Raw genomic sequence first — 230,686 nt, forward strand, 5'->3', positions numbered from 1 at the left:
CACGCGTGCTGGCGCTGGACGGCCTGGCGGTCGCCACCTCCGGCGATCGCTGGCACCGCTTCGATGCCGACGGCACACGCTATACGCACACCTTCGACCCACGCACCGGCGCGCCCGTTCCGCATGCCCCTGCGGCGGTCACCGTACTCGCGCCCGATGCGATGCAGGCCGATGCCTGGGCCACCGCGATGACCGTGCTTGGCGTCGATGCCGGTCTTGCCCATGCACGCAAGGCGGAACTGGCCGTGCGATTCCTGGCACGCAAAGACGGCATCCTGCTCGAATCCATGAGCCCGGCATTCGAACGCCACCTGTCCGCGTCATGAGCAGCGCCACCTCACGCGTGTGGCTGGGCAACGGGCTGGTTCTGCTGGCGCTTGCGGTCATCGTCGGCTGGCTGGCCGGCCTGCATGAGGGCGCATGGTGGAGCCCACCCACGCCGCATCGTTGGCAACTGGCCACACTCGGCCTGGCGCTGTATCTGGGCCTGTGTGCGGTCGTGCTGCTGCGTGCCCGCAAGCGCGTCGGCGCACAACGCGCAGACGCCAGCGGCGTGTTGATCGTCTGGGCAAGCCAGACCGGATTTGCGCGTGAGCTGGCGCAACGCAGCGTTGCCGCGCTGCAATCGGCTGGCGTCGGCGCGCATGCGCTGCCGATCGAAGCCGTCGATAGCGATCAACTCGCACGCGTGCCGCGGCTGCTGTGCATCGTCAGCACCACCGGCGAAGGCGATGCGCCCGACCATGCGCAGGCCGCCGAGCGCGCCTGGCGTGCCGACCTCGCGCAGGATCTGACGGCGGTGCAGTACGCAGTGCTGGCGCTTGGCGACCGTGGTTACGCGCACTACTGCGCGTTCGGCCGACGCCTCGACGATCGCCTGCAGGCGCGCGGCGCCACTCGCCTGTTCGAACGCATCGAGGTCGATAACGCTGACCCGAACGCCCTGCAGCACTGGCAACGCCGTCTGGCGGAACTGGCGCCCGCAATGGCAACGCAACCCGACTGGAGCCTGCCCACCTACACCACCTGGCAGCTACGCGAACGTGTCCACGTCAATCCCGGCAGTGCGGGTGCGCCGATTTACCGACTGCGCCTGACGCCATGCGATGGCGCGTTGCCGCAGTGGAGCGCAGGCGATATCGCGGAGATCGCACCGCGTCACACCCCGGATGCGGTCGAGTCCTGGCTGCGGCGTAACCACTACGATGGCGCGCAGCAGATCGACGGCCGCCCCCTGCGCGACTGGCTCGGCGGCGCGCAACTTCCCGTCGATACCGATGCCGCTCTCGGTACCGATGTGGATGCCGGTGCCAGCCTCAGAGCTAGTGCTAGTGCTAGTGCTAGTGCTAGTGCTAGTGCTAGTGCTATGGCTGGCGCCGATGCCGATGCCGATGCCGATGCCGATGCCGAAGTCAGAATCGACCCAACTACGGATACAGGTAAAGGCACTGATACAGCTACGGGAACAGCCACAGGCACAACTTCACCACTGGACGCAGATGCGTTTGTGCGCAGTTTGGTCACCCTGCCCCATCGCGACTATTCGCTTGCCTCCATCCCCGAGGAAGGCCATGCCGAACTGCTGGTGCGCGAGCATCGGCACGCCGACGGCAGCCTGGGGCTGGGTAGCGGCTGGCTCTGCGTCCATGCACAGATAGGCGCGCCCATCGCGCTGCGCTTGCGCAGCAACCCCGGCTTCCACCCGCCCGCACCCGACCAGCCGATGCTGCTGATCGGCAACGGCACCGGCATCGCCGGTCTGCGCGCGCATCTACGTGCACGCATCGCAGCCGGCGCGCGGCGCAACTGGCTGCTGTTCGGCGAACGCAATGCCGCGCACGACGCGCTGTATGCCGACGAGTTGCAGCAGTGGCACCAGGACGGCTGGATCGAACGCCTGGAGCTTGTCTACTCGCGCGATCAACCGCAGCCACCGCATTACGTCCAACACGCACTGGCCGCAGCCGCCGACCGCCTGCGTCATTGGATCGATCAAGATGCCTGTATCTACGTCTGCGGCAGCCTGCGCGGCATGGCACCCGAACTCGACCGCACGTTGGATTGCATCCTCGGAGCCGATGTCAGCCAGGAACTGCTGGGCAGCGGGCGCTATCGCCGCGACGTGTACTGAACCACCGCACGCGGCACCGCCAAAAGCGATCAACAAAGCGATTACGCAGATACCCGCAGCGCGTCTGCTGCTGAAATCCGCAACATCCCTGCTTGCGGTGGCTGCGCGCTAGACGCACCGGCTGATCCAGGACCGCGCTCCGGCTTCCCCATTCTCTCTCGATCACCGCATTACGCTGCCAGATCGACCAGATTGCTCGTTGTCGCGCTGCCGCCAATGCTGCGGTACTGCCCCACGGCCATCTGCATCAACGCTGCATAGGCCTGCTGTGTGCCGTCGCTGCTGGATGCATCGGCCGATGACGGCGGTCGCGGCGGCGGATCGCGTGGCTGCATCGCTTCCTGCAGTTCCTGCAGACTCAGCGCCCCGCTCTTGTCGCTGTCGAGCAGGTCCAGCAGCTGCGTGCTCGACGCACTGTCGCCATTGACCAGCGTGCTCAATTCACCGCTGCTGACACTGTCGTCGCCATCGCTGTCCAGGCCGGCAAACAACGACTGCACATCCTGTCCTTGCTCACCCGGCGGTGGCGGAGGCGGCGGCAAGGCCTGCGCCAGTTCGCTCTCGCTGACGGTGCCGCCACCATCCTGATCGAGCATGCTCAGCAGCCCGTCGATGTCGATCTTGCTGTCGTCATTGCTATTGGACGACAGCGCGGTCGACAGCTCGGACGCGGTCAGGCTGCCATCGCTGTCACTATCGATGGATTTGAACAACTGCGTCAGCGGATTGGTTTTTTCCGCCTGTGCGGCGGATGCGGCGTTGCCGGTGGTCGCACTGCGGCTTGCATAGGACGTGTAGGCGGCGTAGCCGGCTCCGACCGAGCTGATGGTACTCATTGGTTTCCCCCTGGAATTGCCGGAACCACTCGCGGCGCCTGCACTGTTCCCTAGCCAGGTGGCACAGCGATGCCGTCGCTTGTCTGCGTTGACACGAATGCATCCGGGCGCGTGCCAAGAGCGCGCCCTGCTCGCAGATACGTGAAGAAGGCCCTAGACCGGGCTTACCCGGATCGCCAACAGTTCGCCGCCACCGTCGAGTACGTAACGGGTGCGCGTCGCTGCACTCAACCACGCGGTATCGCCAGCCGCCAACGGCGGCAAACCGCTGTCGCGCCCGAAACTGGCCTGGCCGGCAAGCAGATGAATCGCCCAGGCGCTACCTGGGTCGGCAAAGAACAACATGGTGCCGACCAGAGGACGATGCAGCAGCTCGGTCTGCAGCACATCGCGCCGCCACATCAGGTTGAAATCCTGGGTAGGTCCGTCCAGCAGCACTGCCTCAACCGCCTCTTCGCCGGCAAATCGCACGCGTTGATAGGGCGGTACTAAGTCCACCCATCGCCTGCTGCCCGAAGCGTTTGCAGCAAGGCGCTCACCAGCGCTCAAAGATCCATCGACAGCAGCATGCTCGCCAACACTCTCTGCGCCACTCGCGTCTAAACCAACACCCTTCCAGGCACCCGCAGCGGTTTCGGTTTCGGTTTCGGTTTCGGCTCCGGCATTCTCGGCGCTGACGGTCACACGAGCGCTGGCAATCTCACTAGCACCGGTATGGATATGGGTTTCGGCTTTGGGTTTGGCTTTGGTTGCGGCTTGGACATCAGTATCGCCACCGCCGAACGTCAAACGCATGCCATGACCCCGAAGCAGCACCAACTCACGATCGATGCCCGGGAATGCCGAGAACGCGGCATCCTGCTCGATTTCGGCAATCGACAGCCGCAATGCCCATTGCGCTGTATCGCCCACACGCAGGATCTCCCGCGTCCAACCCAACTGATTGCGCCACCGCTCACGGCGGTACTCATTGGCCGGAATCACCCGGCTGCTCAGGTCTGTCAGCTGCATCGGCGCATTGTGCCTCAAGCTCACGCCCCGAGATCAGGCTGTATCTTGCCGCTTCGTCTGTCTTTATCGGCAAGACGCATAGCCAGTGACCTGAACATCAAGCGGCGGGCTGACGCCACGACCCATCGCAAGGCGGGCTCTACCAATACTTGGTACGCATGAGTCACTCGAACACCTGGAGGCTTTGAAGCAGTCACTCAGCCTGAAGACTGCCCACCATGTTTTGCTGTTCACTTCATCACACCTTGGCGATGCGCGATCCCAAGATCTTCACAGGCCAAAACGAAAAACGCCCGGCTGCACATCCAAGTGCAACACCGGGCGATTCCACGTCCTTGTCGGCTTCCAGCCATCCCCCAGACATCCTGTCCAGTTAGGTTGCGGCCACGCATCCTCGCGTCGAACCGTATCTCGGATCCCTTCCCCTTAACGCCGTCCCACCGGTTTCACCGCCGCCCCCTTGGCAGCCTTCTTGGCTGGAGCCATCGTGGCTCCAACTTCGATCAGGTCGCGATTCCGTTCGACCGTCTTGAGTCCGATGCCCTTGACCAGTGCCAGTTCCTCGGCACTTTTGAAGGGACCGTTTGCCTGACGGTGCTCGACGATTGCCTCGGCTTTTGATCGCCCGACATTCATCAGCACCTTGTCCAATTCCTCAGCAGACGCGGTGTTGATATCGACCTTGTCGAGCGCATACGCATTCGAGGACAACAACAACGCCAGTAGCAGGGACTTCAGGACTACGGTAAATGACTTCATTGCAACGCTCCTTGTGGCTTGGGTGATGGTCCTAGCCAGCATTCCTGCCGGCGGAGCCAGTGTCCCGCGCCACATGCAGCAATCCTATCGCCAACGAACTTTTCACACAGCCGGTGAACTGCGCGCCGCCTTGTAGGGAAATACCTACCCCCCGAGGCGGGCGTAGAATGTGCGGCTACGTCACGCATTCGGAGCCTCCATGGACAGCGCCAAGATCGACCAATTCCTCAGCGACACCTGGGACCGCGAGATCGTCCCGCAACTGGTCGATTACATCCGTATTCCCAACAAGTCGCCGATGTTCGATGCCGATTGGGTGGCCCACGGCTACATGGAGCAGGCGGTCGTGTTGATGGAGACCTGGGCGCGTGCGCAGGCCATCGACGGCATGCAAGTCGAGGTGGTGCGCCTGGAAGGCCGCACACCATTGATCTTCATCGAGATTCCGGCCACCGGCCCCGAATCGGGCGAGGACACCGTGCTGCTGTACGGTCATCTGGATAAGCAGCCGGAGATGACCGGCTGGGACCCGGACCTGGGCCCCTGGGAGCCGGTGTTGCGCGACGACAAGTTGTACGGGCGTGGTGGCGCCGACGACGGCTATGCCATCTTCGGGTCGCTGGCCGCGATTCTGGCACTGCGCAACCAGGGCCTGCCGCATGCGCGCTGCGTGGTGTTGATCGAGGCCTGCGAGGAATCGGGCAGCTACGATCTGCCGGCCTATGTGGACCATCTGGCCGAGCGCATCGGCAAGCCGTCGCTGGTGGTGTGCCTGGACTCGGGCTGCGGCAATTACGAACAGCTGTGGTGCACGACTTCGTTGCGCGGGCTGACCGGCGGCAACCTGATGGTCAAGGTGCTGGAAGAAGGCGTGCACTCGGGCGATGCGTCGGGCGTGGTGCCGTCCAGCTTCCGCCTGCTGCGCCAGCTTCTGTCCCGCATCGAAGACGAAACCACCGGCCGCATCCTGCTCGATGGCCTGCATGTGGAGGTGCCCGCCGAGCGGCTGACCCAAGCGAAGGCCGCCGCTGCCACATTGGATACCGCGATTTTCGACAAGTTCCCGATGGTCGATGGCTTGGTGCCGATGCACGAGGACCTCACCGAATTGGTGTTGAACCGCACCTGGCGCCCGGCCCTGTCGATTACCGGTGTGGATGGCATGCCGCCGCTGGCGTCGGCCGGCAACGTGCTGCGTCCGCAGACCGCGGTGAAACTGTCGCTGCGACTGCCGCCAACGGCTGACGGCAAGGCCTGCGGCGAGTTGCTCAAGGCCGCACTACTGCGCGACCCGCCCAATGGCGCGCAGGTGACGCTCGAGCTGGAAAAGGCCTCGTCCGGCTGGAATGCACCGGCGATGGCACCATGGCTGGAGAAGGCGATCGACGACGCCAGCCAGGCTTTTTTCGACAAGCCGGCGATGTACATGGGCGAAGGCGGCTCGATCCCGTTCATGGGCATGCTTGGCGAGAAGTTTCCCGGCGCGCAGTTCATGATCACCGGCGTGCTCGGCCCGCATTCCAATGCGCATGGCCCCAACGAGTTCCTGCACATCCCGATGGGCAAGCGCGTGACTGCCTGCGTCTCGCAGGTGATTGCCGACCATCACGCCGCCTGCCTGCGCGGCGAAACCAGCGGCTCGCCGGTGGCGGCCGATAGCGGCACCCGTCATGGTGGGCATGGTTGCTGTTGAGTTGTGGCTTCATCGATGCGTGCGGTTGGCGCGCATCGATTTCATGAAAGGTGGGGCTGCGCTTTAAGTGGGGATGAGCGGGTGCGCCGTGGTCGTCGGGCTGACCCGCTTTGGCGCTCAGGCTTGCTGGCGCAACCTGGCCGCCGGGCTCCACGTACTGCCTGGACCGCATCCTTACCCGATTCCCTCTGCCGCTGGCAGAGGGGAGATCGGTTGCTCTTCTTCGGGACGTGCCTGGCGCGCATTGCCCAGCGCAGAACTGGCGTTCTTTGCACACCCAAGTCGGCAAGGGTTCCCGCAGGGGTTTGTTTATCGAAAGACGGCTTCTTTCTGAAGGAAGACAACTTCCCGGGAGTCACTGCCCGAACCATGAGCGCTTGGTAGCAGGAGCCGATGACCATGTCATGCTGAAGGCAGTGCATCGGCCCGCGCGCTCCAATGCTCGCTGCGTGAGGCAGCGACATCCGAAATGCTAGTCTGCCGATCCCGTCCACCTTCGGTGCTGCGATGAATCATCTGTTTGGTAGCGACAGCTGGCTCTACATTCTGCTGGTCGGTTTTGTGGTTGGGCTGCTGGCGCGTTTCATTACGCCGGGTACCCAACGTCTGGGCTGCCTGCTGACGATCGTGCTGGGCATTGCCGGTGCCGTGGTCGCCAGCTGGTTTGGCCGCTACATGGGGTGGTACCGCGCGGGCGAGCCGGCCGGTTTCCTTGGCGCGCTGCTCGGCGCGATTGCCATCCTGGCGTTGTTGCGGTTGTTCAGTGGCAGCAAGCGCTGAGCGTTTCAACGCGTTTCTGCTGCGTCTATCCATCACTCCACTACGCCTTCTCTCTTCATGACGTCACTTCATCCGGATCCTGCGCGCGATGCGCTTCGCCTGCATTGGGCACAACAAGCGCTCGACGATCCACACGCCTCGCTGCAGCGCGCATCGGTCGATGCGGGGTTTCGCAGCTACTGGCGCACGCGCGGGCGTGGCGTGGATCGCATCTTGATGGATGCGCCGCCACAGCTGGAAAACGTGGCGCCCTGGCTGCGCATGCATGCACTTCTGGGCGCCCATGGGGTACGCGTGCCTCAGGTGCTTGCGCAGGATCTGGAAACGGGCTTTTTACTGCTAGAGGATCTGGGCGTTCCGACGCTGGCACAGGTGCTCACCGACGCCAACGCCGACGACTTGCTGGATGGCGCGATTGCCCAGCTGCTGCTGCTGCAAAGAATTCCCCCACCTGCCGATAGTGGCGTGTTTGGCGAGGCGCTGCTCCAACGCGATGCCGGCTTGTTCGAAGAGTGGTTTTTAGGCCGCCACCTGGGCGTGCAGCTGGACTGCGCCCATGCCGAGCAGTTGCAATTGGTGCAGCGCCGTCTGATGGACAACGCGCTGGCCCAGCCGCGCGTGTTCACCCACCGCGATTTCATGCCGCGCAATCTGATGCCGGTGCCCGATGGCCCGGCGGTGCTGGACTTCCAGGATTGCGTGATCGGCCCGATTGCCTACGACCCGATCAGCCTGTTCAAGGACACTTCGGTGAGCTGGCCGATCGCTCGCGTAGACAGCTGGCTGCAGCACTATCACGCACGTGCCGCAGCGGCTGGATTACCGGTGCCGCCGTCGGCGCAGTTCCTGCGCGATGCGGACTGGATGGGCGTGCAGCGCCACCTGAAAAACCTGGGGATTTTCTCGCGCCTGAGTCATCGCGATGGCAAGCATTGGTATCTGGACAATGTGCCGCGTTTCATGGCGTAGCTGGACGAAGTACTGCCGCGCTACGCCGAGCTTGCGCCGTTAATCGGCCTGCTTGACGAGGTGATCAAGCCCGCGCTGGCTGCGCGTGCCCAGCAGGCCACGGCATGAAGGCGCTGATCTTTGCGGCAGGATTCGGCGAGCGCATGCGCCCGCTGACAGAGCACACGCCCAAGCCACTGCTGTCCGTCGGTGGTGCGCCGTTGATCGTGTGGCATCTGCGCAAGTTGGCGGCGCTGGGCGTGAACGAGGCGGTGATCAATACCTCGTGGCTGGCCGAGCAGTTTCCGCAGCTGTTGGGAGATGGCAGCGCGTACGGTCTACGGCTGACCTATTCCTACGAAGGGACCACGCCGCTGGAAACCGGCGGCGGCATGTTGCATGCGCTGCCGCTGTTAGGCGATGCGCCCTTTTTGCTGATCAACGGCGACATCTGGACGGACTTCGATTTTTCCCGTCTGCCGCAGGCACCCGCAGGACTTGCACAGCTGGTACTGGTCGACCGCCCCAGCTACGCAGCGCGCGCCGACTTCGCGCTGGATGCGGATGGCAAGGTGCGCGCAGATCTGCCCGCGACGCTCACCTATTCCGGCATTGGCATGTATCGACCAGCGCTGCTGCGCGATTGGCAATCGGTCATTGGCCAGTTGCCGGAACAGACTGGTACTGCGCCGCGCTTTGCGCTGGCGCCGATCCTGCGCGCAAAGATGGCGGAGGGCCTGATCGATGGCATCCACCACCCCGGACGCTGGACCGATGTCGGCACGCCGCAGCGGCTGGCCGCGCTGCAGGGGGAACTGGCGGGACCCGAGAAAAGCTGACGCGCCAGGGCGTGGGCATTACCTGCCGCCGATCCACCGCAGCGTATCCAACACACGGCACAACTGCACCGCGACCCGCTTCGCTTCTGCGTTATCCGGGTCCCGGCATCCCCGCTACCACACGCCGCAGAAATGGCACGGTGATGCGGCGTTTTGCGGCCAACGATTCGCGATCCAGACGATCCAGCAAGGCCACCAGCCCCGCCAGTTCGCGCTCGCTGTGGGTCAGCAGCCAGTCGATCGCCGCTTCGTCCAGCGCCAGGCCGCGACGCTGCGCGCGGTCGCGCAGTACTGCCCCGCGTGCCGCATCGTCGAGCACGGGCAACCCGATCCGAATGCATTGCGACAGCCGCGAACGCAGGTCCGGCAACACCAACGCCAGCCCATCGGGCATCTGTCGCGCGGTGTACAACAGCGTGATGCCGGCCGCGCGCGCGCGATTGTGGAAATCGAACAACGCCACTTCGTCGTCGCGTCGGCCGGCGATGCTTTCCACGCCATCCAGAGCGACCAGGCCGCGGCCTTCCAGCGCTTCGAGCGCATCGCGCAAGCGGCCGGCGGCCGCCTGCAGCGGCAGATACGCGGGAGTGCGCCCGGCCTGCTCGGCGGCGGCGCACAGCGACAGCGCCAGATGCGTCTTGCCGGTGCCGGCGGGGCCGGAGAGATACAACCAATCGCTCACATGCCCCGCAGCCAGCGCCTGCAACTGCGCAAGCAGGCCGTCGGGCGCGGCGATGTAACTGTCGAAACGCTGATCGGGTGGCGCGCGCAACGCCAGCGGCAACTGCGGAACACTCACGACCGGTCCGGGTCCTTGCTGGGGTCGATGATCACGCTGCGCTCGGGCGTGGACTGCAGCACGATGCCGGCGCGCTCGCCCGCATACAGATCGCTGCGCGTGTACTGCTCATGCGCATAGCGCAACAGCACGTTGGCCACTGCCGCGACCGGCAATGCCAGCAACATGCCGAGGAAGCCGAACAACTGGCCGCCGGCCATCACCGCGAAGATCACCGCCACCGGGTGCAGGCCGATCTTGTCGCCGACGATACGCGGCGTGAGCACATAGCTTTCCAGCAGCTGGCCCACCGTGAACACGACACCCACGCCAACCAGCAATTTCAGATCCAGCCCTTGCGCCTGCACGATGGCTGCCAGTAGCGCCAGCACGATGCCTGTGGTCGCGCCCAGGTACGGGATGAAGCTGATCAAGCCTGCGATGATGCCGATCAACAGGCCCAGGTTGAGCCCGATGATGGACATACCGGTGGCGTAGATCGCACCCAGCGCCAGCATCACCAGGAACTGGCCACGGATGAAGCCACCGAGCACGTCGTTGGATTCCTGTGCCAGGCGACTCACGGTACCAATGTAGGCGCGCGGGATGACGGCAGCCACGCGTTCGACCAGGCGATCCCAGTCGCGCAGGAAGTAGAACGCCAGGATCGGCAGCAGCGCCAGGTTGATCACCCAGGTCACCATCGCAAAGCCCGAGCGCGACACGTAGCCGAAAAGCGTCTTGGCGGCGCCACCGGCCTGTTCCCAGTGGCTGCGGATCCAGTCGATCAAGCGCTCCGGATCCAGCCAGGCCATCAGCTGCATGCCGGTCTTGGCCTCCAGCCACGGAATGGCGGTGCCGATCGCCCAGTTGCGCATCTGCGGCAGCGCATCGATCAAGGTCATGATCTGGCGCTCGATCATCGGCACCAGGATCATCAGCGCCAGCACGAACAGCAATGTCGCCAGCACGAAGACCAGCATCACTGCGACATTCCGCGAGCGTCCGGCACGTTCGATGCGATCCACCAGCGGGTCGCCCAGCCAGGCCAGCAACAGCGCCAGCACGAACGGGGTCAGGATCGGCGCCAGCAGCGAGACCACCCACAACACACCGACAATCACCGCCGCCCACTTGAGGCGACGCAGGAACAGGGCAATTTCGGCTTCGGGAGTCAAAGTCATTTCAGGCGGTACTCGGCGTGCTCGTTTTCGAGAATGATCGGGCCTTCGGTCGGTACCGAGACCGAGACCAGCGGGCTGTTGTCGCCGAGCATACGGTTGAGGCCGGAAATACCCGTGAGCAATTCCAGGTCCAGTTCCATCCGGTCGCCATTGGCGCTGACCGGGCGGATGCTGCGTACCACCGAGACGCCCTGCAGCGCGGCCGACACGCGCAGGTAGTCGTCGGCGCTGCTGATGCCGGTGATCACCACGCGGTAGACACCGGGCACGCCCGAATCCACCCGCTTGGCGTAGCGCTTGACCAACGCATCGGCGGCGCCGTCGGCGCCGGCCGCCATGGCGCGGCGTGCATCGCCGTCGCTGCTGGTCCAGCTGGACAGCACATTGCCGTTGTCCACGAAGACCCAATCGGCAGTCCAGCCGGCGGCGTTGCGGTAGAGCTTGCCGATCAACTGCATCGGTGGGCTGTACTTGGCCGAGGCGCGCGACACCGCAGCGGTGTCCTTGCGCCAGATCGCGCCGGCCAGCGCCTGCTCGGCGGCTGCGCCGCTCGGCAGACCGAGGCGGTAGCCGCGCTCGATGGCACGGTCCAGCACGCTACGAGCCGCATTGGCCTGGGCCACCCCGACCAGACGCGGGCCGCTGCCGTCGTCGATGGCCAGCCACAGCACCGGCTTGGGACGCGGCAACGGCCACACCGGCAGGCCCAGCGCAGCGATCAAGCCATCCACGTCCGATTGCCGGAAGCGCGCCACCAGGGTGGTGCGGAAGGTCGGCGCGCCGGTGCGCGAGGTACCCTGATCCTGCCGGTAGTCGTAGTGTTCGACGTAGTTGGGCGCATTGCGCAGCGCCTGCGGAACGCCGGGGCGGCTCATCACGGCACGGTCGCCGGAGACCTTGCCCAGCACGGCGCCGAGCGCACGTGCCAGTGCGCCGGGGCGATCGGATTCGCTCTGGCTATTGACCGGCACTTCGGCGTCGTAGGCACTTTGCGCCTTGGCAACGTCGCCTTCGGTGCGCAGATCTGCTTGCGCAAAGGCCGGAGCGACGGGCATGGCGACCACGAGGGCGAGAAAGAAAGCGAGACTGCGGCGCATCGACGGTTCCATGACATAAGCGTATCCGGGTGAATTGTTGCCCGAATGGGGCGCTAGCGCCAACGTGGCTGCTAAAATCGCCGCCTTTACCGCCGAGCCACCCCCGCCCGTGACCAGCCAGACGCCTTCCAGCCCCTCGCCCATGACCTACCGCGACGCGGGGGTCGACATCGATGCCGGCAATGCATTGGTCGAACGCATCAAGCCGCTGGTCAAGCGCAGCTTCCGGCCCGAGGTCATGGGCGGCCTGGGTGGCTTCGGCGCGCTGTTCGACCTGTCCGGCAAGTACAAGGAGCCGGTGCTGGTCTCTGGCACCGACGGCGTGGGCACCAAGCTCAAGCTGGCTCAGCAATTGGGACGACACGACACCATCGGCATCGACCTGGTCGGCATGTGCGTCAACGACGTGCTGGTGCAGGGCGCCGAGCCGCTGTTCTTCCTGGATTACTTCGCCACCGGCAAGCTGGATGTGGACACCGCCGCGGCGGTGGTGGGCGGCATCGCGCGTGGCTGCGAGCTCTCCGGTTGCGCGCTGATCGGCGGCGAAACTGCCGAAATGCCCGACATGTACCCGCCGGGCGAATACGACCTGGCCGGTTTCACCGTGGGCGCGGTGGAAAAATCGCAGCTACTGGATGGCGCGCAGGTGCGCGACGGCGACGTGCTGATCGGCATCGCCTCCTCCGGCCCGCATTCCAACGGCTATTCGCTGATCCGCAAGATCTACGAGCGCGCCGGTGCGCCGGCCGAACACGTGCTGGACGATGGCACCAAGCTGATCGATGCGCTGATGGCGCCGACCGCGCTATACGTCAAGCCGGTGCTGGCCCTGCTCAAGGCGCATGGCGAGGCGATCCACGCCATGGCGCATATTACCGGCGGCGGGTTGACCGAGAACATCATCCGCGTCGTTCCGGACGGGCTGGGTCTGGACATCGACGCCACCGCCTGGACGCTGCCGCCGGTCTTTGCCTGGCTGCAGCGCGAAGGCGCGGTGGCCGATGCCGAAATGTGGCGCACCTTCAACTGCGGCATCGGCTTCGTGCTGATCGCCTCGCCCGAGCAGGCCGCCACGCTGGAGCAGGCGCTGGATGCGCAGTCGCTGGCGCACTGGCGCATCGGCCAGGTGGTGCCGGCGCATGGCGACGAGCGCGTGCGGATCGGCTGAGAGAAGACCTGCATGGACGCGTCCCCGATCGCCGCCCCTATTGCTGTCACTGCCAGCGCTGAAGATCTGCAGCAGCTCAAGCTGCTGTCGATCTTCCACTACGTGCTGGCCGGCATCACCGGGTTGTTTTCGTTGTTTCCGTTGATCCATCTGTTCATGGGCCTTGCCATCGTGACTGGCCATCTGCCCATGGAGAGCACCAGCCCGGACGCGCCGCCAATGGACCCGCGCTGGTTCGGCTGGTTTTTCGTGGTGTTCGCGGCAGCGTTCATCTGCTGCGGCCTGACGCTAGCAGGGTTCATCGCCTATACCGGCCGTTGCATCGCCCAGCGCAGGCGGCATCTGTTGTGCCTGATCGTGGCCGGCATCTCCTGCTCGTTCATGCCGTTCGGCACCGTCGTCGGTGTGTTTACGCTGGTGGTGCTGCTGCGTCCGCAGGTGAAGGCTCTGTTCGGTGCCGACAACGCTGCGGTTTGAAACGTTTGTGAGCCTACTCTCCAATGCCCGCACCTGAGGCCCCATTGCGCCTGGCCGTGCTGGCCTCCGGCCGCGGCAGCAACCTGCAGGCCATCCTGGATGCGATCGCCACCGGACGCCTGCATGCCGAGGTGGTCGGCGTATTTTCCGATCGCCCGCAGGCGCCGGCCTTGCAGAAAGTCGAGCCGGCGCGTCGCTGGAGCGCCAGCCCGCGCGATTTCGCCGACCGCGCCGCCTTCGATGCCGCGCTGGGCGATGCCATCGCCGCCACGCAGCCGGACTGGGTGATCTGCGCCGGCTATATGCGCATCCTGGGTGAGCCGTTGGTGCGCCGTTTCGCCGGGCGCATGCTCAACATCCACCCCTCGCTGCTACCCAAATACCGCGGCCTGCACACGCACGCGCGCGCGCTGGAAGCCGGCGATGCAGAGCATGGTGCCAGCGTGCATCTGGTGGTGCCGGAGCTGGATGCCGGCGCGGTGATCGCGCAGGCACGCGTGCCGGTCCTGCCCGGCGACAGTGCCGAACAACTGGCCACGCGGGTGCTGGCGCGCGAGCACCCGCTGCTCCTGGCCACGCTGGAGCTGCTTGCCAGTGGCCGCGTCGCGGTGCACGGCGACACCGTGCTTATCGACGGTCAGTGCCTGTTTACGCCACTGCGACTAGAGTCCGCAAACACCGCACTCGCCTGAATGCGGAAGACATCCCCCTCATCCCGTCTCGGACATCCTTGCGGCCTCCGTGCCCGCCACCAGCGCATGAACGTCATCCCGATCGCCGCCGCGCTGTTAACTGTCGCCTTGCTGACCGAGGCCGGCCCCGGCCGTGCGCAGCAGGCGCCCGCCGCGCCTGTGCCAGCGGCGCCCGTTCCGGTCACAACTCCAGGCGCCGCGCCGACACCGCCCGCAGCCCTGCCCGCCAGCACCTGGACACCGCCGCCACTGGAACCGTTCGTGGCGACCTACCAGGCGTTCTACCGTGGCAAGGAAGCAGGCGATGCCACCATGCAGGTCAGCCACGGCGAGGGTAGCCAGTGGCGCATCGACATGTCGGTGCGTGGCCGCAAGGGCTTCGCCAGCATCCTGGGCCTGAACCTGGAGCAGAGCACGGTGTTCCGCGTGGACGGCGACACATATGTGCCGCTAAGCCAGAGCACGGTGCGCAAGGCAGTGTTCTTCGGCAAGAAGGTCACCGGCGTCTACAACTGGCAGGCCGGCACAGCGCAGTGGAACGGTGATCTGAAGGAAGATCGCCAGCAGCCGATCCCCTTGCAGCACGGCGACCAAAGCGCGTTGTCGCTGAACCTGTCGCTGATGCGCGACGCGCAACCCGGGCGCAACCTCAGCTATCGCTATGTCGACGTAGGCAAGGTGCGCAAATACGACTACCGCGCAGCCGACGCCACCGAGGTGGTGCAGGTGGGCGATCTGAGCTACGACGCGTTGCGCGTGTACCGCGTCAACGGTGGCGACAACGAAACCATCCTCTGGATCGCCAACGGGGTCCCCACCCCGGTGCGCATCCTCCAACGTGACAAAGGTGAGGATCAGGTCGATCTACGCCTGGTCGAATACCAAGGAGCCTGATCGATGAAAACCCTCCCCCGTCCCAGCGCCATCGTTGCCGCCGCCGCATTGGCCTTGGCCAGTCTGCCTGCCTTGGCCATGCAGCCATTCCAGGCCGACTACTCGGCCAACTATATGGGCATGCAAGCCAATGGCACCATGACCCTGGCCGCTGCCGGCGCCAACCAGTGGCGCTATACGCTGACCATCCAGAACCAGCTGGCCAACCTGACCCAGAGCACGGTGTTCGAAGAAGCAAATGGCCAACTGCGCCCGGTCAGCAGCAACGACACCTCATCGATGATGGTCAAGCGCCGTAATGTCACCGCCAACTACGACTGGAAGACCAGTCAGGCGACCTGGGGCGGCGACATCAAGCCGGACCGCCGCGGGCCGGTGAAACTGCAGCCCGGCGACATGGACGCGCTGTTGATCAACCTGGCCATCACGCGCGATCTGGCCGCCGGCAAACCACTGAACTACCGCATGGTGGACGAAGGCCGCATCAAGCCGATGAGCTATAAGGTGGTCGGCAAGGAAACCATCACCGTCAACGGCAAGCAGGAGCAGGCCACCAAGGTCTCGCGCGTGGACGGCGACAAGGAATTGATTGCGTGGGTGGTCAAAGATCTGCCGGTACCGGCTCGCCTGCTGCAGAAGGAAAAAGGCCAGGACGCGCTGGATCTGACCATCAAGTCGCTGCGCTGAGCGTTTGTGCCTGATCGAGCGTGCCCAGGAATGCGCTGCGGTGCGCTGCTGGGAGGCACTATTGAGCGGGCAACCCGCCAATAGCCATTCTGAAGCGTGGTGAACCGAGTGCGCGATGCCCTCACCGCTCGCGGGACACGCCGTGAATCCGTCCGTGGAGGCTCGGTGGCGGCATCCATGCCGCCACACGTCCCGCAAGCGGCGAGGACACCGCACCAGGCAGTTCGCGGGCTGCTCTGTTGAAAGCGAGAGCAGCAACGGCCGGTTGAAGGCACGGTGAGGACACCTCCTCAAACCTCTTGCGTGCGCCTCGATTGAAGAACCAAGACGCCACGCCAGCGCGCTGAGTGTTGTTTGGTTGAGACTGCGCACCCCGACCATCGTGACTGGTCCTTGCCCGCCTACCGTCGCGGGACCTTATGCGGCATGGATGCCGCATAAGAGCCTACACGGACGTACTTGCGGCGTGTCCCGCGATGGTGGGCAGGCGAGGACCCTGCAGCCAAGCCTCAGCTCAGCCGCTCTTCATGCACCGATCGGAGCCAGGCCGAGCTGCGACCTCTCAGGGCTTGGCCGCGGCCTTGTCATCGCCGCTGGAGAACACCGTGCGGCAGTCCACGCGGATCTGCTCGCCGGTGCTACGCCAGTAGAACAGGTCGCAATGGCGCTTGCCTTCAACGGTCTTCTTCACCGCCACTGCATAGAACGATTGTGCGATCTCTTCGCGGCTGGCAGTGCCGTCGTTGTTCCAGTCCATGTCCTTGAACTCCATGCCCTGGGTGATGGCCATGCCCACGCTCCAGGCATAGGCCAGCCACGCCAGGATCAGCACGATCACGCCGAGCAGGATCTTGCGCCGGGTGGTGAAACGGCCGTGCAGGATCATGCGGTGCGCTGGATGGTCGCGCCCAGCGCCCCCAGCTTCTCCTCGATGTTTTCGTAGCCACGGTCCAGGTGGTAGATGCGATCGATGGTGGTGTCGCCATCGGCGACCAGGCCTGCCAGGATCAAGGATGCCGATGCGCGCAGGTCGGTCGCCATCACTGGCGCGCCGCTCAGGCGTTCGGCACCGCGCACGATGGCGGTGTGGCCTTCGACCTGGATATCCGCGCCCAGGCGCAGCAGCTCGTTGACGTGCATGAAGCGGTTTTCGAAGATGGTTTCGTTGATCACGCCCACCCCGTCGGCCACGCAGTTGAGCGCCATGAATTGCGCCTGCATGTCGGTGGGAAACGCAGGGTACGGCGCGGTGGTCAGGCTGACTGCGCGCGGACGCTTGCCCTGCATGTCCAGCGTGATGCTGTCGGCGGTGGTGGTGATGGTGGCGCCGGCCTCGGTCAGCTTGTCCAGCACTGCATCCAGCGTTTCCGGGCGCGCGCGGCGGACGGTGACGCTGCCGCCGGTCATCGCCGCGGCGACCAGGAAGGTGCCGGTTTCGATGCGGTCCGGCAGCACCGCATGGTGCCCGCCGCCCAGCCGCTCGACGCCCTGCACCACGAGGCGCGGCGTGCCGGCGCCTTCAATCTGCGCACCGAGTGCGATCAGACAGTCGGCCAGGTCGGTGACTTCCGGCTCCATCGCCGCGTTTTCCAGCACCGTGGTGCCTTCGGCGAGCACCGCGGCCATCAGCACGTTCTCGGTGCCGGTGACGCTGACCATATCGAACACATAGCGCGCGCCCTTCAGGCGCCCGTGGCTGGTGGCCTTGATGTAGCCATTTTCCACGCTGATGTCGGCACCCAGTGCCTGCAGGCCCTTGATGTGCTGGTCCACCGGGCGCGAACCGATCGCGCAACCGCCGGGCAGCGACACTTCGGCAGTGCCGTAGCGCGCCAGCAGTGGGCCCAACACCAGGATCGAGGCACGCATGGTCTTGACCAGCTCATACGGCGCAACCTGATGGGTGACCGAGCGCGGGTCGACCAGGATCGAACGGCCCTTGGCCAGCGTGCCTTCGTCGATGGTGACCTCCGCGCCCAGCTCGCTGAGCAGCTTCACCGTGGTGATCACGTCGTGCAGGTGCGGCACATTGCTGATTTCCACCGGCGCGTCGGCCAGCAGGGTGGCGCACAGGATCGGCAGCACTGCGTTCTTGGCGCCGGAAATATTGACTTCGCCATGCAGCGCTTGGCCGCCGGTCACTACGATTTTTGCCATGGGAATCTGAGAAATCCGAAAGTAGAAGGGATGTCGGGAATGAAATAAGGCGCGTATCGATCGTGGTGCACGCGGCGCGCGGTGGAACCGGGGGATCGAGCCGCGCCGGATGGGGACCGGGACGCGCTGGACGCAATCATTGCGTGGGCGTGGACGACGCCAGCCGAGGCGATGCAGGTGCATCCTGCTTCCCGACCCCGTGCTGCGCACCGCTCCGGCCCAGCCCGCTCGGCAGCTGCGTTCAGCCTTCTTCGGGCGTCAGCGTCTTCAGCTGCAGCGCGTGGATCGCTCCGCCCATCAGCTCGCCCAGGGTCGCATAGACCATGCGGTGCCGCGCCAGTGGTGGCTTGCCGACAAATGCAGGGCTGACCACGGTGGCCTCGAAGTGCACGCCGTCGTCGCCGTGCACGTCGACGCGGGCTTCGGGCAAGCCGGATTCGATGAGTTTACGGATGGTTTCGGCGTCCAAGGGGCGTTTCCTCATAAAATGAGCGCACATTCTACTCTTCACCCGAGTCCTGCATGGCTGTCTCGCCCCTGCCCTCCGCCACCGTCAGCGACGCCAGCCTGGTCGCCAGCGGCCAGCGCGTGCTGCAGATCGAGCGCGAGGCGCTGGCCAGCGTGGGCGCACGCATCGGCAGCGAGTTCGCCGCGGCCTGCCGGCTGGTGCTGGCCTCGCGCGGACGGGTGGTCGCCACCGGCATGGGCAAGTCCGGCCATGTGGCGCGCAAGATCGCCGCCACCCTCGCCTCGACCGGCACGCCGGCATTCTTCGTGCACCCGGGCGAAGCCGGACACGGCGACCTGGGCATGATCACCGAGGCCGACATCGTGCTGGCGCTGTCGTACTCCGGGGAATCGGACGAGGTGCGCATGCTGCTGCCGGTGCTCAAGCGCCAGGGCAACCCGATCATCGCCATGACCGGCCGCACCGGTTCCACCCTGGCCCAGGCCGCCGACGTGCACCTGGACGTCAGCGTGTCGGCCGAAGCCTGCCCGCTGCATCTGGCCCCCACCTCCAGCACCACCGCCTCGTTGGCGATGGGCGATGCGCTGGCAGTCGCGCTGCTGGATGCGCGCGGCTTCACCGCCGACGACTTCGCGCGCTCGCATCCTGCCGGCAGCCTGGGACGGCGCCTGCTGCTGCACATTACCGATGTGATGCACGCCGGCGAGGACCTGCCGCGTGTGCGCGAAGACGCCAGCCTGAGCGAGGCGTTGATGGAAATGAGCCGCAAGCGGCTGGGCATGACTGCCGTGGTGGACGCCGACGACCGTCTGATCGGCCTGTTCACCGACGGCGACCTGCGCCGCGCGCTGGACAGCGACATCGACGTGCGCAGCGCCGGCATCGCGCAGGTGATGACGCGCAACCCGCGCACCATCGGCGCCGACCAGCTGGCCGCCGAGGCCGCGCGGCTGATGGAGGACTACAAGATCAACGGCCTGATCGTGGTCGATGCGCAGCACCGCGCGGTGGGCGCATTGAACATTCACGACCTGTTGCGCGCCAAGGTGGTTTAACAGGTTCAGTTTTCAACCGCCGGACCCCGTTCTCACCGATTCGTGCCGATGCCCTATTCCCCTTTGCAGCACCTTCCCGCCGAGCTGATCGAGCGCGCCGCGCGCGTCCGCCTGGCCTGTTTCGACGTCGACGGCACCCTGACCGACGGTCGCCTGTACTACGACCATGCCGGCAACGAGAGCAAGGCCTTCAACGTGCTCGACGGCCAGGGTCTCAAGCAGCTCGACCACGCCGGCATCCAGGTTGCACTGATCACCGCGCGCGCCAGCCTGTCGGCGGAAAAGCGCGGCCAGGATCTGGGCCTGCATGTGCAGATCGGGGTGAAGAACAAGCGCCTGGCAGTGCTGGCGCTGTGCCAGGAGCACGGCCTCTCGCTGGACCAGGTGCTGTTCATGGGCGATGACCTCCCCGACCTGCCCGCCCTGCTCGCGGTCGGCCTGCCGGTGGCGCCGGCCAACGCGCATCCATGGATTGCCGAGCGCGTGCAGTGGCAGACCCGCGCCCGTGGCGGCGAAGGCGCCGCGCGCGAAGTCTGCGATGTGGTGCTGGCCGCACAAGGCCAGGTCGAACGCATCATCGAAGGGTTCTCGGCATGAATTGGAACTGGCGCACCACCCTGGGCGTGGTGCTGTTCGTCGCCGCCGTGATTTCCGGCTGGTCGGCCTGGAAGCAGCGCGCGCGTCCAGCCGCCGCGGCCGTGCAGGAGTCCGGCGCCGACTACATCCTGCGCGACTTCGAGCTGATTGCCCTGGACAAGCAGAGCGGCAAGGAGTCGATGACGCTGCGCGCGCCGGAGATGCATCGCAACCGGGCCGACCAGACCGCTGACATCACCACGCCGGTGTTCCTGATGCCCGACAACGCCAATCTGCCGTGGACCCTGCGCGCCAAGACCGGCTGGGTCAATCCGGACGGCACCCAGCTGCGCCTGCGCGGCGATGTCGAGGGCGACAGCCCGACCGGCGGCGCCACGCCGCCCACCACGTTCCGCACCCAAAGCCTGGACGTGTTCCCGCAACAGAATATTGCCAAGACCGACGCGCCAGTGACCATGACCCGCCCGGGTATCATGCAGAGCGGCGTCGGCTTCGAAGCCGACCTCAAATCACGCCAGTACAAGCTCCTCTCTCAGGTCAAGACCCGCTATGAACCGAATGCTGCCCGCTAAACTGGCGTTTGCCGCACTGCTGCTGCCTGCGTTGGCAATGGCCAAGACCAGCGATCGCAACCAGCCGATGGCGATCGACTCCAATGCCAACGATTGCAACATGCTCGACGACAGCGGCAAGTGCCGTTTCAGCGGCAATGTGGTGATCACGCAGGGCACGCTGGAAATCCACGCCGACACCGCCGATATCTTCCAGAAGAACGGCCAGACCGATCGCGTGGTGCTCAACGGCAAGCAGGCCACGCTCAAGCAGGAGATGGACGACGGCGCCATGATGCACGGCCAGGCCGATAACATCGAATACAAGGTCGCCGATGAGATCATCATCCTGACCGGCAATTACAAGGTGGATTCGCCCAAGGGCACCAACGCCGGCCAGCGCATGGTCTACAACACCAAGACCGGCAACATGCAGAGCGGCGGCGATGGCAGCCGCGTGCGCACCATCATCCAGCCGAAGACCCCGGCGCCTGCCGCGGCAACGCCCGCTCAGACACCGGCCGCCAAGCCCGCTGCCAAGCCGCAGGGGAAGAAGTAATGCTGGTCGCCACCGGTCTGCGCAAGAAGTACAAGCAACGCGAAGTGGTCAAGGAGTTCGGCCTCACGCTGGAGGCCGGCGAGGTGGTGGGCCTGCTCGGCCCCAACGGCGCCGGCAAGACCACCTGCTTCTACATGATCGTGGGCCTGGTCGAAGCCGATGCCGGCCGTATCGAATTGGATGGCCGCGACCTCACTGCCGAACCGATGTACGCACGCGCCAAGCTGGGCGTCGGCTACCTGCCGCAGGAGCCCTCGATCTTCCGCAAGCTCACCGTGGCCGACAACATCCGCCTGGTGCTGGAGCTGCGCGAGGAACTGGACAACGCCGGCCGAGAGAAGGAACTGGTCTCGCTGCTGGAAGAACTGCAGATCACCCATGTGGCCGATCAGCTCGGCGCCAGCCTCTCCGGCGGCGAGCGGCGCCGTTGCGAGATCGCACGCGCGCTGGCGGCCAAGCCGCGCATGATGCTGCTGGACGAACCCTTCGCCGGCGTGGACCCGATTTCGGTCGGCGAGATCCAGCGCATCATCATCCACCTCAAGGAGCGCGGCATCGGTGTGCTGATCACTGATCACAACGTGCGCGAAACCTTGGGAATCTGCGACCGCGCGTATATCCTCGCCGAGGGAGGCGTGCTGGCGCAGGGGGCACCAGACACGTTGCTAGCCAATCCCGACGTCCGTCGCGTGTATCTGGGGGAAACTTTCCGCCTTTGAGCGCGTCGCCGCGCCAACGCTTTTTCCAGTCAGTGCCCGCATGAAAGCCCGGCTCCAGACATCGCTAGGACAGCAGTTGGTCATGACGCCGCAATTGCGTCAGGCGATCAAGCTATTGCAGATGTCCACCACCGAGCTGGAAGTGGAAATCGCCGAGGCAGTGGAAACCAATCCGCTGCTGGAATGGGCCGACGAAGCTGCGCATGCGGCCAGCGACATCGCGGTGGACTCCTCGCCGTCCGCGTCCACCGAACACCCCCAGCGCGAAGAAGTCGCGCCTGCCGAGCGCGACGAGGATTGGTCGCAGGACGAACTGCAGTGGACCGGCTCGGGCAGCGGCGGCAGCTTCGACGACGACGAGTCCGGCGATGCGGCAGAGCGCGTGGCCGAATCCGAAACACTGGCCGACCACCTCTTGTGGCAGCTGCATCTATCACCGCTGTCGCCGCGCGACCGCCAGATCGGCGCGATGCTGATCGACGCGCTCGACGAAGACGGCTACCTGCGCGAACCGCTGTCGGCCATTCTCGAGACCCTGTCGCTGGGCGCCGCGGTCGACGAGGCCGACGTGCTCACCGTCCTGCATCAGATCCAGCGCTTCGACCCGGTGGGCGTGGGCGCGCGCACGCTGGGCGAATGCCTGGCGCTGCAGCTGGGGGTGCTCGATGCGGACACCCCCGGCCGCGAGCTGGCGCTGCAGATCGTTGCCGGCCCGCTGGAACGGCTGCCGCGCAGCGGTGTGGCCGGGCTGGCGCACGAGCTCAAGCGTTCCACTGCCGACGTGGAACAGGCGGTGCAGCTGGTGCGTTCGCTGGACCCGCGCCCGGGCAAACAGATCGGCGACCTGTCGCAGGACACCTATGTCGTGCCGGACTGCGTGATCTGGCGCCAGCGCGGGGTCTGGCGGGCCGCACTGGCCGGCCGCGCGCAGCCCAAGGTCACCATCCACCGCGGCTACGAAAACCTGATCCGCAGCTGCGGCGAATCCGATGCCGGCTATCTGCGTGGCCAGTTGCAGGAGGCGCGCTGGCTGCTCAAGAGCCTGGAGGCGCGCGGCGAGACCCTGTTGCGGGTGGTGCGCTGCCTGCTGGAACACCAGGCCGGGTTCCTGGAGTTCGGTGCGCAGGCCTTGCGCCCGTTGACGCTGCGCGAGATCGCGGGCGAGCTCGGGCTGCACGAATCCACCATTTCCCGCGCGATCGCCCGCAAATACGTGCGCACCCCGCGCGGCACCATCGCGCTGCGTTCGTTCTTCGCCTCCGGCATCGACACCGACAGCGGCGGCGAGGCCTCCAGCACCGCCATCCAGGCCATGATCCGGCGCCTGATCGATGCGGAAAACCCGCGCAAACCGCTCTCCGACGCCAAGCTGGCCGATCTGCTGAAAACATCCGGCGTACCAGTGGCGCGGCGCACCGTTGCGAAGTATCGTGAGGCCATGAACATTTCCGCCTCCCACGAACGCGTGCGCATCGCCTGACGTTGCAACCACCGCAACGCCGGCATGCGCCGGGCTTGTCGGATCACCGGAACGGTTCATTGGCCCACCGACCAATGGAGGTATCCGATGCGTATCGAGACGTATGGCCACCAGCTTGAAGTGACCCCCGCCCTGAGGGAGTACGTGGCAAGCAAGCTGCAGCGACTGCAGCGCCATTTCGACCAGCACTGCGAAGTCCGAACGCAGCTGGCCGTCCGCAAGCCGGACCACCACGTGGTCGCCACCGTCAACCTTCCCGGTCGCACCCTGCACGCAGATGCCAGCGGCTCCACCATGTATGCGGCCATCGACCTGCTGGTCGACAAGCTCGACCGCCTGGTGCTCAAGCACAAAGAGAAGAAATGTAACCACCACGCCCGCGAGGTGCGCGACAATCCCGCATGACGCTTCCCGCTTGATGCCCTCATGCCCTTAACCGATCTGATGGCGGCCGTGCGCACCGTGGTGTCGCCGGCCGCCGATCGCGACACCGTCCTGCATGCCGCCGCCGACCTGCTCTCCTGTCGTCAGGCCGGCGCCGACGAGCTCTACGCCAACCTGTGCGAGCGCGAGGCCCTGGGCAGTACCGCCATCGGCCATGGCATCGCCATTCCGCATGGGCGCTGCCCCAACCTCACCGAGCCACGCGGGGCCTTGCTGCGGCTGGACACGCCGGTGTCCTTCGGTGGGGACGAGCCGGTGGACCTGGTCTTCGCCATGGCCGTGCCGGCGCACTACACCCACCAGCACCTGATGCTGCTGTCCGAGCTGGCCGAACGGTTTTCCGATGCCGACTTCCGTCGGAACTTGCGCGCCGCACCCAACGCCGATGCCCTGATGGCGCTGCTCGCCGACGTGCCGCCCGCGCAGGCGAGCGCGGCATGAATACCAGCATCACCGCACGCGAACTGTTCGACCAGCAGCGCGACAAGCTGGCCCTGCGCTGGGTCGCCGGCCCCAAGGGCGAGCACCGCGAGATCCAGGCCGGCAGCAACAACGCACGGCGCCCGTCGCTGGCTGGCTACCTCAATGTGATCTATCCCAACAAGGTGCAGATCCTGGGCACCGAGGAACTGGCCTGGCTGGACTCGCTGGATGCGCGGCAGCGCTGGGAAACCATCGAAAAGATCATCCAGGTGCAACCGCTGGCGCTGGCGATCAGCAAGAACCAGTCATGCCCGGAAGATCTGCGTGCGGCGGCGGACGAATCCAATACGCCGCTGTGGATCTCGTCCAAGCGCGGCCACGAGCTGCTCAACCATCTCTCCTACCATCTGGCACGCACGTTGGCGCCGCGGGTCACGCTGCATGGCGTGTTCATGGAGATCTACTCGATCGGCGTGCTGATCACCGGCGAAGCCGGCTCGGGCAAGAGCGAACTGGCGCTGGAACTGCTCAGCCGCGGCCACCGATTGGTGGCCGACGATGCGCCCGAGTTCACCCAGATCGCGCCCGATGTGCTCGACGGCACCTGCCCCGAACTGCTCCAGGATTTGCTGGAAGTACGCGGCCTGGGCGTCTTGAACGTGCGCGACATGTTCGGCGACACCGCGGTGAAGAAGAACAAGTACCTGCGCCTGATCGTGCACCTGACCCGGCCGATGACCGAGCCCACGCCGTCCGGCTACGAGCGTCTGACCGGCGATTCGGGCAGCCGCCATGTGCTGGACCTGGACGTGCCGCTGATCACCCTGCCGGTGATGCCCGGCCGCAATCTGGCCGTGCTGACCGAAGCGGCGACCCGGCTGCACATCCTGCGCACCAAAGGCATCGACCCGGCAGCGATGTTCATCGCTCGCCACAGCAACCTGCTGGAGCGACGTACGCCATGAGTGTCGCGCCCTCCACGCTGATGATCGTGAGCGGGCTGTCCGGCTCGGGCAAATCGGTCGCGTTGAAGACCTTCGAAGACCTGGACTACTACTGCTCGGACAATCTGCCGGTCGAGCTGCTGCCGGACTTCGTCAAAAGCCGTCTGCGTGGCAACCCGATCGGCGACCAGCGCCTGGCGGTGGGCATCGATGTGCGCAGCCGCAGCGACCTGACCCAGCTGGCGCAGTGGCGCCAGGCCGCGCAGGAATACGGCATCGAAGCGCGATTGCTGTTTTTCGAGGCCAGCGACGAGGCGTTGATCAAGCGGTATGCCGATACCCGCCGCCGCCACCCGCTCAGCCATCTCGGCCTGGCATTGCCGGAAGCGATCACCCGCGAGCGCCAGTTGACCGAACCGTTGCGTACGCAGGCCGATGCCGTCATCGACACCAGTACGCTCAACGTGCATCAATTGCGCCGCCGCGTGGTCACCGAGTTCGCGCTTGGTTCCCATGACCGGCTGTCGCTGCTGTTCGAATCGTTTGCCTACAAGCGCGGCGTGCCGGCCGAAGCCGACTTCGTGTTCGACGCGCGCGTGCTGCCCAATCCGCATTGGGATCCGGAACTGCGCCCACTCACCGGCCGCGATGCCGGCGTGCGCGACTATCTGGACAACGAGGCGGACGTGCAGCGCTACAGCGCGCAGATCGTGGACCTGCTCGATACCTGGCTGCCGCGACTGCGAAACGACACCCGCAGCTACGTGACCATCGCCTTCGGTTGCACGGGCGGCAAACACCGCTCGGTCTACATGGCCGAGCGCATGGCCCGCCATGCGCGCGAACAGGGCTGGCCGGAAGTGGCAACGTTTCATCGCGAGCAGGACTGAGGGGCTGGGATTCGGGATTCGGGAATCGTTGCAGCGGCATCCGCGAGGTGAGCGTGCTGTACCTACGTTGAGGGCGACACGCTCGCTGGCCTTATTCTTAGGTTGGAGTGCTTGCGCGGTGGCTGGCGTGGGCGGACGCTACACAGGCCGACGACGCTGTCGCTGATGCGACTGGCTCGCCGACGTCCCGAAAATCGCGTGGCGTTCTCGTTCGATGCGCCATGCAACGCTGCACCACCAACACGTTGGCGCCGTCACCACCAATGCGTCGGTGGTATTCCGCCACGCATGGCGACATGCCCCTGCGCGCTGCAGGGAAACGGCAGCGCCCGCTTGCCATGCAGGCCGCACTGCTGACGCTGCGCAAGCCACGGATCGCGCCACGTCGGCAGCGCACGATGGCGACCCATGCTGCCGCCACGTCGCCGCAGCGGTCCTAAACGGCTATTCAGTTCGCAACACATCTGTGCAGGCAGACGCTATCGCGCAGTCATGCCGACCTGTTAACGTTTCGGCATGGCCTGTGGCATTCTCCTCATTACTCATCCCGGCATCGGCGCAGCGTTGTTGAACGTGGCGACGGGGCTGTTGCGGCAATTGCCGTTGAAGACCGAAGCATTCGACGTGCCGTTCGATGCAGACCTGGACGCATTGCTGCCCCAGGCGTCGTCGGCGATGCGCCGGGTCGACAGCGGCGACGGCGTGCTGGTCATGACCGACCTGTACGGCGCCAGCCCCAGCAATCTGGCCAACCGTCTGGCCAAGCTGGGCACCCCGGTTCGCCGGGTGTCCGCACTGAGCCTGCCGATGCTGCTGCGCGTGATGAACTACCCCGAACAAGGATTGCAGGAACTGCCCGCCACTGCGGCGGCCGGTACCCGCAACGGAGCGATCATCGACGATGCTTGAACGCGAACTCATAGTTTCCAACCGACTCGGACTGCATGCGCGGGCCACCGCCAAGCTGGTGCAGACGCTGTCGTCGTATCGCAGCAACGCCACCCTGGCGGCCAAGGGGCGCGAGGTGAATGCCAAGAGCATCATGGGCGTGATGCTGCTGGCCGCAGGCCAGGGCACCAGCGTGGTGGTGCGGCTGGATGGCGAAGACGAAGCCGAGGCCTTACAGGCGCTGGTGGACCTGTTCGAGCGTCGTTTCGACGAGGACAGCTGAGCATGTGCGGCGTCGGTGCCGTTGCGACCGACACGGCGCCGCTGCGCCAGGGCCGCGCATGAGCCTGCGCCTGCGCGGACATGGCGCTGCACGCGGCAACGCGCTTGGCCGCGCACGCGTGCGCCAGAGCCATACCCTCGAAGTGGCCGAACAACGCGTGCCCGCCAATCAGGTGGAAACGCAGCTGCAGCGCCTGCATGCCGCCATCGCGTCGGCACGGGTCGAGATGCAGCAGCTGCGCGACCGCCTGCACGGCGCACTGGCGCGCGAAGTCGGCGAATTTCTCGAGCTGCATGCATTGCTGCTCGATGACCCCGAGCTGCTGCAAGGCCTGGATGAACTGATCCGCACCCACCGTTACAGCGCCGACTATGCCTTGCGCGTACAGCGCGACCGCCTGGCGGCGGTGTTCGACGGGATGGAGGATGCGTATCTCAAGAGCCGCATGGACGATCTGGATCACGTGATCGGCCGCATCCATGCGTTCTTGCACAAGCGCGCTCCCGACCTCAAGGGTGTGGCCGGCGAAATCCTGGTGTGCGACAACGTGGCACCTTCCGAGCTGGCGCAGCTGCAGGCGCAAGGCGTGGTCGGCATCGTCACCACCGCCGGCAGCACGCTGTCGCACAGCGCGATCCTGGCGCGCAGCCTGCACCTGCCGTTGGTGGTGGGCGTCAGCGACGCGCTGCAGCGCATCGAAGATGGCGATGTGCTGATTGTCGATGCCGGCTCGGGCCAGGTCATCGTCGACCCCAAGCCCGAACATCTGCGCGACTATCGCGAGCGCCTGCGTGCGCTTGCCAAGGAACAGCGCGAGCTGGGCCGGCTACGCTCCAAGCCCACGCGTACGCGCGACAACGTCGATATCACTCTGCTGGCCAACGCCGAATCGCTGGAAGACGTGGCCAACGCGCATGCGCTCGGGGCCAGCGGCCTGGGCTTGTACCGCACCGAATTCCTGTTCCTGCAGCGCAACGAACTGCCGGACGAAGACGAACAGTTCCACACCTACCGCGACACCGTGCTGGGCATGAGCGGCCGACCGGTCACCATCCGCACCCTGGATCTTGGCGCCGACAAGGCCGACCGCACCGGCCTGACACTCAGCGATGAGGACAACCCGGCGCTGGGTCTGCGGGGCGTGCGCCTGTCGCTGGCGCGGCCGGCGGTGGCGCAGGCGCAATTGCGCGCGATCCTGCGTGCGTCCGGCTACGGGCCGGTGCGCATCCTGGTGCCGATGGTCAGCGGCCGCGAAGAAATCCTGCAGCTGCGCAAGCAGTTGAAGAAGCTCACCGCACAGCTGCGCGCCGAAGGCCACGAGATCGCCGAGCACATCCCGCTGGGTGCGATGATCGAAGTGCCGGCTGCGGCATTGGCGCTGGACTGCTTCATCGACGATATCGATTTCCTGTCCATCGGCACCAACGACCTGGTGCAATACCTGCTGGCGGTGGATCGCAACAACGAGGCATTGGGCGAGCTGTACTCGCCCCTGCATCCGGCCGTCCTTCGGCTGATCGCGCAGGTCATCGCCACCGGGCGCACCTACGGCAAGCCGGTCGCGGTGTGCGGTGAAATCGCCGGCGATCCGCGTTTCGTACCGATGCTGCTGGCATTGGGGCTCACCGAGTTCAGCCTGCATCCGGCCACGTTGCTGGAAGTGCGCCGCGCGGTGCGCGACACCCATCTGGGCGAGTTGCGCGTGCATGGCGAAAAATTGCTGCGCGCCCGCGATCGCAAGGGCATCGAAAAATGGCTGGCTGGCCATGCGCAGGGGCTGCTGCGGTAATTGCGGCACGCAGCGCCCGGCCGCGCGGCCGATGCTTGAAGACCTGGGTTTCCTTCAGCACGGCGTTCGACACGCTCGCAGTCCTGAGGCAGGCCCAGACGGTGGCGCGAATCGGCATGTACCGCTTGGGCAGTGCGATTGCTGCGCGCACCAGTCACGCCCGCTCGCACCGCGTTGATCGCCTCCTTGTCGAAAAGCGCCGAAGATGCCGCCTGCATCGTCAATCGCATCCCGCTCCATGCACCTTGAGCAGCTCGCGCGGCTTGGCTGCGTCCACCGCGCACGCCCTGCGCAAGCGCGCCGCAGCGGCCCTGTATGTTTCGTCACCATGCGCAAGCGATAATGCCTTGCTGACCCAGCACCGCGTCCTTTACTGATGGCGCGTCCACTCTTCCGGGAAGCCGCGCATGGCCGAAGCCGTTCGCCACGACAAAACCGCGCGCCAGCTACGCCTGCTGTCCGACGCGCTGGATAGCGGACGCCTGGGGCCGGTACGCCGGTTGGTCAATACGCTGGCGCCGGCGGAAATCGGCAACCTGCTCGAATCGCTGCCACCGGGCAAGCGCGAAGTGGTGTGGGGGCTGGTGGATCCGGAAGACGATGGCGAGGTGCTGCTGCATGTCGGCGACGAAGTGCGCGAAAGCCTGCTGGCCGACATGGACCCGGACGAGATCGTGGCGGCGGTCGAAGACCTGGACATCGACGATCTGGCCAACCTGGTCGAAGACCTGCCCGACACCGTCATCGATGAAGTGCTCAAGTCGATGGACCGCGAAAACCGCGAGCGGCTCGAGCAGGTGCTGTCGTATCCGGAAGACACCGCCGGGCGTCTGATGAACCCGGACGTGGTCACCGTGCGCGCCGACGTCAATGTGGACGTGGTGCTGCGCTATCTGCGCCTGCGCGGCGAACTGCCCGACCACACCGATCATCTGTACGTGGTGAGCCGGCGCCACCAATACCTGGGCCGCGTGCCGCTGGCGGCGCTGGTCACCCACGAAGACAGCACGCCGGTCAACCGGCTGATCGACGACGAGCAACCGGCCATCGATGTCGGCGACGGTTCGGACGAAGTGGCGCGGCGCTTCTCCGACCACGACTGGATCTCCGCGCCGGTGGTGGACGACAACAACATCCTGCTGGGCCGCATCACCATCGACGACGTGGTCGACATCATCCGCGAGCAGGCCGAGCACCAGGCCATGAGCGCGGCCGGTCTGGACGAAGACGAAGACATGTTCAGCCCGGCACGGCGCGCATTCCGGCGCCGCCTGATCTGGCTGAGCATCAATCTGTGCACCGCGTTTCTGGCGTCCAGCGTGGTCAGCAGGTTCGAGGGCACCATCGAGAAACTGGTGGCGCTTGCGGCGCTGATGCCGATCGTTGCCGGCATGGGCGGCAATGCCGGCACCCAGGTGCTGGCCCTGATGGTGCGCGGCCTGGCGCTGGGCCAGATCGGCTCGTCCAACGTGATGACCTTGCTCAAGAAAGAGCTCACCGTCGCGCTGATCAACGGGCTGTGCCTGGGCATCGGGCTTGGCTTGATCGTGCTGGCCTGGTTCCGGCAACCGATGCTATCGCTGGTGATCGGCACCGCATTGACGGTGAACATGCTCACTGCCGCCTTCGGCGGAGTGCTGGTGCCGGTGACGCTGAAACGGTTGGGCTTCGATCCGGCGTTGGCCGGTGGCGTGATCCTGACCACCTTGACCGACGTGATGGGCTTTTTGAGCTTCCTGGGCCTGGCCACGTTGATCCTGCTGCCCTGACCTTCGGTGTCTGGCCTGGAGCGTGTCATGCATGCGATGACGACAAGCAGATGAATATTCGACAGGAATCGCCTCGCCTCGACACGCCAGCGCACCGGCATGCGGTAATACTGCACCCATGTGATCGGTCGGGAGAGCTGCGTGATTCGTCGTTGTCTTGTTGTCATTGCCTTTGCGCTACTGCTGGCCGGCTGTTCCAGCATGGCTGAGCGCCACCACGACGAACGCCGCGGCCACTTCGTCACCCGTACGCTGAAACTGGAAGGGCGCCTGTACCGCTATCAAGTGTTCGTGCCCGCGTCCAAGGTGCCGCAGCCGCGGCCCATCGTGCTGTTCCTGCATGGCTCGGGCGAGCGCGGCGATAACGGGCGCGATCAGGCCGAAGTCGGCCTGGGCCCTTACTTGAGCGAACACACTGCCGATTTCCCCGCGCTTGTCGTATTGCCGCAAGTGCCCAATGACGAAGAGTGGATGGGCGTCAATGCGCGCATGGCAATCGCGGCGCTGGATGCGGCCAGCGCCGAGTTCGCTGCCGACCCGCAGCGCACCTACCTCACCGGCATTTCGATGGGCGGCTATGGCGCCTGGGAAATCGGGCTGATGCAGCCGCAACGGTTTGCGGCGATCGTGCCGATCTGCGGTGCACTCAAGGCACCGCGCGATGAGCGCCGCACCTTGTACGTGAGCCTGGTGGCGAAGGAAGCGGACCCGTACACCGCGGCAGTGACGCAACTCAAGCACGTGCCGATCTGGATGTTCCATGGCGCCAAGGACGATTCGGTGCCGCCGCACGACGACCGCGCGCTGTACCGCGCCGCCAAGGGCGTCGGGGCCAATGTGCGCTACAGCGAATATCCGCAAGGCAACCACAACGCCTGGGACGCAACCTATGCGGACCCGGCGATGTGGGAATGGATGTTCAAGCAGCGCCTGCGCTGATGTTGTGCAGCGCCACGCCGGCCCTGCGCCGGCATGGCGGCATGACATGGCCGGTGCGCCTCAGTGGTGATACCCGGTGTCAGCGGTGATCTTGCCGCGGAATACGCGGTACGACCATACCGTATAGCCCAGGATCAGCGGCAGCAGCATGACCAGTCCCACCATCGCGAACAGTTGCGAAGACGGCGGCGCGGCAGCCTGCCAGATGGTGTAGACCGGCGGCACCAGATACGGCCACATGCCCAGCACCAGACCCAAGAAGCCCAGCACGAATAGGCCCATCGCCAGCAGGAATGGCAGCGCATCCGAGCGCGCGGCCTCGCTCGCACGCCATAGCGCCCCTCCCACGATGGCGACCAGCAGCGGCACCGGCATCAGCCACAGATAGTGCGTGCCACTGAACCAGCGCTCCATCACATGCGACTGCAGCGACGGCAACCAGGCGCTGACCAGGCCGATGAAGATCAACACGCTGATGGTCAACGGTCGGCTCAACTGCCGCGCCAACTGCTGCACGTGGCCTTCTGTCTTGAGAATCAGCCAGGTACTGCCGAGCAGCGCATAGCCGAACACCAAGGCGGCGCCCGTCAGCATCGCGAACGGGCTGAACCAGCCCCAGATGCCGCCGACATAGCGGTCGTTGTCGATCGGCAGGCCCTGCACCAGCGCCCCCAGGATCACGCCCTGCGCGAAGGTGGCCAGGATCGAACCCGCAGCAAACGCATTACTCCACAAGCGCCGCGAGCGATGCGCCTTGAAACGGAATTCGAATGCAACGCCGCGGAACACCAAGGCCATCACCATCAACAGCACCGGCAGATACAGCGCCGACAAGATCACCGCATATGCCTTGGGAAATGCGGCCAGCAGCCCTGCCCCGCCAAGCACCAGCCAGGTTTCGTTGCCGTCCCAGATCGGCGCGGCGGTGTTCATCATCAGATCCAGCTGCGCTTCGTCCTTGCGGAACGGCGCCAGGATGCCGATGCCGAGCACGAAGCCGTCCAGCACCACGTACATCAGCACCCCGAAGCCGATCACCGCAAACCACGCCACCGGCAATACGCTGTTCATCTCCATCATGCAGCTCCGTCGATCGGTGCATCCGCTGCCGACAGCGGGCGTGCGGGCGTGTGTTCGCCATGGTCCAGATGCGGCGCGTCGGCATGTGGGGTGGGGCCTTGCTTGCCGATCTTGACCAGGTACCAGATGCCCCAGCCGAACACGAACGCGTAGCCGGCCACATACACGGCCAGCGAGATGGCGGTCATCAGCGCAGACTGCGGGCCCACCGCATCGGCGGTGCGCAACAAGCCGTAGACCACATAGGGCTGCCGGCCGATTTCGGTGACGAACCAGCCGGAAATCAGCGCGATGAAGCCGCTCGGCAACATCCAGCGCCAGACCGCCAGCAACCAGCGCCATTGCACCAGCTTGCCGCGCCATAACGCGAAGGCAGACACCCAGGCCACCAGCAGCATCAATGAGCCGATCCCCACCATGATGCGGAAGGCGAAAAACACCGGCGTCACCGGCGGGCGCTCGCTTGCCGGCACCGACGTCAGTGGCGCGATGCTGCCATCCGGGCGATGGGTCAGGATCAGGCTACCCAGGCGCGGAATCGCCACCTCATAGTCGTTGCGCTCAGCCTGTGCGTTGGGTAACGCAAACACCACCAGCGGGAATCCCTGGCCCGGCTGTTCGGCATGCCAGTGCGCTTCCATCGCGGCGATCTTCATCGGCTGATGCTTGAGCGTGTTCAAGCCATGCATGTCGCCGACGACGATCTGCAGCGGTACGGCGATCGCGGCAAACACCACGGCCAGCTTCAGCATGCGCAGCCCTGCCTGGCGATGTACGCCACGATGCAGATACCACGCGCCCACTGCACCCACCACGAAGCAGGTGGTGATGAACGAGCCAAGCGCCATGTGCGCAAGCCGGTACGGGAACGAGGGATTGAAGATGATCTGCAACCAGTCCACCGGATGCACGACGCCGCCGATGACCTCGTAGCCGGCCGGGGTCTGCAAGCAGCTATTGGACGAAAGAATCCAGAACGTGGAAAACAGCGTGCCCAGCGCCACCATGCAGGTGGCCAGGAAATGCAGGCGCTCTGAAATTCGACCCCAGCCGAACATCATCACGCCCAGGAAACTGGCTTCCAGAAAGAACGCGGTGAGCACTTCATAGCTCAGCAGTGGCCCGATCACGCCACCAGCCACGCGGCTCAATTCCGGCCAGTTGGCCCCAAATTGGAAGGCCATCACGATGCCGCTGACCACGCCCATGCCGAAGGACACGGCAAAGATCTTCTGCCAGAAAAAATACAGCTCGCGCCAAACCGGCAGACGCGTGCGCAACCAGCGCCATTCCAGAAACGCCAGCAGGCTGGAAAGCCCGATGGTGAATGCCGGAAACAACACGTGGAACGCAATGACGAATCCGAACTGGATCCGCGATAACAGCAGTGCGTCCATGGAGAACCCTCCAGGAAAAAGTGATCGTCGGCGTGCAGGTCGCAGGGCGATCGCCGGAATGCACTGCATCGGTCGATCGCGCGCGCGCTGCTGCGCTACGCGATCATGATAGGGACGGTCGCGCCCGTTCCCGATGCGACACGGCGTCGCATCTGCGACAAATTGCCGCCCTTGTACTGCGGTACGCCACACCGCCCGCCTCTGCTGGGCAGTGCGCGTCGACAGGCGGTGCAAGACCGGCCATGCCGAGCGTCCCAGAGCCAGGCCGTAGCAACGCTATGGCCGCACCCGCTCCCAGATCCGCAGAAAATTGCCGCTATACACATCCACGATGCGTTGCGTGGGCCAACCGGCATCCAGCATCGCCTGCGTGAGCTTGGGCAGATCCGCCCCGCTGCGCATCCCGGTCGGCACACTGGAAATGCCACCATCGAAATCGCTGCCGAAACTCAGGTGTTTCCATGGATCTTCGACGATCCCCATGGCGGCAATCTGCCGGGCAAACGCTTCGTAATACCCAACGACAAAGGCAAGATCGGCATCCATGTCCGGCGTGCCATCGGCCAGATAGGCGTGTTGCAAGAAGTACGGCGCCAGGATGACGCTGATGCAGCCACCGGTCTGCACGATGGCACGGATCGCCGCATCGTCGAGCGCCCGGTCCAGGTGACGTGAGGGCCGCGTTTCCACACCACGCGTGACGCTGCGCGATGCGCCATGCGAGACGAAGGCCGGCACGTCGCGACGGATGCAGATGCCGCAAGCGTCAAGGATCCCCTGGCTCGAGGTATGCGAAAGATCCACCAGAAGCCCGGCATCGATGCAGCGCTCCACCACCTGCCGGCCAAACGCCGTCAGCCCCGCGCCCTTCTTCTCGCCCCACGGATTGAGCGATGCATAGCCAGCCTGGGAGATGTCGGTATGGCTGAAATGATTGAGCGTCAGATAGGCGGCGCCGTCCCTGGCCGCACTGTCCAGACGCGCCAGCCGCAGCGCCTGGGTGCGGCGCCCGCGTGGCCCAAGCATGTGCGCCCCCTCCAACGACAGGATGGCGCTGCACAGACCCGCTGCGCGAATCGCGCGGAGCTCGGCGGCGCTGCGTGCCAGCCGCATTCGCCCGCCGCTGGCCGCCACCATCTCCTGGACATAGCGCCGATGCTCCACCCAGTGTTTCCAGGGGTCGAGAAAAGGCACGCCGATGAGGTTTTCCCAGAGTGCATGGGCGCTGAAACAGGCACCGCCATAGCCGCCCGCGAGAAAGTCCGGGCCGCTCACGTGGTACATCAGCGGTTGGTTGCGACCTCGCGGCGAGGTCTTGGACATCAACCAGAGGATCGGAGAACGCCGATGTGCTTTCCAATCGCCCTTCCAGAAATCGAAGCCGCCTAGCCGCGACAGATACAGCGAATCCAGATGCGTATCGACCGGACACGCTAACGCATGCACTGCTTCCAGCGTGAGCGGCGGAACCAAGTCGGCCAGATTGTCGGAGGAAACTGCATGCATGGGCGAACCCCGGCAATGACGTCTGACGACGTCGCCAATAAAAGCGCGTGTTCCGCGTTGAAGATCCGGTCGCTATTCTTCGAGCGCCCTGATGGGTGGAGCATGTGCGTCCAAAGGAGAATAACCGAACTGGACCGTCAGATCCCCGGGGCGAGTGCCCGGCCCGAGAGGAAAGCGCAGGACTGCTGACGCGTTTCTCGTTTCTCGTTTCGCAGCGCACCGCGTCGGTGCGGGGGTTTTTTCGTTATTGGACCGGCCGTCGTCTCACCAGGAATCGACGGGTCCTGGAGGCTTTTGGCGACGATGCCGCATGCCGGGATGGGGAGCCCGCCGATATCGGCTAAGAGCAGCAAACAGAACTGCTGCGCAGCCGCGGCGGCTCCTGGACAGTTGGGTTAGTGTGCGTGCGAGATTGCGGACGCACTGCCCTGATGCCGTGGTCCGTGGCCAGGCCGACGCCTGAACACATCAACGTCGCCAGCAACGACGGGGGCAATTGCCGGTTGCACTCGCGTCATGAGCGCTGGCCGCCGGTTACAGCTGACACGCCCGCCAGCGCACACAACGCACCAACACACTGCCACGCTTCCAATTCCTCACATCCGCGCACGCAGGCGCCGCGCAACTTCGCTGACCGCTGCGATGACTGCGGTCAGCGCGACCATCGAGAGGAATTGCGCGCGCGTATCGGCCGAAGAGGCCAACAACACGAAGATCACGCCCAGGATGACCAGCGCCAGCACGGTCAGAAACGGATAGCCGCGCATGCGGAACGGCAATGCAAGGCCGGCACGGTCCGCGCGGGCGCGCAAGATCAGTTGCGATACCAGCGAGATCGTCCACACCAGCAGACAGGTGGCGCCGACGATGTTGAGCAGCATTGGCAACACCTTGTTCGGATACAGCAACTCCAGCGCTGCGGCGGCGAAGCCGAACAACACGCTGGCGATCACCGCCACCAGCGGCACTTGCTCGCCGCTGGTCCTGGCCAGCAACCGCGGCGCTTCGCCGCGCTGGGCCAGCGAGAAGATCATCCGCGAGGCACCGTACAGATTAGCGTTGAGCGCCGACAGCAGCGCGACCACCGCCACCAGGGTGATCGCCGTGGCGGCACCGGGAATGCGTGCCACGTCCAGCACGGCCGCGAACGGCGAGCTGAGCGCGGCGCTGGTCCACGGCACCACCGCCACGATCACGCTGATCGACCCGATATAGAACACCAGGATGCGCCAGGCGACAGTGCGAATGGTGCGCGCCAGGCTACGTCCGGGGTCGGCGGTTTCCGCGGCGGCCACCGCCACGATTTCGGTGCCGCCGAAGGCAAACACCACCACCAGCAACGCCGAGCCGATACCGGCCAGGCCCTTGGGCGCAAAGCCGCCGTTCTGGGTGAAGTTGGACAGCCCGGGCGATGCCACTCCGGGCAACCAGCCCGCCAGCAACGCCACGCCGATCAGCAGGAACACCACGATCGCCAGCACTTTCAGAATGGCGAACCAGAATTCGAACTCGCCAAAGTTGCGCACGCCGAGCAGATTGATCGCAGTGAACGTGGCCATGAACAGCAACGCCAGCAACGGCACCGGCAACGCCGGCCAGACCGTGGCCAGCAGCCCGGCGGCACCTACCGCTTCGGCCGCAATCACCACCACCACCTGAAACCACCACAGCCAGCCCACGGTGGCGCCGGCCGTCGGGCCCATCGCATCGGCGGCGTACACCGAGAATGCCCCGCTGGCCGGCTTGGCGGCGGCCATTTCGCCCAGCGCGTTCATCACGATGATGACCAACGCCCCGGCAATCAGATACGAGATCAGTACCGCCGGCCCGGCCGCGTGGATGCCCACACCGGAACCCAGAAACAGCCCGGCGCCGATCGCCGTGCCCAGGCCCATCATCATCAATTGCCGCGGCTTCAGCGCATGGCGCAATGCAGGCGCGGCGGGCGCAGCGGTCTCAGCAACGGAATCGGTCGGAAGCGGCATGGACAGGCTTGCATGGATGGAATCGCGACACGATACCGCGTCGCAGCGCCTGCCGCGCCTCTTGACGCCAGCCCGGGGAAGGAGTGGCGACCTCGCGCGATCGCGCCTTGCGCGCGGGTGTGCAGCAGCCACGCCCGGCAACCTGCCGGTGCGCGCCGTCACCTGACGGCCGATGCAGCGCGCGCCTGTCACCTGTCGTCTCCAAGAACCGGGCAAAGCACATCCCCGAACAAGCCGGGGACGTGCCTCGATGCCGCCAAGAGCCAAGAGCCATCATGTGCGCAGCTTCCGGATGGACGGCCGCTACTCGTCATCGGCTTGTCCCCCGGAAACGCTGCGCTTGCTGTGCGCCGCCCAGGCCCTCCTGACCAGCGCTTGCTACAGCTCATTCGCGACTCCGGGCGCTACCGGTCACTCCGCCAGGTTCTTGCCCGCGCCCGCGGTGGCGATCACCTTGGCCTTGACCTGTGCTGCCGGCGTCACGGTGTAGATGTAGCCCAGCGACTCCGGGAACACCTTGGAGCTCACCCAGTTGGTGGCATTGGCGTAGGGCTTGCTGCCGTCCGGCGTGCTCCAGGTGATGCCGCTGCCAACGTAGTTGTTGATCAGGTCCCAGTAGCCGATCTCGCTGCTATCGCGCGAAGTCACCGGGTTCTTGATGTTCTCGAAGTAGTTGGACTCGATCTTGGCCACCCCACCCATGCGCACGTTGATGCCCGAGGTAAACACATTGTTGAAGTAGTTGTTGTAGATGTGGCTCAAGCCGCGGCGCTGCAATGGCAAGCGCGATTCCACGTTCTCGAAGCGGTTGTGGTGATACGTGGTGCGCGCAGCCGAGTTCTTGGTGTCGCTGTCGCTGTAGCCATTGAGCGCGACCTTTTGATAGTTGTAGACATAGTTGTAGGACACGGTGACGTGGTGCACGCCCTTCTTCATGTCGATGCCGCCATCGAAGGAGGCATCGCCTGCACCGGAGCACTTGGTGAGCGAGGCGAAGATGGTGTTGTGGTCGATCCAGATCTTGGACGGCTCGCCGCTGGAGTTGCCTTCCAGCGAAATCGAATCGGCATCTTCGCCACCTTGCAGCAAGCCGATGGTCATGTTCTGGATGATCACGTTGTGCGCATTGCCTACCACACGCACGCCGAAGTTCGCCGACGAGCCGTTGGCGCCCTTGATGGTGACATCGCTCTTGTTCTTGATCTGCACGGTCTTGGCCGGCAGCTTCCATTGCGCGCACACGTCCTTGATGGTGCCGAAGTCGAACTGGCCGGTGTAGTTAAGCACCAGCCCGCCGCTACCGGAATAGTTGTCGATGGCGGCCTGCACTGCTTCGAACGTCGCCACGTTGACTGGTGTCTTGTTGCCGCCGCCGGTAGTGGCCGCACCGTAACCGACCGGGCCGGCAATCGCGCCCGCGGCGCAAGCGGACAGTGCAAGCGCGAGTGCGCCGTGTAGCGTCTTGATGATCATGGAGCCTCTCCCAATGAAGTCGACAAGCAATGCCGGCCGCCTGCGCAGTGGCGACGACAACGGCAAGGCGATGCGTGGGGGGGCTGCATTCTTCGCGCGATTTAAAACATAAAACAATTATTCATCTTCGAAACTTAGACACACCGCGGTGTTCTCTTTCCGGGACATGCAAAAGGGACAGCCAAGGACAGCCGGGACAGGACACGCCAATGCCATGCGATAGCCCTGTGTTGATCGACGCATGTGTGCATGTGCTGCAGACGCCGGCGATGCGCAGGCGTTCGGGCGTGCAGAGCGATTGCGCCTGCAACCGTGACGATCCACGTGCCGACGCAGCGACAGGCATGGGCGCACCCAGTGCATGCCTGGCGATGGCAGCTGGCCAACTGCAATGCAGTCATGCATTGCAGCACTGCATCTACATCGGCACGAAGATGCAAACGCAAGCTGTAGCGCCAGCGCCAGCGCCGTCGCGGCGCATCAGAGCGCTGACGTGCCTGCCTGCCGATAGCCTGGGTTATCTCCCACACTGCGGCATGTGCACTGCGACGCTCGCGCATCATCGTGCACCGGCGGCCCGAAACGGGCTTGCGTCAAAGTTCGAACCTCCATCGACACAGCTGCCCGGAACAACGCGCGCAGCGCCACGCGTGCAGCGATGCAAGCACGCAAGCGCTGCAGGGCCGCTATCGCAGGCACGGATTGATGGTGTGCACCCACAGCGACATCATCGCGGCAAGCAGGCAGCTAAACGCAGTGCAGTTGATCGGCCCGCTGGCTATCGCCACACCACACTGCACGCTCAGACAGCGCGATTGGCCAGTGCTGAGGAGCGCAGCATTTGTCCACCGGGCCACGGTGTCTGATCGTCCAGGAAATTGCCGACCAGGCGCATGCACGCCGCGCGTTCTTCCACGTGCGGCATGTGGCTGGAGTTGGCGAACACGTGCCAGCGCGCATCCGGGATCAACCGCGCATAGGGCTCGACGGTTTCCGGCGTGGCTTCGTCGTACTTGCCAGAGAGCACCAGCGTGGGTGCGGTGATGCGGTGCAGGCGCTCGATGATGCTCCAGTTGCGCAAGCTGCCCACCACGTGGAATTCGGTCGGGCCGTTCATGGCGTGATACACGGTGGGGTCGGCGTCGATGGCGGCAAACGTCCGCGCGACCTCGGCAGGCCACGGCAGCACGCGACATACGTGCTGCGCATAGAACACCTGACTGGCTGCGCGGTAGGCCGGATGGTCCAGCGTACCGGCGGCTTCGTGCTCGTCCAATGCGGCCTGGATATCGTCAGGCAGGCGCGCGCGCAGACGCAGCGCAGCCGCGCGCCACAACCCCATCGAGGCGGGCGAATTGGCGATGACCAGCGCTCGCAGGCCGGCCGGCCGGCGCACGGCGTGCTCGGCGGCGAGCATTCCGCCCCAGGACTGGCCCAGCAATGCGTACTGCGACAGCCCCAGATGCGCGATCAGCGTCTGCAGCTCGTCCAGAAACAGCCCCACTGTCCAGAAGCCTGGCTCGGCATTGCGCAGATGGGTGGAGTTTCCGTTGCCCAGCTGGTCGTAGTGGATCACCGCGCGGCCGTTGGCCGCCAGGTCCTTGAAGCTGTCCACGTAGTCGTGCGTGCATCCGGGGCCGCCGTGCAGCACCAACAGCGGGCAGGCATCTGCGCACAGGTCGCCGGTAATGCGGTACCAGGTACGGTAGCCGCGGAATTCGACGTAACCCTCGGTGCACTGCATGACCTGCGCCTGCCTACGGCAATGATGAGCCCCGAGCCTAGCGAGCACGCCGAGCGGCGTTAACTGGCAAATTTCACAGGTTTGGGCGCGCCCGGATGCGCGGTTGGCGCTGGCCGATAGCCGGTTCGATCGAACGCCTCGCATCGCCGAATGCGCTGGGTATCGCGCGACTCTACATCGCTCCTGGATCGAAATAGCTAGTTCGAATCAGCACATCTATCGCATCTGTCCGCGCCACTGGACTCCATTCGGACCAACAACAGATCAGCGTTCAGAACACAGGTGGGTCGCGCCAAGGAAACGACATGGCATGTGCGCTCTGCCGCTCCGAAACCTGTGAAGCCGCGCGTACCGCAGCGCGCAGGCACGCTCGAAGAAAACTTATGGCTCCAGCAACCGATAGTGCATACCACGCACCACCGCTTCCACGCGGTTGCGGGCGCCCAGCTTGCGCGCGGCTGAATTCAGATGCAGGTTCACCGTGGCGGTTGAACGGTTGAGTGCCGCGGCAATCCGTTTGGACGTCAGGCCTTTTGCCGAATACTGCAGGCATTCGCGCTCGCGACGGGTCAGCGCGATGTGGTGGCAGCGGCGTTCCTGCGGTTCCAGCAACTCCTGCGCGCGCGCCTGGAAGGCGTGCGCCAGCAACAGGAACGGCAGCACCTGCGCTTCGGCCAACCGCGGCGCTTGTGCAGCGGCGGCATCGATCGCGCCGCTGAAGGTGGCAAATGCGCCACCAGGCAAATGCAGCGGCACGGTGACACCGGTGCCCATGCCGCTATCGCAGAGATAGCGGGTCACTTGCCGGTGCTGCCCCCCCACATATTCCACGCCCGCGCAGTGGCCGTCGGTGCGGTACGACCATACGAATGGCGTGGTACGCCGCGTTGCGCGCTGCTGAACAGGGTCATGTTGGTAGTAGCCGTGCTCGCACCACACATGCTGCATATCGCCCGGCGCATTGCGCTGCATGAACACCGTTGGCGTGATCAGCGCTCCCTCCAGACTCAGGGGCACCGGCGCATAGTCGTACACCAGCGACTGGAAACCGAGCGCGCAGACATCGCGAAATACCCGGTCCAGGCAGCTATCGAGCGTCTGCAGTGCCTGCAGATCGCAGCCCAGGCTGGCCAGAATGTCGAACATGGTGCTCCTTCGGTACCGGTGGTTGCCAGCAGATGACATCCAGCATGGAAAACCTAGCACTTTTACCAATGGATGGGCTTGTCGGCCACATTATCGTCACAATGCCGGTCACATGACGGCAGCACGGGACGGGCGTTCAGGTCGTCCGGGCGCTTGCGCTGCGTGCCGGCATTCCTTGCAACGGACACCTGCATGACCGACACGCCCCGCCGCGACGATGCGGCCACGCTGCAACGCTTCGGCTACGCACAGGAGCTCAAGCGGCAGCTCACGCTGAAGGATCTGTTGATCTACGGGCTGGTGTGCATGGTGCCCACGGCGCCGTTCTCGATCTTCGGCGGCGTCTTCGACATCAGTGCCGGGATGGTGCCGCTGACCTACCTGGTCGGCTTCGTGGCAATGCTGTTCACCGCACTGAGCTACCAGCAGATGTCGCAGGCATTTCCGGTGGCCGGTTCGGTATATGCCTATGTCGGGCGCGGGCTGAGCAGCGGCATGGGATTTCTGGCTGGCTGGGCGATTCTGCTCGACTACCTGCTGGTGCCGACGCTGTTGTACGTGGTCGGCGCCAATGCGATGCAGACCGTATTGCCGGCGATACCGCAGCCGGCGTGGATTGGGTTCTTCGTGGTGCTCAACACGGTGGTGAACCTGCGTGGCATCGAAACCACCGCACGCGCCAATCGCTTTTTCCTGCTTGCGCAGTTGCTGGTCCTGGCGATGTTCGTGGTGCTGGCGACGCTGGCGATCCAGCGCGGCGTCAATGGCGCGCACTGGAGCTGGCGCCCCCTGTATAACCCGCAGGCGTTTTCTCCGCAGCTGATCTTCAGCGCGTTGTCGGTGGCGGTGGTGTCGTTCCTCGGCTTCGATGCGATCTCCACCATGTCCGAGGAAGCGCGCGGCGGCAACCGCGTGGTGGGGCGCGCAACCTTGCTGGCCTTGCTGATCGTGGCAGGGCTGTTCATCCTGCAAACCTGGCTGGCGGCATTGCTGCAGCCTACCCTGCAGCGCTACCCAAGCCCGCAGGCATCCAACGATGCGTTCTTCGAGATCGGGCGGTTGATCGCCGGACCATGGCTGCAAATTGTCATTGCGCTCACGGTGGCGATCAGCGCGGCAATCGCCAATTCATTGGTTGCACAGGCGGCCACGTCGCGACTGTTGTTCGCCATGGCGCGCGACCGGCAATTGCCGGGCTTTCTGAGTTACATCCACCCGCGTACCGGCGTACCGCAGCGCGCGATCCTGCTGGTGGCGGGCCTGAGCCTGGTACTGGGCGAAGTCTTCGTCGGGCAGATCGCGCTGCTGTCGTCCTTGTGCAACGTCGGCGCACTGACCGCCTTCGTGTTGCTGCATATCGCAGTGCTGTGGCACTTCCGCACCCACGGCCGGCGTGTGCTGCATGGCGTGGTGCCCCTGATCGGGATCGTCATCCTGGCCTACGTCCTGCTCAATGCCGACCTGCATGCACAACTGGGCGGCGCTGCGTGGATGGCAGTGGGGCTGACGGTACTGGCGTTTCTGAAACTCAGCGGACGCTCCACCGAATTGCGCGCCAGCGACGCGCTGGAATAGCCTCAACAGCAGCACCGTCTGTTGTGCCGGCGTGCTCCTGGCCCACCCGTGCTGCGGTGTGCGACGGATCAATCTCGTGCTGGGCAACCTCAAACACGTCATCAAGGTGGTGCATCACGCCATCAGCGCAAATACACAGGGCTTGACTTGCAGAGATGGACGATCGCTCACCGTCGATCCGCTTCACGATGCGCTGCCACGACTTGCCACGGGCATGTTGCAGTCCAAGCAGTGCCTGGAGCCGGTTTGACGTGCAGCAGCGATCTTCGTGGCCAGGAGTCAGGATCAATCAAAAATTTAGAAACTCTCTCTTGGCCTGGAAAACTCATTTGCAATTTATTGCCGGCTATCTAATCCGGCCGGCGAGTGGCCGGCGGCTGGCGGTACGGCAGCCACGAGGTGAACAATTGCCTGCGGGGAAGACGCCGGTCTTCGGATGTTCCCTGCGACACTTCCATGGGAGAAAAGATGCGCTGCAGATCGCCCGGCTCGATCTTGGACAGGAAATAAGAGCGCCACAACGTCAATTCGTGATTGTCCGCCAGGTTGACAGTGCTGGCCGGGCCGTCCGTCACGGTGATGAACTGAGCGAAGCGATCACCGCTGGTGCTGCCGGCGCGCTCGTCAGCAGCCCCGGGGTGATCCCAGTGCGGGTGATGCATGAAAAAGGGCACCGACTGGATCGGATCCAGGGCGCGCGTAAACTGGCGCAGCGTGAATCGCAGTTCGCTGTCGTTCGATCTTAAGCTTTGCATATAGTGTGTGTCGGCGCCCGCTGGCCCGAGGCGCGGTGGATTGAATGAATAAATGCTGATCTTGCCCGGGGCTCCGGCCGCGCGCAGAAAGTGCGTGATGTCGAAGCCGGCGAGCGTGGCCGCTGCTGCGCCCAGACTGTGTCCCGTCAACGACATCGACAACGCCTTGCCGCTCTCCCGCGCGCGATTCGTGTAGCGTTTCAACACGTCCTTCATGACGGTTCCGTCGGCGCGCGGCAACTGAGCTTCGGACTGCCACCATTCCTGCCAGCCTGCTCCAACCTTGCCCAAGGTCGGAAGGCGCTCGTCAAATATGTTGACGTGTACCTGTGCGATCTGGCTTTTCATATCGCATAACAGATCGTCGGTCGCATTCAGGCATGTGCCGGAAAAACCCAGCACCGCCACAATCACATCGTCGGTCTCTCGCTCCCAGAGTTTCAACCGCCGCGTGGACATCGGCACATTCAGATGCAACCCACCGATGTCAGCCACCGTCGCCGGATCGCCCTTGTAGGATTCGCCTGCGCATGCGCGCATGCTTTCGAGCACAGTGCGGCAGCGTATTTCCCATTGCGGATCCTGTCCGTGCGGCTGCGCCGATGCACGATCCACTTGGGCAATCGCGCTGACGAGATCGCATGCCTGGGTATCTACCTGCGGCAGACGCATGCCAGATGACCGCCAGGCACCTGCCGTGATCGATCGTGTCGCGTTACGTCCGCGTTTGACCGGCGCAGCACTGAGACCTGGAAACGCACTGGCGCTGTCACGCGCGTGCCAGGGGAAAGCGGTCGCGGAGGCAGGCACGTCGCTATCGCCGTCGCGCGATTGCGCGTGCGGCAGCCTTGGAAAAGAAGTTGAGGTGGGTCGCATGCGACATGTTTCAGGTGAGTGCGCAGAGATTCTGTTTATATCCCCACCTGGCACGCAGCCAGAGATGTCGTCCACCGCCGTGAAAACGAACGAAGGATTCACTGGCTCCACCATCGCTGTGCATCCCTCAAGGCCGGGTTGAGGTCGCCCGAGGCCCTAGGAGCGCTGATCGCCACCACGACTATGACGTGGATTGAACACACCAAGCTGCCACTGCGCAGCTGGATGCTGGACTTGCACCTGCTGACTAGAACCAACATGGCCGCCCTGGGAGCCTATGCACCGCCCGGGGCCGACGGCATGACGGCCCAGTGGATGACAGACGCGTGCGGGCACTATATCGATCACGACCTTTCATTCCCGAACGAGATTTTCAGCACATATTCAGCTTTAAAGTTTCGCTAGGCTCGTTCGGCGCCAACGATGGCGCCCGCTTGTTGCAGCCCCCGCTGCAGCCTGACGATCCCTGACGAGAAGGACTACCCATGAATCGCAAGAACGCGATGTATCTGGCGTTGTTTTCCGCTGTTTCCGGCACCGCAGCGGCCGCCCCGCCGACCGAGATGGATGCAGCGCCGGTCACCACCGCGCCGCAGGCGGCCAAGCTTGGTGCGGCCACGTTGCAGTCGGCAAGTTTACGCGGCGGCGTTCTGCCCACGCGCGTGGTGCAGCTCACCGCACCTACCAGCGCCGAAATGGGTCGTGTGCGCGAACGTCGTATTGCACAGGTCAAGCATGGGCAGCCGTTGCAGATCGGTTTTTCGCGTGCGGTGACACAGCCGACGGTGAACCTGTCCAAGCTGGATTGGCAGATGGCTCCCGATGGCTCGCGCGTGGCCAGTCTCAAAGTCAGCTCCGCACAGGCGGCGTCGCTGCGTGCATCGCTGGTACTGCGTGGCGCCGGTGCAACGCCTGGCGACCCATCCAAGGTGACGCTGCGCTTTGCCGGCAACGATGGTCGCGTGTTCGAGCAATCCGGCGCCAGCTTTGCTGCCAGCGGCAACGATATCGGTTGGTCGCCGACGGTGAGTGGCGAGGATCTGCTGGTCGAGCTGTCGCTGCCGGCCGGGTTGTATCCGGAAAACTTCAGCCTCAGCATTCCGCAGTTGTCGCATCTGGATATCAGCCCCACTGCCAGCCCGCGCGACATGATGACCATTGCCATCGGCGAAAGCGATTCCTGTCAGAACGACATCGTCTGCCGTGCCAACCCCACGACCGGCTTCACCAGCGCCGCAAAGGCGGTGGCACGCATGGTGTTCACCACCAGCCAGGGCTCGTTCCTGTGCACCGGCACGCTGCTCAACAATACCAATTCGCCCAAGCGCAACCTGTTCTGGACCGCGGCGCATTGCATCAGCACGCAGACGGTGGCCAACACGCTGCAGACCTACTGGTTCTACGATGCGGCCAGCTGCAATGGCAGTACGGTCAGCTCGCAGGCAACCACATTGACGGGCGGCGCGTTCCTGCGGCATGCCAACACCACGCGCGACACCGCATTGCTGGAGCTGAAGACCGCACCGCCAAGCGGCGCGTTCTATGCAGCGTGGAATAGCGCGGCGATCGGTTCCACCGGCACCTCGATTGTCGGCATCCATCACCCATCGGGCGACGTCAAGAAGTATTCGCTGGGCACGGTGAATGCACTGAGCAGCTCCATCGATGGCAAGAGCCCGCTCTATCGCGTGGTGTGGAGCGACGGTGTGACCGAAGGCGGCTCGTCCGGCTCGGGCCTGTTCACCGTTGCCAGCGGTGGCGCCTACCAGCTGCGTGGCGGCCTGTATGGCGGCTATTCGTTCTGTAGCGCGCAGACCGATCCGGATTACTACTCGCGTTTCTCGGACGTGTATTCCACCATTTCCACCTACTTCGGCCAGTAAGCGGTAAGCCGCGTGGCAGGCGACCTTGTGCCTGCCACGCTTGATCGCGCATCGCCGGGCAATCCGTTTGCCGGGCGATGCGTCTTCGGCTCAGCGACCGTGCATGCGTTGATCCGTGCACTGAAGTGTCCGCAGGCTGTCCAATGCCACCACCATCTTCTTGCCACGCACTCAAGGCAACGGCGTGACGTGCTAGCGCGAGACATCGCTCCACGGCTGTTTTTTGCAGCCTCGCTCAACACATTGATCGGTGTGCGGTTGCCGGCGCCATAGGTGTACCAGATCCACTTCGGCCAATCGGGGAATGCCTGATTGACGTCGACTGCACCAACGGCGCACTAGCGGCGGCGAGCGGCGCAATGATGCAGACTGATGGGGCCTGTTCCTTCACAACGGTCGCCCATGGTTCGCGCACGTGCCCCACTGCTGGTCATCATCCTTGTTGCCGTGGCGCTGCAAGCCTCCGCCCTGGCGGCCGGCAAGCGGGCCGATCGCGAGGACATCAAGGCCTATGCGCTGCAGCGGTGCCTGGATAACAACTACACGCGTAGCAGCAAGTACGCACCCGATCAGCTACGCGACCGCTCGTATCTGCTCACCACATATGCGATGGACAACGCCAAGGTCGGCGCGACCGACCGCCTGCATCGCTTTGTCGACGCCAGCACGGCGGGGTTTGACAAGCGCGAAGTCCCGATGAAGGACGAAGCGCGCCGCGGCCCGTTCAATCGCATCTTCGCCCAATGCATGGCGTTCTATCGTTCGCCGGCCTTGGATGAATTCATTGCACGCGAATTTTGAGAATGGCAGCAGGCGCAGCGAAAAAATAGCGCCCCAACCGCTGTTGCGGATTGCTGCCAGCGACGCCTGCCGTATGGTGTGTACAGCACGCAAACTTGCATCGACACCCAACCCACGCACATCGGCACGAGCCGCAATGACCGCATCCCATCCCTTCCGCTCCCGCCGCACGCTGCTACGCACTGCATTAGCTGCGAGTTCGCTGACTGCGGTGGGGCAGCTCGGTGCTGCTGTGCGTCCGCCGGCACGACGAACATCCGCCAAGCCCGACTCCGCGCCGCCTGCACCCTTTCCGGCCAAGGGCAGCGTGCTGGTGCTGCTGGGCACCAAGGGTGGCCCGACACCTTCGCCATTGCGGGCCGCGGCCGCAAATGCCCTGGTCATCGACGGGCAACCGTATCTCATCGATTGCGGCAACGGCGTGGCGCAGCAACTGGTCAAGGCCGGCATGCGACTGCCCATGCTGCGCGATATCTTTCTGACCCACCACCATTCCGACCACAACGCCGATCTGCTCAACGTGGTGTGGCTGGCCTGGGCCAGCGGCCTGCAGACGCCGGTGCATCTGTATGGCCCACCCGGCATCGCCAGGATGGTGGACGCGTTTGTCGCCATGAATGCCATCGACATCCAGGCACGCATCCGTGAGGAAGGCCGCCCGCCGTTCGAAGCACTCATCCATGTGCATGAGTTCGACCAGCCCGGCACCGTTCTGAAGAACGATCAGGTCACCGTCACCGCCACCTTGGTGGACCATTACACGCTCAAGCCGGCCTTCGCCTATCGGTTCGAGGCGCCCGACCGCAGCGTGGTGTTTTCCGGCGATACGCGCTACCTGCCCGCGCTGGCCGAGTTCGCCAAGAACACCGACGTCCTGGTGCACGAGGTGATGTATCTGCCGGCGTTGCAGACGATGCTGAAGGCCAACGACAACGCACCCACATTGCTCGACCATCTGCTCAAGAGCCACTCCACCAGCGAAGAGGTCGGCATGATTGCGGCTGCGGCCAACGCGAAGATGCTCGTGCTCAATCACTTCGTCCCCGGCGGCGATGCGTCCATCACCGATGCGATGTGGAGCGAAGGCGCGCGCAAGCATTACACCGGGCCGATCGTGGTGGGCAAGGATCTGATGCGGCTGTAGCACTGCGCCCGCCCGCCGCGATCCAATGCCGGCCCCAGAGCGTGTTATGTACGTTGAGGGAGTGCGAGGCGTCGTGTAGCGCGTCGAGTAAGGCGTGCGCCTTGTCCAGGCTGGCCGCCTGGGCAAGGCGTGCAACGCGGTCTCGGTGCGCCACAGGGCGCTTCCCGGAGGATTGGCCGCCAGCAGCACGGAGTGCGCGCCGCGCGGCTTGCCTTGACGCCACAGCCAAGCCGCCAAGCACCGCGACGCCGCACGCCTCCGCTGATGGGCAATGCACCTCATCTCAAGGTGCATGACCCGCTCTAGGCAGGCACCGGGCTACGCATCCCCCACACCTGTTCGCCTGCCTTGCAGTAGCGCTCGATGAAGTCCTGCTGCGAGGGCATCTGCTGCACGGCGTGCTGGATCGGCTGGGCGATACCGTCGAGCAGGCGGCGCAGGTCGTGGTCGGAAAATGCGCGCGTCAACGGGTGATGCTGCTCGGGCGCAATGCCCTGCCCCATCAGCACGTGCGTCCAGGAATCGACACGAAACAGTTCATCGGCACCCTGCCAGGCGTGCGCGCGTTCGCGCCAGGCACGCAGGCGCAGCGCGAGCGACTCGGGCAGTTCCATCTGCCGGCACTGCTGCCATAGCGGTTCGTCGCGCTGGGTGGCGTGGTAGTGCAAGGTGACGAAGTCGCGCACGTGCTCCATTTCAGCGCGGCTGACGTCGTTGAACAGTTGCACCTGCGAGGGCGCAATGCCGTCGGCCGGAAACAGCGCCAGCAGCCGCACCACTGCAGAGATGGTGAGATGGATGCTGGTGGATTCCAGCGGCTCGATAAAGCCGCTGGCCAGACCGAGCGAGACCACATTCTTGTTCCAGGCCTTGAGCCGGCGGCCGGTGCGAAACGGCACCATCCACGGCTCTTTGACGGCAGGCGCAGCCACATCGCGCAGCAGCTTGGCGTGTGCTTCGTCATCGGACAGGTGCTTGCTCGAAAACACCAGGCCGTTGCCGACGCGATGCTGCAACGGAATATGCCAGCGCCAGCCGGCTTCGTGCGCGATGGCGCGGGTGTAGGGCACCGGTGGGCCGAGGGCTTCGGTCTGCACCGCTACCGCACGGTCGCACGGCAACCAATGGCTCCAGTCTTCGTAGCCGGTGTGCAGGGTCTGCTCGATCAGCAGACCGCGGAAGCCACTGCAATCGATGAACAAATCGCCTTCGATCACGTGCCCGTCTTCCAGCACCAGGCTGGCGACATCGCCGCTGTGCGGCTGCACGGTCACCTGCTGAATCCTGCCTTCGACACGCTTGACGCCGCAGCCCTCGCTGCGCGCGCGCAGGAACTTGGCATACAGCGCCGCATCCAGGTGATAGGCGTAATTGACCGCCGGCTCGCCATGCAGCGCAAAGCGGTCCACGCGCGAGGCCACCGTTTCCAGGCAGTAATCGCCGAAGCTGCCCGGCATGCCGCGGCGCTGGCTTTCCAGCCACAGGTGATGAAACGCGCACACCAGGGTGCTCTGCCCGGTGATGCCGAATGGATGGATGTAGCGCTCGCCCTGGCGGCGCCAATGCTCGAACGAGATCGACAGCTTGAAGGTACCTGCCACCGCACGCAGGAATTCCTGCTCGTCGATCTGCAGGAACCGGTGGAAGGTGCGGATGGGCGGCACCGTGGATTCGCCCACGCCGACGGTGCCGATCTGCTCGGACTCGACCAGGGTGATGTCCAGCAAATTGCGGAATTGATGCGAAAGCGCACAGGCAGCGATCCAGCCGGCCGTTCCACCACCGGCGATCACCACCTTGCGAATCTGAGCCTGAGTCACTGCGCACTCCTGTGGCATGGGTTGAGGGCGGTGCTGCACATCAGCGGTTCAACTTGCCGATCAGCATGGCGCGCAGCTGCCGCGACAGCATGGGGTCGATGGGGCCGAGCGCATGGCGCGCCGGTTCGGGCAGATGCTCGCCGGCCTGCTCGGCAGGGCCGAACACGTAGTGATCGAACAACGCGCGCCATGCCTGTTTTTCCACTGCCGGACGGTCGCGAATCGCCCACAGCGCGTGATACAGCGCCGGCATCGCGGCAGGCAAGTGCGCTGGCGCACTGCTCCACCAGTAATTGATCAGCACGTTGAACGGCTGCAGCGATTGGACGTGGTGCCACCACATGCTGGGAATGAACAATGCATCGCCCGGCTCCAGCACCACGCTGCGCGCATGCGGCAAGGCATCGGCAAAACGCGGAAAGCGTTGCAGGTCCGGATCGGCGAAATCGACCATGCTCACCACCTGCCCGCCCGGCGTAGGATCGAGCGGACCCGGATACAGATTGGCGACCTGCTCCGGCGGAAACAGCGTAAAGCGCCGTTGCCCGACCGCGCAGCACGCCAGGTTGTCCAGCGCATCGTAGTGGCACGAAGCGATCACCCGGTTACCGATCCAGATGCTGGGCTGCACGGGGCTGCCGTTGGCAGCCACATCCAGATCGTTGTGGGCGCGCAACCCTGGCAGATTGGCGTCCACCGGCAACGAGGCCAGATAATAGGTGGGCGGCTGCGGGTCGTCACGATGTGCCGCAATGGCATCCAGCAAGGTACTCACGCTGCCGCGCTGCACCTGGAAGTTGAGCGCGCTGCAATCGTCGCGATAAAACGGGCGGCTGCCGATCTCCGGGCCGCCATAGGAATACTGCAGGGGGCGGCCGGTATCGTGCGCGCGCAACAGCGCCATGGCCTCATCGGCGCCGCGCAGCCCGGCCTGCACCAGCGACCAGTGCCGCGCAACGCCACGCAGCACCACCGGCTCGGCGGCCTGGCAAAGTGCGGGCAGCGACAACGCATCCGGGCCACAGTCTCCGCGCTCGGCAATGGCGATGGCGGCGCCTGCAGCGACGGACAGATCGGTGGCACGTGCGGCCATACGCTCAGGCGTACGCGGCAACGGGGGCGCTGTGCGACTGCAGCAGGCGGCGCTGCTTCTCGGCCATCAGCCGGCGCACGTTGTGCAGCGATGCCAGCATCAGGAAGGCACCTTCCAGATAGCCGGCCTGATGCAACTGCTGCAGCGCTTGCGCATCCAGGGCGGCCAGCCGCTCGCGGTCGATCGCGAACAAGCCCTGCAACTGCGTGGCATGGCTGGCATCCAGCGCAACGTCCAGCCGCACCGGCTGGATCAGGCCGAGCGCGTCGAAAGCGGCCGCCATCGCCTGTCCCGCGTCCACGCCATCGCGGATGCCGCGCAACACGCCGATGATGTGTTCCAGATACGGGCTGTGGCCGCCTTGCGGCAGGAACACCGCCTCGCCCTCGCTGCGGCTGATACGCGGATGTTCCAGGTCGACATGGATCACCGGCTCCTGCACCAGCGCCCCATCGACGTGTTGCTCCTGGAAACCGATCAGGAACGGCCCCTTGGCAACGATGCCCGGCAGATAGCTGGCATTCCAGCGCCCGTCCTGCAGGAACAGGTTTTCATCCTGTGCGAAGCCCAGCAGCGCCACCGGCTGGTAACCACCCCCGGCCGGATCCTTGCGGAAGAACAGCGGGTACTCGCGCTGCAGCTCGGCATATTCGGTGACGAAGGCCGGCACCACGCCGACCGCGTCGCCGAATTGCGCACCAAAGCGCAGGATCACGCGCAGGTCGTGATGCGCCACGTTGTTGAGCACTGCGTATCGCGTCATCTGAAACTCCAGCAGCCGTCCATCGCGGAGCGCTGCAGTCATGAGGGAATTCGGGCGCACGCATTCCCCGCGTGCTTATCGATGCTGAGCATTGCCAAAAATGCGTGCGCCGGCAAGCCGCAGGGCAGCAACGCGCTGCATGGCGCCGAAGGCCGGCGCGTGGCGCATGCGTGCGCATGGCAAGGCCGTTCGCCCACACACCGACGGCGCGAGCACTGCGGCAAACGCGGCTGCAGACCGTACGCGCGCAACGGCGCAATAACCGGTTGCGGCCGCCATCACACGATGGCGGCCGCAGGATTGACGGCTAACAACGCGTGGTGGATCAGAACGCGTACCGCACGCCCAGCGTGTAACGCGGTTGCTGGTCGATCAGGCGGATGATCTGCTTCTCCGAGCGGCCGTGCCAACGTACGTCTTCACCGGTCAGGTTGATCGCCTCGAAGCCCACCGACAGCTGCTTGTTGAAGGCGTAGCTGACGCTGAGGTCGAACTGCTGATACGGCTCGACGTAGTACGGGTTGCGGTTGGCATTGTCCTGGTTGGCAGCGATCAGGTATTCGTCACGCCAGTTCCAGGCCAGGCGTGCGCTCCAGCCATACTTTTCGTACATCAGCATGACGTTGGCGGTGTCGCTCAAACCGAGCAAGGCAAACTGATCGCGATCGATCACGGTGTTATCGAACGCCACATCCCCTTCCACGATGGTGTAGTTGGCGTAGATGCCGAAGCCGGTGCTGCCGAAGAAGTACTGGCCGCCGAGTTCCCAGCCGTGGATGTTGGCCTTGTTCTGGTTGATCGGCCGCGACACATCGAACTGATACAGCGGGTCGGAGGCATTGCCGGCGATATCGTAGGCATTCTCCAACGCAAGGCTTTGCGCCGAACTGCCGTTGTAGGCGCTCAGCCCGCCGGTGGCAGCAGCATTGCGCAGCAGTGCCATGGCCGCAAACAGCGAGGTGTCGTTGGCCGAACACGCGCCCGCGACATCGTTGCCGGCCGCGCCCACCTGTGCGGCGCAGGCACCGCTTTGCAGGAACGCCAGCGCGGCCTGGGCATCCGGCCCCGAAGTGGGGTCGGTCAGTCCGTACAGCGATTCACGCGTGACGGTATTGCCGATGAAATTGCTCACGCGCTTGTTCCAAAACGTCGCCGACACATAGCTGGCGTCGGCGAAATACCACTCCAGTGCCAGATCGAGGTTGTCCGATTCCAACGGATCGAGCGTGGGCGTCTGCGAGTCGCCGCCGGCGCGGTTGGACGGGTTGATCAGGATCGAGCCGTTGGGCGTATTGGGCGTGGGTCCGGCGATGAGATTGTTGTACGGTGCGCGCGCGATGGTCTGGCCGAACGAGGCACGGCCTTTCAGCGAATCGGTGAAATCGATGCTGAAGTCCATGTTGGGGAGCACGTAGTTGTAGCTGGTCTTCTCGCTGAAAGGCTGCTGGTCGGTAGACCGGATCAACTGGAAGTCGTTGTTGGACAGCCACAGCAGCGCGGTGGGCGTGGCCACCTGCGAGGTGGACTCCACGTCGGTGCGCTCGTAGCGCAGACCCAGCCGCGTATTGGTGGTCATCCCGGCGATGGCACCGGCAAGTTCCAACTGCACGTAGGCCGCACGGGTCTTTTCTTCCACCCGGTTGTCTGCGGTGTATTGCGGGTTGTAGCGCGTGGTTGCGCCGTACTGGCTTCCGCCCCACAGCGCCAGCTGGTCGGCATCGCCACGCCACGCACTGGACGCCGCGCCGCTGGGATTGAAGTCCTTGAACATGCCGGTGATGCTCACCGGTTGCAGCAATGCGACCATGCCCGGCTCGTTGCCTGCATTGGCCACGCCCCAATCGCCCAGCGGCGAGTTGGTCTCGCTGACCCGGCGTTGCATGGTGGTGTTGGTCGAACTCACGCCAAACTGGAAGCGCCCGTCGTCGAAGTCGAACTTGCCGTCCAGGCGTCCTTCCTTGGTTTCGGTCACCTGCTTCTGATAGAAAATGCGCAGCACCTGCGAGCCGAGCTCGGCGGGCGTGAATGCGGGATTGACCACGCCATTGGTGTTTGCCAGCGAATCGGCCGCAGTGGGATACCAGGTGCGTGCGCCGATCGGCAAGGAATTGTTGAACCACAATTCCTGCCCCCATTGGCCGCCGCAGTACGGCCCATTGGTGCAGTTGTTGGTGCCGGCGAAACTGAAGTAGGTCGCGCTGCCGCCCGTGGTCGGGTCGTTGGGCAAGCTTTGCGTCTTGGAGTTATGCGCATCGAAGCTCAACTGGAAGCGGTCGCTCACTTGCCAGTCGGCATTGAAGCCCAGCGAGCCGAGCGTGTACTTCTGCTCGTTGCGCTGTTGTTCCATGCCGAAGTCCTTCGCGCCATTAGGCACATCGCGCAGATAGACCGGCGTGGCCACGGCCTGGCCGGTATCGAAGGTCAGATCGGTAAAGCTGTTGGCGCGCTGCAGCCAGATGCCCTGCTCGCCGCGCTCTTCGCGAATTTCGTTGGCCGAGTAGGTGTAATCCAGGGTCAGGGTCAGGCTGTCGGTCGGTGCGAACTGCATCACCGCCTGGCCGTTCATGCGTTCGCGCTGGAAATCGGCGAATGCGTAGCGCAGATCGTTGGGCATGCCATACAACTGGCCGATCGCCGGGGCATTGGTCACCACCGCGTCCGGGCGCAGTGCCGGGTCGGTACCGGTCCAACGCTGGATGTTCCAGGTGTTTTCGGTGGCTTGGACCGAACCGCCATGGCGCTTCTGGTAGCTGGCGCTCAGGCCGATACCGAAGGTCTTGTCCGGGTTGGTATAGCTGAAGATGCCCGACACTTCCGGGGTGAGCGAATCGCCGAAGGGCTCGGAGCGGTCGGACACCATCTTGGCACCGGCGTTGGCCACCACGCCATCGTGATTGAACGGCTTGTCGGTCTGGATATTGATCGTCGCACCGATACCGCCGCTGGGCGCCGTTGCGCGGCTGGTCTTGAACACCTCGATGCCGGTAATGGCTTCGGAGGCGAGCTGGGCGAAGTTGAACGCGCGCGTGCCGACATCCACGCCGCCGATCGGCGTCTGGCCGGGCGCACCGAACGCATCGGCACCGGGGATCAGGCGGCCGTTGAGGGTGACGGTGTTGAACTGCGGGCCGAAGCCGCGTGCGGTGACCTGCGCGCCCTCGCCATCACGGCGCTCGATGGAAATGCCAGTGATGCGCTGGAGCGATTCGGCCAGGTTGGTGTCCGGAAACTTGCCGATGTCTTCGGCGCTGATCGCATCCACCACGCCGGCGGCATCGCGCTTGATGCCCATCGATTGGTTGAGACTGTTGCGGATACCGGTCACGTTGACGGCATCCAGGGTGGTGGCGGAATCACTGCTGGATTGCGGCGCCGGTGCAGGCGGCGGAGCGACATCCTGCGCAAAAGCGGGATTGATGACCAACAGGCCACCAACGAAGGTGAACATGGCCTTCGACTTGAAGCTGTTCAACGTACGACGCATCGATGTGTCCTCGGGAGTGGAGTCCAACCGCCAACGGCCGGTATCGCGGCATGCGATACGGCGGAATCGTGGCCACTGCCCGACAGGCCGTGGCCAACGCTGCTGCAACTGCTGGAGCCACCAATCCAACGCCATGCATTTGTCGTGCGGGCGCAGCCGGCGCCTGGATCGGACATGTCCTGATGGCATCTCCATCCTTGCACCGCGCCACACGCACCACGCAACAACCGCTTGACGTTGTCTCAGTTGCCCTCGATCTGTCCCCTAGCACGCAGGCTGCCGATCGCCCCTTCGACCGTCGACCTGCGATGTGCGTGCACGTCTACCCGCCGCAGCAAAGGCGTTGCCACGCCATTGTTGCGTTTGTTGCAGGTTCTTTGCACGACGTGTCAGCCAGTGATAGCGCTAACATGCCGCGCAGCCTAGTCAGGGCATAAAGGGCTTGTCACCGTGCGTTGCAGCATAGTGATGGCTGTGCACTGTTACAGCCGATACCGCAGTCGCTTGAGCCCGCATGCGGTTTTCAATACTGGCGGGGCTGTAAGCGTTATCACGGCATTACGCAAAAACCGTCGGGTCGAACGGTGAAATTTGCACAATGAACGTGTCGCAATGGAGTCGAATACGGCGATTGCGCAAATCTGGGTTTACGAGCAGTGCCGCCCGTCTGGATTGCGCATGTCGAAGTCGGCGCTGCACAGGACGCGGCAACGCACTGCATGCGCCTGCCGATTGCACGTCACCTGTGTGTCAGTGCAGCGACATGCATTGCGCGCGAAGGAGACGGTGCACGCTTCGCAATCGATTGCGCCGCGTCCGGGCAGACAACGAGCGCACTAATTTGTCGTCGGGCGAACCCATCCTCATCGCACAGGAGCCACGTCGTCTGCTGCCGAGCGATGCCGGGCAACTGCTGCGCTCGCCCGGTGATCAACGCAGGCGCTTGTTTCCGTTTTCGTCGGCGGTTGCCGCACGCAGCCACCGACGCGACCGCGCTGCGGCCACGTCTGCACCCACGCCTCGCGCAATGCTCAGCCGCTCACGTCCGCGCGCGCGTCGCTGCGGTCGGCATCTGGCAGCACATGGTCCGGGTCCAAGGTGACGTGCAGCACTCTCTGGGTAGTTGGCACGGTGACTGTGGGGGTAGTGGTCTGCAGCCATGTTTCCACCGGAATGCGTCGGTCCAGGTGGCTGCCATCGGCCAGGTCCGCACGCAGGGTCGCCGGCATCACCAACTTCTGCCTGCTGCGCAATGTGACTTGCACTCCCTTGGCCGGGTCGTGGTCGACGTAATGCGCGTCGGCGATGCCCATGTCCAGCTGCCAATTGTTGAGATACCAGCCGCGCCACCACCAGGACAGGTCCTCACCGCTTTCGCTTTCCATCAGCCGGAAGAAGTCCGAGGGCGTGGGATGCTTGTAAGCCCAGGTGGCGATGTATTTGCGAAATGCAGGATCGAAACGCGCCGGTCCCAGGATCTGCTCGCGCAACAGCACCAGGCCGAGAGCACCCTTGAAGTAGGTCAGCGGATGGCGATAGGTCTCGCTGGTGGAATCTGCGTTATCCATCAACGTCGGCGCGTGGGTGTCGGCCAGTAACGGCAGGATTTCGTCGACCGGGTTGCCACCTTTGGGCGCATATTCCGAATCGCGCTTGGGCGCGTATTCGCCCTTGTTGAACGCATCCGATGCATACACGTCGATGAAGGTATTGAAACCTTCATCCATGAACGCATGCCGGCGCTCGTTGGAGCCGACGATCATCGGGAACCAGGTGTGGCCGATTTCGTGTGCGGTGATCCAGAACAGGTCCTTGCCGCCGTCTTCGAAACCATCGAAGACGATGCCCGGATATTCCATGCCGGCCCCATAGCCGCCCAGGTTGATCGCTGCCGGCCACGGATACGGATACCACTGCGAAAAATGTTCGATCGCGCCTTTGACGTATTCGGTAGAGCGGTTCCACTTGTCTGCGCCCACGCCTTCCACCGGGTACACCGACATCGCAAGCGCGTGCTTGCCGCCCGGCAAATTGATGCGCGCCGCATCCCAGACGAACGCCGGCGATGCGGCAAATGCGACGTCGCGGGTGTGATCCATGTGGAAGCGCCAGGTTTGCGTGCCCTTGCCCGCCGGCTTGGCCGTACCTGCGGTTACCTCGGCAGGCGTGCGGATCAGCACGGTGCGGTCGCTGCTGCGGGCGTGTTCCAGGCGTTGCTGTTCGGTGCGGCTGAGTACGTCCTGCGGATTGGTCAGCGCGCCGGAGCCGGCGACCAGAAAGCCCACCGGCACGGTCACGGCATAGTCGAAATTGCCGTACTCCAGGTAGAACTCCGATCCCAGATACGGTTGCGTGTCCCAGCCACGCAGATCGTCGTACACCGCCATGCGCGGATACCACTGCGCAATCTCGTAGATCTCGCCTTGCTTGCTGGCACTGACGGCCGTGCGCCCGCCCCAGGTGCCGGGAATCGTGTAGCGGTAACGGATGTGCACGGTGAGCGCCTTGCCCTGCCCGGCCAGCGGTTGCGGCAGATCCACCCGCATGCGGGTGTCGTCGACGATGAAGCGCGCCGGCTGGCGGCGCCCGCCTTGATCGATCTCGACGCTGGCGATCTGCATGCCATCGGTGAACTCCTTGCGCTTGAGCGGCCGGCTGGCGGCAGCGCGCGCATCGGCGCGGTAGATGTTCTGGTCCAGTTGCAGCCACAGCACGTCCAGCGTGTCGGGGCTGTGGTTGGTGTAGGTGATGGCGGCCTCGCCGCTGAGGGAATGCGTTGCCGGGTCGATGCTCGCGTTGAGATCGTAATCGGCGCGGTTCTGCCAGAACGCCGGGCCAGGTACGCCGCTGCCGCTGCGGTAGCTATTCGGAGCGTCGGGCAATTGCAGGGGCGCGAACAAGGCCAGCGGATCGAACACGCTCGCCGGCGCAGGCGTGGCAGCGGGAGCGGCGCGGGCTGGCGCGGCAGCGGCAAGCGCCGCCGCAGCGACGCAGGCCAGCGACAATGCAACGGTGAGTGATCGGCGCACGGTGGGGGTCATGCGAAATCCTGCGGCGGAGGGAATTCCCATCCTACGGCGCAGTTTGCCGCGCGCGGGAATGCCATTGGTCCCGGTTGCGGCTGCCTGAGGTTTGGGAGGTGGCCGCCGATGGCTGCTCTGGTGGAGGCCCAGTCACGCACCGCACGCGCAGAGCGCCCGCGCGACGCCGGCCCTCCCCGCTCGGCCCTCCCCGCTCGGCCCGGTGCGACGGGCCGGCTGGCCAGGCCGACTTACTCCGCCATCAGGCCACCCAATCGCAACGCCCCCTCACCACTGCGGCCCATGGCATCGTCCGGATTGCTCAGGCGGCAGCGGCGCAGCGACAGGCAGCCGCAGCCGATGCAGTCGGTGAGCTGGTCGCGCCAGGCCTGCAGTTCATTGATGCGCGCGTCCAGCTGGCTCCGCCAACGCGCCGACATGCGCGCCCACTCCGCACGCGTCGGCGTGCGTTGATCCGGCAACACCGAGAAGGCATCGAGCACCTGCTGCAACGGCACGCCTAGTCGCTGGGCCACGCGAATCACCGCGATACGCCGCAGCACATCGCGCGCATAACGACGCTGATTGCCGGCGGTGCGCAGGCTGCTGATCAAGCCTTTGCGCTCGTAGAAGTGCAGCGCCGACACCGCAACACCACTGCGCTTGGCGACCTCGCCCACGGACAACTCACGTTGCATTGCCTTGACCTCAACTTAGGTTGAGGCAGGATGCTGCGCGGCCTTCACCGGTGCAAGTAGCGGTGAAGGCTCGATACACGTTTCCTTCCTGGATCTTCGATGCCTACCGAAAGACCGATCACTGCCGCAGTGCTGTCCATCCAAACGCAGCCCACCTCCATCCTGGCCGCGCCTTACCGCGCGGCGACGCTGGGCATGGTGGCACTGGTGTCGCTCAACGCGTTCGAGTCGCTGGCGGTTGCCGCCGCCATGCCGACGGTGGCGCGCGAGTTGAACGGGCTGCCGCTGTATGCATTGGCGTTCGGCGGCGCGCTGGCCACCAGCGTGATCGGGATGACGGCGGCCGGACGCTGGAGCGACCGGGCCGGTCCTGGCGGTGCATTGGCTGCCGGCCTGTTGTGCTTTGTGGTCGGCCTGCTGGTCGCCGGCCTGGCACCGAGCATGCCGATGTTGATCGCCGGGCGCTTGCTGCAGGGGCTGGGGGCCGGCGCCTATTCGGTGGCCCTATACGTCATCGTGGGGCGGCTGTACCCGGAGGTCTTGCGCCCACGCGTGTTTGCCGCGTTTTCGGCCGGGTGGGTGGTGCCCTCGTTGATCGGGCCGGGCATCAGCGGATTGATCGTGCAGCACCTGGGCTGGCGCTGGGTATTTTTGTCGGTGCCGCTGTTGGCGATTCCGGCTGGATTACTGCTGTGGCCGGCGCTGCGCGGACAGGCCTGGACACGCGACCGGTCCGACGCGCCAACCGCCTCGATGGGGTGGGCTATCGGAGCGGCGATGGGCGTGCTTGGCGTGTATCTGGGCGGACAACTGCACGGCATGCTGGCGCCGGGCGCAATGCTGCCGGCCGTGTTGCTCACCGCGTATTGCGCCTGGCGCCTGCTGCCGGCTGGCACGTTGCGGCTTGCGCGCGGCTTGCCGAGCGTGATCGCGCTGCGTGGCATTGCGGCGGCCGCCTTCTTCGGCTTTGAAGCCTTTTTGCCGCTGCTGCTGTCGCGCGAACGCGGACTTTCGCCGCTGCTGGCCGGCGTGGCACTGAGCGTGGGTGCGTTGGGCTGGTTTGGTGGTTCGTGGTACCAGGGCCACAGCCGCGCCGGTTGGTCGCGCCCTCGCCTGCTCAAGAGCGGCGCGCTGTTGATGACGCTGGGCATTGCGATCAGCGCGGGTGCGGTGTGGCCGCCGATTCCTGTGCCGTTGGCAATTGCCGGCTGGGCGCTGACCGGCCTGGGCATGGGCCTGCTGTATCCCAGCCTGTCGGTGGTGATGCTGTCGCTGTCGCCACCGGCCCAGCAAGGCGCCAACAGCTCTGCCTTGCAACTGAGCGAAGCCATCGCGGTGGCGGCCATGCTGGCGCTGGCGGGCGCAGTGTTCGCCGCGCTGCTGACATCGGCCACGCGCGCCGCCTACCTGAGCGTGTTCGCATTGGCGTGGTTGCTGGCGGTGGCGAGCTTTTTTGTGGCGCGGCGGGTGTAATGGCGTCCGCGGCGACTACGCGGCATCGACGTGACGCCATACCACATTGCCGAGGCAACGTGGCCGGTCGATGGCAGCACGCGAATGAGCCCCAAGGCTTGGCGGGTCGCAACGACCGACGTGATCTCCAGGTTCACCACATGGAGAGGGTCGCTCGATGCCGGCCCGAGACCACAGCGTTACCAGCGCCGACCACTTTGCCGATCCTGCCGGGATCGCATGGACCCACACACGAAAAAAGTCCCCCTCGAACCGCTGGTCATTTTTTCGCCACCCATCTTGACAGCGTTGCAGGCCGGGGCCTGCACGTACTTGTCCACAGCCTTGTGCAACTTCCATCCACAGGGGGTGTGGAAAAGATGCGTCGCCTTGCATGCGCCTGAGGCCTTGCGCGGCGCTGGCGCATCTGTCATGCGCGACCAGCGGAGCCAACGCAGTGGCGTTGTCGCCGCCAGCCCCCCCTGGGCATGCCTCCCCACACCCGTCTGCAGGTGTGCCGCAAAGGACGGCCGGCTCCAATTAGCGGCACCGCTACTTCGCACTGGCGATGCACCCGCCGATACACATCAATCGGTGATGACGTGCGGCACGAAGCGCGAGGTGTCGCGGGTGATCGGGCCAGCGTCGTCGCGCATGCCCAATCCGGCAGGACGATCCGCCACAACCCAGCTGCCCACCAACGCATGGCGCCCGTCGAACACCGGCAGCGGGTGATGCGCCTGCAGAATCGCCGGGCCGTCCACGTACGGGCCATCGGTGTGCGCGGCCTCGCCTTGCGCCGTCACCAGCGCGATGTTGGCGCCCTCGCGCGACAGCAGCGGCTTGCGCACCCAGCCTGCGGTTGGTGCCTCACCGGCCTGCGCAAAGCGGGCAGGCAGCAGATTCGGATGACCCCGATGGCGGTCCCACAGCAGCGGCAGGATGCCCTTGTTGCTCAACACCGACTTCCATGCCGGCTCGATCAGGCGCACCCGGTCGGCGATCAATGCCGGCCCGAAGCGTTCTTCCATCATGAATTCCAGCGGATACAGCTTGAACAGCGTGTGGATCACCCGGTCCTGTTCGTCGGTGAACCAGCCCTCGGCGCTCAGGCCGATGTCCTCGATGGCCACTTCCTCGGTGCTGATGCCCACCTGGTGCGCACAGTCGCGCAGGTAACGCACGGTGGCGCGATCCTCCAGCGAATCGCGCACCGCCGCAAAATGCATCTGCGCGCCGATCGCGCCATCCACGGCCAGCGCGCCTAGGGTTTCGCACAGCAGGTCCTGGATCAGGTTGTACTGATCGGTTCCCTTGGGCAGCGCACCGCTGGCGATCTGCTGTTCCAGCCACAGCCACTGGAAGTAGGCCGATTCGTAAAGCGATGTTGGCGTGTCGTAATTGAGTTCGTACAGCTTGGCCGGGCCATCGCCCGAATACGCCAGGTCCATGCGGCCATACAGATGCGGGTCGCGCCCTTTCCAGGAGTTGGCGATCCAGTCCCAGTAGAACGGCGGGATGGCCAGCTGGGTCATCAGCGCTTCCGAGCCCACCACCTCGTCCACCAGCTGCATCGCCATGTCGTGCAACTCTTGCGTGGGCGCTTCGATGTCATCTTCGATCTGACGCAGCGAAAACGCGTAGTAGGCGCTTTCGTCCCAATACGGTTCGCCGTCGATGGTGTGGAAGTGGAAGCCCAGCGATTCGGCCTGCGTGCGCCAGTCCGCGCGTTCGGGAATCAGGATGCGTTGCATATCAGCCGCCGAAGCCCGAGCTGCGCCCGCCGCTGCCGAACGAACTGCGCGCCGCCGCGCTGGAACCGAAGCCCGAACGCGACACGGTGATGGCGCGCGTGGGCATGTCGATGGCGCCGCTGCGCCCACGCACCGTGCCAATGCGGTTGCTGGCCAGATCGCCATTGGGCTTGTAGTAACCGCCGCTGCGGTAATCGCGGTACAGCGGAATCGAGCCGCCATAGCGGTAACCGCCGCCGCTCATGTTGCCCAGCGCATAACCCAGCAAAAAACCGCCCATCGGCGGGATCCAGCTCTGCTGCCCCTGCGGGTTGGTGATCGCCGTGCAGCTGCCGAACTGTTCATCGCACTCGTAGCGCGTGGTGAAGCGCGGCGCGGCCTGCTGATGCTTGGCCACCGCCTCGTCGTAGGCCTTGAGGCATTGCTGGATATCGGACTGTTCCTGCTTGATCTGGTAACAGTCCGACGCCGATTGCAGCACCACACCGGTCTCCGGCTCCGAGCCGCAGCCGGTGACGAAGGCGGCCGGCAGCGCAGCCATCAGGGTGAGTTTGAGATTGCGTGATCGCTTCATGCCCGCGCTCCGTTACGGCGTGATCGCGGCGGCATTGATCAGCCCCACCGCGATCGACACGCCGGCCGAAAAGATACCGGCGGCGGTGATGTTGTCGGTGATCTGCCGCGAGATGCGCCCAGCCACCAGATTGGCCAGCAGGTAGGCCACCACCTGGATGCCGCAGGCCACCAGGCCCCAGATCAGGGCGTCGATCAGGCTCACCGAGTGGGTGATGGCCGAATGCAGCGGCAGCGCCACGCCGATCAGGTTGCCGGCCAGCGCGGTGGCCGCTGCCACATTGCCCTGCCGCAGCAAGGTGAAATCCTTATGCGGGGTGACCAGGGTCACCAGCACCACCGAGACGATCAGCACACCCAGACCGGTACCGAAATAGGAAAGAAACGCGAGAAAACTCTGCAGATTGATCGGATTCATGACAGGACCAAGGTGGGTGGAAGACGCGCGGGCGCGCTCAGGTGATATCCAGATCGGCAACGGTGACATCGATACCGACCGCATAGGTGACGCAGAATTCGTTGGGGCCGGAATCTTCGCCGGTCACCAGCAGGAATTCTTCGCGCTGCAGCTCCGGCACATCGCGGCTGTAGAGCATGGCGTAATGGGTCAGATCGCCATCGCGGCGCGGCGGCTGGTAGCGGTACAGCACTTCGTCGTAGGCGATCGGCGGAATCCGTGACGCGTCATCGGTGGATTGCGTTGCGCGCTGCCACTGTCTGCCGGCGTACTCGATCTGCGCCGCGCCCAGGTGCGGGTGCTGCATCACGAACTCCTGAAACGCCTGCTTGCTGGGCGGGTTCACCGTTTCGCAATACACGAAGGCCTTCATCGCTTCCAGATCGCCCCCCACGGTGGTGACCTGCAGGAACGCATCGTCGTCCAGGTAGAAGCGATGCAGCGCATAGCCATCGCCCAGATTGACGTGACCGTAGCAGGGAATGCCCTGGTGCCCGCCCGGCAACTCGGCGGTCATGGCCTCCGGCGCCATGCGGTACAGGGTGGTGTCGATCTCCACCTGACCACCGACACGCAGCCCCAGGGGCAGCGCGTGACCGATCGCGCCACTTCCGGAAGTGGGCAGCGGCGGCGGTTGCGGTTGACCGAACAACTTGCTGAAAAAACTCATCGTCAGACACCTTGTGGCGATGGGGGAAGGGAAGCTGCCTCGCTGCGCATGGCCTGCCAGGCGATGGCGTGCGCCGGCACGCGCTGCTCGGACAGGTAATACAGCATGGCACCGGCGGCGACGGCGGTGCGTGCTGGCGGGTTCAAGCGCAACGCGCCGTCGGGCGCGCGCAGGCCCAGCAGCAATGCGCCACGCTGGCCAAAATCGGCCGCAAGCCGGCTGTAATCCAGCGGTTGCACATTCGCAGGCACAACAAGACTGAACTGGGTGGGACCATCGTCCACCGACAGCAGCTCGGCGGTGAGCGCCGCACTGCCCGGATCCTGCGCCGCACGTGCCAGGATCTCGGCGGTCATCGGCCGCGTGCACTCGATGGCCGGGTAATGGCAGTTGACCAATCGGGCCGCGCTGGCCGAATCGAAGTGCGCCACGACATGCGCGGCCGGCGCATGCGCCATCAACGCGAACACCGCCGCCAGGGTCTGGTCGTCGGAGGGCGGGTTGACGATCACCCGCGCCGCGCCGGCAATGCCGGCACGCAGGTACACCTCGGTGTGCGTGTACGACTCGGCGGCGATGAAGCGCATGTGGTCGGGCATCGGGTTTTCCGCCACGCCCTCGGCGATCAGCACCACGCCTTCGTCATCGGTGGCGGTGTCGGACAGCAGCAATTCCAGCAGGCGCGTGGAGGCCGCGCCCTGCCAGCCGATCAGAATGGTGTGCCCGCGCAGGTCTGCATAGGCCATCTTGCCCATGTGGTGGCGCCTCCAGAAAGTGATGAGCACGCCGCTGGTCTTGGCCAGCACCGTGGCGAACAACGCCACCGCGCCCGGCATCAACACGAACGCGGCGATATAGCGCCCGGCCACCGAACCCGGCGACAGGTCGCCGTAGCCGATGGTGGTGGCAGTGGTCATGTAGTAGTACGGAAATGCGTCCAGGCCGACGAGCTTGTGCTCGCCGGCCCACAGCAGCAGCAACCAGCTCAGCCCCATGTGCGCCAGCAGTGCCAGCGCCACCATGCCCCAGCTGACGCGGCGCACGTGGCGCCGCAGGACCCGCAACAGCCGTCCAACGATGATCATGGCGCATCCTGTGCCGTGCGATGGATCAGCTGTCGCTGCGCGGAACCTGCTGCACGTCGCGCACCTGGCCAATCAGCGGCGCGGTGCCGCCGGCGTTCTCGTGACCCAGCTGCGCGGCCGGCTTCTTGAAGCGTGCCAGCACCGCAGCGGCGTTGGATTCGCCTTCCATCAGGCCGGCCGCCGCCAGGCGCCGATTGAGATCGCCATCGCCGGTGGACGCTTCGAGTTCTTCGGCCGATTCGATGCGCGCCGAGGTTTCGGCCTGGCGCGCCTTGATGCGCTCCAGCGATTCCAGCGCCGAGCCCATCTTGCTGCTGGCGCCGGAGTGGCGCGCGGCAATGGCGGCCTGCGCCTTCTGCACCGCGTCGGTGGCCTTGACCGTATCGATCTGCTGGCGCATGCCGCGCAGCTGGTTCTCGGTCTTCTGGATGGTGGCCTTGAGCGTCACCACCGACTGGTCCAGCGCGGCCTTGGAGGCCTTGTCGCCGGCATCCTCGCTTTCCAGGGCGGCCAGCTTGACCGCCACATCGTGTGCCAGCGCTTCATCGTTCTTGGCCAGCGCGCCTTCGATGTAGCGCGTGTATTCGGCCATCTTGCCGGCGCGTGCGTCGATCTTCTGCTGGGCCAGCTTGCTCTGCGCCATCAGCTTGGTGAGCTCTTCGCGCGAGCGCGTGAGCTGGGCGCCGGCATCGCGCATTTCCTGATCCAGGATGCGCAGCGCATTGGCGTCGACGGCCTTCTGGCCGGTTTCGTGTGCGGTACCACGCAGCAGCGTGATCAGCTTGGAAAAGATACTCATGACAACACGCCTTTAGGAAAAGAACGGCTTGAGAGATTCGGCGGCATCCAACGTATTGGCCGCCAGGGTCTGGATTTCTTCGTCGATCTGGTCGAGCGTTGAGGAGGCCGACAGTTCGCCAAACACCACGTAACGGTCCTTGCCGTCGACCTGGACCAGGCCCAGGTTGGACAAGGGGTTGAGCGGATTCAGGCGCAGGCAGGCGTCGTTGAAGGCGGCGCGGTCGTTGACGTGCTCGGCATGGGCCAGCAGCGTGGACACAAAAACCTGCGAGCCGGAAGCGGCAACCTGGATCTGCATGTCGCCGTGGTCGGCCAGGGTGAGATTGATGGCCGGCTCCAGGCCGTCGATCAGTTCGACCTGGATTGGCTGGCCACGGTAGCGCTCGGCCAGCAGGCCGTGCAATTCGACGGTGGTGTACTGCGTCATACGATGTCCTGTCCTTTGGTCATGCCGTGGTGGTGATGCAGCGAATGTCCTGCAGCGACCGGACATACTACAGACTGCCCGTGACCGGCAGAAAGGGCCGGAAGTCAGCTGGTCAGGCGCGCGGCAGGCGAGCAAACCGCCCGTTCAGCTGGCTTGTCGCCCCCTGCCGGGCGGCTGCCTCACGGATACAGCATCCGCTTGCTCCAATGGCTGGCCGCGTCGGCCTCGTAGCGCCAGCGCTCGTGCAGGCGGAACTTGGCGCCGTACCAAAACTCGAACGCCTGCGGCACCACCCGGAACCCGCCCCAACCATCCGGGCGCGGCACCTCGCGCCCTTCGAACGTCGCTTCGACCTTGGCAATGGCCGCATCGAACTCTTCGCGCGAACCCAGCGTCTGCGACTGCCGCGAGGCCCACGCGCCGATCTGGCTCATGCGCGGGCGCGAGGCGAAGTACGCATCGGATTCGTCCGCGCTCACCAGCTGCACGCCGCCTTCGATGCGCACCTGGATGCCGGCTTCGCGCAGGCTGCGCCATAGGAACAGCAGCGCCGCCTGCGGGTGGGTCTGCAGGTCGCGGCCCTTTGCGCTGTCCAGATGGGTGTAGAACACGAACCCGCGCGCGTCGAAGGCCTTGAGCAACACGGTGCGCGCGCTCGGCCGGCCATCCACGTTGGCGGTGGCCACGGTCATCGCGCTGGCTTCGGGTTCGGCGCTGTTCTGCGCCTCGGCATACAGCGCGGCGAAGGTGGCAAGAGCTTCTGCGTACAGATCGGTCATGACGGTGCGTGGCAGCCAGATGGACGCCTATTGTGGGCGCATCGCCCGCGCTTCGCCTATGCACCGCGATCCAATCGCCGAAACGACGCGGGTTGGCGTGGTTGGAGACGGCAATTGCGCCGTGCCATCGGCCCGGCCCGATGGCGTGAATGCTACGATCCCTGCGCATGAACCCCGCACCCAATCTCGTGATGGTCGGCCCGATGGGCGCCGGAAAAAGCTGCATCGGCCGTCGCCTGGCCGAGCGCTTCGGGCTGGAATTCGTCGATGTGGACCAGGCCATCGTCGACCGGGTGGGCAGCAGCATCCCGGCCATCTTCGAGCAGCATGGCGAAGCCAGGTTTCGGCAGTACGAGGCCCAGACCCTGCAGGCGCTGCTGGAACAGGACAACAAACTGATTTCCACCGGCGGCGGCGCCGTGCTGGATCCGCGCAACCGCGAGCGCATCTGCGCGCGTGGCTTCGTGGTGTACCTGCATGTCAGCGTGCCGGCGCAACTGACGCGACTGGCGCGCGATCGCAATCGCCCGCTGCTGCAACGCGCCGACCGCGAGCAGGTGCTGCATGCGATGGCCGCGCACCGCACGCCGCTCTACCGCCAGGTCGCCGATCTCAGCCTGGAAACCGATCATCTTTCCCCCGCCGAGGCCACCGCGCAGCTGGTGCTGCGCCTGGCCGCGCAATGGCGCATGTCGAGTACCCCCGCATGACACTTCCCCGTTCCTCGCGCAGCGTCGATGTCGACGGTGCGCAGCCTTACACCATCACCATCGCCCCGGGCCTGCTGGCCGACGGCGCGCGCCTGGCCGGCCATGTGCGCGGCCGCCACGCGCTGCTGCTCAGCGACTCGCAGGTGGCTCCGCATTACGCGGCCGGCGTACGCACCGCCTTGTTGAACGCGCGGCCGGACCTGCAGGTCGGCGAGTTGGTCATTGCCGCCGGCGAAGCCTCCAAAACCTTGGAGACCTTTGGCTCTGCAATCACCGCGCTGGCCGAACTCGGCGCCACCCGCGACGCCTGCGTGTTCGCGCTGGGCGGCGGCGTGGTCGGCGACCTGGCCGGCTTTGCGGCAGCGTGCTGGATGCGCGGCGTGGACTGCGTGCAGCTGCCCACCAGCCTGCTGGCGATGGTGGATTCATCGGTCGGCGGCAAGACCGCAGTGGACATCCCGCAGGGCAAGAACCTGGTCGGCGCCTTCCATCCGCCGCGTGCGGTGATCGCCGACACCGACACCTTGCGCACGCTACCGCCGCGCGAACTGCGCGCCGGCCTGGCCGAGGTGATCAAGTACGGCGCCATCCGCGACCCGCTGTTCTTCCAGTGGCTGCACGCCGAGCGCCGCGCCCTGCTCGATGGCGATGCAGCGGCGCTGGCGCAGGCCATCGCCCGCAGCTGCGAGCACAAGGCCGAGATCGTGGCGCGCGACCCGCTGGAAAAAGGCGAGCGCGCCCTGCTCAACCTGGGCCACACCTTCGGTCACGCCATCGAAACCGAGCAAGGCTACGGCGCGCCCGGCAACGACAACCTCAACCATGGCGAGGCCGTCGCAGTGGGCATGGTGCTGGCGGCGCGCCTGTCGGCCGCGCTGGGCATGAGCGATGCCCAGGACACCGAGGCCTTGCGCACGCTGCTGCACGACTTCGATCTGCCCACCGAGATCCCGCCCGGCCTGACCCCTCAGGCCCTGCTCGCACGCATGCGCCTGGACAAGAAAAACATCGCCGGCCGCCTGCGCCTGGTGTTGTGGCGCGGCATCGGCAAGGCCGAGATCGTGCCGGATGTGGAAGAGGCAGCGGTGCTGGAGATCCTGGCGGGATAAGGCCAGCCGGCCGAAGGCACGGAACGCTGGACGCCGGCACCCAGCTGCCGTCGATCGCCACGACGCTCACTCTTTGTAGGAGCGTCCCCGGCGCGATGGGGCCTTCCCGACAATCCCTATCGCGCCCAGGTGCGCTCCTACGCACTGCCTGCCGCCGTCTGCACGGCGGTCGGAACCTCGCGCAGGAGCGCACCGGCAAGCGTGGACGCCCAACGACGCTCCCGGCGCAACCAGCACACCCGGACGCGCCACTGCTCTCAGCCTTCAGCAGCGCCCGGCTACAATCGGCCGCATGCGCATCCTTCTACAACACGATCCCGGCGGTAACGCGCCGCTCCGCTACGTCCAGCTGACCCTGCAACCGGATCTGTTCGGTGGCTGGGAACTGCTGCGCGAAACCGGGGAGATCGGCGGACGCACGCAACTGCGACGCGACCAGTACCTGCAACAGGAGGAAGCGGACCGCGCCTTCGACAAGGCGCGCGACACCCAACTTAAACGCGGTTTCCAACTCATCACCGGCGGCGCCGACGACGCGCCGCGCTGAGGACATACTTTCCCATGCTCAAGAACGATCGCCTGCTGCGCGCGCTCAACCGTCAGCCCGTGGACCGCACCCCTGTGTGGTTGATGCGCCAGGCCGGCCGCTATTTGCCGGAGTACCGCGCCACCCGCGCGCGTGCCGGCAGTTTCCTGGGCATGGCCAAGAATCCTGACATCGCCTGCGAAGTGACCCTGCAGCCGCTGCAGCGTTTCCCGCTGGATGCAGCGATCCTGTTCTCCGACATCCTCACCATCCCCGATGCGATGGGCCTGGAGCTGTACTTTGTCGAAGGCGAAGGCCCCAAGTTCCGCCACCCGGTGCGCGATGCCGCCGCAATCCACCGCCTGGGCGTGCCGGACATGGAAACCGAGCTGCGCTACGTGATGGATGCGGTGCGGGTGATCCGCCGCGAACTGGATGGTTCGGTGCCCTTGATCGGTTTCTCCGGCAGCCCGTGGACGCTGGCCTGCTACATGATCGAAGGCGGTGGCAGCAAGGAATACGCACGCATCAAGGCCATGGCCTTCAACGCGCCGGAGCTGCTGCATCACCTGCTCGGCACCGTCACCGACGCGGTGATTGCCTACCTGGCCGCCCAGCGCGCGGCAGGCGCGCAGGCGCTGCAGGTATTCGACACCTGGGGCGGCGTGCTTTCGCCGGCGATGTACCGCGAATTCTCTCTGCCCTACCTGACCCGCATCGCGCGTGAACTGGAGCGCGGCACCGGGGCCGAGCGCACCCCGCTGGTGCTGTTCGGCAAGGGCAACGGCGCCTACGTGGCGGATCTGGCCGCCAGCGGCGCCGAAGCCGTGGGCGTGGACTGGACCATCTCGCTGGCTGACGCCGCTCAACGGGCGGGCGGCCGCGTTGCCCTGCAGGGCAATCTCGACCCGGCCACGCTGTACGGCTCGCCCGACGCGATCCGTAGCGAAGTCGCCAAGACCCTGGACAGCTACGCCCAAGGCAATGGCGGCTCGCGCGAAGGGCACGTCTTCAACCTCGGCCATGGCATGTCGCCGGATATGAATCCCGAGCACGTGGGTGTGCTGGTGGACGCGGTGCAGAGCCTGAGCAAGCGCTAAGCCGCCGCGGCGAGCGGGCCGGGTCGCACGGACCCGGCCCGTGCCAGTGCCAGTTCCCGCGTGCATGTAGGCACTGCCGAGCCAGCTATTTCGCAACTGAACCGACCCACTGGCTCTGCGCGTTCACTCCGCCGCCAGATATATCGGTGCCGGACGCGTTGTGTCATGAAACGCGTCGCGCGATTCACTCCTGCACCCAAGCCGCCAATGCGATGACGCGATCTGCCTGAACGTGCAGCGGGGGCCTTACGCGTGCACGCGGCGCAGGCTGCCAACGCAGGCATTCCCGGGCGTCGCACACAGCGTTCCGTGCCGTGCACAGCAGGGAGACGATAATGCAGCGTTTCCCCGGCCAAGCCCCCATGTCTCAGCCCGTCCCCACCTTGCGCGCCTACGCCACCATCAAGCCGCTGCTGTGGCTGGTGTCGCTGGCCATCTTCATGCAGATGCTGGATGCGACCATCGTCAACACGGCGTTGCCGTCGATGGCGCGCAGCCTGCGCGAAAGCCCGCTGCAGATGCAGTCAGTGGTCTTCAGTTATGCGCTGGCAGTGGCGATGTTCATCCCTGCCTCGGGCTGGATCGCGGACCGCTTCGGTACGCGGCGCACCTTCCTCGCCGCGATCATCGTGTTCACCTTGGGCTCGCTGCTGTGCGCGGCAGCCCAGCACCTGCCGCAGTTGGTGGCCGCACGCGTGGTGCAAGGCATCGGCGGCGCGATGCTGCTGCCGGTGGGGCGGCTGGCGGTGCTCAAGACGGTGGCACGCGCAGACTTCCTGCGCGCGATGAGCTTTATCGCCATTCCCGCCCTGATCGGCCCGCTGATCGGCCCGACCCTGGGCGGCTGGCTGGTCGAAGTCGCCTCGTGGCATTGGGTGTTCCTGATCAACCTGCCGATCGGGGTCCTCGGGTTTATTGCCGCGCTGAAGATCATGCCCGACCACTATGGCGATGCACGCAGGCGCTTCGATCTGGTCGGCTACCTGATGCTGGCGTTCGGCATGGTGGCCTTGTCGCTGGCGCTGGATGGCATCTCGGAACTCGGCCTGCGCCATGCGTTCGTGATGTTGCTGGCCATCGGCGGACTGGCTGCACTGGCCGGCTACTGGCTGCATGCGGGCAACACCGCCAACGCGCTGTTTCCGCTGGCGCTGTTCAAGGTGGCGAGCTACCGCATCGGCATTTTGGGCAACTTGTTCGCGCGCGTGGGCAGCGGCTCGATGCCATTCTTGATCCCGTTGCTGTTGCAGGTGGGCCTGGGCATGAGCCCGATGAATGCCGGGCTGATGATGGTGCCGGTGGCACTGGCCGGTATGGCCGCCAAACGCGCGGCGGTCAAGCTGGTGGGGCGCTTCGGCTACCGGCGCGTGCTGATGCTCAACACCGTGTTGGTCGGCGTGGCCATGGCCAGCTTTGCGCTCATCGATATCGGCCAGCCGCTGTGGCTGCGCCTGGTGCAACTGGCCTGCTTTGGCGCGGTGAATTCACTGCAGTTTACGGTCATGAACACCGTGACCCTGCGCGATCTGGACCGCGACCAGGCCAGCCCCGGCAACAGTCTGCTGTCGATGGTGATGATGTTGGCCACCGGTTTCGGCGCTGCGGCAGCGGGCAGCCTGTTGGCGGCATTCAATACCCATCTGGGCGATACGCATGGCGCTACCGCCGCCTTGCATGCCACCTTCCTGTGTGTGGGCGGCATCACCTTGTCGTCGACGTTGATCTTCTGGCAGCTGGCCGAGACGCGCCCCCACCCCAAGGAAGTGGAAGCGGTTGCCGAGTAGGTGCTGCGCTGGGGCACTGTCACTTCCGCCGCAGCTACGCCCCATCGCGCGCGCGGGCATGCCGCAACGCCTCGGCGATGGTATTGGCCAACATCTCGCCGGTGAGCGGCTTGCGCAGGAAACGGTCGAAGCCCGCTTCCTGCGCGTTCGGTTCGGCGGCTTCATCGGAGCGTGCGGTCACTGCGATCAACGGCATCTCGTAGCCGAAGACGCGCAACTGCCGCGCCAACGCAAAACCATCCAGCCCGGGCAGGTCCAGATCCAGCAATGCCAGATCGAACGTGTTGTCGGCCGCTTCGGTCAACGCCGCCAGCCCGTGCGGCGCATGCACCACCGAGTGCCCCTGCGCGCGCAGCAGGCCGATGATGACCTCGGCGATGGTCGGGTCGTCTTCCACCAGCAGGATGCGCTGCGGCTCGACGGGGCTGGCGGCATGTGCCACCTCGCCGTCCAGCGTTGCATCCGACGCCACCCAGCGCAGCGGCAGATCCACCACAAAGCGCGTCCCGGCGCCGAGCCGGCTGATCACCTCGATATGCCCACCCATCGCCATCGCCAGCTCCTGACAGATGGCCAGGCCCAGGCCACTGCCGCCATAACGTGAGGTGGTCTTGGCACCGTCGCCCTGCTCGAAGCGCTGGAACAAGCGCGCCTTCTGTTCGGCATTGATGCCCGGGCCCGTGTCGGCCACTTCGAAGCGCAGGCCTTGATAGGAACCGAGCGTGGTCAGCTTCAGCGCGACCACGCCGCGCTCGGTGAATTTGATCGCGTTATTGAGCAGGTTGAGCAGGATCTGCCGGATACGGGTTGAATCGCCGCTGGCGGTGATGTCGCCCAGCAGCCCGATCTCCAGGCTGAAACGCAACCCGCGCTCTTGCGCCAATGGCGCCATCAGCGCTTCGACTTCGGCCACGAGCTGACGCACCGAAAATGGCTGGAAATCCAGTTCAAGCCGGCCCGATTCGATGCGCGCCAGATCCAGCGCATCGTTGACCAGCCGCAACAGATGCGCACCCGCACGACGGATCGACTCGGTGTAGCTGCGCTGCGTGGCGTCCTGCGTGGTCTTGAGCAGCAATTCGCTCATGCCCAACACACCCGTCATCGGCGTGCGCACTTCATGGCCCAGCGTCGCCAGAAACCGGGTCTTGGCCAAGGACGCCTGTTCGGCCAGCTCCTGTTTGTGCACGGCCAGCTGCCAGGCATTCAGGCGCCGCAGCCGACGGCGATACAACAAGATGGCCGCGGCGATCACGCACACGCTCAGCACCGCCAACAGGCCCAGACCCCACGGTGACAGCCACCACGGCGGCAATACCTGGAAACGGACGATCTGGCTGGCCGACCAGATGCCATCTGCCGTGCGCCCCTGCACTTCCAGCGTGTAATGCCCGGAAGGCAGGCGCGAAAACAGGCGTTCGCCGGTGGAGCCCACGTCGACCCAGTCCGGATCGTAGCCACTGAGGCGGAAGCGGTAACTGGTGGATTCGGGATTGGTGAACGTGGGCATCCGCGCCACGATATGCAGGTCGCGATCGCCGTCCTGCACCTGCAGCGGCGCCTTGCCGGTGACATCCAGTTCGCGCTCGCCGCGTCGCAGGCTGACACGTTCGATCAACAGCTGCGGTCGGCGCAGATTCGGACGCATCGTGGCCGGATCGAACACCACGATGCCATCGGATGTGCCGCCCAGGATCTGCCCCGTGCTTGCCTGCACCAGCGTGGCCACCTGCATGGGCGAACTGGGAAGTCCGTCGTGCACGTCGTACACGCGCACCAGCTTGCTGCCGGGGTCGACCCGGATCAGCCCACGATGACTGGAGACCCAGGCCACGCCACCGGCATCGATCACCAGGCCGGTCGGCGAGACCATCGGAAATTCCTGGTCCTTTCCCACCGTATCCAGATGCGTAAGCTGCTTGCCGTCCCAGAGATAGCGCCGCAATTGTCCGGCCAATCCGATCCAGACGATGCCGCCATCTCCCTGGCGAAACACATAGGTTGGCAGGGACGGCGCGCCGCGTACCGGAACGAACTGGTCGGCAAGCGGATCCCATCGCCACAGCCCGGCATTGTTGCTCAGCCAGATCTGCCCATCCGGCCCGATCCGCATATCCAGGACAGTCAGCGCCTTCAGCCCGTGGCTTCCGTAGTCGAGCGTCCTGAGCAGCTGGCCCTCGCTGCTCCACAGCTGCACCCCGTGCGTCAGCAGCGCCACCCAGATGCGACCCTGTGCATCTTCGGCCATCCTGCCAGGCCTGCCGACATCTTCGAGATCGGCTGCGGAATCCTGGTGCCCGAGCAGTGGCCAACGCCTGGCCTCGCCCGTCTTCGGGTTGTACCGAACCAGCCGTTCCTGCACGCCGATCCAGACCATTCCCTGCCTGCTTTCGATGACCGTATCGGGAATGCGTTCCGGATCGACCGGAGCCAGGCGTGGCTCCACGCGGCCGGTGACGGGATCGAAATGCTCAAGCGTTCCACGCGTGCCGACCAGCCAGATGCCGCCGGTGACCGAAGGCGCTGTGGCAACAACCGAGGGATTGGCGAGCGAGTGCGGATCATCTGCGCGATGCGAAAACAACGCGAAGGTGTCCCAGCGCGGAGGCAGGTGCCACAACCCGCCCTCCAGGCTGGCGAACCACAGACCTCCTTCGCGGTCCTGGTAGGCGGTGATCCAGTTCCGGTTGACCAGACCGTGCGCTGAAAAACTGTAGACCGGCACGCGTTCGACGCCACCGTCGCTGGAACTCATGCCCAGGCCGGTGGCGGTATCCAGCCAGTAGCGCCCGAGCCGGTCACGGAGCAGGACGCCCCGGACCTGCGCGGTGTCCTTACCGCTTTGCCAGCGGCGGGCCACGGGCCGCCCGACCGTGTTGAACTGGACGGGGTTGCCGTCGAAATCGGCAACCCAGAGCACCTTGCCGTCGGGCTCCTTGTACATTCGGTTGACCGACTGGGACGGGCCCGGAAGCGGCACGCGCTCCAGGCGCCGACCATCCCAGTGCGCAAGCCCGCCCCAGGTGCCGATCCACAGGCCGCCGTCGGGCGCGACTTCCAGACCGACGATATTGTCGGACGGCAAGCTAGCGGCATCGCCCGCCTTGGCAGAAAAGTGCTGCATGCGCCCGTCGGGGCGATAACGATAGAGGCCCTGCTTGGCGGTGCCGATCCAGATATCCCCGTCCGGCGTTTGTGCCAACGACCACAGGGTGGCGTCGCGCAGTTCCGGGAACCGCGGATCTTCCAGTCGTTTGAACGTGCGCGTGTTCGCTTCCAGATAGCCGACGCCGCCGTCCTCGAAGCCCATCCACACCCGATCGTTGGCATCGACACAGATGGTCCAGACCACGTTGCTGGTCAGGCCATCTTCCATCCGCCAGATCCGGTAGTTGCGGCCATCGAATCTGGCCAGGCCGTCATCGCTGGCAAGCCACAGATATCCCTGTCTGTCCTCGGCCAACTGATTGATCGTGTCCGACGGCAGCCCGTCGGCGATCGTCAGCTGGATAGGCACCGGTGTTGCAGGCGTCCGCGCCTGCACCGGAAACACTGCCAGACACAGGCATACCCAGAGCACAGCGAGCAGCCGATGGGGCAAGCAGGATAGAAAGCGCACCGGATCAACTTCACGACAAGTCGGCGCATAGTGCGGGCCACGCGCGGTGCGGGCAAGCGCGCTCTGCCCGTTGCGCGCACGCGCTCAGGCTGCAAGGCGCCCGCGCGGCAGCGTCATTGGTCAGTCCGTTGCACGTTGCAGGGCTTGCGAAAAGCGGGCCCGACAATTCTTTCTGCCGACACTTGCTTGCGACGCAACCGCTCGCCGCGCCCCGGGTGGCAGGGCACCTGCAGCGCCCTTCCGCCTGGCCAGACCATCGCGACCCGCATCGCTGTTCGAGCGGCCCAGGAGCGGACGAACACGCCGCGTGATACTTGGATGCCTGCTCAGGTGAAAGAGCATCGGCAGCGCTTGTCAGCGCTTGCTGCGTAACGCTTCGGCAATGGTGGCGGCCAGCATGTCGCCAGTGAGCGGCTTGCGTAGGAAGCTGTCGAAGCCGGCTTCCTGCGCGCTTGGTTCGGCGACCTCGTCGGCGCGTGCAGTCACGGCGATCAACGGCATGTCGTAGCCGAAGACGCGCAACTGCCGCGCCAGCGCAAAACCATCCAGCCCGGGCAGGTCCAGATCCAGCAATGCCAGATCGAACGTGTTATCGGCCGCTTCGGTCAGCGCCGCCAGGCCATGCGGGGCATGCACGACCGAATGCCCTTGCGCTTGCAGCAGGCCGACGATGACCTCGGCGATGGTCGGGTCGTCTTCCACCAGCAGGATGCGCTGCGGCTCGACAGCCGTCTCGGCATGCGCGGTCTCGCCACCGAGCGCGGCGTTGGAAGCCACCCAGCGCAGCGGCAGATCCACCACGAAGCGCGTCCCCGCACCGAGTCGGCTGATCACCTCGATCTGCCCGCCCATGGCGATTGCCAGCTCCTGGCAGATCGCCAAGCCCAGACCACTGCCGCCGTAGCGCGAGGTGGTTCTGGCACCATCGCCCTGCTCGAAGCGCTGGAACAGCCGCGCTTTCTGTTCGGCGTTGATGCCCGGCCCCGTGTCGGCCACTTCAAAGCGCAGGCCTTGATAGGAACCGAGCGTGGTCAACTTCAACCCGACCACGCCGCGCTCGGTGAATTTGATCGCGTTATTGAGCAGGTTGAGCAGGATCTGCCGGATGCGGGTGCAATCGCCACTGGCAGTGATATCGCCGAGCAGCCCGATCTCCAGGCTGAAGCGCAGGCCACGCTCCTGCGCCAGCGGCGCCATCAACGCCTCCACTTCGGCCACCAGCTGACGCACCGAAAACGGCTCCACATCCAGCTCCAGCCGCCCGGATTCGATGCGCGCAAGATCCAGCGCATCGTTGACCAGCCGCAACAAATGCGCGCCTGCGCGGCGGATCGACTCGGTGTAACTGCGCTGTTTGAGATCCAGCGAGGTCTTGAGCAGCAGCTCACTCATGCCCAAGACGCCCGTCATCGGCGTACGCACTTCGTGGCCCAGGGTCGCCAAAAAACGCGTCTTGGCCAGGGACGCCTGCTCGGCCACTTCCTGTTTGTGCACCGCAAGCTGCCAGGCATTCAAGCGACGCAACCGACGGCGGTACAACAAGATCGCTGCAGCAATCACGCACACGGTCAGCAGGGCCAGCAGGCTCAAGCCCCACGGCGACAGCCACCATGGCGGCAACACCTGAAAACGCAAGGTCTGGCTCGCCGACCAGATCCCGTCTGCAGTGCGCCCCTGCACTTCCAGCGTGTAACGGCCTGAAGGCAGACGCGAAAACAGGCGCTCGCCACTGGGCCCGACATCGATCCAGTCCGGGTCGTAGCCGCTCAGGCGGAAGCGGTAGCTATTGGATTCGGAGTCGGCGAAGCTGAGCAGGCGGGCGACGATATGCAAGTCGCGGTCGCCGTCCTGCATGACCAAAGGCGTGACATGACTCAGATCCAGCCCGCTCTCGCCGCGACGTAGCCCCACACGTTCGATCACCAACGGCACCCGATGATCATTCGGCTTGAGTTCGGCAGGATCGAAGATCACCAGCCCATCCGGCGTCGCGCCGACGATCATGCCCTTGGACGATTGCACCAAAGAACGCGCAACGAATTGCGGATTGGGCAGGCCGTCATGAACTCCGAACACGCGCACGCCCCGCGTGGCCGGGTCAACGCGAATCAGGCCACGCATACTGGACATCCAGGCAACACCGTCGTGGTCGACCACCAGTCCCTGTGGCGCAAGCGCAGGGAAGTTCTGCTCGGGCCCCACTGTATCTAGATGTTGCAGGGTGCCGTTCTTCCACAAATAGCGATGGAGCTTCCCTAGCCCGGCAAACCAGGCGATCTGGTTGTCGCTGAAGCGAAAAGTGAAGATAGGTTCGTCGGGCGCGCCGGCAATGCGCTCGAAGCGCGCAATCGACGCGTTCCAGCGCTGCAGACCACGATTACTGGCCAGCCAGAGCGCTCCGTCCGGCCCAGCCTGCAGGTCGTAAACCACCAGATCTGCTGCAAGGCCGTGGGTCCCGCGCAACATGGTGCGCAGCAAGCGACCTTGTTCGTCCCGCTCTTGTAGCCCAAGCGTGGCATGGACCCAGATGTGACCATCGGCGGTCTGCTGCAGCGCTTCCAAGGAAGCGTCCAGTGTCGCGTCCTGTGCAGCCGCGTCCGAGCCGCTTGCTGCAGCCTTCCAGTGCTGCACCTGGCCAGTAGCGGGATCAAAGCGCACCAGCTCGGCAAACTGCCCGACCCAGACGTTACCCTTGCGATCCTCCAGCACGCTATTGGACCAGCTGGCAGACCCCAGGGTGGGCAATACACGCTCGATTTTGCCGGTGGCAGGATCTACGCGTTCGAGCACGCCCGAGGTGCCCACCAACCACATCCGACCATCGCGCGATTTTGCAGTGCCCTGGATCGCCAGATTGCCACCTTGGCCACCGTCGTCCATGTAGTTGAAAACAACCGCGAAACGATGCCAATTCGAGGGGAGATGCCAGAGCCCGCCGTTGGGGCTGGCAAACCATACACCGCCCTCGCGATCCTGATATGCCGATTCCCAGTTGGGACGGATGCGCCCGTGCGCAGACAGACTGTACAGGGGGACATTGCGCACCTCCGCACCAGTCGTATGGCCTAGGCCGGCCAGGGTGTCCAGCCAATAGCTGCCGTCCTGGTCGCGCAACAACACGCCCAATACCGGATATTCTGCAGGTGCCTGCCAACGGTGCGGACTGAGATGACCACTTGGATCGCGCCGAAACAGCTTGTCGTCGCTGGTCCCGATCCAGATGCTGCCATCGGCATCGGCAGTTAGCCGGGTGATGATCTGTGCGGTGCCATCCGGAAATGCCTGCCGCTCGAAGTCATTACCCGTCCAATGCGCAGCACCATCGGCGGTCCCGATCCAAAGTGTGCCGCGGGTATCGACATCGAGCCGATAGATCGCGTTGTCGGGCAAGCTGCGCGGATCGTCGGCACGATGTGCGAAATGCTCCAGAGAACCATCCGGCCGCAGCCGGTATAGCCCACTCATTTCAGTGCCGAACCATATGCTGCCGTCGTCGGTAGACTTGATGTTCCAGATCGCAGCGCCGCGAAGTTCCGGATAGCGCGCACCATCATAGAAAGTGAACTGATGGCGTGCGGGGTCCAGCATCGCAAGGCCTGCCATGCCGGTCCCGATCCAGACCCGGTTGCGCTTGTCGACGTGAACCGCCCAGATCTGGTTGTCGCGCAAACCGTCTTCGATGCGCCAGATACGGAAGTTTCGCCCGTCGTAACGCGCTAACCCATCGCTGCTGGCCAGCCACAAATATCCATTGGCATCCTCATCGAAGCCGTACACCACGTTGGATGGCAGCCCGTCGGCCACGGTCAGCTGCCGCGGCTGCGGCAGTACCGGCACGCCGGCCAGCGTAAGACTCGGCCAGCCTGACACGACGGCCAGGCAAAGCAGTAATAGAGCCCGCGTCATCAAGGCTTTCAGCGGCATGCGACGACTGGGGTGTTGTGGTGGTAGCAGCATGCGCTCGCGTGTCCTTTGCACGCATAGTGCGGACCTTGCCTGATGCTGGCAACACACAGAAGCGCGCCAACGGTGATCGTTACAGCAGGCAGGCATCGTACGGCCGTCTTTACGCGATGCGATGCCCGATGAGCACCGGCATCGTCAACGCATCGGGGCCGTGCACCCACGCTAGGTCGTGGCCTGCATGCCGGCGGCTGCGCGCGCAGCCGTCATCGCTTCCACCAGCAGATCGGCAGTGACCGGTTTGCGCAGGAATCCGTCGAAACCTGCGGCCTTGGCCTGGGTCTGCGCGGCGCTGTCAGCGCGTGCCGTGACTGCCAGCAGCGGGAAGCGATGGCCAAGCTGGCGCAGCTGCGATGCCAGGGCAAAGCCGTCCAGCCCGGGGAGATCCAGATCCAGCAGCGCGATGTCGAACCTGCCATCCACCGTTTCCGACAATGCAGCCAGCCCATGCGCGGCATGCACCACGCGGTGACCTCGATTGGTCAACAAGCCGCTGATCACCTCCGCCACGGTCGGGTCGTCTTCCACCAGCAGGATGCGCAGCGGCTCGCCTGCAGGCGCCTGCACCTGGCCGGTGGCGATACGTGTGCCGGAGCGGTCGATCGGCAAGGGCAGATCCACGGTGAACTGGGTGCCGACGCCAAGCCGGCTGCGCACGCGGATTCGGCCCTTCATCGCCACGGTGAGTTCCTGGCAGATCGCCAGCCCAAGCCCGCTGCCGCCGTAGCGCGAACTGGTGCGCGCACCCTCGCCTTGTTCGAAGCGCTGGAACAGTCGCTTCTGCTGTTCCGAGCCGATGCCAGGACCCGTATCGCGCACCTTGAAGCGCAGGGCATCGCCGTGCTGGCTGACGGTGAGCGACACCTCGCCGCGTTCGGCAAACTTGATCGCATTGCCCAGCAGGTTGATCAGGATCTGACGCACCCGCGTTGCATCGCCCACGACCACCACATGCGGGGGAAGCTGATTGCGGTACTCCAAGCGCAGGCCGCGCGCGTCAGCGATGGGATGCATGAAATGGGCCAGTTCCTGGGTGAGTTGCGCGGGATCGAAGGGCTGCTGTACCAACTCCAGCTTGCCGGCCTCGATGCGTGCCAGATCCAGTGCATCGTTGACCAAGCGCAGCAGATGCGTGCCGGCCTTGCGGATCGCATCGACATACCCGCGCTGCTTGGCATTCAGCGGCGTGGCCAGCAGCAACTCGCTCATGCCCAGCACGCCAGTCATGGGTGTACGCACTTCGTGGCCAAGCGTCGCCAGGAAATGCGATTTGGCGATCGATGCCTGCTCGGCCAGCTGTTGCCGCTGCTGTGTCAGCACCCACTCCTGCTGCCGCCGCACGCGCTTTCGCCAGGCCCAAATACTTAAGTACAGCAGCAGCATGCAGAGCGCTGCCGCGGCCAATTGCGCGGCCGTGCTCAACCACCACGGCGGCCGCACCTCCAGTTGCAACACCGGCGCAGCGACCCAATCGCCATCGCCGGCACGCGCCTGGACCTCGATGCGGTAGTCGCCAGGCGGCAATCGCGAGATCACGCGCTCGCCGCTGGCACCCTGCTCCACCCAGCGTTCGTCGTAGCCATTGACACGGTAGCGGTAATGCGCGGAGGCCGGATCGACAAACGACAACAGCCGTGCGCTGATGCGCAGATCGCGATCGCGCGCCTGCAGGATCACCGGCGCGTTGTGGGCAACCGTCTGCGGGCGCTCGGCATCGTTGCGCCGCACCTGCACCGATTCGATCACCAGGCGGGCCAGCGGCGCAGGCGCAAATGGCTGCGACGGATCGAACAACACGATGCCGCTGGTCGTCAGCGCCAGCACCTGGCCGTTGGGACCAATCGCCGGCGGACGCATCGAAAACTCGCTATCTGGCAGGCCGTCGCGTGGACCGAACCGGCGGACCTGCGGCTGGCCGCGCTTGTAAGCGAACAGGCCCCGCGAGGTGGTGGCCCAGACCGTGTCGTCGCCGCCCAGCGCCAGGCCGCGTATCTCGGTAGGAGGCAGGCCGTGTTCGTGCCCGACCCGCTCCAGCAGGCGCGCCTGCCGCCCGTCCCAGCTGTAGCGTTCCAGCGCACCGGAACGCCCAACCCAGAACTCGCGCGGCGACACGAAGGCCAGCGCATAGACTTCATGATTGGCGTCCTCGATCACTGCGCGAAAGCGTTCGCCCTGCCAGACCCACACACCATCCCCGGCTGCGACCCAGGCGGTGCCATCCGGCCGCACCGTCAGTTGCTGCACCATGCCGCCGACTTCACTGAGATCGGTGCCGAAGCGGAACGTGGCCAGCAGCCGTCCATCCGCGGCACGTCGCTGTACGCCACCTTCCACGATCGAAACCCAGAATTCGCCATCGATGCCGGGTGTCATCAGTTCCACCCGATGCGTTTCGGAAACACCGATCTGCATCGCGAGCTTCTGCTGCTGGCCGGTCTCCGGGGTATAGCGCGTCACGCCATCACGCAGCGCGATCCACAAACTGCCGCCGCCGGCCGGCAGCACCGACTGCACGGTGCCGCCGGCCAATGCGTCGCTATGCAGGACCGGCACCAGCTCACCGTCATTGCCGAGCCGGTAGACGCCTTCGCCGGTCGTCACCAGAAAGCTGTCGCCATCGGCCGCAGCGTTGACCAGATACAGGCTCTCCAGCGGCTTGCCCTGGGTCTGGAAAATGGTGGAGAACCGCCGCCAGTCCGGCGGCAAATACGCCACGCCCTGCGAAATCAGTCCGAGCCATAGCCCGCCCTGCCGGTCCTGCATCACATCGAGCACGCCGCTATGTGCGGTGAGGAAGCCGCTGCCGCGATCGCCTTCCATCAGGCGCAGCGCGGTTTCTCCAGGCGCCACCCGGAAAAATCCGTCGGCTGCACCAATCCAGTAGCCACCGTGCACATCGTGTACCACGGTCGCGGCACGCAGGGCATCGGCCCCGCTCCAGGACGCACGTTCCAGCGCACCGGTAGGCGTTACCCTGTACAAGCCATTGCTGGTCCCGACCCACACCGTACCGTCGGCATCCTTGCTGAGCTTGAAAACCGTCGTGCTCAGTCGGTCTGGCGCGATGCGCACGAAGCGCTCGCCGTCGCGCATCACCAACCCGCTGTCGGTGCCGATCCATAGCCGGCCGCGCGCATCGGTCAGCAGGCTCATGATGGTGTTGCTGGGCAGTCCATCCGCCGCATCCGGTGTGGCACGGAACGCCGTCACCCGACCATTTTCTTCGCGCCGGCACAGCCCGGCACTGCTGGTTCCTACCCAGATCGCATCTTGTGCCTGGGCCAGTGCCCAGACCTGCCCATCGCATGCGCTGCCAACGTCGGGAAATGTCGTAAACGCCGAGCGCGCCGCATCCAGCATGCTCGGTGGCGAGCCGTTGATGCCAACCCATATCCGGTCGCGATCATCGACGAACAGCGTTTCCACTTCGTTGCCCGGAATCGAACTGGCGACATGCGGATCGTGCTGCCATACCTGCAAACCGATGCCGTCATAGCGCGCAAGGCCATCGCTGGTCGCCGCCCAGACATAGCCTTGCCGATCCTGGGCCAAGGCCAGCACCATGCGCGAAGGCAGGCCTTCGGCACTACCGAAGCGGCGCATGCGCGGGGTCTCGATCTGATTCACCGCCGCCGCATCCAGCCCGCTCAGCAGCAAGAGCACGGCCAGCACCGACATCAGCACGTTCTTCATCGTCATCCGTGTCCCCATCGCCGCGTGTGCGCCCGGCGTTCCTTGTTGGGACTGCACTTTACCCGCTACGCCGCAGTTCTTGGTCCCAGGAACTGGCTCGCTCCCTGGCCGAGTTGCCGTTCTGCTGCCCGCTGCGACTGACCCGGCATGCGACCAAATGCTTGGCCGGCCAGTGCAGCAGGTATCTGCTGCGCATGGCACTGGTCGTGGCGAACGCACTGCCGGTTTGCTGTCTGCCGTGCGGAACTAAGACAGCGCCAGCGCGAGGCTGCTGTCGCGTCCTCGCCTGGCTTGCACGTGGACCTACGCGTCGCCGGCCTCGCGTTCGCGCTGGCCATCATCGACATCGGCAAGCACCCGCGCCAAGGCCTGCGCCAGCAAATCGCCAGTGACCGGTTTGCGCAGAAAGCCATTGCAGCCGGCGGCCATCGCCTGCGGTTCGGCATCCGTGTCGGCACGTGCGGTCACGGCCACGATCGGGAAGCGCACACCGCGCGCGCGCAACTGCGCCACCAGCGCCGCACCATCGAGGCCGGGAAGATCCAGATCGCACAATCCCGCATCGAAACTGCGCGTGCTCACCTCTGCCAGCGCGGCAAGACCATGCAGCACATGCGTGACGTGATGCCCACGCGTCTGCAGCAGGCCCACGATCACCTGCGCCACGGTCGCATCGTCCTCGACCAGCAGCAGCTGCAACGGCGCTTGCTCACGCAGCGACGGAGCGCGCACTGCAGGCGGCGTGACCGCAGGCAACGTGGACACCCAGTGCAACGGCAGCTCGACCACAAAACACGCGCCCTGCCCCAATTCACTGGTGACCGTCACCGCGCCGCCCATCGCCGCGGCAAGTTCGCGGCAGATCGCCAGCCCCAGCCCACTGCCGCCGTGCCGTGCCAGCGTGAGCGCGCCTTCGGCCTGTTCAAACCGCTGGAACAGCCGTCCGCGCTGCTCGGCGCTCATGCCCGGCCCGGTGTCGCGCACTTCCACGCGCAGACCCTGCCGGGTGTACTGCGGCAATGTGGTAAGGCGCAGGTGCACGCTACCGCGCTCGGTGAACTTGACCGCATTGAACAGCAGATTCAGCAGGATCTGCTGCACGCGACTGGCATCGCCATGCAATGCCGGCGGCAATGCCTCGTCGAGCTCGCACTGGAAGGCCAGCTGCTTCTGCTCGGCACTCGGGCGCACCAGTTCCACCACCTGGCCGACCAACTGGCGCAGATCGAAATCGCGGTAATCCAGCGGCAATTTGCCCGCTTCGATCCGGGCCAGATCCAGTGCATCGTTGACCAGACGCAGCAGGTGCTTGCCGGCCAGCTGGATCGCGCTTGCATAGCCTTGCTGACGGCCATCCAATGGGGTCTGCAGCAGTAACTCGCTCATGCCCAGCACACCGGTCATCGGCGTGCGCACCTCGTGACCCAACGTTGCCAGAAAGCGCGTCTTGGCGAGCGACGCCTGCTCGGCCAACTCGCGCTTGTGTTGCGCCAGCTGCCATTGCGCGCGCATGCGGATACGTCGGCGATAAGCGGCGGCCAGCAAGGCGCTCAACAGCAATCCGGAAAACCCAATCGCCGCAATCCCGATCTCGCTACGCCACCAGGGGGGCCTGACCGAAAATTGCAGCGAACGTACCTGCGAGCGATTGCCCAGCGGGTCGATGCCCTGCAGCGCAAGCGTGTAGTTGCCGGCAGGCAGGCTGGCGAATTCGCGGATGCCGGTGTTGCCTATGGTCTGCCAGTCAGTATCGAAGCCTTTCAGGAAGCTGCGATACCGATTGGACAGCGGGTCGCTGTACGACAGCAAGCGGCTGACGATCTGCAGCTGGCGGTCCTCCGGGCCCAGCTGGAACGGGCGGTCCATCGGCAAGGCGATGCGTGCGCCATTGCGCAGCACGCTGACGTGTTCCAGCTGCAGTGCCGGCACGAACGGGGCAACATCCGGCATTGCCGTATCCAGCAGCACGGTAGAGCCATCGCTGGTTGCCCCGATCAAGGTGTCGCCCGAGGTCAACAGGCAATGCTGGATGAACTCCTGACTGGTGAGGCCATCGCGCGTGCCGATATTGCGGACCCGCGCCGGATGCACCGAGGGATCGATCCGCCAAAGCCCGCGCAGACTGGAAATCCAGACACGGCCACGCGGGTCGATCTGCATGGCAGAGGCATCGAACCCGCTCAGTCCATCCGCTTCGCCTACCTGACGCACGCGCTTCCAGCCGGCTGCGCGCTTTTGCCACTGCTCTGCACCGGAGGCGCGATATACCCAAAGTGTGTCCGCAGACTGGCTGGCGAATGCCTGGATCGGCGTCCCCTCAAGCCCTGCCACCGGCACGAAGCGGCTTGTCGCGTCGTCCCATGCGAACATGCCGCCCTCGCCGGCCACCCAGACGCGTCCGTCGGGGCCCTGGTCCAGTTGTTGGATGTCGATCGCGCGTAGGCCATGCAGGTCTTGTTGGGTCATCCGCTGCAAGACCTTGCCGGTGCGTAGATCGCGCTGCTGCACCATGTCGATGAAGGCCATCCAGACGGTGTCGCCATGCTCCATGATCCATTCCGGCGCCGACAACGCCGATGACGGCTCGGGCCCATCGGACGGCCAGTGCACGAAGTCACCGGTACGCAGGTCCATCCGCGAAAGGCCAAAGGTCAAATTCCCCAGCCACACCCGTTGCAGGCGATCTTCCAATGCCGACACCAACTCCATCCCTTTGAGCTGCGGCGACTGCAGGCCTGTCTGGAACGAATCGCCGGTGCTCGGATCCACGCGCAACAGACGCCCCTGCGCATCGACCTGCCATAAGCCCCCTGAGCGCTTGGCAGGCGCCAGGTTGCAATAGATCGCATCGCCCATCGGCACCGCGGGCTTGAGCACGGCACTGCGTTTCCAGTCGGCTGGCAGATACCCGAGCCCGGTGCCATGCATGGGCACCCACAGGCCGCCATCGGCCGCCCCCATCAAGCCGATCACGTTACGACGCGACAGCGGCCCCTCCCCGCTCAGGGCGGGCACCGGTGGACGCTCTCCGCGCGTGCGCCAAAGACCACGTCCGCTGCCCAGCCAGAATTCGCCATCCGGCGTCGCGACTGCGCCCCAGAACTCATTACCGTTGCCGAACATCGTTGACCAGGCAAGCGGCTGCCAGCGACCGTCGGCGCGCAGCACATGCAATCCCGATTCGCTTCCCAGCCACAAACGGTCCCCGGCCCACTGCAAACCGAAGATGGCCGCTTCCCGGTTTGGCTCGTCCGCGACGTATTGGCGGTGCAGTTGCGTGCCGTCGTAATAGGCCAGGCCATTGCTGGTGCCGATCCACAGGCGGTGCTGGTTGTCCACCGCCAGGTTCATGACCATGGCGTGATCCAGCGCGCCTTCGATCCCGCCCAGGTTCACCGACGACATCCCTCCGTCGGCACCGATGCGCACCAGCGCACCGGTGGTGGTGCCGGCCCAGATGCCGCCATCGAATGCGGCGATGCTGAAGATCTCGCCGTCCTTCAGCAATGGATAGTCTGCAGCGCGATAGTGAACAAAACGCCTGCGGCCGGCATCCAGCACGCTCAGCGTCTTGCCGCAGCCCACCCAGACCCGGTCCAGCGCATCGATATGCAATGCCTGCACCGCGTTGCAGGGCAACGACCCGGGGTCGGCCGGATCGTGCCGCCAGGTCCTGAAGCCCGCGCCGTCGTACCGCACCAGACCGTCGAGCGTTCCAAGCCATAGATAGCCGGCGCGATCCTGGCTGATGGCAACCACCATCGTCGAAGGCAATCCTTCGCTGGGTCCCACGATCCGAAAGCGTGGCACTTCCGGAATCTTTGCCGCGCACGGCCAGATCGCCAACAGCACGGCCAGCACCACGATGAGTACACGCATGGGGGAATCCTTTCCTCGTCCAGCCGGCATGCTCGCAACGGATCGTTGCGAGCGCAAGCCGAGCGCGCGTTGCCGGGATATGTCTAGAATCCGCCCATGACAATCCTCGCCCGCCTATTGGTGTCCTCTGCCCTGGTTGCAACCAGCCTCGCCGCCACCGCTGCGCCTGTGCGGTATGCGCTGGATCCGGTGCATACCCGGGTGCTGTTCGCGGTGGAACATGCCGGCTTTTCCAAGGCATTGGGCACCGTTTCCGGAAGTAGCGGCACCTTGGTCTTCGACCCGGACGACTGGGCCGCCGCCCGGCTGGATGTCACCGTGCCGCTGCACCGCGCAGACCTGGGCGATGCCAAGTGGAACCAGGCCACCCTGGCACGCAACCTACTCGACGCCGAGCGCTTTCCCGACGCGCATTTCGTCTCCACGCACGTCGAGGCCAGCGGCGAAAACCACGCCAAGGTCAGCGGTAACCTGACCCTGCACGGGGTCACCCGCCCGGTCACCCTGGACGTCACCCTCAACGCGCTCAAGCGCCATCCGCTCCCGCCGTTCCGCCGTACGGCCGGTTTCTCCGCCACCGCCACGCTGAGCCGTTCCGAGTTCGGGATTGATGCCTGGAAATCGATGATCGGCGACAGCGTGGAGTTGCGCATCGAAGCCGAAGCCGTGCGCGAAGGGCGCGCCGACGAGGAGACCCCCGAGCCGCAAGCCACACCCACGCCTGCGGACGCCGCCGCCACCCAGGAATCGGGCACATGAGCATGAAGAACCTCGAGCGCTGGGGCGGTGTGAGCCAGACCCTGCACTGGTTGATCGCACTGCTGATCCTGGTGCTGGGCATCGTCGGCCTGACCATGGGCGAGCTGCCCAAGACCCCGAAATACTTCTGGGTGTACACGGCGCACAAATCGGTGGGGCTGACTGTCCTGGCCTTGGTGATCGTGCGGCTTGGGTGGCGCATCTACGCCGGCGCACCGCCGCCGGTGGCCGGTACGCCGCGCTGGCAGGAGCGCATCGCCGGGTTCACCCACTGGCTGCTGTACGCCATGATCTTCGCCATGCCGCTGTCGGGCTGGTTGTACGACTCCACCAGCGGCCTGCGGCCGTTTCGCTGGTTCGGCCTGTTCAATGTGCCCAAGCTCAGCCCCCCGGACGAACAATTGCGCGCCATTGCGCACTTCGTCCACGAATGGGGTTTCTGGTTGCTGATTGCCGTGGTATTGGCGCATGCCGGCGCTGCGTTTTACCACCACCTGTTCCAGCGCGACGCCACCCTGGCGCGGATGTTGCCGCGTGGCTGGCTGGCTCCCAAACCATAAGGATTTCCCATGTCGTCCAAGTTGTTTGTCTCTCCGATGCTGGTCGCGGCCTCGCTGGTGGCCACGTTCGCCGCCGCGCCGGTGCTGGCCGCCGATTACGTGCAGGCGCCCGGCTCCAGCCTGGTATTTGCCAGCAAGTACGACGGTGAAGTGTTCACCGGCAAGTTCCCCGGCTTCGACACCACGCTGAGTTTCGATCCGGCCAATCTTGCCGGGGCCAAGCTCGATGTGCGTATCCCGCTGGCCAGCGCGGTCAGCGGCAACAACGATCGCGATTCCACCCTGCAGGGTCCGGATTTCTTCAATGTCGCCAAGTTCGCCACTGCGCGCTACCGCGCCGACAAGTTCCGCGCCCTGGGCGGCAACCAGTACGCTGCCGACGGCACCTTGGAACTGCGCGGTGTCAGCAAGCCGGTGATGCTGACCTTTACCTGGACGCCCGGCGCGCAGCCGGTGCTGTCCGGCAAGGCCGTCGTCAAGCGGCTGGACTTTGGCGTGGGCGGCGGCGACTGGGCCGACACCAAGACCATTCCCAACGAAACCGCGATCAGCACCAAGGTCGTGTTGAAGGCGAAGTAACGCCACAGGCTGCAACCGGACGCAGCCACTGAGCGGCGGACTACTCGTCGGGTCCGCCGCTTTTTTGTGCCCACATGGCGTGGGACAGCGAGCCGGTGCTCACCGGCTGCTATAGATTGCGGAGCCGGCGCGTTGTCGTGCCGCTCCTACCGCTTGGCGACGTCGTCGTCCAGCCATGCGCGCAAGCGCACGCGATCGAACGGCCAATCCAGCTCGCGTCCACGCGCATCGCGCAGCACCGGCACGCGCGCGCCGTAAACGACCTCAAGCGCCGCGTCGTCGTCGATGAACACGCTGTCGAAATCGCCTGCACGCGCCTGCGCCAGCACTTCCACGGCCTGGTCGCACAGGTGGCAATCGTCGCGCTGGTACAGGGTCAGGTGCATCGGCCGGGCTCTCATGCTGCGCTGCAGCCGTGCCGCAAGCGCCGAACGACTAGAATAACTGCCTTTACGCTCACCTCTCCGGCACGCATGGCTGTCAGCACGTTCGACCTGTTCAAGATCGGTATCGGCCCAAGTTCCTCCCACACCGTGGGGCCGATGCGCGCCGCCGAGCGCTTCGTGCATCGCTGGCTGCTCGATGCCGGGCGCCTGCAGGACGTGGTGCGCATCCGCGCCGAAGTCTTCGGCTCGCTCGCCCTGACCGGCCGCGGCCATGGCACCGACAAGGCGGTGCTGCTCGGGCTGGAGGGCCACCGCCCCAACCTGATCGACCCGGACATCATCCCCGCCACGCTGGAGCGCATTCGTACCAGCAAGCGCATCACCTTGATGGGCCAGCACGCCATCGTCTTCGACGAAAAGCGCGACCTTCCGATGAACAAGCGGCAGAAGCTGCCGTACCACACCAACGGCATGCGCTTTACCGCCTACGATGCCGATGAAGCCGTCATCGCCACACGCGATTACTATTCGGTCGGCGGCGGCTTCGTGGTCAATCAGGACGACGCCGCAGACGACCGCATCGTGGCCGACGAAACGCCGCTGCCCTACCCGTTCCTCAGCGGCGACGAACTGCTGGCGCAGTGCGCGCGCAGCGGCCTGAGCATTGCCGCGCTGATGTTCGAGAACGAAAAGAGCTGGCGCAGCGAAGAGGAGATCCGTACGGGCCTGCGCGAACTGTGGAATGCAATGCAGTCCTGCGTGACGCGCGGCATCCGCGAAGAAGGCACGCTACCGGGCGGCCTGAATGTCTCCCGCCGCGCACCAGCGCTGTACCGCGAACTGTCCTCCAAGCCGGAGGCGGCCATGCGCGACCCGTTGACCACGCTGGATTGGGTCAACCTGTACGCACTGGCCGTCAACGAAGAAAACGCCGCCGGCGGCCGCGTGGTCACCGCGCCGACCAACGGCGCGGCCGGCATCATTCCGGCGGTGCTGCATTATTTCGACCGCTTCTGCGCAGGCGCATCCGAACAACGCATCTTCGATTTCCTGCTCACCGCAGCGGCCATCGGCATTCTCTACAAAGAAAACGCCTCGATTTCCGGTGCCGAAGTCGGCTGCCAGGGCGAAGTGGGCGTGGCCTGCTCGATGGCCGCCGGCGGCCTGGTTGCCGCACTCGGCGGCAACCCCGGGCAGATCGAAAACGCTGCGGAAATCGGCATGGAACACAACCTGGGCCTGACCTGCGATCCGATCGGCGGGCTGGTGCAGATTCCGTGCATCGAACGCAACGCCATGGGCGCGGTGAAGGCCATCAACGCCAGCCGCATGGCCATGCGTGGCGACGGCAAGCACAAGGTCTCGCTGGACAAGGTCATCAAGACCATGCGCGACACCGGCCGCGACATGCAGGACAAGTACAAGGAAACCAGCCGCGGCGGGCTGGCGGTGAACGTCATCGAATGCTGAGCCAATCGTAGGCGGAGTGCTGCTCAACCCAGCGCGCGCAGCGACGAAAAAACCCGCTCCACGGATGCATGCCCTTGCATTGCCGTTCTCGTGCACGCAGGAAGAAGATGCGCGAAATGCAGATGAGGGGACGCACCAGCCGCGGGGAACGCGCTGCCCTTCTCCCCGCACGGGGGAGAAGGTGCGCGAAGCGTGGATGAGGGCAATAGAGGTCGGCGCACGCATCGGAGCCGGGTCGCCAGCCATCGTCAGCAACGCGCCTGCAGCGCCCGCCAACCGTCACCCAGCTGTACGTTCCCACCACATTCGCCGCTGTACCGTCAGGGCTGGATTGATGGAGATCACGATGCGAAAGCGCGTTTGCACCCTCATGCTCGCCCTGGCCAGTAGTCCGCTCCTGGCGCAGGAAGCCAGTTATGGCCCGCGGCTGGAAGGCTTCGACTACCCACATCCAGTCAAGACTTATGCATTCACCTCGCAACAGCAGCCGCTGGAAATGGCCTATCTGGATGTTGCGCCAACCGGCACGCCCAATGGCCACACTGCGGTGCTGTTGCATGGCAAGAACTTCTGCGCCGCCACCTGGGAAGACAGCATCGCCGCGCTAAGCAAGGCCGGCTACCGCGTCATCGCGCCAGACCAGATCGGTTTCTGCAAGTCCAGCAAGCCGGCCGCCTATCAGTTTTCGTTCGCGCAACTGGCAGACAATACGCATGCGTTGTTGAAGACGCTCGGCATCGAACGTGCGGTGGTGGTCGGCCATTCGATGGGCGGCATGCTGGCCATTCGCTATGCGCTGATGTACCCGCAATCCACCGAGCATCTGGCGCTGGTGGACCCCATCGGGCTGGAAGACTGGAAGGCCGAAGGCGTCCCCTGGCGCAGCGTGGATGCGTGGTACGACAACGAGCTGAAGACCAGCTTCGAACGGATCAAGAAGTACCAGATGGACGTGTACTACGCCGGTCAATGGAAGCCGGCATTCGAACGCTGGGCGCGCATGCAGGCCGGTATGTTGCTGGGCAAGGGCAAGCAGGCCGTGGCGTGGAATCAGGCGCTGACCTACGACATGGTGTTCAACCAGCCGGTCGTCTACGAGCTGCCCAAACTTGCGGTGCCGACCACGCTGTTCATCGGCCTCAAGGATCGCACCGCCATCGGCAAGGACACCGCACCGCCCGAGGTCAAGGCACGTGTGGGCGATTACACCAAGCTGGGCAAGCGCGCGGCAGCCGCGATTCCGAATGCGAAACTGATCGAGTTCGCCGATCTGGGCCATTCGCCACAGGTGCAGGATCCGGCCCGCTTCAATGCTGCGCTGTTGAAGGTGATCGCGCCGTAATGCTGTGGGTCTATGCGAGGGCAACGGTCGGTCGCCCTCTCATCTTCACCGCGGCCGATCGAAACCGGCTGCAGCCAGCACCGATGGGCAGATCGCGCCGGCACGGCAGTCGGCGTGCCGGCAGTTGTAAACACGCACGCGCCAACCTTCATCCATCACGCACCCATCTCCGGCATCCGATCATCTTGCGACCACGCCCAGATCGAACGAGCGGTCGCCTGTAACCCGCACATTCGAGGCTCCAGGGTGTCGGCACGCGCCGCATCGATCGCGCGCGCACCGCAGCGCCGCAAGGCGCACGGCAACGCACCGGCGTCAGCTCGGTCGCGCCATCAGCCGGCCACGATCCGCAACACGTCATCCAGCAACGCCGCTGCAGTCACCTCGGCGCCCGCGCCCGGGCCCTGGATCAGCAGCGGCTGCGCGCGATAGCGGTCACTGCTGATCGCCACGCGGTTGTCGGTCCCGGCACCGCCGGCCAGGGGGTGGTCCAGCGCCAGCTCACGCAATCCCACGCTTGCACCATGCGCGTCCACACGGCCGACAAAGCGCAGGCAACGCCCTGCCGCACGCGCCTGTTGCCACCGCGCGCCCACCACCGCATCCAGCGCGCCCAACTGCGCATCCAGTTCAGCAAGCGGCGCCTTGGCAATGACGGCAGGCACCAGCGATTCCACATGCACCTGCTCGGCCTCCAGTTGCCACCCCGCGGCACGCGCCAGGATCAGCAGCTTGCGCCGCACATCCTCGCCAGAGAGATCGATGCGTGGATCCGGCTCGGTATAACCAGCCGCCATCGCTTCGCGCACGCAGGCGGAAAACGCGCCACTGCCGTCGTAGCGATGAAACAGCCACGCCAACGATCCGGACAACACGCCTTCGATCGAATGAATGCGATCCCCACCGGCGACCAAGGCGCGCACGCTGCTCAACACCGGTAGCCCGGCGCCCACAGTGGCGCTGTCGCCGTAATACGCGCCGCTGGCATGGCGGGCCGCATGCAGCGCCTGCGCACGCGACAACGCGGTGCCCTGGCCCAGTTTGTTGGCGGTGACCACATGCACACCGCGCTGCAACCATTCGACATGCCAATCGGCCACGACATCGCTGGCAGTCGCATCCACCAGTACATCGCCGGCACGCAGTGCGGTGGTTTCCGCCCAGGGCTGCAAGAGCGTTTGCCAGCGCGGCGCCGCATTGGCGTGCTGCAGGGCCTGCTCGGCGCTGACGCCACAATCCTGCGCAACACGCGAATTGGCCAGCCAATCGAAGCGCGGCAAGCGCAGTTGGCGCTGCTGCAGCGCGGTGTAGCGCGTCACGAACGCGCGCCCCACGGTGCCGGTCCCCAGCAAGGCTAGGCGCGGTGTGGGCGTCACTGCAGCGACCGGAGCGCGGCGCGAAACGGGCAGGACATTGCTCACGCGTCGACCTGTTTGCGGCTGGCGGCGGTCAGGGTCGCTTCGGCACGGGCCAGGCCGGCGCGCAGATCGATCAGCAGATCGTCGGCCGATTCGATCCCGATCGACAGGCGCAGCAAGCCATCGGAAATACCGGCTGCCGCACGCGCTTCGGCGGTCATTGCCGCGTGCGTCATCGAGGCAGGATGCGCGATCAGGCTTTCCACTCCGCCCAACGATTCGGCCAGGGTGAAGTAACGCAAGCCATCGACGAACGCACGCACGGCCGCTTCGCCGCCTTCCAGTTCGAAACTCATCATCGCCCCGAAGCCCTTCTGCTGACGCGCGGCCAGTGCATGGCCCGGATGCGAGGCCAGCCCCGGGAAATACACCCGATTCACCGCCGCATGCCCGTCCAGCAACGCAGCGATCGCATCGGCGTTTTCTTGATGCACGCGCAGCCGGGCATCCAGCGTGCGCAGACCGCGCAAGGTAAGGAAGGCATCGAACGGCGAGCCGGTCAGGCCCAACGCATTGGCCCACCACACCAGTTGCTGATGCAGTTGGGCATCGCGTGCCACCACCGCACCGCCCACCACATCGCTATGGCCGTTGATGTACTTGGTGGTGGAGTGCAGAACCAGATCGGCACCGAAATCCAGCGGCTTCTGCAGCGCCGGCGACAGGAACGTGTTGTCCACCACCGTCAATGCGCCGACCTTCCTTGCAGCTTCGATGACAAAGCGCAGATCGGTGATGCGCAGCAGCGGGTTGGACGGGGTTTCGATCAGCACCAGCTTGGGCGACTGCGCCAATGCGTCGGCCAGCGAACGCGGATCGGTCAGATCCGCGGTGATCAGCGCGAAGTGGCCTTTCTTGGCCAAGGCATTGAACAGGCGCCAGCTGCCGCCGTACGCATCATGCGGCACCACCAGCGTATCGCCGGGTTGCAGCACCGCGTTGAGCACCAGATTGATCGCGCCCATGCCAGTGGAGGTGATCACGCCGCCCGCGCCGCCTTCCAGTTCGGCCAGCGCTTCGCCTAACAGGTCGCGGGTCGGATTGCCGCTGCGGGTGTAGTCGTACTGGCGCTTGTTGCCGAAACCATCGAACGAGAAATTCGACGACAGCACGATCGGCGGGGTCACTGCCCCGTAGGCGGTGTCGCGATCGATACCGGCACGCACGGCGGCGGTGGCAGCAGTACAGGGGGCGTCGGTGGGGTCACGAAAGCTCATGCGGTTTCTCCGGTGCTGCGAAGGGCGATAGTGAGGATTGCGTCGATGCGATCGATTTCTTTCAGGAAGGCGTCGTGCCCATACGGCGAGCGCAACACGCGCAGGCTGCCGCGCGGGCCGAGGCCTTCGACCAGGCTGACCATGTCGGCCAGCGGCACCAGGCGGTCGCCCTCCACCGCCACCACCACGGTGGGCACGCGCACTTGCGCGGGGTCGATGCGATGCAGGTCGATCGATTCGGACAGGCGCAGATACGCGTTCACCGGCGTGCGCGCTACGTACTGCGCACCGGCGGCGTCCAGATAGTCCTCGGCGGCCACACGCACGCGGCCGTTGATGACCTCCGGCGGCGCATCGAAGCGCTCGCTGAATTCTTCCGGCGTGCGGTAGCTGAGCATGGCGAACTGACGCGCCAGCGCCAGGCCATGCTGCTCCGCGCACTGCAGCTGGCCCAGCGCCACCGCGCGGCGCTGCAGGGCACGCCAGGCCGCCGCATACGGATGCGCGCGGTGCGCGCCGCTCACCGCGACCAGGGTGCCGACACGGGCCGCATGGCGAATTGCAAATTGCAATCCCACCAGCGCACCGTAGGAATAGCCGACAAAGCCATGCAAGCGTCCGATGCCCAGCGCGTCCAGCAAGGCGGCAATCGCATCGGCCTGATCGGCGGTATCGATCGGCGCGTCCAGGTTGCCATCGGCACCGAGAAAGTCGAATGCCAGCAGGCGACGCGCGGCAGGATCCAGTGCGCGGCCATCGCCGACCAGCCCATCCACCCAGCCCTTTTCGGGGAACAGGTCGCTGGCGGCCAGATGGCGGTGCGCGGAAATGCCGCCGGCCACGAAAACCACCGGCGCATTGGCCGCGCCGATCAGTTCATAGCGCAGCCGCAGCTCGCGCATGCCGGCATGGCGCATCGGCAGGGCGATGACGCGTTCGCCGCGCACGGCAGTGATGCCGTCGTCGCTGCTGGCGGGGGTGTCAACGAAATCGTTGGTAGACGGCGATGCTGTGTTCACGAGGCTCATGGCGGTATCCAGGTGGATCGGCCATCGAGCTTCGCGGAGCTCGCGTTCGACGTGCGCAAGGCACGATTCGAACCATCTTTCGGCGGACGCGGAGGTCCCCGCAGGATTTGGCACCAAACGCGGACGCTTGCGCGCTCCGCTGGCTGCCCCGGCATCAAAGGGCCTGTCCCTCCGCCGGTCTCGATGGTGAGGCTAAGATGCCACCGGAATTTTGCGATGTCAATCTCTTCATGCGGATGGAAAGATATATTTTCATCCGATACCACTCCGGTCGATGTTGGGCCGCATACTTGCGCCCCCTTGCTCGAGTCGATGGCGTGCCCTACCACGTGTCTCGTACTGCCCTGCCCGCCCTGATCGCGGCATGCGTCCTGCTGCCGGCCTGGGCACCTGCGGCACCCGCACAACAGCCTTGGCATTGGCCCGGCGCTGCAAACCACTCGCCCCAGGCACCTGACACACCACCCGCGACGGCAGCCACAGGCACTGGCGCCTCGCTGCAACTGGAATGGCAGGCACCGGTGTATCTGGCCTGGGTCACCAATCCACTGGCCGGGCCTGCGCAACTACGCCTGAGCGCACCGCCCAGCGAGGATTACCGCGCCGTGCCGCAATTACCGCTGACGCTCGAGTTGGCCGCACACGAGCGCCGCCTCGTGACCCGGCTGTATCCAGCCAGCAATCAGCGCACCCTGGGCGGTTTCGGCCTCACGCTCGAGGTGGTGCCGGGCGATCCGAGGGCCGCCCCGCAGCCGGTGCGCTATCAATTGCCATTCCACAACGTGCCGGTGCAGGTGGCGCAGGGCTTTGGCGGGCAGTTCAGCCACGCCGATCCGCCCAACTGGTATGCGGTGGACTTCGCCATGCCGCAGGGCACGCCGGTGCTGGCAGCGCGCGAGGGCGTGGTCATGGAAGTGCAGCGCGATGTCCTCGACAGCACCCCAAGCGACCCCGCCGCTGGCGGCGGTAACCTGGTGCGCGTCCTGCATGCCGACGGCAGCATGGCCCTGTACGCCCACTTGGCGCCCGACGGCGTGGCGGTGCGACCTGGCCAGGCGGTGCGCACCGGCGAACGGCTTGGTGCCTCAGGCAATACCGGCTTCAGCACCGCGCCGCATCTGCATTTTGCAATCCAGCGCAATGCCGGCATGCAGTTGCTCTCGTTGCCGTTCCGCATGCTCGGCCCGCAGGGCGAGCTACGGTTTCCCTCGCCGGCGCCCTGACCGCCGCAGGCTTGACCGACGTCCGCCGCCCAAATCGCCGAGCCCAACCCCTGCCGCAAAAGCGTGCCGCAGCGAAGCCGCTATAATCGTCGGCTTCCTCAGTTTCCGCAGGCGTCCGACCGGGCGCGCCCCCGCCCATGTCCGAAGTCTCCAACGAAGCCGCGCGCCGGCGCACCTTCGCCATCATTTCCCATCCCGATGCCGGCAAGACCACGCTGACCGAAAAGCTGTTGCTGTTCGGCGGCGCAATCCAGATGGCCGGCTCGGTGAAGGGCCGCAAGGCCGCACGCCATGCCACCTCGGACTGGATGGCGCTGGAAAAAGAGCGCGGCATCTCGGTGACCTCCTCGGTGATGCAGTTCCCGTACGAGGGCAAGATCGTCAACCTACTCGACACGCCCGGCCACGCCGACTTCGGCGAGGATACCTACCGCGTGCTCACCGCGGTGGACTCGGCGCTGATGGTCATCGACGTGGCCAAGGGCGTGGAAGAACGCACCATCAAACTGATGGAAGTCTGCCGGCTGCGCGACACGCCCATCATGACCTTCATCAACAAGCTCGATCGCGAGGGCAAGAACCCGATCGATCTGCTGGATGAAGTGGAAACCGTGCTCGGCATCCAGTGCGCACCGGTCACCTGGCCGATCGGCATGGGCCAGCGCCTCAAGGGCGTGGTGCACCTGATCTCCGGCGAAGTGCATCTGTACGAACAGGGGCGCAATTTCACCCGTCAGGATTCCACCATCTTCCCCTCGCTGGAGGCGCCCGGCCTGGTCGAAAAGATCGGCGAGCAGATGCTGGCCGAGCTGCGCGAGGAGCTGGAACTGGTGCAAGGTGCCAGCAACCCGTTCGATCTTGACGCGTACCGCGCCGGCCAGCAGACCCCGGTGTTCTTCGGTTCGGGCGTCAACAATTTCGGCGTGCAACCGTTGCTGGATTTCTTCGTCGAACACGCACCGCCGCCGCAGGCGCGCGAAACCACCGGCCGCCGCGTGGAGCCGACCGAAGCCAAATTGAGCGGCTTCGTGTTCAAGATTCAGGCCAACATGGATCCGCAGCATCGCGACCGCGTGGCCTTCATGCGCGTGTGCTCTGGCAAGTTCACTGCCGGCATGAAGACGCTGCATGTGCGCAGCGGCAAGGACGTCAAATTGGCCAATGCACTGACCTTCATGGCGTCCGATCGCGAGATCGCCGCAGAAGCGTGGCCGGGCGATGTCATCGGCATCCATAACCACGGCACCATTTCCATCGGCGATACCTTCACCGAAGGCGAATCGCTGTCGTTCACCGGCATTCCCAACTTCGCGCCGGAACTGTTCCGCCGCGCGCGCCTGCGCGATCCGCTCAAGCTCAAGCAATTGCAGAAGGGCCTGGCGCAGCTGTCCGAAGAAGGCGCCACGCAATTCTTCCGCCCGTTGATGAGCAACGACCTGATCCTGGGCGCGGTCGGTGTACTGCAGTTCGACGTGGTCGCGTACCGGCTCAAGGACGAATACGGCGTGGATGCGATCTTCGAGCCGGTGAGCGTCACCACTGCACGCTGGGTGCACTGCGACAATCCCAAGAAGCTGGAAGAATTTCGCGAAAAAAATGCCGGCAACCTGGGCATCGACGCGGCCGGCCAGCTGGTGTACCTGGCACCGACTCGCGTGAATCTGCAGCTGGCACAGGAACGCGCGCCGGATGTGCGCTTTTCGGCCACCCGCGAACATGCGCATGTCAAGGCGATCGATTGACCTGCACATGACCTGCGGCAAGCGTGCGGTACCGCTGGCGATGCGAATTGCTCGCAATTGCGGTACCTTTTTGGCATGAACGCAGACGCCTCCCCCTCGACCGACCTGCGCGACGAAATCGCCAGTGCCGTCACGCACGGCCTGGGTGCGGTTGCCGCACTGGCTGGTGGTTCGGTGCTGATCACGCTGGCCGCCATCTATGGCGATGGCTGGCAACTGGCCACTGCCATCGTGTTCAGTGCCACGCTGGTATTGCTCTACGTCGCCTCCACGCTGTTCCATGCCATTCCGCATCCGGGCGCCAAGGCGCGCCTGCAGGTGCTCGATCATTGCGCGATCTATCTGCTGATCGCCGGCACCTACACACCGTTTACGTTGATCAATCTGCGCGGCCCCTGGGGCTGGGGATTATTCGCCGCCATCTGGACGATCGCCGCCGCCGGGGTGATCTTCAAACTGTTTTTTACCGGTCGCTTTCGATTGCTCTCGACGGTGCTGTATCTGGCGATGGGCTGGCTGATCATCGTGGCCATCGAGCCGCTGCTGCGCTCTGTCGACACCTGGTCGCTGTGCTGGCTGCTGGCTGGCGGGCTCTTCTACACCTTGGGCACGTATTTCTATCAGCGCGACACCCAGCGTTACTTCCATGCCATCTGGCATCTGTTCGTGCTCGCCGGTAGCGCTTGCCACTTCGTTGCGGTGACCGCGCAGGTGATGTGATCTGTGACCGACAGCGCGTTCGCGCGCCGTGCACGAGCCATCGCCAACCATTGTGCACGTGAACAACGTGCCCTCCTCTCCCGCTCGATCGCCCGCCCGCGTCTCGCGCCGTCGCCGCTGGTGGATCGGGCTCGGCATCGTTGCTGTCCTCATAACGATCTTCGTCCTGCTGTTCGACTGGAACTGGTTACGCGGGCCGGTCGAACGCGCGGTCAGCGCGAAGACCGGGCGCGAATTTCATCTGGGCCATCTGGATGTCGATCTGGGCCGTATCACCACGGTGCGCGGCGAGCGATTGAGCTTGGGCAATGCGCTTTGGTCCAAGCGCGGCGCGATGGCAGAAATGAACGCGGCCGAGATCGATGTCGAATTCTGGCCATTGCTGCGCGGCAGTCTGCGGCTGCCGGAGATCCGGCTGGAGCACCCCACCCTGTTGCTGGAAGCCGGCAACGACAGCCATCCGGGTAACTGGGTCTTCGACCAGAGCGATGGCGACGGCAGCATGCCGCGCCTGGGCCGCCTGTTGGTGAACAACGGGCGGCTGCAATATATCGACGATGCCAGCCGCTCGGACGTGGATGTGGCGATCAACAGCCTGGCGCCGCCCAGCAGCGACCAGCGCGCTGCGCCGATCGGCATCGATGGCAAGGGTCGCTGGAAAGGCTACCCGTTCTCGCTCAAGGGCAATACCGCCTCGCCACTGGAATTGAGCCAGACCGAACACCCCTTCCGCATCGATCTGCGCGGCAGCGCCGGCGCCACGCGGACGCACGTGCGCGGCACCTTGACCAATCCGTTTCAGTTCCGGGTGTTCGACCTGCAGATGGCGCTCAGCGGGCAGGATATGGAAGACCTGTACCCGCTGATCGGCGTCGCGATGCCCTCCACGCCGCCTTACAAGCTGGACGGCCGCCTGCGCCGCGACGGCGATGTCTGGCGCTATGAAAAGTTCACCGGCACTGCCGGTGACAGCGATCTTTCCGGCACTGCAGAGATCGACCTGCGCAACAAGCGCCCGTTCCTGCGCGCAGACCTGGCGTCCAAGCGGCTGGATTTCGACGATCTGGCCGGGTTCGTCGGCGCGCCCCCAAAGACCGGAACCAACGAATCGGCAAACGCCGAGCAGAAAAGGCAGGCCGCGCAGCTTGCCGCCAGCCCTCGCGTTCTACCGGCAACGCCTTACGACTTGTCCAAGTTACGTGCGATGGATGCCCAGGTCCGTTGGCGTGCGCAGCGCATCAACGCGCCGTCCTGGCCACTGGACGACATGGATGCCGCGCTGACTTTGAAAGACGGCTTGCTGCGGTTGGACCCATTGAACTTCGGCGTTGCCGGCGGCGACATCCGCTCCACCATCGGCATGGATGCGCGCAATGCAGTCATCACCACCCAACTGAAGGCCAGCATTCGCGGCATTCGTCTGGATCAGCTGTTTCCCGATGCCGCGCTCGCCAAGCAGGCCTCGGGCGCGATCGGCGGCGAGCTGGATCTGCGGGGCCGCGGCAACTCCATCGCCGCGATGCTCGGCAGCGCCGATGGCAGCATCGGCGTCGGCATGGGCCGCGGCCATGTCGGCAACCTGATCATGGAGCTGGCCGGCCTGGACATCGCAGAATCGCTGAAATACCTGCTCACCAAGGACCGGCAGATCCCTGTGCGCTGCATCTTCGGCGACTTCGGCGTGCAGGACGGGCTGATGCAGTCGCGGGCACTGGCCTTCGATAGCACCGACACCATCATCGTCGGCGAAGGCAACATCAGCCTCAAGAACGAAACGCTCGATCTGCTGCTGCGCCCGCGCCCGAAAGATCGCAGCATCCTCAGCCTGCGCTCGCCGCTGCGGATCGGCGGCACCTTCAAGGACCCAAGCTTCCGCCCCGACTTCAAGGCGTTGGGCGTGCGCGGCGCGATCGCGGTCGCGCTCGGCAGCATCGCACCGCCCGCTGCCCTGCTTGCGACCTTCGAACCAGGCCCGGGCAAAGACAGCGATTGCGGCGGCAAGTACGCGCAGTAAGGCAGCGCAGCGTCAGCTGGCGATGTAACGCTGCAGCTGGTCGATATCCTGCCGCTGCGCTTCGATCACCGCCTTGACCAGGTCGCCGATCGAAATCACGCCTTGCACGCGGCCGTTTTCGACCACCGGCAGATGGCGAAAGCGTCCGTCGGTCATGAGTTGCATGCAGCGCTCCACCGTGTCCGACGGCGTCACTGTCACCACCTCGGCGCTCATGATCTCGGCGACGCTGGTCGTGGAAGACGCGCGATCGCGCAGTACCACCTTGCGTGCGTAATCGCGCTCGGAAACGATACCGACCAAGCGCGTCCCTTCCATCACCAGGACCGCGCCGATGGCCTTCTCGGCCATCAGGCGAATCGCCTCGATCACCGCGGCATCGGCGGCAACCGCAAATACCTCAACCTGCTTGGTCCCCAACAGCTGTCGTACGGTCTGCATGGCCCGCTCCGCGCTTGGTCTGGTGATCGCAGACTACTCCCACCGCGCCGCGGTGGGTATCGACCAGATACAGCGGGCGCTGCTTGGCCTCGTCGTACAGGCGGCCCAGGTATTCGCCAATCAGGCCCAGGGCAATCAGCTGAACGCCCCCCAGAAACAGGATCACCGACATCAGCGTCGGCCACCCGGCCACTGGGTCGCCCATCAGCGCAGCCTTGATGACGACCCACGCGCCGAACAGGAACGCCAGCACCGCGGTCAGCAGGCCCAGATATGTTGCCGCGCGCAGCGGCACCGTGGAAAAACTGGTAATGCCATCGAGCGCGAAATTCCACAGCCGCCATACCGTGAACTTGCTGTGCCCAGACAGACGCGGCTCACGCCGATACGGCAGCGCTACTTGGCGAAACCCGACCCAGCCGAAGAGCCCCTTCATGAAACGGTGGCGCTCGCGCAGCTGCTGCAAGGCTTGCACGACACGCGGCGACAGCAAGCGGAAATCGCCGGTATCGGCAGGAATCGGGGTACGCGACAAGCGCCGGATCACCCGATAAAACGCGTGCGCGGCGCTACGCTTGAGCCAACTCTCGCCCTCGCGAATGACCCGCGTACCGAAGATGTTGTCGTAGCCGCCACGCCATAGCGCAACGAATTCCGGGATCAGCTCCGGCGGATCCTGGCCATCGGCATCGAGCAACACCACCGCACCCGGGAGCACGTGGTCCAGTCCGGCAGAAATTGCCACTTCCTTGCCGAAATTGCGCGACAACCGCACCGCACTCACCTGCGCATCCGCTTCGGTCAGCGCATGCAACACCTCCCAGGTGCCATCGGTGCTGCCGTCGTCGACATACAGCACGTGCGTCTGAAGTCCGGGCAGCTGCGCCAACACCGCGCACAGGCGCGGATGCAGCAGCGGAATGCTGGTTTCTTCATTGAAGGCCGCGATGAGCACCGTCAGGCGTTCGGGTGCCGGCGGCAGTTGCGCAGTCTCGATCGTGCTCACCGTGATGGCCCCTGCAGATAGGCAGGGCCGCCCAACTGGCGCGCCTGCCGCTGGATCCACGTCGCACGCCGCTGCACGAATGCACCCGGACGACGCGCGTCATAGCGCCGTGGCGATGGCAACACCGCTGCCAGGCGTGCCGATTCGCTTGGCGACAAGCCTGCCGCATCCTTGCTCCAGAACTGCTGTGCAGCCGCCTGCGCGCCATACACCCCGTCGCCGAACTCGGCCACGTTGAGATACATCTCCAGGATGCGTTGCTTCGGCCAGAACAGCTCGATCAACACCGTGTACCAGGCTTCCAGACCCTTGCGCACCCAGCTGCGGCCCTGCCACAGGAACACATTCTTGGCGACCTGCTGACTGATGGTGCTGGCGCCGCGCACGCGTCCACCGCGGGCATTGTGATCGCGCGCCTTCTCGATCGCCTGCAAATCAAAACCGTGGTGCATCGGAAACTGCTGATCCTCCGCAGCCACCACCGAAATCGGCAGGCTTGCGGCGATCTTGTCGTAATCACGCCACTGCTGATGCAGCGAAAAACGCCAGTCGCCCTCGCCCCAGGCTTCCAGGTAACGCCCCACCATCATGCTGCTGATCGGCGGATCGACCACCCGCAAGATCAGCACCTGCAGCACGCTCGCCGCTGCGAACAGCAGCGGTGCCGCCATCAGCCAGCGCAACCAGCGCCGCGCGCGCCGCGGTGGCGCCGCCTGCTTGCCATCCCATGCATCCGTCCCCATTGTTCGTTACGACCTTCAATCCCGATGCCTGCCGCATTATCCGGCAACCCGCGTCCCTTACGCCCGATGTTTCCATGACCGATCACGATCAGCTTTCCCGTTTCCTGCTGCCCGCCGCCGGCGTGCGCGGCGTCCATGTGCGCCTGACCAAGGCCTGGCACGACATCCAGGGTGCCGCCGCCTACCCGCCCGCCGCGCGCCAGCTGCTCGGCGAAGCTGCGGTGGCCGCTGCACTGTTCACCGGCCACACCAAGGTCGACGGGCGCCTGTCGGTGCAACTGCGTGGCAACGACACCTTGCGCACCCTGTTTGCCGAATGCACCGCCGCCGGCACCTTGCGCGGCATCGTGCAGCTGGCCGAGGGTGCGGATGCGCCGACCGACCTGCGCGAACTGGGCGAGGCCGCGCTGCTGGCGATCACCATCGAGAACCCCGGCCTGGACCCGCGCGAGCCGCAGCGCTACCAGAGTCTGGTCGGCATGCAGGCACCGGATCTGGCCGAAGCCTTCGAAACCTATTTCCAGCAGTCCGAACAGTTGCCGACGCGCTTGCTGCTGGCCGCTGGCCCGGATCAGGCCGCCGGCCTGCTGCTGCAGAAGCTCCCCGGCGATGAAGGCGATAACGATGGCTGGACCCGCATCGGGGCCCTGTTCGACACCCTGGGCGCACCGGAGCTGCTCTCGGTCGCCGGCCAGGACCTGCTGCATCGCCTGTTCCACGAAGAAGCGCCGCAGTTGCTCGGCAGCAAGCCACTCAGCTTCGGCTGCTCCTGTTCGCGCGAGCGGGTTGCCTCGATGCTGCAATCGCTGGGCGAAGAGGAGGCGCGTGCGGCCGCCGAGGCCACTGGCGAAGTCGAGGTGCGCTGCGAATTCTGCGGTCGTGAGTATCACTTTCCGTTGACCGCGCTGGACGTACTTTTCAACGAGGCGCAGCCCTCGCAGGAAGCGCCGGAAAGGCTGCAATAGATAGGATGACGGTTGCGTTCCGGGGGCACGCGACCACTTGTTAAATAATCATAAACACCCTAGCATCCTACTTGCCCGCTCTCGGGAACTTAACAACTGCCCCTGGGTCTGACCTCTGGTATGCGATACCTCCTGCGCCTCCCGCTAGCTTTGATGGTTGCCCTCGCGGCGGCCACAGGCGTGCATGCGCAGTCGGCGCAACAGTTGCGCGAAAGCACGATCCTGCCGGTGTGGAACAAGGGCAGCGGCAAGGTGGAAGCGTTTCTGTACCTGGAGCCGACCGGCGAGCAGAAAGCCGGTGCACGCTGGCATTTCGGCCGCAACTCGCTCGATGCGGCGTTTGGCCTGAGCTCCGGCGACTCGCTTGGCCTGCTCTGCAACAGCAGCCGCGGCACCAACATCAGCGGTCTTGCCAGCCATTGCCTGCTCGCAGGCATCGGCGATGACGAAGAAGACAGCGCGGCTGCCTCGCGCCGCGTGTCCGGCACGCTGGGCTTCAATCGCGGCACTGGCCGGGTGGGCGTCACTGCCGGCACTGGCCGCGACACCCTGCCCGCCTGGCTGATCGGTGCAGGCAAGGCCCCGTTGACGCGTGTCGAGCAAAACGACCTAACCGTCTTCGGGCAGAAGAACATCGGCCGCGAAGGCTTTGTTTCGATCGGCGGCACATATGCTCGCGCACGCCTGGTCCCGCTGGCCGATGTGTCCCCGGCCATTGCCGACCAGTGGGACAGCAAGACCTTGAGCGTTGGCGGCGGCTACGGTGCCTTTAGCGCAAATGTCATTGGTCGCGTCGTCGATGTCCCGGGCCAGCCCGAAAAGTGGGAAGGCCTGGGCCTGGGCCTGACTTGGCGCACCCCCTGGAGCGGCCAACTCACCGTTGGCGCCGAGAACGTCATTTCCCGCGGCAAGAACCCGTTCGCACCGAGTAACGAGAACAACAGCGACGGTACGGTTCCGTACGTCAGATACGAGCAGGACCTGTAACCCACTGATTCCATAGCAATTCTCATAACGCCATCGGCCCGCAGCCGGTGGCGTTTTTCGTTGCGGATCACGCGCCCGGCTGCCACTTTCACAACCTTCTTCTTTTTCGTTAACGGGACTTTAATTTCTCTCGCAACGCATATACCATCGGTTCACCCTGACGTTTTGGATCCGCTTTTTTCGGAACCCCCGGCAGGCAAACAACCCTTGGCAGTACCCAAGATCACTTGGAGAGAGAGCTAATGAATTGCAAGTCCAACAAGCTGCGCGATGCAGTTGTCCTCGCGCTCGTCGTGGGTGTGGGCGGTACCGGCACCGCCATCGCCCAGGAAGCCGGCACCACCAACCTCGACAAGATCGAAGTGACGGGTTCGCGCATTAAGAGCGCGGACGTGGAAACGTCGCAGCCCGTTCTGACGCTGACTCGCCAGGACATCGATAAGCAGGGCGTCACCTCCGTGGCAGATGTGCTGCAACGCGTCGCGGCCAATGGCGCGGCTTTGAATCGCACATTCAATAACGGCGGCGACGGCAGCTCCGGCATTGCACTGCGTAACCTGGGCAGTGCCCGCACTCTGGTGCTGGTGAATGGTCGTCGTTGGACGACCGGCCTGGACGGCAGCGTGGACCTCAACACCATCCCGACCGCAATGGTCGAGCGCATCGACATCCTGAAGGATGGCGCGTCGACGATTTACGGTTCGGATGCCATTGCCGGTGTAGTCAATATCATTACCCGCAAGAACTTCGACGGCGCCGAAGCCGGTGTTAATGTTGGGCAATACAGTCAGGGCGACGGCCAGCGTCAGGCTTACGATTTCACAATCGGCACCACCACTGACCGTGCAACGTTGATGGTCGGCGCTTCTTACGTGAAAGAAGATTCCGTAATGGCTGGTGATCGCCAGATCTCTGCGGGCGGCCCTCCGTTCTTCAGCGGCCAGAGCGGCACGGGTTTCCCGGGTTCGTACATTCGCAATGGCTCGCGCCGCATCCTTATCAACGGCGTCGAAACGCCGTACGTCGCCAATGTCCATGGCTACAACACGGCACCGGACAACTACCTGCTGACTCCGCAGGAACGTACCTCGCTCTTTACCCAAGGTAGCTTCAACTTCACTGACAACGTGACGTTCCGCACCGAGGCAATGTACAACGAGCGCAAGTCCGAGCAGTTGCTGGCCGCAATGCCGGTCACCGGCTTGACGCTCAGCGCAGATAGCCTTTACAACCCGTTTGGCCAAGACCTGACCAGCGTCAACCGTCGCTTCATTGAGACCGGTGGCCGCTCGTTCAATCAGAACGTAAAAAATTGGCACTTCTATGGCGGCCTGGAAGGCTTCTTTGAATTTGCTGGACGCAACTTCGATTGGGATGTTGGCTACCGCTACGACAAGTCCGATGAAAACGTTCTGACCTACGGCTTGTTCAATCTCGCTAACCTCAATAACGCTTATGGCCCTTCGGAACTGCGCGGCGGCGTGCCGGTTTGCGTTTCTGCTCCTGGTGGCGATGTGATCCCAGGTTGCGTCCCGGTCAATCCACTAGGACCGCGCGGCTCCATCAGCCAAGCGGCGCTGGATTACACCAGCTTCACTGCACATGATTCGTCCTCGGTTGAGTCCAAGGGCTACACCGCGAACCTCAGTGGCGATATCGTCGACCTGCCAGCTGGCCCGCTGGCCTTTGCTGCCGGCTATGAATACCGTAAGGAAACTGGTCAGTTCGATCCCGATGCATTCATTGCAGCAGGTTTAAGCACCGGCAACGGCGCACGCCCGACCGCAGGCTCGTACAACCTGAATGAGTTCTTCCTGGAACTGTCAGTACCGGTCTTGGCCGATCTGCCCGGCGCTCAATTGCTGGACTTCAGCTTGGCAACCCGTTACTCGGACTACAGCAATTTCGGCAATACCGTAAACAACAAGTTCGGCTTCCGTTGGAAGCCGATCCAGGATTTGATGATTCGCGGCAACTACAGCGAAGGCTTCCGCGCTCCGAGCATCAATAATCTGTTCGCAGGCAATACCGATTCGTTCGAAACGTATGCGGATCCCTGCTCGAGCCAATCCGGCCAGCTGAGCAACTCTGTTGTAGCGCGAAACTGTGCAGCCGCAGGTGTGCCCGCGAACTTCGTGCAGCCGGGTGCAGGCAACGGCGCCAAGCAGACACTTGAGCCTTTTACCTGGACATCGAACGCTCAGTTGCAGCCTGAAACGTCGACCAGCCGTACACTGGGTATGGTGTTTAGCCCAAGTTTTGCGCAAGGCCTGAATGTCAGCCTGGATTGGTGGCAGATCGAGATCGAAAATGCGATCACACGCCCGGAAGCTCAGTTCATCCTGGACAAGTGCTACGGCGGAAGCGCGGGCGAGCAGGCTGAGTACTGCGCCCTGGTTACACGCGACCCGAACTATTCCGATGGCGCTTACACCGTCACTAACATCAATATGCCGCTGCTGAACCTGGCGTCGTACAAGGTGGAGGGTTGGGACCTGGCTATCAACTACCGTCTGCCGGAAACGGCGTTCGGCCAGTTCACCATCAGCTGGGATTCCACATACCTCTCCAGCTGGGAAACCAAGGCAACTGCCGATTCGGAACCGGAGCAGTTTCAGGGGCGTTACTTGAACCAGGACCCGTACTGGCGCATCCGCTCCAACCTGTATGTCGACTGGTCGCTTGGCGATTTCGGTATCAACTGGGGTCTGCGCTACAAGTCTGGCATGGCCGAAGCTTGCCCGTTGTCGGCCGCATTGGCGCAGGCTTACTGCTCTGACCCGAACCGCGTGACGGCTGACGGGGCATCGCCGCGCAATCACATCGGCGCGACGACGTACCACGACATCCAGGTTCGCTATAACACTCCCTGGAATGCGACGGTGTCTGTTGGCTTGAACAATGCATTCGACAAGGATCCGCCGGTTGCATACAGCACCTCGGCCAACCGTTTCGATCCGCAGTACGATTTGCCTGGCCGTTACATGTACATGCAGTACCGTCAGCGCTTCTGATCGTTAAACAGTTGTGCAATTGATTACGGCCCCAAATGGGGCCGTAATCGTGTCTGAGCTTCAACGCTATTTATGTCTGAGCGCTACCGAGATATAGGGCTCAGTACCCGACTCTTTTAGCTCACCCCGGAATCAACGTCTGGATCACATGCTCGACGTAGGCTTCGAAATCTTCCCGGGCCGGCTTGGGCTGTTGCAATTGCAGCGAGAGTTGCAGGAAGCCGACATAGGCGGCGTAGGCCAGGCGAGCGCGGTGCTGGGCGTCGGTGCGGGTCAGGCCGGCTTGGCGGAACGAGGCGATCAGGTAATCGAGGCGACGTTGCGAAACGCGGTCGATGACCGGGCGCACGGCCGGGTGGTCGAGTGCCTTGAGCAGTTCGCTATAGATGACGTGCGGTTTGACTTCGTGGGCAACCAGCTGAAACAACGCGCGCAGGCGAGCGCTGGGGTCGGGCACGTCTTCCAGGCTGCCGAACACTTCTTTTTGCTCGAAGATTTCCCAGCGCTCAAGGGCCGCCTGCAGCAGAGCGTCGCGCGAGGGGAAGTGCCAGTAGAAGCTGCCTTTGGTGACGCCGAGCCGGCGCGCCAGCGGCTCGACTGCAACCGCGCCCACCCCTTGTTCGGCGATCAGGTCGAGCGCGGCCTGTGCCCAATCGTCCGCGCTGAGGCGATTGCCGCGACCGGAGCTGGCGCGGGGCGTGGTGAGGCTGGAGTCGATGGTGTCGTTCATGCCGCGATTTAACCATACGCTTGTGTCAGTTGCAGTATGCATCACGAAATTGACATATCAGCGCCATGATTCAGTGGCTTAACCGTCCATACGATTGAGTATTGACAGTCGCCATCGTGCATCCATACCATTAAGTATGGTCATCTCACCCGCTAGCCTCGCCTCCACTGCGTCCCTGTCCAGCGTCAACGCTGGCGACGCAGTGCTCGCGGTGTCGATGCGGGGTGCCGAACACGCGCCGTCGGTACTGTTCGCACATGGCTTTGGACAGACCCGACATGCCTGGGAAGCCACTGCCGCGACGCTGGCTGACAGGGGCTACCGCACCCTGTCGTACGACGCGCGCGGGCATGGCGATTCCAGCGCCAATGCGGCGGATCACCCCTACTCGGCAACGCAGTTCACCGACGATCTGATCGTGCTGGCCGGCGAGCAGCCCGAGCCACCGGTGCTGGTTGCTGCGTCGATGGGGGGCTTGTTCGGGCTACTGGCCGAAGCGCGCTGGCCCGGCCTGTTTCGTGCCATCGTGCTGGTCGACATCACGCCACGCTGGGACACCACGGGTGTGGAGCGCATCCTGCGCTTCATGACCGCGCATCCGGACGGCTTTGCATCGCTGGATGCGGCCGCCGATGCGATTGCCGTCTACCTGCCGCATCGGCCGCGCAAAACGCCCGGCCAACTGCAGGCATTGCTGCGGCAGCGTGCCGACGGGCGTTGGCATTGGCACTGGGATCCGCGCCTGGTCGACGAGCTCGCCGGTCAGGACGCCCAGCTCCAGCAGCATGCATTGCTGGAGGCGGCAGCACAGGTGCGTTGCCCGATGCTGCTCATCAGCGGCGGACGCAGCGATCTTGTGACGCCAGCCAACATTGCCGAATTCCTCTCCATCGCGCCGCATGCGCAGCACGTGCATCTGCCCGATGCCACGCACATGCTGGCAGGCGACGACAACACCACGTTTACCGCCACCGTGTTGCATTATCTGGACGCACTGCCGGCGGCTTGCACCATCGCAGCGTCCAACACTACCGAGCATGTCACTGGAGCAAGACCATGAGCATCATTGCACCGTTCCTCCTCGTCATCCTGGCGGCGGGTATCGCTGCCTATCACCGGATGCGCCTTGCCACGTGGGTTGCGATCAGCGCCTGTGTGCTGGTGGCGTGCTGGCTGCTGGGTGCCAATCTCACCGCCACCCTCGTGGCCGCCGCGCTGGTGGTGCTGGTGTCCGCACCGGTGCTGCTGCCGTTCCTGCGCAAGCCGCTGCTGACCACGCCGCTGATGGGCTTCTTCCGCAAGGTGCTGCCGCCGCTGTCGCAGACCGAGCGCATTGCCCTGGAGACCGGCTCGGTCGGTTTCGAAGGCGAGCTGTTCACCGGTGACCCGGATTGGCAGAAGCTGCTGAACTATCCCAAGCCGCAACTCACCGCCGAAGAGCAGGCCTTCCTGGATGGCCCGGTGGAAGAGTTGTGCAAGATGATCAACGACTGGGAAATCACCCACGTCCACGCCGACCTGCCGCCGGAGCTGTGGGATTTCATCAAGAAGAACAAGTTCTTCGGCATGATCATTCCCAAGCAGTACGGCGGCCTGGGTTTCAGCGCGCTGGCGCACCACAAGGTGATCCAGAAGCTGTCCTCGATCTCCAGCGTGGTCAGCTCCACCGTGGGCGTGCCCAACTCGCTCGGCCCCGGTGAGCTGCTGCTGCACTACGGCACGCCGGAACAGAAGGACTATTACCTGCCGCGGTTGGCGGTCGGTGCGGAAGTGCCGTGCTTCGGCCTGACCGGTCCGTTCGCCGGCTCCGATGCCACCTCGATTCCGGACTACGGCATCGTCTGCAAGGGCGAGTGGAATGGCGCCAATGTGCTGGGCGTCAAGCTGACCTTCGACAAGCGCTATATCACCCTGGCACCGGTCGCCTCGCTGATCGGCCTGGCGTTCCGCGCCTACGATCCGGATGGCCTGATCGGCGACAAGAAGGACATCGGCATCACCCTGGCGCTGCTGCCGCGCGAAACCCCGGGCGTGGAAATCGGCCGTCGCCACTTCCCGCTGAATTCGCCGTTCCAGAACGGCCCGATCCATGGCGAAGAAGTGTTCATCCCGCTGAGCCAGCTGATCGGTGGCGTGGAGATGGTGGGCAAGGGCTGGAACATGCTCAACGAGTGTCTGGCTGTCGGTCGCTCGATCACCCTGCCCTCCACCGCCAGTGGCGGCAGCAAGGCCGCGGCGGTGGTCACCGGTGCGTATGCGCGTATCCGCAAGCAGTTCGGGTTGTCGGTGGGTCGTTTCGAGGGCGTGGAAGAAGCGCTGGCCCGGATCGGCGGCAAGGCCTATGCGATCAGTGCGCTGTCGCAGGCCACGGCCGCGGCGGTGGATCGCGGCGACGTGCCGTCGGTGCCGTCGGCGATCGCCAAGTACCACTGCACCACCATGGGCCGCGAAGTGGTCAGCGACATGATGGACGTGATCGGCGGCAAGGGCATCATCCTGGGGCCGCGCAACTTTGCAGGCCGCGCCTGGCAGGCCGCGCCGATCGGCGTGACCGTGGAAGGCGCCAACATCATGACCCGCAGCCTGCTGATCTTCGGCCAGGGCGCCATCCTGTGCCATCCGTGGGTGTTGAAGGAGATGCAGGCCGCACAGGATCCCGATACCCGTCGTGGCCTGGAGCAGTTCGACCAGAGCCTGTTCGGTCATATCCGCTTCGGTATTTCCAACGCCGTGCGCTCGTTCTGGTTCGGTCTGACCGGTGCGCGCATCGGTGCGGCGCCGGGCGATGCGTATACCCGTCGGTTCTTCCGCAAGCTGGATCGCTATTCGGCCAATCTGGCCTTGATGGCAGACGTGTCGATGCTGATGCTGGGCGGCAAGTTGAAGTTCAAGGAGTCGCTGTCCGGTCGCCTGGGCGATGTGCTGAGCCATATCTACATGACCAGCGCGATCCTCAAGCGTTATCACGACGAAGGCGCGCCGGCGAGCGACCAGCCGCTGCTGGCCTGGGCTTTCCACGACAGCGTGCACAAGATCGAAACCGCGCTGTCGGCGGCGCTACGCAACTTCCCGATCCGCCCGGTGGGCTGGTTGATGTGGGTGTTGATCTTCCCGCTCGGCCGTCGCGCCGAAGCGCCTGGCGATCGCCTCGGCCATCGCGTTGCTTCGCTGTTGATGACGCCCAACGAGGCGCGTGACCGTCTGGCCAAGGGCGTGTTCCTGACGCCGTGCGCCAACAATCCGGGCGGTCGTATCGCCAGCTACCTGACCAAGGCGGTGATGGCCGAGCCGGTGGAGCGCAAGTTCCTGAAGGCGCTCAAGACCAAGGGCATCGAAGCGCTGGATTTCCCGGCGCAGCTGGACGAAGCCGTGGCCGAAGGCGTGATCAGCTTGGAAGAGCGCAAGCTGCTGGAAGAGCTGCGCGAGATCATGATGGACACCATCACCGTGGACGACTTCGATCCGCATGAGTTGCGTGCGGCCAGCTTCTACGACAAGCCGCAGGCGCAACAGCCGCGCGAAGCCGCGTAAGGCGTCAAGCTTGGGCGAGAATGGACGACGGCGGGCTTCGGCCCGCCGTTGTTGTTTGTGGAGATGGGTGTTGTCTCCGGCATGCTGCCTGCAGACCTGATCAGCTGCAGTTTTCGACAGCACGCATGTGTGAGCGACGCCACGCAGTTGGCGGCCATCAAATGAGCGGGTGTCAGGGGCCGAACGCGCGCGCAAGTCGTGCACTTGAGGCAGTCAGGCGCTGAGGCTACGAAGAGCTCATCGCAGCAGTGCCCCACTCCTGCGTGCAGCGGACAACTGCCGCAACCGGATCAGAACGGCAGCCACACCAGCGCCAAGGCGATCAACGCCGGCAGCGCCTGCACGAAGAAGATACGGCGGTTGACGCTATAGGCGCCGTAGCAACCTGCCACGACCACGCAGACCAGGAAGAAGCTCAGCACGTCGGCGCGGGCGGCCAGTGCGCCCCAGAACAGGCCAGCGGCCAGGAAGCCGTTGTAAAGCCCCTGGTTGGCCGCGAGCACGCGGGTGGCCTGCGCCTTCTCAAAGCTATTGCGGAAGGTCTTCAAACCCAGCGGGTGCGTCCACAGCACCATTTCCAATACCAGGATGTAGACGTGCAGCAGTGCGATGCACAGGCCGGCAATGATGGCGAACAGGGACATGACAGACCGCCTCGGAAAATGGTGCCGCCAGCATAGCCGCGATTGCGGTCGTTCTGTTCGGCACACCTGCACTACCGGGCTGGCGCCTGCGCTTCTGGCGCTGCCAGTGTGAGACGCAGGCCCCCTGCCTGGTCGATGCCGAGCGCCAAGCTGCATCTGCGCATGTGCTGTCGCGGTGCTTAGTCGGAAACGCGCTTGTCCGTCTCCACGTCGCGCTCGGCGGGTAGCTTGCGCGCTTGCCGCAACAGGCCGAACGCACCGACCGTCATGCCGGTCGCCACGACCAGGCCGACGCCGAACACCGCGCTGGAGCCGAACGCAGAGACCAGCTTGTGCACCCAAACGAAGGTGAGATCGCCACCGCGATAAACCACCGTATCGATCGCGGCGCCGGCCTTGTAGCGCCACTCGCGATTTACCCGTGTGTACAGCGTTTCGCGCGCGGGCTTGGCCAGTGCGAATTCGCTGGAGCGGGTAATCACCTGCACGATCGCAATCATTAGTGGCAACGGCGACGCCGCCAACGCCGCATAGCCCAGCATGATGGCCACACCCGGGATCAACAACGCCGGCGCGATACCAAAGCGCGACAGCAACGCGCGCGTCACCAGCAGCTGCAGCACCAGCGCGAGCGCATTGATCGCCAGGTCGATGCTGGAGTAATAGGCGGTGGCCGCCGCTGCATCGGTGTAAAGCCGCCGCACCAGCGCCGCCTGTTCGTTGTAGAGCAAGGTCCCCACGCCCACGCCGAACAACACCATGAAGGCCAGCCAGCGCAACAGCGGTTCACGCACGATCAGCTTGAGGCCGCCGAGCACATCGCCGCCCATGGGCACTTCGCCGGAGCTCAGCTGGCCCTCCTGTTCGCGCGCAACGGCCCACAGCCGCAAGCGCAGCACGCAGAGCACGCATACCGCCAGGAACCCGGCCGACACCAACATCAGATGTGCGATGCCGATACGTTCGACCAGTACGCGCGTCAGGACCGGGCCCAGAAACGCACCCAGCGTGCCTGCCGCGCCGATATAGCCGTAGTAGCTGCGCGCTTGGGCATTGCTGAAGACATCGGCCATGAAACTCCAGAACACCGCCACCGCAAACAGGTTGAAGACGGTCACCCACAAAAAGAACGCCATGCCACGGCCCGGCACGCCGGTGTCGAACAGCACGTAGAACAGCAGCAGGGTGGCGATGAAGAAGCCATACACCCCCGGCAGGAACACCCGCCGCGGATAGCGGCTGACCAAAGCGCCGTAGACCGGTTGCAGCAGCACCATGATCAGGAAGGTGCAGGTAAACAGCACCTGCAGCGTGAAGTCCTTCAAGGGCACACCGTGCGCGGCGAAGAACGCGATCATGCCAGTGGGAAAGAGCGCCTCTACGTCGGCCGAGGCGCCCATCGCTTCGCGCACCGGGCGCAACACGTAGTAACCGCTGAGCAGACAGAAAAAGTAAAGAAACGACCACGCCAATGGTGGCGAGCTACGCAGTGCCGCGCTCAAACGGCCAGCCGCAGATCGCGGCGCAGAGGGGCTGGTCATGGGGTAACGGCCGCTCGCACAGGCGGGCCCGACAGAAAAAACATGGCAACGGCAGCACCTGTGAAAGAAGCGCGCAAGTTAGCCGATGCGAGGCAGCGCCACCAGCGACCAGTCGCAGGAGCCTGCGGCCCGGGTGCCCTCCGCGCCGGCACGCTGCTTGCTTCTTGTATCGCACCAGCGCGTGGCAACGCTTCGGCGGCACCGGACTACTCGAATTCTGAATCTAAAATCATCAATAGGATCAATGCGATGCCCATTCATCTTCCGGCAGTTTGTGCTATTGCAAAGCGCGGCGCTAGAATCGCCGGAGGCAGCGGAACAGGCGGGACAACCATGACAGAAATGCGCACGCGCCGACGGTTCCGACCGTTGGCTATCGGGCTGTTCGGGGCGTTGTTGCCCCTGGCCCTCTCTTCCACCGCGCAGACACCCGCGCTCACCGCTACTGCATTGCAGGCGGCCACCGTGGCGCAGTCGCCCACCGCACCGCTGCCCTATCGCACCTCGCTGCCGGCCAACCAAGTGTTGGCACCTGCTGCCGGTTTCGATGTGGCGGCATTCGAATCGATGGCGGACCAGCTGACCTACGGCAACCGGGTGCCCGGCATGGCGATGGCCATCGTGCAGGGCGGCAAGGTGCTCAGCGCGCGCGGCTATGGCGTCACCGATGTCAATCATCCGCAGCCGGTCGATGGCCACACGGTGTTTCGCCTGGCTTCGCTGTCCAAAGCCTTCGCCGGCACCATGGCCGGCCTGCTGGTCAACGATGGCGTGCTGCGCTGGGACAGCAAGGTGGTCGACTATGTGCCGGGCTTCCAGCTCAGCGACAACGCCGCCACCCGTCAACTCACCGTGGCCGAAGTGCTCAGCCATCGCGTCGGCCTGACCCGCAACGCCTACGACCGCGATATCGAATCCAACGTCGATTACTACTCGCTCAGCCATAAGCTGGCTGCTGCGCCGCTGCGTTGCGCACCGGGCGATTGCTACGCGTATCAAAACGTCGCCTTCAGCCTGGTTGGCGATGTCGTGTTCGCCGCATCGGGCAGCTTCTACGAGCAATCGGTGGAGCGCCGCATCTTCAAGCCGCTGGGCATGAACGACGCCAGCATGGGTCTGGCCGGTATCCAGGCCAGCCCGCACTGGGCACGTCCGCACGTGCGTAGCCGCAATGGTTGGGTGTCGCTGACGCCCAAGCCCACCTACTACCGCCTGGCGCCCGCTGCGGGCGTCAACGCCAGCGCCAGCGACATGGCGCAGTGGCTGCTCGCGCACACCGGCCATCGCACCGACGTGCTGCCTGCACCGCTGCTGGCGACGCTGCACGCGCCGCTGATCTCCACGCCGGGCGAAATGCGTTCGGGCTGGCGCCACGAGCGCGTGGATGCGGCCAGCTATGCGCTGGGCTGGCGCGTGTTCGACTACGCCGGCCATCAAGTGGTGTTCCATGCCGGCGCGGTGCAGGGTTATCGCGGCTTGGTCGCACTGCTGCCGGAGCGCGACCTGGGTGTTGCGATCCTGTGGAACGGCGAAAGCGGCCTGCCCTCGGGCATGCTGCCGACCATCCTGGACCGCGCGCTTGGCCTGCCGGCCAAGCGCTGGCTGGACATCGATGTGGATGGCGACTTCGGCAGCGAAAACATGCTGGCAGAAAAGCCCGACCCGGCTGGCAAGGGCGCGTCTTCCGGCAAGTCGGTGGCTTCGCCGCGCTGAGTGGACGTCGTGCACTGACCTCGTGTCGGTGACGTAGGCAAAGGCGGCTTCGGCCGCCTTTGCTGTTTCTGTGTTTCCAATGCGCGTTGGGCGGCTCGCCGATGGCATGCCTGCCGGGCGCGCAAGAGCAAGGCCGTGATTGCACGCTATGCCCGAATTCTTTGGCTGGCGTAACGCCCATTGCCACCAACGCTGAGACTGAGCCGATCTGTTCGGCGTGCCGACGTGGCGAGCCCGAACGGTTGGCTCTGGAATCTCCTGGCTTGGTCCGCCGCATGATCTTGCTCTGCGACCTGCTGCATTGCCGGCCCACCATCAAGTCAGGCAGCGGCGGCGTGCTGTCGTGCCCTCGCGCGAAGGACCGACAACTGTCCAGGTTGGCCGGCAGAGCCAGAATGATCGCGCGGCGACGTCTGCACTGCCGACCGGCATGCGCGTCTGGCGCCTCGATGCCGCGAACTTGAATCAGCGACGTTGCTCGGCCGCAACAGCTACACCGTTTGCAGACTGGCAACGCGCAGCCTGGCACCGACCACGCCAGTGCCAGGCACATAAAAAAGCTCCCTCCCCGCTGGGCGTCGGGGAGAGAGCTCGATGTTTACGGCGATCGGGTATTACAAGATCAGATCAGCGGTGCCGGGGTTGCGGGCAGCGCGACCGGAGCGGCCTTCTTCTTGCGAACGGCCGGCTTCTTCTTGGCGACCTTCTTCACGGCGGGCTTCTTGGCAGCGCTCTTCTTGGTGGCGGACTTCTTGGTCGCCTTCTTCGCGACTGCCTTTTTGGCGGTCTTCTTGACGGCCTTCTTGGCGGTCTTCTTGGCGGCCGTCTTCTTGGTCGCCTTCTTTGCAGTCTTCTTCACTGCCTTCTTGGCGGCAGTCTTCTTGGTTGCCTTCTTCGCAGTCTTCTTGACTGCCTTCTTGGCGGTTGCCTTCTTTGCAGTCTTCTTGACGGCCTTCTTGGCAGCAGTCTTCTTCACTGCCTTCTTGGCGGTTGCCTTTTTGGCGACCTTCTTGACTGCCTTCTTGGCGGCAGTCTTCTTCACTGCCTTTTTGGCAGTGGGTTTCTTTTTCGCAGCTTTTGCAGTGGCCATGTAATTGGCTCCTCGTCAGTGAACTATGGAGGTGAAACGCCCAGTTGAACCAAACCCCGCGACGGCATGCCGTCGTCGGGAACCGTCCGCAGATGATGCGCGACGGAACGGATACAGAAACACCCGCATCGAACGGCGACACGGGTGCGTAGTCGGAACGACAACTGCTTTCTTGGAGAGAAGCGGACCCGACTCCACCGTGATTAGCGCTTCGGTGGACATCCGGAACAAGCTTGTCGGCGCGATGTCGATTCTGCTCACTCTCTTCCGCAGCAATGTCTGCTGGGCGAAACCTAATCACGCTTTTTTTTACTGTCAACACTCTTTTGCAATTTTTTTTTTGCCCACCATCGCTGCGTGCCATGTCCACGCCAGCCAATCACCCCGCGTCTGCACATACTCGTCCAAGCGAGAAGCGCGCTCGCCCAACAGCGTTTTCAAAAAAGCGCTTCTTTTCCGCTGTTTTTTTTGTGTCGCGCGTTTGCGTGCCTGCCTGGGCGCTTGGACGGCACGGCGGTCAAGCCGATGCGATGGCATTGCTTGCCGCCTGTCCGCCAGCTGAAAATTTTTTATCCAACGGCTGCACTTCCGGCGTCGCATGAGCAGAAATGCGCAAACTTATTGAGCGCCTAGAGCGTCATGCACGCACCCGCGCGCACCGACGACCGCATCCATCGCGTGCACCAACCGATGATCGAGACAGGCGCCATGGCGCAGAATTTTTTCACCGGGCACACGCCAAACCCTCACGAACGACTCACGTCAGAAATCCGGCGCAGTGCAGGTGGGCCAGCAGTGGATGCACGTTGGATCGTGCCGAGCCACCGCATCGACATGCCACCGACGGCGTCGCGGTCGGCGGTCGACCGAACGACGCCTCCCTCTCTGCGATTGCGCGCCGGCTCGCGCCGCATCGCTGCACCAAGGCACGCATCACCGACGCAGGCGCGCTCAAAAAAAATGGCCGCTCCATGAGCGGCCATCGGATACCGGCTGCAACGACACCTGATCAGTGATCGTCGTCTTCGAGCAGCTCGGCATAGTCGTCCGGGTCCAGCAGGTCGTTGAGCTGTTCCTTGTCGTCGATCTCGACGACGAAGATCCAGCCTTCGCCATAGGCGTCTTCGTTGATGGTTTCCGGCTTGTCGCTCAACGCGCTGTTGACCTCGACAACGGTGCCGCTGACCGGGCTGTAGACGTCGGAGGCGGCCTTGACCGATTCCACTACCGCAGCGCCGTTGCCGACCTGTACGGTGTCGCCGACGCCCGGCAGTTCGACGTAAACCAGGTCACCCAGCAAGCCCTGCGCGTGGTCGGAAATGCCGACGGTCACGCGACCGTTGCTTTCGACGCGGGCCCACTCGTGGGATTTGAGGAACTTGAGGTCGCCAGGGATCTCGCTCATGGGTGTGCTCCGGGAAAGATGATGGTTGGGGACAGGTGGCTAGTTTAGACCGCGCGACAAGACAGGTGCACGCACGGCGATGGGGCGATGGCGATATGGATACGGACCCGGGCGCAGCGCCGCGCGCAATACGCGGCGCTACACGAGTCAGTCGCCGAGCACGCCGGGCTGTGCCTGGCCATCGCGCACGAACGGAAACTTCACTGCGCGCAGCGGCACCTGCTTGCCGCGGATGTCCACCCGCAGCTGCTCGATGCTGCCGGCCGGCACGCGCGCGAAGGCGATCGCCTTGCCCAGCGTGGGCGAGAACGTGCCGGACAGGATCTCGCCTTCGCCACTGGCGGTGAGCACGGTCTGGCCATGCCGCAACACGCCCTTCTCGTCCATCACCACACCGATCAGCTGACGCGGTGCGCCCTGCGCCTTTTGATATTCGAGCACGCTGCGACCGATGAAGTCGCGTCCTTCGTCCAGGGCGATCGTCCAGGCCAGCCCGGCCTCGTAAGGGGTAACGCCATCGTCCATGTCCTGCCCATAGAGATTCATGCCCGCTTCCAGACGCAGGGTATCGCGTGCACCCAGGCCTGCGGGTTTGACGCCCTGCGCGAGCAACGCATTCCAGAATGCGACGGCAGCCTCTTGCGGCAACACGATCTCGAAACCGTCTTCGCCGGTGTAGCCGGTGCGCGCAAGGAACAAATCAATGCCGTCGCGCGAACGCGTCTGCAGCGCGGCGAAACGGCCGAGCTTGCTCGCCGCTGCGGTGTCGGCCGGGTCGAGCAGATCGATGACCTTGGTACGCGCGCTGGGACCTTGCACGGCAATCATGGCGAAGTCGCTGCGCTCTTCCACCCGCACGTCGAAGCGTGCGGCCTGCTCGCCGATCCACTGCAGGTCCTTTTCGCGGGTGGCGGCGTTGACCACCAGACGGAAGAAGTCTTCCGTCATGTAGTAGACGATGAGGTCGTCGATCACCCCGCCCTGCGGATTGAGCATGCAGGTGTACAGCGCCTTGCCGGAGACCTTGAGCTTGTCCACCGAGTTGGCGAGCAGGTAGCGCAGAAACTCGCGCACGCGCGCACCGTGCAGGTCGACCACCGTCATGTGGCTGACGTCGAACATGCCGGCGTCGCGGCGCACCTGGTGGTGCTCGTCCAGTTGCGAGCCGTAGTGGATCGGCATGTCCCAGCCGCCGAAGTCGACCATCTTGGCGCCAAGCGCACGATGGGTGTCGTTGAGGATGGTCTTCTGGGTCATGTGCGCCGTTCCAAAGGAAAGACGGCCATTATCGCCGTCCTGTCACGCTTGGGGGAACGGCATACCGCCGTGTGGTTGCGCCGCCTGCGGGGCGCGAACGCAGCGCGACGCTACGCCGCGCTGCAACAATGCCGAGGTCGGCACCGCAATGCCCTGCCCTGCCCGCGTACCTCAACCGGCCGGCTGCACCAGCAAGGTGATGCCATCGACGCCGACGATGCGCACCGGCGTGCCGGCCGGCAGATTCGGGCCGGCCACCACCCAGAACGCATCATCGACCTTGGCGCGGCCGCGACCATCGTGGATGGCCTGATCGAGCAGCACGCAGCGGCCGATCAACTGCTCGGCACGCCGATTGTGCAGCGGCGATCACTCTGGCGGCCATTGCCGCGGAACCAGGCGCGATACACCTGCACTGAGACGATGCTGAGCAGCACGAATGCCACGATCTGCCACAGCAACGCGATGTTCGGCAACACCAGCACCAATACGCACACCGCTGCGGCAGCGATCCCCATCCACAGCAGGAAGGCACCCGGCACCAGCGTCTCGGCCGCAATCAGCAGCAGCGCCAGCATTGCCCAGACCGCCACGTCCCAGCGCATGGCACAGGCTCCCGCGCGCGGCGGCATCGGCGGTACGCGCACGGGCGCGTCGGGCTTGCCGGCCGCCTCCTTGGCCAGCTCGGCAACGCCGGCGATCGAACCGATGATGCCGCTGGATTCCATCGGCATCAGCACAAATTTCCGGTTGAGCGCGGTGGCCAGCGCCGTGGACGCTTCCACATACTTCTGTGCGACGAAATAGTTGATCGCCTGCACGCTGCCGATGGCGATGGCGATGGCGATGGCGTCGGACACCATCTGCGTCGTGCGTGCTTCGGCTTCGGCCAGACGTTCGCGCGCTTCTGCGTCGCGGAAGGCGGCTTCCGTGAGTATGGCTCAGCGCTCCCGGCGACCAACGCCGGCCACGTGCGGGGCAGGCCCGGGCGCAGCCGCTGCACCCGGCCGCTGTCGCAAGGCAATCAGCGTGTGCGCGCACATGCAAACGCGCTCAGGCGCTACGCGGCGAGAACATGATCACCGCCATGCCGAGCAGGCAACAGGCAGCGCCGAGCAGATCCCAGCGCGTCGGCGTCACGCCGTCCACCCACCACAACCACAGCAACGCGCTGGCGATGTAGACCCCGCCATAGGCCGCGTACACGCGACCGCTCGCTTCCGGATGCAAGCTCAACAGCCAGACGAAGACGGCAAGGCTCAGCGCAGTGGGCAGCAGCAGCCACACGCTGCCCCCTTTGCGCAGCCAGAGATAAGGCAGGTAGCAACCGACCAACTCGGCGAGCGCCGTCGCGGCAAACAGCAGTAGCGTGGTCGGCGCGATCGTCATGCCGGCCGGGGCGTATCGGAGGCGGTGCCATCAGGGCCGGTTTGATATCCCGGTGCGCTGCGGGAAGCCTCACCGCCAACGGACGGGTGACTGCCGGCAGCGCTGTCTACAGGCGGTGCGTGGGACAGCGGGGCGTGCAAGGCCGATGCGTCGCCCGCGGAACCGTCGATGGCCGGCACATCGCCGCTGCGCTCCTCGCGTTTGACCTGTTGCCATAACGCTTCCTGTTCGCCCAGCGACAACGCGTTCAACGACGTGCCGGCAGCACGCGCCCGCGCTTCCATCGCACGAAAGCGACGTTCGAATTTCAGGTTGGCGTGCCGCAACGCGGCGCCGACATCCACCTTGGCATGGCGCGCCAGATTGGCGCAGACAAACAACACATCGCCCAATTCGTCTTCCAGCCGGGCCTGATTGTCGGCCACCGGGCCGCGTGCGAATTCCACGCGCAACTCTTCGATTTCTTCCTGCAGTTTTTCCAACACCGGCACCGGGCCGGGCCAATCGAAACCCACGCGCGCCGCGCGCGACTGCAGTTTGGTGGAGCGCTGCCATTCCGGCAGCCCGCGCGCGATGCCGGCAAGTGCGGAGTCGTCCTGGTTGCCAGCGGCACGACGCTCTTCGCGCTTGATCTGCTCCCAGTTGGCGCTCACCGCCTGCGCATCGGCCGCCGGTTGCGCGGCGAACACATGCGGGTGGCGACGTATGAGCTTGTCGCTGAGCGTGGCGACCACGTCGGCGAAGCCGAACGCTCCCTGCTCGGCCGCCATTTGCGAATGGAAGACCACCTGCAGCAACAGGTCGCCCAACTCGTCGCGCAGGCCAGCCAGGTCGTTGCGATCGATCGCATCGGCCACCTCGTAGGCTTCTTCGATGGTGTACGGCGCGATGCTGGCGAAGGTCTGCTGTACATCCCAGGGACAGCCGTGTTCGCGATCGCGCAGACGCGCCATCAAGTGCAACAGCTGCTGGATATCGCCGGTGGAAGGGGTCTGAGACATCGTGTATTCCTGGAACCTCTGAGTGAGTGCGCCGCCAGCGCATGTCCCACGCGAGGCAAGCGACGTACGCGGCCGTTGCACACCACCGCAACGGCGCGCGGCACGCAAGCGCGTGCGGGGATACCGGAGTGTACCTTTCAGTGCGTCAGGGCCTTGCACAGCCATGCCGTCGCCAAGACGGCACGCATGCCGCTCAGGCCAGCCAATCGCGCCAGGGCAGATTGGGGTCGCCCAGTGCGATGAAGTCGCCGTTGAGCAAGGTGTCGCGGCGGTTGTAGCGGAACGGTTTGCCGCTGGCGCCGGCCAGCAACACGCCACCGGCCGCATGCAGCACGCACTGGCCGGCGGCGGTGTCCCACTCGGAGGTGGGACCGAAGCGGGGATACACGTCCAGATCGCCTTCGGCGATGCGGCAGAACTTCAACGACGACCCTTGCGCGACCACGTCGATCTCGCCCATCCGCTCCAGTGCGGCGGCAGTACGCGCGTCGCGATGCGAACGGCTGGCCGCCACCCGCAATGGCGTGGCGGCCGGGGTGCGCGTGTGCAGCATTTCGTCGCGGTCGCCATCGCGGCGGAAGGCATTCTCGCCACGCGCGGCATACCAGACCCGCCCGTCGACCGGCGCCTGCACCACCCCGAGCACCGGTGCGCCCATATGGATGAGTGCGATGTTGACGCTGAACTCGCCATTGCGCTTGACGAATTCGCGGGTGCCATCGAGCGGATCGACCAACCAGTAACTGGTCCAGTACTGGCGTTGTTCCCAGGCCACATGCGCAGACTCTTCCGACAGCACCGGCACGTCCGGGGTGACACGGCGCAGGCCTTCGACGATGACGCGGTTGGCTGCCAGGTCGGCCTGGGTCAGCGGGCTGGCGTCGTCCTTGATCTCCACCGAAAAGTCCTGGGCGTAGACCTCCATGATTGCCGCGCCGGCATCGCGCGCGATGGCGATCACGGTTTCGCGCAGCTCCATCGGGATGCGGATCATGGATTGCGCTCCAGCCACTCGCGCGCAATGAACAAGGCGGCCAGCGAGCGGCCTTCGGAGAAATCTTCGCGCAGCATCAATTCGTCCAGACGTGCGATCGGCCACGGCACCACGTCCATCTCTTCCGGCTCGTCGCCCACCAGGCGCTCGGGGTAGAGGTCGCGTGCCAGCACCAACCAGGATTGGTGACTCATATAAGTAGGAGCAAGCGTCATTGCGCGCAGCACCTGTACCTGGCGTGCGCCATAGCCGGCTTCTTCCTTGAGCTCGCGGTCGGCGGCCTGCTCGGGTGTTTCGCCGGCGTCGATGCGGCCCTTGACCAGACCGAGCTCATAGCGATGCACGCCGGCGGCATATTCGCGCACCAGCAGTACGGTTTGCGCATCGAGCATCGGCACCACCACCACGGCGCCGTGGCCCTGGCTGAGTTGGCGTTCGTAGATGCGGCGCTGCCCGTTGGAAAATTCCAGATCCAGCTGCTGCCGACGGAACGGCCCGTCGCCCAGATCGGTGATCTTGTGGATGATCGGCAGACGCGAGCTCATGCGTCGCACGCAGCCGCAAAGCGGGCCGATAGAATAGGCGGATGCATCGACATGTCCATGAACCCGAAATCCTAGCAGACCCTGCAGCCGCACAAACTGCCGAACATTGGCGACAACGCGATCTCGGCGTGGTGTGGCACCCCTGCACGCAGATGCGTGAGCACCCGCACACGCTGCCGCTGGTGCCGATCGCGCGTGGCGAAGGCGCATGGCTGGTCGGCCATGACGGCCGCCGCTATCTGGACGCGGTGAGCAGCTGGTGGACCAACCTGTTCGGTCATACCGAACCGCGCATCGGCGCGGCCATCGCGCGCCAGGCCGGCGAACTGGAACAGGTGATGCTGGCCGGCTTCACGCATACGCCGGCCGTGCAACTGGCCGAGCAGTTGCTGGCGATCGCGCCACGCCAGGCCGGGCGCGCGCCGTTGTCCAAGGTGTTCTACGCCGACAACGGATCGGCGGGCGTGGAGGTGGCGCTGAAGATGGCCTTTCATTACTTCCACAATCGCGGCGACCACCGGCGGACGCGGTTCATTGCACTGGAGAATGGCTACCACGGCGAAACCATCGGCGCGCTATCGGTGGGCGATATTCCGCTGTACCGGCGCGTGTATGCGCCGCTGTTGCTGGAAGCAATGTTCACGCCCTCGCCCGATGCCTACCTGGCCGAACCGGGGCAAAGCGCCGAAGACTATGCGCTGCAGGCAGCCGATGCGTTGCAGGCACTGTTCGAACGCTCGCCCGGCGAAATCTGTGCGCTGATTCTGGAGCCGCGCGTGCAATGCGCGGGCGGGATGCGCATGTACCACCCGGCGTATCTGCGCCGCGCACGCGAATTGTGCGATGCCCATGGCGCATTCTTGATCGCCGACGAGATCGCCACCGGCTTCGGCCGTACCGGCACCCTGTTCGCCTGCGAACAGGCCGGCGTGATGCCCGACCTGTTGTGCCTGTCGAAGGGGCTGACCGGCGGCTTCCTGCCGCTGTCGGCGGTGCTGGCCACGCAGCAGTTGTACGACGCGTTCCTGGACGATTCGCGCGAGCGTGCGTTTCTGCATTCGCACAGCTACACCGGCAATCCGCTGGCATGTGCGGCGGCGTTGGCGACCTTGAAAATCTTCGCAGACGACGACGTGATTGCGCGCAACCAACCCATCGCCGCGCGCATGCGCGAGCTCGCTGCGCAGATCGGCGCACACCCGGCCGTGGCGGACGTGCGCCAGGCCGGCATGATCGTGGCGTTCGAGCTGACCCAGGGCGGCGACAAGCGCACGCCGTTTGCGTCCGCCGCGCGCGTCGGCCTGAAGGCGTATCGCGCGGCGCTCGAGAAAGGCGTGGTGCTGCGCCCGCTCGGCGACGTGCTGTACTGGATGCCGCCGTATTGCGTGGACGAGGCGCAGCTTGCGTTGTTGGCCGACACCACCGGCCATGCCATCACCGAGGCGGTCGCATGCGCCTGACCCGCTCGCATGTCGCGCTGCCGCTGCACTGCGACCAGGAAGTGACGTTGCCGGAAGAGTCGGCCAATCACCTGCTGCGGGTACTGCGGCTGCGCGAGGGCGATGCCTGCATCCTGTTCAACGGCGACGGCAGCGACTACCACGCACGCATCACCGTGGCGGGCAAGCGCGATGCACGTGCGCTGGTGGAACGCGCCGAGCCGCTCTCCAACGAATCGCCGCTGCGCATCACCTTGATGCAAGGCATCGCGCGCGGGGAAAAGATGGATCTGATCCTGCAGAAGGCCACCGAGCTGGGCGTTGCGGCGATCGTACCGGTGATCGCCGAGCGCACCGAGGTCAAGCTCGATGCGGCGCGCACCGAAAAACGCGTGGCGCACTGGCGCAGCGTGGTGGTGTCGGCCTGCGAGCAATCCGGGCGCGCACGTCTTCCCAGCGTGGCCGTGCCGCAGGGTCTGCAGGACGCGGCGCAGGCTAGCGACGCGCATGCGCTCCGGCTGACGCTGGACCCACAGGGCGAGCATCGCCTGGGCACGTTGGCATCGAGCATCCAGCAACACGTCGTCGTGGCGATCGGGCCGGAAGGCGGCTGGTCGCCGCGCGATCGCGCGCTACTTGCCGAGGCGGGCTTCAGCGGCCTGCAGCTGGGGCCACGCATCCTGCGCACCGAAACGGCGGGACTGGCGGCGATTGCGGCGCTGCAGTCGCGGTTCGGGGACTTATAGCGCCGGGACCTTGTAGGAGCGCACCGGTGCGCGACAGGGCGTTTATCGGTAACGCCTCATCGCGCCCGGGTGCGCTCCTACGGGGATGCGGGAATTTGCTCGGCATGGCGTCGTCTCTTGTATGTTGACGGCTCCGTCCACCGCGTCCCGACCTGACACCCGCGCAGTCTCGTAGGAGCGCACCTGGGCGCGACAGGGCGTTTATCGGTAACCCCTCATCGCGCCGGGTGCGCTCCTGCGGGATGCGGAGGTGATCGATCTGGCTGCAGCCGGCTTGCTGCACCTGCCGATGTGCGAGCGCTCAGCGGCCGTGCTGCAGGAACCAGCTGGCAGCACCGATGACGCCGAGCTGGCCGTGCTCGACGATGCTCACCGGCACCTGCTCCAACGCGGGACGCAAGGCGCCCTTGTCGAGCAGGCGCGCGACAAAATCGCTCTCGGCGATGAAGCTGGCGATTTGCGGCAGGAAACCGCCGGCCAGATAGACACCACTGCGCACGCCATACAGCAACATCAGGTCGCCGACCACGCTGCCCATAAATCCGCAAAACGCCTGCAGCGCGTCGTGCGCCAATCCATCGTTGCCGGCCATTGCGGCCGCGGTGATGTCGGCCGGGGTGGCATGCACCACGCTGTCGCCGCGCAAGGCGGCCAGCGCGGTGTACAGATTCAACAGGCCCGGGCCGGACAACAGCGTTTCGGTAGCCACGTGAGTGCGCGTGCGCCGCAGTTCCTGCAGCAACGCCATTTCCAGATCGCTGGCCGGCGCCAGTGCCGCGTGGCCGGCTTCGGTGGGCAGCACCACCGGATGGGCACCGTTGGGGATCCACAGCGCCGCGCCCAGGCCCGTGCCCGGACCAAGCACCAAGGCCGGGCCCGCGGCACCTTGCGCCGGGCCAGACAACTGCATGACCTGGTTGCCGATCATGTAATTGGCCGCGTAGGCGACCGCTTCGAAATCATTGACCAGATGCAGGGCCTGCATGCCGAGCTGGCGGCGGATCTGCTCGGGTGCCAGCACCCAGGGCAGATTGGTGGTAATCACGCTGCCGTCTTCCAGCGCGTAGCCGGCGCTGGCGATCACGCCCCGGCGGACTGGTGCACATCCCAGTTCCGCGAAGAACGTGGTCATGATGTCGGCCAGACCCGGATACTCGGCGCAGCGGTACTTGCGGTAGTCCAGCACCGTGACCGGCTTGCCTGCGTCATCGCTTTCGCACACCAGCGCCAGGCGCACGTGCGTCCCGCCCACATCGGCGGCAACGAAGGTTTCGTGGCGCGGAAAGGCCACCGCTTCCATTGGACTGCTTGCGCTCACGCATTCTCCTGATCAGTGGCGGCGGCTGGCGTCGTCGCGCGTTGTCCGACGAACGGCCAACGGGTAGACAACGTTGTCAGCAATCGTCCTGTAACGCAACCGTGGCAACCGCGACGCGTCCCGGACGGGACGGCGCGCGTCATTCGCCAAAAATACGCAGGCGCAACGGCGATTCCTGCACAACCCCAGGGCGAACCGGGGCAGCTGCGACATTTTCGATCGTACGCGCCGATGGTAGCAGTCGCGCTCGCAAAGCGTATTGCGCAAACTGCTGCGAGGCAAAGTCGGCTTTCGCCTGAAAATGCTGCATTGCAGCGCAATCGCAGCCACATCAGAGATCTGTGACGACGTGTTGACAACGCTGTCAGGGCTACGCGAGACTCGATTCAAATCGGAGTTCTGGCAGGAGGGGCCATGGACTGTTCGGTACTGAAGAACGGGCATTCCCTCGCCTGGCATTCCAGATTCGCGAGTCGTGCGTCGCCCGACGTTCCCGCTCGCTGATGTGCGTTTAGCTCCACCGCTTCACCACACGGGGGACACCTCCTTCACCGCGCGAATCGCCTGCACCCTGCTTCGAAACAAGCGTGCCAGCGCAATCATCGCGATCGGTCAGGGCGTGTTGTTTTGCCGGCCACGCCGAGCGCGTTGCGTCCTATTGCAGGGCAGCACGCTCACAGCACTAACCAATGAGGTTTAGCCATGCACAGCCGCACCACGACGTTAGCACTCTGTATCACCGCCGCTCTGTACTGCTCCGGCTCTGCAATGGCTGCCGGACAAGAACAACAAGCCCCGGCCAGCACGCCGTCGGCCACCACCGAGCTGGATACCATCACCGTCACCGGCTACCGCGCGTCGCTGGAGAAGAGCCAGGCAGTCAAGCGCTCGGCCAACTCCATCGTCGATGCGATCAGCGCCGAAGACATCGGCAAGTTCCCGGACGTCAATGCGGCCGAATCGCTGTCGCATCTTCCGGGTATCAGCGTCGACCGCCAGTTCGGCGAAGGCGAAAAGGTCAGCATCAACGGCACCGACCCGGCCTTGAACCGCGTGCTGCTCAATGGCCAGACCATCGCCTCGGGCGACTGGGGCGGCAACCCGACCGATACCAGCGGCCGTACCTTCAACTACACGCTGCTGTCGCCGGAAATCATCGGCCTGATGGAGGTCTACAAGACCCCTGAAGCGCGCATCGACGAAGGCTCGATCGGCGGCACGGTGATCGTGCACACCCGCAAGCCGCTGGACCTGCCCAAGAACACCATCCGCGGCTCGGTCGGCTACAACTACAACGACCGCTCCGAAGAGGGCAATCCGCGCGGTTCGGCGCTGTGGAGCTGGAAGAACGACGACGAAACCTTCGGCGCGTTGATCTCCGCCACGCACGACAAGCAGGACCTGGCACGCGCCGGTATCGAATACTTCGGCTACACCACCGGTGCCAACATTCCGCCGACCGCCACCATCACCGGCGACGGCAGCGATGTGGCCACCGCGCGCGTGCCGGCCGGCATCAACAGCGCATTCTTCCAGCAGACCCGCGAACGCAGCGGCGTGCAAGGTGCGTTGCAGTGGAAGCCCGACGAGCAGAACGAGTTCAACCTGACCGGCCTGTACATCAAGGGCAAGTACAACAACTTCAGCGAATCGCGTTACGTCTGCCCGGCCTGTAACAACGACATCCAGAAGATCACCAGCGCCAACGTCGAGAACGGTGTGGTCTCCTCGGCCACGGTATCGGACAACACCCGCGGTGGCGTCAACGATCAGCCATACGCGCAGCTGGATGCGAACTATCGCGAGAGCACCGTCACGACCAAGAGCCTGAACCTGCGTCACGACTGGTCGGGTGAAAAGTGGGTGTTCACCACCCAGGTTGGCGACACCCAGGCAACGGGCGGCAAGAACCCCGAATACCTGATGAAGTTCCTGATGACCGATGGCGGCTATAACTACGACTTCGACGGTTCGCACACCGCAGTCAATTACGCCAATGGCGGTGCATCGAACTGGACGCTGCCCGGCTCGCCGGCAGGCCTTGCTCCGGGTTCGCAGGATGCCAGCGCCACGCAGGCTGGCGGCATCTTCTATCAGAAGAGCAAGGATGAAGAGAAATATTTCCAGTGGGATGCAGCACGTGACCTGGCGGTTGGCCCGTTCACCAAACTGCTGTTCGGCTACAAGTACATCAACCATAACAATGGTGTAGACGCACGCGGCAACCGCATCAACACCACCGATCCGGTGTCGCTGACCCAGTTCAACCCGGGCACCACCCCGAGCGGTCTGTATGACGGTTTGGGTGCAAGTGGCGATCTGACCACCTGGCCAACCGCCAGCCTGAGCTCGGTCCGCAACTATCTGCTGTCGCAGCCGCAGGGACCGTACCGTACCGACTTCGGCTCCTCGTTCGACGTGAAGGAAATCACGCAGAACTTCTACACGCAGTTGAACTACGAGACCGGCAAGTGGCGCGGTAACGTTGGCGTGCGCCTGGTCGACACCACCGACAAGTCCGAGTACTGGCAGAGCCAGGACGGTGGCACCACCTTCAGCCGTGTTGCCGAAACCAACGACTACCGCAAGGCGCTGCCGAGCTTCAACATCGCCTATGACGTCACCGACGACACCGTGCTGCGCTTCTCGGCTGCCAAGGTCATCGCACGTCCGCGTTATGCCGATCTGGCCGGTTCGTTCACCATCAACAGCGGCAACGGCAACCTGACCGCCAACGGTGGCAACCCGGATCTGAAGCCGTACGAATCCACCAACTACGATCTGGCTGCCGAATGGTATTTCGCGCCGTCCAGCATGTTGTCCGGTGAAGTCTTCTATCGCGATATCAGCTCCTACATCGTCAATACCACGGTCAGCCAGCAGCTCAATCCGGCGCCGCCGGCGGTGGCGGGCGTCTACCAGGTGACCACGCCGGTCAACGTTTCCGATGCGAAGGTCAAGGGCGCATCGATCAACTATCAGCAGGCGTTCGGCCTCGGCTTCGGATTGCAGGCGAACTACACGTTTGCCAAATCCGATGCGAGCACCGGCTTGAACCTGCCCTACTTGTCGCGCGACACCTACAACGTGATCCCGTATTGGGAACACGGCGACTGGACGGTGCGTGTGAACTACAGCTACCGCTCGAAGTACTTCACCCAGATCGGACGCCTGGGCTCGGAAGACTTCGCAGACAGCTACAAGCAGCTGGATTTGACCGCCTCGTATCAGATCACCGACTACATGGGCCTCACCTTCGGCGCCACCAACCTGCTGGATTCCACCTACCGCTTGTACAGCGGAACCAGGGACACCCCGACAGCGTTCTACAAGAACGGCCGCGGCTACCAGGCCCAGCTGAACTTCAAGTTCTGATGTAGTCCCGGCGCGCCACCGACCCTCCACGGTGGCGCGCTTTTTTTTGGACCTGTCGCTGTCCGCAGCGGCAGGTCGATGTCGCAACAAGGAGTGGTACTGGCCACGCCCCTTCGCCGCCGAGGGGGCGTGGCCAGGCCCGCTTTCGCCATCTACGCGCGGCCGCAGCATGACCGACGCGTTTCGCTTACAGGAGTGCAGTTCCCATGACGACCGATAGCCGCCAGTTCGCGGCTCCATCCCGCCGCCACGCCGGAGCTGCACCCAGGAGCCGAATGCTCGCGTTCGCTCTGTTGCTCGCGCTGCCCGCGCTGCACGTCAACGCGGCGCAATCGCCCACCGCCCCTACCGCCACCACGCTCAGCCCCGAGGCGATCGACCAGCAGTGGCTCGATGCCACCGCTGCCTATGCGCCCGAACGCGAACGTCTGGTGCGCGAAGCCGAAGCCGGCGCACGCAAGGGCCCGTTCCGTCCCGACTGGGCCGCACTGAAGGCCTATCAATCGCCGGCGTGGTACGACAACGCCAAGTTCGGCATCTTCATCCACTGGGGCGTGTTCTCGGTGCCGGCGTTCGGCAGCGAGTGGTATTCGCGCAACATGTATCTGCAAGGCTCCAAGGAATTCGCCCATCACGTGGCGACCTACGGGCCGCAGGCGAGTTCCGGCTACAAGGATCTGATTCCCAAGTTCACCGCGCCCAAGTTCGACCCGAATGGCTGGGCCAAGCTGTTCCGGCAATCCGGCGCGCGCTATGTAGTGCCGGTGGCCGAGCACCACGACGGTTTTGCGCTGTACGACTCCAAGTTGTCCGACTGGACCGCAATGAAGATGGGGCCCAAGCGCGACCTGCTGGGCGAGTTGTCCAAGGCCATCCGCGCACAGGGGCTGCATTTCGGGCTGTCATCGCACCGTGCCGAACACAACTGGTTCTTCGATGGCGGGCGCACCTTCGATTCGGACGTCAACGATCCGCGTTACGCCGCGCTGTATGGTCCGGCGCAGGTGCGCCTGCCGGGCAAGGACGATGCCGATGTGGCCAACGACTGGACACCGGTCTCGCAGGCCTGGCTGGACGATTGGCTGGCACGCACCACCGAGTTGATCGACACCTATCAACCGGACCTGATCTATTTCGATTGGTGGATCGCCCACCCCACCTTCCGCCGCAGCCTGCCGACGATGCTGGCGTATTACTACAACCAGGGCGCGGCGCGTACCGAAGCAGACCGCGGCGTGGTGGTGAACTACAAGCTGGGCGCCTTCCCCGAAGGTGCAGGCACGCTGGATATCGAGCGCGGCCAGCTCACCGGCATCCACCCCACGCATTGGCAGACCGACACCTCGGTGAGCAACGCCTCGTGGGGCTATATCGAAAACGACACCTACAAGTCGCCCACCTTCATCATCCACATGCTGGCCGACGTGGTGGCCAAGAACGGCAACCTGATGCTCAACATCGGCCCGCGCGCCGATGGTTCGATTCCGGAGACCGAGCGCGGCATCCTGCTGGCGATCGGCAAGTGGCTCAAGACCAACGGCGGCGCGATCTACGACAGCAAGCCGTGGCGCGTGTATGGCGAAGGCCCCACCGAAGTGGTGGGCGGCACTTTCCAGGACATCAAGACCAAGCCGTACACGGCCGAGGATTTCCGCTTCACCACCCGCGATGGCGCGCTGTATGCGATCGAACTCGGCTGGCCCAGCAATGGCGAGGCGGTGATCCGCTCGCTCAAGGCCGCCGACGGCGTGCGCGCGGTGACCTTGCTGGCAAACGGCAAGAAGATCCCGTTCGAACAACGGGCCGACGGCCTGCATCTGCGCCTGCCGGCCAAGCCGGTTGGCGAAAGTGCCTATGTGTTCCGCATCGACCTCTCCTCCCCCACTCCCTGACGGATGTTGTCTTTCATGAGCAAGCGATTGACCTGGATGTTGCTCGCGCTGGCATTTGCCTGCGCCCCGGCCTTGGCCAAAAACCCCACGGCGTTGTTCTATCTGATGAACACGCAGAAATCGACCAACTCGTTCATTGCCAACGTCGACAAGATCGATGTGGTGGTGCCCACCTGGTACGGCGTGGACCAGAACGGCCTGGTCAACGGCACCCCCAACATGTACCTGTACGACATCGCCAAGCAGCACAAGCTGCGGGTGATGCCGATCCTGTCGATGACGACCGGTCGCGAAGGCTTCCACAAGCTGATGCATGACGAAGCCGCCAAGAAGCGCATGATCGAATCGCTGCTCATCCACGGCAAGCAGCACAAGTACTACGGCTTCCAGTTCGATTTCGAAAACATCGCCTGGACCGACCGCGACGCCTACACGCTGATGGTCAAGCAGACCGCAGATGCGCTGCACAAGGCCGGTTTCAAGATGTCGGTCGCCGTGGTGCCGAATGCACCGGGTTATGCCGAAGGCGGCCAGTTCTCCAAGTGGATGTGGGAATACTGGCGCGGTGCGTACGACCTCAAGGCGCTGGGCCAGGCGGTGGATCTGGTCAGCCTGATGACCTACGACCAGCACACGCGCTGGACCACGCCGGGCCCGGTCGATGGCATGGTGTGGATGAAGAAGCACCTGGATTACGCCATCACCCAGGTGCCGAAGGACAAGCTGTCGCTGGGCATCGCCACCTACGGCTACCGCTGGTACACCGGCAACCCGGTGAAGGAAGACGGCACCGAGGCATCGAACATTTCCGCAACGTATATCGATGCAGACGAGTCGTTCCCGCTGGCGCAGGAACAGAACGCCACCGTGCAGTGGGATCCGGTCGAGCAGGAATCGTGGTTCTACTTCTATCGCGACGACATGCGCGAGTGGGTGTTCCGCCCGGACGCGCGCAGCTTCAAGGCACGTTACGAGCTGACCAAGCAATACGGCCTGGAAGGCTTCAGCTGCTGGGTGCTGGGCGCCGAAGACCCGAAGGTGTGGGACGAGCTACCGACCGCGCAGCGCTAAGCGCAGCCGACGCTACGATGGCACAGCGATCAGGCGGGCACGGCTGGTGCAAGGAATCGGACTGCGTGGCTGCATTCCGATTCCAGCGTTGCCCGCGCCCGTTTTGCAGCGACCGACGCCCCTGACGTGATCGCATGACCACGCGGTGCCCACGCTGCGCAGCGGGACCAAGCGTGCGCCGGTCACTGCGTCTTCCGATACGGCTTTGCTACTGTGCGTGGCTGCCGTGTACCGCCGCCATACCGGGATGTGATTGCATGACGTCGAACTCCGCACCCACCGCACGCCTGACAGCCGTCGCGCCGTTCTCCTCGCGCCTGCTTGCGCTTGCGTTCGCAGCAGTGTCGCTGGCCGGCTGCGGTCAACGTGCACCAGGCACCTCGCCGGCCGCTGCCACCGCCGGCGCACCTGCTGCCGCAACCGCAGACACTGCGGGTACCCCGTTGCCACTGATTCCCGCAGCAGTCGAGGTCAAACGCGGTAGCGGCAGCTTCACGGTGGGCGCCGGCACGGTGATTTCGATCGTGCCCGGCGATGCCGATGCACGCCGCAGTGCCGAACATCTGGCCGATTTGCTGCAACGCACACGCGGGCTGCGGTTGGAAGTGCGCGCCGAAGCCAGCGCATCGCCGGGCAGCATCCGCCTGGAGCGCAGCGCGCAGGCGCCGGTAGCGCACAAGGAAGGCTATAGCCTGGAGGCCGATGCCAGGGGCGTGCGCATCGCCGCGCGCGATGGCGCCGGCTTGTTGTACGGCGCAATCAGCGCCTGGCAATTGATGACACCGGATGCACGCAAGGGCGAGGTCCGGCTGCCGGCGGTGACGATTCGCGACTGGCCGCGTTTCAGCTGGCGCGGCCAGCACCTGGATGTGGCCCGGCATTTCCATGATGTGGACACGGTCAAGCATGTGCTCGATACGATGGCCCTGCACAAGCTCAACGTGCTGCATTGGCATCTCACCGATGACCAGGGCTGGCGCATCGAGATCAAGCGCTATCCCAAGCTCACCGAGGTAGGCGCATGGCGCACACCGCCCGGCGCCGGCCAGCACGGCACGCCGCAGCGTTATGGCGGCTTCTACACCCAGGAACAGATCAGCGAGATCGTCGCCTATGCGGCGCGCCTGCATATCACGGTGCTGCCGGAACTGGACATGCCCGGCCATGCACAGGCAGCCGTTGCCGCCTACCCCGAAGAAGTGGGCGTACCCGGCGCACGCACGCAGGTGGGCGTGGACTGGGGCGTCAACCCGTACCTGTTCAACACCAGCGAACGTAGCCTGACCTTCATCACCAACGTGCTGGACGAAGTGCTGACCTTGTTCCCATCGACCTACATCCACATCGGTGGCGATGAGGCGGTGAAGGATCAATGGGAAGCCTCGCCGGCGGTGCGCGCGCAGATGCGCAAGCTCGGGGTCAAGGACGCGCATGCGATGCAGGGCTGGTTCAACGAACAGCTGGCGGCCTACCTCACCCAGCACGGCCGGCGCATGATCGGCTGGGATGAAATTCTGGAAGGCGGCGTGCCGGCCAGTGCGTCGGTGATGTCGTGGCGCGGCATCGAAGGCGCGGTGATTGCAGCACAGCAAGGCCATGATGTGGTGCTGGCGCCGGGCGACTGGCTGTATCTGGACAACCTGCAGACCACCCGCAGCGACGAACCGAACGGTCGCCTCACGGTGTTGCCGCTGTCGAAGGTCTACGCATTCGACCCGGTACCGGCCGAGCTCAGCGCCGAACAGGCCAGGCATGTACTGGGCGCACAAGGCGCGTTGTGGTCCGAATACATCCCCTCGCAGTGGCATGTGGATCACGCCTTGTTCCCACGTTTATCTGCAATAGCGGAAGTGACCTGGTCGCCGCCGGCAGCGCGCAACTGGAACAGCTTTCTGGCCCGCATGCCGGCGCAGCTGCAGCGCTACAAGGCGCTGGGCATCGATTACAGCGACGGCGCCTTCGCTGCCGATATCGCGCTGGAAGGCGGACCCAATCCGGTGCTCGCCGGCGGGCCGGCCAAGGTGACACTGAGCACGCAAGCCGGCGCGGGCACGCTGCACTACACCATCGACGGCAGCGAGCCCACGCCGGCATCGCCGCGCTACAGCGCGCCGTTGACGATTCGATTGCCGACCACGGTCAAGGCCACGGCGTTCGATGCGAACGGCACGCCGCTGGCGGCCACGCGCAGCCGTACCTTCGATCGCGCCAGTTTGTTGCGGGTGGATACGCAGGGACTGCAGCACTGCGTCGAAACCGGCGCGCTCGGCTTGCGGCTGCCGCTGCTGCCGGAGATGACCGGCGCCGACACGCCGGTGTACAACGTCGACCTGTTCCATGCCTGCCGCCTGTATCCGCAGGCACGGCTGGACGGTATCGGCGCAATCCGCATCGACGCCGCACGCCTGCCCAACAATTTCGGCCTGGCTCACGAGCAATCCAAGGTCGTGCAATACCCGGCCAAAACCCGCGGCGGTGAGCTGGAAGTGCGTCTGGGCTGCGACGGCGATCTGATCGCCAGCGTGCAGCTGCCGCGCAGCGACACCCTGGGCGAACAATTCACCCTGGAAACCGCACTGCCTGCACGCACCGGCATCCACGATCTCTGCCTGCGCTTCACCGCGCCGATCCGCGGCCCCCTGTATGCCATCGGCGCCGTCCAACTGATTGAAACCACTGCGCAGGCGCCCCCCGCCGCCACGCGCTGAGCCACCCTAGGAGAGTCACGCATGCCCCTGTCCCGTCATCGTTTTGTTCCCGCCCCCGCCCGTCTCGGGCTTGCCCTGGCCTTGGCCATCTCGCAGGCCTGGGCAGCACCGCCGACGGCAGTGAATCTGGACAGCGGCTGGCAGGTGCGGCTGGTGCCGGGTCAGGAGCAGGGCAAGACGTATCCGAAGGCAGCGGCGTGGTTGCCGGCGCAGGTGCCCGGTGCGGTGCAGACCGACCTGATCGCCGCCAAGATCGTGCCCGACCCGTTCTATCGCGATAACGAAGGCAAGATCCAGTGGGCGGGCCTGAGCGATTGGCAGTACCAGACCCGTTTCAATGTCGATGCGGCCACACTCAAGCGCGAACATGTCGAGCTGGTGTTCGACGGCCTGGACACGTTTGCCGAGGTCACCCTCAATGGCAAGCAGCTGCTCAGCGCCGACAACATGTTCCGGCAGTGGCGCGTGGATGCGAAATCCTTGCTCAAGCGTGGCGATAACGTGCTCGAGGTCAAGCTGTATTCGCCGATCAAGAAGATCCAGCCGTGGCTGGCCAAGCAACCGTATGCGCTGCCGGGCGCCTACGATTCGGCGTTCGGGGACGAGCCGGAGGCACGCCACAGCTCTACCTACGTGCGCAAGGCGCCGTACAACTTCGGTTGGGATTGGGGCCCGCGCATGGTCAATGCCGGCATCTGGAAGGATGTGCGCGTGGAAGCGTGGGACGCCGTGCGGGTGGATGGGCTGCATATCGCCCAGCAACGCGTGGATGCCGATAGCGCGCAATTGCAGGCGCAGCTGGAACTGCAGGCCGGCCGCAGCGGGCCAGTGCAGGTGACGCTGGATGTACTGGGCCCGGATGGGCAAAAAGTCGCCCAGTTCACCCAGGACGCGGTGGTCGATCCCGGGCAGAACCGCATCGAGCTGGCGGTGCGCATCGCCAAGCCCAAGCGCTGGTTCCCGGCCGGCTACGGTGCGCAGGACCGCTACACCTTCGTGGCCAACGTGCGCGATGCCGATGGCGACAGCCAGCAGATCAAGCGGGTCACCGGCCTGCGCTCGGTAGAGCTGCGCCGCGAAAAAGACCAGTACGGCAAGAGCATGGAGATCGTGATCAACGGCATCCCGATCTTCGCCAAGGGGGCCAACCTGATTCCGCTGGATGCCTTCCCCGCACGTGTCACGCACGCGCGCATGCGCAGCACCTTGCAGGACGCGCGCGATGCCAACATGAACATGCTGCGCATGTGGGGCGGCGGGCATTACCAGGACGACTATTTTTACGACGTCGCCGACGAGCTTGGCATCATGATCTGGCAGGACTTCATGTTCGGTGGCGCGGTGCCGCCGTACGACGTGGAGTTCCGCGAGAACACCCGGCAGGAGGCGATCGAACAGGTCAAGCGGCTGCGCGATCACCCCAGCATCGTGTTGTGGTGCGGCAACAACGAAGTGCAGACCGGCTGGGAAAACTGGGGCGACCGGGTCAAGTTCAAGCAGTCGGTGGACCCGGAAGAACGCGCCCGCATCGAACGCGGCATGACCACCTTGTTCGGCACCGTATTCCGTGAAGTGGTGGCCACCTACGATAACGACGCGCCGTACTGGGCCACCTCGCCGGGCACCGATTTCGATGGCGCGGCCGACCAGACCAACGATGGCGACATGCATTACTGGAAGGTGTGGGGCGGCCCTGCCCTGCCGGTCACCGAATACCTCAACGTCACCCCGCGCTTCATGTCCGAGTACGGCCTGCAGTCGTTCCCCGATATGCGCACCGTGCGGGCGTTTGCCGAGCCCGGCGACATGGATCCGGAATCGCCGGTGATGCGCGTGCATCAGAAGTTCGACAAGGGCAACGGCAACAAGCGGCTGATGCTGTACATCCGCCGCGAATTCGGCGAGCCCAAGGATTTCGACAGTTTCGTCTACCTGAGCCAGCTGATGCAGGCCGAAGGCATCAACATCGCCGCTTCGCATCTGCGTGCCTCTCGCCCGCAGTCGATGGGTTCGCTGTACTGGCAGCTCAACGATGTGTGGCCGGGCGCGTCGTGGTCCAGCGTGGATTACTACGGCCGCTGGAAGGCGCTGCATTACCACGCACGGCGCTTCTACGCGCCGGAAATGATCGCCGCATTGCGCAACGACAAGGGCCAGACCGAGGTGTCGCTGGTCTCCGACCGCACCACCCCGCTGGCAGCGCGCTGGCGCATGCGAGTGATGGGCATGGATGGCAAGGTGCTGAGCAAGCGCGAAGAAAAAGCCAGCGTCAAACCGCTGAGCAGCCTGCAGGTGGGCAACTTCAGCGACAAGCAATTGCTGGGCAGCGCCGATCCCAAGCGCACCTACGCGGTGTTCGAGCTGCTCGACGGCGACACGTTGCTCTCGCGCGAGGTGGTGTTCTTCGCGCCGGCCAAGCAGCTTGCATTGCCGGCCGCGAAGATCGACAGCCAGTGGCGTGCCGATGGCGATGGCTACGCACTCACCCTGACCAGCAACACGCTGGCGCGCGAGGTGTGGCTGTCGTTCGGCGATGTGGATGCCACGCTGTCGGACAACGCCTTCGACCTGCTGCCGGGTGAGCCACTGACCGTGCGGGTGAGCAGCAAGGCGGCACTGGCGCAGTTGCAATCCACGCTGCAGGTGCGCGACCTGGCCGCCACGCTGGCTGGCGCGCCGCCGGAGCCTGCCGAAGCAAAGTAAACCGCCAGGAACAGGTCTCAGCAGACGACGCAGCACGCGCGTAAGCACGCTGCTTTATCCGCGAAGACCGCATGTAGCGCTGACGGCTCCATGCAATGCATCGCACGCAAGGCAGTCAGCGATTTGTAATGACCAATGCCCGCAGCATCACTGCGGGCGACCCAAGCGCAACGCGTGACGGCCATGGCCGCCGCGCAGGAGTGAACCGATGTCGTTGTCCGTCTTTCCGTGCCGTCTTGCCGCTGCACTCAGTGTGAGCCTGGCCCTGCCGCTCATCGCTGCACCGGCAGTGGCCGCAAAAAACACCGATGCAACGCCCGAACAGCGCGCCGCCGCCCTGGTCGCGCAAATGAGCCGCGAAGAAAAAGTGGCCCAGGCCATGAACGATGCACCGGCGATTCCGCGCCTGGGCATCCCCGCCTACGAGTGGTGGAGCGAAGGCCTGCACGGCATCGCGCGCAACGGCTACGCCACGGTGTTTCCGCAGGCCATTGGCCTGGCGGCGAGCTGGAATACCCGCCTGATGCAGCAGGTGGGCACGGTGGTGTCCACCGAAGCGCGCGCCAAGTTTAACCAGGCCGGTGGTCCGGGCAAGGACCATAAACGCTACGCCGGTCTTACCATCTGGTCGCCCAACATCAACATCTTCCGCGACCCGCGCTGGGGCCGTGGCATGGAAACCTACGGCGAGGATCCGTTTCTCACCGGGCAGATGGCGGTGGGCTTTATCCGCGGCCTGCAGGGCGAGGACCTCAACCATCCACGCACGATCGCCACGCCCAAGCACATCGCGGTGCACAGCGGCCCCGAGCCGGGCCGGCATGGCTTCGATGTGGATGTCTCGCCACGCGATGTGGAAGCGACCTATACGCCGGCCTTCCGCGCTGCCATCGTCGAAGGACAGGCCGGCTCGGTGATGTGTGCGTACAACTCGCTGCACGGCACCCCGGCGTGCGCGGCCGACTGGTTGCTCAACGGCCGCGTGCGCGGCGACTGGGGCTTCAAGGGCTTTGTGGTGTCCGATTGCGATGCGGTCGACGACATGACCCAGTTCCATTATTTCCGCCCGGACAACGCCGGCTCGTCGGCCGCCGCGCTCAAGGCCGGGCACGATCTCAACTGCGGGCATGCCTATCGCGAACTCGGCACGGCGATCGCGCGCGGCGAAGTGGACGAAGCCTTGCTCGACCAATCGCTGGTGCGCCTGTTTGCCGCCCGCTACCGCCTGGGCGAGCTGGAGGCCCCGCGCAAGGACCCGTACGCGCGGCTCGGCGCGAAGGACGTGGACAACGCGGCGCATCGTGCGCTGGCCTTGCAGGCGGCCGCCGAGTCGATTGTGCTGCTGAAGAACGATGCCAACACGTTGCCGCTCAAGGCCGGCACGCGGCTGGCGGTGATCGGCCCGAATGCGGACGCACTGGCTGCATTGGAGGCCAACTACCAGGGCACCTCGTCCGCGCCGGTGACGCCGCTGCTGGGCCTGCGTCAGCGCTTCGGTGCGCAGCAGGTGAGCTACGCACAAGGCGCACCGTTGGCTGCCGGCGTGCCCGGCATGATCCCGGAGACGGCACTGCGCAGCGATGGCAAGCCGGGACTGCGTGGCGAATATTTCGACAACGTCGACATGAGCGGTGCTGCACGCGTGGTGCGGCAGGACCGCACGGTGAGCTTCAACTGGGATCAGGTCGCCCCGGCAAAGGGCGTACCGGCCGACCGCTATGCCGTGCGCTGGAGCGGCGAGCTGCTGCCACCCAGCGCTGGCGATTACACCCTGGCAGTGCGCGTGGCGCGTTGCTTCGACTGCAGCGGGCACGACCCGGTACGCCTGTATATCGACGACAAGCTGGTGGTTGCCGGCAACGCCGAAGACAAGCACGTGCCGGCCGGCATGCACAACGCCGACGGCCGGAGCGTGGAAACCGTGCTGCATTTCGACGACACCCGCCCACGCAAGATTCGCCTGGAAATGGAGCATCGCGGCCAGGATCAGGGCGTGCGCCTGGAATGGCTGGCTCCTGCCGCCGCGCAACTGGCCGAAGCCGAGCAGGCCGTGGCACAGGCAGACGCTGTGGTCGCCTTCGTTGGCCTGTCGCCGGATGTGGAAGGCGAAGAGTTGCGGATCGATGTTCCCGGCTTCGACGGTGGCGACCGCAACGACATCGCCCTGCCCGCCCCGCAGCAAGCGCTGCTCGAACGGGCAAAGGCGTCCGGCAAACCGCTGGTGGTGGTGCTGATGAGCGGCAGCGCGGTGGCCTTGAACTGGGCCAAGACGCATGCCGATGCGATCGTGGCCGCGTGGTACCCGGGCCAGTCCGGCGGCACCGCGATCGCGCGCATGCTGGCCGGCGACGACAATCCCGGCGGTCGCCTGCCGGTGACCTTCTACCGCTCCACCAAGGACCTGCCGGCCTACGTCAGCTACGACATGAAGGGCCGCACCTACCGTTACTTCAAGGGCGAGCCGCTGTTTGCGTTCGGCTATGGCCTGAGCTACACCCGCTTTGCCTATGACGCGCCGCAGCTGTCCACCACCACGCTGCAAGCCGGCAGTTCGCTGCAGGTAACCACGACCGTGCGCAATACCGGTGCACGTGCCGGCGACGAAGTGGCGCAGGTGTATCTGCAATATCCGGACCGTCCGCAGTCCCCGTTGCGCAGCCTGGTCGGTTTTCAGCGCGTGCATCTTGCAGCGGGCGAGCAACGCACGCTGACCTTCAACCTGGATGCACGCGCGTTGAGCGACGTGGATCGCAGCGGGCAGCGCGCGGTGGAAGCCGGCAACTACACGTTGTTCGTCGGCGGCGGGCAGCCGGGTACCGGCGCGGCCGGCAATACCGCGCCGTTTTCGATCCAGGGGCGTTCGCCGTTGCCGAAGTAGGCGCCGCATCGCGCTGACGCACGCAGTCGCCGGCCATGCCGGAGCAGGTGGACAACAGCGGCGCGGGTGTCGATGGCGTGTCGACGAGGCACCATGCTGCCGGAGGCAGCGACGTGCATGCCTACGCGCCCTTGTCGGCGTGTTGATCGGCGCTGACGATGCCGCTGGAGGGCGGCCGGACGAGTGCCGACGTGCGGGCTGCAGGCCGGAGGTCGTGGTGCCCAGCGTGGCGTTGTCGAAGGCGGTTTGCGGCCCGCATCCAGAAGGGCAGACCGCGGACCGGCCCGCGACTGCGCCATCGAATAGTCCACATGCGGCAACGAATTGTGCGACCGCACTATGCACATTCGGCGCACACGTTGTATGGTCATCGGGAATTGGTCATGCATAGGTCTCATCCTCAGCCGGCAGGTCGCGCGGCTCTGGAGCGGCACTGGCGTGCGGGCCTGCTGTCGACATCCAAGGAGTTCCAGGTCATGCATACCCGCCGCGACATCCTTCAGTTGCTCGGCGCTAGCGCCGGTGCCGGCTTGCTGGCCAGCGCCCTGCCCGCGTTCGCGGCCGCGCCCGCCACCGGCGCGTCCAGTGCAACCGGCCGCTTTGTCAGCAAGCGTCCGCCCAGGGCGCAGCGCCGCTTCGTCAGCAAGGCGGTCGAGCAGCAGATCGCGCAGATCAAGGCGCGCATCGCCGACCCCGAACTGGCCTGGCTGTTCGAGAACTGCTACCCCAACACGCTCGACACCACCGTGGAAACCGGCACCCGCAACGGCAAGCCGGACACCTTCGTCATCACCGGCGACATCCACGCGATGTGGCTGCGCGACTCGTCCGCACAGGTGCACCCGTACGTGCCGCTGGCCAGGCGCGACCCGGCGTTGCGGCGCATGTTCCATGGCCTGATCCAGCGCCAGGCTGCGTGCATCACGCTCGACCCCTATGCCAACGCGTTCCTGCCCGACGGCCAGACCCAGCGCCTGAAGTGGTCGCTCAACGACATCACCGAAATGAAGCCGGGCGTGGGCGAGCGCAAGTGGGAAGTGGATTCGTTGTGCTACCCCATCCGCATTGCGCACGAATACTGGCGCGCCACCGGCGACACCGCACCGTTCGACGACGACTGGCGCGCGGCAATGCACGTGGTGGTCAAGACCTTCCGCGAGCAGCAGCGCAAGGACAACCGCGGCCCGTACGTGTTCCAGCGGCCCTCGCCACTGGCCACCGAAACCCTGGTGCTGGAAGGCTACGGCCAGCCGACCAAGCCCAACGGCATGATCCACTCGATGTTCCGCCCCTCCGACGATGCCTGCGTGTTTCCGTTGTTCGTGCCGGCCAACCTGTTCGCAGTCACCTCGCTGCGGCAGCTGGCCACGATGAGCACGGCCTTGCATCGCGACACCGCCTTCGCCGCCGAGTGCACCGCGCTGGCCGACGAAGTGGAAACCGCCACCCGCCGGTTCGGCCAGCAGCGCGATGCCGACGGGCAGGCGTACTGGGCGTTTGAAGTGGACGGCTTCGGTAACCAGTTATTCATTGACGACGCCAATGCACCCGGTCTGCTCAGCCTGGCCTACCTGGGCTGCTGCGATCGCGCCGACCCGGTGTTCCTGCGCACGCGCCAGCTGGCCTGGAGCGAACGCAACCCGTATTTCTCGCGCGGCAAAGCGGCCGAAGGCGTCGGCAGCCCGCACAGCGGCATGGGCACGATCTGGCCGATGTCGATCATTCAGTACGCGCTGGTCAGCGACGACGACGCGCAACTGCGCCAATGCCTGCAATGGTTGAAAACCACCCACGCCGGCACCGGCTTCATGCACGAGGCCTTCGACAAGGACAACCCGAGCACCTTCACCCGCGACTGGTTCGCCTGGGCCAATACCTTGTTCGGCGAACTGATCATCGACCTGCATCAACGCAAACCCCAGCTGCTGCGTAGCGCCTGACCTTCCCCTCTCCCATCGGGACCTCGGTCCCCTTCATGGGAAGAAGGTGCCCGAAGGGCGGATGAGGGTACGGCGCACCCACCTCGCGACATCAGAGATCACACACATGGCAACACGACGCGATTTTCTCCAAGGCGCCATCGCCGCAGCCCTGTTCGGCAGCGTCGGTCTGCCCGGCCGGGGGCGCGCGCGCGCCGGCAATTACGCGCTTCCGGCCGACGCGCGTGCCCGCGCCGACCTCACCCGGCATGTGGATGTGTTCATCGGCACCGGCGGCCACGGCCATACCTTCCCCGGCGCCACGCTGCCGTTCGGCATGGTGCAGCTCAGCCCGGACACCTATAACGCGGTGTGGGATTCGTGTTCGGGGTATCACGAGTCCGATGGCTCGATCATGGGCTTCTCGCACACGCACCTGTCCGGCACCGGCATCGGCGACATGCTGGACGTCCTGCTGGTGCCCGCCACCGGCGAGGTCAAACTGGTGCCCGGCCCGCTCGACAACCCGGATGCCGGCTACCGCTCGCGCTACGACCACGCCGACGAAGCCGCATCGCCCGGTTACTACCGCGTGCGCCTCAAGGACAGCGGCGTGCATGCCGAACTCACCGCCACCGCGCGGGCCGGCCTGCACCGCTATCACTTCCCCAAGGGCAAACCCGCGCACGTGTTGCTCGACCTGTGCCACGGCATGCAGGACAAGCCGGAAATTGCCACCCGCGTGAGCGATGCGCAGCTGCGCGTGGTCGACGAACGCACCCTCACCGGCGGACGCCGCGTCTACCAATGGGCCAAGGGCCGCTACATCTATTTCGCCATGCGCCTGTCGCGCCCATTCAAGCACGTGCAGCTGTACAACGAAGACCAACCGCTGGCCGCCGGCACGCGCAGCACCGACGGCACCCACCTCAAGGCCGCGTTGCATTACCCCGATGCCGCCGATGCCCCGCTGCTGATCAAGGTCGGCATCTCGGCCGTCAGCGCCGACAATGCATTGGCCAATCTGGACGCCGAATTGCCGGACTTCGACTTCGCGCGCGTGCATGCGCAAGCGGTCGCTGCCTGGGAAAAGGAACTAGCCCGCGTGCGCATCGACAGCGATGACGACGCGCAACGGCGCATCTTCTACACCGGCCTGTATCACAGCCTGCTGGCGCCCACGCTGTTCTCCGATGTGGACAACCGCTACCGCGGCATGGACCTGCAGATCCACACCGCGCCGAAGGGCTACAACAACTACAGCACCTACTCGCTGTGGGACACCTACCGCGCCGCCCATCCACTGCTCACGCTGGCCCAGCCCGAGCGCGTGCCGGACTTGGTGCAATGCCTGGTGCGCGGCGCCAACGAATGCCCGGACGGCGTGGGCATCTGGCCGCTGCAGGGCGTGGAGACCGGCTGCATGATCGGCTATCACTCCGCCGTGGTGCTGGCCGAGGCGCATGCCAAGGGCTTTACCGGGATCGACTACAAGGCCGCCTGGCCGGCGTACCGCAAACGTGCGATGGACGACACCACCCACGGCCTGGGCGAGTACCGCAGGCTCGGTTACATCCCCGCCGACAAGGTAGACGAATCGGTCAGCCGCACGCTCGAATACGCCTACGACGACTGGGCCTGCGCACACCTGGCACAAGCCGCAGGCGCCAGCGCCGATGCACGCACATTGCGCGAACGCTCGCGCAACTACCGCAACGTGTTCAATCGCGACAGCGGCTTCGTGCAGGCACGGCTTGCCGACGGCAGCTGGGCCACACCGTTCGACCCGCGCGGCATGGGCCACATCGCCAAGTGGCGCGATTTCACCGAATCCAACGCCTGGCAGGCCACCTTCCTCAACCAGCACGATCTGTACGGCTACATGGAGTTGTACGGCGGCCGCGACGGTTTCGTCGCCAAGCTGGACGAGCTGTTTTCCACCAGTTCCGAACTGCCCGCCGATGCACCGCCGGATATCGACGGCATGGTCGGCCAGTACGCGCATGGCAACGAGCCCAGCCACCATGTGGCGTATCTGTTCGCCTATGCCGGCCAGCCGTACAAGACCCAAGCGATGGTGCGCCGGTTGCTGCGCGAGCAGTATCACGACGCGCGCAACGGCCTGTCCGGCAACGAAGACTGCGGGCAGATGAGCGCCTGGTTCGTGCTCAGTGCACTGGGGCTGTATGCGGTGGATCCGGTCAGCGGCAACTACATCGTGGGCAGCCCCTTGTTCAAGCGTGCCACGCTGGACGTGGGCAATGGCCGCACGCTGCGCATCGTGGCCAAGGACAACAGCGCGCAGAACGTCTATGTGCAGTCGCTGACCTTCAACGGCAAATCGCTCACCCGCGCCTGGCTACGTCACACCGAGCTCGCCGCCGGCGGCACGCTGGAGTTTGCGATGGGGCCCAAGCCTAACCCGGCCTTCGGCGCAGACAAGAAGGATCTGCCACCGTCGTTCGCGTAATGCCAGTACGTCGCTTGCACGAGCGGCGCGTTCGGTTCTTGCTGCGCGAATGGGGAACGCCCTTGCCCGTGTACGCAAACAGGGATCGCTTGTTCATTTGCCAGTGGAAGTTGCTTTCTCATTCCGCAGGCGGGGATTGCTCTTCCCTTCTCCCGCAAGCGGGCGTTGCTCTTCCTTCTCCCGCAAGCGGGCGTTGCTCTTCCTTCTCCCGCAAGCGGGAGAAGGTGCCCGCAGGGCGGATGAGGGCAGAACGCGAGCACCGCCGCCTGCCATCCACCCGCACCACCGGCCCACCTACATCGAGACCTCCATGCTGCGTACCACTCTTGCTCCCCTGGTTCTGGCCCTGGCGCTCGCGCTTCCCGTCGCCGCTGCCACACCCGAGCCCTGGCCCGCCTTCGGCACGCAGGGCACGCAGTTCGTGCGCGACGGCAAGCCGTATCAAGTGCTCTCCGGCGCCATCCATTTCCAGCGCATTCCGCGCGCCTACTGGAAAGACCGCCTGCAAAAAGCGCGTGCCCTGGGCTTGAACACCGTAGAGACCTACGTGTTCTGGAACCTGGTGGAACCGCAGCAAGGCCAGTTCGATTTTTCCGGCAACAACGATGTGGCCGCGTTCGTGCGCGAAGCCGCCGCGCAGGGCCTCAACGTCATCCTGCGGCCCGGCCCTTACGCCTGCGCAGAGTGGGAAGCCGGCGGCTACCCGGCCTGGTTGTTCGGCAAGGGCAATATTCGCGTCCGCAGCCGCGATCCGCGCTTTCTCGCCGCCAGCCAGTCCTATCTGGATGCGTTGGCCAAACAGGTGCAGCCGCTACTCAACCACAACGGCGGGCCGATCATCGCCGTGCAGGTCGAGAACGAATACGGCTCCTATGCCGACGATCACGCCTACATGGCCGACAACCGCGCCATGTACGTCAAAGCTGGCTTCGACAAGGCCTTGCTGTTCACGTCCGATGGCGCCGACATGCTCGCCAACGGCACCTTGCCCGACACCCTGGCGGTGGTGAACTTCGCACCCGGCGAGGCCAAGAGCGCATTCGACAAACTGATCAAGTTCCGCCCCGATCAACCGCGCATGGTCGGCGAATACTGGGCCGGGTGGTTCGACCATTGGGGCAAGCCGCACGCCGCCACCGATGCCAGGCAACAGGCCGAGGAGTTCGAGTGGATCCTGCGCCAGGGCCACTCGGCCAATCTCTACATGTTCATCGGCGGCACCAGTTTCGGCTTCATGAATGGCGCCAATTTCCAGAACAATCCCAGCGACCACTACGCGCCGCAGACCACCAGTTACGACTACGACGCCATCCTCGACGAAGCCGGCCACCCCACGCCCAAATTCGCGTTGATGCGCGATGCCATCGCCCGCGTGACCGGCGTGCAACCGCCCGCATTACCGGCACCGATCGCCACCGCCACGCTGCCGGCCACGCCGCTGCGCGAATCGGCCTCGCTCTGGGACAACCTGCCCGCGCCGATCGCCATCGACACCCCGCAGCCGATGGAACAGTTCGGCCAGGATTATGGCTACATCCTCTACCGCACCACGGTCACTGGCCCGCGCAAGGGCCCGCTGTATCTGGGCGACGTGCGCGATGTGGCACGCGTGTACGTGGATCAACGGCCGGTCGGCAGCGTTGAGCGGCGTTTGCAGCAGGTGTCGCTCGAGGTGGAGATTCCTGCAGGCCAGCACACCCTGGATGTGCTGGTCGAAAACAGCGGCCGCATCAACTACGGCACGCGCATGGCCGACGGCCGCGCCGGGCTGGTGGACCCGGTGCTACTGGACAACCAGCAGCTCACCGGCTGGCAGGCCTTCCCGCTGCCGATGCGCACGCCCGACAGCATCCGCGGCTGGACCCGCAAGGCAGTGCAAGGCCCGGCGTTTCACCGCGGCGCCCTGCGCATCGGCACGCCGACCGACACCTATCTGGACATGCGCGCCTTCGGCAAGGGCTTTGCCTGGGCCAACGGCGTCAACCTGGGCCGCCATTGGAACATCGGCCCGCAGACCGCGCTGTATTTCCCCGCGCCGTTCCAGCGCAAGGGTGACAACACGGTGGTGGTCTTCGACCTGGACGATGTCGCCACCCCCAGCGTGCGCGGCCTGAAGCAGCAGGTGTGGCTCACGCCGAAAGAGTGAGTCTTGCAAGGCGGCTGCAGACGCGTGCTCGCTCGCACAGCCGCCATCAGGTCGTGGACGCAGGGGCTACGGCAGCCGCCTGTTCGCGGATGCGTGCTGCCTGGACTTCGGTCGCCAGCAGCGTGCCGCGCACATGGGTGGTGTGCTGACGGGCCTGTTTCATGCAGAACCGGGCGAACCCTGCAACACCTTCTTGCGGCACGATCGCGTTCGAGGTCAGCACCCGGATCAGGCGCTGCTGCAAACCGGGCATCCTGGCGGCGGCGCGCGCCTGACTTCGCACATCTGGGCTCGCCAGTTCCTGCTCGGCCATCTCCAGTTCCTGCAGCATCAGGCTGATCGCGCGCTGTTGGGTGGCGTCGCGCGTGCGCACCTGGTGCAATTGCGCCAGTAAACGTTCCGAAGCCTGATCGACCGTCGCCACCGGCGTTTGGTCATGAGAATGCGGATCATCGTGCACGTCGGGCTGCGGAAGGTCCGCCTGCGCGCTGAGCTTGGCGTCGAGATACTTCTTTTGCAGTTCGAGGCAGCATTGCATGTAGGCAATCTGCGACTTCACCGAGCCGGGCGTTTGCAGCCACTGCGCAAGCGCGGTTTCGGTCAGCACCGCGCTGTGCTTGGCATGGCTGCGCATCGCCTTGCCTCGCGCCTCCTGCGGCTTGCCGGTCAATACCGCGCGTCCATAGTTCGCTGCAGCGCGCAGGGCTGCATTGATGCGCCGACCCAGCGGCGCCGCCGGTGCCGATCGACCCGAGCCCTTGCCCTGATCCGTCGAGCGCGGCTTGGCCGGATGCAATTTCTGCAGGTCGTCGGCACCGGCCTGCACAAACGCGTCCAGCGCCTTTTCCTGCCCGTCGATGCAGGCGTAGAGCGCGCTCCGCAACTCGAATCCATGGTGGGGCACCACGTCATCTGCTGCTGTTGCGCCCGACCTGTCGGCAGTCGAAGCGGCGGGTTCCGGCATTGCCGGTTGCGCATCACCTGCGGCAGAGGCGCCTTGGCGATGCTTCGGCTCCAGGCCGGGATCGGGTTCTGCAACGATATCGTCTTCATCGCTCCCCTCCGCTTCCTCCGCCACTGGCGTCAGTGCAACGTCCACCGCGGTTGGCGGCAACTGGTCGGCGACGTTGGGCGCTTCCCGGGATGGCGCACCCTCCGCCTCGCGTGCAGGCAACAGATCCGCCACCGCCAGCAGCGCGCGATCGACGCCGGGCATGTCCTCGGTCTGGTACCTGCGATAGCGCTTCTGCTTGCCGTGCGCCAGCAGGAACTGATGGCTGCCGACCCCCATCGTGGCCGCACCGAGCAGGCCTGCGCCGATGATCAGGCCGGTGCCCACCGGGGCGGCCACCGTGGCGCCGGCAACGACGGCCGCGCTGACGCCGACCTTGGTCAACGTACTGGCGGTGTAGGTGACTCCACCCACGACAAAGCCCTTGTTCCACTGGTTGAACCGATGCGCAAAGCGGTCGTACTTGCCCAACTTGGTGTTCACAAAGTGCTGGTAGCGCTGTGCGCCAGGACTGAGTTCGCCAGGTTCGAGATCTTGCAGGAAGCGCTGGACCCTGCCGACATCCACGGCAACACGCGTCCTTTCCCGACGCGACTGGTGCAGGAAGGTGCCCCCCAATGCGGTGGCCGCCACGCTCGCCAACGGCGCGAGGACGAAGCTGCCGGCGATGCCCGCCGCAGAGGCCGCACCTGCGGCCGCGGCACTGTGGCCCACCAGGCCCGCCGCATTTGCGCTCTTGCTGGCGATTGCCAGCCCGCCCTGGATGCCGAGTTCGCTCGCTGCCTTGGTGAAGATCACCCCGGCCGAGGCCATGGAGGTTGCGGCAATGGCGCCGTCCCGCGTATTTCGCCGCTGCAGGTAGGCGTTGGTCTCGATCGCCTCGCCCAGTGCATGCGCGTAAGCATTGGCAGCGCCTGCCGGCGCTGTCGTGCCCAAGGCGGATTGCAGTGTCGCCTGCTCCGCGCGCAGGCGGCGTTCCTGCTGCCGCAAGTGCGTGCGCTGCTCGGCAACTTCGCGGGTTTCCTTGTACGCGGCATAGATCGCAAGACTCGACAGCGGCAGCATCGCGCCGCTGATACCCAGGCTCATCGCCAGATCGAATGTGCCTGCCGGCGCGCCTTCCTCGGCAAGGGCGTGCAGGACGCCGTCCTCCGCTGCATGCCCAACCACGTGCGGATCCGCCGGATGCCCGGCGTCGGCGTGTGGCCCATGGTGCCCTTCAGGCGTCGGCGCATGCGGGGCATCTGCAGCGTGCGGCTGTGCGGGATGTGCGCTCTGCGGTGGGTGTGGCAGGTGGTGGCCATCCGGTGCCGCTGCATGCTCGGCCGGTGAGTGCTCGGGTGGATGCGCCGAGTCCCCAGCGTCCGCGGACTGCTCAGGTTCGCCGCGGCGGGGAATGTCGTTGATCAATTCGGCCGTTTTGTCCGCGGTTCCATGCAAGGGGTCGGCCACGTACTTGGCGACCACGAAGACGTCATAGGCGGTCTCCGCTTCGGCAACCCGGGCATTGGCATCTCCGTGGTGCGCTTGTCGCTCGCTCTCATCGCGGCGTGTGCGTCTGGGCAGTGGCCGGGTCTGCAGCACTTTCAACCCAAGTGGCCAACCCTGTCGATCTTGCGGCGATTCCGCTGCGGGCGGCGTTTCAACGGCCGCAGAATCGCCTGTGACAAGGTGCTGTGCAGTGGATCGTTGGACACGCATGAGCAAACTCCAACCGGTGCGAAGCGGCGATGGTGCGCCTGTCCTCTCCAGCCAGTCTTGTTGCGACGAACACGCGATTCCGTAAACGAACTCTCCGGCCCAACCACGCGTCGCGCAATTTATCCCGGAGAAAGCCGGCCATTGGGTAGCTTCACGCCGGATGGGCAAGATGCAAGACGTTGCACCGATGGCCTGGCGGAGTTGCTACTGCGCCACACAGGCGCGGGCACGGATCCTGCTGTTGATCCGCCGCGTTCTTGCACAACGCCCCCGGCCCGGTTGCGCAATCAGAAATAACCGCCGGAACAGTTTTCTGCCGATGGCGCTTTAGACCTGGCCGCAGCCGCCGTTATCAGAACGTCCGGTGCCGCTGCGCCGCCCGCATACCGTCGAGGTATCGGACGGCACAGATTCCAGGCAATATCACCGGCTGACTCCGTTACGGATGCGCTTGCTTGCGACGTAGACGGCTTGATTGCAGGTTCCAGGAGCGTTGCATGTCGTCGTCCACCGTTGCACAAGAGTCCGTTCCCGCCGTTGCCGAGCACACCCAGAACGCCTTCGCCGAGCAGATCCACAGCAAACCCATGGGCAGTGCCGAAGCCGCACACCTGATGACGTTCCTGTGCCAGACCGAATCGGCCAAGAAGCCACAAACGCTGCTGCCGCCGCAAGCGCGCGACGAGAACGCGGCCTGAGCGAGGTATTTGCACAGGCAAGCATGGCGACAGCCGTGACGCTGTCGCCATGGGCGGTTACTTTGCAGTGTCGAACGAGGTGAGCACGGTGAGCAGACTGTTCAGAGTGTCTGCGGCACCGCCTTGCGCAACGTTCTCGACATCTGCCGCGCAAGCGCCGGTATCGACACCGTAGGTCTGCATCACGCCTTGGTTGTTGGCCGCCTGCGCCAAGGGGGTTTGCTGCTGTTGTGCAGCGAGGGCATTCTGAAACAGGATGCCGGCCGAATGGGCCACGCTTTGGTAAATCGAACCCATCGCAAACGCTGGCGCTTCGCCAACGACCTTGACGTTGGCCTGGGTGACGGCATCGGTGATCTGCGGATTGACTGTGGTTGGAAAAGCCATCAATGCACTCCTGAGTGAATGGATGCACGGCGGTCTGCGTTGTGCCGTCCCAGCGGCGCTAACAACGCATCGCGGTCATATCCCCGCAACGCCCCGCTGACAAACCGCCACACCACGCTCGCGATGCCATCCCGATAGCGGCCGGCCTGCGCGCAACTCGACCCTCGCATCGCCACGCTTCAGCGCACGTCGCAACATCTGTGTGATCGTGCGCGCGTGCGCATAGTCGCGTCCAGTCAGGCCAAGTGCCGCCAGCCAGTAGAGGCCGACGCAGAGCGGCCACATCGCTATACGTCTGGCAGTGCAATTCGACCAAGCCGCCCGAAGGACGGACCACGTGGTATTTAAGAGATAATAAAAAGGTCTTTCAAACTTCGCACAGGACCGGACCACGATGCATCCGCCACGCCTGCTGAGCCGCCTCGTTGCGAGCCTTGCTGCAAGCCTGGGTGTAGTTGCTGCCCAAGCCCAATCGCCTGCGTCGCCGCCCTCGCCGATCGTGCTCAGCGAGTTCATCGCCGACCCGGCTCCTACCCCGCAAGCACACGCGTCCACCTTGCTGGAAACGCGCGGTGGTCGCCTGTTGGCCGCCTGGTTCGGCGGCGAGCACGAAGGTGCGGCCGATGTCGGCATCTGGCTGGCTCAGCGCGGCGTGCAGCAATGGCAGACACCACGCCGCATTGCCGATGGCGCGCACGCAGGCGTGGATGGCGTTGCAGTGCCGGCATGGAATCCGGTGTTGTTCCAATCGACCACCGGGCCGGTGCAGCTGTACTACAAGCTCGGACCCACTCCGCGCCAATGGTGGGGGCTGCGTCTGCTTTCCACCGACGATGGCGCGCACTGGTCGCCACCGCAGCGGTTGCCTGACGGCATTCTCGGGCCGATCAAGAACAAGCCGGTGCAATTGCCGAACGGCCGCATCCTGGCGCCCAGCAGCAGCGAAGACCGCGGCTGGCGCGCGCACCTGGAATGGAGCGACGACGACGGCGCGCACTGGCAACGCGGCATGCCGCTCAACGATGCGAAGGCGATCGGTGCGATCCAGCCCAGCCTGCTGCTATATCCGGATGGCCGTCTGCAGGCATTGGGCCGCAGCCAGCAAAACAAGCTTTTCAGCACGTTCTCGCTCGATGGCGGCCTGCATTGGCAGCCCATGCACTTGCTGGACGTGGAAAACCCGAACTCGGGCACCGATGCGGTGATGCTGCGTGACGGCCGTGCGTTACTGGTCTACAACCCCGCCATTGCCGGCAAGGACTGGTGGGACGGCCGCGGTACCCTGGCCGTTGCCGTCTCCAACGATGGCGTGCACTGGCAACGCGTGCTGACGCTGGAAGACAGCGCCCATGATGAATTTTCTTATCCGGCTGTGATCCAGACCCGCGATGGGTTGGTGCATGTCAGCTACACCTGGAAGCGGCGACGGATCAAGCATGTGGTGCTCGATCCCACGCGGTTCGGCGCATGCAGCCCCTGCCAGGCGCCCGCCCCCGCAACGCTGTCTGAGCGCTGCACAACGGCATGCGGCCACGCGGCTGATCCTTCGCCATGATGACGATGGCTTCGCGCCTCGGGATTCGCCCATCGCGTTGCGTGCCAATCATCGTCATCGAGCGACAGCCAAGACGAGGAATGCGATGCGACGCGTCGATCAACCACGCCCGCCGGGCACGCCTTTCGGACTGCGGGAGCAGACTACGTCCAATGCGGATGCGCCCGCGCGCACTGCCCCACCCGCACACCCCGCGCCCGAGCGCCCTACCGGCATGCTCGGCGGACTGACCAGATATGTGCCTGGCGACCGGTCCGGGCGACCGCCAGCAATGCCTGCCGCTGCCGAGACCTCTCGCCGGCCAACCACCTCCGCCCGCCCGCTTCCCTACGGCGGATCCGGCAGCGCCGCGCGGATGAACGAGGCGGCTTTACATCCTTTGCGGACGCCTCAGTTGCCACAGCTCAGCGACATAGAACGCGCTCGCTTCCACTCCGTCACCACCGACTCGCAACACTTGCGGCCGGTGCGCCCCCGTATGCCACCAACCGAGGGCGCGTCACCCTTACGGCGCTCCACAGCGCTTCGCCCGTACCGCGACGTCCTGTCGCAATGGCAACGCCACTACAACGCAGATCGCAATCGCTGGCACAGCGCATGGCGCCAGGCCAACAGCAACAACCCGCAGATCGAGACACGCACAGGCCGGGCGCTGAAGGCGACAGCCGACCTGCTGGAGGACGCAACCCAACCGGGTCGGGTCGCGCTGGAGCTGCGCTCAGTTCCGCTGCCGCAATTTCCCGACCAGGCATTCCGTCTTTCGCATCTGCAGCACATGACGATCGACGCGGCAGGGTTGATGGAGCTCCCGGACGCCATGCAGCAATTTGCGGGTCTGGAAACACTCACGCTGGCGCGCAATCCGATTCGCTCGCTACCGGCATCCATCGCAAGCCTCAGCCGATTACGCGAGCTCTCCATCCGCTCCTGCCCGGAATTGACGGAACTTCCCGAACCCCTGGCAAGCACCGATGCATCCGGCGAGCACCAGGGCTTGGTCAACCTGCAGAGCCTACGGCTGGAACGGACCGGGATCAGATCGCTTCCGGCGTCCATCGCCAACCTGCAAAATCTGAAAAGCCTGAAGATACGCAACTGCCCGCTGTCCGCCCTTGGCCCGGCCATCCATCACCTGCCAAAGTTGGAGGAGCTTGATTTGCGGGGCTGTACCGCGCTGCGCAACTATCCGCCGATTTTCGGCGGCCGTGCGCCACTGAAGCGACTGATTCTGAAAGACTGCAGCAACCTGCTCACGCTGCCACTGGACATTCACCGCCTGACGCAGCTGGAAAAACTCGATCTGCGAGGTTGCGTCAACCTTTCCAGACTGCCCTCGTTGATCGCCCAATTACCTGCCAATTGCATCATCCTGGTGCCGCCGCATCTCCAAGCGCAGCTCGACCAGCATCGTCCAGTTGCGCGCCCCGCCGAACCAGGGCGGACCGGACCGACCACCCCAGCTCTCTCGCCCTCTGCTGCCGGCGACCGCGCCGGGCCATCCTCTTCGGCGACCGCCAGCGAACTGCTTCGTACCGCTGCGCTCGAACGCATCGAACACACCGCACAGGCCATGCTGAGCACGGTCATCGATGAAGAAAGAAATCCCTTTCTGGAAGGTGCTCCATCCTATCTCCCAGGAAGACGCCCTGCCGACGCCACCACCTTCGGCCAAGTTCCGGCATTGCGGGACATGCTGGCAGAAAGCAGGGATCTTGAGTTCCTGCAACGGGTAAGCGACATGGCAGGCCCATCCCCCAGAATCGAAGACCCGAGCGAGGAAGGCCTCGCCCGCCACTACACGAACGTCAGCAACTGGAAGGCGCAGAAGAGCGCGCACCTGGGCATCGTCGATCATCTCGGGCAGTTCGTTTATCACGAAGGAAGCCCGCTCGACGTAGCGACATTGGCCAAGGCAGTGCAGATGTGGAAGACCCGTGAGCTAATCGTCCACGCACACCCGCAAGACCGCGCGCGCTTTCCCGAGCTCGCTGTGCACATTCCCGAGCAGGTCAGCGACGACTCTGATAGCGAACAGCAGACAAGCCCGGAACCTTCAGGCCATCAGTAGAGAGCCAACGCGACAGGCGCAGCAGCCCATCGAGCATCGCCCTCAGCGTGCCTGCGCAACGCGGGCAGCGCCTCCCTGGCGAACGGGGCGTTGCGCGCGTCTCACGCCTGTTGCAACGCGTCTACCATCCGTTGTACCCGCGCGGTATCGGTCCGTTGGTAGTCGCCGCCCAGATCGCGGATATACGGGTGCGGCGACGGTACCTGGGCGGCGATCACGCCACGCGCCGACGCATGGAATTCGTGGGCGCCGGTGTGCTGCCGCAGGGTGCGGATGTTGTGCTCGGAAAGCCCGGCACCGGGCATGATGCCGATGCGCCCGGCTGCCTGCCGCACCAACGCGGCAATGGTGTCGATTCCCTCCAGCGCACTCGCACGTGCACCCGAGGTCAGCACCCGCTCGCACCCCAGCGCGATCGCATCCTCCAGCACACGCGACGGATCGGCACTGACATCGATCGCACGATGAAACGTCACCCCCAACGGCCCTGCTGCCTGCATCAACACGCGCATTGTCGCCAGATCGACCTGCCCATGCCGGTCCAGCGCGCCAAGGACCACGCCATCGCAACCAAGCCGCACGCACTGCTCCACATCGCGGCGCATCACCTCGACTTCTGCGGCGTCGAACACGAAGTCGCCCACGCGCGGACGAATCAGCACATACAACGGAATCCGCAAACGCTCGCGCACCACCGCCAACGTGCCGAACGATGGTGTCAGCCCACCGCCATCCAGCCCGCCGCACAGCTCCACGCGCATCGCACCGCCTGCTTGCGCGGCCAATGCCGAGGCCACCGAATCGGCAGCCACCTCCAACCCGAACGCGCTCATGCCGCCGGCTCGCTGGTGTAATGGCTCTGCCCAGGCACCAGCAGATCCTGCCGCTGCGCGTCGCACACCGCGTAACTGAAGCCCTTCTGGATCGCGAACGCGCCCACTTCGCCGCGCTTGTTCATTGCCAGAAAGCCGACCTGCAATGTGCGCGTCAGCTCCGGCTTGCGACGGATCAGCCGCATCACCACCTCGCGGCAGGCATCGGCCGGCGACTTGCCCTGCCGCATCATTTCCACCACCGCAAAACTGCCGACGTTGCGGATCACCTCCTCGCCCACACCAGTCGAGGTCGCACCGCCCACTTCGTTGTCCACGTACAGGCCCGCACCAATGATCGGGCTGTCGCCCACGCGGCCGTGCATTTTCCACGCCATGCCGCTGGTGGTGCATGCACCGGATAGATTGCCGTGCGTATCCAGCGCCAGCATGCCGATGGTGTCGTGATTGTCCTTGCCGCCGGGCAACTTGGCATCGCGCCAGGCACGATTTTCGACATTGGCTTCTGGCGAATACTTGGAAGTCTTCAACCACTCTTTCCAGGCCGCTTCGGAGCTTGGGGTCAACAGCTTAGTTTTCGGAAACCCCTGTTCGAAGGCGAATTGACGCGCACCATCGCCTACCAACATCACGTGCGGCGTTTTCTCCATCACCGCACGCGCCACCGAAATGGCGTGCACCACGTCTTCCAGCGATGCCACCGCGCCGCAATTGCCCAGGTGGTCCATGATGCAGGCGTCCAGGGTGACCCGGCCATCGCGGTCCGGATAACCGCCCAGGCCGACGGTGGGATTGCTCGGGTCCGCTTCCGGCACTCGCACGCCGGCCTCCACCGCATCCAGCGCAAGACCGCCGCTGCTGAGAATCTTCCAGGCTTCCTGATTGGCGGCAACGCCAAAATCCCAGGTGGAAATCACCCGCGCCGCTCCACGCGGCAGCGCCGTCGGCCGCGCGCCCGGCGTGGCGCCTGCCGCGGCTTGCGCGCGGGCGCCCCAGCCGGCCAACCCGGACGCAATCGCGCCCAGCGTGGCGCTCTTGAGGAAGTGACGACGTTGAAGCATGCGGATGACTCCATGACGGAAACGGGCGGCCGCGCAGTGCGGTACCAGCCTTCCATCATGCGACAGCATGACGTGCGGATAAACCTTCTTGCGGTGTTGTCGCATGCGGATCCGTGCACAACCCTTGCTTGGCTGGGCTAACCCTGTCTCGGCCGCTGCGCATCCGATGCATGGATGTGGCTGGCGGCAAGCGACGGACGATGTGGTGCGCAGCCACGCTTGGCTCAGGGCTGGAGCAGCGGACGAGCCAGCCTGGGCCTTCCCCTTCGTCGCCCAGCATCCGCGCTTCGCGCCAGCTCCGTCGGAGCGAGAGCCCCCTTGTCGTCAGACGGTTGGGAGTGAGGTCCGCTGCACCGCCGCAGCCCAGGCATGGCCGGCAAAAAAATTTTTCGACCGGTTAACCCCATTCACCGCACTCGCTCGTTTTACTGACAGAGGCGCAGTGCACGGCGACCTCGGGCTGTCCGGTTGTCCATCCATCCCACCTCGCCACGCAAAGGATTCCCATGTCACGTCACAGCCTGATTGCGCTCGCCTTGTTGCTGGGCGCCTGCTCGCACGAACCCACTGCACCGCCGCACGAACCATCACGCAGCGAGTCCGCACCACCACCCGCGCCAGCGCAGCCACCACAGACACCTGACCAGACCGACGCGCTTCCTGAAGTCAGGCCGCAAGCGCAGCTCGCAGCACCTGCCCCCGCGCATGCACTGCAAGCGCCATCGGCGCCTAGCCCGCCGTCGCCCCCCATCGAAGCGATGCCGGCCCCGGTCAGCGCCAGCCACCTGTCACGTCAGGCACCGGCAGCGATGCTGATGGCCCATCGCCCGGTTCTCGATAGCCGAATGCCGATGCCGCCAGTGGCACCCGCGCCTGCCCAAGACCGCGAGCGCTACCAACACATCGACGACAACGCCATCGTACAAGCCGCGCAACACCCGATCTCCACCTTCAGTATCGACGTCGACACCGGCAGCTACAGCAATGTGCGGCGGTTCCTCAACGCAGGCAGCCTGCCACCAGCGGATGCCGTCCGCGTGGAAGAATTGATCAACTATTTCCGCTACGACGACCCGGCGCCGACCAATGGCCAACCCTTCGCCGTGCGTACCGAACTGGCGACTACACCATGGAACAAGGACAGCCTGCTGCTGCGCGTAGGCATCGCCGGCCGCGACATCGCCACCGCCGATCTACCGCCCGCCAACCTGGTCTTTCTGGTCGACGTCTCCGGCTCGATGGACGCGCCGGACAAGCTGCCGTTACTGCAATCCTCGCTCAAGCTGCTGGTGCGCCAGCTGCGCGCGCAAGATCGCATCACGCTGGTGACTTACGCCGGCAACATATCGGTGGTGCTGCCGCCCACGCCGGGCGATCAGCAGGGGCGCATCGTCGAAGCCATCGATGCCTTGCAATCGGGCGGGTCCACCGCCGGCGCCAGCGGGATCGAGCTCGCCTACAAAGCCGCGCAGCAAGGCTATCTGCGTGGTGGCATCAATCGCATCCTGCTCGCCACCGATGGCGACTTCAATGTCGGCGTCACCAACTTCGATCAGCTCAAGGGCATGGTGGCCGAAAAGCGCCGCTCCGGTATCGCACTGTCCACGCTCGGCTTCGGTACCGGCAACTACAACGACAACCTGATGGAGCAGTTGGCCGATGCCGGCGACGGTGCCTACGCCTACATCGACACCGCGCTGGAAGCGCGCAAGGTCCTCACCCACGAGCTGGGCGCCACGCTGGCGACCATCGCGCGCGACGTCAAGATCCAGGTCGAATTCAATCCGAACACCGTCAAGGAATATCGCCTGATCGGCTACGAAAACCGTGCGCTGCGCGATGAGGACTTCAACAACGATCAGGTCGATGCGGGCGACATCGGCGCCGGCCATACCGTCACCGCCTTGTACGAAATCACCCCGGCCGACGGCACCGCATCGGTCGACCCGCTGCGCTACGCAAGCGCTGCACAGCCTACGCAGGCGCGGCCCCTCAACGGCGAGCTGGCGCACGTCAAACTGCGCTACAAGCGGCCCGATGCACAGCGCAGCCAGTTGCTGGACACGGTGGTACGCAGCAGTCAACGCAAGGCACTGAATGCCACCAGCGATGCCTTCCGTTTTTCTGCAGCGGTGGCCGGGTTCGGGCAGCGCCTGCGTGGCGGCAACCAGCTGCGGGGCTGGGATTACCCGCAGGTGCGCGCCCTGGCCGCCGGCAGCCTGGGCAGCGACCGTTTCGGCTATCGCGCCGACTTCCTGCAACTGGTGCAGCAGGCCGACGCACTGAGCACCCGGCCACTCGCCGACACCGACTGATGCGCGCAGCGCCTGCCTATACTGAGCGCATGCATCCTGCCGATCTTGCGCATCTTCCTGACGAGGAGCTCATGCTCCTCGTCGCCAATGGCTTTGTCGAACAACCGGCGACCGAATTGTTCAAGCGCCACAACCGCGCCTTGTTCAACTTCCTGGCCTGGTTGTGCGAAGGCAATCTGAGCGAGGCCGAAGACCTGGCGCAGAAAACCTGGGTCAAGCTGATGACCCGCTGTAGCGACTATCGCCCCGGGCAGGCCGCCTTCACCAGCTTTCTGTTCCAGATCGGCCGCAATGCCTGGCGCGACACCCGGCGCAGCGCATACCACGCCACCTCGGTGGCGCTGGACGATGTGCATCTGCAGTTGCCCGACGACGATCTGAGCGCCGAGCGCCTGGCCATGCTCGGCCAGCAACAACATCGCGTGCGTGCCGCACTGATGGCACTGCCGGATGCGCAACGGGAAGTGGTGGTGCTGCGCTTCTTCGCCGAGCTGGGCGTCGAAGAGATCGCGCATGTGATCGGCGAAGGCTTCGAGACGGTCAAGAGCCGGCTGCGCTACGCCTTCGCAAAGCTGCGCGTGAGCCTGGAGGCCGCGCCGTGAGCACGTCCTTCGATCGTTTCCTTGCCGGGCATGATGGCCTTGCTGCCTTGCTGCGTGCGCTGCCGCTGCATGCCCCGCCCGCGTCGATGGATGCCTGGTTTGCACACGCCGCGCAAGAGGCAGAAGCCGAGCGCGCTGCAGCGACCGCGACACAGGACACCTTGCAGTTTGAAGCGCCTGCCACCATGGCCAGCCTGTTTGCTGCCGCAGCAGCGCAAGCCGAACAGACGCAGGCTGCACAACGCGCGGCCGTGCAGGCACGTCTTGCGCAAGGCGACACCGCCGACCACACACTGGGCGCGCCATTGAGCGAGGCTGCACGCGAATGGATTGCGCAACAGATGCGCAATGCTGCCGATGCTGTGCCGGTCATGCCTGCTGCGCCTGCCGTGACAGGTACGTCGAACCCTGAATCGGTGGCTGGATCCGTGCCTGCAGCGGCCTCGGCTGGCACATCCAACCCAGTGCCGCTTTCCTCGCTCGCCGATGCCGGCAGATCTTCGGCTCAGGGAGCCGGCTCGATTCCGGATTCTTCTGACGCTCCCGCTTTTCATGCCGCTGCTGCTTCAACTTCGACGCAGGGTTCAACCCCGGCATCGGCTGCTTCGTCAACGCAAGCCCCTACACGGGCGCCATCGGGCATCGGCCCAGCGCCTGTTCGACGCAGTGCCCGACGCCTGCGCTGGATGCCGCCCTTGGCGCTCGCCGCGTCGGTCACGCTGGCCGTTGGCCTCGGCCTGCAATGGCAGGCCAGTCGACCGGTGCCGGATGCGCTCACACCGGCTGCGGCGATCCCTGCGGCAGCCGAATCAGGAAGAGTTCCCGCGCGCCCCGCTGCGGCAGACGGAGCAGATCGTGCCTCAGAAGGCAGCGTCCAAGATGTTGCGCAGCGACCTGCCTTCGCATCCGCCGACAAACCCACTTCCGCGCAGCAGGTGGAGAGGCAGCCGGCACCTTCGCTGCAGGAGCTCGCGCCAGCCGCCATGCCGGCCCCGGTCAGCGCGCCCCTGCCTGCACGTGTGGTGACGCCGCCAGCTTCCGCGCGCCCCACCGGGATGACGTCCACCCAACCGCCAATGGTGCCGGAGCCGACGCAAGACGATGCGCACGCCGCGATGGCGCCGCCCCCACCGCCTGCCCCCATCACCGCGAACAACGACGATGTACAGGCCAGTGGTGCGCCCGCGGTAGGCACGGATAACAGCGCACCTGCCCCGCGACCCACCGAGCGTGCGCCAGCGCCTGCGGCGCCCGCGGCGGCGGCGAAATTGCCGATGTTGCCGGTATTGCCGGCACCGTCGCAGGATCCATCGTTGCGGATCGAACGCATGGCCGCCAACGCACCTGCGACCACCGAGCTAGTGATATCGCGCAACACCTCGCGTGCCGCGCCAACAGCTGCACCTGCACCAAGACCGGAACCGCAGGCCGGCAAGCCGCAGCCCGGAGCATCACGCGACAGCTGGTCGTCCACCTCGGCCACCCGCATTGCGACACAGCAGGCACAGCAACAGCGCGAGACAGACACGCGCGAGCAGACACACCGCACTGTTTCACTGAAACTTTCCACATCACCAAGCGATTGGCTGGAGGACCGTGCTGCTTCCGGGAACACGCAGACACCGATAACGATCCGCATCATGGCTGCCACGCCGAGTGCATCGGCCGTGCAGACCTGGGCGGCGCAGTTGCGCAAGCAATTCAAACAACGTGGCCGGCCAACGCAGATCGAGCTTGCGCAAGACAGCACGCTAGCCGCCGATGAATTACGGCTTGAGCTCTCGAGCGCTGCGCCCTGAACCCGGCTCATCATCCACCGCGCCTTCGCCAGGCGTGCCGTCGTCGCGCAATCTGCTGGTGAGCACGTGATCGCGCCAGTGGCCATTCAACTGCAGATAGCGCCGCGCATAGCCTTCGATCTGAAAACCCAGCCGCCGCAGCACGCGCGCACTGCGCAGATTCTCCGGAACGTATTGCGCCATCACCCGGTGCAGGCCGAGCTGGCCGAAGGCAAAAGCGATCCCTTGCGTGGCTGCCCACTGGATCAAACCCCGTCCCTGCTGCGCCGCGTCCAGGCCATAGCCCATGTGGCACGCCTGGAAGGCGCCGCGCTGGATCTGGGTGAACCCGGTGGTGCCGATCACCTGCTCGCCCTGCAACAAGACCAGTTGCAACTCGCGCTCGCCAGGGATCGCGCCGCGGTATGCCATGCACAGACGGCGCCAGCCTTCGACGGTGTAGAACGCGGGCGGCCGCAGCGGCATCGCATCAGCCAGATGAGCGCGGTTGCGCGTGTGGTAGTCGGCCATTGCAGCCGGATCGACCACGGCCAGATCGCACAGCACCACGCCGTCGGCGCGGCGGATCGGCGCAAACAGCGGAGGACTCATGGCAGCCACGCCTCAATCACGCGTGTCATCTTGCTGCCAGGTGCATCCGGCTGATGCATACCGATCTCCGCAAGCCGTCTCCAAAGCAGGGCGTCATCCAGTGCGTGAGATGGAACGCCCGACAGTCAGCAACATCCTCCCTGTGCATCGCTCAGTGCGCGGCAGCCCCGCTGCACGGTGCCACTGCACCCGCCTGACGGCAAGCACAGCAGGTGGCCTCCCGCTCTCAGGCGGCAGCGACCGCGAGCGCCTGGCCGACCTGCGCTTCGATGGCGTCCAGGTTCGGCAACAGCGCGCTTTGCTCGCCCAGCAGCACGCGCATGTGCACACCGTCGGGCAGCGCATCTTCCGAGGCATCGGCCAGCAGGCCATCGCGCGGCACCGAAATCAGCTGCGGGAACGAGGCGGTCAGCAGCGCGAAATACGGCAATGCCGGGTTGCCACCCAGCGCCTTCAACACGATGACCTTGTTGTTGACCGCGGTGGGTTCATCGCCCATGCCGCTGAGGCGCGCGAACGACAGCAGCGGCACCTTCCAGCCGTACCAGTCGATGCGCCCGACCACCCAGCGCGGCATGTCGGGCAGCGGCTCGACCGCCACCCGCGACATCACCTCGGCCACCGTTGCGTTCGGCAGCAGCACGCGCTCGCTACCGGCCTGGATCAGGACGCCGCGGATTTCGTCGTTATTGGCGTAGCTCATCGCATGATTCCGATTCGAATGGGAGCGCCCGGCTTATGCCGGCCAACGCTGCGCCAGCGCCTGCGCCAACTGCGCAGGGTCGCCGGTCAGAATGCCTTGCCGCGCCAGACGCGCGGCGGCGGCCGGGTCGTAACAGCCGTCGGTGGATTGCCCGGCCAACCAGCCGCCTTGCTCGGCCAATGCCAGCGATGCCTCCACCAGCGCCTCGTTGGCACCGCTGAGCATCAGCACCGCACTGTCGGCCGGCGGCAGCGCGGCGATCAGCCCGGCCGGATCGGCCGGTGCCACGAACGCCAGCGCGCCGGCATGCTGTTGCACGCCGACCTCGTCGGAGAGCACATACACCTTGCCTGGTGCGACCACCTGCCCCGCTTCACCCAGTTCGACCGGCAACGCAGACACGCGCCCCATCTGCCGCACCAGGTTGCCGTACTGGCCGCCATCCAGGGTCATGCGCACCAGCACCGCACGCGGGAATTCCGGCGGCAAGGCGGCCAGCAGGCGACGGATCGCATCCGGCCCACCGATGCCAGCGACGACCAGCACAGCGCCGGTGACGCTGCCGCTGTGCTCCAGATCCACCAGCGACAAGCCGCCGGTGGACAGGGCCGCCACATCGGGTTCGGCGCGCGGGCGCACCACCACGGCCACCTCGTCCACCAGGCCCCAGGTACTGGAATCGCCCAGCGCCAGCCCCGGCTTTTCCACAGCGGCCGATGCCGCCTCCTGCATGGAGGCATGCGCGAACAAGGCATCGCCGGGCACGCTGTCGAACGCGTGCGCGGCCGCTTCCAGGTGTTGATCCAGCTGCAGGTCCGAATGCTGCTGCGGTACCAGCGTCAGGCCGGGCTCGGGCTGCAGCGAGGGCTCGCTTTCGGTGCCCGGCGGCAGCACGTCGGCGTGGCCGTGCAGCTTGGCGGCCAGATGGCGCACCCAGCGCTGCGCTTCCCAGCCCTCGCGGCGCACCGTCAGTTCGGCCTCGTCGAAGATCACGGTGACGCCGGGCATGTTGAAGGCCGGCTCCAGCGCTTCGAGCGCGTCTTCGATCGACGGCTCGAGTGCGACCAGCACGGCCACCGGCTCGGCGTCGCGCAGCATCTGCACGTCGACCGCCGCTGGCTCGTCTTCCAGCACCACCTGCGCGCCGGCCAGGCCAAGCGCCTCGCGCAGGCGCTCGCGCGCCTGACCGGGACGACCCAGCAAAGCAACCGGAGTTCCCATTGCGCCATTAGTCTCGGACACGGGCGATCCCCAGCAGGTCATACACGTTTCGCATCAGATCCAACTCTTGGTAAGGCTTGCCCAGGTAACGCTGCACGCCGATCTCGAAGGCGCGCTGGCGATGCTTCTCGCCACTGCGCGAGGTGATCATCACGATCGGCACCGCCTTGAAGCGCGGGTCGGCCCGCATCGCGGTGGCCAGCTCGTAGCCGTCCATGCGCGGCATTTCGATATCCAGCAGCATCAGGTCGGGCACGCGCTCTTCGAGCAGTTCCAGCGCCTCGACACCGTCGCGTGCGGTCGTGACGTCCAGGTTGTGGCGTTCCAGCACACGGCTGGTGACCTTGCGCATGGTCAGCGAATCGTCGACCACCATCACCAATGGCACCTGGCGCTGTGCTTCGGCCTGTGTTTCCAGCGACGGCCGCGCCGGCTGGGCCAGGAAACGACGCACCAGCGGGGCGACGTCCAGGATCACCACCACGCGGCCATCGCCGGTGATGGTGGCGCCGTAGATGCCCGGCACCGAGGCGATCTGAAGGCCCACCGGCTTGACCACGACTTCGCGATTGCCCAGCACCTGATCGATGGCCACCGCGGCACGCAGGTCGCCCGCACGCACCAACAGCAACGGCACCTGCGCCTGGCCATCGGCACGCGCGGCGGCCTGGCCGACCAACGAGCCGAGGTCGTGCAGCACGTACTCTTCGCCGGCGTAGTGATACCCGCCCTCGCCCGACTCGTAACGGGCGCGCGAGATGCGGCCGATACCGCTGACCGAGCCCACCGGCACCGCGAACGTCGTTTCGCCGATGCGCACGAACACCGCCTGGGTGACCGCAAGCGTTTGCGGCAGACGCAAGGTGAAGGTGGCGCCCTGCCCGCGTACCGAGTGGATATCCACCGAGCCGCCGAGCTGACGCACTTCGTTGCGCACTACGTCCATGCCCACGCCACGGCCGGCCAACTGGCTGACCTGCTCGGAGGTGCTGAAGCCGGAAGCGAAAATCAGGTTATCGAGTTCGGCCTCGCTCAGCTCCTGGCCCGGTTCGATCAGGCCGCGCTCCTCGCCACGGCGACGGATCGCCTCGCGATCCAGCCCGGCGCCGTCGTCGGCCACTTCCAGCACGATTTCCGAGCCTTCGCGGCGCAGACGGATCGCAATGCTGCCTTCTTCCGGCTTGCCTGCGTCGCGGCGTTGCTCGGGCGTTTCCAGCCCGTGCGCCACCGAGTTGCGCAGCATGTGTTCCAGCGGCGCGACCATGCGATCGAGCACGTTGCGATCCAGTTCGCCTTGGGTGCCTTCCAGCACCAGGTGCACCTGCTTGCCGGTGTCGCTGGCTGCCTGACGCACCACACGACGCAAACGCGGCACCAGACCGTCGAACGGCACCATGCGCGCGCGCATCAGGCCGTCCTGCAGCTCCGAACTGACGCGCGACTGCTGTTGCAGCAAGCCGTCGTACTGACGCGACAGATCTTCCAGCACACCCTGCAAGCCGCCCAAGTCGGCTGCCGATTCGTTCAGCGCACGGCTGAGCTGCTGCAAGGTGGAGAAGCGGTCCAGTTCCAGCGGATCGAAGGTGCGATCGCCCTGGTCCTGTTCGCGCTGATAACGCGCCACGATCTGCGCTTCGGTTTCCAGATCCAGACGTCGCAACTGGTCGCGCAGACGGGCGTTGGTGCGATCCAGTTCGCCCATGGCGCCGCGGAACGCGCCCAGCTGCTGCTCCAGGCGCGAGCGGTAGATCGCCACTTCGCCGGCGTGGTTGACCAGGCGGTCGAGCAGGTCGGCGCGCACGCGCACCTGCTCCTGCTGCACGCGCGGCAGGAAGTCTTCTTCGGCCTGGCCTTCCACCGGAACCGGGGCGGACAGCGGCGCCGGTTCCACCGACGCCTTGGCGATCGCGCGGACATCTGCGTCGCTAGGCGGTGCGGCATTGCGGCCACGGGTACGGGTTTCGAAGGCTTCCACCAGATCGGTCGGCATCGTCACCGCACGGTGCATGCCGGTGCGGGTCAGCAACTGATGCAGGCGGTCGAAGCCACGCTCGAACAGACGCACGTCGTCGCGATCGATGTCGGTGCGGTTGGCCGCCACGGCTTCGAGCAGCGATTCGATTGCATGCCCCAGATCGCCGATGGCGTTGATGCCGGCCATGCGCGCACCGCCCTTGAGCGTGTGCAGATCGCGCTGCAGTCCATTGAGGACATCGCGGTCTCCCGGCACTTCGCGCATGCGGGCGATCAGGCCGTCGCAATGGTCCAGCAGGTCGCGACCTTCTTCGACGAAGATGTCGACCAGCTCGCCGTCGAGTTGATCGAAGTTCAGCGGGCCGGCATCGAATGCCGCGCCGATATCGTTGCTGGCCGCACCGGCACGCGCCGCATCTTCGACTGGGGCGCTGAACGCAGCGGTGGTGGTGTCTTCCGGCTCGTCGGCGCTGCGGTCGGTTGCGTGCTGATCTGCGGAGTCGTCGGCATGCTGATCGGCACCGGCGTGGTCGCTGGCTTGCGTTGGTTCCGCGTGCGCGGCGTGTCCTGCGCTTTCGAACTGATCTGCGTGCGCGGCATGATCGGCGTGATCGGCCACGGCAAACGCATCGACTGCGGCCTGCTCATCGGCCTGCGCCGCGTCGTCGGAGGTGACAGCCTGCGTGTCGTGCAGCTCCGGCGCGGTATCCGATTGCGGATCGCCGGTCTCTTCCACCTGATCGGCCGCATGCGCCATTTCGAATGCCTGCACCGATTCGACAGTGTGATCGGGCAGGACGTCGGCACCGGCCTGTGCGGCGTCAACTCGGTCGGCGTCTGCATGCTCGGCATCGGAATGCGCCGCTTCGGTCTGCTCGGCAGCCACATGCTCGGCGTCGGAATGCTGCGCTTCGGTATGCGTGGCTTCGGCGTCCAGGTGTTCGGCCGCGTGCTCTGCGTCGCTGGCATGTTCGTCGGAATGCGCGTGCGTTTGCAGCTGCTCACCGGCGTCGACGTACTGGTCAGACGGCACTTGCTCGTGGACGTGCGGCTGCGCATCGGCAGGCGCGTCATCGCCCGAATCCATCTGCTGATTCGAAGATGGTTGCGCTTCCAGCTCTGCATGCTCGCCCAGCTGCGCGGCTTCTTCCAGCGGTTGCTGTTCGCCCGCATACGGCTCGCCGGCATGCGGCAACGCTGCCTCGCCGTGCTGCGCCGCCTGGTCTACCGACTGCTCGCCCGCGTATTCCTGCGTGTCGGCATGGCCAGACTGATCGGACGACACGCTGTCCAGCGCTGCGGTTTCCGGGGTCCAGTCTTCCGCGGTCGTTGCATTGGCGTCATCAGCCAACGCTGCGTCGGCGTGCACGGCCTCCAGCGCTTCGATGCTCTCGACCGCCTCGTCAGCGCCTGCTGCAACTTGCTCGTCGTGCGCGGGCGCCTGCTGTGCCTGCCCGTCCACTGCCTGCTCGGCATCGGCTGCAGCCAGCGTCTGCGCATCGCCCAAGGCAGCTTCCGCATCGGCCAGCTCATCTACCGCAATGCTGTCGGCGTGCGTGCTGGTGGCGTCGGCGTCGTGCTCGCCGGACACACGCTCAGCAGATGCCTCACTGGGCACCTCTGCCGCGTGCTCGCCGGAAGCGTGATCGTGCGGTGCGGTCTGCGCATGCTGCAGTTCAGTGGCATCCCAGGCCTCGGCTTCAACCAGCGGCTCGTCGGCCGGCAGGTCGTGTGCGTCGATGCCCTGCGATGCGGCCCGGTCTGCCCCTTCGGCTGGCGCAGCATCGTCGTGCAGCGCATCGGCAAGCTCGGAATCACCAACCGGTACCAGCGCGTCGTCGCTCGATGCAGGCACGGACTCGGCAGAGGCGTGGACATCTTCGTGCACGGCGGCATGACCGGCATCGTCGACCGCATGCGGTGCAGGCGCGTCCAGTGCGAGTGCCGACTCATGCTCGGCTTCGGCTTCGGCCAGCTCGTCCACGGCAATCGGCGCATCGTCCGGCTGCGGCTGCGCGTCTTCGGCATCTTGCGCCGATGCGGGGGCGTCGGACGGTAGCGCGCCGGCATCCAGGTACTGCGACAAATCCTGCGCACCGGTCAGTTCGACCGAGGCATCGCTGCCGTCTACCGTGGCGCTCGGGGCGTCGACATCGTCCAACTCGTCCAGGAACACCTGCGGCGGCCACTGCGCTTCCGGCAAGCTGTCCACCAGCGTGCGCAAGCGCTCGGTCAACGGTGCGAACGACGGAATCAACGGCGCATCGGCACGCAGCGCGGTCACCGTGGTGGCAATCGCAGCAGCGGTGGCGGTGAGTGCTTCGAGCCCTTCCGCCGACGGTGTGACCGAGGCGGCCAGCAAGCGCTTGACGTAGCTTTCGGCCGGCGTCGTCACCAAGGTGATTTCCGGCACGTCGGTCATCGCGAACGCGCCACTCATCGTGTGCACGGCGCGCAGCACGTCTTCGGTCGCCAACTGCGGCTCGGCCTGGCTGGCGTGCAGCCACCCGTTCACCGTGTCCAGATGCGTGGCGACCTCGGCTTCCAGGATCTCGCGCAGCACGCTGTCCACCGAAGCCGGCGTTCCGCCGCTGGCGACAAACACGCCTGCGGCTGCCGCCGGAATCGCCACGGCCTCGGCCACCGGTGCCGCGGCTGCGGGCACGTAATAGACCTCTTCGCCAGCAGCAACGCGCTCGGCAATGCCCTGGATTTCAGGCAGATCGGCGCTGATGCGGCCCTGGTCGCGCAGCGCGGCGTTGAATTGCGGCAACACCTCGTAGGCCAGTTCGACCATCGACACGACCGCCGGGCTGGCCGGCCGCGAATTATCGAGCACGCGGTTGAGCATGCTCTCGATCTTCCAGCTGAACTCGCCGAGCACGCTGGCGCCAACCAGACGCCCACTGCCCTTCAGGGTGTGGAAGACGCGGCGGATCGGGCGCAGGGCTTCCGGGTTGGTGGGCGCGGCGCGCCACACCGGCAACAGCTGCCCCAGGTTGATCAACTCTTCGTCGAATTCTTCCAGGAACACGTCGCGGATATCGTCGTCGATATCGCTGTCGCCGAAGCCGCCGAAAATGCCGGCATCGGCGGCCTCCTGAGCGCGTTCGCTGGACACCGGTTCAGAGCTTGCCTGCACGGTGTGCGCATCGGCGGCCGGTGCCGGCGCCTGCGGGCGCTCCACGTCGAACTGCGCGGCGGCTGCATCGAGCTGGGCCAGAAACGCAGCGGAGGCGTCGTCCAGCTCGAATTCGCTGACCACTGCCTGTTGCACGCGCGGGGCAACCGGCCAGGATGCCGCTTCGGACGGGACGTCCTGCGGCTCCTGCACCGGCTCGACGAACGGGTCGTCCAATTCCTGCGGCGGACTCGGCGGCGGCGAGAAGGCGTCTTCGATGCTGGTCTGCGCGCGACGCGTTGCGTTCTCGGCGATGAACTCCAACGGCGCTTCGGTCTGATCGGCATCGCCCGGCAGGTCGATCTGCTCGATCTGCAGCGGCGCGTCCTCGGCAGGCACCGGCTCGGCGGCGTGCTCCTGCTCCAGCGCGCTCAGATCCACCGTGTAGCTGACCTGCGCGACCTCGTTGCCATCCTGCTCGGCCGACACCGGGTCGAACGCAGAGGTGGCGATCGGCGCGGCCTGCTCCGTGGTTTCCAGATGCCAGTCGCCAGGTACCTGCGCGCCGTCGTCCGAAAGATCCAGCGGCGCCACGGTGAACGGCACATGCGACTGGCCGGACACGGTTTCTTCGGCGGCGACCGGGTCGAAGGAGAACACCGTATCGGTCGCGGCAGCGCCGGTGTCGTGCACCACGCTGGCAGCGAACGGCGTCTCGACGACGGTTTCGTTCGCCCATTCCAGCGACGGCAAAGACGCATCGTTGGCGGCCTGCGGCGTGTCGGCGTGCTGCAACGGCGGGGCGGCCACCGGCTGCGGCTCGGCCGCGCTGCCCGGCTGGTCCGTGCCGACCGGCAAATCGGACGGCTGGCCCGACGGCAGCGGCCAGTAACGCAACGTTTCCAGGCTGTTGCGGGTGATATCCAGAATCTCTTCGCGGCCGGGACGGCGCTCGCGCAGGGCTTCCAGGTAGTACTCCAGGCTGGCCATCGCATCGGCCAGGGTATCCAGCTGGCGTCCGCTGGGCACGCGCTGCTTGCCGATCAATTCCAGATCGACGTAGCGACGCACGCCTTCCAGATAATCGGCGGCCTGCGGCAGCTCGAGAATGCGCAACGCACCGCCGACTTCGCCGAGCAGGTGCGGCACCTCGGCCAGACGCGCGTGGTCCCAGTTGGTTTCGATGAAGGCGACGAAATGTTCGCGCGCCGCACCGAAGTTGGCGATCGCCTCCTGCGCCAGCACATCGACCGTGCGGCGTACTTCCGAGGAGTTGGCACTGTTGCTGACTTCGGTACCGTCGCCCGGGTCGGCGCCCAGGCTGGCGACCTGATCGTCCAGCGAGGCATCCACGTACAGCAGCGCGCCGGCAATATCCAGCAGCACGCTTTCGTCCATCTGGGTCTGGCCATCGACCACACGCGCCAACGCATCGCGCTGCTGCACGACGACGCTGCGCGCCACGCCCAGGCCCATCATGCCGAGGGTGTCGGCAACGCTGCCCAGATCGTTGACCTGGGTCTGCAGCTCGCCGATCTCGCCGCCGGTGCGCAGATGCAGGTCCAGCGCGTCTTTCACGCGCAGCAATTCTTCCTTGACCGCATTGCCGACGGTGTCGAGCAACTCGCGATTGCGCCCGCTCAGACTGCCGCGCGCATGATCCAGCTCGGCCTCGGTGGCAACACCGGCCTGCGGGTCGAACGCGAACAGCACGCTTTCGCTCAGACCCGGCTGGCCACGGGTGGCACGGATTTCATTGAGCAGCGGCAGCAACACGATCGGAATGTCGCGATGCCCGTTCTGCAAGCGCTCCAGGTAATCGGGCAGCAGCACGGTGCCGCGCATCAGCATCGCGCAGGCCTCATCGCGGTCGGCGACCTCCCCTGCCTGCACGGCCTGGGCCAGCAGCTCGAGCTCTTCGGCCACCATCGCCGGCGCATACAACTCGACCATGCGCAGCGTGCCCTGCACCTGGTGCAGGTAGCCGGCGCAGAACCGCATCCGACTGGTGTCGGACGGTTCTTCGGCAAAGTACTCGATCTCGTTGCGCGCCTGGCGCAACGTCTCGTCCAGCTCTGGCTTGACCCAGCCCAGTGCGGCGTGACTCATCGCATCGCGAAGCGCGCTCATTGCAGCCCCCTGACTACGACCGACTCGCCGCCAGCGCGGCAACCGGTCACTTCCTGCATCGACGTAACGCTACTACGCGCCATCTGCTGATCCTTTCCCGTTCCGCGTCGTGGTCACGCCGGCAGCTTGAAGTCGGCGACCGAACGGCGCAGATCGGCAGCGAGCTGAGCCAGGTTGCCGATCGATTCGGCCGTCTGTTCCGCACCCTGCGATGTCTGGCTGGTGATCTGACGGATCACGCCCATGGTCTGTGTGATATCCGTCGCCGCGGCCGACTGCTGGTGCGCAGCGATGGAGATGTTCTTGATCAGGTTGTTCAAGGCGTTGGACACGCGCTCGATTTCGGTCAGCGCGGTGCCGGCGTCTTCGGCCAGGCGCGCACCGGACACCACTTCAGAGGTGGTCTGTTCCATCGAACTGACCGCTTCGTTGGTATCGGCCTGAATGGTTTGCACCAGACCTTCGATGCGTCGGGTCGCACTGGAGGTGCGTTCCGCCAGGCGCTGCACTTCGTCGGCCACCACAGCGAAACCGCGACCGGCTTCGCCGGCCGACGCCGCCTGCACCGCGGCGTTGAGCGCCAGGATGTTGGTCTGCTCGGAAATGTCGTTAATCAGTTCCACGATCGAGCCGATTTCCTGGGAGGATTCGCCCAGCCGCTTGATGCGCTTGGAGGTTTCCTGGATCTGGTCGCGGATCTGGTCCATGCCTTGAATCGTCTCGCGCACCACGCCGGCACCCTCGGCGGCGATGACCACCGAGCGCTGCGCCACTTCGGCCGACTCGGTGGAGTTGCGCGACACCTGTTCGATGCTGGCCGCGATTTCGCTGATGCGCTCGGAGGCAGTGGTGATCTGGTTGGCCTGCTGGCCGGCCGCTTCGGCCAGTTGCATGGCCGTGGCCTGGGTTTCCTGGGTCGACACGGCCACCTTCGCGGAGGTGTCGTTGATGGTGGTCACCAGGTGGCGCAGTTCGTCCACGGCGTAATTGATCGCGTCCGCGATGGCGCCGGTCATGTCCTCGGTCACCGAGGCCTTCACGGTCAGGTCGCCCTCACCGAGCGAGCTGATTTCGTCCAGCAATCGCATAATCGCCTGCTGGTTGCGGCTGTTGAATTCCACCTGCGACTGGTAGCGCACGTCCTGCTCGCGGGTCCGCACGCGCACCGAGCTCCACACGAAGCCGATGATCGCCAGCAGCGCGACCAGGCCGGACACCACGCCCAGCCAGAAGTTCGGGAACAGGCGCGTGTCGCGCACCGAACCGAACGCCGAAAACGCATCGAACAGCTTCTTGCTGTCTTCGAGCATCTTGCCGGAGCCAGCCGTCAGCGCGGCGGCCGAGGACTGTGCGGCGAACAGGTTGCGCGAGCTGGCGAGGATGGCGTCGACGTCTTTCTTCATCGTCGTCCACTGCGCCTGCGACTGCTCCAGCGCCGACAACGCGGCCGGGTTGCGCACCGCGGCGATGCCGAGTTCTTCGTTGCCCGTGCGCAGGCCTTCCAGCATCTGCGTGAACACCACCGAGTCGCGTGCCAGTGCGTCGCCCGAGGCGGCCGCATTGGCGCCACCGGCGCGCATTTCCGTGACCCGGCGTGCCATGGTGCCGGCGACCACCACCTGCTGCAGCGTGTTGTAGATCTGCGAGGCAGGCGCGCCGCTGACCGTCATCGCGCGCACCACTTCGTTCAACTGCGCCTGCAGCTGCGGCACGCTGCCGGAGAAGCGTTCGGCGTTGCCGGCCAGACCGAGCACCGCCGGTTCGCTGGCGATGACCTGATCGGCGTTTTTGCTCAGCGGTACCCAGGTCGCCTTGAGTTGCGCCATCGAGCTTGCGATCGAGCTTTCCTGGCCGTAACGGCCATCCAGCTCGCTGACCGTGCTGTCGATACGGCCCTTGGTTTCCTTGAATGCGGCAAACGCCTTGGCATCGCCGGACACCGCTTCGCGGCCCTGGTTGGCCAGCTGCTGCGAGAGCACCTGCAAGTCGGCCGCGCCGGTGCCGGCACCGGCAAGACGACTGCCCTGCCAGGTCGCGACGCCGGTATTGGCGCCAAACACGATCATCGACAACACCAGCAAGCCAAGCCAGAAGCTGGTGCTGACGCTGCCGAGCTTGTTGGTCTTGCGGGCGTCCGGGGCGGTACTCATGGTTCGACCTCGATCTGTATGACGTGGCGGGGTCGCGGATTAGGCCGCGGCCTGCCGGAATTCAGGAGTGCGCGACAGCAACGCCAGGGAAAACACACCCCAGTCCTGCGTCTCGTTGCGGAAGGCACGGTCGATGAAATGGGCGTAGCGGCCTTGCGCCAGCTCGCCGGGTTCCACCGCCTGGACCTGCTCGAAGCTGCGTTGGCCGTACAGCTCATCGATGGTCAGCGCGACGTCGCCGCCGCTCTGACGCATGATCAGCACACGCTGGCCTTCCTGCAGCACCGTGCGACGGCCCTCCAGGAACTGCTTCAGATCGATCACCGGGAACAGATTGCCGCGCAGGTTGCCCACGCCCAGCAGCCAGGGCTGTGCGCCCGGCACTGGAGTGACCGGCGGCATCGGCACGATTTCCGCAACTTCGCGGAAGTCCGAGACCAGTCGCCGGGTCCCGACGCGATACCCCACGCCGCGCCAGATATCGGCCGAGAACTGGCGTTCCGGCAGCGGCGTGGCGTGCGCCAGACTACGACGCTCGTAGTCTTCGAGAATGTCGAATGGAGAGCGCATCAACGCACCAATTGTCTGATGCGCGCGATCAGATCGTCTTCGCGCGGCGGCTTGACGATGTAGTCGCTGGCACCTTGTCGCAGACCCCAGGCCCTGTCGGTTTCCATGCCCTTGGTGCTGACCAGCAGCACGGGAATGTCCTTGGTTGCCTGGTCGCGTGCGAGAGCACGGGTTGCCTGGAAGCCGCTCATGCCGGGCAACACCACATCCATCAACACAAGATCGGGCGCCTGGCTGCGAACCAGCTCAAGACCCTCTTCTGCATTATCGGTGGCGACGACCGTATGGCCTGCTTTTTCCAGCCATTGACTGAAGACTGCCCTGTCGGTGGGCGAGTCCTCGATCAATATAATTCGAGCCATGTTGCCTTTCCCCCTGGTCAGGCGTGGACGTACGTGCGGATCGCGCTCAGTAGTTCTTCACGGGTGAACGGCTTGGTCAGATATTGCTCGGAACCGACGATGCGGCCGCGAGCCTTGTCGAACAGGCCGTCCTTGGACGACAACATGATCACCGGCGTCGATTTGAAGAGCTGGTTGCCCTTGATCAACGCGCACGTCTGGTACCCATCCAGGCGCGGCATCATGATGTCGACGAAAATGATCTGAGGTTGCTGGTCCGCAATTTTGGCCAGTGCCTCGAAACCATCCGTTGCTGTCACTACTTCACAACCTTCCCGCTTCAGCAGCGTTTCGGCGGTGCGGCGAATGGTTTTCGAATCATCGATCACCATCACCTTCAGTCCTGCGAGTTCCCCACCCGCAGCAATGTTTTCACTCATGCAAATATCCCCGGGCGCGCGACGCTTCATCCCTTCCGACGTCGCTACGAAACTGCATGTATATCCCAAGACCCGCATCGACTGTCAAGGGTGCATTGCCGGGGCCCCGCCAGGCGGACGTTCCGACCACGTCTGGGTGCGTCCCGGCCGGCAAGTCGCGCACTACGACCCACCGGGCGCGCCATCGCCCATCGCTTGAAGTTACCATCGGCAGCTTGTTCGAAAGGTTTAGCCCCATGTCGCTCGACGTCGTTGTGGTGATGGATCCCATCGCCTCCATCAAGATCGCCAAAGACACCACGTTTGCCATGTTGCTGGAAGCCCAGCGCCGTGGTCACCGACTGCACTACGTGCGCCCCGGCGGGCTCAGCCTGCGCGAAGGGCGCGCGGTGGCGCAGGTGGCGCCGCTGAGCGTGCGCGAGGACAAGACCGGCTGGTTCACGCTGGGCGAGTTCGCCGAACGGGCGTTCGGGCCCGGCCAGGTGGTGCTGATGCGCAAGGACCCGCCGGTGGATGCGGAGTTCGTCTACGACACCCAGGTGCTGAGCGTGGCGCAGCGCGCCGGCGCGCAGATCGTCAACGACCCGCAGGGCCTGCGCGACTACAACGAGAAGCTGGCCGCACTGCTGTTTCCGCAATGCTGCCCGCCGACCCTGGTCAGCCGCGATGCCGCCGCGCTCAAGGCCTTCGTGCTGGAGCATGGCCAGGCGGTACTCAAGCCGCTGGACGGCATGGGCGGACGCTCGATCTTCCGTAGCGGCAGCGGCGACCCCAACCTCAACGTGATCCTGGAAACGCTGACCGACGGCAACCGCAAGCTGACCCTGGCTCAGCGCTTCATCCCCGACATCACGGCCGGCGACAAGCGCATCCTGCTGGTGGACGGCGAGCCGGTCGATTACTGCCTGGCGCGGATTCCGCAGGGCGACGAATTCCGCGGCAACCTGGCCGCCGGCGGACGCGGCGAAGGCCGACCATTGTCCGAACGCGACCGCTGGATCGCCGCGCAGGTGGGTCCGGAAATGCGCCGGCGCGGCATGCGCTTCGTCGGCCTGGACGTGATCGGCGATTACCTGACCGAGGTCAACGTCACCAGCCCCACCTGCGTGCGCGAGCTGGATGCGCAGTTCGGCCTGAACATCGCCGGGCTGCTGTTCGACGCGATCGAGGCCGGCACCGCGCAATGAGCACGGCCGCGGCCCTGCCGGCACCGATGGACGACGGTCGCCGGCTGATGATGACGCTGGTGATCTCGCTGCTGCTGCATGGCGTGCTGATCCTGGGGGTGGGCTTTGCGGTCAGCGAGGACGCACCGTTGGTGCCGACGCTGGATGTGATCTTCAGCCAGACCAGCACGCCGTTGACGCCCAAGCAGGCCGACTTCCTGGCCCAGGCCAACCAGCAGGGCGGCGGCGATCACGCCACCGCGCAACGCCCCCGGGACAGCCAGCCGGGCGTGGTGCCGCAGGACCGCACCGGGCTGGCGCCACAGGCGCAACGCGCCACCAGCGTGAACGCACCCGAGCCCACCCAAACCCGCGTGGTGACCAGCCGTCGTGGCGAGCAGGCCGTGCCGACGCCGCAGCCGAATCCACAGACCGACCCGCTCACCCCGGCCGAGGCGCAGCGCATCCAGCGCGATGCCGAAATGGCCCGGCTCGCCGCCGAAGTGCATCTGCGCTCGGAGCAGTACGCCAAGCGCCCGAACCGCAAGTTCGTCTCGGCCAGTACCCGCGAATACGCGTACGCGAACTATCTGCGTGCCTGGGTGGACCGCGCCGAGCGCGTGGGCAACCTGAATTATCCGGACGACGCGCGCCGCCGCCGGCTGGGCGGCAAGGTGGTCATCAGCGTGGGCGTGCGCCGCGACGGCAGCGTGGAAAGCAGCCGCGTGCTGGTCTCCAGCGGGGTTCCGTTGCTGGACGATGCCGCGTTGCGCGTGGTGCAACTGGCGCAGCCGTTTCCGCCACTGCCCAGGACCAAGGACGACGTGGACATCCTGCAGGTCACGCGCACCTGGCTGTTCCTGCCCGGCGGCGAGCTGCACGACGATCGCTGAGCCCCCTAGGCGTGTACTGCCCCATGCACTGCGCCACAGCCGAGCGGCGCAGGCCTGAAAGAAGACAGACGCGCAGGATCAGCGGCGCTGCGGCGCGCGCGCCTCGTGCCGTGATGCCAGCGGCCTGAGCGTGGACGCCAGGCGGGTACTCCTGCGCAGCCTGGTCATCCTCTTGCACGCCTGCGCGACACCAACCCGCCATAGCGGCGCGGACATGCAGCAAGCCGGCAATGACGACCTGCGATCGGCTGGCGCACAAACCTGGACCGCGCGACGACATGGCCGGTTGCGCCATCTGCTGCGTGCAGCAGACGGCGCGGCAGGTCCGCGGTGGCCAGTGTCTCAGGCCACCTGCGCCGCAGCGTGCAACCGGTCGGCCAACGCCATGATCTCGGCTGCATCCTGCACGCGTTCGCGCCAGGCGGCCGGAATGCCCTGGACACCGTAGAACGCGCCAGCAAGCTGGCCGCAGATCGCCGCGGTGGTGTCGGCATCGTCGCCCAGGTTGGCCGCGCGCAACACCGCATCGGCGAATGTGTCGGTGGTGGCGAAGCACCACAGTGCGGCCGACAGCGCGTCGACCACGTAGCCGGTGCCGCGAATCTGCACTGCCGGCACCGCTGCGGGGAGGTGTTGCCCCATCTAGCCGATTTGTCGGTTGTCCTGCCCGATCCGCAGATGCGCTACGCGACCCATGTGCGGTTACAGAATGCCTGCGGCGAATTATCGCAGGATGACATCTCCAAAAAGAATGAAATCGCGGTCGCGGTGCTGCTGCGTTTGGCCAGCGCATTGCCGCAACAGCCAGCAGACAAACGCGTGTTGGCTGCTACATCATTGCTCTTTCAAGCGTCGCGCCTTGACCTGGAAAGGGACAGGTCGGTGATCGTTGCTATCCGTGAACAAGCCGAAGCGGTGACACCACAAGTCGTCGAATTCAGAGCGCATTGCGACCGATTACTCGGAGAGGTGGATTCCAAACTTGCGGAAAAGCGTGCGGCAGGTCAGAGTTTTTGGAGTCGCTGGCGTTTCTGGTAGATGTCGATGCGAGCAGCCGTACGCGAGGTTGCGGTGACGTATTGCCGAACCGGGCGACTAGGATCGCGGTGAGCAGCATCTGCGTACAGGCAAATCGCCGATTGGGCTGATTCCATCGCTTCCAGAGCATCAGCGTCCCGCAGAACCCAACGGCTGGGTCGATCCCGTCGTAGGGCGTCCTGTAGATGTCGGCTTACGCAGCCTGGGTACGCATGCCGTCGTGTTCGCGTGGGCGAACGCGCCTTCTGACTGTGCCTGCAGACAGGCCTCGCTTTGGCGAACGCTAAGCGAAACATCCAACCCGCTGCCGCCCCGCGGCGCACCTTCAGGAGACCCGAGATGCCGATTACCAGTACAGGCCTATCGCACGCTGTGGCGTCCACCAGCCACACGGAGGAGGGGCAGCCTTCCCAGGCGCAGGCCAGCACCCAATTGCCGAATCCGCACTTCGTAGAAAACAAGCGGTCCCCGGTCTTTGACAGACTCTCCGCACTGCCGCCCACGCTTCGCCAGAACATCGTGGGTCGATTGGACCATAGAAGCAAGGCGCGGCTCGGATCAACCTCGCGGCGGATGGCCGCTGAGATCGGTGAACGTACGCACACCCTGCAGGCACCAGCCGCACGCCGCAACCCAATCGCCGATTCGAGTGACGTCGATAGTGTATTTCCTATACACAACATCGCCCGAGTGATGGCACCGCTCTGTGCTGATGCGCGTCAAACGGGTGATAGGAAATTGAGGCTCAAGCGCATGGAAAACCTTGGCTCAGCCTCGCCTGAGAAAGCGGCGATGGCACGGGAGAAATTGCAAGGGTTCCTGGCGGCAAATCCCGACTACAACCCAATCGCCGATTTCGGTGAAGTCAGAAGTCTTGAGCGCTTGCATGCCGCCATGCAACTGGTGGAGCACCTGCCGTCTGTGGGCGATGAGGGGTGCAGTGCGCGCGCGCGCGCATATTTCGATCTGGCTTACTGCATCTGGAACCTGCCGGAATCCGAGCGTGGCGAAGCGTTCACGACGTTGTTCGCGCATCGCGACAAACTTCCCGGGCAAGCAGGGCGGGCTGTGCTGGAGCCCTTCATATTTCAATTGAGCCGCTTGCCCGGAGGGCAGCCCGGAGCGCCTCTGACAGCGTCCGAGCGCGGTCGGGCGTTCACGACCTTGTTGGCGCACATCAACGCACTTCCCGCGCAGTCTGGGTTGCGTGCATTGGAGTACTTGGCCGAGTCACTCGTTAATTTGCCCGAATGCGAGGCGGCGTTACGTGCGGTATTGCAAAGTCCCCTGGCTGCCCACGACCAAGTGGCGCCGGAGGTGATGGAGCAGGCCGAGAAGACGGGACTGGGGGCGCTATCTCCTCACGCGCGCTTGCTGGTGCTGGCACTGACTCGCCTGCCACTACCGGAGTGCATGAATGTGATCGTTGAAGTGGCTGCACAGCAACCAGGGCCGCGCGCGCGCGCGGTGGCGATTCTCTATCACCAGGCCATTTTGAAGGAGGGTGAGAATTTGAGGTACAGTTACAAGGCAGTTGCTAAAAAGCTTGCGTCGTCGATGAACGGACGAGATGTGTTGCCGCATCTTGCCGAGTTGTCGATTAACCTGCCTTTTGCGCAGATGCGCCTTGATGCTCATCAGTCCTTGGTGAATGCCTGCTCCAAGTTTTATTGCGATGGAATGTCCAAGCAAGAACGTATGGCATCGCATGAAATCACCGCCTCGGTCCTGATGCGTTTGACCGACGGACTGTCGCAATTACCTATTGAAAAGCGCTTTGAGGCGGCTTGGCAATTGTCAGAACAGGCAAAATCTCTCGATCCGGCAAGGCACCGGTCGGTGCTCCTCGCAATCCGTGAGAGAGCTGACACCATCTTGCCACGATCGGTCGAATTCAGGAATTGGTGCGATGAAATACTTGAAAAGCTGATTTCCAAACGTGCGCCAGGTTTGCGGTTCTGGTAGGCGAGGGTGTAAGCAGTCCCATGCTGCACTCGGACACGCCACTGGGCGGCATCGCATTGGCCTGCTGATGTCCGGCCTGTGCATGCATACAGGCACTATGATTCAGAGGTGAGGCGTCGATGTGCCTGAGGGTCGCGTAGGCCTCAGGCACGCGCATCGTAATGACGTTCCTAGGCTCCGCAGAGATTTCGGTGTGTCTGCGGTATCGCATTCGGGTAGACAAACGCAATTTTCGGCGCCGCCCGACGCCGCCTCCTCACTTAATAGAAAGATGTATGCGGCGCTCCAGATCGAACCGCTGCTGTCGCCACGCTCAGGAGATTCAAGATGCCTATTAACCGAGCCGGTTTGCCGCACGCTGCCGCATCTACCAGCCGCAGCGACGAGACGCCGACGACGTCCCGGACGCCGCCACGCGGACCATTGCCCGATGCGCAGCCGTCGCAAAACAATCCAGCCGCGGTCTTCGACGGACTCTCTGCAATGCCGCCCGAACTGCGCCAACAAGTCGTGAGTCGACTGTCAACAAGAAGCATGGCGCGACTTGGTGCAACGTCACGGCAGATGGCCGCTGACGTCCGCGAAGGAATGCAGACATTCCTCACCGAGCACCCGCACTACGACCCAGTTGCCGATGTCGGTTACGTTGATAGCGCCGCGCGTCTGCGCGTTGCCTTGCGCATGATCAGGAATCTCCCATATCGGGACGGTGAGGGTCGCGGCCCGCGCCTGCGTGCCTACGCAATGTACGTGGAACGCCTGCGAACGCTAGCGCAGTCCGAACGCATGGAGGCTGCCGTGATCTTGGCCGAACATGTCGGCCACCTCCCTGATCCGGTAGCGCTGCCTGTGCTGGAGAACTTGGCATGTGATATGAGATTCGTGCCAGAGGCGCACCGCGAAATGGTCGCGCGCGGCCAGGACATGCACCGCCGGGGAGACCATTCCGTCGCAAGACGTGCGCAGCACCTGCTCGCGCGTTGCGCCGAGCAAGGCGGCCCGCACCTGGGCCGCGAACAACCGGCAGGCGTCCAGCGCCTCGGCGGCGGCATGGGTGGTGCGCGAGCTGTCGGCGGCACGATCGCCCAGCTCGTCGGGGCGATGCGCGTAGTACATCGCCACCGGCGCCAACCGCATCAGGGATCCATTGCCGGCCGCGCGCGGATCGGCGCTGCCGCTAGAGCACGTCATCCACTTTGAGATGAGGTGCGTTGGTCGTCAGCGGTGCGGAGCGGGTGTTGCGTGGCGCCGGCTTGGCTGGCCGCCAAGGCAAGCCGCGCGGCGCCCGCTCCGTGCCGCTGACGGCCAACCCTCCGGGAAGTGGCCTGTGGCGCGCCGATACTGCGTTGCGCGCTTTGCCCAGGCAGCCAGCCTGGGCCGCAGCGCACGCCTTGTTTCAACGCGCCACAGGCCGCTTCGCACTCATCTCAAAGTGGATGACACGCTCTAGGCGGGGCCGCCATCGAGATAGCGCTCCAGCGCCTGGCGGACTGTGTTGCCGATATCGAAACAGTGGCCGGTGCTGCTGAGGTAGCCGTGCTGATACCAGTTGCAATAGCGATTCATCTGGTCGGCGGGGTCGAAGCCTTGCCGATGCAGCAGGCTGTGCGCCAGGCACAGCGCCATCGAGGTGTCGTCGGTCCACTGCCCTGCACGCAGGGCGAACGGACCACCGCCGTGCATGTCGTCGATCGGCGTGAAGCTGCCGGGCGCCTGGAATTCCAGCGTGGTGCCCAGCGCATCGCCGACCGCCAGACCGAGCAGACAGCCGCGAAACCGCGCGCGTTCGAGATCGCCGTGTGTCATGGCGCGGCGGTGGCCGCCTTCGCTGCGCGGGCGGCCTGCTGCTCGACCAGGGTGAGTGCAACGTTGTCGCGCAGGTACGCCGGTTCCACGCGCTCTGGCGCCAGCCCTTCGCCCCGCTGCAGCGCGGGCACCGCAAGCGTGAGCAGATCGGCGGCATGCGGCAAGGCGCTGGCATCGACGCTGCTCAGCTGCGCGGCTAGGCGCTGCTGCAGCAGTCCGTCGGCGGCCGCAAATCCGGTTCCCACCCCAGCCACGCGCTGCACCGTCTCGGGCATGACCACCGCATCGGGCGTGCACACGCGCTCCGGGGCAAGTTCCAGCAACCCATTCTCGTTACGCGCGAATACCCCGGCGTAGACCTCGCCCATGCGTGCATCGATGCAGGCCAGCACCTGGCTCGCCTCGGCAGGCGCACGCAAGGCCAGCACCTGCAGCGTGGAAACGGCCAGCACCGGCAGATCCAGCGCCAGCGCGATGCCCTGCGCAATGCCGATCGCCAGACGCACGCCGGTGAACGCGCCGGGGCCGCGGCCGACCGCAATCGCATCGAGCTGGCGACGGGTGATGCCTGCCTCGGCCAGCAATTGTTCGGCCCACGGTAGCGCCAGTTCGGCGTGGCGGCGCGGCGCCAGTTCGAAGCGCTCGATCACGCGCCCGTCGACCTGCAAGGCGACGGAACAGGCTTCGGTGGATGTCTCGAAGGCGAGGACGTTCATTGGGGGAGCCGGGACCGGGGACCCGGGATTGGGGACCCGGGAGGGCGCAAAGTTTAACTGATCGATCCGAGTGGCCGGCACGGTACCTGGGATGACAACCGCTGCACACCCGCCAACCAACCGGCAACGACGCCCACCCGGGTGCCGGAAGCGGTTCGCACGCCTTTACCCGGGTGCCCGGTCCCGGGCCCCCGGTTCCGGCGCGAAAAACGCCTGCACATCGGCAATGGCATGCGTGCGCGCAAACGGCGGCAGCGATTTCATGAAGGTGCGGCCGTAGCTCTTGTTCACCAGCCGCGGGTCGCACAGCACCAGCACGCCACGGTCGGTTTCGCTGCGAATCAGCCGGCCCACGCCCTGCTTGAGCGCGATCACCGCCTGCGGCAACTGCTCGTCGCGGAATGGGTTGCCACCCTCGCGACGGATCGCATCCAGGCGCGCTTCGAACACCGGGTCGTCGGGTGCGGCGAATGGCAGCTTGTCGATCACGACCACGCTCAAGGCATCGCCCACCACGTCCACGCCCTCGCGGAAACTGGCCGAGCCCAGCAGCACGCCATTGCCGGAATCGCGGAAGCGCTGCAGCAAGGTCGCGCGCGGCGCCTCGCCCTGCACGAACAACGGCCACGGCGCGCCGCGCAGGGCTTCGGCGGCTTCACGCAGCGCGCGGTGCGAGGCAAACAGCAAGAACGCACGGCCGTTGGAGGCTTCCAGCACCGGCGTCAGCGCGCCGATCAAGGCAGTGCCGAACCCGCGTGCGGCCGGATCGGGCAGGTTCGGCGGCAGGTAGCACAAGGCCTGGCGCGCCCAATCGAAGGGGCTGGGTTGCAGCAATGTCACCGGATCGCTCAAGCCCAGCCGCTGCGCGATGTGGTCGAACTCGCCGCCCACCGCCAGCGTGGCCGAGGTGAATACCCAGGCCGCCTGCGATTTTTCGCGGTGTTCGCGCAGCGGGCCGGACACATCCAGCGGCGTGCGCTGGCAACGGAAGCCGCGCGGGCTGAGTTCGTACCAGAGCACATCGTTGTCGACCACCTCTTCCGGCGGGTCCTGCGCGAAATTGGCCACCGGCTGGTCTTCGCCGAGCCAGCGCGACAGGCGGTTCAACGCTTCCTGCGCACGTGCCGTGCAGCCGTCGAAACCCGGTGAGGCCTCACGCAACGGCAGCAGGGATTCACCCAGCCGTGCCAGCGACGACAGCACGGCGTCGAACCCTTCGCGCACCTGCGGCTTGGCCAGCGCACGCCATTGCGTGCCGCGCGGCGGCAGCCCTTCCATGCCGGCACGCAGGCTGCGCAAGGCTTCGTCCAGCGCCAGGATCGGTGCCTGCAGGCTGGCCTGCGCGCCGGCCACCAGGCGCGCTTCGACCATGCAATCGCGCGCCAGCTCCTGCCATGGCCGCATGCCGAAACTTTCGCCGAAGAAATTGGCCGCCAGTTCCGGCAACTGATGCGCCTCGTCGATGACGAAGGCCTGCGCACCGGGCAGGATTTCGCCGAAACCTTCCTGTTTGAGCGCCAGATCGGCCAGCAGCAGGTGGTGATTGACCACCACCAGATCGGCCGCCTGGGCACGCTGGCGCGCCTGCACCACGAAGCATTCGCTGTAGAACGGGCAGTCGGTGCCCAGGCAGTTGTCGACGGTGGAGGTCACCATCGGCAGCAGCGGCGAGTCGTCGGGCAAGGCTTCCAGCTCGGCCATGTCGCCGAACTGGGTGCGCCCGCTCCAGGCCACGATGCGCTGGAACTGCGAGACCTGTTCGGGCGTGGCAAAGCGCGGTTCGCCGCGCGCCTGCTGGGTGCGGTACTTGCACAGGTAGTTGGCGCGCCCCTTCAACAACGCACTGCGCAGCCCCACGCCCAGCGCGGCGCGCACGCGCGGCAGGTCGCGATGGAACAGCTGATCCTGCAGCGCGCGCGTGCCGGTGGAGACGATGGTCTTGAGCCCGGACAGCAAGGCCGGCACCAGGTAGGCGTAAGTCTTGCCGGTGCCGGTACCGGCCTCTGCCAACAGCACATCGCGCTGTTCGAACGCTTCGGCGATGGCTCCAGTCAGCCGCAACTGCGCAGCGCGTGGCGCGAACGCGTCGAGCTGGCGCGCAAGCGCCCCGCCCTCGCTGAGCGCTTCGATGCTGGCAGTGGCAAGTTGGGACATGGGACCGAACGAAAAGCGGGCAGGAAGCACGACAGCCTAGCGCGTGCGCGATGACGCTGCCTGGGTTGGGCTTGTGCGCACATCCCTACGGCTGCGCCAGCAACCGTCGGGCGCCCTGCCTGTGCTTGCTGAAACCGCACCACGCAGCCAGGAGTACCTCGTCAGCTTGGCCGCGAGGTGCTCGGGCATCCAAAGCGCGCGACGACACGGCCACACCAGGCATCCACCGTGCCCGCCTTGCGGCATGCGCAGTCGCTCCGATCGCCGGCCTCAGTACCGCTTCACGCCTGGCACGGTGCAACCGGCAATCTGCGCCTTGGCAGAGGCCGCGTTTTCCTTTTCGCCACGCGCCAGACGCGACTGCTCGATGGTCGCCCAATGCCGACGGCACAACGGCCCGGTCCTGGACCCCAGGTCGATCGCCTGCTTGGCGAAGCGTTCGGCTGCCGGCCAGTCGGCCTGCAACACGGACACTTCGGCACGTTCCTGCAGAATCGCCGGGTCGCCCGACACCAGGCCCAGCGCCTGATCCAGGGCCGCAGCGGCGCCGGCCAGATCGCCGGCTTGGCGTTTGCTCTTGGCGGTGTCGCGCAAATCATCCACCTGCGGGTCGCGCAGTGGCTGCACCGACAGTTCGGTGTCGTCTGCGCCGGCCTCGCGTTCGATCAGCAACAGCCGCTGGGTCGGAGTGGTCGGGTCCACCGGGGTCGGCGGCGGCGCGGGCGGTGCGCTGATGCAGGCAGTGAGTGCGGCCAGGACGCCGATCAGGGCGAGCAAACGGTGCAGTCGGTTCATGGGGTCATTCCAATCAACGCGTGGGTGGAGCCGCGGCGGGGGCGGCGGCAGGGTCTTCGGGCTTCTTTTCCAGGCCGAAGAAGCGGCGCCAGCCGCCGCCGCTGGATTGTTCGGCAGGAGCGGCCGCTTCGCTGGGCGCAGCTTCGATCGACGGCGCATTGCCCGCGCACGGCGCGTAGGCCGGCGTGAAGCCGACCACGAACGGGAACTGGCGCGCGCCCGGGCAGCCCGGGTCGGTCACGCCGGTGCCGCTGGCGTCCACCCACTGCCAATCCAGGCCTTTCCCACTGACTTTCAATGGCGCACTCGGCAGGCGGGCAAAGATGCTCGACCACACCCGCATCGCGCCGGTGGCGCCATACAGGCCGGTCTCTGCGTTCTGGTCGTTGCCCATCCAGATCACCGCCAGATGGTCGCCGGTGTAGCCGGCATACCAGCTGTCGCGACCGTCGTTGGAGGTGCCGGTCTTGCCGGCCGACGCCAGGCGCCCCAGGCCATCGCTCAGCAACTGCCGCGCGGTGCCGCCGCTGACCACCTGCTGCAGGCCGATGCTGATGAGGTTGGCGGCCACCGAGTCGCCTTCCTGGGCCGGGGCCGGGGTCTTGTCGTAGCGCTTGAGCAGCTTGCCTTGCGGGTCGAGCACACCGCGCACCGCATGCAGTGGCTGGATCTCGCCGCCGGCTGCCAGGAATTGGTACAGCTGCGCCATGCCATACGGGCTCTGGTCGGTGGTACCCAGGATCAGCGCCGGATTGGGCTCGGCCTTGATACCGGCCAAGACCTGGATCAGCTGCGCGATGCGGTCCGCGCCGACCTGCATGCCCACCCGCACCGTGGCCTGGTTGTAGGAATGCGCCAGCGCATCGACCAGGCGCACCGTGCCGTGGCTGCGGTTGTCGGAATTGCCCGGCGACCAGGTCTTGCCGCGGCTGAGCTGCACGGTCACCGGCGAGTCGTCGACCCAGCTGGACAGCGCCCAGCGGTCCGGCGAAGCCAAGGCCAGCATGTAGACGAACGGCTTGAGCAACGAGCCCACCTGCCGCTGCGCTTCCACCGCACGATTGAAACCCGGCTTGGCCACATCGCGGCTGCCGACCACGGCCAGCACATCGCCGTTGTGCACGTCGGTGAGCACCAATCCCGCCTGCAGCGGCGGTCGCTTCTTGTTGTCCAGCCGCTTGATGGTGCCGGTCACTGCACCTTCGGCATACGCCTGCGCAGACGGCGACATGCCGGTGAGCACGCTCATGCCGGCGCCCTGCAGCACGCCTTCCGGATAGTCGTGCGCCAGCTGGCGTCGCACCAGGTCCACATACGCCGGGAAGCGGTTGGCGGCGACCAGGCCGGGCTCGGTCGGCACACCCAACGGCGCAGCCAGTGCGCGCTTGTATTCGGCGTCGTTGATCAGGTTGTTTTCGTGCAGCTTGCCGAGCACGAAATTGCGCCGGTCCAGCGCGCGTTCCGGGTTACGCCGCGGGTCGTAGTACGAGGGCCCCTTGACCAGCCCGATCAACAATGCGATCTGCTCGGTGGTCATTGAATTGAGGTCGCGGCCGAACCACAGCTCTGCGCCCGAGGAAACGCCGTGGATCGCCTGGCCGCCGCGCTGGCCCAGATAGACCTGGTTGAGATAGGCCTCCAGGATGGTGCGCTTGTCGTAGCGCGCCTCCATGATCACCGCATACAGGATCTCGTTGAACTTGCGCGTGAGCGTCTGTTCCTTGCCGATGCCGAGCAGGCCGCTGCGGGCCAGCTGCTGGGTCAGGGTGCTGGCGCCCTGGCGAACCTGGCCGCCGGAGCGCGCCATGATCCAGGCCGCGCGCACCATGCCGCTCAGGTCGATGCCGTGGTGGCTGTTGAAGTCGCGGTCTTCCACTGCCTGCAGGCCGGTGACCAGCAGCTCGGGCACTTCTTCCATGCGCACCAGGCGGCGCTCTTCCTGCTTCTGGCCGTACAGGGTGGCGATGCGCGCCGGGTCCAGGCGTGCGCTTTTGAGCGCCTTGCGATCGCCGGCGTCGCGCAGGCTGGCCACGCGCCCACCGGCCAGGCTGACTTCGACCCGGCGCGGCGGCACGCGTCCATCCACATCGATGTAGCCGCGGCTGGCGATGGTGAAGCGGCTGCCGTCCTGCTGGTAGGTGCCGGCCAGCTTCGCCTGACCGTCGTCGCGGTACGACGCCGCGTCCAGCTCGGTCTTCAGGGTGGCCGCATCCAGTGCGTTGCCCGGCACGAGCACCAGCGGCCGGCCGTATACGCGGGTCGGGATCTGCCAACGCAGTTCGCCAAAGCGCTGGGTGACCTGCTTGTTCAGATACATCGTATAGGGAATCAGGAAACCGAGCGCCAGCGCGAACGCGGCAAATCCCCAGACGATGAGTCTGCGTTGCCAGCGGGAGCCTTGCGCGTTGGTGTCGTCCTCGAAATCGTCGGGAGCGTCGTTGTCGTGGCGTCGGGGCACAGGAATGCGAGAATGTAGAGTCCGGCGAGTCTAGCAGCGCTGTCATGGCTGTGACCTGCCGGCCCCGTCGGCCGTTAAGAGCGGCTAACAAAACGCCCGACGCCGCTTCGCCAAGCGCGACGTGTTCTCGGCAGCAGCAGGCATGGTTCGTACACTGCGCGGGCAGATGCAACGATTGCCTCGACCCGCGCGCTGCTCGCACCGTTCACTGCCATACCACGCTGGAGTTCCAACGCAATGTCGATGTCTTTGGCCGATGCGCGCTATCTGTTCAATCGCGTCCTCGGCCTGATCCACCGCAGCGTGGCCAGCATGCGCACGCGCGGCTGGCGCGCCACCTGGCAGCGCATTCGCGTACACACACAGGCGCCTCCGGTCGCCCTGGGCACGCCGCTGTGGCTGCCGCAGGCCGCCCCGTTTGCGGCGTTCGCACTGCCGCACAGCGCTACCCCGCGGGTGACGGTAGTGATTCCGGTCTACAACCACATTGCGCACACCCTGGCCTGCCTGCGCGCGCTGGCGGCGCATCCGCCGCTGCTGAGTGTGGACATCATCGTCGTGGACGACGGCAGCAGCGACGCCACCGCTGAACAGTTGCCGCAGATCGCCGGCCTGCACTACCACGTGCGTGCGAGCAACGGCGGTTTCATCGCAGCCTGCAACGACGGCATCGCGCTGGCGCGCGGCGAGTTCGTGGTGCTGCTCAACAACGACACCATTCCGCAGCCTGGCTGGCTGGACCGGTTGATCGACACCTTTGCCCGGTATTCGGCCGCCGGTCTGGTCGGCGCGCAACTGGTGTATCCGGATGGGCGCCTGCAGGAATCCGGCGGCGTGGTCTTCGCCGATGGCAGCGCCTGGAGCTACGGCCGCTTCGAATCGTCCGAGGACCCGCGCTATGCGTATGTCCGCGCGATGGACTACTGCTCGGGCGCGGCCATCGCGCTGCCGCGCGCGCTGTTGCAGACACTGGGCGGGCTGGACCGGCGCTACATGCCGGCGTATTACGAAGACACCGATCTGGCGTTTGCCGTCCGCGCGGCCGGATATCAGGTGCTGGTGCAGCCGGCCAGCGTGGTGGTGCATGACGAGGGCACCAGCAACGGCACCGATACGCGTACCGGGGTGAAGGCCTACCAGGTGCGCAATCAGGGCGTCTTCGCCGAAAAATGGCAGCAGCCGCTGAAAACGCAGTTGCCGGTCGGCACCGTGCCCGGGCCTGCGCTGCTGCACCGCCACCAGCGACAGGTGTTGATCCTGGACGAGTGCGTGCCGCAGCCGGACCGCGACTCAGGCTCGCTGCGGCAGTTCAACCTGATCCGCCTGCTGCGCGAGGAAGGCGCGCATGTCGTCTTCGTGCCGACACGCCGCGAACACGCCGGGCGCCACACCCAGGCATTGCAGCAACTCGGTGTCGAAGTCTGGTACGCGCCGTTTCTCGAAGGCATCGGCAGCTGGCTGCGCAGCCATGGTGCGCGGTTTGCGGTGGTGCTGCTGGTACGCCACCACGTTGCGCATGCCTGCCTGCCGTTGCTCAGGCAATACGCGCCTCAGGCGCGCACCTTGTTCGATACCGTCGACCTGCATTACCTGCGCGAACGCCGCGGTGCCGAGCTGGCCGGCGATGCCAATCTGCTGCGCAGCGCAGAACGCACCCGCCTGCGCGAGCTGGAGATCATGGCGGCCACCGATGTCACCGTGCTGGTGTCGGCCGCAGAACAGGCGCAACTGCGCGCAGATGCGCCACACATCCGCACCGCGCTGCTGTCCAACCTGCATGAAGTCGCCGGCAGCGGGCATCGCTTTGCGCAACGCCGCGACCTGGTCTTCGTCGGCGGCTTTCGTCATCCGCCGAATGTGGATGCGGTGCAATGGTTCATCAGCGCCATCTTTCCGCAGGTCCGTGCGCAGCTGCCCGAGGTGGTCTTCCACTGCATCGGTGCCGACCTGCCTGACGCCCTGAAATTGCTGGCCGATGAGTGCCCCGGCGTGCAGTTGCATGGTCATGTCCCGGATCTGGTTCCGTTCATGGACAGTGCGCGTATCGCAGTGGCACCGCTGCGTTTTGGCGCGGGCGTGAAAGGCAAGATCAATCTGAGCATGGCGCACGGCCAGCCGGTGGTCGGCACCACCTGCGCGGTGGAAGGCATGCACTTGCGCGACGGCGAGGATGTGTGCGTCGCCGACGATGCGGACGCCTTCGCCGCTGCAATCGTGCGGCTGTATCAGGACGCAGCACTGTGGCAACGCCTGGCCGACAACGGCTTGCGCAACGTGGCCGAACATTTTTCGCTGGACGCAGCACGGGCGACGGTGCGCGAGTTGTTCATTGCGGGGTGAGCAGGTGGCTAGGGATTGGCGCCTGAATCGTTTGGATCACCAAACGCCGCAGTACACGCAATGATGGGCGATTGATCCGCTCGCGCCGCATCACGCTGCTGCGCTCGCACCCTCATCTGCCCTTCGCGGCACCTTCTCCCGGCGGAGAAGGGACTGTGCATCGCAGCTTGATCGCGTACCGGTTGAAAGGCTGCACAGCTTGGTTCACCTGCGTCTGCAGCACACATTGCATCTGATGCAAATAGGGGGGCTTGGAGCGTAGGACTGTGCCTGTAGCTGATGCAACACGGGCCTGAGACCATGGGACGACACACGCTCGGCGGGCTTCCACGTTACCCACATCACCAGCAACCGCTCACCGCTGTTCGGCCACCGCCTTGACCCGTCGCGTGAATTCGGCAAGTTCCGGCAAACCCGGATCCAGCTGATGCGCCTCGTCCTGCGCACGGCGGGCGAAGGCTGCGTCCTCCTGGCCCAGCCGTTCGCTCCCGACCGCCACCCAGCGCTGTGCAAGGCGGCGTCGCGCACCGGCCAATGCATCGGCATTGGGCGTCAGCGCCTGCCAGGCATCCAGGCACCCGCGCGCGGCGCGCAGGCGGTTGTTGCGCAGTTCGTCCTCGAAACAACGTTGGCTGGCCGGTACCACGCGCGCCGCGGCCTGCAGCACACGCGGATCGCGTGGCGCCAGCGCCTGCGCGGCACGCACGGCGTCATAGGCGCTGGCGCCAGGCGGTGTCATCCAGCGTTGCTGCGCTTCGGCATCGGCAACGCGCTGCAGCAATGCCCGCAGGCGGCGCTCGCGCGTGCCCCGCGACAGGCTCGCGTCCGGGCCGCGCTGGGCGTCGCGCGCGCGCGCAATCGCTTGCTCGGCCTGCACGATCGATGCGGCGCCAGGCACCAGGAGCTGTGCCTGACGCAGGGATTGCAGCGCATCGTCGAAGTGGAAATCCGCCGCCTGCCGGCTGGCCTGTGCGGCGTACTCGTCCGCGACCTGATCGCGGCCGCGCTGGGCGATTGCATCGTCCGGTTCGGCGGCCAGCACCGCGTTGAAATCGCGCGCAGCCGGGGCCAGGCGGCCACGTCGCAGCAAGGCCTGCGCGCGCTGACGTCGCTGTTCCAGCAGGCGGTGGTACTGGCCTTCGGTCAGCGGCATGTCGACATGCCCGGGGTCGTAACGCTTGGCCGCGGCCAGCAACGCCGACGCCTCGCCGAGCGCATCGCGCGCCAGTGCGTGGCGTGCCTGCGCCAACAGATCGGTCAGGGCGTCCTCGCGGCCTTCCAGTGCGTCGGTGCGGTCGGGCGCCAGGGTCAGGATGCGTTGATAGAGCGGCAACGCACTCTCCGGCGTGCCGTCCAGGCGACCCTGCTGCTGCGCGAGCGCGGCCTGCGCCAGCAAGGCATCCAGCCCCACCCGACGCGCCTGCAGCGCGCGCAGCCGCGCCGCAACCGGGGCGATCTGCGCCTGCGGCGTCTCCAGGGCGGTGGCCAGCGCCAGCGCGCGCTGCGCTGCTGCGGCATCGCCTGCCGCAACCGCTGCACGCGCCTGCGCTACCGCAGCAGCGCCGGTCCGCGCCAGCCCGGTACGGGCTTCCCCACGGTCGCTGTCCAGTGCAAGCGCGGCGGCGAACAGTTCGCGCGCACCGTTGCCGTTGGCGGCGCTGAGCTGGCCGCGTGCCAGGGCCGCATCGCCCCGCTGCAACAATTGCTGGATGCGCGTGTCCGGCCACAGCCAATCGGCCAGCGGCTTGCGCAGCACGATCACGGTGAGCAGCAAGCAGGCGCACAGCGCCAACACCATGCGCCAGAGCGCACGGCTGCGCAGTGGCGCCCAGAGGCGGGGCGATCTGGCCCAGCGCGGGAGCGGAGACATACGGTGGCGTCCATCCTTGGCGCGACCTGACGGGGACGCGTTCACCGCATTATGGTAGCGGTGGAGGCTGCGAAGGCGGTGTGGGCTCTTCGGGAATCGGGAATCGGGAATCGGGAATCGGGAATCGGGAATCGTCAGGCAAGCACAGCTCACCTCTTTCATGTGCTGTCTGTTTTCAACCGCGTGCTCTTGCCAGGTGCGCGGCGTCCTCAGCCCAGCCGCCGCACCTCGCTCACGCCGGGCAGCGCATCCAGCTTGCCGAGCAGGCCGGACAGCTGGTCGTAATCGCTGACCTTCAAGCGCAGCCGTAGCTGCGCCCTGCCGGTATCGCGCACGTTGTCGCTGTTGATTTCCAGCACGTGCGCGTCTTCCTGGGCGATCAGGTTGGTGATGTCCTTGAGCAGCCAGCGGCGGTCCACCGCGCGCACCTGCACATCCACTTCATAGCCGCTGCCGGCCTTGCCCCACTCCACCGGCAACACGCGCTGCGGGTGGGCGGCGGCCAGGCGCGCCAGTGCCGCACAGTCGGTGCGGTGCACGGTGATGCCGCGACCGCGGGTGAGATAGCCGGCAATCGGTTCGCCGGCCACCGGCTGGCAGCAACGCGCCAACTGCACCAGCAAATTGCCCACTCCCTCGACGGTGAATTTGGATTTCCCCAATCCATCGCGCCGCGCGGTCGGCCGCGGGGGCGCCGGTATCGCCGGCTGGGACGCGGCACGTTCGGCTTCCAGCAACGCACGGCTGACCTGGTTCGGGCCGGTATCGCCCAGGGCGACCTGGATATACAGCTCGTCGACGTTTTCGGCGTGGAATTTGCGCGCGGCCACGCTCAGATCCGCATGCTGCAGGCCCAGGCGCTTGAGCTCGCGATCGAGCAAGTCCTTGCCCGCCTGCACATTGCGCGCGCGGTCCAGCTTGTGGAACCAGGCGCGTACCTTGTCGCGCGAGCGCCCGCTGGCCAGAAAGCCGTTGGAGGCCAGCAGCCAATCGCGGCGCGGGTCCGCTTCCTTGGCGGTCATGATTTCCACGCGGTCGCCGCTGCGCAGCCGGTAGGTCAGCGGCACGATGCGGTCGTTGACGCGTGCGCCACGGCAGCGATGCCCGACCATGGTGTGCACGTGATACGCAAAATCCAGCGGCGTGGCACCTTGCGGCAGATCGATCACCTCGCCCTTGGGGGTGAGCGCATACACGCGGTCTTCGATCAGCTCGGCATCCAGCGCGCCGGCCAGTTCGCCATGCTCGCCCTCCTGCACCTGCTCCAGCAGCTGGCGCATCCACAAAATCTTGCGATCGAACGCTTTTTCGCCGCCCTTGCCGCCTTCCTTGTATTTCCAGTGCGCAGCCACGCCGAGTTCGGCCTGGGCGTGCATTTCGAAGGTACGGATCTGGATTTCGATCGTGCGCCCTTCCGGGCCGACCACCGCGGTATGCAACGAGCGGTAGTCGTTGGCCTTGGGCCGGGCGATGTAATCGTCGAACTCGCTCGGCACCGGCGCCCACAACGAATGCACCGCCCCCAGCGCGGCATAGCACGCCGCCACGTCCTCGACCATGACCCGCACCGCGCGGATGTCGTACAGCTGATCGAACGACAGCCGCTTCTTCTGCATCTTTCGCCAGATGCTGTAGATGTGCTTCGGCCGTCCGCTCACCTCTGCGCGCAGGCCCTGCTGGGCAAGCGCTGCCGACAGGGTGCGCTTGACCGCTTCCAGGTAGCGCTCGCGCGCCACGCGGGTTTCGTCCACTTCGCGGGCGATGCGGCGATAGGTCTCCGGCTCCAGATGCCGGAATGCCAGGTCCTCCAACTCCCACTTCACCTGCCAGATGCCCAGCCGGTTGGCCAGCGGCGCGTGGATGTCGCGCGTGAGCTGGGCCAGCGCGCGGCGCTCATCTTCGCTCAGACGATCGGCCACGCGCATGCGCGCCAGCTGCCGTGCCAGCAGGATCGGCACCACGCGCAGGTCGTGGATGATGGAAAGCAGCAGACGCCGCAACCCTTCGCTGTTGCGCCCGGCCTCGCGTCCGGCATGCAGCGCCCAGACCTGATCGGCTGCATCCAGGCCGTCCAACAGGCCTTCCACCGCCACCCGCCGCTCCGCCGGTTGCCACGGCAGGCCCGCGATCGCGCCGCGCAAGGCAGGCAAGTCGAACAGCAACGCCGCAATCAGGGTGGCTTCGTCGGCGGCCAGCAGCGCCAATGCATCCAGGGTGTCGCCGAGCAATGCCCACGGCACGCGATCGGTCTGCGTAGGCGGCAGGTCCTGCCAGGCCTGCGCCAGCGCGTCGCGCACTGCCGGCGCGATCGAGGCCACGGCAGGCCGCTGCAGCAGCGCCTGCAGACGATCAAATGAGGAACTGGTCACAGCGGTGGACACGGCGGCGGGCAACAACGGGAGGCTGACGACTACGGTAACGTGCGCGTCACCTTCTCCACAACGCGTTTTACCGCGGCGCTCGCCGTGCGGGAGGACGCGCGTGCTTAGGCCAGGTTCACCCCGCAACGTCTTGATTCGTAACCGCCGGGCGCGAAAAGCGGCACGGCGCTGCGCACGGGAATCGGAACCTACGCACCTTTTTACGTGCCCTTTACAACTGCGCCAGACCGCCTGCCTATGCTCGGGGCACGTCGTGCGTTGCATCCTGCAGCCAGCGACGTTTTTCCCAACTGCTGAGGTAGCCGTATGAAGACCTGGAAGAAGCCTGTCGTTCGTGAAGTCAATTGTGGCGCCGAAATCAACTGCTACGTCTCCGGCGAGTTTTGATCCTGTACGTTTCACGCTTACCTTGCCGCTTTCCTCTTGATGCATGACCGGCAGTTGCCGGCAGATTAGGTCCAGTTCTCCATGCGTATCATCGTCTTGGGATCGGCGGCCGGCGGTGGGCACCCGCAGTGGAATTGCCACACCCCCGCGAGCCTGCGGGCGTGGCAGCAAACAGACGGTGCCCAGCGTCGTACCCAGGCCAGCATCGCAGTCAGCGCCGATGGCGAGCGCTGGGTGCTGATCAATGCCTCGCCAGATTTCCGCCAACAAATTCTTGCGACACCGGCCTTGTGGCCGCAGCACGGGCTGCGACATTCGCCGATCGAGGCGGTGCTGCTGACCAGCGGCGAGATCGACCACATCGCCGGGCTGCTCTCGATGCGCGAAAGCCAGCGGTTCTCGTTGCATGCCAGCAACCGCGTGTTGGGCCTGCTCGCGCAGAACCCCATTTTCGACGCCGTCAATCCGCAGTACGTGAGCCGGCAGCCGTTCGCGCTGGACACTCCGCTGGTGCTGTGCGGATTACAGCTCACGCCCTTCTCGGTGCCCGGCAAGGTGCCCTTGTTCATGGAGTCGCGCAGCGGCGGCGACCTGGCGGGGTCCGATGAAGAAACCCTCGGGCTCACCATCGACGATGGCCGCCACCGCATGCATTACATTCCCGGCTGCGCTGCGATGACCGACGCCTTGCGTGCGCGCCTGCAAAGCGCCGAATTGGTGTTCTTCGACGGCACGTTGTGGCGCGATGACGAGATGGTGCAGCTGGGCGTCAGCCAGAAGACCGGCCAACGCATGGGCCACATGAGCATCGATGGCCCAGATGGCACCATCGCCGCGTTCGCGCCGTTGAACGTGGCGCGCAAGATCTTCATCCATCTCAACACCACCAATCCCGTGCTCAACACCCTCTCGCCCGAGTTCGCCAGCGCGCGCGCCAGCGGTTGGGAAGTTGCCCATGACGGCCTGGAGATCGCCCTGTGACTGCGCTGCTCAGCCCCGACCAACTGGAAGCAGACCTGCGTGCCATCGGCGCGCGCCTGTATCACGACCAGCATCCGTTTCACGCGCTGTTGCACCACGGCAAGCTCGACCGAGGCCAGGTACAGGCCTGGGCGTTGAATCGCTTCGAGTACCAGCGCTGCATTCCGCTGAAGGACGCGGCGATTCTGGCGCGCATGGAAGACCCCGCGCTGCGGCGGATCTGGAGGCAACGCATCCTCGACCACGACGGCAATAGCGCCAGCGACGGCGGCATCGCACGCTGGCTGCATCTCACCGACGCGCTGGGCCTGGACCGCACGCTGGTGGAGTCCGGGCGCGCGCTGCTGCCCGGCACGCGCTTTGCGGTGCAGGCGTACCTGCACTTCGTGCGCGAAAAAAGCCTGCTCGAAGCGATCGCCTCGTCGCTGACCGAATTGTTCGCGCCCAACATCATCGGCCAGCGCGTGGCCGGCATGCTCAAGCATTACGACTTCGTGTCGTCCGAAGCGTTGGCCTATTTCGAGCATCGCCTGACCGAGGCGCCACGCGATTCGGATTTCGCGCTGGATTACGTCAAGCAGCATGCCGATACGGTCGAAAAACAGGCGCTGGTCAAGGCCGCATTGCATTTCAAGTGCTCGGTGCTGTGGGCGCAGCTGGATGCATTGCATGTGGCCTACGTGACGCCAGGCATCGTTTGGCCGGATGCCTTCGTGCCGGACCGCGACGCCGGCCGGGTCGCGGCATGAGCGGCATTACCCGCCATAGCCAGCCGGCCCTGCGTGCAGGCGTGCGCCTGCAACATGACCGTGCGCGCGACCAGTGGGTATTGCTGGCGCCCGAACGCGTGGTCGAGCTGGACGACATCGCCTTGGTGGTCGCGCAGCGCTACGACGGCACGCGCTCGCTGGCGCAGATCGCGCAGGAGCTGGCTGCAGAATTCGATGCGGACGCGGCCCAAATCGAAGCGGACGTGATCGAACTCACCGATACCCTGCATCAGAAGCGTTTGCTGCGGCTATGAGCATCGCGCCGCCACCGCTATCGGTGTTGTTGGAATTGACCCACCGCTGCCCGTTGGCGTGCCCGTATTGCTCCAACCCGATCGCGCTGGCAGCGCTGCGCGAGGAAATGGACACCGCAGGCTGGCGCTCGCTGCTGCAGCAGGCCGCCGACATGGGCGTGCTGCAGGCGCATTTTTCCGGTGGCGAGCCCATGTTGCGCAAAGACCTGCCCGAACTGGTCGCACATGCGCGCGCACTCGGGCTGTACAGCAACCTGATCACCTCCGGCGTCGCCGGCGGCGAGCCAATGCTGGACCAACTGCAGGCGGCCGGGCTGGAACATGTGCAGTTGAGCGTGCAGGACGTGGATGCGGCCGGCGCCGACCGCATCGCCGGCTACCGCAACAGCTTGTCCAAAAAGCGCGAATTCGCCGCCGCGGTCCGCGCCCGCGGCCTGCCGCTGACGATCAACGCGGTACTGCACCGCCATAACGCCGAACGCGTGCCCGGGATGATCGCGCTGGCGCTGGAATGGCAGGCCGAGCGCATCGAGGTGGCGCACACCCAGTACTACGGCTGGGGCCTGCGCAACCGCGCTGCGCTGATGCCCAGCCGCGAGCAACTGCTGGCCACCATCGACGCGGTGGAAACCGCGCGACGCCAGCTCGGCGACCGCCTGGCGATCGATTTCGTCACGCCCGATTACTACGCGCGCCAGCCCAAACCCTGCATGGGCGGCTGGGGCCAACGCTTCGTCAATATCTCCCCGCGCGGCGACGTGCTGCCCTGCCACGCGGCCGAAACCATCGACGGCCTGCGCTTTGACAATCTGCGCGAGCGTTCGCTGGCCGATATCTGGAACAACGGCGAGGCATTCGTGCGCTTTCGCGGCACCGCATGGATGCCGGAGGTGTGCCAGGGCTGCCCCAAGCGCGAGATCGATTGGGGTGGCTGCCGCTGCCAGGCGCTGGCGCTCAGCGGCGATGCCGCCACGCTGGACCCGGTCTGCGAACGTTCGCCCATCCATGCGCAGGTGCGCGCAACCGCCGAGCAGGAGTCGGCATCGCCGGCACCGGCCTTCATCTATCGCCGCCCAGAACGCCCCGCAGCAGCCACCGCAGACCCGCTGGAATAGGCAGCGCCGGCATGCGCCAACAGCGTCTACACTAGCCTCTCCTCTTCTTCGGATGGCTTCCATGTCGCTCGCGCGCCGCATTCCCTTGCTGGTTTGCCTGACCTTGGCGCTGCATGCCGCCCCTGCCCTGGCGCAACGCGCGGTGCAAGGCGACCTGCAGTCGCAGATGAGTGCCGAACAGTTCAAGGCCGCCGGCCTGGACAAACTCAATGCGAGCGAACTGGCTGCGCTCAATGATTGGCTGCAGGGCAAGGTCGCCAAGGAGGCCGCAGTGGTGGTCGAACAGGCCAAGGAAGCCGGCCGCCAGGAAGTGATCGTCAAGAACCGCGGCTTCTTCGACTTCGGCAGCAAGGAGCCGATCGAGAGCACCATGGTTGGCGAATTCAAGGGCTTCGCCAAGGGCCGCGTTTACACGCTGGCCAACGGTCAGGAGTGGGAACAGACCGATGCCGCCAGCCTGTCTGGCGTGCGCAAGGACGCACCCAAGGTCAAGATCAAGCCGGGTCTGGTCGGCGTGTGGTATCTGCAGATCGAGGGTTACAACACCCCGGCCAAGGTGCGGCGGATCAAGTAAGCGCCTCCGCCGAGCTTGCGCGGCTGCCGAAAGCGGTTGCCACCCACGGCATCGGCATGCGCCGCGCGTATCCCGCCGCTGCGCGTTGCGCATGCGACATTGCAACCAGCCGCTGCAATGTGCTCGCCGTAGAGCAACGCATGCGCAAGGCGGCGCCGGTGCGGCAGACAGAGCGCAAGCGTCAGTGCGCACCCGCCATGCCCAGGCGCAGCCAACGTTGGCGCGCCGAATCATCGTACTCAGCATCGCGCACACGCAGCCATTGGCGGTAGCGATAGGTGCCGTCCTACTGACCGATTCCGACCACGCGTACACTCCTGCACACACCGCGCCCCCCACCCGTCGCTGACGCCACTGCTAACCGCGTTTTTCCCACGCAATTGGTCGCAGCAATCGCTGGCCACACGCACGGACTCTGGAGAACCTGCATGCGCTCGAAGACCTATTGCAGCCTTGCACTGCTATCGTCCCTGACACTCTTTGCAGGCGTCGCGCCCGCTGATCCCATCGCGTCCGCTGCGTCGCCGGCGGAGCGCTGCGCCAATGCACCGGACGTTGGCTTCGGGCAAGCCCTGGTGTGTTACCACGATGCCATCGAACAACAACCGCTGACCTATACGCGCGTTGGCACCAGCAGCGTGGCCGGTGTCGAGCGGCGCGACTACCTGCTGACCTCGCAGGACTGGTCGCCCGAGGGACTGGTCACGCCGGCGCGCTGGCAGCATGACGTGGCGATCTACGTGCCGACAGAGGCCTTGCCCACGCGCGCGGTGTTGATCTCAACCAATGGCACGCGTCACCCGGCGGATGGCAGTGCGGCGCAGCCGGCCAGCGAGTTGGCGCCCGAAGCGCTGGCCGCCTTGGCGCAACGCACCCGCACGGTGGTGATCGCGCTCAGCGACATCCCCAACCAGGCGCTGATCTACCAGGGCGATGCCACCCCGCGCCGCGAAGACGACAGCGTGGCCTATAGCTGGTCGCTGTTTCTCAAGGCGCCGCAGCAGCGCAAGACACTGCCGCTGCATGTGCCGATGGCGGCCGCGATTGCGCGCACCATGAGCCTGGCCGAGCGCGAACTGGCCCCACTGCGAATCCATCGCTTCGTCCTTGCCGGCGCCTCCAAACGCGGATGGGCCAGCTGGCACGCCACCATCGCAGACCGGCGCGTGGAGGCGGTGGCGCCATTGGTGATCGACATCCTCAACATGCCGGCCGTGCTGGAGCATATGTCCCGCACCTATGGCGGCAACTGGCCGATCGCCTTCAACGCCTATGCAAAGCAGGGCATCACCTCACAACTGCAGACCCCCGCCTTCGCGCAGTTGGTGCAGCTGCAAGATCCGCTGAGCTATTTGCACACGCCGTACCGCACGCGGCTGGCGGTGCCCAAGTACATCGTCAACGCCAGCGGCGACGACTTCTTTTTGCCGGACAACACCCAGTTCTTCTATGACGCACTACCCGGCAGCAAGGCGCTGCGCGTCCTGCCCAACAGTGCGCACAATATCCGCGCCTCCGTCGTCGATACCCTGGTGCCGTTTATCACGCGCCTGCAGCAGCAGCGCCCGTTACCGCAGGTAAGCGATGTGTTGCGTATGGGCCAAGCGCCGCAGATCCGCTTCCGCTCCTCCGAGCGGCCAACGCAGGTGCAGCTATGGAGTGCACATAATCCGCACGCGCGCGATTTCCGCTACGCCTGCGGCATACGCTACAGCGCCACGCCCATTGCGCTTGCCGGCGGCGGCCCGGTCCGGGTACCGGTGCAGATTCCGGAGAACGGCTGGAGCGCGTATTTCGTCGAAGCCACTTACGCGGACGGATTCGTTGCCACCAGCCAGACCTATGTACTCGGCAAGCAGCGTTACCCCACCCAGGCACCGCCCACCGATAACGCGGCCTGCAGCACATTGCCCGGCGTGCCCACCGCTGCCGCCGTGCGCTGACGCAGTTCTTGAACGATGGCGATCGCCGGCTGAAGCACCTCGCGGGCAATTGAGCGCCATGCGCCAGTTGCCGGGTCGGCTTTTCGGCAACCACCGCGCCACGTTGGACGCATTTGTCCACGTTGCGCAATGAAGTCCGCACAGACAATGCCAAATGGCACGGTTTTGCACTTGAGCACGCCACCAAGATCGATCCAACCCGACTGATCCATTGACATCGTTGTCACTAACTCCTACACAGGCCCCTACTCGCTGACGGCATCGGCCGGTCAGACGGACCAAAGGACTGAATGTGGCTGCGATTTCGCGTTCCGCTTACGCCTCTGCCTCGCCCGATGTCCCCGTTGCCACCAGCTTCGTCGCTGCCGATGTCGGTGGCACGCATGTGCGTGTCGGGCACATGCTGCAGACGCGCGATGCAGCCATCGAGCTTTCGCATTACCGCACCTATCGCTGCGCCGAACACGCCAGTCTCCAGGCCATCCTCGAGGACTTCCTGCAACAGCGGCGCCGCGTCGATGCGGTGGTCATCGCCAGTGCCGGCGTAGCGCTGGACGATGGCAGCTTCATCAGCAACAACCTGCCCTGGACGATTTCGCCCAGCCGCATCGGTACCGCACTGGCGGTGCGCAACGTGCACCTGGTCAACGATTTCGAGGCGGTGGCCTACGCAGCGCCGCAGATGGAACAACGCGCCGTGCTGCAGCTGAGCGGGCCCACGCCGCGCCATGCGCGCGCCAACGGTCCGATTCTGGTGGTCGGCCCCGGCACCGGTCTGGGTGCAGCACTGTGGATCGATGCCAAGCCACGCGCAATCGTGCTGGCTACCGAAGCCGGCCAGGTCGCGCTGGCCAGCACCCACCCGCACGAATACGCCTTGCTGCAACGCCTGTTGCGTGGCCGGCACTATCTGCCGCTCGAGCACGTGCTTTCCGGCCCGGGCTTACTGCATCTCTACCACGCGGTGTGCGAGCTGCATGGCGCAACGCCGCTCCATCGCCTGCCCGCCGCCGTGACGCACGCAGCGCTGCACGAAAACGATGCGCTTGCGCGCGAGTGCCTGCAAATTTTTTGCGGCCTGCTGGGGAGCGCGGTCGGCGACATGGCACTGGCCTACGGCGCTGCCGGTGGCATCTATCTGGCCGGGGGCTTCCTGCCGACGATCGGCCAGTTCCTGGCTGGCAGCACATTCGCCGAGCGCTTCCTGGACAAGGGAAACATGCGCGCGGTGCTCGAACGCATCCCGGTCAAATTGGTCGAGCACGGGCAACTGGGCGTGCTCGGCGCGGCCAACTGGTATCTGCAACACCACACCGAGCTGTCGTAAGCGATCTACCACGCGTTCCACCCCGAGCGCGCGTCTGCAAGACCCCGCATCCGGCGAGCGGCAGCCCGCCGTCCATCCCTGTGCGTGATGAGGAGAGACATCATGAAATACAGCACCACCCTGCTGTCCAGCGCCATTGCACTATCGCTGGCATTCGCTGCGCAAGCCCAGGACGGCGCTGGCACGCAAGCCACCGACCTGGATGCCGTCCAGGTGGTCGGCATCCGCGCCAGCCTGGAAAAATCGCTCGATACCAAACGCAACAACACCGGCATCTCCGAGGCGATCACCGCCGAAGACATCGGTAAATTCCCAAGCACCAACGTGGCCGAAGCGCTCTCGCAGATTCCCGGCGTCACCCTGGACCGGCGCTTCGGACAAGGCGAGCGCGTGAGTATCGACGGCACCGACCCCAGCCTCAATCTGTCGTTCCTGGACGGGCATCCGGTTGCGCAGGCGATCTGGCTTTATGGCGAACAGCCCAGCCGCGGGTTCGATTACACCCTGCTGGCCCCGCAGATCCTGGGCCGTGCGGAAATTCTCAAATCCTCCGAAGCGCGCCTGACCGAAGGCAGCCTGGGCGGCACGGTGCTAATGCACACGCGGCAGCCGCTGGATCTGAAGGCCAACGAAGTGGCTGCGTCCATCGGCTATAGCTACAGCGACCAGGCCAGCCAGGGCAAACCCAACGCGGCACTGCTCTACAGCTGGAAGAACGCGGCGCAGACCTTCGGCATTGCGGTGTCGGCGCAGCACTACGAAGAACGCGTCGACCGCCGCGGCATGGAAGTGTTCGGCTACGCACCGGCCAGCACTTTCGCCAATGCCGCAGGCGGCGTGCCTGCCGATGCGGATGTACCCAACTCGATCAACGCGGCCTGGTTCCAGCAGGATCGCGAGCGCGACAGCGCCGTGGTCAACCTGCAACTCAAGCCCAGCGAGGCGCTGGAGTTCAATCTGAGCGGCCTGTACATCAATGAGAACTTCGACAACTACAACCAGTCGATGTACAGCTTTTTGACCTGGAATGCCGGCACCGTGGCGGCGGTGGACCAACTTGGCGGCGTCCGTAACGGCGTGGTCACCAGTGGCCACTCCAGCGCCAATGCGATCCCGCTCGGCGGCACGGTGATCTACGACAACAACGTGCGCGAATCGGAGGTGACCACCAAAGGACTGGACCTGCGCGGCGCCTTCCGCGGCGAGGGTTGGGGCTTGAACGGACAGGTGGGCCAGAGCAAGTCCGAGAACAACGATCTCTCGCAATACTTCATCGAGCCGTTCTACAACGGCGGCTTCAGCTGGGACACCCGCCGCGGCATCCGCTTCGACGATTCCGCAGCGGCACGTAATCCCGCCAACTGGGGTTCGGCCGGCGGCTGGTTCGGCAACAACGGCATCTTCTCTACCGAAAGCAAAGACACCTACGGCCAGCTGGATTTCAATCTGCAGTTCGATGGCGTGTTCAATCAACTGCTGTTGGGCGTGCGCCACGGCAAGCATGACGAGCGCTTCGAGCTCAATGTCTATGGTGGTGTCACCCCCGGCACCCTGGCCGACGTGGGCACGATCGGGCTCACCGATCTGCAGGGGTTCTATCCCGATCACGGCCGACATATACAGGCAGGTCGCAACAACGTGCTGAACTGGATCCGCAACAGCCCGGTCGATTACAGCGCGCCGGATCCGGCCAGCTACCTCAACAACAGCTGGGCGCTGGAGCAGACCAACAATGCGGCCTACGCGCAGCTGAATTTTTCCGGCGGCGGTCTGCGCGGCAATCTCGGCGTGCGCTACGTGGATTCCAAGACCGAAGGCAGTGGCTTCGTCTACAGCGGCACGCCCTCCCTCGCCGACGCCGGCAGCCTGTGGCAGACCCGCACCCGCAAGGAAGACTTTCTGCTGCCTTCGCTGACGCTGTCGTACGACACCAGCGACGACTGGGTATTCCGCTTCGCTGCGGCCAAGGTCCTCGCCTGGGCACCGTACAACCAGATGGTCAACAACACCTTCCTCAACGACACCACCTTGACCGGCAGCGGCGGCAATGCAGACCTGTCGCCGTATGAATCCTGGAACTTCAATCTCTCTGCCGAATATTATTTCGCGCAGCAAGCGGTGGTGGCGTGGTCGGTGTTCTACAAGAAGATCGACAACTACATCGACACCAGCGCCAGCGTGGAGCGCCAGTACAACGCACTGCGCGACACTGCGCCGCAGAGCTGGGCGCAATTGCTCGGCAGCAACGGCTGTACCGCCGATGGCTATTGCGACTACAGCATCCAGCGGCCGCGCAACGCCGGCGATGGCAAGGTCAAGGGCTTCAACATCTCCTTCCAGCAACCGTTCGGCGACAGCGGCTTCGGCCTGACCGCCAACTACACCTATGCCGCCGGCGAAAACAACACCGGCGATGCCCTGCCCTACCAATCGCGCAACAGCCTCGCCTTCAGCCCCTACTATGAAAAAGGCCCACTCAATGCCCGGCTGACCTACAACTGGCGCGACAGCTATCTGGCCGGCGGTTATGTGGCCGGTGCGGCACCGGCAAGCGTGGACGATTACGCCGAACTCGGCGCCAGTATCGGCTATGCCTTCAGCCCGAACTGGTCGCTGCAGGTCGATGCGCAGAACCTGCTGGACGAGCAATACCTGCAGTATCTGGGCGACAGGGACCACCTGGCCGGACGCTACAAGAGCGGACGCCGCTACATGGCCAGCCTGCACCTGAAGTTCTAGCGCAGCTAGCAACGACTGCGCTCACCGCCAGGCGGGCGCGGTCGGTGCTCGTAGCCGGGCGTACCACTTGTACGCCCCGGCTTCGAGCGCACCGTCTGCGCCGATCTGCCGACTGCTCGCGACGATATACGGGCCGTTCTCAGCATCGGAGGCGCACGCCGCGTGCCTTATAAAGACGCACGCGGCTTTGTTCGGATACATGCCCGACCGAAGGCTCAACTGCGCAGTGCAGCGACCCGTTGCGACAGTTTCTTCGCCGAAACGCCGGATTTGGCACCCAGCTCCTGCGCAAAGACCGACACGCGCAGTTCTTCCAGATCCCAACGCAGCGCCTGCCACTCTTGGCGGTCTTGCAAACCGTGCGCAGCGGCGGCTTCGACTGCATCCACGAACGGTTTGAGCTCGAGCATGCGCGCCTGGTCGCGCGCAGGATCGCGCTTTGCGCGCTCGGTACGCAGGATCATCGCCCTGAGGTAGCGCGGATAATTGGCCAATGCATCGGCCGGCGTGTCGCGCAGGAAGCCTGCATGCACCAGCGCGCGCAGTTGCTGCTCCATGTCGTCCAGGTTGCCGCGTGCCCAGCCCATCAACGGCGCCTCCAGCAGTGGCTTGAGTTCGGCCACGGCGCCCAGGATGCTTTCGGCCAACTTCAAACGCTCCATCGCTTCGCCGAACAGCCGCTTGCCCGCATCGTCGCGGCGCTGCGCAAACGCGCCGGGGTCGCGAATGGCGCCCAGGCCATCGGCCAGCACGGCATTGAGCGCCGCATCGACCAGATCGCCACGCAGGCGTTCCTGCGATTCGATCGCCGCATACAGCAGACCGGTCTTGGGCGACACCGGCAGTTGCTTGCGCACCTGCTTGATCTTGTCGGCCAATGCGATTTCCAGCAAGCGCCGCACGCCGCGCGGATGCGCCCGCGCAGCGTCGTTGCGGTCTGCAAAGATACGCAGCGCCGCATTGTCGCCCTGATCCACCAGCGCCGGGTATGCCGGCACGCCGGCCTCGCCGGCCACCTGTTCGGGAATCGGCGCACTCGGAAAGTCGCGCAGGCCCTCGGCGGCCAGCGCGCGCCCGGCCCGTGCGGCGAATGCCTGCCCCGCGCGCTCGCCGAAGCGCGCACGCAGCCCGTCCAGATCGCGCGACTCGGCCAGCACCCTGCCGTCGTCATCGCGCAGGCGCAGGTTCATCAGCAAATGCGTGTCCAGCGCCTGCTCATCGAAATCCAGTGCCGTCACCTGCGTCCCGGTGGCCTTGGTCAGAAAGCGCGCCAGTTCGCCGCGGATATCGTCGGCCGAGGCAATGCTAAATGCCTCGTAAAACGCACGTCCGAAATCCGGTGCCGGCACATAGTTGCGGCGTTGCGCCTTGGGCAGGCTACGAATCAACGCAGACGCCTTGTCGGCGACGAAGCCCGGCGCCAGCCACGACAGGCGCGCCGGATCCAGCGCATTGAGCAGGTGCAACGGCACCTCCAGCGTCACGCCGTCGTCGATGGCCCCCGGCTCGAAGCGGTAATGCAACGGCAAGCGCGCATCGCCGATTGGGAAATATTTCGGAAAGCGATCGGCTTCGCTGCCTTCGCCCGGCAGCAGATCGTTCAACGACCAATGCAGGCTGCGGCGCTTGTCCGGCGGCAAGCTCTTCCACCACGCATCCAGACCGCTGGCCGAATGCAGCTCGGCCGGAATGCGATCCAGATACCAGCGCGCCTGCCAGCCTTCGTCGGCAACGATACCGGCACGACGCAGCTTGGCCTCTTCTTCGCGCGCCTGCTCGAGCACCTTGAGATTGTCGGCCACGAATGCGGCCCGCGTATTGATTTCGCCCGTCACCAGGCCTTGGCGCACGAACAGGTCATGCGCTGCGGCCGGATCGATCTTGCCGAAATGCACGGGCTTTTTCGGCGCCAGCACCAGCCCGAACAGGCTGATCTGTTCCGAAGCGACCACCTGCCCCTGCGCACGCGACCAGTGCGCATCGAAATGCTTGCGCGCCAGCAGATGCGGCAGCTCGGCAATCGCCCAATCCGGCTCGATCGCGGCATTGGTCATGCCCCACACTTTCTGCGTGTCCAGCAGCGTGGCCGCCAGAATCCACGGCGGCGGTTTGCGCGCCAATGCGGAACCCGGAAACGGCACGAAGCGGCGTTGCCGCGCGGCCAGATAATCGCCTTTTTCGGTGCGATGACCGATCTGCGTCGGCAGGCCCGCCAGCAGCGCGCGATGCAGCGCCTGATACGCCGCCGCACGCTCGCGCTCGGTGGTTCGCGCCGAGGTTTCGGCAGCCTCGGCCTGCTTGTTCGTCGCTGCAGGTGCAGGTTGCGCAGGTGCTGCATTCGGATCCGGCTTGCCTTCGCGCGCCAGCCGCGCAGCACGGTGCAGTTGGCCACGCGTGGGCCGGTTGACGTTGTGGCCGTCCTCGCGGGCGGGCGCGCTGGCACCGGCCAGCAACGGCGCCAGCATCACATTGGCCGGCTCTTCGCTCCAACCCAGTTCTTCGCACAGCAACCGCAGCTGCCGGTGCAGCTCGCGCCACTCGCGCATGCGCAGGAAACCGAGGAAATGCCGGTTGCACCAGTCGCGCAGCTTGGATTGGGTGAGATCTTCATGCACCTGCCGGTACGCATCCCATAAGCGCAGGATGCCGACGAATTCAGAGCGCGCGTCGGCAAACAGCGCATGCGCGTTATCGGCGGCCTCGCGCGCTTCCGGCGGGCGCTCGCGCGGATCCTGGATGCCCAGGAATGCGGCGATGATGATCATCTCGCGCAGGCACCCATGTTGCTGCGCGGCCACCAGCATGCGCGCCAGCTTGACGTCCACTGGCAGGCGCGCCATCTGGCGCCCGGTGGCGGTCAGACGCCGCTGCACATCGATGGCGCCCAGCTCCAGCAGCTGTTGCCAGCCATCGGCCACCGCGCGTTCGTCGGGTGCCTCCAGGAACGGGAAGTCTTCGATCCTGCCCAGCCCCAACTGCAGCATGCGCAAGATCACCCCGGACAACGAGGAACGTCGGATTTCCGGATCGGTGAACGCCGGACGCGCGGCAAAGTCCGCTTCGGCATACAGCCGGTAGCAGATACCCTCTGCAATGCGCCCGCAACGGCCCATGCGCTGGTTGGCGCTGGCCTGCGAGATCGGCTCGATATGCAGCCGGTCCAGCTTCTGGCGCGGGCTGTAGCGCTTGACGCGGGCAAGCCCCGGATCCACCACATAGCGGATGCGCGGCACCGTCAGCGAGGTCTCGGCCACGTTGGTGGCCAGTACCAGGCGCCGGCGCGGGCCCGGGTTGAACACACGGTCCTGATCGGCCGCCGACAGCCGCGCGTACAGCGGCACCACTTCGGTTTCGCGGTATTTGCGCCGTTCCAGCGACTGGTGCGCATCGCGAATCTCGCGCTCGCCCGGCAGGAACATCAGCACATCGCCGCGCGGGTCGATGCGGGTGATTTCGTCGATGGCCGCCACGATCGCATCGTTGACACTGCGCTCGCCGTCGCGGCCGCTGCCGTGTTCGCCATCGTCGCTGTCGCCCGTATCGCCTTCCAGCGGGCGATAACGCACCTCGACCGGAAAGGTGCGGCCTTCCACGCTGATCACCGGCGCATCGTCGAAGTGCCGTGCAAAGCGCTCGGTATCGATGGTGGCCGAGGTGACGATCAACTTGAGGTCGGAGCGCTTGCGCAGCAACTGCTTGAGATAGCCGAGCAGGAAATCGATGTTGAGGCTGCGCTCGTGCGCCTCGTCCACGATGATGGTGTCGTAGGACGACAGCCAACGATCGCTGGCGATTTCCGCCAGCAGGATGCCGTCGGTCATGAACTTGATGCGCGACTGATCGCTGACGCGATCGGTGAAGCGCACCTGGAAGCCCACCGTCGTGCCCAATGGCGTCTTCAGCTCGTCGGCCACGCGCGCGGCCACTGCACGCGCGGCGATCCGGCGTGGTTGGGTGCAGCCGATCATCCCGGCGGCTCCGCGTCCGGCCGCCAGGCACAGCTTGGGCAGCTGGGTGGTCTTGCCCGAGCCGGTTTCGCCGGCGATGACCACCACCTGATGGTCGCGGATCAGCGCGATGATGCGCTCGGCCTCGCGTGCGATCGGCAACTGGTCGTCCAGCGTGATGGCCGGCTGCTGCTCGGCCCGCGCCTGGCGTTGCGCCTGCGATGCCGCCAGCGCCTGCTCGAACGCATCGCGCACCTGCGGGTTGCCCGGCTTGCCCTGCCAGCGCGACCATAGGCCCAGCAAGCGGCCACGGTCGCGGCTCATCGCACCATCCACGGCACGGCGGCGCTCACGCAAGGTGTCGGCAAGGGTGGAGTCGATAGCGCTCATTGATGGAAAAATGTGAAAAATTGAATGACGTTTGATCCTTTAGCCTGTCTATTGTGACGCCATATCAGTTCCCCAAGACATCCACCCTGCAAGGACCATCCCATGTCCAAGAAAAAAAACGCCAATAAGCCCGTCGTTGTCAGTGATGCCCTGCCGGTCGCTGCTGCGTCGGCACCGCATATCGATATCGGGATCAAGGACAGCGATCGCAAGCAGATCTCCGACGGTCTGGCCCGCTACATGGCTGACGCCTTCACCTTGTATCTGAAGACCCACAACTTCCACTGGAACGTCACCGGGTCGATGTTCAACTCGCTGCACACCATGTTCGAAACCCAGTACACCGAGCAGTGGGCGGCGCTGGACGAGGTGGCCGAGCGCATCCGCGCCCTTGGCTACAACGCGCCGGGCTCGTACCGCGAATTCGTCGCGTTGACCTCGATCCCGGAAGAGCCGGGCCTGAGCGACAGCGCCGACTGGCGTGAAATGGTGCGTCAGCTGGTCAGCGGCAACGAAGCAGTCTGCCGCACCGCACGCAAGGTGCTGGGCACCGCCGACGACGCCGGCGACGACCCGACCGTGGACCTGCTGACCCAGCGTCTGCAGACCCACGAAAAGTACGCCTGGATGCTGCGCTCGCTGCTGCAGTAAACCCTCTGGGCTTCGCCCCTTCGGGTTTGAGCCCCTCTCCCGCCGGGAGAGGGGTTGGGGTGAGGGTACGGTGCGAAGCCCACGTCATCCCAACCGCATAAGGCTTCAGTGCGTCCCCTGCGCGCCGACATAAAGCACATCGCGGCAATCTCCGATCTGCCATTGCGCGCAGCTGCTCCCATGCCATCCGGCCAGGGCTTGACCCGCGCGGTATCCTAGGTCGATGTCTTCCCCCGCTCACGAACTGCTCAGCCGCGTCTTCGGCTACGACGACTTCCGCGGCCCGCAGCAGGCCATTGTCGAACACGTCGCTGCCGGCAACGATGTCCTGGTCCTGATGCCCACCGGTGGCGGCAAGTCGCTGTGCTACCAGGTGCCGGCGCTGCTACGCGACGGCATCGGCATCGTGGTCTCGCCGCTGATCGCGCTGATGCAGGATCAGGTCGAGGCCCTGCGCCAGCTCGGCGTACGCGCCGAGTTCCTCAATTCCACCCTGGATGCAGAAAACGCCCAGCGCGTGGAGCGCGCCCTGTTGTCCGGCGACCTGGATCTGCTCTACGTTGCGCCCGAGCGCTTGCTGACCCAGCGCTTCCTCTCGTTGCTGGAACGTAGCCGCATTGCGCTGTTCGCCATCGACGAAGCCCATTGCGTCTCGCAATGGGGCCACGATTTCCGCCCGGAATACCGCCAGCTCACCGTGCTGCACGAGCGCTGGCCGCATATTCCGCGCATGGCGCTGACGGCCACCGCCGACCCGCCGACCCAGCGCGAAATCGCAGAGCGCCTGGATCTGGTGGACGCGCGCCACTTCGTCAGTTCCTTCGACCGCCCCAACATCCGCTATACGGTGGTGCAGAAGGACAACGCGCGCAAACAGCTGCAGGAATTCCTGGCCCGTCATCGTGGCTCGGCCGGCATCGTGTATGCGATGTCGCGGCGCAAGGTGGAAGAAACCGCGCAGCAACTGTGCGCGCAAGGCTTCAATGCACTGCCCTATCACGCTGGCCTGCCGGCAGAGGTGCGCGCAGAAAACCAGCGCCGCTTCCTGCGCGAGGACGGCATCATCATGGCCGCCACGATCGCTTTCGGCATGGGCATCGACAAGCCGGACGTGCGCTTTGTGGCGCACGTGGATCTGCCCAAATCGCTGGAGGGCTACTACCAGGAAACCGGACGCGCCGGCCGCGACGGCGACCCCGCCGAAGCCTGGCTGTGTTACGGCCTGGGCGATGTGGTGCTGCTCAAGCAGATGATCGAGCAAGGCGAAGCCGCCGAAGAGCGCAAGCGTCTGGAGCGCGCCAAGCTCGACCACCTGCTGGGCTATTGCGAATCCATGCAATGCCGCCGCCAGGTGCTGCTGGCCGGCTTCGGCGAGACCTATCCCAAACCCTGCGGCAACTGCGACAACTGCCTGACCCCGGCCGCCGCCTGGGACGCCACGGTGGCCTCGCAGAAGGCGCTCAGTTGCGTGTATCGCAGCGGGCAGCGCTTTGGCGTGGGCCATCTGATCGACATCCTGCGCGGTAGCGAAAACGAACGTATCAAACAGCTGGGCCAGGACCAGCTGAGCACCTACGGCATCGGCCGCGACCTGGACGAACGCACCTGGCGCGGCGTATTTCGCCAGCTGGTGGCCGCCAGCCTGCTGGAGGTGGATAGCGAAGGTCATGGCGGCCTGCGCCTCACCGATGCCAGCCGCCAGGTGCTCAAGGGCGAGCGCCAGGTCATGATGCGCCGCGAAAACCCGGCTGCAGGGCGCGAGCGCAGCGCGCAGCGCACCGGCCTGCCGGTGCAGCCGCAGGATCTGGCGCTGTTCAACGCCTTGCGTGGCCTGCGCGCGGATCTGGCCAAGGAACAGAACGTGCCGGCTTTCGTGATCTTCCACGACAGCACCTTGCGCAACATCGCCGAACAACGGCCAACCAGCATCGATGCGCTGTCGCGGGTGGGCGGCATCGGCGGCGGCAAGCTGGCGCGTTATGGCGCGCAATTGATCGAGATCGTGCGCGAACAGGGCTGATGCAGCAGCATGTGTCAACACAACACCGCAGACGGCACAAAAATCCGCAGGATCGACAGCGCGCATTCAATCAGCCGTTGCTAATTTCACAAAGCGAGCCGGCACGCGCTGCCAGCCCCTCTTCGTAGAGTCCAACCGATGAAACGCAGCCTGCTTGTCCTGGTCACTCTGTTTGCCACCGGCAGCGTCGCCGCTGGAAGTGCGTTGGCCCAAGCCAGCGACGGCAATCCCGAAACGGCGAGCGCACGTTCGCTGGACCTGAGCATTCCGCAAGCCCCGGTGCAGCTCCGCTCCGACCCGGAATACAGCAACGACCCGCCGGGCACCTTCTACGGCGACAAGAGCGGCCCCAAGCCGGCGCTGGCCCGGCCAAGTGCCGCTTCCATCGCTGCCGAGCGCGCCGAGCAATGCCAGGGCAAGCTGCATGGTGCTGTCGAAACCGGCCTGGGCTACTCCAGCCGCGGCGGCAACAGCAACTGGCAGGCGGTGAATTTGAATTCCTGCAAGACCTATTACGACGACGACGGGAAGGCGCACCAGATTGGCGTCAGCATCAGCGTCGGACGTGGTGAGGGCTCCATTTTTGGCCCGCGTTATGCACCCGGTGGCTATGGTCCGGGCCCGTTCGGCTGGTAACCATACGGCGAGGTGTGCGTTGACAGAGGGTTCACTGCCGCATCGCTGAGAATGTGGCCTGCCTTACGAGACCAGCTCATGCCACAGAACAAGGAACGGCCGGTTGTCTTCGTTGTCGAAGACGGCGACGGAACCCGACAGCTCAGCTGCCTTGTGCTGGAGAGCTATGGGTTCACCTGCCGTAGCGCCGGCTCGGTCGAAGAAGCCTTGGCCTTGATCGAAAGCGACCCGCGGGTGGACGTGCTGTTTTCCGATATCCATTTCCCCGGCGGCCTGACCGGTGTGGATCTGGCGCTCAAGACTGCACATGCGCCGTACAACCTGCCGGTGCTGCTGACTTCGGGCTTGGCGGTCGAATACGTGGAAGAGATCCTGCCCGACGGCGTGGCCTTTCTGGAAAAGCCCTATACCCCTGAGCAACTGCTGAGTGCGATCCGCAGCGTGATGGCCAAGCACCGCGTGCTGGCCACCCCGGTCGCATAACACGAGCGGCCGCGACTGGACGGCCGCCCACAATCCCGGTATTAAATGCCAGCCCTCGCGCGATGCGGCGGCAATGGGGATCGACCACAACACGGCAGTACCACAGACGCGGCGCAACGCCCGGCTGGCCGCACCGTGTCTTACGCCAGGGGAAAACATGAGACATCTAGTGACCGCAGCCATTGCCATGGTTGCGCTAAGCGGTTGCGCCACGGTCATGAACGACGCGACCCAGCCAATTCGCATCGACACCAAGACGGCCGATGGGCAACTGGTTTCCGGCGCCGACTGCGCCATCAGCAACGACAAGGGCCGCGTCACGGTGAAGTCCGGCCAGACCGCACAAGTGCATCGTTCCGCGCGCGATCTGGAGGTGACCTGTGTGCTGCCCGGCCAACGTGATGCCGCCGGCCGTTCCATCTCGCGCGCCAACATGGGCATTTGGGGCAACATTCTGATCGGCGGGGCGATTGGCGCCATCGTCGATCACAGCAAGGGCACCGGCTATACCTACCCGAGCTGGATCCAGTTGGTGTTCGGGCAGACGCTGAGCTTCGACCGCCATCATGAAGACCGGGGCCAACCGTTGCAGGGCGAGAACGCGCACGGTGTGGTGGTTGCAGGCAATCCCAGTTCAGGCAACTCCGCGCACGGGTCGGCGGTCACCCTGCCATTGGCGAGCGAACCGGCAGCCGCCGAGCAGGCAGGCGTTGCGGCAGCGCCTGCCGGTGCCGGTGCCGGTGCCGGGGGCGACGCTGGGCCTGCAAGCCCGGCCATGTCGACCGCGTCGGCGGCAAGTCGCGCCCAGGGCATCAGCAATGGCCTGCAATGCGGCACCGTGCAGGCCACCAGCGCCACGCGCTTCAGCGCAGTCTGCAGCAGCGGCAATACGGTGCAGATCGATTGTTCCGGCTTCCGCTGCACCTCTACGTTTCAGTAATGCGGTGAGGTGGGCTGTGGGCACAAGCCCACGGTCATGCGCAGATCGTCACGACGGCTGTCGGGTACGCCCCGACAGCGTGTCGGCTCGCTCCCGATTTACGTGATAGATGTCGCATTTAAACTGCAGCTACCGGACGCGAGGCCTGTTGGGCCGCTCAACTCGCGGGGCGCAGAGCACGCCCCTGCCGGGACACGGATGAAAAGGCGCGACAGAATGGCCGCGCCTTCCCTGCGATCTGCGCGTGCGTTCGTCCGTGCAGTCGCTTATCACCAAAGAATTGTCGCCAGGTTCGATGCCTGGAAGACCTGCCACGTCCTGCGATTGACCGCAGCTCTACCGTCGTTGCGATCGCGCATCCTCCCCTGGCACTCAATCCGCGCGGTATGCCGATGTGAGCGCATCATTGCGCAAGCGCCTGCTTGGCTACCCGCTCATGTACCGGGCCATCCTTTCCCGAATCACGCTGCACAGGCACGCTCCCACACGTACAGGTGGCTGATTGATTGCTGCATGGATCGATGCAAGGCAACGCCGGCTTCCGCGCCACTTACGTTGATGCGCTGATCATCGATGCGGCGGAACCATGCGCCCGCTTCTGCGGCACGCCATGCATTTCACGCGATCAAGCAGGCCGCTCGCTAGGCTAACGTCATCGCAGCGCTGTGCTGCGCAAGACTGTCAGGAGTTCCGCATGGGCGACAATTCGTTTTTATCTCCGGCCTTCATCATCCTGGTCATCGGTGTGATTGCCGTTGTGCTGTTTCTGGTCACGCGTGCCAAGAAAAAGCGCAACAAGAAATAATCGCTGCATGCGCTGCTGGCCGTGACTGAGCACGCTTGCACACAGCGCGACGTGATTCCAGCGGCTGCAGCCGCATACTCCGTGCTGCAGTCAGAACCGCTCACCTGCCGGCAGGTAGCGCCATTCGCCGATCGCCAGCTTGCCCAGCGACACCCGGCCCACGCGCAGGCGGCGAATGCTCACGACCTCCAGGCCCACTTCGCCGCACATGTAGCGCAATTGGCCCGGCTGCACGTGCTTGATCGCAAACCGCAGGCGGTCTTCGTTTTGCCAGCTCACCTTGCAAGGCGACAGACTGCGCTGCTGATAGACCAAGCCATGCGCCAGCCGCGCCATGCCGTAAGGGCGCAATTCACCGCGCACTTCGACCAGAAATTCCTGCTCGATCGCGCTGGCGTCAGCGCTCAACCGGCGCAGCACGCGGCCATCCTGGCTCAGGATCAGCAGGCCGCTTGCGGCGTCTTCCAGCGGCAGCGGTGCGTGCAAGCGTAGGAAGTGCCGTTTGAGCACACGTACGTCCGCCTGATCCAGTGCGCTGCGCGTTGCCGGCGTGGCCAGCGCCAGCGCGGCATCGACGCAGATGCCTGCCGGCTTGTGCAGCAACAAGGTGGCGGGCTCGGCAGGCGCCAGTACCGCATTTTCGGCCAGGGTGACCTGCGCCGCGGTAGCCAGCGTCTGCGGTTCTTCGACCACCACTCCGTCCACGCTGACCCACCCACCCTCGATGTACTGCTGGGCCTCGCCACGCGAGCAGCCGAACGCGGCAGCTACACATTTATCGAGACGGATCGGATCGGACATCGGGCGAGCTCAGCATCAGGGACGGCAGTGTACGTGCTGGCTGCTCGCCCGCGTGAGTCGTTGCACGGCAGCGATGGAGCGTTGCCCAATGCATTGGACGGTGCGCCTGCGCAAGTTGCGCATTGCCCGCCACCAACGCAACGGCAAACGCCGTGTGCACGCAGGCACCGGCAAACGCTTCTGCACCGCACGACAACGTGGGAAACTCGAAGCTCACACAGGAGATCGCAGATGTTTATCCAGTTCGGCACCGCCCGGGTCCGCCTCAACCATATCTCTGTCATCAGCGACCCATTCAATGCTGGCGAAAGCTTCGGGTCGTATTGCCACTCGGTTCGGGTCGGGCTGATCTCCGGCGAAGAAGTCTTTGCGCGCTTCAACAGCGAGAGTGGCGCCAAGCAACTGCACGCAGACGTAGTCGCTGCGCTGGAAGCCTGAGCAAAGAGTGATCGCCATCGCGTTGGGCCGCTGCGCACGCGATGGCTCACGCTGCAGCACGCGGTGCTTACTGGCATGCATGCTGCGGCGCGGCAATCCGCTCGGCATACGGCGTGGCGCACCTCCAATGAAGTAGCTCGCACGACCTATCCGCCCACGGGCTCGCGGCAGATCGTTGCCCAGCGTTCGATGCAGCACTGGGCTCTGCATGCAATCCGGCGGCCGGTCATACGCGTCTGTCGGTCAGCGCACATGTCGGCAAAACGTCGGAAAATCGCTGCATTCCTGGCACGCTTCGATCCGGCCAGAAACATCTGAATTCGCGCCCTGGGGCGCCCGTGTCAGGACGCGGGAAACTGCTGTCAGGAAACTTCCGATCTGTAATGAATCAGCGGTAAGTATTTTCGATCGACGGTCTTTAGCTCCCTCAAATCCGGCCGCTAGCTGGGCAAGACGCTTGAGTCGATGCACCCCGCATCCACCGAGCTGCTCAGCTGTACTACCTGGAAGCGGTCATGAATGACTTTCTGCAACGCCTCAATGTCGGCCGTCGCCTCGGAATGGCCTTCGGCATCTTAATTCTGCTGTCGGGCCTGCTGGTGGCGACCGGCCTGATCACCATGTCCAATGCGCGTTATGAGCTGGACACCATCGTCAACAACAACATGGAAAGGATCCGGCTGTCCTCCGAAATGCTCGACGCCAACACCAACGTGGCGATCGGCTTGCGCGACGTGGTGATGGTGTCCGGCGATGCGGCCAACCGGCGCGCGCTGCACATCATCGAAAAGAGTCGTGCGCGCTACAAGCAAGCCCACGATGCCTTGGCTGCGATGCCAAGCAGCGAACTCGAGAAAAACGCGCTCGCACTGGTGCAGGAAAAGCGCGACGTCTCGGTCAAGTTCAACAACCAGATTCTCGACTACGGCATGCGCGACCAGAATCAGCAAGCGCAGGCCTTGTTGCAAGGCGCTGCCGCTGCGGCGATGGACGAGCAACAAGCCGCAATTGCTGCAAATGCGGCCTTAGAGCGCCGCCTCAGCAAAGACGCATACGCGGCAGCGGTTGCATCGATGCACAACGGCAAGATCATCCTGGCCAGCGGCGGTATCGCTGCGCTGGTGATCAGTGCGCTGCTCGCATGGTTGATCACGCGCAGCCTCACCACGCCGTTGAGCCAGGCCACGCGCACTGCCGAAGCCATCGCCGCAGGCAATCTGCGCAACGATGTGCACACCACCGCAACGGATGAAACCGGTCGCCTGTTGCAGGCCATGGACAAGATGCAACTGCAGCTGCGCAACCTCATCGCGGCGCAGACCGACATGGCCAAGCATCACGACAACGGCCAGATCAGCTTCCGCATCGACGCAACCGTGTTCCCGGGCGACTACGGCCGCATGGCCAACGACACCAACGCGTTGGTGGCCTCGCACGTGGCCGTGCAAAACGATCTGGCGCGCATCATGGGGCGCTATGCCATCGGCGAACTCTCCGAAGACATGCAGCCCCTGCCGGGCGAAAAAGCCGCCTTCAGCAACACCATGTCGCAGGTCAAGCTCAACCTGTCGGCGATGAATCACCAAATCAGGCACCTTGCACAGGCGGCTGCCAATGGCGACTTCAGCGCCCGTGGCGATGTCGAACGCTTCCAGTTCGATTTCCGCATCATGGTGGAGAGCCTGAACCAATTGATGTCCACCGCGGACGGAAATCTGCAATCGCTGTCGGCACTGCTGCAGTCGATCGCAGCGGGCGACCTCACCGCACGCATGAGCGGCGACTTCCGCGGCGTGTTCGCACAGATGCGCGATGACGCCAACGCAACGGCGAGCCAGCTGGCGCAGATCGTCGGCAACATCCAGCAATCGGCCGTGTCGATCAACGCGGCGGCCAGCGAGATCGCCGCGGGCAATCAGGATCTGTCCCAGCGGACCGAGCAGCAGGCGGCCAACCTGGAAGAGACCGCCGCTTCGATGGAAGAGCTGACCTCCACCGTCAAGCAGAATGCCGAGAGTGCGCGCCAGGCCAATCAACTGGCGATCGGCGCCGCACGCGTGGCCTCGGAGGGGGGCAATGTGGTCGGCAAGGTCGTGGACACGATGAGTGGTATCGAAGCCTCGTCCAAGAAGATCGCCGACATCATCTCCGTCATCGACGGCATTGCCTTCCAGACCAACATCCTGGCGCTGAACGCCGCCGTGGAAGCTGCCCGGGCAGGTGAGCAGGGCCGTGGTTTTGCGGTTGTCGCCTCGGAAGTACGCACGCTGGCGCAACGCTCCTCCGGCGCAGCAAAGGAGATCAAGGACCTGATCGACGATTCCGTCCAACGCGTGGCAGAAGGCTCGGCACTGGTGCACAGCGCCGGCAAGACCATGGGCGAAGTCGTGGCCAGCGTCCAGCGCGTCACCGACATCATGGGCGAAATTTCGGCGGCCTCGCAGGAGCAATCTGCCGGCATCGAACAGGTCAACCACACCATCACGCACATGGACGAGACCACGCAACAGAATGCGGCGTTGGTGGAAGAAGCCACTGCCGCGGCCCGCTCCATGGAAGAACAAGCCGTGCACCTCACCGACGCGGTCGCCATCTTCAAGATCGATGCACGGCACGCACGCCGCGCAGACACGCGTGCTACCGCACCAGTCGCGTATCTGTTGGACAAGGTACGCCACGCCTGAGTGGCGTGGCCCGCTGGCTGCCCTGCAGAGGCGCAGCTGGCGTGAGCGCACCGAAGCGGTTGCCGGCGGCAATCGCAACACGCCACTGACCTCGTCCCAAGCGCGCCCTGGGAGGCGCGCCTGGATGTTGCAACGGCGCCGTCCACATCCCAGGGGCACCATCCACGGCAATGCCGCCTGTTCGCTGCCGATGAAACGGCCCAAACACCGCGAAGTGGCGCGCAATCGCAGCGTCAGCGACGATCCGGTGGCCCTGGCCTGGCGGTGTACGGCAACAGATCACGATGGATCGGGATACCCAGCTCTGATGCGTCGCAAGTCATGCGCGATACTGCATCACACCGTCCAGCCAGAGCGATTAGCGCAGCGCCGCGTGCTCGGGTAGCAGCAACAGCACACACAGCAGCAGCATGAAGACCGCGATCAGTCCATCCAGTATCCGCCACGCACGCGGATGCCGGAACACCGGCTGCAACAAGCGGGCCCCATAGCCCAGGCCAGAGAACCAGCTCACGCTGGCGATACACGCACCCAGTGCAAATGCCCAGCGCAACGCGCCGGGGTAATGCGTGGCCAGGCTGCCGAGCAAGAGCATCGTATCGAGATAGACGTGCGGGTTGAGGAAGGTAAACCCCAGGCAGGTGAGCATGGCGCGTTGCCAGCGGTCTTCGCCGTGTTCTGCCGGCGACATTGCGCCATCTCCGCGCCAGGCCCGGCAGGCGGCCATCCACCCATACACCGCCAGGAATGCGGCGCCTGCGTAGCGCAACAGCTGCAGCAGGCCCGCGTATTGCTGCGCCAACGCGCCGATTCCAGCAACGCCGAGCAGGATCAGCGCGATATCGCCAAGTGCACAGATCGCCACCACCAATCCCACGTGCTGGCGCTTGAGCCCTTGCCGCAGCACGAACGCATTCTGCGCGCCGATCGCGACGATGAGACCGGCACCGGCAAGAAAACCGGCCACTGTTGCTTGAACGATCATGGTGGTGTCTCCGAGGCAGGCGCGCATCGTGTGCCCTTACATCGAATTAGGAAAACTAAATAATCTGTATGCTGATTAGCATTTCTAATGCAGGTGAACGCATGGATCTTCTGCATCCGCAATTGGCCGCCTTCGCAGCCGTGCTGGACGAAGGCAGCTTCGACGCCGCCGCGCAGCGTCTTGCACTGACGCCCTCGGCAATCTCGCAACGCATCAAGGCGCTCGAAGACCGACTCGGGCAGGTACTGGTCATGCGCACGGCGCCTTGCCGGCCCACGCCGGCCGGCGAACGGCTGCTGCGCCGGCTCAAGCCCATGCAGGTCCTCGAAGCCGAAGCGATTGCCGACTTCCTGCCTGGCGATGGCATCGCCGGGCACCCACGTACCCTCGCCATCGCGGTCAATGACGACTCGTTGCAGACCTGGTTCCTGCAGGCGCTGTCTTCGCTCCACCAGGCGCACGGCTTCTTGTTCGATGTGCAGATGGACGACCAGGACCACACCCTGGAGTTGCTGCGCGCTGGCAGCGTGCTGGGCGCGGTCACCTCCGAGCGCGCGCCACTGCAGGGTTGCAATGTCCAGGCGTTGGGCGTGATGCGTTACCACGCGATCGCATCGGCGGCGTTCGTCGCTGCGCATTTCCAGGACGGCTTCACTGCCGACGCGCTGGGAAAGGCGCCGATGCTGGTGTTCAATCGCAAGGACACCTTGCAGGCGCGTTTCGTCAGGCGGGTCACGCGTAGCCGGCTGAGCCCGCCCACGCATTACCTGCCCACCTCCACCGGTTTTGTCGAAGCCGCTGCACGCGGGCTGGGCTGGTGCCTGGCGCCCGAAGCGATGGTGCTGCCTGCGGTGCGCAACAAGCAGGTCGTCATCGTCGACCCCACCCGCTGGCTCGATGTTCCGCTGTACTGGCAGTACGCCGCTGTGCGCTCGAACGTGTTGCAGCAACTCAACCAGGCACTGCGCGAGGCCGCTGCCACCAGCTTGCGTGGCAGCAGATAGACACCACGGCCATCGTTCTCACCACCTGCCCGTCGCCGGGCTGCCATGCATCTGCATACGCTGCGAATTCCGGCACCCATCGCCACATTGGCTACACCTGCCACGCTAGCCGGGTAATCGCTGCGCAGGCACGCCCAAGTGCCGATTCCAATCACTGTCCGCACCGGTTGAATGCCGCGGTGCCATGCACGTCGGAGTATTGCGGCAGTCGGCGATATCGAACTTCTCCCCGCCCCCATGTCGTTCAACTGCAACAAGACCCGCGCTGATCACTCGGCGCTGCGCTGCTGCAGCAGCGATAGCGCATGTTTTAGATCACGAAAATGGAAGGGTTTCTGCAGGCCGTGCCGGTGCCGGTACTTTTCGGGAATCCCGCCCTGCGCATAGCCGGTCACGAAGATATACGGAACACCGCGCGCATCCAGTTCTTCCGCAATGGGAAACGACAAGGTGCCGCCAAGATTGATGTCCAGCAGTGCCAGGTCGAGGTTGCCTGCCTGCACCGCTTGCAACGCGGCGTCCACGTCGGCCACGGTTGCCACCACCTCGTAGCCCAGTTCCGCCAGGCAATCCTCCAAGAGCATCGCCACCAACGATTCGTCTTCGACCAGGAGCACGCGCATGGTCATGGCCGTGCCTCGGCATGCTCGGGCGGCAACGGGATGGAAACGCGGAAGCGCACGCCAGCCGGATCGAAGGACAGCTCAACGTCGCCCTTGAGGTCGTGCTTCAAGCCACGCTCCAGAAGACGCGTGCCGAACCCCTTGCGCGTGGGTGGCTGCACGGGCGGCCCGCCGGTTTCCCGCCAGATCAATTCAAGCAGCTCCTGCTCGCCACGCGTGCTGCGCTCCCAAGAAACCAGCACATTGCCAGCTGGCAAGGATAAGGCGCCGTGCTTGAGCGCGTTGGTGCACAGCTCATGCAGCGCCATCGACAGCGCCAATGCCCGCCGCGGATCAAGCCGACAGGAATCACCCTGCAACGTGAAGCGCTGGCTGTCGTGCGACTCATACAGCGCGGCAGCGTCGCGGGTCAGTTCCAGGATGTCGGCGCTGACCCAGTTTTCGCGCGTCAGCGTGTCGTGTGCCCGCGACAGCGCCAGCAAACGCGCGTCGAGCTTTTCCTGTGCGTCGGCCAGGCCACCGGCGTTGGTGAACGACTGCCGCGCCAACGATTGCACCATCACCAACGAGTTCTTGACCCGGTGGTTGAGCTCGTTGATCAACAGCTGCAGATGCTGCTCATGCTGCTTGTGTTCGGTGATGTCGCGCGTGGCGCCGGCGATCGCCTCGACTTTGCCGTCGGGTCCGAACACCGGGGTAAAAATGTAGTCGTAGATGCGCAGGCCCTTGGTCGTATGCGGGAATGGCACTTCGCCGCGCACCGGCTGGCCTGTTGCGATCACCTGTTCGATCTCTTCATCGTGCATGGCCGCATGCCAGGGCTCGTAGCCCAGTTCCAGGCAGGTTTTGCCGCAGGCGTCTTCCCAGCGCATGCCCCACATCGTCAACAACGCCTGATTGGCGTAGACGAAGCGATGCTGGATATCGAACACATACAAAAGATCCGGTGTTGCCTGTAGCAGGGCCTCGTAAATGCGCGATTTCGCTGCGTCTTCCTGATGCTCGGCCATTGCGTCATGGTTCCAAAATTGAAGCGAACGATAAATGGACTTACGTGAACGCCTGATCATGCGTATTTGACGTCAAATCCAGCTCAACAAAAACGCGCGCCGTCGCCAGACAAAGCGGTTGCAATCGACCAACGCCGCAAGCGCATTCCACTGTTTCGTGCCTGCACCGGCCAATCCCGCGCCAACCGAAGCCGATCGAAGACCGGTTCCCGGTCGCCCTGCGCCATCGTCCCTGATAGCCTTCGGGCTTATTCCGCAGTGATCGCCGATTCGCCATGAAAAAAGCCGTTGTTCTGTTGTCCGGTGGCATGGATTCCGCCGCCGTCATCGCACTCGCGCAGGAGCAGGGCTTTGCCGTCTACGCGCTGAGCGTGCGCTATGGCCAACGCCATACGTCCGAACTGGACGCCGCAGCGCGCGTCGCTGCCGCGCAGGGCGTCGTTGCACACAAGGTGGTCGACGTGGACCTGCGCAGCATCGGCGGCTCGGCATTGACCGACGACATCGACGTCCCCGACGCTGGCGGCGACGGCATCCCCGTCACCTACGTGCCCGCGCGCAACACCATCATGCTGTCGCTGGCGCTCGGTTGGGCCGAGGTCGTCGGCGCCAACGACCTGTTCTGTGGCGTCAATGCGGTGGACTACTCCGGCTACCCCGATTGCCGTCCCGAGTTCGTGCGCGCTTTCGAGGTGCTGGCCAACTTGGCCACCAAGGCAGGCGTGGAAGGTGCAGGGCTGCGCGTGCACGCACCGCTGCAGTTCCTCAGCAAGGCCGACATCGTCCGTGAAGGGGTGCGCCTGGGTGTGGACTTCGGCCTCACCGTCTCCTGCTACCGCGCCGATGCCGATGGACGCGCCTGCGGCCACTGCGACGCCTGCCGCCTGCGCGCGGCCGGCTTTGCCGATGCCGGCGTTCCCGACCCCACGCACTACGCCATTTTGTCTTGACGCTTGCGTAGGGTAGAATGCGCACCCCGACGCAATGTCGGGGTCAGTGGGCCGTTAGCTCAGTCGGTAGAGCAGAAGACTTTTAATCTTTTGGTCGATGGTTCGAATCCATCACGGCCCACCATCTCCAGCAAGGCTTTCAGCGAACTTCATCGCTCCGCAGAAGGCATCCGCTCCGCAATTGCGCAGTATTCGCTCGCCCGTACGAGCGCGCGGACACCGGTGCGCCGTTACGCTAACGCATCACCGCATAGCGGCTTACAGGTCTTTGCCACGTTGCGGGATCGCCGGCTACCTGAGCAAATCAAAACACCGTCCGGACTTTTTGCCAGCGCAAGGCAGTCGCCTGATGCACTGCGCTACGCGCCTGATCCTCACCGCCCAGGCTCGTCGTTCCACAGCAGCTTGTGCAGCTGCATCTGGAAGCGCACCGGCAAGCGGTCTGCCACGATCCAGTCGGCCAATTGCCGCGGGCTCACCTCGCTTTTGCTGGGCGAAAACCACACCGTGCAGCGGCGATCCAGTGCATGCGCGGCGACGATCTCGCGCGACCATTCGTAGTCGGCGCGGCTGCAGATCACGAACTTGATCTGGTCGCGCGCGGTCAGCAGCGGCAGGTTTTCCCAGCGATTGCGCGCCTCCTCGCCGGATGCGGGCGTCTTGATGTCGACCACGCGCGAGACGCGCGGATCGACGGCAGACACGTCCAGCGCACCGGAGGTCTCCAACGAGACGTCGTAACCGGCGTCGCAGAGCTTCTCCAGCAGAACCAGGCAACGCTTCTGCGCCAACGGCTCGCCGCCGGTCACGCAGACATGGCGCACGCCGTGACTGGCGACTTCGGCAACGATTGCGTCAATGTCATGCCACTGCCCGCCATGGAACGCGTAGGCGGTGTCGCAGTACAGGCAGCGCAACGGGCAGCCGGTCAGGCGCACGAATACCGTAGGCCAGCCAGCTGCTTCGGCCTCGCCTTGCAAGGACAAAAAGATTTCGGTGATCTTCAATCGCGGCAATGGCGACTGGACGATCTCGCTGGGGACGGCGGCGGCATTCATGGGCAAAGTATGCGCCGTGCCGGCAGGCACGAACGCGAGGCTCAGCGCAGTTGCTGGCCGAGACGGATGGACTGCAGGCGCTCCTGCGCAACGCGTGCCGCGTCGGAGCCGGGGTACTGCGAAGCAACCTGCTGCAAGGTCTGCTGGGCCTCGTTGTTCTTGCCTTCGCCGTACTGCGACAGGCCAAGCTTCAACAAGCCGCCGGCGGCCTTGTCATGCGTGGGATAGCGGCTGACGAGATCACGGAACTGCGCCTCGGCAAGCTGGAAATTACGGGTGGCGTAATAGCTCTCGCCCAGCCAATACAAGGCATTGGGGGTATACACGCCGTTGGGATAGAGCTCCAGAAAGCTCAGGAACAGCTGCGACGCATCGTCGTACTTGCCGTTCTTCAATGCATCGAAGGCCACGTTGTAGGCCGTACGTTCGTCGTTGCTGACGGCCAGGGTGCCTGGGTCGCCATGGACGGTTGGCGGCTTCTCGGAAGTTGCCGCCGCTGCGGGCCGCGCGGCAGGTGCCGGGGCCGGGGTCACGCTGCCGGTCGCTGGGGGCAATGGCGGTGTTGCGCCACCTGCGCCTTCCAACCGGTTCAAGCGTCCATCCAGGTCCAGATATTGGTCCTTGGACTGCTGCTTGAGTTGCTCATTGTCGTGCTGCAGCTGTTCGACGGTCGACCGCAATGCCTGCAGGTCCGAACGCGCCTGCTGCAGCTGATTGAGGAGATCGTTGTTGGCCTGACTATTGGCCTGCTGCTGCTCGAGCACGGCCACACGATCAGCGAGACTGGCTCGCTGGGCGTATGCCGGCGCGGCGACCACGAGGGCCGCCGCGACGAACAGGGATGTCACTCGAAAGCGCATCGCTTCTTACTGAGCCGTGTACACGATTTCGACGCGGCGGTTCTGCGACCAGCAGGACTCGTTCGACTCGGTGCAGACCGGACGCTCTTCGCCGTAGCTGACGACGGTCAGCTGGCTGGCCGAGCCGCCGGCAGCCTGCAGCGAGGACGACACGGCATTGCCGCGACGCTCGCCCAGACCCATGTTGTACTCACGCGAACCACGCTCGTCCGCATTGCCCTGCAGGGTGATGCGCGAGGAAGGACGGTCACGCAGGTACTTGGCGTGGCAAGCCATGATGGCCTGGAATTCCGGCTTCAGGGAGTCCTGATCCAGATCGAAGTAAACAACGCGCTGACGCAGGCAGGCATCGGTATCCAGGTCGCCCGGGCCGTACAGGCCAGAGGTGGACGGGCCGGTGGGAACCGAGGAACCAGCGGTGGTATCGGTCGCAGGAGGCGGAGTTTCCTTCACCTTCTTCGAGCAACCAGCCAGCACAGCAACGGACAGCAGGGAGACAAGCAAGACGCGGGTGGACTTGTTCATGGGGTACCTATGGAGGCTCTGGGCCAATGAGTGGTTTAACGCAGCGAAATATTAACATTAATGCGCGGTTCGGTAAGGCCCCCATGCGGGTTCTCTCACATCGCCGTCGGCCAGCACCAGGCGCTGGCGGACCCGAGCGTCGGAGGAGACCGCGTACAGCACGCCACGGCCGCCTTCGCGTGCGGCGTACAACACCATACTGGCGTTAGGCGCAAAGCTCGGCGATTCGTCCAGCGACCCCGGCGACAGCGTGCTCCAGCTGGGCGAACCCAGGCTGCGGTCCATCATCGCGATGCGGTAGGTGTTGCCGCTGCCCTGAGCCACGGCAATCTTCTTGCCGTCGAACGACACGCTGGCGGTGGCGTTGTAGTTGCCCTGGAAGGTCACGCGGTTGGCGCTGCCGCCGCTGGCTGCCACCTGGTAGATCTGCGGACGACCGCCGCGATCGGAGGTGAAGTAGATGCTGCCGCCATCCGGCGCCCAGGTCGGCTCGGTGTCGATGCCGAAGTGGTTAGTGAGCTGGGTGAGCTGCTTGCTCCCCAGATCCATCACGTAGATTTCCGGGTTACCGCTGCGCGACAGCGCCAGCGCCAGGCGACGTCCGTCCGGCGAGAACGACGGCGCGCCGTTGATGCCACGGAAGCTGGACACCAGTTCGCGTGCACCGGTGGCGATGTCTTGCAGGTAGATCGACGAGTTGCCGCGCTCGAAGCTCACATACGCCAGCTTCTTGCCGTCCGGGCTCCAGTTGGGCGACAGCAGCGGCTCGGCCGAACGCACGATGGTCTGCGGGTTGTAGCCGTCCGAGTCGGCCACCATCAGCGCATAACGCATGGCGCCGCCCTTGCCGCTGGCGGTCACGTAGGCAATGCGGGTCCAGAAGGCACCGCGCACGCCTGTGATTTTCTCGTAGATGGCATCGGCCATCTGGTGCGAAACATCGCGCATTGCGTTGGCACGCGCCGTCATCGCCAGGCCCAGCATGCGCTCGCCCTTGGCCACGTCGAACAACTCGTATTCGACCCGGTATGCGCCTTCGCCGGCGTCCATGACGCGGCCGACCACGATGTAGTTCTGCTTGAGGGTGCGCCAGGTCTGGAACTGCACCTCGGTGCCACGGGTCGGCTTTTCGACGATCTGCGCGGCCGGCAACGTGCGGAACTGCCCGGAACGATCCAGGTCGGCGCCGACCACGGCGGACACGTCGGTCTGCGGCGCGGTGCCCGAGCCCTGATACGGCATCGGAATGACGGCGATCGGCGTGGCAGACGCGCTACCGCCGACGATATCGATGGTGAGACCTTGCTGCTGCGCGAGCGCGCTCAGCGGCAACAACAGGGCGGTCAAGGCGGCTAGCCAACGCAGCGGTTTTTTCATGGACGGCTCGGATCGGGCAGGAAAAGTGTGCAAGGGATAGCAATCAACGAGTGAACATACTCGCAATCGTGAATGAGTTGACGTGAAAACGGAGCGAGCGATGGTGTAGCGACATGGACAGCCCCATAGGCGATCACGCGGGGTGGCACCAGGCTGCGGCGCCAGTGGCCGCCGCAGCCCGACAACGATTACTGATCCTGCGCAGTGAACACAAAGGTCAGGTTGCGCTGGAACACCGACTCGAACCCGCGGTAAGGCAATGGCTGGGCGCTCAACACGGCCGCTTCGATCGAACGCTGGCCAGCCTCGTCGTAGGGGCAGCCCGGCGCCACCTTGGCCTCCATCACGCTGCCGCCCGGCAACTGGCGGATGTTGATGGTGCATTTCTGGCCTGGCGGCACCGACGGCGGACGCACCCACTGCGCCAACACTTTCTGCTGAATCGCCGCGGCGTATTTGGCCGACAGGTCGGTACTGGTACCGCCCTGCCCTGCGGTCGGCTGCGCGCTGGTCGCCGCGGCCGCGGAGGCCTGCTGCGCACGTGCGGCGGCGACCTGGCGCAACTTCTGTTCGGCCAGCGCCATCTCCTTATCGGCTTGCGCGCGCTGACGACGGATGTCGGCGATCTTCTTCTGGCGTTCGGCTTCTTCCGCCGCCTGCTGTGCGGCCGCCTGTTTCTTCTTGGCGTCGGCCTCTTCCTGCTGCTTGGCAAGGCGCAATTTCTGCTCGGCCTCTTCCTGGCGTTTCCGCTCGGTCAGGTCGATCTGCTCCTGGCGACGCTTGGCTTCCTGTTCCTGCTTGGCCTTTTCGGCGGAAATGGCCAGTGCATCCACGCGCTCCTGGTCGACCTTGTCGGGCTGGGCTATGCGCTCCTGTGCCTGC

172 protein-coding genes, 1 tRNA gene, 7 pseudogenes and 1 riboswitch (2 of these 181 only partly in view) are annotated in these 230,686 nt (G+C 65.2%); of the genes and pseudogenes, 94 read left to right on the forward strand and 86 right to left on the reverse strand.

Going from position 1 to position 230,686, the window contains the following annotated elements:
* Both HLH45_RS18990 and HLH45_RS18995 read left to right on the forward strand, forming a co-directional pair.
* Window positions 1-326: the 3' end of an FAD:protein FMN transferase gene (locus HLH45_RS18990; protein ID WP_005913324.1), read on the forward strand. It extends 649 nt beyond the left edge of the window; the window shows 326 of its 975 coding nt (coding positions 650-975); its start codon lies beyond the left edge, outside the window; it ends in the stop codon at window positions 324-326.
* Entirely contained in the window at window positions 323-2,131 is a 1,809-nt protein-coding gene (locus HLH45_RS18995) for a flavodoxin domain-containing protein (protein WP_033478663.1), read from the forward strand. The genes HLH45_RS18990 and HLH45_RS18995 overlap by 4 nt, the downstream gene beginning before the upstream one ends.
* Before the next feature lie 170 nt (window positions 2,132-2,301).
* On the opposite strand, the gene xopAW is transcribed toward HLH45_RS18995, so the two are convergent.
* From xopAW to HLH45_RS19010, 3 genes are all read right to left on the reverse strand, one after another.
* Window positions 2,302-2,967, reverse strand: coding sequence for an EF-hand domain-containing protein (xopAW, locus tag HLH45_RS19000; protein ID WP_008572619.1), 666 nt, complete (start codon window positions 2,965-2,967; stop codon window positions 2,302-2,304).
* Window positions 2,968-3,120: 153 nt separating this feature from the next.
* Window positions 3,121-3,978: a HutD/Ves family protein gene (locus HLH45_RS19005; protein ID WP_008572621.1), complete on the reverse strand. Its 858-nt coding sequence runs from the start codon at window positions 3,976-3,978 to the stop codon at window positions 3,121-3,123.
* A gap of 426 nt (window positions 3,979-4,404) precedes the next feature.
* The gene (locus tag HLH45_RS19010) at window positions 4,405-4,779 is read right to left on the reverse strand and encodes a ComEA family DNA-binding protein (protein ID WP_008572623.1); all 375 of its coding nucleotides are present in this window, start codon (window positions 4,777-4,779) and stop codon (window positions 4,405-4,407) included.
* A 157-nt stretch (window positions 4,780-4,936) separates the two neighbouring features.
* Here HLH45_RS19010 and HLH45_RS19015 point away from each other — a divergent pair, with 157 nt between their 5' ends.
* The 4 genes and pseudogenes from HLH45_RS19015 (at window position 4,937) to murU (ending at window position 8,997) form a co-directional block, all read left to right on the forward strand.
* Window positions 4,937-6,430, forward strand: coding sequence for a M20 family metallopeptidase (locus HLH45_RS19015; RefSeq protein WP_008572625.1), 1,494 nt, complete (start codon window positions 4,937-4,939; stop codon window positions 6,428-6,430).
* Between the two features lie 507 nt (window positions 6,431-6,937).
* Window positions 6,938-7,210, forward strand: coding sequence for a GlsB/YeaQ/YmgE family stress response membrane protein (locus HLH45_RS19020; RefSeq protein ID WP_005913344.1), 273 nt, complete (start codon window positions 6,938-6,940; stop codon window positions 7,208-7,210).
* Window positions 7,211-7,267: 57 nt separating this feature from the next.
* Window positions 7,268-8,287, forward strand: a pseudogene (locus HLH45_RS19025) (aminoglycoside phosphotransferase family protein).
* Window positions 8,284-8,997, forward strand: coding sequence for an N-acetylmuramate alpha-1-phosphate uridylyltransferase MurU (murU, locus tag HLH45_RS19030; protein ID WP_008572633.1), 714 nt, complete (start codon window positions 8,284-8,286; stop codon window positions 8,995-8,997). Before HLH45_RS19025 ends, murU begins: the two are co-directional and overlap by 4 nt.
* A gap of 91 nt (window positions 8,998-9,088) precedes the next feature.
* On the opposite strand, the gene hda is transcribed toward murU, so the two are convergent.
* From hda to HLH45_RS19045, 3 genes are read right to left on the reverse strand one after another with little or no spacing between them, the layout of a single operon-like run.
* Complete coding sequence (gene hda / locus HLH45_RS19035) at window positions 9,089-9,796, reverse strand: DnaA regulatory inactivator Hda (RefSeq protein WP_008572635.1); 708 nt, start codon at window positions 9,794-9,796, stop codon at window positions 9,089-9,091.
* Window positions 9,793-10,959: an AI-2E family transporter gene (locus tag HLH45_RS19040; protein ID WP_008572638.1), complete on the reverse strand. Its 1,167-nt coding sequence runs from the start codon at window positions 10,957-10,959 to the stop codon at window positions 9,793-9,795. The genes hda and HLH45_RS19040 overlap by 4 nt, the downstream gene beginning before the upstream one ends.
* On the reverse strand, window positions 10,956-12,068 hold the full coding sequence (locus HLH45_RS19045) for a DUF2066 domain-containing protein (protein WP_029819911.1): 1,113 nt from the start codon (window positions 12,066-12,068) through the stop codon (window positions 10,956-10,958). Before HLH45_RS19045 ends, HLH45_RS19040 begins: the two co-directional genes overlap by 4 nt.
* Window positions 12,069-12,090: 22 nt before the next feature.
* On the opposite strand from HLH45_RS19045, the gene purM reads away from it, so the two are divergent.
* The 5 genes from purM to HLH45_RS19070 all read left to right on the forward strand — a co-directional run bounded on the left by purM (window position 12,091) and on the right by HLH45_RS19070 (window position 15,974).
* On the forward strand, window positions 12,091-13,224 hold the full coding sequence (purM, locus tag HLH45_RS19050) for a phosphoribosylformylglycinamidine cyclo-ligase (protein ID WP_029819912.1): 1,134 nt from the start codon (window positions 12,091-12,093) through the stop codon (window positions 13,222-13,224).
* 12 nt (window positions 13,225-13,236) lie between these two features.
* Window positions 13,237-13,701 (forward strand): hypothetical protein, encoded by a 465-nt coding sequence (locus HLH45_RS19055; RefSeq protein ID WP_008572642.1) that lies wholly within the window; start codon window positions 13,237-13,239, stop codon window positions 13,699-13,701.
* Window positions 13,702-13,724: 23 nt separating this feature from the next.
* Window positions 13,725-14,393 (forward strand): phosphoribosylglycinamide formyltransferase, encoded by a 669-nt coding sequence (gene purN / locus HLH45_RS19060; RefSeq protein WP_008572644.1) that lies wholly within the window; start codon window positions 13,725-13,727, stop codon window positions 14,391-14,393.
* A gap of 66 nt (window positions 14,394-14,459) precedes the next feature.
* On the forward strand, window positions 14,460-15,287 hold the full coding sequence (locus HLH45_RS19065; RefSeq protein ID WP_008572646.1) for a DUF3108 domain-containing protein: 828 nt from the start codon (window positions 14,460-14,462) through the stop codon (window positions 15,285-15,287).
* Window positions 15,288-15,290: 3 nt separating this feature from the next.
* The gene (locus HLH45_RS19070) at window positions 15,291-15,974 is read left to right on the forward strand and encodes a DUF3108 domain-containing protein (RefSeq protein ID WP_008572650.1); all 684 of its coding nucleotides are present in this window, start codon (window positions 15,291-15,293) and stop codon (window positions 15,972-15,974) included.
* Between the two features lie 562 nt (window positions 15,975-16,536).
* On the opposite strand, the gene HLH45_RS19075 is transcribed toward HLH45_RS19070, so the two are convergent.
* The 3 genes from HLH45_RS19075 to HLH45_RS19085 form a co-directional block, all read right to left on the reverse strand.
* Window positions 16,537-16,860, reverse strand: coding sequence for a hypothetical protein (locus HLH45_RS19075; RefSeq protein ID WP_008572651.1), 324 nt, complete (start codon window positions 16,858-16,860; stop codon window positions 16,537-16,539).
* Window positions 16,857-18,131, reverse strand: a complete 1,275-nt coding sequence (gene murA / locus HLH45_RS19080) for a UDP-N-acetylglucosamine 1-carboxyvinyltransferase (RefSeq protein WP_008572653.1) — start codon at window positions 18,129-18,131, stop codon at window positions 16,857-16,859. The genes HLH45_RS19075 and murA overlap by 4 nt, the downstream gene beginning before the upstream one ends.
* A gap of 241 nt (window positions 18,132-18,372) precedes the next feature.
* Window positions 18,373-18,600, reverse strand: a complete 228-nt coding sequence (locus HLH45_RS19085; protein WP_014090695.1) for a BolA family protein — start codon at window positions 18,598-18,600, stop codon at window positions 18,373-18,375.
* A 53-nt stretch (window positions 18,601-18,653) separates the two neighbouring features.
* On the opposite strand from HLH45_RS19085, the gene HLH45_RS19090 reads away from it, so the two are divergent.
* The 15 genes from HLH45_RS19090 to HLH45_RS19160 all read left to right on the forward strand — a co-directional run bounded on the left by HLH45_RS19090 (window position 18,654) and on the right by HLH45_RS19160 (window position 31,930).
* Window positions 18,654-19,655, forward strand: a complete 1,002-nt coding sequence (locus tag HLH45_RS19090) for a KpsF/GutQ family sugar-phosphate isomerase (protein WP_008572656.1) — start codon at window positions 18,654-18,656, stop codon at window positions 19,653-19,655.
* A gap of 48 nt (window positions 19,656-19,703) precedes the next feature.
* Complete coding sequence (locus HLH45_RS19095) at window positions 19,704-20,252, forward strand: KdsC family phosphatase (protein WP_008572659.1); 549 nt, start codon at window positions 19,704-19,706, stop codon at window positions 20,250-20,252.
* On the forward strand, window positions 20,249-20,824 hold the full coding sequence (gene lptC / locus HLH45_RS19100) for an LPS export ABC transporter periplasmic protein LptC (RefSeq protein ID WP_008572662.1): 576 nt from the start codon (window positions 20,249-20,251) through the stop codon (window positions 20,822-20,824). The genes HLH45_RS19095 and lptC overlap by 4 nt, the downstream gene beginning before the upstream one ends.
* Complete coding sequence (gene lptA / locus HLH45_RS19105; protein WP_014090696.1) at window positions 20,802-21,362, forward strand: lipopolysaccharide transport periplasmic protein LptA; 561 nt, start codon at window positions 20,802-20,804, stop codon at window positions 21,360-21,362. Before lptC ends, lptA begins: the two co-directional genes overlap by 23 nt.
* Complete coding sequence (lptB, locus tag HLH45_RS19110; RefSeq protein WP_008572666.1) at window positions 21,362-22,081, forward strand: LPS export ABC transporter ATP-binding protein; 720 nt, start codon at window positions 21,362-21,364, stop codon at window positions 22,079-22,081. Before lptA ends, lptB begins: the two co-directional genes overlap by 1 nt.
* 40 nt (window positions 22,082-22,121) lie before the next feature.
* Window positions 22,122-23,561 (forward strand): RNA polymerase factor sigma-54, encoded by a 1,440-nt coding sequence (locus tag HLH45_RS19115; protein ID WP_008572669.1) that lies wholly within the window; start codon window positions 22,122-22,124, stop codon window positions 23,559-23,561.
* A gap of 87 nt (window positions 23,562-23,648) precedes the next feature.
* On the forward strand, window positions 23,649-23,966 hold the full coding sequence (gene hpf / locus HLH45_RS19120; RefSeq protein WP_005913379.1) for a ribosome hibernation-promoting factor, HPF/YfiA family: 318 nt from the start codon (window positions 23,649-23,651) through the stop codon (window positions 23,964-23,966).
* A 21-nt stretch (window positions 23,967-23,987) separates the two neighbouring features.
* Window positions 23,988-24,446: a PTS sugar transporter subunit IIA gene (locus HLH45_RS19125; RefSeq protein WP_008572672.1), complete on the forward strand. Its 459-nt coding sequence runs from the start codon at window positions 23,988-23,990 to the stop codon at window positions 24,444-24,446.
* Window positions 24,443-25,393 carry an HPr(Ser) kinase/phosphatase gene (hprK, locus tag HLH45_RS19130; protein ID WP_003487845.1) on the forward strand — a complete coding sequence of 317 codons (951 nt, stop codon included), beginning with the start codon at window positions 24,443-24,445 and terminating at the stop codon, window positions 25,391-25,393. The genes HLH45_RS19125 and hprK overlap by 4 nt, the downstream gene beginning before the upstream one ends.
* Window positions 25,390-26,262 (forward strand): RNase adapter RapZ, encoded by an 873-nt coding sequence (gene rapZ, locus HLH45_RS19135; protein WP_008572674.1) that lies wholly within the window; start codon window positions 25,390-25,392, stop codon window positions 26,260-26,262. The genes hprK and rapZ overlap by 4 nt, the downstream gene beginning before the upstream one ends.
* Window positions 26,263-26,778: 516 nt before the next feature.
* Entirely contained in the window at window positions 26,779-27,171 is a 393-nt protein-coding gene (locus HLH45_RS19140) for a PTS sugar transporter subunit IIA (RefSeq protein WP_003487850.1), read from the forward strand.
* Window positions 27,164-27,433, forward strand: coding sequence for an HPr family phosphocarrier protein (locus HLH45_RS19145; RefSeq protein ID WP_005913389.1), 270 nt, complete (start codon window positions 27,164-27,166; stop codon window positions 27,431-27,433). Before HLH45_RS19140 ends, HLH45_RS19145 begins: the two co-directional genes overlap by 8 nt.
* Before the next feature lie 58 nt (window positions 27,434-27,491).
* Window positions 27,492-29,222 carry a phosphoenolpyruvate--protein phosphotransferase gene (gene ptsP / locus HLH45_RS19150; protein ID WP_014090700.1) on the forward strand — a complete coding sequence of 577 codons (1,731 nt, stop codon included), beginning with the start codon at window positions 27,492-27,494 and terminating at the stop codon, window positions 29,220-29,222.
* Window positions 29,223-29,629: 407 nt separating this feature from the next.
* Window positions 29,630-30,991 (forward strand): magnesium transporter, encoded by a 1,362-nt coding sequence (gene mgtE, locus HLH45_RS19155; RefSeq protein WP_003487859.1) that lies wholly within the window; start codon window positions 29,630-29,632, stop codon window positions 30,989-30,991.
* A 201-nt stretch (window positions 30,992-31,192) separates the two neighbouring features.
* On the forward strand, window positions 31,193-31,930 hold the full coding sequence (locus HLH45_RS19160; protein ID WP_008571972.1) for a carboxylesterase family protein: 738 nt from the start codon (window positions 31,193-31,195) through the stop codon (window positions 31,928-31,930).
* A gap of 60 nt (window positions 31,931-31,990) precedes the next feature.
* Here the strand turns inward: HLH45_RS19160 and cydB are convergent, their stop codons facing one another.
* From cydB to HLH45_RS19200, 7 genes are all read right to left on the reverse strand, one after another.
* On the reverse strand, window positions 31,991-33,007 hold the full coding sequence (gene cydB, locus HLH45_RS19165; protein ID WP_033478599.1) for a cytochrome d ubiquinol oxidase subunit II: 1,017 nt from the start codon (window positions 33,005-33,007) through the stop codon (window positions 31,991-31,993).
* Window positions 33,007-34,407, reverse strand: a complete 1,401-nt coding sequence (locus tag HLH45_RS19170; protein ID WP_008571970.1) for a cytochrome ubiquinol oxidase subunit I — start codon at window positions 34,405-34,407, stop codon at window positions 33,007-33,009. Before HLH45_RS19170 ends, cydB begins: the two co-directional genes overlap by 1 nt.
* A gap of 276 nt (window positions 34,408-34,683) precedes the next feature.
* Entirely contained in the window at window positions 34,684-35,913 is a 1,230-nt protein-coding gene (locus HLH45_RS19175) for a dipeptidase (RefSeq protein WP_008571969.1), read from the reverse strand.
* 596 nt (window positions 35,914-36,509) lie between these two features.
* Entirely contained in the window at window positions 36,510-37,898 is a 1,389-nt protein-coding gene (locus HLH45_RS19180) for an amino acid permease (protein WP_011348158.1), read from the reverse strand.
* A gap of 411 nt (window positions 37,899-38,309) precedes the next feature.
* The gene (locus HLH45_RS19185) at window positions 38,310-39,371 is read right to left on the reverse strand and encodes a pectate lyase family protein (RefSeq protein WP_008573029.1); all 1,062 of its coding nucleotides are present in this window, start codon (window positions 39,369-39,371) and stop codon (window positions 38,310-38,312) included.
* 802 nt (window positions 39,372-40,173) lie between these two features.
* Window positions 40,174-41,115, reverse strand: coding sequence for a proline iminopeptidase-family hydrolase (locus HLH45_RS19195; RefSeq protein ID WP_008573030.1), 942 nt, complete (start codon window positions 41,113-41,115; stop codon window positions 40,174-40,176).
* Window positions 41,116-41,496: 381 nt separating this feature from the next.
* Entirely contained in the window at window positions 41,497-42,261 is a 765-nt protein-coding gene (locus HLH45_RS19200) for a LuxR family transcriptional regulator (protein ID WP_008573033.1), read from the reverse strand.
* 192 nt (window positions 42,262-42,453) lie between these two features.
* On the opposite strand from HLH45_RS19200, the gene HLH45_RS19205 reads away from it, so the two are divergent.
* Both HLH45_RS19205 and HLH45_RS19210 read left to right on the forward strand, forming a co-directional pair.
* Window positions 42,454-43,836 carry an APC family permease gene (locus HLH45_RS19205; protein WP_008573035.1) on the forward strand — a complete coding sequence of 461 codons (1,383 nt, stop codon included), beginning with the start codon at window positions 42,454-42,456 and terminating at the stop codon, window positions 43,834-43,836.
* 76 nt (window positions 43,837-43,912) lie between these two features.
* Entirely contained in the window at window positions 43,913-44,086 is a 174-nt protein-coding gene (locus tag HLH45_RS19210) for a hypothetical protein (RefSeq protein WP_223866282.1), read from the forward strand.
* 100 nt (window positions 44,087-44,186) lie between these two features.
* Here the strand turns inward: HLH45_RS19210 and xopAP are convergent, their stop codons facing one another.
* On the reverse strand, window positions 44,187-45,263 hold the full coding sequence (xopAP, locus tag HLH45_RS19215) for a XopAP family type III secretion system effector (RefSeq protein ID WP_008573036.1): 1,077 nt from the start codon (window positions 45,261-45,263) through the stop codon (window positions 44,187-44,189).
* Between the two features lie 689 nt (window positions 45,264-45,952).
* Here xopAP and HLH45_RS19225 point away from each other — a divergent pair.
* From HLH45_RS19225 to HLH45_RS19235, 3 genes are all read left to right on the forward strand, one after another.
* Window positions 45,953-47,350: a trypsin-like serine peptidase gene (locus HLH45_RS19225; RefSeq protein ID WP_008573041.1), complete on the forward strand. Its 1,398-nt coding sequence runs from the start codon at window positions 45,953-45,955 to the stop codon at window positions 47,348-47,350.
* A 402-nt stretch (window positions 47,351-47,752) separates the two neighbouring features.
* Window positions 47,753-48,151, forward strand: coding sequence for a hypothetical protein (locus HLH45_RS19230; RefSeq protein WP_008573044.1), 399 nt, complete (start codon window positions 47,753-47,755; stop codon window positions 48,149-48,151).
* Window positions 48,152-48,287: 136 nt separating this feature from the next.
* A complete protein-coding gene (locus HLH45_RS19235) occupies window positions 48,288-49,295 on the forward strand; it encodes an MBL fold metallo-hydrolase (protein ID WP_033478686.1) in 1,008 nt (335 codons plus the stop codon).
* 302 nt (window positions 49,296-49,597) lie between these two features.
* On the opposite strand, the gene HLH45_RS19240 is transcribed toward HLH45_RS19235, so the two are convergent.
* The 6 genes from HLH45_RS19240 to soxR form a co-directional block, all read right to left on the reverse strand.
* Window positions 49,598-51,115, reverse strand: a complete 1,518-nt coding sequence (locus HLH45_RS19240) for a tryptophan halogenase family protein (RefSeq protein WP_033478687.1) — start codon at window positions 51,113-51,115, stop codon at window positions 49,598-49,600.
* A 40-nt stretch (window positions 51,116-51,155) separates the two neighbouring features.
* On the reverse strand, window positions 51,156-52,208 hold the full coding sequence (locus tag HLH45_RS19245; protein ID WP_008573050.1) for a cupin-like domain-containing protein: 1,053 nt from the start codon (window positions 52,206-52,208) through the stop codon (window positions 51,156-51,158).
* A 4-nt stretch (window positions 52,209-52,212) separates the two neighbouring features.
* Window positions 52,213-52,971, reverse strand: a complete 759-nt coding sequence (locus HLH45_RS19250; RefSeq protein WP_029819933.1) for a SapC family protein — start codon at window positions 52,969-52,971, stop codon at window positions 52,213-52,215.
* Between the two features lie 325 nt (window positions 52,972-53,296).
* A complete protein-coding gene (locus HLH45_RS19255) occupies window positions 53,297-56,455 on the reverse strand; it encodes a TonB-dependent receptor (protein WP_008573056.1) in 3,159 nt (1,052 codons plus the stop codon).
* 1,031 nt (window positions 56,456-57,486) lie between these two features.
* A complete protein-coding gene (locus tag HLH45_RS19260; RefSeq protein ID WP_008573058.1) occupies window positions 57,487-59,496 on the reverse strand; it encodes a M1 family metallopeptidase in 2,010 nt (669 codons plus the stop codon).
* A 230-nt stretch (window positions 59,497-59,726) separates the two neighbouring features.
* A complete protein-coding gene (gene soxR, locus HLH45_RS19265; protein ID WP_008573059.1) occupies window positions 59,727-60,173 on the reverse strand; it encodes a redox-sensitive transcriptional activator SoxR in 447 nt (148 codons plus the stop codon).
* Window positions 60,174-60,272: 99 nt separating this feature from the next.
* Here soxR and HLH45_RS19270 point away from each other — a divergent pair, with 99 nt between their 5' ends.
* Window positions 60,273-61,646, forward strand: a complete 1,374-nt coding sequence (locus HLH45_RS19270; RefSeq protein ID WP_008573061.1) for an MFS transporter — start codon at window positions 60,273-60,275, stop codon at window positions 61,644-61,646.
* 566 nt (window positions 61,647-62,212) lie between these two features.
* On the opposite strand, the gene HLH45_RS19275 is transcribed toward HLH45_RS19270, so the two are convergent.
* From HLH45_RS19275 to pdxH, 8 genes are all read right to left on the reverse strand, one after another.
* Window positions 62,213-63,379: a glutathionylspermidine synthase family protein gene (locus HLH45_RS19275; protein WP_008573063.1), complete on the reverse strand. Its 1,167-nt coding sequence runs from the start codon at window positions 63,377-63,379 to the stop codon at window positions 62,213-62,215.
* 1 nt (window position 63,380) lies between these two features.
* A complete protein-coding gene (locus HLH45_RS19280; RefSeq protein ID WP_008573065.1) occupies window positions 63,381-63,953 on the reverse strand; it encodes a DUF1190 domain-containing protein in 573 nt (190 codons plus the stop codon).
* Between the two features lie 12 nt (window positions 63,954-63,965).
* Window positions 63,966-64,370 (reverse strand): DUF350 domain-containing protein, encoded by a 405-nt coding sequence (locus tag HLH45_RS19285; protein WP_003489536.1) that lies wholly within the window; start codon window positions 64,368-64,370, stop codon window positions 63,966-63,968.
* A 37-nt stretch (window positions 64,371-64,407) separates the two neighbouring features.
* A complete protein-coding gene (locus tag HLH45_RS19290) occupies window positions 64,408-65,085 on the reverse strand; it encodes a YjfK family protein (protein ID WP_171309888.1) in 678 nt (225 codons plus the stop codon).
* Window positions 65,082-66,164: a potassium channel family protein gene (locus HLH45_RS19295; protein ID WP_046931902.1), complete on the reverse strand. Its 1,083-nt coding sequence runs from the start codon at window positions 66,162-66,164 to the stop codon at window positions 65,082-65,084. The genes HLH45_RS19290 and HLH45_RS19295 overlap by 4 nt, the downstream gene beginning before the upstream one ends.
* Before the next feature lie 25 nt (window positions 66,165-66,189).
* Window positions 66,190-66,963 (reverse strand): PspA/IM30 family protein, encoded by a 774-nt coding sequence (locus HLH45_RS19300; protein WP_008571713.1) that lies wholly within the window; start codon window positions 66,961-66,963, stop codon window positions 66,190-66,192.
* A gap of 12 nt (window positions 66,964-66,975) precedes the next feature.
* Window positions 66,976-67,392, reverse strand: coding sequence for a YjfI family protein (locus HLH45_RS19305; RefSeq protein ID WP_007965635.1), 417 nt, complete (start codon window positions 67,390-67,392; stop codon window positions 66,976-66,978).
* Window positions 67,393-67,571: 179 nt separating this feature from the next.
* A complete protein-coding gene (gene pdxH, locus HLH45_RS19310) occupies window positions 67,572-68,171 on the reverse strand; it encodes a pyridoxamine 5'-phosphate oxidase (protein WP_008571714.1) in 600 nt (199 codons plus the stop codon).
* 167 nt (window positions 68,172-68,338) lie between these two features.
* Here pdxH and HLH45_RS19315 point away from each other — a divergent pair, with 167 nt between their 5' ends.
* The 5 genes from HLH45_RS19315 to mdtD all read left to right on the forward strand — a co-directional run bounded on the left by HLH45_RS19315 (window position 68,339) and on the right by mdtD (window position 73,400).
* A complete protein-coding gene (locus tag HLH45_RS19315) occupies window positions 68,339-68,881 on the forward strand; it encodes a shikimate kinase (protein WP_033478538.1) in 543 nt (180 codons plus the stop codon).
* Entirely contained in the window at window positions 68,878-69,990 is a 1,113-nt protein-coding gene (aroB, locus tag HLH45_RS19320; protein WP_033478539.1) for a 3-dehydroquinate synthase, read from the forward strand. The genes HLH45_RS19315 and aroB overlap by 4 nt, the downstream gene beginning before the upstream one ends.
* Window positions 69,991-70,282: 292 nt before the next feature.
* Complete coding sequence (locus HLH45_RS19325) at window positions 70,283-70,537, forward strand: WGR domain-containing protein (protein WP_014090725.1); 255 nt, start codon at window positions 70,283-70,285, stop codon at window positions 70,535-70,537.
* A 14-nt stretch (window positions 70,538-70,551) separates the two neighbouring features.
* Complete coding sequence (hemE, locus tag HLH45_RS19330; RefSeq protein WP_008571718.1) at window positions 70,552-71,616, forward strand: uroporphyrinogen decarboxylase; 1,065 nt, start codon at window positions 70,552-70,554, stop codon at window positions 71,614-71,616.
* A 362-nt stretch (window positions 71,617-71,978) separates the two neighbouring features.
* Window positions 71,979-73,400 (forward strand): multidrug transporter subunit MdtD, encoded by a 1,422-nt coding sequence (gene mdtD, locus HLH45_RS19335; RefSeq protein ID WP_014090726.1) that lies wholly within the window; start codon window positions 71,979-71,981, stop codon window positions 73,398-73,400.
* Window positions 73,401-73,434: 34 nt separating this feature from the next.
* On the opposite strand, the gene HLH45_RS19340 is transcribed toward mdtD, so the two are convergent.
* The 4 genes from HLH45_RS19340 to HLH45_RS19355 all read right to left on the reverse strand — a co-directional run bounded on the left by HLH45_RS19340 (window position 73,435) and on the right by HLH45_RS19355 (window position 88,554).
* The gene (locus HLH45_RS19340) at window positions 73,435-76,980 is read right to left on the reverse strand and encodes a hybrid sensor histidine kinase/response regulator (protein WP_046931903.1); all 3,546 of its coding nucleotides are present in this window, start codon (window positions 76,978-76,980) and stop codon (window positions 73,435-73,437) included.
* Window positions 76,981-77,373: 393 nt separating this feature from the next.
* Window positions 77,374-80,943: a hybrid sensor histidine kinase/response regulator gene (locus HLH45_RS19345; RefSeq protein WP_046931904.1), complete on the reverse strand. Its 3,570-nt coding sequence runs from the start codon at window positions 80,941-80,943 to the stop codon at window positions 77,374-77,376.
* A 204-nt stretch (window positions 80,944-81,147) separates the two neighbouring features.
* Window positions 81,148-84,675: a sensor histidine kinase gene (locus HLH45_RS19350; RefSeq protein ID WP_033478954.1), complete on the reverse strand. Its 3,528-nt coding sequence runs from the start codon at window positions 84,673-84,675 to the stop codon at window positions 81,148-81,150.
* A gap of 303 nt (window positions 84,676-84,978) precedes the next feature.
* Window positions 84,979-88,554, reverse strand: a complete 3,576-nt coding sequence (locus HLH45_RS19355; RefSeq protein ID WP_008575308.1) for a hybrid sensor histidine kinase/response regulator — start codon at window positions 88,552-88,554, stop codon at window positions 84,979-84,981.
* Window positions 88,555-88,650: 96 nt separating this feature from the next.
* On the opposite strand from HLH45_RS19355, the gene HLH45_RS19360 reads away from it, so the two are divergent.
* Genes HLH45_RS19360 through HLH45_RS19370 form a run of 3 tightly spaced genes read left to right on the forward strand, consistent with a single transcriptional unit; the run spans window position 88,651 to window position 90,452 of the window.
* Window positions 88,651-89,313: a YceI family protein gene (locus HLH45_RS19360; RefSeq protein WP_008575306.1), complete on the forward strand. Its 663-nt coding sequence runs from the start codon at window positions 88,651-88,653 to the stop codon at window positions 89,311-89,313.
* The gene (locus HLH45_RS19365) at window positions 89,310-89,873 is read left to right on the forward strand and encodes a cytochrome b (RefSeq protein WP_008575305.1); all 564 of its coding nucleotides are present in this window, start codon (window positions 89,310-89,312) and stop codon (window positions 89,871-89,873) included. The genes HLH45_RS19360 and HLH45_RS19365 overlap by 4 nt, the downstream gene beginning before the upstream one ends.
* A 9-nt stretch (window positions 89,874-89,882) precedes the next feature.
* A complete protein-coding gene (locus HLH45_RS19370) occupies window positions 89,883-90,452 on the forward strand; it encodes a YceI family protein (RefSeq protein ID WP_008575303.1) in 570 nt (189 codons plus the stop codon).
* A gap of 146 nt (window positions 90,453-90,598) precedes the next feature.
* Here the strand turns inward: HLH45_RS19370 and HLH45_RS19375 are convergent, their stop codons facing one another.
* Window positions 90,599-90,838, reverse strand: coding sequence for a glutaredoxin family protein (locus tag HLH45_RS19375; protein ID WP_008575301.1), 240 nt, complete (start codon window positions 90,836-90,838; stop codon window positions 90,599-90,601).
* Between the two features lie 87 nt (window positions 90,839-90,925).
* Between HLH45_RS19375 and HLH45_RS19380 the strand changes: the two genes are divergently transcribed.
* Both HLH45_RS19380 and HLH45_RS19385 read left to right on the forward strand, forming a co-directional pair.
* Window positions 90,926-92,308, forward strand: a complete 1,383-nt coding sequence (locus HLH45_RS19380) for an L-serine ammonia-lyase (protein WP_008575300.1) — start codon at window positions 90,926-90,928, stop codon at window positions 92,306-92,308.
* Window positions 92,309-92,642: 334 nt separating this feature from the next.
* A complete protein-coding gene (locus HLH45_RS19385) occupies window positions 92,643-93,650 on the forward strand; it encodes an alpha/beta fold hydrolase (RefSeq protein WP_008575299.1) in 1,008 nt (335 codons plus the stop codon).
* 332 nt (window positions 93,651-93,982) lie between these two features.
* Here HLH45_RS19385 and HLH45_RS19390 read toward each other — a convergent pair whose 3' ends face one another.
* Genes HLH45_RS19390 through metX form a run of 3 tightly spaced genes read right to left on the reverse strand, consistent with a single transcriptional unit; the run spans window position 93,983 to window position 97,313 of the window.
* Window positions 93,983-95,071 carry a homoserine dehydrogenase family protein gene (locus HLH45_RS19390; RefSeq protein ID WP_011348197.1) on the reverse strand — a complete coding sequence of 363 codons (1,089 nt, stop codon included), beginning with the start codon at window positions 95,069-95,071 and terminating at the stop codon, window positions 93,983-93,985.
* Window positions 95,068-96,285 (reverse strand): O-succinylhomoserine (thiol)-lyase, encoded by a 1,218-nt coding sequence (locus HLH45_RS19395; RefSeq protein ID WP_008575294.1) that lies wholly within the window; start codon window positions 96,283-96,285, stop codon window positions 95,068-95,070. Before HLH45_RS19395 ends, HLH45_RS19390 begins: the two co-directional genes overlap by 4 nt.
* Window positions 96,282-97,313 (reverse strand): homoserine O-succinyltransferase MetX, encoded by a 1,032-nt coding sequence (gene metX, locus HLH45_RS19400; RefSeq protein ID WP_046931905.1) that lies wholly within the window; start codon window positions 97,311-97,313, stop codon window positions 96,282-96,284. The genes HLH45_RS19395 and metX overlap by 4 nt, the downstream gene beginning before the upstream one ends.
* A 69-nt stretch (window positions 97,314-97,382) precedes the next feature.
* Window positions 97,383-97,503, reverse strand: a riboswitch (SAM riboswitch).
* A gap of 127 nt (window positions 97,504-97,630) precedes the next feature.
* Here metX and HLH45_RS19405 point away from each other — a divergent pair.
* From HLH45_RS19405 to HLH45_RS19420, 4 genes are all read left to right on the forward strand, one after another.
* A complete protein-coding gene (locus HLH45_RS19405; RefSeq protein WP_008572088.1) occupies window positions 97,631-98,536 on the forward strand; it encodes a M23 family metallopeptidase in 906 nt (301 codons plus the stop codon).
* Window positions 98,537-98,673: 137 nt separating this feature from the next.
* Window positions 98,674-100,278 (forward strand): peptide chain release factor 3, encoded by a 1,605-nt coding sequence (locus HLH45_RS19410; protein ID WP_008572087.1) that lies wholly within the window; start codon window positions 98,674-98,676, stop codon window positions 100,276-100,278.
* A 75-nt stretch (window positions 100,279-100,353) separates the two neighbouring features.
* Entirely contained in the window at window positions 100,354-100,998 is a 645-nt protein-coding gene (gene trhA, locus HLH45_RS19415) for a PAQR family membrane homeostasis protein TrhA (RefSeq protein ID WP_008572085.1), read from the forward strand.
* Between the two features lie 58 nt (window positions 100,999-101,056).
* Complete coding sequence (locus HLH45_RS19420; RefSeq protein ID WP_008572084.1) at window positions 101,057-103,012, forward strand: AsmA family protein; 1,956 nt, start codon at window positions 101,057-101,059, stop codon at window positions 103,010-103,012.
* A gap of 12 nt (window positions 103,013-103,024) precedes the next feature.
* Here the strand turns inward: HLH45_RS19420 and HLH45_RS19425 are convergent, their stop codons facing one another.
* From HLH45_RS19425 to mtgA, 3 genes are read right to left on the reverse strand one after another with little or no spacing between them, the layout of a single operon-like run.
* Window positions 103,025-103,453, reverse strand: coding sequence for a CBS domain-containing protein (locus tag HLH45_RS19425; RefSeq protein ID WP_014090742.1), 429 nt, complete (start codon window positions 103,451-103,453; stop codon window positions 103,025-103,027).
* Entirely contained in the window at window positions 103,413-104,459 is a 1,047-nt protein-coding gene (locus HLH45_RS19430) for a glycosyltransferase family 2 protein (RefSeq protein ID WP_008572082.1), read from the reverse strand. The genes HLH45_RS19425 and HLH45_RS19430 overlap by 41 nt, the downstream gene beginning before the upstream one ends.
* Window positions 104,456-105,202 carry a monofunctional biosynthetic peptidoglycan transglycosylase gene (gene mtgA / locus HLH45_RS19435; protein ID WP_008572081.1) on the reverse strand — a complete coding sequence of 249 codons (747 nt, stop codon included), beginning with the start codon at window positions 105,200-105,202 and terminating at the stop codon, window positions 104,456-104,458. The genes HLH45_RS19430 and mtgA overlap by 4 nt, the downstream gene beginning before the upstream one ends.
* A 74-nt stretch (window positions 105,203-105,276) precedes the next feature.
* Here mtgA and hslO point away from each other — a divergent pair, with 74 nt between their 5' ends.
* The 3 genes from hslO to HLH45_RS19450 all read left to right on the forward strand — a co-directional run bounded on the left by hslO (window position 105,277) and on the right by HLH45_RS19450 (window position 110,168).
* Window positions 105,277-106,167, forward strand: coding sequence for an Hsp33 family molecular chaperone HslO (gene hslO / locus HLH45_RS19440; protein ID WP_008572080.1), 891 nt, complete (start codon window positions 105,277-105,279; stop codon window positions 106,165-106,167).
* A gap of 153 nt (window positions 106,168-106,320) precedes the next feature.
* Window positions 106,321-107,154, forward strand: coding sequence for an XOO1806 family protein (locus HLH45_RS19445; protein ID WP_008572079.1), 834 nt, complete (start codon window positions 106,321-106,323; stop codon window positions 107,152-107,154).
* 242 nt (window positions 107,155-107,396) lie between these two features.
* A complete protein-coding gene (locus tag HLH45_RS19450; RefSeq protein WP_014090744.1) occupies window positions 107,397-110,168 on the forward strand; it encodes a TonB-dependent receptor in 2,772 nt (923 codons plus the stop codon).
* Between the two features lie 121 nt (window positions 110,169-110,289).
* On the opposite strand, the gene HLH45_RS19455 is transcribed toward HLH45_RS19450, so the two are convergent.
* Window positions 110,290-110,898, reverse strand: coding sequence for a TetR/AcrR family transcriptional regulator (locus tag HLH45_RS19455; RefSeq protein WP_003482399.1), 609 nt, complete (start codon window positions 110,896-110,898; stop codon window positions 110,290-110,292).
* A 136-nt stretch (window positions 110,899-111,034) separates the two neighbouring features.
* Between HLH45_RS19455 and HLH45_RS19460 the strand changes: the two genes are divergently transcribed.
* Window positions 111,035-111,958 carry an alpha/beta fold hydrolase gene (locus tag HLH45_RS19460; protein WP_011348208.1) on the forward strand — a complete coding sequence of 308 codons (924 nt, stop codon included), beginning with the start codon at window positions 111,035-111,037 and terminating at the stop codon, window positions 111,956-111,958.
* Complete coding sequence (locus HLH45_RS19465; RefSeq protein ID WP_008572075.1) at window positions 111,955-114,429, forward strand: acyl-CoA dehydrogenase; 2,475 nt, start codon at window positions 111,955-111,957, stop codon at window positions 114,427-114,429. The genes HLH45_RS19460 and HLH45_RS19465 overlap by 4 nt, the downstream gene beginning before the upstream one ends.
* A gap of 290 nt (window positions 114,430-114,719) precedes the next feature.
* On the opposite strand, the gene HLH45_RS19470 is transcribed toward HLH45_RS19465, so the two are convergent.
* A complete protein-coding gene (locus HLH45_RS19470) occupies window positions 114,720-115,073 on the reverse strand; it encodes a DUF1304 domain-containing protein (protein ID WP_008572074.1) in 354 nt (117 codons plus the stop codon).
* Window positions 115,074-115,252: 179 nt separating this feature from the next.
* On the reverse strand, window positions 115,253-116,614 hold the full coding sequence (locus tag HLH45_RS19475) for an NTP/NDP exchange transporter (RefSeq protein ID WP_011348210.1): 1,362 nt from the start codon (window positions 116,612-116,614) through the stop codon (window positions 115,253-115,255).
* A gap of 369 nt (window positions 116,615-116,983) precedes the next feature.
* Here HLH45_RS19475 and HLH45_RS19480 point away from each other — a divergent pair, with 369 nt between their 5' ends.
* Entirely contained in the window at window positions 116,984-118,327 is a 1,344-nt protein-coding gene (locus HLH45_RS19480) for a serine hydrolase domain-containing protein (RefSeq protein ID WP_014090748.1), read from the forward strand.
* A 622-nt stretch (window positions 118,328-118,949) separates the two neighbouring features.
* Here HLH45_RS19480 and HLH45_RS19485 read toward each other — a convergent pair.
* Complete coding sequence (locus HLH45_RS19485; protein ID WP_008572071.1) at window positions 118,950-119,417, reverse strand: hypothetical protein; 468 nt, start codon at window positions 119,415-119,417, stop codon at window positions 118,950-118,952.
* An 806-nt stretch (window positions 119,418-120,223) separates the two neighbouring features.
* Between HLH45_RS19485 and HLH45_RS19490 the strand changes: the two genes are divergently transcribed.
* Window positions 120,224-120,433: a hypothetical protein gene (locus HLH45_RS19490; RefSeq protein ID WP_126952652.1), complete on the forward strand. Its 210-nt coding sequence runs from the start codon at window positions 120,224-120,226 to the stop codon at window positions 120,431-120,433.
* Here the strand turns inward: HLH45_RS19490 and gcvH are convergent.
* From gcvH to nudE, 8 genes and pseudogenes are all read right to left on the reverse strand, one after another.
* On the reverse strand, window positions 120,427-120,822 hold the full coding sequence (gene gcvH, locus HLH45_RS19495; protein ID WP_003482419.1) for a glycine cleavage system protein GcvH: 396 nt from the start codon (window positions 120,820-120,822) through the stop codon (window positions 120,427-120,429). The two genes, HLH45_RS19490 and gcvH, sit on opposite strands and share 7 nt — an antisense overlap.
* A 147-nt stretch (window positions 120,823-120,969) precedes the next feature.
* Window positions 120,970-122,079: a glycine cleavage system aminomethyltransferase GcvT gene (gene gcvT / locus HLH45_RS19500; protein WP_008572070.1), complete on the reverse strand. Its 1,110-nt coding sequence runs from the start codon at window positions 122,077-122,079 to the stop codon at window positions 120,970-120,972.
* Window positions 122,080-122,250: 171 nt separating this feature from the next.
* Window positions 122,251-122,684 (reverse strand): annotated as a pseudogene (locus HLH45_RS19505) (NfeD family protein).
* 6 nt (window positions 122,685-122,690) lie between these two features.
* A pseudogene (locus HLH45_RS19510) lies at window positions 122,691-123,008 on the reverse strand (SPFH domain-containing protein); the annotation flags it as partial.
* A gap of 124 nt (window positions 123,009-123,132) precedes the next feature.
* Window positions 123,133-123,468 carry a YnfA family protein gene (locus HLH45_RS19515; protein WP_008572067.1) on the reverse strand — a complete coding sequence of 112 codons (336 nt, stop codon included), beginning with the start codon at window positions 123,466-123,468 and terminating at the stop codon, window positions 123,133-123,135.
* Entirely contained in the window at window positions 123,465-124,469 is a 1,005-nt protein-coding gene (gene mazG / locus HLH45_RS19520) for a nucleoside triphosphate pyrophosphohydrolase (protein WP_008572066.1), read from the reverse strand. The genes HLH45_RS19515 and mazG overlap by 4 nt, the downstream gene beginning before the upstream one ends.
* Window positions 124,470-124,662: 193 nt before the next feature.
* Window positions 124,663-125,463, reverse strand: coding sequence for a 3'(2'),5'-bisphosphate nucleotidase CysQ (gene cysQ / locus HLH45_RS19525; RefSeq protein ID WP_008572065.1), 801 nt, complete (start codon window positions 125,461-125,463; stop codon window positions 124,663-124,665).
* Window positions 125,460-126,008, reverse strand: a complete 549-nt coding sequence (nudE, locus tag HLH45_RS19530) for an ADP compounds hydrolase NudE (RefSeq protein ID WP_003482427.1) — start codon at window positions 126,006-126,008, stop codon at window positions 125,460-125,462. Before nudE ends, cysQ begins: the two co-directional genes overlap by 4 nt.
* Window positions 126,009-126,049: 41 nt before the next feature.
* Between nudE and bioA the strand changes: the two genes are divergently transcribed.
* Together bioA and HLH45_RS19540 are read left to right on the forward strand one after the other, a co-directional pair.
* Complete coding sequence (bioA, locus tag HLH45_RS19535; protein WP_011348219.1) at window positions 126,050-127,468, forward strand: adenosylmethionine--8-amino-7-oxononanoate transaminase; 1,419 nt, start codon at window positions 126,050-126,052, stop codon at window positions 127,466-127,468.
* Complete coding sequence (locus HLH45_RS19540) at window positions 127,459-128,193, forward strand: 16S rRNA (uracil(1498)-N(3))-methyltransferase (RefSeq protein WP_008572062.1); 735 nt, start codon at window positions 127,459-127,461, stop codon at window positions 128,191-128,193. The genes bioA and HLH45_RS19540 overlap by 10 nt, the downstream gene beginning before the upstream one ends.
* Before the next feature lie 301 nt (window positions 128,194-128,494).
* Here the strand turns inward: HLH45_RS19540 and HLH45_RS19545 are convergent, their stop codons facing one another.
* Window positions 128,495-129,493 (reverse strand): glucokinase family protein, encoded by a 999-nt coding sequence (locus HLH45_RS19545; RefSeq protein WP_008572061.1) that lies wholly within the window; start codon window positions 129,491-129,493, stop codon window positions 128,495-128,497.
* A gap of 720 nt (window positions 129,494-130,213) precedes the next feature.
* Here HLH45_RS19545 and HLH45_RS19550 point away from each other — a divergent pair.
* The 9 genes from HLH45_RS19550 (at window position 130,214) to HLH45_RS19590 (ending at window position 150,673) form a co-directional block, all read left to right on the forward strand.
* A complete protein-coding gene (locus HLH45_RS19550) occupies window positions 130,214-132,886 on the forward strand; it encodes a TonB-dependent receptor (protein ID WP_014090757.1) in 2,673 nt (890 codons plus the stop codon).
* A 206-nt stretch (window positions 132,887-133,092) separates the two neighbouring features.
* A complete protein-coding gene (locus HLH45_RS19555; RefSeq protein ID WP_031423701.1) occupies window positions 133,093-134,778 on the forward strand; it encodes an alpha-L-fucosidase in 1,686 nt (561 codons plus the stop codon).
* 3 nt (window positions 134,779-134,781) lie between these two features.
* Window positions 134,782-135,849, forward strand: coding sequence for a glycosyl hydrolase family 18 protein (locus HLH45_RS19560; RefSeq protein ID WP_017155577.1), 1,068 nt, complete (start codon window positions 134,782-134,784; stop codon window positions 135,847-135,849).
* 257 nt (window positions 135,850-136,106) lie between these two features.
* Window positions 136,107-138,557: a family 20 glycosylhydrolase gene (locus HLH45_RS19565; protein WP_008572056.1), complete on the forward strand. Its 2,451-nt coding sequence runs from the start codon at window positions 136,107-136,109 to the stop codon at window positions 138,555-138,557.
* 21 nt (window positions 138,558-138,578) lie between these two features.
* Window positions 138,579-141,260: a beta-mannosidase gene (locus tag HLH45_RS19570; protein WP_033478617.1), complete on the forward strand. Its 2,682-nt coding sequence runs from the start codon at window positions 138,579-138,581 to the stop codon at window positions 141,258-141,260.
* A gap of 208 nt (window positions 141,261-141,468) precedes the next feature.
* The gene (locus HLH45_RS19575; RefSeq protein ID WP_033478616.1) at window positions 141,469-144,138 is read left to right on the forward strand and encodes a glycoside hydrolase family 3 C-terminal domain-containing protein; all 2,670 of its coding nucleotides are present in this window, start codon (window positions 141,469-141,471) and stop codon (window positions 144,136-144,138) included.
* Window positions 144,139-144,614: 476 nt separating this feature from the next.
* Window positions 144,615-146,078, forward strand: a complete 1,464-nt coding sequence (locus tag HLH45_RS19580) for a glycoside hydrolase family 125 protein (RefSeq protein ID WP_008572053.1) — start codon at window positions 144,615-144,617, stop codon at window positions 146,076-146,078.
* A 106-nt stretch (window positions 146,079-146,184) separates the two neighbouring features.
* A complete protein-coding gene (locus HLH45_RS19585) occupies window positions 146,185-148,527 on the forward strand; it encodes a GH92 family glycosyl hydrolase (RefSeq protein ID WP_008572051.1) in 2,343 nt (780 codons plus the stop codon).
* Between the two features lie 310 nt (window positions 148,528-148,837).
* Window positions 148,838-150,673, forward strand: a complete 1,836-nt coding sequence (locus HLH45_RS19590) for a glycoside hydrolase family 35 protein (RefSeq protein WP_008572050.1) — start codon at window positions 148,838-148,840, stop codon at window positions 150,671-150,673.
* Between the two features lie 46 nt (window positions 150,674-150,719).
* On the opposite strand, the gene xopK is transcribed toward HLH45_RS19590, so the two are convergent.
* Window positions 150,720-153,386, reverse strand: a complete 2,667-nt coding sequence (gene xopK, locus HLH45_RS19595; protein WP_267884169.1) for a type III secretion system effector XopK — start codon at window positions 153,384-153,386, stop codon at window positions 150,720-150,722.
* A 497-nt stretch (window positions 153,387-153,883) separates the two neighbouring features.
* Here xopK and HLH45_RS19600 point away from each other — a divergent pair, with 497 nt between their 5' ends.
* Complete coding sequence (locus HLH45_RS19600) at window positions 153,884-154,084, forward strand: hypothetical protein (RefSeq protein WP_008572048.1); 201 nt, start codon at window positions 153,884-153,886, stop codon at window positions 154,082-154,084.
* Between the two features lie 57 nt (window positions 154,085-154,141).
* Here the strand turns inward: HLH45_RS19600 and HLH45_RS19605 are convergent, their stop codons facing one another.
* Entirely contained in the window at window positions 154,142-154,471 is a 330-nt protein-coding gene (locus HLH45_RS19605; protein WP_008572047.1) for a RebB family R body protein, read from the reverse strand.
* 394 nt (window positions 154,472-154,865) lie between these two features.
* On the opposite strand from HLH45_RS19605, the gene HLH45_RS19610 reads away from it, so the two are divergent.
* Complete coding sequence (locus HLH45_RS19610; protein ID WP_008572046.1) at window positions 154,866-156,026, forward strand: sialidase family protein; 1,161 nt, start codon at window positions 154,866-154,868, stop codon at window positions 156,024-156,026.
* A gap of 355 nt (window positions 156,027-156,381) precedes the next feature.
* Window positions 156,382-158,094, forward strand: coding sequence for a type III secretion system leucine-rich repeat domain-containing effector XopL (gene xopL / locus HLH45_RS19615; protein ID WP_033478615.1), 1,713 nt, complete (start codon window positions 156,382-156,384; stop codon window positions 158,092-158,094).
* A 101-nt stretch (window positions 158,095-158,195) separates the two neighbouring features.
* Here the strand turns inward: xopL and HLH45_RS19620 are convergent, their stop codons facing one another.
* A complete protein-coding gene (locus tag HLH45_RS19620) occupies window positions 158,196-158,927 on the reverse strand; it encodes a copper homeostasis protein CutC (protein ID WP_008572044.1) in 732 nt (243 codons plus the stop codon).
* On the reverse strand, window positions 158,924-159,988 hold the full coding sequence (locus tag HLH45_RS19625) for a glycosylasparaginase (RefSeq protein ID WP_011348236.1): 1,065 nt from the start codon (window positions 159,986-159,988) through the stop codon (window positions 158,924-158,926). Before HLH45_RS19625 ends, HLH45_RS19620 begins: the two co-directional genes overlap by 4 nt.
* An 809-nt stretch (window positions 159,989-160,797) precedes the next feature.
* Between HLH45_RS19625 and HLH45_RS19630 the strand changes: the two genes are divergently transcribed.
* From HLH45_RS19630 to HLH45_RS22105, 3 genes and pseudogenes are all read left to right on the forward strand, one after another.
* Window positions 160,798-162,303, forward strand: coding sequence for a vWA domain-containing protein (locus tag HLH45_RS19630; RefSeq protein ID WP_008575171.1), 1,506 nt, complete (start codon window positions 160,798-160,800; stop codon window positions 162,301-162,303).
* Between the two features lie 29 nt (window positions 162,304-162,332).
* Window positions 162,333-162,905, forward strand: a complete 573-nt coding sequence (locus HLH45_RS19635) for a sigma-70 family RNA polymerase sigma factor (protein WP_033478940.1) — start codon at window positions 162,333-162,335, stop codon at window positions 162,903-162,905.
* Window positions 162,906-164,487: 1,582 nt separating this feature from the next.
* A pseudogene (locus HLH45_RS22105) lies at window positions 164,488-164,704 on the forward strand (hypothetical protein).
* Here the strand turns inward: HLH45_RS22105 and HLH45_RS19645 are convergent.
* The 8 genes from HLH45_RS19645 to pilG all read right to left on the reverse strand — a co-directional run bounded on the left by HLH45_RS19645 (window position 164,672) and on the right by pilG (window position 177,945).
* On the reverse strand, window positions 164,672-165,295 hold the full coding sequence (locus tag HLH45_RS19645) for a GNAT family N-acetyltransferase (protein WP_008575175.1): 624 nt from the start codon (window positions 165,293-165,295) through the stop codon (window positions 164,672-164,674). The pseudogene HLH45_RS22105 and the gene HLH45_RS19645 overlap by 33 nt on opposite strands.
* 226 nt (window positions 165,296-165,521) lie before the next feature.
* The gene (locus HLH45_RS19650) at window positions 165,522-165,998 is read right to left on the reverse strand and encodes a chemotaxis protein CheW (RefSeq protein ID WP_008575177.1); all 477 of its coding nucleotides are present in this window, start codon (window positions 165,996-165,998) and stop codon (window positions 165,522-165,524) included.
* Window positions 165,999-166,031: 33 nt separating this feature from the next.
* Window positions 166,032-167,219, reverse strand: coding sequence for a chemotaxis protein CheB (locus HLH45_RS19655; protein ID WP_008575178.1), 1,188 nt, complete (start codon window positions 167,217-167,219; stop codon window positions 166,032-166,034).
* A gap of 7 nt (window positions 167,220-167,226) precedes the next feature.
* The gene (locus HLH45_RS19660; RefSeq protein ID WP_008575179.1) at window positions 167,227-174,444 is read right to left on the reverse strand and encodes a hybrid sensor histidine kinase/response regulator; all 7,218 of its coding nucleotides are present in this window, start codon (window positions 174,442-174,444) and stop codon (window positions 167,227-167,229) included.
* 113 nt (window positions 174,445-174,557) lie between these two features.
* Window positions 174,558-176,594: a methyl-accepting chemotaxis protein gene (locus HLH45_RS19665; RefSeq protein WP_008575181.1), complete on the reverse strand. Its 2,037-nt coding sequence runs from the start codon at window positions 176,592-176,594 to the stop codon at window positions 174,558-174,560.
* 39 nt (window positions 176,595-176,633) lie between these two features.
* Window positions 176,634-177,164: a chemotaxis protein CheW gene (locus tag HLH45_RS19670; RefSeq protein WP_003482487.1), complete on the reverse strand. Its 531-nt coding sequence runs from the start codon at window positions 177,162-177,164 to the stop codon at window positions 176,634-176,636.
* Entirely contained in the window at window positions 177,164-177,526 is a 363-nt protein-coding gene (locus HLH45_RS19675) for a response regulator (protein ID WP_005913708.1), read from the reverse strand. Before HLH45_RS19675 ends, HLH45_RS19670 begins: the two co-directional genes overlap by 1 nt.
* Window positions 177,527-177,543: 17 nt before the next feature.
* Entirely contained in the window at window positions 177,544-177,945 is a 402-nt protein-coding gene (gene pilG / locus HLH45_RS19680) for a twitching motility response regulator PilG (protein WP_005913706.1), read from the reverse strand.
* A gap of 236 nt (window positions 177,946-178,181) precedes the next feature.
* On the opposite strand from pilG, the gene gshB reads away from it, so the two are divergent.
* Together gshB and HLH45_RS19690 are read left to right on the forward strand one after the other, a co-directional pair.
* Complete coding sequence (gshB, locus tag HLH45_RS19685; RefSeq protein ID WP_008575184.1) at window positions 178,182-179,132, forward strand: glutathione synthase; 951 nt, start codon at window positions 178,182-178,184, stop codon at window positions 179,130-179,132.
* Window positions 179,129-180,004 (forward strand): energy transducer TonB, encoded by an 876-nt coding sequence (locus HLH45_RS19690; protein WP_008575185.1) that lies wholly within the window; start codon window positions 179,129-179,131, stop codon window positions 180,002-180,004. Before gshB ends, HLH45_RS19690 begins: the two co-directional genes overlap by 4 nt.
* Before the next feature lie 342 nt (window positions 180,005-180,346).
* Here the strand turns inward: HLH45_RS19690 and HLH45_RS19695 are convergent.
* Window positions 180,347-180,628 (reverse strand): annotated as a pseudogene (locus HLH45_RS19695) (ADP-ribosylglycohydrolase family protein); the annotation flags it as partial.
* Between the two features lie 54 nt (window positions 180,629-180,682).
* On the opposite strand from HLH45_RS19695, the gene HLH45_RS19700 reads away from it, so the two are divergent.
* Entirely contained in the window at window positions 180,683-181,042 is a 360-nt protein-coding gene (locus HLH45_RS19700; protein WP_126952620.1) for a hypothetical protein, read from the forward strand.
* 339 nt (window positions 181,043-181,381) lie between these two features.
* Window positions 181,382-183,007 (forward strand): hypothetical protein, encoded by a 1,626-nt coding sequence (locus HLH45_RS19705; RefSeq protein ID WP_033478943.1) that lies wholly within the window; start codon window positions 181,382-181,384, stop codon window positions 183,005-183,007.
* A gap of 894 nt (window positions 183,008-183,901) precedes the next feature.
* On the opposite strand, the pseudogene HLH45_RS19710 reads toward HLH45_RS19705, so the two are convergent.
* From HLH45_RS19710 to mrcB, 6 genes and pseudogenes are all read right to left on the reverse strand, one after another.
* Window positions 183,902-184,186: pseudogene (locus tag HLH45_RS19710) on the reverse strand (ADP-ribosylglycohydrolase family protein); the annotation flags it as partial.
* 270 nt (window positions 184,187-184,456) lie between these two features.
* Window positions 184,457-184,813: pseudogene (locus HLH45_RS19715) on the reverse strand (ADP-ribosylglycohydrolase family protein); the annotation flags it as partial.
* Entirely contained in the window at window positions 184,810-185,529 is a 720-nt protein-coding gene (gene tsaB, locus HLH45_RS19720) for a tRNA (adenosine(37)-N6)-threonylcarbamoyltransferase complex dimerization subunit type 1 TsaB (RefSeq protein ID WP_008575199.1), read from the reverse strand. The pseudogene HLH45_RS19715 and the gene tsaB, both read right to left, overlap by 4 nt.
* A 165-nt stretch (window positions 185,530-185,694) precedes the next feature.
* Window positions 185,695-187,683, reverse strand: a complete 1,989-nt coding sequence (locus HLH45_RS19725) for a DNA repair helicase YoaA (protein WP_008575201.1) — start codon at window positions 187,681-187,683, stop codon at window positions 185,695-185,697.
* Between the two features lie 270 nt (window positions 187,684-187,953).
* The gene (locus HLH45_RS19730; RefSeq protein WP_008575203.1) at window positions 187,954-188,478 is read right to left on the reverse strand and encodes a hypothetical protein; all 525 of its coding nucleotides are present in this window, start codon (window positions 188,476-188,478) and stop codon (window positions 187,954-187,956) included.
* 13 nt (window positions 188,479-188,491) lie between these two features.
* Window positions 188,492-190,936: a penicillin-binding protein 1B gene (gene mrcB / locus HLH45_RS19735; RefSeq protein ID WP_008575205.1), complete on the reverse strand. Its 2,445-nt coding sequence runs from the start codon at window positions 190,934-190,936 to the stop codon at window positions 188,492-188,494.
* Between the two features lie 237 nt (window positions 190,937-191,173).
* Between mrcB and HLH45_RS19740 the strand changes: the two genes are divergently transcribed.
* Complete coding sequence (locus HLH45_RS19740) at window positions 191,174-193,276, forward strand: glycosyltransferase (RefSeq protein ID WP_008575207.1); 2,103 nt, start codon at window positions 191,174-191,176, stop codon at window positions 193,274-193,276.
* A 355-nt stretch (window positions 193,277-193,631) separates the two neighbouring features.
* Here the strand turns inward: HLH45_RS19740 and HLH45_RS19745 are convergent, their stop codons facing one another.
* Together HLH45_RS19745 and HLH45_RS19750 are read right to left on the reverse strand one after the other, a co-directional pair.
* Entirely contained in the window at window positions 193,632-195,074 is a 1,443-nt protein-coding gene (locus HLH45_RS19745; protein ID WP_041469761.1) for a hypothetical protein, read from the reverse strand.
* Window positions 195,075-195,355: 281 nt separating this feature from the next.
* Window positions 195,356-197,542, reverse strand: a complete 2,187-nt coding sequence (locus HLH45_RS19750; RefSeq protein ID WP_008575218.1) for a RelA/SpoT family protein — start codon at window positions 197,540-197,542, stop codon at window positions 195,356-195,358.
* A gap of 291 nt (window positions 197,543-197,833) precedes the next feature.
* Between HLH45_RS19750 and pqqA the strand changes: the two genes are divergently transcribed.
* From pqqA to HLH45_RS19795, 9 genes are all read left to right on the forward strand, one after another.
* Entirely contained in the window at window positions 197,834-197,914 is an 81-nt protein-coding gene (gene pqqA / locus HLH45_RS19755) for a pyrroloquinoline quinone precursor peptide PqqA (RefSeq protein WP_002812057.1), read from the forward strand.
* 81 nt (window positions 197,915-197,995) lie between these two features.
* Window positions 197,996-198,895: a pyrroloquinoline quinone biosynthesis protein PqqB gene (pqqB, locus tag HLH45_RS19760; protein ID WP_008575220.1), complete on the forward strand. Its 900-nt coding sequence runs from the start codon at window positions 197,996-197,998 to the stop codon at window positions 198,893-198,895.
* On the forward strand, window positions 198,892-199,644 hold the full coding sequence (gene pqqC, locus HLH45_RS19765) for a pyrroloquinoline-quinone synthase PqqC (protein ID WP_008575222.1): 753 nt from the start codon (window positions 198,892-198,894) through the stop codon (window positions 199,642-199,644). Before pqqB ends, pqqC begins: the two co-directional genes overlap by 4 nt.
* Window positions 199,641-199,919: a pyrroloquinoline quinone biosynthesis peptide chaperone PqqD gene (gene pqqD / locus HLH45_RS19770; protein ID WP_008575224.1), complete on the forward strand. Its 279-nt coding sequence runs from the start codon at window positions 199,641-199,643 to the stop codon at window positions 199,917-199,919. The genes pqqC and pqqD overlap by 4 nt, the downstream gene beginning before the upstream one ends.
* Window positions 199,916-201,034, forward strand: a complete 1,119-nt coding sequence (pqqE, locus tag HLH45_RS19775; RefSeq protein WP_008575225.1) for a pyrroloquinoline quinone biosynthesis protein PqqE — start codon at window positions 199,916-199,918, stop codon at window positions 201,032-201,034. Before pqqD ends, pqqE begins: the two co-directional genes overlap by 4 nt.
* Before the next feature lie 61 nt (window positions 201,035-201,095).
* Window positions 201,096-201,608, forward strand: coding sequence for a hypothetical protein (locus tag HLH45_RS19780; RefSeq protein WP_014090790.1), 513 nt, complete (start codon window positions 201,096-201,098; stop codon window positions 201,606-201,608).
* A 428-nt stretch (window positions 201,609-202,036) separates the two neighbouring features.
* Window positions 202,037-203,551 (forward strand): PhoPQ-activated pathogenicity-related family protein, encoded by a 1,515-nt coding sequence (locus tag HLH45_RS19785; RefSeq protein ID WP_008575228.1) that lies wholly within the window; start codon window positions 202,037-202,039, stop codon window positions 203,549-203,551.
* 292 nt (window positions 203,552-203,843) lie between these two features.
* Window positions 203,844-204,878, forward strand: coding sequence for a glucokinase family protein (locus HLH45_RS19790; protein WP_033478947.1), 1,035 nt, complete (start codon window positions 203,844-203,846; stop codon window positions 204,876-204,878).
* A 102-nt stretch (window positions 204,879-204,980) separates the two neighbouring features.
* Window positions 204,981-207,617 carry a TonB-dependent receptor gene (locus tag HLH45_RS19795; RefSeq protein WP_008578043.1) on the forward strand — a complete coding sequence of 879 codons (2,637 nt, stop codon included), beginning with the start codon at window positions 204,981-204,983 and terminating at the stop codon, window positions 207,615-207,617.
* Between the two features lie 215 nt (window positions 207,618-207,832).
* Here the strand turns inward: HLH45_RS19795 and hrpA are convergent, their stop codons facing one another.
* Window positions 207,833-211,954 carry an ATP-dependent RNA helicase HrpA gene (hrpA, locus tag HLH45_RS19800; RefSeq protein WP_008578044.1) on the reverse strand — a complete coding sequence of 1,374 codons (4,122 nt, stop codon included), beginning with the start codon at window positions 211,952-211,954 and terminating at the stop codon, window positions 207,833-207,835.
* Window positions 211,955-212,056: 102 nt separating this feature from the next.
* Here hrpA and HLH45_RS19805 point away from each other — a divergent pair, with 102 nt between their 5' ends.
* From HLH45_RS19805 to HLH45_RS19825, 5 genes are all read left to right on the forward strand, one after another.
* Window positions 212,057-212,605 carry a Dps family protein gene (locus HLH45_RS19805; RefSeq protein ID WP_003482535.1) on the forward strand — a complete coding sequence of 183 codons (549 nt, stop codon included), beginning with the start codon at window positions 212,057-212,059 and terminating at the stop codon, window positions 212,603-212,605.
* A gap of 223 nt (window positions 212,606-212,828) precedes the next feature.
* A complete protein-coding gene (recQ, locus tag HLH45_RS19810) occupies window positions 212,829-214,625 on the forward strand; it encodes a DNA helicase RecQ (protein WP_008578045.1) in 1,797 nt (598 codons plus the stop codon).
* Between the two features lie 138 nt (window positions 214,626-214,763).
* Window positions 214,764-215,261 (forward strand): hypothetical protein, encoded by a 498-nt coding sequence (locus HLH45_RS19815; protein ID WP_008578046.1) that lies wholly within the window; start codon window positions 214,764-214,766, stop codon window positions 215,259-215,261.
* 78 nt (window positions 215,262-215,339) lie between these two features.
* Window positions 215,340-215,744 (forward strand): response regulator, encoded by a 405-nt coding sequence (locus tag HLH45_RS19820; RefSeq protein WP_008578047.1) that lies wholly within the window; start codon window positions 215,340-215,342, stop codon window positions 215,742-215,744.
* Window positions 215,745-215,961: 217 nt separating this feature from the next.
* Window positions 215,962-216,684, forward strand: a complete 723-nt coding sequence (locus tag HLH45_RS19825; RefSeq protein ID WP_008578048.1) for a hypothetical protein — start codon at window positions 215,962-215,964, stop codon at window positions 216,682-216,684.
* 895 nt (window positions 216,685-217,579) lie between these two features.
* On the opposite strand, the gene HLH45_RS19830 is transcribed toward HLH45_RS19825, so the two are convergent.
* Window positions 217,580-218,290 (reverse strand): rRNA pseudouridine synthase, encoded by a 711-nt coding sequence (locus HLH45_RS19830; RefSeq protein ID WP_008578050.1) that lies wholly within the window; start codon window positions 218,288-218,290, stop codon window positions 217,580-217,582.
* Between the two features lie 231 nt (window positions 218,291-218,521).
* On the opposite strand from HLH45_RS19830, the gene HLH45_RS19835 reads away from it, so the two are divergent.
* Together HLH45_RS19835 and HLH45_RS19840 are read left to right on the forward strand one after the other, a co-directional pair.
* A complete protein-coding gene (locus HLH45_RS19835; RefSeq protein ID WP_008578051.1) occupies window positions 218,522-218,728 on the forward strand; it encodes a hypothetical protein in 207 nt (68 codons plus the stop codon).
* 515 nt (window positions 218,729-219,243) lie between these two features.
* Window positions 219,244-221,412, forward strand: coding sequence for a methyl-accepting chemotaxis protein (locus tag HLH45_RS19840; protein WP_008578052.1), 2,169 nt, complete (start codon window positions 219,244-219,246; stop codon window positions 221,410-221,412).
* Window positions 221,413-221,770: 358 nt separating this feature from the next.
* Here the strand turns inward: HLH45_RS19840 and HLH45_RS19845 are convergent, their stop codons facing one another.
* Window positions 221,771-222,397, reverse strand: coding sequence for a LysE/ArgO family amino acid transporter (locus HLH45_RS19845; protein ID WP_033479514.1), 627 nt, complete (start codon window positions 222,395-222,397; stop codon window positions 221,771-221,773).
* Between the two features lie 101 nt (window positions 222,398-222,498).
* On the opposite strand from HLH45_RS19845, the gene HLH45_RS19850 reads away from it, so the two are divergent.
* Window positions 222,499-223,401 (forward strand): LysR family transcriptional regulator ArgP, encoded by a 903-nt coding sequence (locus HLH45_RS19850; RefSeq protein ID WP_008578054.1) that lies wholly within the window; start codon window positions 222,499-222,501, stop codon window positions 223,399-223,401.
* 269 nt (window positions 223,402-223,670) lie between these two features.
* Here HLH45_RS19850 and HLH45_RS19855 read toward each other — a convergent pair whose 3' ends face one another.
* Both HLH45_RS19855 and HLH45_RS19860 read right to left on the reverse strand, forming a co-directional pair.
* Entirely contained in the window at window positions 223,671-224,030 is a 360-nt protein-coding gene (locus HLH45_RS19855; RefSeq protein WP_008578055.1) for a response regulator, read from the reverse strand.
* Window positions 224,027-225,034 carry a sensor histidine kinase gene (locus tag HLH45_RS19860; RefSeq protein WP_008578056.1) on the reverse strand — a complete coding sequence of 336 codons (1,008 nt, stop codon included), beginning with the start codon at window positions 225,032-225,034 and terminating at the stop codon, window positions 224,027-224,029. The genes HLH45_RS19855 and HLH45_RS19860 overlap by 4 nt, the downstream gene beginning before the upstream one ends.
* 275 nt (window positions 225,035-225,309) lie before the next feature.
* Between HLH45_RS19860 and queC the strand changes: the two genes are divergently transcribed.
* Entirely contained in the window at window positions 225,310-225,984 is a 675-nt protein-coding gene (gene queC / locus HLH45_RS19865; protein ID WP_008578058.1) for a 7-cyano-7-deazaguanine synthase QueC, read from the forward strand.
* Between the two features lie 48 nt (window positions 225,985-226,032).
* Window positions 226,033-226,108, forward strand: a tRNA-Lys gene (locus tag HLH45_RS19870).
* 250 nt (window positions 226,109-226,358) lie between these two features.
* Here HLH45_RS19870 and queE read toward each other — a convergent pair.
* The 5 genes from queE to tolA all read right to left on the reverse strand — a co-directional run.
* Window positions 226,359-227,042, reverse strand: coding sequence for a 7-carboxy-7-deazaguanine synthase QueE (gene queE, locus HLH45_RS19875; protein ID WP_008578060.1), 684 nt, complete (start codon window positions 227,040-227,042; stop codon window positions 226,359-226,361).
* A 41-nt stretch (window positions 227,043-227,083) separates the two neighbouring features.
* Window positions 227,084-227,902, reverse strand: coding sequence for a tol-pal system protein YbgF (gene ybgF, locus HLH45_RS19880; protein ID WP_007971751.1), 819 nt, complete (start codon window positions 227,900-227,902; stop codon window positions 227,084-227,086).
* A 6-nt stretch (window positions 227,903-227,908) separates the two neighbouring features.
* Complete coding sequence (pal, locus tag HLH45_RS19885; RefSeq protein ID WP_003482562.1) at window positions 227,909-228,427, reverse strand: peptidoglycan-associated lipoprotein Pal; 519 nt, start codon at window positions 228,425-228,427, stop codon at window positions 227,909-227,911.
* A 57-nt stretch (window positions 228,428-228,484) separates the two neighbouring features.
* Window positions 228,485-229,804, reverse strand: a complete 1,320-nt coding sequence (tolB, locus tag HLH45_RS19890) for a Tol-Pal system beta propeller repeat protein TolB (RefSeq protein ID WP_003482565.1) — start codon at window positions 229,802-229,804, stop codon at window positions 228,485-228,487.
* A 188-nt stretch (window positions 229,805-229,992) separates the two neighbouring features.
* Window positions 229,993-230,686, reverse strand: partial view of a cell envelope integrity protein TolA gene (gene tolA, locus HLH45_RS19895; protein WP_008578062.1) — the 3' portion only. It continues 347 nt past the right edge of the window; the window shows 694 of its 1,041 coding nt (coding positions 348-1,041); its start codon lies off the right edge, out of view; it ends in the stop codon at window positions 229,993-229,995.

The organism is Xanthomonas euvesicatoria (assembly GCF_013112235.1).
GTDB lineage: Bacteria > Pseudomonadota > Gammaproteobacteria > Xanthomonadales > Xanthomonadaceae > Xanthomonas > Xanthomonas euvesicatoria.

Coding starts and splice junctions, on each gene's coding strand:
- HLH45_RS18995 (WP_033478663.1), top strand. CDS start 323: ATGAGCAGCGCCACCTCACGCGTGTGGCTGGGCAACGGGCTGGTTCTG.
- xopAW (WP_008572619.1), bottom strand. CDS start 2,967: ATGAGTACCATCAGCTCGGTCGGAGCCGGCTACGCCGCCTACACGTCC.
- HLH45_RS19005 (WP_008572621.1), bottom strand. CDS start 3,978: ATGCAGCTGACAGACCTGAGCAGCCGGGTGATTCCGGCCAATGAGTAC.
- HLH45_RS19010 (WP_008572623.1), bottom strand. CDS start 4,779: ATGCTGGCTAGGACCATCACCCAAGCCACAAGGAGCGTTGCAATGAAG.
- HLH45_RS19015 (WP_008572625.1), top strand. CDS start 4,937: ATGGACAGCGCCAAGATCGACCAATTCCTCAGCGACACCTGGGACCGC.
- HLH45_RS19020 (WP_005913344.1), top strand. CDS start 6,938: ATGAATCATCTGTTTGGTAGCGACAGCTGGCTCTACATTCTGCTGGTC.
- murU (WP_008572633.1), top strand. CDS start 8,284: ATGAAGGCGCTGATCTTTGCGGCAGGATTCGGCGAGCGCATGCGCCCG.
- HLH45_RS19040 (WP_008572638.1), bottom strand. CDS start 10,959: ATGACTTTGACTCCCGAAGCCGAAATTGCCCTGTTCCTGCGTCGCCTC.
- HLH45_RS19045 (WP_029819911.1), bottom strand. CDS start 12,068: ATGGAACCGTCGATGCGCCGCAGTCTCGCTTTCTTTCTCGCCCTCGTG.
- HLH45_RS19055 (WP_008572642.1), top strand. CDS start 13,237: ATGGACGCGTCCCCGATCGCCGCCCCTATTGCTGTCACTGCCAGCGCT.
- purN (WP_008572644.1), top strand. CDS start 13,725: ATGCCCGCACCTGAGGCCCCATTGCGCCTGGCCGTGCTGGCCTCCGGC.
- HLH45_RS19065 (WP_008572646.1), top strand. CDS start 14,460: ATGAACGTCATCCCGATCGCCGCCGCGCTGTTAACTGTCGCCTTGCTG.
- HLH45_RS19070 (WP_008572650.1), top strand. CDS start 15,291: ATGAAAACCCTCCCCCGTCCCAGCGCCATCGTTGCCGCCGCCGCATTG.
- HLH45_RS19075 (WP_008572651.1), bottom strand. CDS start 16,860: ATGATCCTGCACGGCCGTTTCACCACCCGGCGCAAGATCCTGCTCGGC.
- murA (WP_008572653.1), bottom strand. CDS start 18,131: ATGGCAAAAATCGTAGTGACCGGCGGCCAAGCGCTGCATGGCGAAGTC.
- HLH45_RS19090 (WP_008572656.1), top strand. CDS start 18,654: ATGGCTGTCTCGCCCCTGCCCTCCGCCACCGTCAGCGACGCCAGCCTG.
- HLH45_RS19095 (WP_008572659.1), top strand. CDS start 19,704: ATGCCCTATTCCCCTTTGCAGCACCTTCCCGCCGAGCTGATCGAGCGC.
- lptC (WP_008572662.1), top strand. CDS start 20,249: ATGAATTGGAACTGGCGCACCACCCTGGGCGTGGTGCTGTTCGTCGCC.
- lptA (WP_014090696.1), top strand. CDS start 20,802: ATGAACCGAATGCTGCCCGCTAAACTGGCGTTTGCCGCACTGCTGCTG.
- lptB (WP_008572666.1), top strand. CDS start 21,362: ATGCTGGTCGCCACCGGTCTGCGCAAGAAGTACAAGCAACGCGAAGTG.
- HLH45_RS19115 (WP_008572669.1), top strand. CDS start 22,122: ATGAAAGCCCGGCTCCAGACATCGCTAGGACAGCAGTTGGTCATGACG.
- hpf (WP_005913379.1), top strand. CDS start 23,649: ATGCGTATCGAGACGTATGGCCACCAGCTTGAAGTGACCCCCGCCCTG.
- HLH45_RS19125 (WP_008572672.1), top strand. CDS start 23,988: ATGCCCTTAACCGATCTGATGGCGGCCGTGCGCACCGTGGTGTCGCCG.
- hprK (WP_003487845.1), top strand. CDS start 24,443: ATGAATACCAGCATCACCGCACGCGAACTGTTCGACCAGCAGCGCGAC.
- rapZ (WP_008572674.1), top strand. CDS start 25,390: ATGAGTGTCGCGCCCTCCACGCTGATGATCGTGAGCGGGCTGTCCGGC.
- HLH45_RS19140 (WP_003487850.1), top strand. CDS start 26,779: ATGGCCTGTGGCATTCTCCTCATTACTCATCCCGGCATCGGCGCAGCG.
- HLH45_RS19145 (WP_005913389.1), top strand. CDS start 27,164: ATGCTTGAACGCGAACTCATAGTTTCCAACCGACTCGGACTGCATGCG.
- ptsP (WP_014090700.1), top strand. CDS start 27,492: ATGAGCCTGCGCCTGCGCGGACATGGCGCTGCACGCGGCAACGCGCTT.
- mgtE (WP_003487859.1), top strand. CDS start 29,630: ATGGCCGAAGCCGTTCGCCACGACAAAACCGCGCGCCAGCTACGCCTG.
- HLH45_RS19160 (WP_008571972.1), top strand. CDS start 31,193: ATGGCTGAGCGCCACCACGACGAACGCCGCGGCCACTTCGTCACCCGT.
- cydB (WP_033478599.1), bottom strand. CDS start 33,007: ATGGAGATGAACAGCGTATTGCCGGTGGCGTGGTTTGCGGTGATCGGC.
- HLH45_RS19170 (WP_008571970.1), bottom strand. CDS start 34,407: ATGGACGCACTGCTGTTATCGCGGATCCAGTTCGGATTCGTCATTGCG.
- HLH45_RS19175 (WP_008571969.1), bottom strand. CDS start 35,913: ATGCATGCAGTTTCCTCCGACAATCTGGCCGACTTGGTTCCGCCGCTC.
- HLH45_RS19180 (WP_011348158.1), bottom strand. CDS start 37,898: ATGCCGCTTCCGACCGATTCCGTTGCTGAGACCGCTGCGCCCGCCGCG.
- HLH45_RS19185 (WP_008573029.1), bottom strand. CDS start 39,371: ATGATCATCAAGACGCTACACGGCGCACTCGCGCTTGCACTGTCCGCT.
- HLH45_RS19195 (WP_008573030.1), bottom strand. CDS start 41,115: ATGCAGTGCACCGAGGGTTACGTCGAATTCCGCGGCTACCGTACCTGG.
- HLH45_RS19200 (WP_008573033.1), bottom strand. CDS start 42,261: ATGTTCGACATTCTGGCCAGCCTGGGCTGCGATCTGCAGGCACTGCAG.
- HLH45_RS19205 (WP_008573035.1), top strand. CDS start 42,454: ATGACCGACACGCCCCGCCGCGACGATGCGGCCACGCTGCAACGCTTC.
- xopAP (WP_008573036.1), bottom strand. CDS start 45,263: ATGCGTCTGCCGCAGGTAGATACCCAGGCATGCGATCTCGTCAGCGCG.
- HLH45_RS19225 (WP_008573041.1), top strand. CDS start 45,953: ATGAATCGCAAGAACGCGATGTATCTGGCGTTGTTTTCCGCTGTTTCC.
- HLH45_RS19230 (WP_008573044.1), top strand. CDS start 47,753: ATGGTTCGCGCACGTGCCCCACTGCTGGTCATCATCCTTGTTGCCGTG.
- HLH45_RS19235 (WP_033478686.1), top strand. CDS start 48,288: ATGACCGCATCCCATCCCTTCCGCTCCCGCCGCACGCTGCTACGCACT.
- HLH45_RS19245 (WP_008573050.1), bottom strand. CDS start 52,208: ATGGCCGCACGTGCCACCGATCTGTCCGTCGCTGCAGGCGCCGCCATC.
- HLH45_RS19250 (WP_029819933.1), bottom strand. CDS start 52,971: ATGACGCGATACGCAGTGCTCAACAACGTGGCGCATCACGACCTGCGC.
- HLH45_RS19255 (WP_008573056.1), bottom strand. CDS start 56,455: ATGCGTCGTACGTTGAACAGCTTCAAGTCGAAGGCCATGTTCACCTTC.
- HLH45_RS19260 (WP_008573058.1), bottom strand. CDS start 59,496: ATGACCCCCACCGTGCGCCGATCACTCACCGTTGCATTGTCGCTGGCC.
- soxR (WP_008573059.1), bottom strand. CDS start 60,173: ATGCAACGTGAGTTGTCCGTGGGCGAGGTCGCCAAGCGCAGTGGTGTT.
- HLH45_RS19270 (WP_008573061.1), top strand. CDS start 60,273: ATGCCTACCGAAAGACCGATCACTGCCGCAGTGCTGTCCATCCAAACG.
- HLH45_RS19275 (WP_008573063.1), bottom strand. CDS start 63,379: ATGCAACGCATCCTGATTCCCGAACGCGCGGACTGGCGCACGCAGGCC.
- HLH45_RS19280 (WP_008573065.1), bottom strand. CDS start 63,953: ATGAAGCGATCACGCAATCTCAAACTCACCCTGATGGCTGCGCTGCCG.
- HLH45_RS19285 (WP_003489536.1), bottom strand. CDS start 64,370: ATGAATCCGATCAATCTGCAGAGTTTTCTCGCGTTTCTTTCCTATTTC.
- HLH45_RS19295 (WP_046931902.1), bottom strand. CDS start 66,164: ATGATCATCGTTGGACGGCTGTTGCGGGTCCTGCGGCGCCACGTGCGC.
- HLH45_RS19300 (WP_008571713.1), bottom strand. CDS start 66,963: ATGAGTATCTTTTCCAAGCTGATCACGCTGCTGCGTGGTACCGCACAC.
- HLH45_RS19305 (WP_007965635.1), bottom strand. CDS start 67,392: ATGACGCAGTACACCACCGTCGAATTGCACGGCCTGCTGGCCGAGCGC.
- pdxH (WP_008571714.1), bottom strand. CDS start 68,171: ATGACCGATCTGTACGCAGAAGCTCTTGCCACCTTCGCCGCGCTGTAT.
- HLH45_RS19315 (WP_033478538.1), top strand. CDS start 68,339: ATGAACCCCGCACCCAATCTCGTGATGGTCGGCCCGATGGGCGCCGGA.
- aroB (WP_033478539.1), top strand. CDS start 68,878: ATGACACTTCCCCGTTCCTCGCGCAGCGTCGATGTCGACGGTGCGCAG.
- HLH45_RS19325 (WP_014090725.1), top strand. CDS start 70,283: ATGCGCATCCTTCTACAACACGATCCCGGCGGTAACGCGCCGCTCCGC.
- hemE (WP_008571718.1), top strand. CDS start 70,552: ATGCTCAAGAACGATCGCCTGCTGCGCGCGCTCAACCGTCAGCCCGTG.
- mdtD (WP_014090726.1), top strand. CDS start 71,979: ATGTCTCAGCCCGTCCCCACCTTGCGCGCCTACGCCACCATCAAGCCG.
- HLH45_RS19345 (WP_046931904.1), bottom strand. CDS start 80,943: ATGCCGCTGAAAGCCTTGATGACGCGGGCTCTATTACTGCTTTGCCTG.
- HLH45_RS19350 (WP_033478954.1), bottom strand. CDS start 84,675: ATGAAGAACGTGCTGATGTCGGTGCTGGCCGTGCTCTTGCTGCTGAGC.
- HLH45_RS19355 (WP_008575308.1), bottom strand. CDS start 88,554: ATGCGTGTACTCATCGTGGTGCTGGCCGTGCTGTTGGCGATCTGGCCG.
- HLH45_RS19360 (WP_008575306.1), top strand. CDS start 88,651: ATGACAATCCTCGCCCGCCTATTGGTGTCCTCTGCCCTGGTTGCAACC.
- HLH45_RS19365 (WP_008575305.1), top strand. CDS start 89,310: ATGAGCATGAAGAACCTCGAGCGCTGGGGCGGTGTGAGCCAGACCCTG.
- HLH45_RS19370 (WP_008575303.1), top strand. CDS start 89,883: ATGTCGTCCAAGTTGTTTGTCTCTCCGATGCTGGTCGCGGCCTCGCTG.
- HLH45_RS19375 (WP_008575301.1), bottom strand. CDS start 90,838: ATGCACCTGACCCTGTACCAGCGCGACGATTGCCACCTGTGCGACCAG.
- HLH45_RS19380 (WP_008575300.1), top strand. CDS start 90,926: ATGGCTGTCAGCACGTTCGACCTGTTCAAGATCGGTATCGGCCCAAGT.
- HLH45_RS19385 (WP_008575299.1), top strand. CDS start 92,643: ATGGAGATCACGATGCGAAAGCGCGTTTGCACCCTCATGCTCGCCCTG.
- HLH45_RS19395 (WP_008575294.1), bottom strand. CDS start 96,285: ATGAGCTTTCGTGACCCCACCGACGCCCCCTGTACTGCTGCCACCGCC.
- metX (WP_046931905.1), bottom strand. CDS start 97,313: ATGAGCCTCGTGAACACAGCATCGCCGTCTACCAACGATTTCGTTGAC.
- HLH45_RS19410 (WP_008572087.1), top strand. CDS start 98,674: ATGTCCGAAGTCTCCAACGAAGCCGCGCGCCGGCGCACCTTCGCCATC.
- trhA (WP_008572085.1), top strand. CDS start 100,354: ATGAACGCAGACGCCTCCCCCTCGACCGACCTGCGCGACGAAATCGCC.
- HLH45_RS19425 (WP_014090742.1), bottom strand. CDS start 103,453: ATGCAGACCGTACGACAGCTGTTGGGGACCAAGCAGGTTGAGGTATTT.
- mtgA (WP_008572081.1), bottom strand. CDS start 105,202: ATGGGGACGGATGCATGGGATGGCAAGCAGGCGGCGCCACCGCGGCGC.
- hslO (WP_008572080.1), top strand. CDS start 105,277: ATGACCGATCACGATCAGCTTTCCCGTTTCCTGCTGCCCGCCGCCGGC.
- HLH45_RS19445 (WP_008572079.1), top strand. CDS start 106,321: ATGGTTGCCCTCGCGGCGGCCACAGGCGTGCATGCGCAGTCGGCGCAA.
- HLH45_RS19450 (WP_014090744.1), top strand. CDS start 107,397: ATGAATTGCAAGTCCAACAAGCTGCGCGATGCAGTTGTCCTCGCGCTC.
- HLH45_RS19455 (WP_003482399.1), bottom strand. CDS start 110,898: ATGAACGACACCATCGACTCCAGCCTCACCACGCCCCGCGCCAGCTCC.
- HLH45_RS19460 (WP_011348208.1), top strand. CDS start 111,035: ATGGTCATCTCACCCGCTAGCCTCGCCTCCACTGCGTCCCTGTCCAGC.
- HLH45_RS19465 (WP_008572075.1), top strand. CDS start 111,955: ATGAGCATCATTGCACCGTTCCTCCTCGTCATCCTGGCGGCGGGTATC.
- HLH45_RS19470 (WP_008572074.1), bottom strand. CDS start 115,073: ATGTCCCTGTTCGCCATCATTGCCGGCCTGTGCATCGCACTGCTGCAC.
- HLH45_RS19475 (WP_011348210.1), bottom strand. CDS start 116,614: ATGACCAGCCCCTCTGCGCCGCGATCTGCGGCTGGCCGTTTGAGCGCG.
- HLH45_RS19485 (WP_008572071.1), bottom strand. CDS start 119,417: ATGGCCACTGCAAAAGCTGCGAAAAAGAAACCCACTGCCAAAAAGGCA.
- gcvH (WP_003482419.1), bottom strand. CDS start 120,822: ATGAGCGAGATCCCTGGCGACCTCAAGTTCCTCAAATCCCACGAGTGG.
- gcvT (WP_008572070.1), bottom strand. CDS start 122,079: ATGACCCAGAAGACCATCCTCAACGACACCCATCGTGCGCTTGGCGCC.
- HLH45_RS19515 (WP_008572067.1), bottom strand. CDS start 123,468: ATGACGATCGCGCCGACCACGCTACTGCTGTTTGCCGCGACGGCGCTC.
- mazG (WP_008572066.1), bottom strand. CDS start 124,469: ATGTCTCAGACCCCTTCCACCGGCGATATCCAGCAGCTGTTGCACTTG.
- cysQ (WP_008572065.1), bottom strand. CDS start 125,463: ATGATCCGCATCCCGATGGAGCTGCGCGAAACCGTGATCGCCATCGCG.
- nudE (WP_003482427.1), bottom strand. CDS start 126,008: ATGAGCTCGCGTCTGCCGATCATCCACAAGATCACCGATCTGGGCGAC.
- bioA (WP_011348219.1), top strand. CDS start 126,050: ATGCATCGACATGTCCATGAACCCGAAATCCTAGCAGACCCTGCAGCC.
- HLH45_RS19540 (WP_008572062.1), top strand. CDS start 127,459: ATGCGCCTGACCCGCTCGCATGTCGCGCTGCCGCTGCACTGCGACCAG.
- HLH45_RS19545 (WP_008572061.1), bottom strand. CDS start 129,493: ATGGAAGCGGTGGCCTTTCCGCGCCACGAAACCTTCGTTGCCGCCGAT.
- HLH45_RS19550 (WP_014090757.1), top strand. CDS start 130,214: ATGCACAGCCGCACCACGACGTTAGCACTCTGTATCACCGCCGCTCTG.
- HLH45_RS19555 (WP_031423701.1), top strand. CDS start 133,093: ATGACGACCGATAGCCGCCAGTTCGCGGCTCCATCCCGCCGCCACGCC.
- HLH45_RS19560 (WP_017155577.1), top strand. CDS start 134,782: ATGTTGTCTTTCATGAGCAAGCGATTGACCTGGATGTTGCTCGCGCTG.
- HLH45_RS19565 (WP_008572056.1), top strand. CDS start 136,107: ATGACGTCGAACTCCGCACCCACCGCACGCCTGACAGCCGTCGCGCCG.
- HLH45_RS19570 (WP_033478617.1), top strand. CDS start 138,579: ATGCCCCTGTCCCGTCATCGTTTTGTTCCCGCCCCCGCCCGTCTCGGG.
- HLH45_RS19575 (WP_033478616.1), top strand. CDS start 141,469: ATGTCGTTGTCCGTCTTTCCGTGCCGTCTTGCCGCTGCACTCAGTGTG.
- HLH45_RS19580 (WP_008572053.1), top strand. CDS start 144,615: ATGCATACCCGCCGCGACATCCTTCAGTTGCTCGGCGCTAGCGCCGGT.
- HLH45_RS19585 (WP_008572051.1), top strand. CDS start 146,185: ATGGCAACACGACGCGATTTTCTCCAAGGCGCCATCGCCGCAGCCCTG.
- HLH45_RS19590 (WP_008572050.1), top strand. CDS start 148,838: ATGCTGCGTACCACTCTTGCTCCCCTGGTTCTGGCCCTGGCGCTCGCG.
- xopK (WP_267884169.1), bottom strand. CDS start 153,386: ATGCGTGTCCAACGATCCACTGCACAGCACCTTGTCACAGGCGATTCT.
- HLH45_RS19600 (WP_008572048.1), top strand. CDS start 153,884: ATGTCGTCGTCCACCGTTGCACAAGAGTCCGTTCCCGCCGTTGCCGAG.
- HLH45_RS19605 (WP_008572047.1), bottom strand. CDS start 154,471: ATGGCTTTTCCAACCACAGTCAATCCGCAGATCACCGATGCCGTCACC.
- HLH45_RS19610 (WP_008572046.1), top strand. CDS start 154,866: ATGCATCCGCCACGCCTGCTGAGCCGCCTCGTTGCGAGCCTTGCTGCA.
- xopL (WP_033478615.1), top strand. CDS start 156,382: ATGAACGAGGCGGCTTTACATCCTTTGCGGACGCCTCAGTTGCCACAG.
- HLH45_RS19620 (WP_008572044.1), bottom strand. CDS start 158,927: ATGAGCGCGTTCGGGTTGGAGGTGGCTGCCGATTCGGTGGCCTCGGCA.
- HLH45_RS19625 (WP_011348236.1), bottom strand. CDS start 159,988: ATGCTTCAACGTCGTCACTTCCTCAAGAGCGCCACGCTGGGCGCGATT.
- HLH45_RS19630 (WP_008575171.1), top strand. CDS start 160,798: ATGCTGATGGCCCATCGCCCGGTTCTCGATAGCCGAATGCCGATGCCG.
- HLH45_RS19635 (WP_033478940.1), top strand. CDS start 162,333: ATGCATCCTGCCGATCTTGCGCATCTTCCTGACGAGGAGCTCATGCTC.
- HLH45_RS19645 (WP_008575175.1), bottom strand. CDS start 165,295: ATGAGTCCTCCGCTGTTTGCGCCGATCCGCCGCGCCGACGGCGTGGTG.
- HLH45_RS19650 (WP_008575177.1), bottom strand. CDS start 165,998: ATGAGCTACGCCAATAACGACGAAATCCGCGGCGTCCTGATCCAGGCC.
- HLH45_RS19655 (WP_008575178.1), bottom strand. CDS start 167,219: ATGGGAACTCCGGTTGCTTTGCTGGGTCGTCCCGGTCAGGCGCGCGAG.
- HLH45_RS19660 (WP_008575179.1), bottom strand. CDS start 174,444: ATGAGCGCGCTTCGCGATGCGATGAGTCACGCCGCACTGGGCTGGGTC.
- HLH45_RS19665 (WP_008575181.1), bottom strand. CDS start 176,594: ATGAGTACCGCCCCGGACGCCCGCAAGACCAACAAGCTCGGCAGCGTC.
- HLH45_RS19670 (WP_003482487.1), bottom strand. CDS start 177,164: ATGCGCTCTCCATTCGACATTCTCGAAGACTACGAGCGTCGTAGTCTG.
- HLH45_RS19675 (WP_005913708.1), bottom strand. CDS start 177,526: ATGGCTCGAATTATATTGATCGAGGACTCGCCCACCGACAGGGCAGTC.
- pilG (WP_005913706.1), bottom strand. CDS start 177,945: ATGAGTGAAAACATTGCTGCGGGTGGGGAACTCGCAGGACTGAAGGTG.
- gshB (WP_008575184.1), top strand. CDS start 178,182: ATGTCGCTCGACGTCGTTGTGGTGATGGATCCCATCGCCTCCATCAAG.
- HLH45_RS19690 (WP_008575185.1), top strand. CDS start 179,129: ATGAGCACGGCCGCGGCCCTGCCGGCACCGATGGACGACGGTCGCCGG.
- HLH45_RS19700 (WP_126952620.1), top strand. CDS start 180,683: ATGCGCTACGCGACCCATGTGCGGTTACAGAATGCCTGCGGCGAATTA.
- HLH45_RS19705 (WP_033478943.1), top strand. CDS start 181,382: ATGCCGATTACCAGTACAGGCCTATCGCACGCTGTGGCGTCCACCAGC.
- tsaB (WP_008575199.1), bottom strand. CDS start 185,529: ATGAACGTCCTCGCCTTCGAGACATCCACCGAAGCCTGTTCCGTCGCC.
- HLH45_RS19725 (WP_008575201.1), bottom strand. CDS start 187,683: ATGTCCCAACTTGCCACTGCCAGCATCGAAGCGCTCAGCGAGGGCGGG.
- HLH45_RS19730 (WP_008575203.1), bottom strand. CDS start 188,478: ATGAACCGACTGCACCGTTTGCTCGCCCTGATCGGCGTCCTGGCCGCA.
- HLH45_RS19740 (WP_008575207.1), top strand. CDS start 191,174: ATGTCGATGTCTTTGGCCGATGCGCGCTATCTGTTCAATCGCGTCCTC.
- HLH45_RS19745 (WP_041469761.1), bottom strand. CDS start 195,074: ATGGTGTTGGCGCTGTGCGCCTGCTTGCTGCTCACCGTGATCGTGCTG.
- pqqA (WP_002812057.1), top strand. CDS start 197,834: ATGAAGACCTGGAAGAAGCCTGTCGTTCGTGAAGTCAATTGTGGCGCC.
- pqqB (WP_008575220.1), top strand. CDS start 197,996: ATGCGTATCATCGTCTTGGGATCGGCGGCCGGCGGTGGGCACCCGCAG.
- pqqD (WP_008575224.1), top strand. CDS start 199,641: ATGAGCGGCATTACCCGCCATAGCCAGCCGGCCCTGCGTGCAGGCGTG.
- pqqE (WP_008575225.1), top strand. CDS start 199,916: ATGAGCATCGCGCCGCCACCGCTATCGGTGTTGTTGGAATTGACCCAC.
- HLH45_RS19780 (WP_014090790.1), top strand. CDS start 201,096: ATGTCGCTCGCGCGCCGCATTCCCTTGCTGGTTTGCCTGACCTTGGCG.
- HLH45_RS19785 (WP_008575228.1), top strand. CDS start 202,037: ATGCGCTCGAAGACCTATTGCAGCCTTGCACTGCTATCGTCCCTGACA.
- HLH45_RS19795 (WP_008578043.1), top strand. CDS start 204,981: ATGAAATACAGCACCACCCTGCTGTCCAGCGCCATTGCACTATCGCTG.
- hrpA (WP_008578044.1), bottom strand. CDS start 211,954: ATGAGCGCTATCGACTCCACCCTTGCCGACACCTTGCGTGAGCGCCGC.
- HLH45_RS19805 (WP_003482535.1), top strand. CDS start 212,057: ATGTCCAAGAAAAAAAACGCCAATAAGCCCGTCGTTGTCAGTGATGCC.
- recQ (WP_008578045.1), top strand. CDS start 212,829: ATGTCTTCCCCCGCTCACGAACTGCTCAGCCGCGTCTTCGGCTACGAC.
- HLH45_RS19815 (WP_008578046.1), top strand. CDS start 214,764: ATGAAACGCAGCCTGCTTGTCCTGGTCACTCTGTTTGCCACCGGCAGC.
- HLH45_RS19820 (WP_008578047.1), top strand. CDS start 215,340: ATGCCACAGAACAAGGAACGGCCGGTTGTCTTCGTTGTCGAAGACGGC.
- HLH45_RS19825 (WP_008578048.1), top strand. CDS start 215,962: ATGAACGACGCGACCCAGCCAATTCGCATCGACACCAAGACGGCCGAT.
- HLH45_RS19830 (WP_008578050.1), bottom strand. CDS start 218,290: ATGTCCGATCCGATCCGTCTCGATAAATGTGTAGCTGCCGCGTTCGGC.
- HLH45_RS19835 (WP_008578051.1), top strand. CDS start 218,522: ATGTTTATCCAGTTCGGCACCGCCCGGGTCCGCCTCAACCATATCTCT.
- HLH45_RS19840 (WP_008578052.1), top strand. CDS start 219,244: ATGAATGACTTTCTGCAACGCCTCAATGTCGGCCGTCGCCTCGGAATG.
- HLH45_RS19845 (WP_033479514.1), bottom strand. CDS start 222,397: ATGATCGTTCAAGCAACAGTGGCCGGTTTTCTTGCCGGTGCCGGTCTC.
- HLH45_RS19850 (WP_008578054.1), top strand. CDS start 222,499: ATGGATCTTCTGCATCCGCAATTGGCCGCCTTCGCAGCCGTGCTGGAC.
- HLH45_RS19855 (WP_008578055.1), bottom strand. CDS start 224,030: ATGACCATGCGCGTGCTCCTGGTCGAAGACGAATCGTTGGTGGCGATG.
- HLH45_RS19860 (WP_008578056.1), bottom strand. CDS start 225,034: ATGGCCGAGCATCAGGAAGACGCAGCGAAATCGCGCATTTACGAGGCC.
- queC (WP_008578058.1), top strand. CDS start 225,310: ATGAAAAAAGCCGTTGTTCTGTTGTCCGGTGGCATGGATTCCGCCGCC.
- queE (WP_008578060.1), bottom strand. CDS start 227,042: ATGAATGCCGCCGCCGTCCCCAGCGAGATCGTCCAGTCGCCATTGCCG.
- ybgF (WP_007971751.1), bottom strand. CDS start 227,902: ATGCGCTTTCGAGTGACATCCCTGTTCGTCGCGGCGGCCCTCGTGGTC.
- pal (WP_003482562.1), bottom strand. CDS start 228,427: ATGAACAAGTCCACCCGCGTCTTGCTTGTCTCCCTGCTGTCCGTTGCT.
- tolB (WP_003482565.1), bottom strand. CDS start 229,804: ATGAAAAAACCGCTGCGTTGGCTAGCCGCCTTGACCGCCCTGTTGTTG.